A 166691-nucleotide genomic window follows, 5' to 3' on the forward strand; every position below is an offset into this window, starting at 1 on the left:
GCACCGCCGGGCCGAGGGTGAGCACCCCGTCGGTCTCGGGGTCGCACCGCACCCCGCCCCGGCCGCGCATCCCCCGGAACGCCCCCGGTGCGATCTCGTGGTCCATCCACGCGCACGGGTTCGCCGCCCGGTAGCAGCGGAACCCGACGGGGCCGGACCCGGTGTCGAGCGAGAACGGCTCCCCACGCAGCGCCTCGACGTCGACGCCGCGCAGGAACACGTTGCGCCGGGTCGCGACGGGGTCGACCGTGACGCCGAGGGCCCGGCCGAGGTCCTCGAGCGGCTCGAGTCCGATCACGGTCACCGACGCGTGCACGTGGGCGCGCGCCGCGAAGTACCGGTCGCCCACGATCCCGAGCCCGGCGCGCAGCTCGATGCCCTCGCGCAGTTCGTCCTCGTCCGCCGGCAGTGGTCCGTCGGCGGGACGGCCCTCGTAGCGGTGGCGGCGGGAGACCAGGAGCAGGGCGACCTCGACCCGGGTGACGTGCGTGAGGGCCGTGGACGCGACCACGTCGTCAGCTGCACCCATGCGCTCGACGGTAGTCGAGCCTCCCGTCCGGTGTGCCCGGGCATCCCCGTCCTGCCGTGTCCGATTCCCGCCAGTCGATGACGGTGGCGCGTGTCAGGCTGACGGCGTGACCGACGCACTGCACGACGAACGACACCGCATCGCCGCCTCGCGCGACGCGCGGTTCGACGGGCAGTTCGTCACGGCCGTGCACTCCACGGGCATCTACTGCCGACCGAGCTGCCCGGCCCGCACGCCCCGGTCCAGCGGGGTCACCTTCTACCGCACCAGCGCCGCCGCGCACCTGGCCGGGTACCGCGCGTGCAAGCGCTGCCTGCCCGAGGCGACGCCCGGCAGCCCGGAGTGGGACCTGCGCGAGGACGTGGCGGGACGTGCCATGCGCCTGGTCCTCGACGGCGTGGTCGAACGCGAAGGCGTCTCGGGGCTGGCGGCGCGCGTCGGCTACTCGGAGCGACACCTCGGCCGGATCCTGACCGAGGAACTCGGCGCCGGACCCAAGGCCCTCAGCCGTGCGCACCGGGCGCAGACCGCGCGGACCCTGCTGACGTCGTCCGACCTGCCGATCGCCGACGTCGCCTTCGCCGCCGGGTTCGCGAGCGTCCGCCAGTTCAACGACACGGTGCGCGAGGTCTTCGCGGTCACGCCGACCGAGCTCCGCGCGCGCCGTCGCATCGCTCCGACGCTCGACGGAGGCCTGCACGTGCACCTGCCGGCCCGTCCGCCGTTCGACGCGCAGGGGCTGCTCGACTGGCATGCGCTGCACGCACTGCCGGGGCTCGAGCAGGTACAGGTCGGTGACGACGGCGTGGTCACCGCGTACGCACGGCTGGTCGACCTGCCAGGAGGCCCGGGCTGGTTCCGCGCATCGGCCGCCGTCCCCGACCGGGCCGGGCGGAACACCGGGATCGACCTGGTCGTCCGGGTCACGGACCTCAGCGACCTGCCGACCCTGGTGGCGCGGGTGCGGTCCCTGTTCGATCTCGATGCCGACCCCGTGGCGGTCGACACCGTCCTGGGTGGTGTCCCGGTCCTCGCGCCGGCGGTGACGCGGGTGCCCGGCATCCGGCTACCGGGGGCGGTCGACGCGCACGAGGTCGTGTTCCGCACCCTGATCGGGCAGCAGGTCTCGGTTGCGGCGGCCCGCACGGCACAGACCCGCCTGGTCGCGGCGCTCGGCGTCCCGGTGCCCCCATCGATCGCACCGGACGGCCTGCTGTTCCCGTCCGCCGACCGCATCGCGGCGGACGGCGCCACGGTGCTGCGAGGACCCGCGGCCCGCGTCGACACCATCCTGCGCGTGGCGGCCGCACTGGCCGACGGATCGCTCGTCGTGCACGGCGGGCAGTCGCTCGACGAGCTGCGCGCCGGGTTGCTCGCCGTCAAGGGGATCGGGCCGTGGACGGCCGACTACGTCGCGCTCCGCGTGCGGCACCACCCCGACGTCTTCCTCCACAGCGACCTGGCCGTGCGCAACGGTGCACAGGAACTCGGCCTGCCCGGAACCGCGCGCGAGCTCTCCCTATGGTCGGAGCAGGTGGCCCCCTGGCGGAGCTACCTCACGATGCACTGCTGGCGGCCGATCGTCGACCGCGCCACCGCCGCTGCTCGCGCTGCCCACTCGACCACCCGGAAGGACACCCCATGACCGACGCCGTGATCTCCACACTCCAGACCCCCGACGGGTCGTTCACCGTGCTCGAGGACGACCAGGGCCGGGTCCTCGCCTCGGGCTGGACCGACTCGTTCGACCGGGTCGTCGCGCGCATCCCCGCCCGGCACCGACCGGTCACCATCACCGAGGGGACGGTCACCTCGGCCGACGCCGTCGACGCGTTCTACGCGGGCGAGATCGAGCACGCCATGCAGGTGCCGGTCCGGCAGGTCGGCACCGAGTTGTTCGAAGCCGGGTGGCGGCAGCTCCGGCAGATCCCCGCCGGCTCGACGCTGACGTACACCGAGCTCGCGGCGGCGATGGGGCGCCCCGATGCCGTCCGGGCAGCAGCCAGCGTGTGCGCCCGGAACGCTCCGGCGCTCTTCGTCCCGTGCCACCGCGTGCTGCGCTCCGACGGGTCGCTCGGCGGGTTCGCATGGGGGCTCGACGTCAAGCGCTCGCTGCTCGAACACGAGTCGGTCCAGTCGGACACCCTCGTCTGAGCAGGGCGTCCGCTGACCGCACGCTGTGTCTGCCCCTGGAACCGGGGGGAGACGTCCCAGGTGTGGCCTGTCACACTCGTCACAACCGACGACCGCGCGGTCCGGCCCCCAGGGCTCGATGCACCGCGGACGTATCCATCCTGAAGGACCCCATGACCGCTCCAGTCGACCGAACGGTCGTCTCCGCCGACGGCACCGTCCTTGCCGTGTCCGAAGCGGGTGCGGGTCCAGCGGTCGTCATCGTCGGCGGGGCCTTCCACCACCGCGGCACCCCGTACGTCGACCGGCTCGTGGACCTGCTCGCGGCGGACCACCGGGTCATCACGTACGACCGACGGGGCCGCGGCGCCAGCGGTGACAGTGACACGTGGGCGATCGAGCGCGAGTCGAACGACTTCCGTGCCGTGGTCGAGAGCGCCGACGCGCCCGTCACCACGATCGGCATCTGCGTGGGCGTCGGGGTGGTCCTGCACGGCATCGCCGCGGGTGCCCCCGTCGACGGCGCCGTGCTGTGGGAACCGCCGTACCGCGCCAGTGTCGACCCGCATGCCGAGGACGTCGTTTTTGCCGACGTCCTCGACGAACACGTCGCCGCCGGCCGTCGTGGTGCTGCCCTCCGCGCCTACCTCGCCCAGGTGATCGGCATGCCGATGGGGCAGATCGCGGGCCTGCGGCTGAAGTCCGGCCTGTGGCACACGCTGCTGGCCGACGCGCACGTGCTGCCGCGCGACGTCCGGATGCTCAACGGCCTGGCCATCCCCGAGCGGGTGCTGGCCTCGGTCGGGGTCCCCGTGCTGGTGGCGTCGGGCACCGAGTCGCCGGACTGGATGGCCCCCGCGTCACGCGCTGCGGTCGAGGCGATCCCGGGTTCGGTGCACGTCACGGTGCCCGGGCAGGCCCACGTGCCCGACGCCGAGGTGCTGGCGAGCCTGCTCGACCGGGCACGGACCGCGCAGCACTGACCCGCAGGGACCCTCGGGTTCTGGGCTGCCGCGCCGGGTCCGGCCCGGGGTGCGAGAGGATGGCACCGTGACCGCACCCCGACTCGGACTCCTGCTGGACGTCGACGGCCCCATCGCCAGCCCCGTCTCCCGCACCATCGCGATCCCCAGCATCGTCGCCGACCTGGTGGCGCTCGCCGCCGAGGGCATCCCGGTCGTCTTCAACACCGGACGGAGCGACGCCTTCGTCCGCGAACAGGTGGTCGGGCCGCTGCTGGCCGGTGGCCTGGCTGCGGGTGGGCGGGTCCACGCCGTGTGTGAGAAGGGCGCCGTGTGGTGCTCGATCGGCCCGCAGTACCCCGACGGCATGGGCGACCTGACCGTCGCCGAGGACCTCGCCCTGCCCCGCGACTACGCCGACGAGATGCGCGAGCTCGTCCGGACCGACTACGCCGACCTGGTGTTCTTCGACGAGACCAAGCGGGCGATGGTGTCGATCGAGCAGCGCGTCGAGGTGCCGAACGCCACGTACCTCGAGCGCCAGCCGGGGTTCGACGCGCTCGCGATGGCCGCCCTCGAGCGCCGCGGTCTGGGTGTCCGCCGGCTCGACGACGTCCGCCCCGACGCCGACGGTGCGGTGCAGTGGCGCATCGACCCGACGATCATCTCGACCGACGTCGAGTCCGACCGCAGTGGCAAGGACCTGGGGGCCGAGCGGTCCCTCGAGCTGCTGGCCCAGGACGGCGAGCTCCCCGTTGCGTGGCGCACGATGGGCGACTCCCGCAGCGACTACGCGATGGCCGACTGGCTGCACGCGAACGGGCACCAGGTCGCGCACGTCGACGTCCGGCCGGCCGACGGGGTCCCCGAGACGCCGTACCCGGTGTGCACCGCCCCCGAGGGCGTCATCCACGACGAGGCGGGCGCACGGTTCCTGGCGGACTGGCGCGCCGGGCGCAGCTGAGCCGGCCGCAGCTCTGCCGGCACCGCTCAGCCGACGCGGGCGAGCCGGCCACCTGCCGGGCCGGGGGCCACTCGTCGTGCAGGCACCGGGCCTCCCGTCCGGTTCCCGTTCCGTTCCTGCCGCTTCCGCCGCGGAACCACCGTCCGGGTGGACGCGTTGCGTGACACGGTGGTACACCAGTACCCTTCCGTGGTCCACCGCCAGCCGATGACGGGATCCACCCCATGGCAACGAAGCTCCGCACGAAGTCGATCGAGGCCTCCCTCGCCGACGCCGACGAGCAGGGTCGCTCGCTCAAACGGTCGCTGAAGACCTTCGACATCGCCGCGATGGGCATCGCGGTCGCGGTCGGTGCCGGCATCTTCTCGGTCGGAGCGAACGCCGCCGCGAACTTCGCGGGCCCCGGCGTCATCGTGTCGTTCCTGCTCGCAGCGGTCACGTGCGGCCTGGCGATCATGTGCTACGCCGAGTTCGCGTCGACGATCCCCGTCGCCGGGTCGGCGTACACGTTCACCTACGCCACGATGGGCGAGCTGCTCGCCTGGATCGTCGGGTGGGACCTGATCCTCGAGACCCTGACGGCCAGCGCCGTGATCGCGAAGTACTGGGGGATCTACCTCAGCACCGCGTTCGACGTGTTCGGCATCACGCTGCCCAGCACCATCGCGATCGGCCCGGTCGGCTTCACCTGGGGGCCGGTGCTGATCGTCGGCGTCTTCACGGCACTGCTCGCGTTCGGCACCCGCCTGTCGTCGCGGGTCTCCGCCGTCATCACGGTGATCAAGGTCGCGATCGTCCTGTTCGTCATCGTGGTCGGTGCCTTCTTCGTCAAGGCCGCGAACTTCACGCCGTTCATCCCCGCCGCCGAGCCCTCGAAGGGTGCCGAGGGCAGCGTCTGGACCCAGTCGCTCGTGTCCTTCGCGACCGGGTCCGAGCCCGCGCAGTACGGCGTCTTCGGGCTGCTCGCCGCCGCCTCGCTGGTGTTCTTCGCGTTCATCGGCTTCGACGTCGTCGCCACCAGTGCCGAGGAGACCGAGAACCCGCAGAAGACCCTGCCCCGCGGCATCTTCATCGGACTGGGCATCGTCACGCTGCTGTACGTCGGCGTGAGCATCGTCATCACGGGCATGGTGTCGTACAAGCAGCTCGCACAAGAAGAGGCACCGTCCCTGGCGTCGGCCTTCGACATCGTCGGACTGCCGTGGGCCGCGGGCATCATCGCGATCGGGTCGCTCATCGGCCTGACCACGGTGGTCATGGTGCTGCTGCTCGGCCTGTCCCGCATCGTGTTCTCGATGAGCCGCGACGGGCTGCTGCCCCGCTGGTTCTCGGTCACGAACCCGAAGACGCAGACGCCCGTCCGGGTGCAGCTCATCGCCGGGATCGTGGTGGCGGTGCTCGCCGGGTTCACGCCGGTCGAGAAGCTCGAGGGCCTGATCAACATCGGCACGCTCTCCGCCTTCGTGCTCGTCTCGATCGGCATCATCGTGCTCCGTCGGACCCGTCCGGACGCGCCGCGCTCGTTCCGTGTGCCGTGGTCGCCCGTGATCCCGATCCTGTCGGCGGTGCTGTGCTTCTGGCTGATGCTCAACCTCGAGGTCGAGACGTGGGTGCGCTTCGTCATCTGGCTCGTCATCGGGTTCGCGATCTACTTCGGCTACAGCCGCCGCAACAGCCGGGTCGGGCAGTCGATGCGGTAGGTGCGGGTCCTCGCGCAACGGAAAGCAGCTCGAACAACCGGTCGCGGTGGTTCGAGCTGCTTTCCGTTGTGCGGGCGGCGGCCGGTCAGGCGCCGACGACCAGCAGGACGCCGAAGGCGAGCATCACCACGGCGACGCACGCGTCGAACACCCGCCAGGTCACCGGCCTGGCGAAGAGCGGTCGCAGCAGCCGGCCGCCGAACCCCAGGGCGCTGAACCACAGGCAGCTCGCAGCGACGGCGCCGGCGGTCCACCACCAGCGGTCGTCGATGCCCTGCTGGTTCGCGACCGAGCCCAGGAACACCAGCGTGTCCAGGTACACGTGCGGGTTCGCCCACGTGAAGACGAGCATGGTCAGCACCGCGGCGCGCATGGCCGGGGCGGTCCGGACGGGAGGCCCGGTGACCGTCGACCGCGCGGGCTCGGCTGCGTGCGCGGTGGCGGACGCGTGCGCGGTGGGCGCGGCCGCGCTGGCGGACGCGTGCGCGGTGCGTGCTGCCGCGCTCGTCGTCGCCGTCTCGTCGGGATCGCACCCCGCCACGGACGTCGCGCCCGCAGGCATCGGGGCGCGATGTCCGGCCTGGGGTGCGACGACGGCGACCCCGTCGTCCTCGGCGGCGACCCGGATCGCATCACCCGAGGGCCGCAGCGCCCGTCGGGCAGCCAGCACGCCGTACGTCAGCAGGAACGCGGCTCCGACGAACCGGATGACGACGAGCGCGATGGGGAAACGCTCGACCACGGCCCCGACACCGAGCACCCCGGCCAGGATGAGCACGGCGTCGGACACGGCACACACGAGCACGGCGGCGGCGACGACCCGCACCCGGGCGCTGACCGCCAGGCGGAGCAGGTACGTGTTCTGCACGCCGATCGCCACGATCAGGGCCAGGCCCGTGCCGAGGCCGGACAGTGCGGGGAGCAGCGCGTTCACGATCTGACCGTACGACGCCGCAGTGATGCAGTACAGCTCACGTTCCTGGTGCACCGTAAGCTCAGCTCATGCTCCGCCTGCAGCGCGAACACCTCGAGACCCTGGTGGCCGCCGTCGACCTCGGTACGTTCGACGCCGCGGCCCGGGCCCTGTCGATCACGCCGTCGGCGGTGTCCCAGCGGGTGAAGGCGATGGAACTGCAGGTCGGGCGGGTCCTGCTGCAGCGGACGACTCCGATCGCGCCGACCGCGGACGGCGCGGTCGTCCTTCGCCATGCGCGGCAGGTGCGTCTGCTCGACGACGAGACCGCGCGGTTGCTCGGCGAGGGCGAATCGGGGAGCGACACCGTCCCGTCGATCCCGCTCGCGGTGAACGCGGACTCGCTCGGGACCTGGTTCCTCGATGCCCTGGCGCTCGTCCGGGCTGACACCGAGGTCGTCTTCGACCTGCACCGCGAAGACCAGGATCGCACCGCCGAGCTCCTGCGCTCCGGCACGGTGATGGCCGCGGTGACCGCCGAGTCCGATCCCGTGCAGGGGTGTTCGTCGGTGCTGCTGGGCGTCGACCGGTACCGCGCGGTGGCATCACCTGCCTTCGTCGACCGGTACCTGGCCGATGCGGACACCGAGCGGCGGATGGTGCAGCGCCTGGACCGGGTGCCGCTCGTCGACTACGACCACGACGACGACCTGCAGCAGGGGTTCCTCCGGCGGGTGGTGGGCCATGCCCCGCGTGCGCCGCGGCACTTCGTCCCGACGTCGGCCGACTTCGCCCGTGCCGTCACGCTCGGGTTCGGGTGGGGCCTGTTGCCCGAGGCGCAGTGTCTCGCAGGGCTCGGCGACGGCACCCTGGTGGAACTGACCCCGGGTCGTCGCGCGGACGTGGCGCTCTGGTGGCAGCGCTGGAACCTGGCGTCACCGTTGCTCGAACGCGTGACCGACGCTGTCCGGACCACCGCGCGGGAGCGGCTGCACCAGGCGGGCTGACGGCCGGGGCAGTTGTGCGACCGTCGCCGTCGCCGTCGCCGTCGCCGTCGTCGTCGTCAGGCGCTCGCGCGCCACCGCAGTCCGTCGACCAGCAGGCCGACCAGGTGCTGGCTCTGCTCGACCGTCGGTGCTCCGTGGCACAGGTCGGCCACCGCGCGCAGCAGCTGCGGCGCATCGAGGTCGTTCTGCACGGTTCCGGCTGCCGACGCCGCGTCGAGCAAGCCCGTCAGTGCGCCGCCGAGCCGCTCCATCAGGTACGGGTGCAGCCCTTCGAACGCCGGGTCGCCGGACTGCAGCGCTGCCGCGAGCCCGCGCTTCGTCGCGACGAACTCCGTGAACCGCTGGAGCCACAGCGCGAGTGCCTCGTCCGGGGCGTGCGCAGCGCTGAGTTCGGGGGCGGCATCGGCGCATGCCTCGACCGCCTGGTGGAACACGGCGACGACCAGGTCGGATCGCTGAGGGAAGTGCCGGTAGAGGGTACCGACGCCGACTCCGGCCCGGTCGGCGATCCGTTTCGCGGGCGCATCGACGCCGTCGTCCGCGAAGACCTGGCGTGCGGCATCGACCAGGGCATCGAGGTTGCGACGGGCATCAGCGCGCACGAGTCCTCCAGATCGGGGTTGCGGAAACGGAAAGCCATTCCGTAAAGTTCTGGAAGAGCGTTCCGCTTCGGTCCACCATACGGCACCGCGGATCGGGACGCCAACGACAGGAGGCACCATGCAGTACCGCACCCTCGGCCGGACCGGAATCCAGGTCAGCCCCATCGCGCTCGGCGCCATGATGCTCGGCACCGACGGCCGCATCGGCAACGGTGACGAGCAGGACTCGATCCGCATCGTCCACCGTGCCCTCGACGCCGGCATCAACCTCATCGACACGGCCGACCGGTACTCGCAGGGCGGGTCGGAGGCCCTGCTCGGCACGGCGCTCCAGGGTCGCCGTGACGACGTGGTCCTGGCCACCAAGTTCAACGGCCCGATGGGCGATGACCCGAACCAGCGCGGGAACTCCCGCCGCTGGATCATGCGCGCGGTGGAGGACTCGCTCCGGCGCCTGCAGACGGACCACATCGACCTGTACCAGGCGCACCGGCCGGACGACACCGTCGACCTCGAGGAGACACTGTCCGCCCTGACCGACCTGGTCCGCAGCGGCAAGGTCCGGGCGATCGGCACGTCGGACTTCCCGGCGTCGATGCAGGTGGAAGCGCAGTGGACGTCGGAACGCCGCGGTCTGGAGCGGTTCCGCACCGAGCAGCCGACCTACTCGATCCTCAACCGTGGCATCGAACGCGAGGTCCTGCCGGTCGCCCAGCGCTACGGCATGGGAACCCTGGTGTGGAGTCCGCTGGCGGGCGGCATGCTGACCGGTCGGTTCCGTCGCGGGCAACCGAGCGACCTGGCCCGGGTCGGCATGTTCCAGCACAACCAGGACGAACGCCGCATCGACGCCGTCGAGCAGGTCGTCGCCCTGTCCGAGGAGACCGGCATCCCGATGACGCACCTGGCGCTGGCGTTCGCGACCGCTCACCCAGGGGTCACCAGTGCCCTCATCGGTCCACGGTCGATGGAGCAGCTCGACGACCTGCTCGCCGGGGCCGACGTGGTGCTGTCCGACGAGGTCCTGGACCGCATCGACGCGATCGTCCCGCCGGGCACCGACGTCGGACGACTCGACCAGCAGTACGCCCCGCCGGCGGTGCTGCGGCCCGAGTTGCGCCGTCGCCCGCTCGCCGCCCGCGCAGCCACGGTCTGACGCCGGGCACTGGGCTTCCCCCGGCCCGTGCGAGGTCGATTGCCTCGTGCCGCCCTGTTGCCCCGCACGCGACAACCAACCTCGCACCGGTCGCGAACCTCGGACCGGGCAGCCACGTGCGCGGACGCGTCAGGTCTGGCAGCGCGGACACCAGTACGTGTCGCGCAGGGTCAGGTCGGACTCGCCGAGTTCGCCGTACCGGATCGGCGTCCGGCAGCGCAGGCACGGCCTGCCGCGCCGGTTGTAGACCCAGAAGCGCGACCCCGGCCGGTCCACCCCCGTCGTCACGCGGGCGCTCCGGTCGCGGTTGGTCAGGATCAGTCGGTGGGCGAGGGTGATCATCCGCGCCGGGTCCTCGACCTGGCCGACCGGTCGGGTGGGCAGCACGCCCCGCAGGAAGCAGAGCTCGTTCCGGTAGACGTTGCCGAGGCCAGCCAGGACGCGTTGGTCGAGCAGCGCGAGCCCGACCGGTCGTAGCGGGTCGGCGGTCAGGTTGGCGAGCGCGAGTGCGGAGTCCCAGTCCGGGCCGAGCAGGTCCGGGCCGAGGTACCCGACGATGTCGCCCTCGTCTGCCCGGGGCACGACCTCGAGCACGCCGAGGGTGAAGCCGACCGTCGACACGTCCGCGGCGTCCAGCACGGCCCGGGCCTGGTGCGCGGGACGTCGCCAGCGGTCACCCGGCGCGTAGACGTCCCACCGGCCCTCCATCTTCAGGTGGGAGTGCACGGTCAGGTCGCCGATGCGGTGCAGGATGTGCTTGCCGCGGGGCACGACCTCGTCCACGGTGCGTCCGACCAGGTCGAGCGTGGCGAACGCGGGCACCCGGAAGTCGCTGCGCGTCAGGACCTTGCCGGCCAGTGCCGTGTGCAACCGGTGCGCTGCCCGGAAGACGGTGTCGCCCTCAGGCACGCAGGCGCACCCCCTGCGGTGTCGCCGCGAACCCGGCGGCGCGCAGGGCATCGCCGAGCGGGGACTCGAGCACGAACACCCCGTCCACGCGTTCCACCGAGAGCTTGCCCAGGCCGCTGCGCACCGTGGCGGCGATCGAGGTGGCGGCCGCGGTGAGGTCGGCCGGGTCGTCGGTGAAGGTCAGGACGGACTTGCCACCGCGTTCGACGTAGACGCCGAGCTCGCCGTCGATGAGCACGACCAGCGCCCCTGCCTTGCGTCCGGGACGGTGTCCACGGCCCTTGCCGGCAGACCCGGCGCCCGCGGACCCGGCGCCGGCGGACCCGGCGCCCGCGGACCCGACGCCCGCAGACCCGGCGCCGGCGGACGCAGCGCCGGCAGCGGTGCTGGCTGTCGGAGTGCCCGCAGCAGCAGCCCCCGCGGTGTCGGGAGCCGCGTCCCCGTCGGCCGCCGCGTCGGTCGGCCACGGCAACGACGCCCCGTACGGGTTCGCCGGGTCGGTGGCGGCCAGCGTCAGGACCTCGCGCACCCGGTTGGGGTTCGCCCGTTCGTCGTCGTCCAGATCGCGGGCGTACGTGCGCAGCCGGTCGATCGTCGGGCTCGTCGCGAACTGCGCAGCACCGAGTCCCTCGATGAAGTACCCGCGGCGGGCGCGGCCCGACTCCTCGAACCGTGCGAGCACACGGTAGACCCCGGCGAACCCGCCGCGGACGCCCTCGACCTGCACGGCCCCGCGGGTCACCACGCCGTACCGTTCCAACAGCTGCTCGGCCGTCGCTGCCGCGCGCACGGTGCCGTCCGCCTCGGCCAGCGGGAGCAACGACCAGCGTCCACCGACGTTCGGCGGCCCGGCCTGGGTGGGCAGCGTCGGGCGCCGTCGGCCGCGGTACGCGCGGGTGCGTGGCGCGGTGGTGCTCTTCGCCCGGCCGCCCAGCATCGCCCGGAGCGGCGCGAAGGTGTCGTTCGTGATCTGCCCGCCCCACACCAGGTCCCACAGCGCGGTCGTCAGCGCGCTGTCGTCGGTGCTGCCCACGGCCTGGCCGAGCTGCCGGAAGAAGTACGCGCCGCCGCCCGCCAGCGCACCGAGCACGTCACGCTGCAGCTCGGTCGTGTCCTCGCCCGACGGCTCGGCGAGCGTGGTGGCCGCCGTGTCCGCCAGGTGCAACCGGACCCAGCCGTCGTTGCCGGGCAGCGTGCCGCCGCCGGACCACAGGACCTCGCCGGTGGCGGTGAGCTCGTCGAGCATGCTCGGGGCGTAGTCGGACACGCGAGCGGGCAGCACGAGTGACTCCCAGGCACTCGCGGGCAGCGCGACGCCGGCGAGCTGGTCGATCACCTGCAGCACCCCGTCGATCCCGCGCAGCCCACCGCGCGTGCCGGGCACGCGGACGTGCTGCCACGCGGGCAGGAACCGGGCGAGGGTGTCCGTCGAGACGGGTTCGACCTCGTGCCGCAGGGCGGCGAGCGACCGGGTGCGGATCCGCCGCAGCACCTCGGAGTCGCACCACTCGGCACCCTGTCGATCGGGCCGGAACTCGCCCTCGACCAGACGGCGATCGGCGGCCAGGCGGCGCAGGGTGTCCTGCACGACGGCGATGCCGAGCCCCAGGCGCGAGGCGGCCTCTTGCGCGGCGAAGGGCCCGTGCGAGCGGGCGTACCGGCCCACCAGGTCGCCCAGGGGATCGGCGACGGGTTCGATGAACGCCGTGGGGACGCCGATGGGCAGCGGTACCCCCAGGGCGTCGCGGAGCCGCGCCGCGTCCTCGATCACGGCGTACCGCGTCGTGCCCGCGTGCGAGAACGACAGCACCCGGCGGTCGCGCTCGAGTGACTCGAGCGTCGTCCGGACCGTGGCGGACGCGTCCTGCCGATCGGACGCGTCCGCCAGCCAGCTGCGGTCGACGGCTTCGTCCAGGTCGAGGGCGCCGACCAGGCGCAGCACGTCGACGAGTCCCTCGGTGTCCCGCGCGCGCCGGTCGGGTGACAGCCGCTGCAGGTCCTGTTCGGTCGAGGCGATGATGGCGGGGTCGAGCAGTTCGCGCAGCTCGGCCCGCCCGAGCAGTTCGCCGAGCAGCGTCGAGTCGAGCGACAGTGCCGCGGCACGACGTTCGGCGAGCGGGGAGTCCCCCTCGTACATGAACGCGGCGACGTACCCGAACAGCAGCGACCGGGCGAACGGCGACGGCTGCTCGGTCTCGGTCTCGACCAGGCGGATGTGCCGTCGGGCGATCTCGTCCGCGATGCCGAGCAGCGCGGGGACGTCGTACACGTCCTGCAGGACTTCGCGCACCGTCTCGAGCACGATCGGGAACGTCGGGTACTTCTGCGCGACCTCGAGCAGCTGCGACGCCCGCTGGCGCTGCTGCCACAGCGGGGACCGTCGGCCGGGGTCGCGGCGGGGGAGCAGGAGTGCTCGGGCGGCGCACTCGCGGAACCGGGCGGCGAACAGCGCCGAGCCACCCACCTCGTCGGTGACCAGGGCTTCGAGGTCGTCGCGCTCGAACACGAACAGGTCGGCGCCGGGAGGCTCGGCGTCGGTCTCGGGGATCCGCACGACGATCCCGTCGTCGGCGGCCATCGCGTCGCCGTCGATGCCGTGGCGCTCGCGCAGGCGTGCCGCGACCGCCAGGGCCCACGGCGCGTGGACCTGCATGCCGTACGGCGAGTGCAGGATGAGCCGCCAGTCGCCGAGTTCGTCGCGGAAGCGCTCGACCACGAGCGTGGTGTCGTTCGGCACGTGCCCGGTGGTGGACCGCTGCTCGCGCAGGAACATCAGCAGGTTCGTGATCGCTCGTTCGTCCAGACCACCCGCCGCCACGCGCGCCCGGGCGTCGGCGTCCGAGGCGCCCTCGACCTCGCGGATGAAGGCACCCGTGGCACGCCCGAGTTCTGCCGGTCGGCCGAGACCGTCGCCCTTCCAGAACGGCACCCGGCCCGGCTGCCCGAACGCGGGACTGACGATGACCCGGTCGTGCGTGATCTCCTCGATGCGCCAGCTGGTGGCACCGAGCGCGAAGACGTCACCGACGCGGGACTCGTAGACCATCTCCTCGTCGAGCTCGCCGACCCGCGACGCCCGTTCGCCGACCATGAAGACGCCGAACATGCCGCGGTCGGGGATCGTCCCACCGCTGGTGACCGCGAGCCGCTGGGCCCCCGGGCGTCCGGTGAGCGTGCCGTGCACCCGGTCCCAGACCAGGCGCGGCCGCAGCTCGGCGAACTCGTCACTGGGGTAGCGCCCGGTGATCAGGTCGAGTGTCGCTTCGAACGCCGACCGCGGCAGACCGCTGAACGGCGCGCTGCGCCGGACGAGCTCGAACCAGTGCTCGACGTCGAGGGTGTCGACGGCACCGGCTGCGACGGTGTGCTGCGCCAGGACGTCGAGGGGGTTCGCCGGCACGGAGATCGACTCGATCTCGCCCGCGACCATCCGCTCGACGGTGACGGCGCTGTGCACGAGGTCGGCGCGGTGCTTCGGGAACAGCACGCCGCGCGAGATCTCGCCGACCTGGTGTCCGGCACGACCGACGCGCTGCAGGCCGCTGGCGACCGACGGCGGGGACTCGACCTGGATCACCAGGTCGACCTCGCCCATGTCGATGCCGAGCTCGAGCGAACTGGTCGCGACCACGCAGCGAAGGCGCCCGGACTTCAGGTCGTCCTCGATGATGGCGCGCTGGTCCTTGGACACCGAGCCGTGGTGGGCGCGCGCGAGCACGGGGAGTGCACCCGCGGTCTGTCCCGAGGCGCCGATGACCTCGGCCGGCGGGCGGGTCGGCTGCGGGACCGGGGCGTGCGCCGACGCCCGTGCCGGGGACTGCCCGCGTCCGCTCGGCAGTCCGACGTCACCCGGCGAGGCCCCGGCCGGTACGAGCACGCCGTCGCCGGCGGCGGCGGTCACGCGTTCCTCGTGGATCTCGTTGAGCCGTGCGGTCAGCCGCTCGGCCAGTCGCCGGGAGTTGGCGAACACGATCGTCGAGCGGTGCTCCTCGATCAGGTCGACCACGCGTTCCTCGACATGGGGCCAGATCGAGCCGTTCGTCGGAGCGTCGGAGGCGTCGGCCCCGACCGGTGGTGCTCCGAGTTCGGACATGTCGTCGACGGGCACGACGACCCGCAGGTCGAAGGTCTTCTGCGCTGGCGGTGCGATGATCTCGACCGGGGCGCGCCCGCCCAGGAACCGCGCGACTTCTTCGGCCGGCCGGACCGTCGCCGACAGGCCGATCCGCTGTACGGGCTTGTCGAGCAGGTCGTCCAGCCGCTCGAGTGACACGGCCAGGTGCGCGCCACGCTTGGTCGCAGCGACGGCGTGGACCTCGTCGATGATGACCGTGTCGACGTTCACCAGGGTCTCGCGCGCCTTGGACGTCAGCATCAGGTACAGCGACTCGGGCGTCGTGATGAGGATGTCCGGCGGCAGCCGCAGCAGCTTCTGGCGGTCGGAGGACGGGGTGTCGCCGCTGCGGACACCGACCGTGACGTCGGGGGGTTCGAGCCCGAGTCGCCGCGCCGTCTGGGTGATGCCGACGAGCGGGCTGCGTAGGTTCCGCTCGACGTCCACACCCAGGGCCTTGAGCGGCGAGACGTAGAGCACGCGGGTGCGCTGCTTGGTTGGTGGGTGGTCCGTCGAACTGATCAGCCGGTCGATGGACCACAGGAACGAGGCCAGCGTCTTGCCGGATCCGGTGGGGGCGACGACCAGGGCATGACGCCCGGTCGAGATCGCGTCCCACGCGCCGGTCTGCGCGGGTGTCGGCGCCGAGAACGCGCCCCGGAACCACGCGGCGGTGGCCGGGGAGAAGCGCTCGAGGACGTCCGTCATGGTCAGCCCATCCTGCCCGTCACCCCCGACAGGGAACCCAACGAGGACCAGGGTTGACAGAACGATAGTTAACGATCTATCGTTGACGCATCGCGACAGGTGCCAGAACATCCGGAACTGATCGCGAGCTCACTTCAGACACGAACCCAGGAAGGAGTCATCATGCGCCCCATGACTGACGACTCGAACGAACAGCACCACGACTCCCACGACCGCGGACACCGCGGTCAGCGCGGCCTCCGCTTCGGCGGTCCGCGCCACCACCACGCACCCGGCTTCGGCGGACGCGGCGGCTTCGGCCCCGGCATGGGCTTCGGCCCGGGCTTCGGGGGCCCCGGCGGCCCCGGCTTCGGCCGGGAACGCCGTCGCCGCGGCGACGTCCGCCTGGCGATCCTCGGCCTGCTGGCCGAGGGCCCGCAGAACGGCTACGCGATCATCAAGACGATCGCCGAGCGCACCGGCGGCGCGTGGAAGCCGAGCCCCGGCTCGGTCTACCCGACGCTCCAGCAGCTCGTCGACGAGGACCTCGTCGTCTCGACGGGCGACGGTCGCAAGACGCTCTTCGAGCTCACCGACGCCGGCACGGCCGAGGCCCAGGCCAAGGCGGACGAGATCGCCGCGGCGTGGGAGTCCACGCCCGGCATCCCAGACGGCCAGCGCGAGTTCATGGAGTCCCTCCGGAAGACGATGGGCGTGCTGCACATGTACCGCACGTCGGCGACCGACGAGCAGACGAAGGCCGCTGCGGCCAAGGTCGACCAGCTCCGCAAGGACCTCCTGCAGATCCTCGCCGACTGACGACCGACCCGCCTGCCGACCAGAACGCGAAAGCGACAGATCTCCGCGGACATCCGGGGCCGATCTGTCGCTTTCGTGCACGGAACCGGCGGACCGGCGGACAGACCGACGGGAGGCCCGGTGCCAGCTGGCACCGGGCCTCCTGTCTGCAGTCAGTCGCCGATGAACGCGGCGACGTCCGCCAGCTCGGCTGCGGACACGGCGTGCGGCAGGCCGGCGTAGGTGCGGTCCGTCACGGCGGTGTGCGCCGCTGCCCAGGCGCTCGTCCGCGCCGTGGCCTCGGCGGGGATGACCGGATCGGCGTCACCGTGGCCCAGGAACACGCGAGGACGCACCGCGGCGACGGCCTCGTCGCGTGAGTCGTCCACTCCCGGCACCACGAAGCCGGAGAGCGACACCGCGAACGCGAAGCCCGACGGCCGCGCACGCAGCAGCTGCAGCGCCATCGACCCGCCCTGCGAGAACCCGAGCAGCCCGATCCGCGAGTGCTCCGGTGCGACTCGGTCGACCCAGTCGAGGACCCCCTGCACCGCGGTGTCCACGGGCGCGAGCTCCGGCGACCCGGGCGTGCCGAGCGGGTACCAGCTGAACCCGGGCCCCCACTCCATCGGTGCACGGAGTGCCGCGACCGTCCACCTGGGCGGCAGCGCGGGTGCCAGTCCGAGCAGATCCCGTTCGTTCGATCCCACCCCGTGCAGGGCGACGAGCAGGGGTGTCCCGGCGCGTTCCGGCTCCGGGCGGGTCCACTGGACGATGTCCGCATCGATCATGTGGACAACGCTAGCCATCCACAGCCCGCGCGCGGCGCGCCGAACTCGCCGCACCGGCTGGTAGACACGGTGCATGGCCTCGACGCGCACCCCCGACCCCGATCCCGACTCCGGCTGGCTGTCCGACGAGGAACTCGCCTCGGTCCGTCGCCGTCTGCCGATCTGCTACGTCGAGGCCATCCCGGTCCGCACCGACGGGCTCGGCGTCGTGACCGAGGTCGGCGTCCTGCTGCGCGTCGCTCCCAGCGGGTCGATCGCGCGCACGCTGGTGTCCGGGCGGGTGATGTTCGGCGAGTCGATCCGCACCGCGCTGTTCCGCCACCTCGAGAAGGACCTGGGGCCGATGGCGTTCCCGCAGCTGCCCTCGAACCCGGCGCCGTTCACCGTCGCCGAGTACTTCCCGCTGCCCGGGGCCTCGGTCTACACCGACGAGCGCCAGCACGCGATCTCCCTGGCGTACGTCGTCCCGGTCACCGGCACGTGCGAACCGCGACAGGACGCCCTCGAGCTCACGTGGATGACGCCGATGGAAGCCGCCTCGGTCGCGGTCTCCGACGAGATGGAAGGCGGTCGCGGCGCACTGATGCGCGCGGGGCTCGCCTCGGTCGGCGCCCTGCTGTAAACCTGAGCGCGCCGCGCTGATCGGGCTGGCACCAGCCCGCGCACGACGAAGCCCCCGTGTCCATCCGGACCCGGGGGCTTCGCAGCGCGGTCGTGACGACCGGGCTTGGTCTTACTTGTTGTCCTTGAAGCTGTCGGCCACGCCGTGCGCGGCGTCCTTGACGTCGGTCGCACCCTGCTTGGCCGAGGCCTTCGCCTGGTCGGTCTGGCCTTCGGCCTTGAGACGGTCGTTGTCCGTCACGTTGCCGAGAGCTTCCTTGGCCTTGCCGGCTGCCTTCTCGGCAGCGTTCTTGATGTCATCGATGCCAGCCATACGCGGGCTCCTTCCGTCAACGGACAAATCCACCGGCGACGCTCGCGCGTCCTCCGGTGGATCAGAACGTACCCCTGGGTGGGCCGAGCTTCGCAGGCAGCGTCAAGGTTGCCTCGACACTGCCTGCGAGGGATCAGCGCCCGGAGCCTGCGGGACGCGACGCGCGGCGGGAGCCACCCTGGCGACGGTTGCCGCCGGACTCGCTCGACGCGCTGCGCCCGGGGGCGTAACCGTTGTCCGAGGACCAGACCGGAGCCGAGCCACCGCGGACGGTGTCACTCGATGCCCGACGGCTGCCACCGGAACGGCGCTGCCCACCGGCACCGGCGGTGTCAGCGGCACGACCGCGACCCGCGCCGGCGGCCTCGGCGGCACGACCGCCGCGACGCCCTGCACCCGAGCCGCTGGGGGCCGAGCCGGTCTGCGCAGCTGCGGTGGAGCCTCCGGTGCGGCCACCACGGCCACGACCGCGACCGCGCGCACCAGCGGCGTCGGACGAGCCGGACTGCTGACGGCGCTGCTGCTGCTGCGGCTGCGAGGCCACCGGGTCCTCGTGGCGGATCGGCGCGATCTCGCCGACCAGCGTCAGGACGGGTGCCGAGTTCGGGGTGACCTGCTGCGGGGCGACCGAGATCGCGGCCTTGCGCATCATCTGCGCCACGTCGCGGCGCTCGGCCGGCATGACGACGGTGACGACGTCACCGGACGAACCGGCACGCGCGGTGCGGCCCGAGCGGTGCAGGTACGCCTTGTGCTCGGTCGGCGGGTCGACGTGCACGACCAGCTCGACGTTGTCGACGTGCACACCGCGGGCGGCGACGTCGGTGGCGACCAGGACGAGCGCGTCGCCGGCGGAGAACTTGGCGAGGTTGCGCTCACGGGCGCCCTGCGACAGGTTGCCCTGCAGGTCGACGGCGGGGATGCCCTGCGACGACAGCTGCTTGGCCAGGCGCTTGGCGTGGTGCTTCGTGCGCATGAACAGGATGCGACGACCGGTGCCCGAGGCGAGCGTGCGGACGAGGTCCTTCTTCGCGTCGGCGTCGGCGACCTCGAACACGTGGTGCGTCATCGCCTCGACGGGGCTGGACTCGTCGTCGACGGAGTGCATCACCGGGTTGTGCAGGAACTTCTTGACGAGCTTGTCCACGCCGTTGTCGAGCGTGGCGGAGAACAGCATGCGCTGCCCGCGCTCCGGCGTGGCCTGCATGATCTTCGTCACGCCGGGCAGGAAGCCCATGTCGGCCATGTGGTCGGCCTCGTCGAGGACGGTGACGTCGATCGCGTCGAGGTGCGCGTGGCCCTGCTGCATGAGGTCGGCGAGACGGCCGGGGCAGGCGACGACGATGTCGACGCCGCTGCGGAGCGCGTCGACCTGACGGCCCTGCGAGACGCCGCCGAAGATCGTCGTGGTGGTCAGGCCCATGGCCTTGGCGAGGGGGGCGAGCACGGCGTCGATCTGCGTCGCGAGCTCACGGGTGGGGGCGAGGACCAGGGCGCGGGGGCGGCCCGGTCGACGCTTCTGCGGGTTCGCCGCGAGACGGGCGACCAGGGGGATCGCGAAGGCGATGGTCTTGCCGGAGCCGGTGCGGCCGCGACCGAGCACGTCCTTGCCCTTGAGGGAGTCGGGGAGCGTGTCGGCCTGGATCGGGAAGGCGTTCTCCTTGCCCTGGGCGACGAGGACGTCGACCATGGGGGCGGGGACGCCGAGGTCGGAGAAGCGGATGTCTTCGATGGGGTTGGTCATCGTGACCTTTCGGGCCGTTGCCGGCCGTGGTGCGCGCTCGATCGGCGCGCGGGCGGGATCGTGTCCGCGGCCGGTGGCCACTCCGGGGAGTGGACCTGCCTGCTCGTGCGAGTGGGCTGCCTGCTCAGGGAGCGGGCGGCCTGCTCGGTGGAGCGGGCGCGGCATTGCGGGCACTGTCGCCGCAGCAGAGAGCCTGGCACCGAGTTGCTCGGGCCCGGATGGGTTCCGGGGGAGACGGTGCGCGATACATCGACCCAGAGGGTCGGGAGTTTCGGGGGCGTCCGTACGACGCACGAGACGATCGGCGTCTCGAGTACCACCAGTGTAGCGGTCCACGGGCCCCAGGCGGAAGTCCGAGCACCGTGCGAGGATGCGCAGCGTGCGTCTGCCCGCTGCCGTCCTCCTGTCCGTCCTCGTCCTGGCGGCGTTCGGGCTGGCCGGGTGTACCGCGCCGCCGAGTGCCGACGCCACCCGGTCCTTCCCGACGTCGGGCGTGCCGGACTACCAGCTCGGGGGTGGGTACACGCCGGCTGACGGCGTGACGATCGTCGAGCGCGACAGCACCGAGCGCCCCGCGAAGGGCGTGTACGGCATCTGCTACGTCAACGGGTTCCAGACCCAGCCCTCGGACGCGGCGATGTGGGAACGGTCACACCCGGACGCGCTGCTGCGGAACGCCGCGGGCGAGCCGGTGTCGGACCCGGGGTGGCCCGACGAGATGCTGCTCGACACCTCCCGCGCAGCGGCACGCGGGGACGTCGTGTCCGTGATGACGCGGTCGATCGCCCGCTGCGCCGACCGCGGGTTCGACGCCGTCGAGTTCGACAACCTCGACTCGTGGACCCGGTCGCACGGTGCGCTGACCCGGTCGGACAACCTCGCGCTGGCGTCGGCGCTGGTCGACGTGGCGCACGAGCACGGGCTCGCCGCCGGCCAGAAGAACACCCCGCAGCTCGGGTCGACCGGACGACGGGACGCCGGTTTCGACTTCGTGATCGCCGAGGAGTGCGTGACGTACGACGAGTGCGGCGCCTACACGAAGGCCTACGGCGACCGGGTCATCGATGTCGAGTACACGGACGACACCGACGGGGCCTGGTCGGCCGTGTGTGCGCGGAAGGACCGGCCGGCGATGACGATCCTGCGCGACCGTGAGCTGGTCGCACGCGGCCAGGACGGGTACGTGTTCGAGCACTGCTGACCGCGCACCGTGCTGGGTTCGTGCCCGCGTGCGACTCGCGCACCGTGCGCGGTTCGTGGCCCGTGCGAGCCTGACGGCCCCGTGCGAGCCTGTTGCCTCGCACGGGCCGGTCAACCTCGCACCGGCCAGCACCACCGCACCGTGCGACCACCGCACCGTGCGACCCGCACAGCGTGCGACCGAGCCGCCGCGCGACCCGGCTCTACGCGGGCCAGGCGTCGCGCAGCGCCGCGGCCGTCTGGTCCGCCGACAGCCCCGACGCCCGCGCCGCCACCACGAGCGCACGCACGGCGTCGGCGACCTCGTCCGGCACGTCGGCCGGCCGCACGACCCGCGTGCCGGCGCCGCGCGCGGTGTGCACCAGCCCTGACTCCTCGAGCAACGTGTAGGCCTTCGCCACCGTGCCCGGTGCGAGCCGGAGCTCGTCGGCCAGTGCCCGGACGCTGGGCAGCCGCTGCCCGTCCACCAGGTACCTGGCGCTGATCTGCGCGGCGATCTGCGACCGCACCTGTTCGAACGGGGGGATCCGTCCGCCGGCGTCGATCGCGACGAGTCCGCTCGCCGTCGACGTGCCCGTCTTCGAAGCCATCGTGCCCGCCCTAGAAGTCGTACTGCTCGCCGACGGGGATCGCCACGGGCACGGTGTTCCCCGGAGGCGCCAACGGGCATGCCCACGCCGGGTCGTACGCGCACGAGGGGTTGTACGCGAAGTTGAAGTCGAGCACGAGTTCCCCGTCGTCGCCGCCCAGGTCGGCGCCCTTGATCGTGTCGAGCAGGTAGCGCCCGCCGCCGTAGGTCCCGCGGGCCCTGCCGGCGCTGGCGTCCTTGACGGGGACGAACACCCCGCCCGCGTAGCCGCCGTGCGACCAGACGTCCAGGGTCCCGATGCCGGGCAAGCGCACCACGCCCAGGCGGTCGAAGAGCACGGTGCCGTCGGTGCCGGTCTCGACGTCCATCGCCTGCGCCTCGGCCGGTTCGATGCGCGCCCGGAAGCGCCACTCGGGGTCGTAGGTCGGCACGGGGAGCTGCTCGAAGTCGACCGCGTCCTCGTCCAGCAACGGGCTGGCGGGGTGGTCCGCGAACATCGCGTCGCGGGTCTCGCGCCACAGCGCGTGCGCGGTCTCCGGGTCGGCGGTGGCCCGGACGCGGCGGTACAGGTCGAAGGTCATCCGCCGCCAGTCCACGGTCGCCAGCGTGCTGTGCACACGGTCGTCGGTCGTCGGCTCCTGGGGGCGCGTCTGGCTCACGGGTCGAGGCTACGCCCGCCCACGGACGAACGGGAGGCCCGCCCCACCCCGGCGCGGCGTGTCACCGGGCGCGCGGCCGACACCAGGCGCATCGCACCCCGCCACACACGTCGCGCGCCGTCGCATCGGGGCGCGGCGTCCGTCAAGGGATGCGATACAGCATGCACCGAGTCCGGAGCGGCCGGGAGGCCCGGCGCGCGTCCGTCAGGTCCCGCGCCTCAGGCGGGCGGCCAGGTCGGCGCCTGCTGCCGCATCCGCAGGGCTCGCCACTGCCAGATCACCCACATGCCCGGCCACAGCGCCAGGCCGAGCACCGCAGGCCGCATCCGGTAGTCCAGACGATCGACGAACAGCGTCGTGCCGTCCGGCAGCGCCGACACCGCCATCCGGTGGCGCATGTCCATCCGCCCGAACAGTCCGCTCGTGCCGCCGCCGTTGTCACGCTGCACGGGAACCCCGTCGACCTCGTACAGGTCGATGTCGACGTGGCTGTTGCCGCTCGGCACGACGCCGAACGCGCTCGCGGTGATCGGGTGCGGCTGCCCGGGGGTCCAGCGGTGCGGGAAGCCCGCCGGGTCGAGCGAGCGGTACACCAGGAACGGCTTCGTCACCCCGACCATCACCGCGGGCGACAACAGGGCGTCGCGGACGACGTCGACGGGGGCATCGAGGACGAGACGGAGACCGACGTGCATGCCGCGCACGCTACCCGGCGGCGGGCTCAGGCGTGCCGGGCGGAGCGGCGTCGGGAGCCCTCGGCCCGGTCGTGCTGGCGCAGGCGCTCCGCCAGCGACAGCCGGACGGTCGGCCACTCGGACGCCGTGATCGAGAAGACGACGGTGTCGCGCAGGGTGCCGTCGCGCCCGATCTGGTGGTTGCGCAGCACGCCGTCCTGCTTGGCGCCGAGCGCCGCGATCGCCGTGCGGGACTGCAGGTTGTGCCAGTGCGTGCGGAACTCGACCGCGATGCACTGCCAGGTGTCGAACGCGTGCGAGAGCATCAGCAGCTTGGACTCGGTGTTGATGCCGCTGCGCTGCGCCGACTTCGCCAGGAACGTCGACCCGATCTCCACACGGCGGTTGCCGAGGTCGATCGCCATGAACGTGGTGGATCCCACGACGCGGCCGGTCGGACGGTCGCGCACCGCGAAGGGCACCATGCGGCCGGCTTCCTGCTCGGCGAGACGACGGTCGATCTCCGCGTCGACCTGTGCCGGCGCCGGGACCGCGGTGTACCAGGTGCGCCAGAGGTCCCCGTCCGCGACCGCGGCCCGCAGGTCGTCCGCGTGCTCGTGCGCGAGTGGCTCGAGCGTGACGCGGTCGCCGGTCAGGGTGGGTGCGGGGGCGATCTCCATGGGACTCGATCGTACTGGCGGGCTCGCTGTCGATCGGCCCGGACGGTCCTCGCCTGTGGAAAGGGACAGGTGCTGCACAGCGGTTATCGTGGCCGGGTGCGTGAACCAGGCCAGCAGCAGTACCAGGTCCGCTTCGGGTGGGGCATCGCGGGTGCCCGTCGTGTCGCCGTCGGCGCGCACCTGGTCGTCTGGGTCGACGTGCTGCCCGAGGGGCCCGGCGTGGACCACCGGGCGCTCGGCCGGCAGCTCCCGGCCGGCCCCGCAGTGGTGCTCGGCCACCTGGCCAACGCGGCGGCGGTGGCGGATCGCGTGACGCGCCTCCAGGCCGGACTCGGCGACCGCTGTGTCGTGGCGGTCGTCGCTGCCGGGACCCACCGCGCGCCCGCGTTCGACGACGTCGCCGAGGCCGCGGGCGAGTCCGCCGACGTGCCCGACGCACCGGACCCCGCGGTCGAGGACCTGCTCGGCGCCGGTGCCGTCGTCGACGCGCTGTCCGCCGTCGGGATCGACCACTGCTCGCCCGAGGCGGCCGCTGCCTGCGCCGCGTTCACCGGGCTCCGGGGGGCCGTGCGGCACCTGGTGACGGCCTCGGAGACGGCGCGCGAGCTCGGCCCGGAGCGAGCTCGCGCGGCGCTCGCCGTGGGTCCCGAGCTGGTGGAGGTCCGGGCCGGGGAACACAGCGCCCGCGGGTAGCGTTCGGCTGGTCAGACCCGCGGCCGCTCCGGCCGTGCGCGAGCGAAGGAGCACACCATGAAGGCAGTCGTCGGCGACACCGTCATCGCAGAGGCACCCCAGGACGACCTGATCCAGATCGAGGGCAACTGGTACTTCCCGCCGTCGAGCGTGAACACCGAGCTGTTCACCGACAGCGACACCCAGTACCACTGCCCGTGGAAGGGCGACGCGAAGTACTTCACCGTGAACGCTGACGGGCAGTCGCTCACCGATGCGGCGTTCTCGTACCCGACGCCGATCCCCTCGTCGTTCGACCGCGTCGGCAAGGACTACAGCGGCTACGTGGCGTTCTGGAAGGGCGTCCGCGTCGTCGAGTAGGACGACCCGTCACGCCGGCACCGGTGGTGCCGACCGTCCCGCCAGCACTGGTGGTGCTGACCGTCACGTGACGGTCAGCACCACCAGTGCCACGTTGAGCGTGACGATGACCGCCGCGATCAGCCACGCGACGACCCGGGTGGGGACCGCGTTGACGTCGCTCCCCATCAGGCTCCGCCGCGAGGTGTAGGCCACCAGCGGCACCAGCGCGAACGCGATGCCGAAGCTCAGCACGACCTGGCTCACCACGAGCAGCATCGTCGCGTCGGCGTTCAGCGCCAGCAGGACGATCGCCGGCACGAGCGTGACGATGCGTCGCACCACCAGCGGCACCCGCACGTGCAGCAGCCCGTGCATGATCTCCGCCCCGACCATGCAGCCGACCGAGGTCGACGCCAGGCCGGACGCCAGCAGGCCCACGGCGAACAGCACGCCGACGACCGGACCGACGTGGGTGGCGATCGCGGCCTGGGCGCCGGGGATCGAGTCCGTGCCCGGCACCCCGGGCAGCGTCGCGGCGGCCAGCACGAGCATGCAGACGTTCACGCCGCCCGCGACCAGGAGCGCGAGCCCGACGTCCCACCGCGTCATGACGAGCACCCGCCGCCGCTCCGGCCCGGCCGGGGTGTCGCCGTGCCGGTCGCGTGCCAGTGCCGAGTGCAGGTACACCGCGTGCGGCATGACGGTCGCGCCGAGCATCGACGCGGCGAGCAGCACCGACTCGGAGCCCTGGAACCGCGGCACGAGCCCGGACACGAGCGCGCCGGGCGACACCTGTGCGACGAGCAGCCCCGCGCAGAACCCGACGGTCAGGATCGCGAGCATCGCCGTCACGACGACCTCGAACGTCCGGGCGCCGCGCCGGTTCTGCAGCACCAGGATCGCCATCGAGACCACGCCCGTGATCAGCCCGCCGGCCACCAGGGGCAGCCCGAACAGCAGGTGCAGGGCGAGTGCCCCGCCGATGACCTCGGCGATGTCGGTCGCGGCCGCCACCACCTCGGCCTGCGCCCAGAACAGCAGCCGCGGGGTGCGCCGCATGCGCATCCCGAGCAGCTCCGGCAAGGACTTGCCCGTGACCACCCCGAGCTTCGCCGACAGGTACTGCACCACCACGGCGCTGGCGTTCGCCGCGACCAGGACCCAGAGCAGCAGGTAGCCGTACTTCGCACCGGCCGTCAGGTTGGCGGCGACGTTGCCCGGGTCGACGTACGCGATGGCGGCCACGAAGGCGGGGCCCAGGAGCGTCAGGCTGGCGGCGCGCCCGCGCGGTGCGTCGCCGGGGGGCGCGCGGTGCGGGGTCACGAGGCCGGTCATGTCGACCAGCATGCCAGAGGATTCGGTGTGCCGAAAACAAGGATTCGGCACGGTGCGCATGATGACCTGACGTGAGGATGCATCGGGGACGTGACCTGGGGCGGGTGGGTCCGTACCGTGGCGACCATGCAGGGGACCAGACGACGACTGACCACGGCGGCCGTGCTCGCCGCCACCGCCACGTTGGCGCTCACTGGCTGCGCCCAGGGCGGCCACGAGATCGGCGAGGGCGTCACGACGAAGCTCAACGGCTCGGCGTTCCACGGCCAGCTCAGGATCACCGCGACGAAGGTCGAGCGGGTGACCGACGCCGCGCTGGACCAGTTCGGGCTGACGTCCCGTGGCGACGACACCTACCTGGCGCACTTCACCGTGCACCGGGTCAGCGGGACGTTCGACCCGGACGCGGTCGGTGACCTGGCCAACGACGCGTGGGGACTGCGGGCGGACGACCGGTTGCAGGCGGGACCCGACCTCGCCGCCTCGGACCGCAACAGCGTCCTGCAGGACGCCTGCCCCTTCGACCGCGCGGCCATCACGGAAGCGCTGCGCTCGGACGGCACGGCCGACGTGTGCGCCGTCCTGCTCGCGCCGGCGGACAGCACGGTCGAGGCCGTGACCTACCTGCGTGCCGCCCCGGTCGACCAGGGCCCCGAGGGTGACGCGACGATCACCTGGCGTGCGGCGTAGCTCAGGCTGCGGCGCGCCGGGCCCGGTGCGCCCGCACCTTCGCACGGTTGCCGCACCGCTGCATCGCGCACCACCGCCGTGTGCCGCCGCGTGACGAGTCGTGGAACACCAGCCCGCAGTCCGGCGCGGAACACCGGCTGAGCCGGGAGGGCCGGCCGTCGGCCTCGACGTCGTCGAACCCGACCTCGGTGAACAGGGCCACGGCGTCGCGCGCGACGCTCGACAGCGCCTGGGCGAGCCGGACCCGGTTCGCGCCGGCCCGGCGTCGCCCACCCGGGAGGCTCGGGGGCACGTCCGGCAGGGCGGCGAACAGGTTGACGGTGTCGATGTCGTCGGGCGCGGGGCGCGTGCGGCCGGTCCCGGCACGCAGGCCCGCCGCCACCGCGGAGCGCTCCGCGGCGGACGACGCGGGAGCCGGCGCCGCGGCCGTCGCGAGCCGACCGATGGCTGCGCGCAGGGCCCGGGCGTCCTGCAGCTCGCGGGCGGTCGCCCCGGTGTCGATCGGTTCGGTGTGCTGGCTCAGCCACTCGTCCAGGTCGGCCGGGGTCATCAGGAGCTCGCCGAGGTGTGCGCGGGGACGTCGGCCGTCGGGGTCGTCGGCGAACCCGCCCGTGTGCGCGAAGTCCAGGGAGATCCGTCCGGCGTCGAAGAACCACGACGACCCCGAGTCCGTGCGGATGTGCTGCCCCGTCTGCATCCGGCAAGGCTAGTCCGTCACCACCGAACCGTGCGAGCCGGTTACCGGTCAGCGAGGGACGGCGCGGGGCGACGGTGCCACGTGATCCGGTTCCGGTCGTCGAACCGACGCGAGCACACCGCGCACGCCAGCGGCCGGGTGGGCGTGCGGTACCGGAAGTGTTCGTGTCCGGCGGGGCAGGTGCCGATCCAGGGAGCGAGCTCGCTGGCGATCGGCCCGTCGTGCAGGCGCGACCCGGTGTACCCGATCGCGGCGGCCTGACGGCGCCAGGCCGGGCCGTGTCCCGCGCGGGCACCACTCAGCGCGTGGGCGATCTCGTGCAGCAGGACCTGGTCGACGTCGTCGTCCGAGAACCGTGCGGCCAGGTGCCGGCTCACGGTGATGCGGCGTCGGGCGAAGTCGCACTGCCCCGCGCGGGTCTTGGCGTGGTCGAAGGCGAACGACCACGTGCCGTGACCGAGGTGCGCGCGCATGAGCTGGTCGGCGCGTGCCCGGACGGTCTCGAGTGCGGTCACCGGTCGTCGTCGGTGGGGCGCCTGCGGTCGGTGAGCTTGCCCCACAGGGTGTCGGCCTCGGTTCGGGCGGCGTCCGGAGCGCCCAGGACGCGACGGCGGACCGGCGGGATCTCCTTGGCGGGCTCGGCGAAGTGGGTCTCCGGCTCGGTGTCCCGGCGCATCGCGGCCTCGCGCGCCGTGCGTGGCCGATCGGTCCCCGCGGCGGCAGGGGCACCCTCGGTCCGGGCTCCGTCCGCACGGGGTCGCTCGGGTTCGACCAGGGGACGGGCGATGGACGCGCGCATGGCCGTCTCGACCGCGGACCGCAGGGCATCGGTGCGCTCGGCGGGGGCGCCGGCAGCACGGAACGCCTCGTACGCGCGGCCCAGGACCTCGCGGGCCTCGTCGAAGCGGTCCAGCTCGAACAGGGACCAGCCCTCGATCTCGGCAGCCGCGCCCTCGAGCTCGGGCCACTCCTCGGTCACGGCGGTGTCGCGGGCGAGTGCGGACTCGGTGGCGGCCCGCTCGTACCGGCCCAGGTCGTGCAGCACGTGCGCGCGGCGGATGCGTGCGGCGACCTTGTCGGAGCGTTCCCCGGTGAACATGGTCAGCCGGAAGACCTCTTCGGCCAGGACCAGTGCCTCGTCGAGTCGGCCGAGCAGGCGCAGCAGCTCGGCGCGCTCGGCCAGGGCCTCGGTCGACCGGCTCTGGCCCAGGTCGCGCAGACGGTCCTGCACGACCTGCACGTCCACGGCGGGTCGCAGGCTGATCGGCGCGAACGTGCTGCCGGGGGTGACGCCCGTGGTGCCGGGAGCCGCATGACGCGGTTCCCGAGCGCGGTCGTCGCGGTCGGGGCTCTGGCGGTCGTCGGGCGGCAGGGACATCAGGACCGAGGGTATCCGGGCGTACCCGCGAGCGAGCAGTGCCACGCGCCGGTCATCGACAGTCGCCTCAGGACGCGGCACCGGAGGTCGCGACGGCGACCCCGATGTACACGACGAACGCCACGATCGCGGCGGCGACGGCCAGGACGAGCGCGAACACGCCCCATCCACGGCCGCGCTTGCTGGCGATCGCGACGATGCCCTGCACGATCGCCCACAGCCCGAAGAGCGTGCCCACGCCCATCAGGACCGAGCCCAGCATGAGCTGCGAGCGCTGCGCCGGGTCGCTCGCCAGGTCCCGGCCGAGCTGCTCGGTGTCTGCGCCGGTGGTGCTTCCGTCGAGGACACCGCGCAGGGCGCCGCTCGAGCCGAGGGCGTTCCCCAGCACGAAGCCGCCGATGATGCCGACCACCAGGGCAATGACCGCGACGACCAGGGCGATCCGGCCGACGGTCTTCTTCTTCGGTGCCGGCTCGCCGTGCGACTGCCACGACGGGGCGCCGGCCGCGTGCTGCTGGCCGTACTGCTGCGGCTGCTGCCCGTACTGGGGCTGCCCGTACTGCTGCTGGCCGTACTGCTGCGGTTCGCCGTGCTGCTGGGGTGCCGCCTGCTCGCCGTACTGCGGCTGCTGACCGTACTGCTGCTGCTCGCCGTACTGCGGTGCCGACGCCGGGGCGATCCGCTCGCCGTACCGCGGGGTGTCGCCCTGCGGCTGGCCCCAGCTCGGGGTCTGGCCGTCGGCCGTCCGGTCGTCGTTGCTCCGGTCGTCGTTCGTCATGACTTCCCCGTCTCGGCTCGGTCGCGCACCTCGCGCGGTCGTTCACCGCCCATCCTGGCAGCGACGGCCGGACAGCGCCCGCGAACGCCGGACTCAGGCGCCGAAGACGGACCGGTTCGGCTCGGGCGACGCGATGGCGGTGGCGTCCGTGACGACGGGGGCCCCGGCGATGAAGGCCCGGAGTTCGGCACCGTGCACGACCTTCGCCGGCATCGGGTCCGACGAGTACCGACGGGGCATCTCAGCCACTGGCAGGTCGGTCGGCGACCCGAGCAGCACGATGTTGCCGAAGCGCCGGCCCTTGAGCATCCCGGTGTCCGCCACGGCCGCCACCGAGGGCAGCACCGCCTGCAGTGTCGACGCCTGGCCCCGGGCGAACGCCAGACCGGCGCCGTCGGCGACGTTCACCGCGACCATGCCGGTCGGCGACAGGAACGCCGCGACCTCGCGGTAGAACTCGACACTCGTCACGTGGGCCGGGATCCGCGCGCCGCCGAACACGTCCACGACGGCCAGGTCGACCGTGCCGCGCAGGCCGGCCGGCAGCTTCGACAGGACCTCGCGGGCGTCGCCGTACCGCACGCGGATCGAGGCACCGCGGGGGAACGGCAGCACCTCGCGCACCTGGTCGACCAGGTCCCGCTCGAGCTCGATCACCTGCTGGCGCGACCCGGGTCGGGTGACGGCGACGTAGCGCGGGAGCGTCAGGGCACCGGCGCCCAGGTGCAGCGCCGTGACCGGGCCGGGGGGCAGCAGGTCGATCGCGTGTCCGATGCGCCGGATGTACTCGAACGCCAGGTGGGTCGGGTCCTCGAGGTCGACGTGCGACTGGGGCGTGCCGTCGACCACGAGCGTGAAGGACCCGGGTCGGTGCCGGTCGGGTTCGATCACCGAGAACCCCGCTCCGAGCCGGAATCCGTCGAACGCGTCAGCCATGGGTCCATCGAACACCACCGCGATCCCCACCCGGGTCACCACCCCTGGGTGGTGGGGCCGCGGACGCCGCCGAACCAGCATGGGAACACCGGATCGGGACCGCCCCGATCCCCGGCGTGAAAGGCACACACCATGTCCGTCCAGCTCCTCGCGAACGTCGTCATCGGGCTCGCCCTGGTCGGGTTCCTCGCGTACCGCCAGGCGACCTGGCAGTACCTCGACCCGGCCCGCATCTGGCGCACCCCGCTCGTCATGGCCGTCATCGGCGTCGTCGTCCTCGCGCAGACGAAGGCCACCATCAGCACGACCGACATCGTCTTCCTGGGCATCGAGGCGCTCATCTCGGTCGGCATCGGCCTGACGATGGGCCGCATCACGTCGTTCCGCACCGCCGGCACCCCGGACGACAAGGGCCGCACGCTGCAGTCCCGCACGGGTGCGCTCGGTGCCGTGCTCTGGTTCGTGCTCATCGCCGTCCGCGTGGGGCTCGACGCCCTCGGCGGCCAGATGGGCGCACACCTGCTCACCTCGACCGGCGCGATCCTGCTCATGCTCGCGATCAACCGCGCCGCCCGTGCCGTGGTGCTCGACCAGCGCATCCCCGAGCGCACCAGCGGCATGATGGTCCGGTGACCCTGCTCCCCGGAGACGAACGGACCGACCTCCCCGGAGGCCGGTCGCGTTCGCGTCTCGGGTGGGGGCTCAGCGCGGCCGGCATCGTCGTCATCACGTTCTGGTTCGTGAAGAACGGGACGGCCCTCGACCACCCCGCCTGGGTGTGGGTCGTCGGTGGTGTGGCGCTCGCCGCCTGGGCCCTCCGCGAGCTCGTCCGGACGTCGCGGACCGTCCCCTGGCTGGCCTCGGTGATGGTGCTCGCCGGCGCACTGGCGGTGGTCCCGACCGACTCGCTCATGCTCGTGCCCACGATCATCGGCATCGTCGCCCTGCAGGCCTCGCAGCGGAACCCGGTGTGGTCGGGCGCAGTCGCCGCACTGGTTGCGCTCGTCGTCATCGCCGTCGAGGCCACCCTCGAGCGCACGTCGGTCACCTTCGTCCTGGGCACCGCTGCGGGACTCGCCCTGGGTGTGCTGATCGGGGTGAACCGTCGGCAGGCGGTGCGCGCCGAGGTGCAGGCGCGCCAGGCCGAGCAGGACCAGCAGCGTGCGGCCCTGCTGGCCGACCGCTCCCGCGCGGCGCGCGACGTCCACGACGTGCTCGCCCACTCGCTCGGCGGTCTGGTGCTGCAGCTCGACGCGGTCGAGGCCCTGCTCGAAGCCGGTCGCGTCGACGAGGCCACACGCCGTGCCGCCGACGCACGGACGCTCGCCGCCGACGGCCTCGCCGAGGCCCGCCGAGCGGTCCGTGCACTGCGTGACGACCCACCAGGGCCGTCCGACGCACCCGTCCCGTCCGACGCACCCGAACGCTCGGACGCGCCCACCGCAGCACCAGCACCCGCCGCACCGGAGCCGAGCCGGGCCTCCCCTCCGGACCTGCCCGCCCTGGTCGCCGCGCACCGCTCCTTCGGTGGGCAGGTCCACACCCAGGGCGACCTGGACCTGTCCGACCTGGACGCGGCGCACCGCGCCGCCGTGGTCGCCGCCACCCGGGAGGCCCTCAGCAACGCCCGCAGGCACGCGCCGGGCCGCCCCGTGTCCCTGTCCGTCATCCGCGACGGCGACGCGGTCGACGTGGTCGTCGCGAACCCGCTCGCCGCAGGTGGCCACGGACTGGTCGGCATGCGGGAGCGGTTCGCCGAACTCGACGCCGGCGCGAGCCTCGAGGCCGCACGGTGCGAGGACGAGTTCGTGGTGGCGATGCACGTGCCCGTCGCCGGCGCGCGGGTGGAGGGCGGCGCATGAGCATCCGCGTCCTCGTCGTCGACGACCAGGCGATCGTGCGCGACGGCCTGGTGACGGTGCTGTCGCTCGTGCCGGACCTCGAGGTCGTGGGCCAGGCCGCGGACGGCGCGCAGGCGATCGCCGCCGTGGACGAACACCTGCCCGACGTCGTGTTGATGGACCTGCGGATGCCCGGCGTCGACGGTCCGACGGCCACGGCGCGCATCACCGAGCAGCACCCCGGGGTCGCCGTCCTGGTGCTGACGACCTACGCCGACGACGACTCGATCACGACCGCGCTGCGTGCCGGTGCCCGCGGGTACCTGACCAAGGACGCCGGACGGGTGGAGATCGCGACGGCGGTGCGGGCCGTGGCGTCGGGGCAGACGACGTTCGACGCGGCGGTCGGTGCACGGCTGGTGGCGCACCTCGCCGCCCCGACCGCTCCTGCGCCGACGCCCGCCACGCCGCTGTCGTTGCGCGAGCGGTTCCCGGACCTGACCCCGCGCGAGTCCGACGTGCTCGAGCGCATCGCCGCCGGCCGGACGAACCCGGAGATCGCCGCCGAGCTGTTCCTGACGGTGCCGACGGTGAAGTCGTACGTCAACCAGGTCTTCCAGAAGCTCGACGTCCGCAGTCGCGCCGAGGCGGTCGCCCGGGTCCTGCGCTGACCCCACGATCGCATCCGTGACCGCTCTGCCCGTGCATCGTGAACGGACAGTGAACGCCAAGCGTCGCCGCGTACCGTGGACGTCCGTCATCGCGCCGTGCGCGTCGACCTCCGGAAGCTCCCACTCCCGCTGGTCCGCCCCGGCCGACCGTGACGTGCGCCAGAGCGCCGTCACCCGTGGTCCTCACCGGGCCGCGCCCCACGGCCCGCCGACGTGCCCGCCACCAGCACCGCGCACCGTGTGCGCACCGAACGAGCACCACGGCAGGAGACCGATGTCCGCCGACACCATGAGCATCCAGACGCCCCGCGTCGCCAGCGCGAGCCGATCCACCCGGCCAGCCCGGGCCTCCCGTCCGTCCGCGGCGGAGCGCCCGCCCGTGTCGGACCGCGAGAGCGCACCGACCTGGATGCGTGTGACCGGGGCCGCGCTGTTCGTCGCCGGCGGTGGCCTGACCGGGGCGGTGCTCGCGTGGCCGGGGGACGCCCCCGAGATCGCCCTGATCGTCCCCGGCCTGGTCGGCATGGTCGTCGGCCTGCTCCTGCTGGTCGCCCGCGCGGGCTCCACGATCACCGAGCGCCACGTCGTCCTGCACTTCCGGCCGCTCCCACCGCGGCGGATCGCGCGCGAGCACATCGTCGCCGTGCGCCTGGTCGAGGCCGACGCGTCGACGTTCGGCGGCGTCGGGCTGCGCCGACACCGCGGCGTGCGGGCGATCCTGCTGACCCCGGGCCTCGGCCTCGAGCTGACCGACGACCGCGGTGCGGTGACGTTCGTCCGCACCCGTCGTCCCGAGGACGCATTCCGGGCGCTCGCCGGTCGCCACGCCGAGCCGTCGGTCGCAGCGCACACCGAGCGCGAACGGCTCGGTTGAGCGGATCCGCCCCGGCACAGCACGGGAATGCAGGTCGGTCGGCGGTGCTTATACACGTCGCCAGCGAATTTGGTCAAGCCAGGACTGGACACCGTGCGCGGACGCTGCCTATGATGACAGTTCGCGCTCCCTGGCTGCGTGTCGTCATATTGCGGTCGACTCGACGTCCTTCTCAGATGTGTCCTTCTCGGACGCGTCATCTCGGACGGGCCTGGTGCTGCCGCTCCCGCACATGACGGCGGGGGCCGCTCACCCAGATCATCGCACACACCTCGTCTCCAGCGGACTCGAGTGTGCGTGCGTGTCACCGGGTCGCGCCGAGCGTCAATCCACTCACCTACATGCTGCCCGTCAGTACCGGCCCGACGGGGCCAACCGGAGGTCACACCCTTGGCTGCTGCGCCCAACGCATCCACCAACCCCAAGAACGGTCGCAACCACTCGCGACTCTCGTTCGCCAAGATCACGGACACCCTCACGGTTCCTGATCTGCTCGCTCTCCAGACGGAGAGCTTCGACTGGCTCGTCGGCAACGACGTCTGGAAGGCCCGACTGGCCGAGGGGCAGGAGCAGGGTCGCACCGACCTCGCGCTGCACTCCGGCCTCGAGGAGATCTTCGAGGAGATCTCCCCGATCGAGGACCTCGGCGAGACGATGCAGCTCTCGTTCACGTCCCCCGAGCTCGAGGACCCCAAGTACTCGATCGACGACTGCAAGGAACGCGGCAAGACCTACGCGGCCCCGCTGTACGTCAACGCCGAGTTCATGAACCACATGACCGGTGAGATCAAGACGCAGACGGTCTTCATGGGCGACTTCCCGCTCATGACCGAGCGCGGCACGTTCATCATCAACGGCACCGAGCGCGTCGTCGTCTCGCAGCTCGTCCGCTCGCCGGGCGTGTACTTCGAGCGCCAGCAGGAGAAGACGTCCGACAAGGACATCTACTCCGCTCGCGTCATCCCCTCGCGCGGTGCCTGGCTCGAGTTCGAGATCGACAAGCGCGACCAGGTGGGCGTGCGCATCGACCGCAAGCGCAAGCAGTCGGTCACGGTCTTCCTCAAGGCGCTCGGCCTGACCAGCGAAGAGATCCTCGAGGAGTTCCAGGGCTTCGCGTCGATCGAGTCGACCCTCGAGAAGGACGCCATCCTCACCAAGGAAGAGGCGCTCAAGGACATCTACCGCAAGCTGCGTCCGGGCGAGCAGGTCGCTGCCGAGGCTGCGCGTGCGCTCCTCGACAACTTCTACTTCAACCCGAAGCGCTACGACCTGGCGAAGGTGGGCCGCTACAAGCTCAACCGCAAGCTCGGCATCGACGCGCAGCTGAGCGACTCGGTCCTGACCGTGCAGGACATCGTCCGCACGATCAAGTACCTGGTCTCGCTGCACGCCGAGAAGACCAACCTCGACGGCGTCCGCGACGGCGAGCCCGTGCAGCTGCGCCTCGACGTGGACGACATCGACCACTTCGGCAACCGTCGCATCCGCGCGGTGGGCGAGCTCATCCAGAACCAGGTCCGCACCGGTCTGTCCCGCATGGAGCGCGTCGTCCGCGAGCGCATGACCACGCAGGACATCGAGGCGATCACCCCGCAGACCCTGATCAACGTGCGCCCCGTCGTCGCCGCGATCAAGGAGTTCTTCGGCACCTCGCAGCTGTCGCAGTTCATGGACCAGAACAACCCGCTCGCGGGCCTGACGCACAAGCGGCGTCTGTCGGCCCTCGGCCCGGGTGGTCTGTCCCGTGAGCGTGCCGGCGTCGAGGTCCGCGACGTCCACCCGTCGCACTACGGTCGCATGTGCCCGATCGAGACCCCGGAAGGCCCGAACATCGGTCTGATCGGCTCGCTCGCGTCGTTCGGTCGGATCAACTCGTTCGGCTTCATCGAGACCCCGTACCGTCGCGTCGTCAACGGCGAGGTCACGAAGACCATCGACTACCTGACCGCTTCGGAAGAGGACGAGTTCGTCGTCGCGCAGGCCAACGCCCCGCTGACGGACACGTTCCACTTCCAGGACGACAAGGTCCTCGTGCGCAAGAAGGGCGGCGAGGTCGAACTCGTCGCCAAGGCCGAGGTCGACTACATGGACGTCTCGCCGCGCCAGATGGTGTCGGTCGCGACGTCGCTCATCCCGTTCCTCGAGCACGACGACGCGAACCGCGCTCTGATGGGTGCGAACATGCAGCGCCAGGCCGTGCCGCTGCTGCGTTCCGAGTCGCCGCTCGTCGGCACCGGCATGGAGGGCTACACCGCCATCGACGCCGGCGACGTCGTCATCGCCGACAAGGCCGGTGTCGTCTCCGAGGTCTCGGCCGACGCCGTGACCGTGCAGCTCGACGAAGGTGGGACGCAGTCCTACTACCTGCGCAAGTTCGACCGCTCGAACCAGGGCACCAGCTACAACCACCGTGTGGTCGTCAGCGCCGGTGAGCGGGTCGAGCAGGGCGAGGTCATCGCCGACGGCCCCGCGACGGAGAACGGCGAGCTCGCGCTCGGCAAGAACCTCCTCGTCGCGTTCATGCCGTGGGAGGGCTACAACTACGAGGACGCGATGATCCTGTCGCAGAACCTCGTGAAGGACGACACGCTCTCCTCGATCCACATCGAGGAGTACGAGGTCGACGCCCGCGACACCAAGCTCGGCAAGGAAGAGATCACCCGCGACCTGCCGAACGTCAGCCCGGACCTGCTGGCCGACCTCGACGAGCGCGGCATCATCCGCATCGGTGCCGAGGTCCGCCCCGGCGACATCCTGGTCGGCAAGGTCACGCCGAAGGGCGAGACCGAGCTCAGCGCTGAAGAGCGTCTGCTCCGTGCCATCTTCAACGAGAAGTCGCGTGAAGTCCGCGACACCTCGCTCAAGGTGCCCCACGGTGAAGAGGGCACGATCATCGGCGTCAAGGTGTTCGACGCGCAGGACGGCGACGACGAGCTCGGCTCGGGCGTCAACCAGCGCGTGGTCGTCTACATCGCCCAGAAGCGCAAGATCACCGCGGGCGACAAGCTCGCCGGTCGTCACGGCAACAAGGGCGTCATCTCGACGATCCTGCCGGTCGAGGACATGCCGTTCCTGGCGGACGGCACCCCGGTCGACATCGTGCTGAACCCGCTCGGCGTCCCCGGCCGCATGAACTTCGGCCAGGTGCTCGAGATCCACCTCGGGTGGCTCGCGAAGCAGGGCTGGAAGGTCGATGGCATCCAGGAGTGGGCTTCGGCCCTCCCCGAGGCCGCGCACAGCGCCGAGCCCGGCACCAAGGTCGCGACCCCGGTGTTCGACGGCGCCTACGAGCGTGAGATCGAGGGCCTCCTCGACTCGACGCTCCCGAACCGTGACGGCGAGCGCCTGATCGGTTCCTCCGGCAAGGCCCAGCTCTTCGACGGCCGCTCCGGCGAACCGTTCCCTGAGCCGGTCTCGGTCGGGTACATGTACATCCTGAAGCTCCACCACCTGGTCGACGACAAGATCCACGCCCGTTCGACCGGTCCGTACTCGATGATCACGCAGCAGCCGCTGGGTGGGAAGGCGCAGTTCGGTGGACAGCGTTTCGGCGAGATGGAGGTGTGGGCGCTCGAGGCATACGGTGCCGCCTACGCCCTGCAGGAGCTCCTGACGATCAAGTCCGACGACATCCTCGGCCGCGTGAAGGTCTACGAGGCGATCGTCAAGGGCGAGAACATCCAGGAGCCCGGCATCCCCGAGAGCTTCAAGGTCCTCATGAAGGAGATGCAGTCGCTCTGCCTGAACGTCGAGGTCCTCTCGGCCGACGGCCAGGCGGTCAGCCTCCGCGACACGGACGACGAGGTCTTCCGTGCCGCTGAAGAGCTCGGCATCAACATCTCCTCGCGGTTCGAGTCGTCCTCCGTCGACGACATCTGATCCCGCCCCGCCCGTCACGTCTCGAATTCAGCAAGAGAGAAGAACATTGCTCGAAGCAACTTCCTTTGACGCACTGCGGATCGGCCTCGCCACGGCCGAGGACATCCGCCAGTGGTCGTACGGCGAGGTCAAGAAGCCGGAGACCATCAACTACCGCACCCTCAAGCCCGAGAAGGACGGTCTGTTCGGCGAACAGATCTTCGGTCCGTCCCGCGACTGGGAGTGCGCCTGCGGCAAGTACAAGCGAGTCCGGTTCAAGGGCATCGTCTGCGAGCGCTGCGGCGTCGAGGTCACCAAGTCCTCGGTCCGTCGTGAGCGCATGGGCCACATCGAGCTCGCCGCACCCGTCACGCACATCTGGTACTTCAAGGGCGTCCCGTCGCGCTTGGGCTACCTGCTCGACATGGCGCCGAAGGACCTCGAGAAGGTCATCTACTTCGCCGCGTACATGATCATCTCGATCGACGACGAGGGCCGGCACGCTGACATGCCGGGTCTCGAGAACGAGATGCGCCTCGAGATCAAGAACCTCGAGAACCAGCGCGACTCGATCATCGCCGACCGCCTCAAGAAGCTCGAGGACGACCTCGCAGCGCTCGAGGAAGAGGGCGCCAAGGCCGACATCAAGCGCCGCACCAAGGACACCGCCGAGAAGGAGATGTCCCAGGTCCGCAAGTCGTTCGACGAGGACATCACCCGTCTCGAGCGTGTGTGGGAGGACTTCCGCAACCTCAAGGTGGGCGACCTCAAGCCCGAGGACGCCGTCTTCCACGAGCTGCAGGACCGCTTCGGGATCTACTTCGACGCCTACATGGGCGCCGAAGCGATCAAGCTGCGGCTCGAGGCCTTCGACCTGGCCGCCGAGGCCGAGTCGCTGCGCCTGCAGATCGCCGAGGGCAAGGGCCAGAAGAAGATCCGCGCGATCAAGCGTCTGCGCGTCGTCTCCTCGTTCCTCGCCACCGGCAACTCGCCGGCCGCGATGGTGCTCGACGTCGTGCCGGTCATCCCGCCGGAACTGCGCCCGATGGTGCAGCTCGACGGTGGCCGCTTCGCCACGTCGGACCTCAACGACCTCTACCGTCGTGTGATCAACCGCAACAACCGTCTCCGCCGCCTGCTCGACCTCGGTGCTCCCGAGATCATCGTGAACAACGAGAAGCGCATGCTGCAGGAAGCGGTCGACGCGCTGTTCGACAACGGTCGTCGTGGCCGTCCCGTCACGGGCACCGGCAACCGCGCCCTGAAGTCCCTGAGCGACATGCTCAAGGGCAAGCAGGGGCGTTTCCGCCAGAACCTGCTCGGCAAGCGCGTGGACTACTCGGGCCGTTCGGTCATCATCGTGGGCCCGCAGCTCAAGCTCCACCAGTGCGGTCTGCCCAAGCAGATGGCGCTCGAGCTGTTCAAGCCGTTCGTGATCAAGCGCCTGATCGACCTGTCGCACGCGCAGAACATCAAGTCGGCCAAGCGCATGGTCGAGCGTTCGCGTCCGCAGGTGTGGGACGTGCTCGAGGAGATCATCCGCGAGCGCCCCGTGCTGCTGAACCGTGCGCCGACGCTGCACCGTCTGGGCATCCAGGCGTTCGAGCCGCAGCTCGTCGAGGGCAAGGCCATCCAGCTCCACCCGCTCGTGTGTGCTGCGTTCAACGCGGACTTCGACGGTGATCAGATGGCCGTGCACCTGCCGCTGTCGGTCGAGGCCCAGGCGGAGGCCCGCATCCTGATGCTCGCCTCGAACAACATCCTGAAGCCGTCCGACGGCCGTCCGGTGACCCTGCCCGCGCAGGACATGATCATCGGTCTGCACCACCTGACGACCGTCCGCGAGGGCGCCGTCGGTGAGGGCCGTTCGTTCTCCTCGGTCGCCGAGGCGATCATGGCGAAGGACCAGAACACGCTGCACCTCAACGCGCAGGTGAAGATCCGCATGACGGGTGTCCACTTCGCCGAGGGTGACGCTCCCGAGGGCTACGAGGTGGGTCAGCCGATCCTGCTCGAGACCACCCTGGGCCGTGCGCTCTTCAACGAGACCCTGCCGGCGGACTACCCGTTCGTGCAGAAGGTCACCGACAAGGGCACCCTCTCCGCGATCGTCAACGACCTCGCCGAGCGCTACTCCAAGACCGAGACGGCCGCTGCGCTGGACCGGATCAAGGACGCGGGCTTCTACTGGGGCACGCGCTCCGGTGTGACCGTGGCGCTCTCCGACGTCGTGACGCCTCCTCGCAAGAAGGAGATCATCGCGGGCTACGAGATCCAGGCCGCCAAGGTGCAGGGCGAGTTCGACAAGGGTCTGATCACCGACTCCGAGCGTCGTGCCGACCTGATCAAGATCTGGACCGAGGCCACGAACGAGATCGCGCAGGAGATGCGCGACAACTTCCCGGTCGACAACACCATCAACCGCATGGTGTCCTCCGGTGCTCGTGGTAACTGGCTGCAGGTGCGCAACATCGCCGGTATGCGTGGTCTGGTGAACAACCCGAAGGGCGAGATCATCGCCCGCCCGATCATCAACTCGTACCGCGAGGGCCTGACCGTGGCGGAGTACTTCATCGCCACGCACGGTGCTCGCAAGGGCCTGGCCGACACCGCGCTGCGGACCGCCGACTCCGGGTACCTCACCCGTCGTCTGGTGGACGTCTCGCAGGACGTCATCATCCGCGAGGACGACTGCGGCACCACGCGTGGCCTCGAGCTGCCGATCGCCACGGCCGACGCGGACGGCAAGCTCGTCCGTGACGCCCGTGTCGAGAACACCGTGTACTCGCGCACCCTCGCCTCTGCGGCGTCGGACGCGAAGGGCACGGTCGTGGCCGAGGCCGGCGAGGACGTCGGTGACGTCCTCATCGACAAGCTGGTCGCGGCCGGTGTCGAGAGCATCAAGGTGCGCTCGGTCCTGACCTGCGAGTCGGCCGTCGGTGTCTGCGCGAAGTGCTACGGCCGTTCGCTCGCCACGGGCAACCTCGTCGACATCGGCGAAGCGGTCGGCATCATCGCCGCGCAGTCCATCGGAGAGCCCGGTACCCAGCTGACGATGCGTACCTTCCACACGGGTGGTTCGGCCTCGGCCGACGACATCACCCAGGGTCTGCCCCGCGTCACCGAGCTCTTCGAGGCTCGTACCCCCAAGGGCGCGTCCCCGATCGCCGAGGCCCCCGGCCGCGTCGTCATCGAGGACACGGACAAGGGTCGTCGCATCATCCTGACGCCGGACAACGGTGACGAGCCGTTCATCTACCCGGTGCTCAAGCGTGCGACGCTGCTGATCGAGGACAACCAGCACGTCGAGCTCGGCGAGCAGTTCATCGCCGGCACCGTCGACCCGAAGGAAGTCCTGCGGGTCAAGGGTGTGCGCGAGGTCCAGAAGCACCTGGTCAACGGTGTGCAGGACGTGTACGGCTCGCAGGGCGTGCCGATCCACGACAAGCACATCGAGGTCATCGTCCGCCAGATGCTCCGCAAGGTGACGGTCGTCGACCACGCCGACACGGACCTGCTGCCGGGTGAGCTCGTCGACCGGTCGCGCTACAACGCGATCAACCGCGCGGCGCTGCAAGAGGGTCGCAAGACCGCTTCCGCTCGCCAAGAGGTGATGGGCATCACCAAGGCGTCCCTCGCGACCGAGTCGTGGCTGTCCGCCGCGTCCTTCCAGGAGACCACCCGCGTCCTCACGCAGGCGGCCATGGAGGGCAAGCAGGACCACCTCGTCGGCCTCAAGGAGAACGTCATCATCGGCAAGCTCATCCCCGCGGGGACGGGTCTCAGCCGGTACCGGGACGTGGACGTGAACGCGACGGAAGAAGCGAAGGCCGAGCGGTACCCCAACCGCATCTTCGCGGACGACTCGTCGTTCTCGGACGCCGACCTGAGCTTCGTCGACTTCGACAGCTTCTCGTCGGACGACTTCACGCCGGGTACCTACAACTGAGTCTGAAGTAACCCACCACAGACAGGAGGCGCGGTGCCAGCTGGCACCGCGCCTCCTGTCTGTCTGTCTGTCTGTCTGCCTGTCTGCCTGTCTGCGGTCGGCTAGACCGCGCGACCGGCGTCGCTGTCGCGACCACCGGATCCGCGTCCGGTCTCGTCGACCAGCGAGTACAGGCTCAGGACGTTGCCGTCGGGGTCGTGCACGTCGAACCAGTCCACGGCGCCGTCGACGCGTTCGATGGCGCCGACGTCGATGCCGAGCGCGGCGATCCGGGTGTGCTGCGCGACGACGTCGTCCACCCCGAAGCGGACGACCACCGGGTTCTCCTCGGCGTCGGGGTCCTCGACCAGCTGGATCCAGATCCCGCCGATCTCGTACTCGGCGATGCCGGCTGCGGGCTCGAGGTCGGGGTCCAGGCGCTCGAACACTGCGCCGTACCACAGGCAGGACGCTTCGATGTCGGTGACGGGCAGCCCCACGGTCACGCTCGTGATGTCCATGGCTCATCATGGCCCGCGCGCCCCGTCCGCGTCGAGGGGATTCCTGTCGGCTCGCGCTTCCTCCACGATCCCGGTAAGCGGGGGGTTGTCCACCGACCCCTGTTCTGGGTGGGCCCTGACCCCTCCGCCCCCTCATTCTGGGACTGCGGGGCCGACTGGTCCCGGCCGTAGCGTGGTCAGGCGTCGAACCCGAAGCTCGGCGCGGTACACGCCCTGACGCGACCCAGAAGGAGGCTCCGAGGCCCATGGCGACGCTCTCCGAGATCCTGATCCTCAACGGAGCCCTCCCGATCGAACACCTCGACGCGCTCACCGGCGACGAGGAGATCGACGAACGGTCCATCCGGACGCTGGTCGACCGTGGGGTCGTGAGCGAAGCGCAGTTCATCACCGCCCGTGCGGCGTCGAACAACTCCAAGACGGTCCCGCTGACCGACTACCCGGTCGACGGCACCGCGGTCTCGATCCTGCCCGCGGCGCTCTGCCGTCGGCACGGGGTGCTCGGGGTCGGGTTCGAGGGCGACGTGCTCGTCCTGGCGATGGTGAACCCGTCCAACGTGCTCGCGATCGACGACGCGCGTGCGGCGTGCGGCCGGGCGATCAAGCCCCTGCAGGTCGACGAGCGCGACATGGTCGCGGCGCTCGACCGGTACCTGCGCGCCGACGACGAACTCAGCGACCTGACCACCTCGCTCGAAGAGACCGCGTCCGCCGCCACCCAGCAGGCCGACATCTCCGAGGGGTCGCTCGACGACGTCCCGATCGTCCGCTTCGTGAACCTGCTCGTGTCGCAGGCCATCCAGGACCACGCCTCCGACATCCACATCGAGCCCGGCGAGCACGAGGTCCGGGTGCGCTACCGCATCGACGGCGTGCTGCACGAGATGGCACCGGCGCCCAAGAACATCCAGAACGGCGTGATCAGCCGGCTCAAGATCATGAGTGACATCGACATCGCCGAACGACGCAAGCCGCAGGACGGCCGCATGTCGGTCCGGCACGGCGGACGCCAGATCGACCTCCGGGTTGCCACGCTGCCGACGGTGTGGGGCGAGAAGGTCGTCATGCGCATCCTCGACAACACCAACACGTCGCTGACCCTGTCCGACCTCAACCTGCTCGAACAGAACGCCCGGGCGTACCAGCGGTCCTACTCCAAGCCCTACGGCATGATCCTGGTCACCGGACCCACCGGCTCGGGCAAGTCGACCACGCTGTACACGACGCTCAACGCCGTCGCCCGTCCCGAGATCAACGTCATCACCGTCGAGGACCCGGTCGAGTACCGGATGGCGGGTGTCAACCAGGTGCAGGTGAACCCGAAGGCCGGCCTGACCTTCGCCTCGGCCCTCCGGTCGATCCTGCGTTCCGACCCCGACGTCGTCCTGCTCGGCGAGATCCGCGACCACGAGACCGCGCAGATCGCGATCGAGGCCTCGCTCACCGGCCACCTCGTGCTGTCGACCCTGCACACCAACGACGCGCCGTCCGCGATCACCCGTCTGACCGAGCTGGACATCGAGCCGTTCCTGGTCGGGTCCGCGCTCGACTGCGTGGTCGCCCAGCGTCTGGCACGCAAGCTCTGCGACCGCTGCAAGGCCCCCGCCGTGTACGAGCCGTCGCAGCTGGCGGCGCTCGGGTTCATCAGCAGCGCCGACGCTCCGGTGCCGGCGTTCTCCGCCCCGATCGGGTGCGCCGTGTGCTCGAACACCGGGTACCGCGGCCGCATCGCCCTGCACGAGGTCATGACCGTGACCGAGGAGATCGAGCGGCTCGCCGTCGCCCGGGCCTCGAGCGCCGAGATCAGCCGTGTCGCGCAGGACCAGGGCATGCTCACCCTCCGTCAGGACGGGTGGGAGAAAGTGAAGCTCGGTCTCACGAGCATCGACGAGATCCTGCGCGTGGTGGCGTAGGCCGAGGAGACAACGATGACCGACTCCGTCTACGACATCACCGACGCCAACGAGCCGATCGCCGGCTGGCACCCCGGGAGCCCTGGCACCGAGGTCGGTGGGCGCCGCGCTGCCCGGCTGGCCCAGGCCGCGGGTGCTGGTGCTGGTGCTGGTGTGTCTGCACCGGCGCCCACGGCTGCGCTCGGGTCTGCTCCTGGCGCGGCGGCTGCGGCCGCTTCTGCTTCTGCGGTGCCGGTGTACGACCTCGCCGACGACCTGGCTGGCTGGCCGGCGCCTGCCGGTGCCCCCGTCACCGTCCCCGTGGCCCAGCCGTTCGCCGCTCCGGCCACACCGCCCGCTGCGGTGGCGGCGTCCACGGCGAGCTACGGGTACGCCGAGGCGCCGACACAGCAGCTGCCGGCCGCGTCGGCCGTTCCGGTCGTGTCGCCTGCCCCGGTCGTGCCGGGCGGCGCCGTCGGCGTGCAGGAGATCGAGTTCACCCGCCACGCTCGCGAGGTCGCCGACCCCGACCTGATCACCGCCCTCGCGCAGGTCGTGTACCAGGGCGCTTCCGACCTGCACGTCACGGCCGACGCACCGCCCACCGTCCGCGTCGACGGCTCGCTGCGGCCTGCCGTACCCGGCGGCCCGTGGGCGCGGAACAAGGTGGTGGCCGCGCTGAAGACCCTGATGTCGGTCGAACAGGCCGGGCAGTTCGAGCACGAGCAGGAACTCGACTTCGCGTACTCGCTGTCGCCGGAGTACCGGTTCCGCGTGAACTACTACCAGCAGCGCGGCAACTGGGGCGCGGCGTTCCGCATCATCCCCACCAGGATCAAGACGCTCAAGCAGCTCGGCATCCCCGCGCACGTCGGCGACTTCGCCAAGCTCCCGCGCGGACTCGTGCTCGTCACCGGCCCCACCGGCTCCGGCAAGTCGACCACCCTCGCCGCGCTCATCGACCTGGTCAACGAGACCCGTGCCGACCACATCGTGACGGTCGAGGACCCGATCGAGTTCATGCACGACCACAAGAAGGCGATCATCAACCAGCGCGAGGTCGGCGCCGACACCCACTCCTTCGCCAAGGCGCTCAAGCACGTGCTGCGCCAGGACCCCGACGTCATCCTGATCGGCGAGCTCCGCGACCTCGAGACGATCTCCGTCGCCCTCACCGCAGCCGAGACCGGGCACCTGGTGTTCGCGACCCTGCACACGCAGAGCGCCCCCGGCACGATCGACCGCGTCATCGACGTCTTCCCACCGCACCAGCAGGGACAGATCCGGACGCAGCTCGCCTCCACCCTCGAAGGGGTCGTCTGCCAGACCCTCGTGCCGAAGGCGACCGGCTCGGGGCGGGTCGTGGCGACCGAGATCATGACCACGACGCCCGCGATCGGCAACCTGATCCGCGAGGGCAAGACGTACCAGATCACCTCGGCCATGCAGGCGGGCCGCGACCTCGGCATGCACACGATGGACCAGGACCTCGCCGAACTCGTCAACGTCGGCACCGTCACCCGTGCCGCAGCGATGGAGAAGGTCCACGACCACGAAGGGTTCGACCGGCTCGTGCAGCGCGTCGAGTCCCCGTCCGACTCGTCCGCCGCGGCCATCGCCGCGAGCGAGATCGACTTCGGCGACAAGTTCTCCGGAGGCCACTGATGTCACTCGCGTTCGACTACCGCGGCCGCGACGGTGGCGGCAAGCTCGTCAAGGGCCGGCTCGACGCCGCGTCCGAAGGCGCCGTCGTGCAGCGGCTGCGCACGATGGGGGTCTCGCCGATCGCCATCACCGAGGCCAAGGCCGGCACGGGGCTGCAGACCGAGATCAAGATCCCCGGGTTCGAGAAGGGCGTCGGGCTGAAGGACCTGGCCATCATGGCGCGGCAGGCCTCGACGATGCTGTCGTCCGGGCTCTCGCTGCTGCGCGCGCTGTCCATCCTCACCGACCAGACCGACAACAAGAAGCTGCGCGGGATCCTCGGGCAGGTGCGCGACGAGGTCGAGCGCGGGACGTCGTTCTCCGATGCCGTCGCCAAGTACCCGGTCGACTTCCCGCCGATCATGATCAACATGATCCGGGCGGGGGAGACGGGCGGGTTCCTCGACCAGGCGATGGACTCCATCGCCACCAACTTCGAGAAGGAGCACAAGCTCCGCTCGACCATCAAGTCGGCGATGACCTACCCGGTCGTCGTGCTCGCGATGTCCCTCGTCGCCGTGGTCATCATGCTCGTCTTCATCGTTCCGATCTTCCAGGACATGTTCTCGAGTCTCGGCGGGACGCTGCCCCTGCCCACGATGATCCTGGTGTCCATGTCCCACGCGATGGTCTACGTCGGCCCGGTGCTCGCCGTGGGGATCGTCGTCGGCTGGTTCTGGTGGCGGACGAACAAGAACGCCGAGCGCGTCCGCGGACTCATCGACCCGGTCACGCTGAAGATGCCGGTGTTCGGTCAGCTGAACCGGAAGATCGTGATGGCCCGCTTCGCCCGGAACCTGTCGAACATGATCGGTGCCGGTGTCCCCATCCTCGAGGCGCTCGACATCGCCGGGCAGGTGTCCAACAACTCTGTCGTCGAGAAAGCCCTGGGCCGCGTTGCCGATTCCGTTCGGAAAGGCGAATCGATCGCCGGTCCGATGGAACGCGAGACGATCTTCCCGACAATGGTCACGCAGATGATCGCGGTGGGCGAGGACGCCGGTTCGATGGAAGTGATGTTGGAACGCATCGCGGTGTTCTACGACAATGAAGTGGAATCCACCACCGAAGCGCTGACGTCACTCATCGAGCCGCTGCTCATCGCATTCCTCGGCGTGGTCGTCGGTGGGATGATCGTCGCGCTCTACATGCCGATCTTCCAGATCTCCACGCTGATCAAGTAGCGCAGCACCACACCCCGACACCCCCGGACAGCCCCAGGCCGGGGGTGTTCGCCGTTGCCTGCACCCCCGAGACTGGGGGCATTTCGCAGACGATTGACCCCCGTTCTCGGGATTATGCCGCGAATCTGACCTGAATACGCTCGACCACGGCGGCAGAGCTAGCCCCGAACCAATTCCGATCACATTCCAAGAAGAATGGAAGAGTCATGTACTCCGTGCTCATGGGCAAGCTGAACGCTCGCCGCAACGACCTCACGAACGAGAACGAGAAGGGCTTCACCCTGATCGAACTCCTGGTCGTCGTCATCATCATCGGCATCCTCGCGGCCATCGCGATCCCGGTGTACCTCGGCATCCAGAACAACGCGAAGGACTCGGCCGCGCAGTCGGACCTGTCCAACTCGAAGACCGCGGTCATCGCGGTGCAGACCGCTGCCAACACAGCCACGTACCCGGCAACGGTCGCCCTCGCGACGGACGCCACGTACAAGGCTGCTGGCGCAACGGTCAACAGCTCCGACACCGTGACGTACACCGCGAACGCGGGCGGCACCGCCTTCTGCATCCAGGCGAAGAGCAAGTCGGGTACGAACTTCGGCATCACGGACAACACCGGCGCGGCCAAGGGCACCTGCGCCGCAGGCGTGTTCTCCCCGGCCACCGCGTCCTGACACGAACGGGACAGGTCGAGTGATCGACCTGTCCCGTTCCACATCATCACCGCACGCAGGTCGGAAGGAGCAGCGCGTGATCACCACCATCGCCCGCCGACTCCGGACCGCGCGCGACACCGAGGACGGCTTCTCGATCATCGAGGTCCTGGTCGCCATGACCATCTTCGCGATGATCGCCGCCGGAGCCGCCCTGGGGATCGCCTCGACGCTGTTCCTGTCGCAGGACAACCGCTCGCGTGAGGCAGCGCTGAACCTGGCGAACCAGGCACTCGACGCCGCGCGGAGCACCAAGGACGTGTTCACGCTCGACAACGACAGCAGCACGCAGTCCGTCGGTGCGCAGTCGTACACGATCACGCGGACGACGAACTGGATCAACTCCGACGGCACCGACAACTCGTGCGGTGCGGGCAGCGGGGTCCTGGCGTACAAGCGCGTCGCGATCACCGTCAGCTGGTCGAGTGGCGCCTCCCCGAAACAGAAGCAGGTCGTCCTCGACTCGCTCGTGTCCCCGTCCGCCGCGGTCTCGAGCGCCACGGCGTCGACGATCGTGGTCGGGGTCTCGACCGCGAACGGTGGTCCGAACGAGGGCGTGAGCGTGTCGATCGCCCCGCGGTCCGGCGGCGCGGTGAGCCTGCCGGCGCAGCCGGCGGCGACGGATGGCAACGGCTGCAGCTACGCCCTCGGTGTGACACCGGGCACGTACCGGATCACGATCACGAAGGCCGGGAACGTCGACCCCGACGGTGCGACGGCCCCGTACTTCGACGTCACGACGTCGACGGGTGGCATCGGGAACAAGACCTTCACCTACGACCAGGGCGTCAGCGTCTCGATCGGTGCGCCGGTCAACGCGAACGGCAAGAGCGTGAAGCTCCCCGCCGCGCTCACCACCACCTTCCGGAACGGCGCCACCGTCAAGTCGACCACGACGACATCGACGACCCTCTTCCCGTTCACCGACGGGTGGACGGTGCTCGGCGGCGCCTGGTCCCCGACGTGCACGGACGTCGACCCGACCGCGTGGACGACGTCGGCGGCTGGTCTGGCGACCTCGCCGTACGTGTTCACCGACTCGAACACCACCCTGGGCACGCCGTCGTACAACCCGACGAGCACCTCGGCGGCAACCGCCCGGGCGCCGATGGGGATCGTCGACGTCAAGCTCGGCGGGCTCGACACCGTGCTGTTCGCCACGGTCAAGAACACCTCGCCGACCGGTGGCGATCCCGGGTGCTCCCCGACGACCACCTACACGTTCAGCGGGCTGTCGAGCGCGTCGGCCACGACGATCGCGCTGCCCTACGGCTCGTGGACGCTCCGCGGCAGCACGTCGTTGCTCGGTTCGATCCTCGGGACGAACAGCCAGACCGTGTCGGCGACTCCCGGCGTCCTGAACGTGAACACGTCTGTCAACGGCAACGTCGTGACCCTCGACCCCCGGACGGTGCCGGCATCGTGATCATCCGCGTCCAGCACCTCCTCGCGCGCTTCCGGCGCGAGGACGACGGCATCAGCCTCGCCGAGCTCATCGTGGCGATGAGCCTGTCGGTCCTCGTCCTCACGGTCGCGGGGTCCTTCCTGATCTCGTCGCAGAAGGCGTCGAAGGTGGCGGGGTCCGTCAGCGCGAACACCCGGGTCGCGGCGACCGCGATGAACGAGATCGGGCGCAACCTGCGTGCTGCGACCGACAACCCGGTGCCGACCGGTGACGACTCCCAGTACGCGTTCCAGTACGCCAGTGCGACTTCCGTCCGGTTCTTCGCGTACGTCAACCTCGACTCGAGCCTGTCCCAGGCGGTCGAGGTCCAGGTGGCCCTCGACCCGGTCCGCAAGGTCGTCACGGAGACGAAGTGGGCCGGGACGGCCGTGGCGGGCAACTCCTCGTACTTCGCGTTCCCGCTCGCGGCGGGCCCGGTGCTGTCCGCGACCCCGACCTCCACCCGGACGATCGCGACATCGGTCACCAGCACGACGCTGTTCACCTACAACGACGGCGCGCTCGGTTCGCCGACGACGCCTGTCGCGCAGGCCGACCTGGCGAACATCCGCAGGGTGGGCCTGAACGTGTCCGTCGGCCTGAGCGCGACCGACCCGAACGCGGTGTCCCTGCAGAACACCGCGAGCATGCCGAACATCGTGATGGGGGCCTCGTGATCATCCGGATCGTGCGTGCGCTGCGTGCTCGGGACGACGACCGCGGGGTCGCGATCGCCGCCGTGGTCGCCATCGGCATGGTGGTCATGCTGCTCGTCGCCACCATGGTCGCCGTCGCGACCAGCGGGGCGCGGGTCACGAGCACCGACACCGCCTGGAACCGGTCGATCGCCGCTGCCTACGCCGGCGTCGCCGACTACCAGTCCCGGCTCAACGCGGACAACACGTACGGCTCGTACGGGCAGGCGAACGCGCCGTTCAGCCAGGCGAGCGGCAGCGTCTTCCCGAAGGGCACCGGCGGGAACGCGGCCTTCAACTCCCAGTCCGGCGCCCCGTGGGTGACCGTCCCGACCGCGGACGGCACCGGCAGCAACTCCTCGTTCCGCTACGCGGTCGACAACAGCAGACTGTCGACGCAGGGCGTGATCCGCGTGCAGTCGACCGGACGTTCGGGCACCACGACCCGCACCGTCGTCGCGAACGTGCGGCCGGACGGGTTCTCGAACTACCTGTACTTCACCAACTACGAGTCCGGCGACCCGACGGTGACGAACGAGAAGGGCGTGGGGACCAGCGCCTGCACGAGCGCGTACCGTCCGGCGGCGACGACCTCGACGTGTGACCAGATCCAGTTCGGTCAGAACGACGTCCTCGAGGGGCCGGTGCGTTCCAACGACCAGATCAAGGCGTGCGGCGCGACCTTCAAGAGCACGTTCCAGAGCGTGTACGGCTGGACCAGCAGCGGGTGCGGAACGGCCGCGGCGACGTTCGCCTCGAACCCCACGACCGTCTCGACCCTGACGCCCCCGTCCACGATCGGCGACCTGCGGGACGCGATGCGGAGCGACCTGCCGTCGACGGTCAACACCGTCGAGGGCACCGGCTGCCTGTACACCGGCCCGACCAAGATCACCTTCAACGGCAACGGCACGATGACGGTCGTCTCCCCGATGACGATCAAGACGGTCGTCCGGGGCGCGACCGCCACGTCCGGTGCGCTCATCACCGGGGGTGACGTCTCCGACAAGTGCGGTGCCGTCGCGGCACTCCGGAGCGCATCCGGCGCGGTGGTCCCGATCCCGAAGAACAACCTGGTCTACGTCCAGAACGAACCCGGGGCCCGGGCCGCAGGCAGCACGCAGGACCCGAACTACTGGAAGGGCGACGCGAGCACCAAGACCCTGCCCACGGCATGCGACGCGACGGGCACCGCCAGTCTGGCCACGACGTCGAAGTCCAACGGTGTCGGGTTCCCGTACGTGGGCAGCTCGACCGCGGCGTCGGAGGCCGACCCGACTGCCGGCGGCGGCGCGACGATCTCGACGCCGTACGGGTGCGACCGCGGGGACGCGTTCGTGCAGGGCACGGTCGACAAGGCCGTCACGATCGCCGCGGAGAACTACCTCTACGTCACGGGGGACGTCAGGTACCCGACCACGCGATCAGCGTCCACCGTGCTCGGGCTCATCGGTCAGCGTGCCGTCTGGGTGTGGAACCCGGTCAACGCTCTCGGGAACCCCCTGCTGCCGGCGGACCGCGAGGTCGACGCTGCGATCCTGTCGAACCTCGGCACGTTCGTCGTGCAGAACTGGACCCGTGGTTCGACGGCTGGTCGCGGCACGTTGACCGTGAGCGGCTCGATCGCGCAGAACTTCCGTGGCGCCGTCGGTCTGGCGAGCGGGCAGGGCTTCGACAAGAACTACCGGTTCGACGCGAGCCTGTCCACGTACACCCCGCCGAAGTTCCCCCAGCCGACGGTCACGACCTACCGGGTCGCGACCCAGGTGGAGTCGAAGACCGCGTACGACGCGAACGGAGCGCCGCGCTCGTGACCGCATCGCTCGCTCCGCTGATCGGCGCCCTCACCGCGCTCACGGCGGTCCTCGGCCTGGCCATCGGCTCCTTCCTCAACGTCGTCGTGTACCGGGTGCCGGCCGGCCTCTCGGTCGTGGCTCCCGCGTCGGCGTGCCCGCGGTGCGGGACGTCGATCCGCGGTGTCGACAACGTGCCGGTGCTGTCGTGGCTGCACCTCCGCGGCCGCTGTCGCGCCTGTGCCGAGCCGATCTCGGTCCGCTACCCGCTGGTCGAACTGCTCACGGGTGCGTTCTTCCTGGTCGTCGGGCTGCGGTTCCTGCCGGATCGCACCGGGCCCGTGGCAGCGGTCCTGGGCCAGGCCGTGCTCCTGGTCGCCCTGCTGTACGTGGCCGCCGTCAGCGTCGCGCTGGCGCTCATCGACATCGACGTGCAACGGCTGCCGAACGCGATCGTGCTGCCGATGTACCCGGTCCTGGCCCTGCTGCTCGGCGGCAGCAGTGCGCTGACGGGTGACTGGTCTGCCGCTGTCCGCGCCCTCGGTGGCATGGCGTTGCTCGGCGGCGTCTACCTCGCACTGGCGATCGCTGTGCCCCGCGGGATGGGCCTGGGCGACGTGAAGCTGGCCGGAGCGCTCGGTCTGTTCCTCGCGTACCTCGGATGGGGCCCCCTCGCAGTGGGTGCTTTCGGGGCCTTCCTCCTCGGCGGTACGTTCGGCATCGGCGTGCTGCTGATCCGTCGGACGGGTCGCCGGACGGGCATCCCGTTCGGACCGTGGATCCTCCTCGGCGCCTGGGTCGGCGCCTTCGCGGGTGAGCCGATCTGGCGTGCCTACCTCTCGCTCCTCGGCCTGGCCTGACCCCGGCCTCCCGGCTTCCCGACCTCACCCCGAACCAGAAGGACCTCGACATGGCGAAGAGCATCGTCGGCATCGACATCGGCGCGGACGTCATCCGTGCGGTCGAGGTCACCGACCACGACAAGGCCCAGCCGACGATCGTGCGGTTCGCGGAGATCGCCGCACCGCCGGACTCCACGAAGCACGGCGAGGTCCTCCACGCCAACACGGTCGCCGGTGCGCTCCGGTCACTGTGGTCACTGGGGAAGTTCAAGTCGAAGGACGTCGTCCTGGGCATGGGCAACCAGCGTGTGCTCTCCCGTGACCTCACGGTGCCGCGGGCACCGTTGGCGCAGATCCGCGAGTCCCTGCCGTTCCAGGTGCAGGACATGCTGCCGGTCCCGGTGGGCGATGCGATCCTCGACTTCTACCCGACGGCCGAGGGAGAGGCCGAGGGCAACCCGGTCGTGCACGGTCTGCTCGTGGCCGCGATCAAGGAAGCCGTGCTGGCGAACGTCAACGCGGCCCAGCTCGCGGGGCTCAACACGGTCGGCGTCGACCTCATCCCGTTCGCGCTGACCCGGGTCCTCGCTCCCCGCGTGCAGGGAGCCGGCACGGTCGCGATCGTCGACTGCGGCGCGACCACCACGTCCGTCGTCATCGCGACGGACGGCGTGCCGAAGTTCGTCCGCATCATCCCGACCGGCGGCTCCGACATCACGAAGTCGATCGCCGCCCGGCTCGAGGTCACCGTCGAGGCCGCCGAGGCCGTGAAACGACACTTCGGCCTCGCCGGCACGCCGCGGACACCTGACGACGCCCGAGCGATCTCGGTCACCCGGGAGTCCGTCGGCGAACTCATGCAGAGCATCCGGAATACCGTCAACTACTTCGTCAACACGCGTCCGGCCGAGCCCGTCCGGGGCGTCCTGCTCGTCGGCGGCGGTTCCGTGATGCCGGGTCTCCGTGAGGGCCTGGGCGAGTCGTCCGGACTGCCCGTCGCCGTCGGCGACCCGTTCGCCGCTGCCCGGACGTCGCGTGGCATCACACCAGAGGTCCTGCGCGAGCGTGGCAGTGCCATCTCGGTTGCCTGGAGCCTTGCCGTCGGGAGCCGTGCAGCATGACCGAGACGATCGAAGCACCGCCGGCAGGCGGGCGTCGGCCCGACAGGCGGCCCGGCGCGAAACGCGGTTCGGCGGCCCCGGCCCAGCGGGCCATCCGCGACGCGGCGCAGCGTGCCAAGGGCGGCAAGGACCGACAGTCCCTGGTGATCGGGGGTGCTCCGCGAGCGGATCTCCTGCCGACCGAGGTCCACGTCCATCGTCGGCAGCGAGCCGCTGTCCGCCGGGCCTGGGCCGGCGTGGTCATCGTCGCGGTGGCGGTCGGCATCGGCGCGGTGGCCGGGGGCCTGGCGAAGAGCTCCGAGGACACCCGGCTGGCGGCGGCGCAGGCCGAGACGGTCAGTCTCCTCCAGCAGCAGCGGCAGTTCAGTGACGTCCGGGCAGCGGAGGCGGACACCTCGCTCCTCCAGGCCGCCCAGCAGGTGGGTGGCTCGACGGAGATCGACTGGTCCCAGATGCTCGGCTCCGTGCAGTCCAAGTTGCCGTCCGGCGTGCGGATCAGCGGCGTGACGATCGACTCGGCGTCGGCGACGACCGCGTACGTCCAGTCGATCGACCCGCTGCAGGGACAGCGCATCGCGACCCTCACCATCGATGCGAAGACCGCAGAGCTCCCCTCGGTCCCCGCGTGGCTCGACTCGGTCCACTCGGTGACGGGGTTCGTCGACGCGACCGCGAACTCGGTGACCCGCGACGACACGACCGGCGACTACACGGTCAACCTCACGATCCACCTCGACGAGAAGGCGCTCGACGGTCGCTTCGCCGCCGACGCCCAGAACAAGGACTGACCGATGTCACGCAACCGGCTGACCCTGCTGCTCGCCTTCGTCGCGATGGCGGTGGTCGCCGTCGGTGGCTTCTTCCTCGCGGTGCAGCCGCAACTGGCTCTGGCCTCGACCGCTCGTGACCAGCGGGCGAGCGTCGAGCAGACGAACGCGGCGAGTCGGACCGAACTCGCACGACTGCGCGAGCAGTCCGCGAAGCTCCCGCAGATGCAGGAACAGCTCGCGCAGCTGTCGGCATCGGTACCGGACTCGGCGGACCTCTCGTCGTTCATCGGCGACCTCAACGCGGTGGCAGCAGCGTCGGGGATGCAGATCTCGTCGTACACGACGAGTGACGCGGTCGCGTACGCTCCCGCGGCTGCCGCAGCGGGAACGTCGAGCGCCGCCGCCGGCACCGCGACCCCGTCGGCGACACCGGCTCCGTCAGCGTCCGCCTCTGCGTCGGCTGCGCCGGCCGCCCCCGCAGCACCGGCCGCGGTCACGAACGCCGCGATCACCGGGCAGGACTTCTCGGTGATCCCCGTCACGGTTGCGGTCGACGGCACCTTCGCGCAGGCGCTCACGTTCGTCGACGGCATCCAGCACGGCAGTCGCTTGTTCCTGATCACCAACGTCTCGTCCGCCGAGAAGAGCGGCGAGGACGGCACCGAGTCGGACGAGTCCACGTGGACGTTCGGCGGGTCGATCTACGTGCTCGACACGAACGCAACCGCCACCGCGACCGCGTCCGCCGCCCCTGCCGCGGGCTGACACCGCTCCTCCACAACACCCCGCCAACTGGGGTCGTCCACCGCACGCCGAGTCCTCTTCCGCAACGCCTGTCGTTGTGCGTACGATGCTCCTGATGCCGCGTCTCGTGGCTCGCCTCACCCTCTCGAACGGCCGGCTCGATCCGGGCGTTCCTCGTCGTGCCCGGAGTCGCGCGTGTTGTCTGGAATCGTGGAATTCCTCGGCTGGTTCGGAGCCGTAACCGTCCTTGCTGGTTACATCCTGTTCTCAACAGGCAAGCTCCCGAACGGCCCCGTCTACCAGCTGTTCAACCTCGTCGGAGGGGTCTCGGTCGCGATCAACGTCGCCGCTCACCACGCCGTCCCGTCCACGATCGTGAACGGCATCTGGGCGGTCGTCGCCGTCGTCGTCCTGGTCCGTATGGCCAGAGCGCGACGCATCGCACGACGGTCTGGTCTCGTGCCGCTGGTCGAACGCTCGACCGAGCTTGCGGCGACGACCGCGGTGCTGCCCGTGATCGGCCCCGCCGTCCACCAGCCCGACGCGGCAGCGACGGACCCGACGGACGCGCCCCCCGGCCTCCAGGCCGCGTCGGCCGCGACGGACCCGGCGGACGCGCCCCCGGGCCTCCAGGCCGCGTCGACCGTGACGGACCAGGCGGACGTTGCACCGAGCCTCCAGCCCGGACCGGCCGCACCGATGACCGCCAGCGTGCCGGTGATCACGGCGACCATCGCCCTGGCCCTTGTCAACGCGGCCCAGCAGCAGCATCGCGCCAGCGCAGCCAGCGCAGCCAGCGCAGCCAGCGCAGCCCGCGCAGCCGGCGCGGCCAACGCAGCCAGCGAGACCGGCGCGACCAGCGACGGCACGGCACGCGACCAGGCCACCGCGGACGACCGGGCAGACCGCGTCCGCTGACCTCGCGGCCGCAAGGGTCACTGCCCGGCGATACGATCGCTGCATGTCCCGATGGCTCGTGGCGACGATGACGTCCGTCCTCTTCATCGCCCTGGTGATCGCGGTGACCGGGTTCGAAGCCCTGCTCGCGAACGTCGAGGTCATCGCGCAGACCGACGCCACCCCGTACCTCGGCCCCGCGATGGTCATCGGGGGTGCCGTGGTCGTGTTCGTGGCCACGGGGCTCGGCATCCGCGAGGGCAACCCCGGCGTGACCGGGCTGGTCGCCGCCGCCACCACGTACCTCGTCATGCTCGGGGTCGGCGCCGTCGGGTACGCGCTGATCCGCCGTGACGTCACCGAGCTCCTGGTCTTCCCGGCCGGCTACGCCCTCGGGCCGTTCGTGGTCGGCTCCGTCGTCGTCGCCATCCTGGTCGTGGTGGGGGCGATCGCCCTCGCCCGACGGCAGACGACGCCCTCCCACTGACGTCGGTCGCCGCTAGGCTGCTGGTGTCGGGTCGCCAACCCGACGGTGACACAACGGGGGAACCATGACCGATCAGCCGACCTCGCCCGACACGCCTGACACGCCTGACATGCCTGAAACGCAGGGTGCGCCGGCTGCGGGTGCACCGGCGCACGGTGCGCCGACTGCGGGCGCGACGGCTCCCGGTGGCTGGGGATCGGTGCCGCACGTCGGCGTGATCTCCGGCACCCACGAAGCCCCGGCCCTGGGTCCGGCGGCTCCGAGCGTGCTGCCGCGTCCGCGTCGTCGCCTGGGCCGCGGCCCCCTGATCGGCATCATCGCCGGTGGTGCGGCCGTCGTGCTCCTGCTGGTCGCCGGCGTCGTGGGCTACTCGGTGCAGACCGACTCGCACTCCGCGGACCGTCCGGTCCGGGCGTTCCTCGACGACCTGTCCGCGGGCAAGGTCGACGACGCCCTCCGATCGGCCGGCATCCGGCACACCAAGTCCGACGTCCTGCTCACCGACGCCGCCTACGCCAAGGCGAAGGACCGCGTGACGGGCTACCGCATCACCGCAGTGCAGCCGGACGGTGACACGGCCACGGTCAGCGCCTACCTGACGCAGGCGGGTCGCCAGGTCCCCGCGACCTTCACGCTCGACAAGACCGGCACCGACTGGGGCGTGTTCCCGATCTGGAAGCTGCAGGCTCCGCGTCTGGGCGCGGTGGACCTGACGGTCCAGGGGCCGCCGAACACGACGGTGACGGTCGCCGGCCAGCGGGAGCGCACGGATTCGTCCGGTGGGCTGACGCTCTCGGCACTGCCCGGCGCCTACGCCGTCGCGGTCGACGGGGGCAAGTGGTTCTCCGCGCCCACCGAGACGGCGGCGGTCCGCGGGTTCGGCAGCTCCGCCGGCAGCCCGGTCTCGCTGACCACCGAGATGACCGATGCCGGCAAGCAGGCCGCGACCGACGCCGTCAACGCCTGGGTCGACCGCTGCATCGCGTCCACCTCGACCAAGCCCGAGGGGTGCAGCTTCTACGCCTACGGCGAGAACCCGGCGAACACGTACACGAACCAGAAGTGGACGCTCGACTCGCGACCCACCGTCACGGTCGGCGAGTGGCTGCCCAAGGGGTGGACGATCACGACGTCGTCGTTCGGGTCCGCGACCTACACGGCCGACTTCACCGGGCCGTCGGGGGCCGGGACGGCCACTGCCGGGCCGATCAACGTCAACGCCAGCGGCTACATCACGGGCTTCTCGGACAGCGGTGCGACGTTCGCGTCGGCCGTCGGCAACGGCGCTTCGGACACCGGTTCCTGACCGGGGCGGGGTGTGCGACGACGACGTCGCGCACCGGACTGGAGGCCCGGCTCACCCCCCGGCGGACGCGCGCCGCGCGGGGATGGCTGGGATTGACCCCACGGGGTACCACAGGTAGGCTCTTCCGGGTGTGCGCCTTCGGGCGCGCCCCCATGTCCGGCGGGTCGATGACCTCGATCCGGACAGTCCGCCCCCGATCCACGTCTGCCGAATCGGCCGACGTCTGCGTGGGCGAGGATGCCGACGGACCGCGTCGGCCAGAGAACACGAGCGAGAACCAGGAGAACAGTTGCCTACCATCCAGCAGCTCGTTCGCAAGGGTCGGAGCCCCAAGGTCGTCAAGACCAAGGCCCCGGCGCTGAAGGCGAACCCCCAGCAGCGTGGCGTGTGCACCCGCGTCTACACCACCACCCCCAAGAAGCCCAACTCGGCACTGCGCAAGGTCGCTCGTGTGAAGCTCTCGAACGGTACCGAGGTCACGGCCTACATCCCCGGTGAGGGCCACAACCTGCAGGAGCACTCGATGGTGCTCGTCCGCGGCGGTCGTGTGAAGGACCTGCCCGGCGTGCGCTACAAGATCATCCGCGGCGCGCTCGACACGCAGGCCGTCAAGAACCGCAAGCAGGCGCGTAGCCGCTACGGCGCGAAGAAGGGTTGAGAACATGCCTCGTAAGGGACCGGCCCCCAAGCGCCCCGTCGTCGCAGACCCCGTCTACGGCGCACCGATCGTCAGCCAGCTCGTCAACAAGATCCTCCTGGACGGCAAGAAGGGTCTCGCCGAGCGCATCGTCTACGACGCACTCGAAGGCGTGACCGCCAAGAACCAGCAGGATGCCGTCGTCACGCTCAAGAAGGCGCTCGACAACGTCCGACCGACCCTCGAGGTCCGCAGCCGCCGCGTCGGTGGCTCGACCTACCAGGTCCCGGTCGAGGTCAAGCCGCACCGTGCGAACACGCTGGCCCTGCGCTGGCTGACCTCGTACGCCAAGGCCCGCCGCGAGAAGACGATGACCGAGCGTCTCATGAACGAGATCCTCGACGCGTCGAACGGTCTCGGCGCCGCTGTCAAGCGTCGTGAAGACACCCACAAGATGGCCGAGTCGAACAAGGCCTTCGCGCACTACCGCTGGTAGTCCCGGCACTGTCCGGGCGCCGGCGGTCAAGAACCCCGACGCCCGGACGGACGCCAACCTCTCCTACAACTCTTCCGGAGGAACCCTGTGGCACAGGACGTGCTCACCGACCTGAACAAGGTCCGCAACATCGGCATCATGGCGCACATCGATGCTGGCAAGACCACGACCACCGAGCGCATCCTGTTCTACACGGGCATCACGCACAAGATCGGTGAAGTCCACGACGGCGCAGCCACCATGGACTGGATGGCGCAGGAGCAGGAACGCGGCATCACGATCACGTCGGCCGCGACGACCTGCTTCTGGGACAACAACCAGATCAACATCATCGACACCCCGGGTCACGTCGACTTCACGGTCGAGGTGGAGCGCTCGCTCCGCGTCCTCGACGGTGCCGTCGCCGTCTTCGACGGGAAAGAGGGCGTCGAGCCCCAGTCCGAGACCGTGTGGCGTCAGGCGGACAAGTACAACGTCCCGCGCATCTGCTTCGTCAACAAGATGGACAAGCTCGGCGCGGACTTCTACTTCACCGTCGACACGATCGTGAACCGCCTCGGCGCAGAGCCCCTGGTCCTGCAGCTCCCGATCGGTGCGGAGTCCTCGTTCGAGGGCGTCGTCGACCTGGTCGAGATGCGGGCACTCACCTGGCGCGGCGACGCGAAGGGTGACGTCCAGATGGGCGCCAAGTACGAGATCGAGGAGATCCCCGCGGACCTCGCCGACCGTGCTGCGGAGTACCGCGAGAAGCTCATCGAGCGCGTGGCCGAGGCCAACGACGAGCTCATGGAGCGCTACCTCGAGGGCGACACCGACTTCTCGGTCGCCGAGATCAAGGCCGCGATCCGTCAGCTCACGGTCAACAGCGAGATCTACCCGGTCCTCTGTGGTTCTGCCTTCAAGAACCGCGGCGTCCAGCCGATGCTCGACGCGGTCATCGACTACCTGCCGTCTCCCCTCGACGTCCCGCCGATGATCGGTCACGACGTCAAGGACGAAGAGAAGGAGATCATCCGCAAGCCGGAGGCCTCCGAGCCCTTCTCCGCGCTCGCCTTCAAGGTCGCGGTGCACCCGTTCTTCGGTCGTCTGACCTACGTCCGCGTGTACTCCGGCCACATCGAGTCCGGTGCACAGGTCATCAACTCGACCAAGGGCAAGAAGGAGCGCATCGGCAAGATCTTCCAGATGCACTCCAACAAGGAGAACCCGGTCGACGCCGTCACCGCCGGTCACATCTACGCGGTCATCGGCCTCAAGGACACGACCACCGGCGACACGCTCTGCGACCCGCAGGACCAGGTCGTCCTCGAGTCGATGACGTTCCCCGAGCCCGTCATCGAGGTCGCGATCGAGCCGAAGACCAAGGCCGACCAGGAGAAGCTCTCCACGGCCATCCAGAAGCTCGCCGAAGAGGACCCGACGTTCCGCGTCGAGCTCAACCCGGAGACCGGTCAGACCACGATCAAGGGCATGGGCGAGCTCCACCTCGACATCCTGGTCGACCGCATGAAGCGTGAGTTCCACGTCGAGGCCAACGTCGGCAAGCCCCAGGTGGCCTACCGCGAGACCCTGACGAAGGTCGTCGAGCGCTACGACTACACCCACAAGAAGCAGACCGGTGGCTCCGGTCAGTTCGCGAAGGTGCAGATCGCGCTCGAGCCGATGGAGGTCACCTCCGAGAAGGTCTACGAGTTCGTCAACGCCGTCACCGGTGGACGCGTCCCCCGCGAGTACATCCCCTCGGTGGACGCCGGCATCCAGGACGCGATGCAGGTCGGCATCCTCGCCGGCTACCCGACGGTGGGCGTGAAGGCGACCCTCAAGGACGGCGCGGCGCACGACGTCGACTCGTCCGAGATGGCGTTCAAGATCGCCGGCTCGATCGCGTACAAGGAAGCGGCCCGCAAGGCCGGTCCGGTCATCCTCGAGCCGATCATGGCCGTCGAGGTCCGCACGCCCGAGGAGTACATGGGCGACGTGATCGGTGACCTCAGCTCCCGTCGTGGCAACATCGCCGCGATGGAGGACGCCTCGGGCGTCAAGGTGGTCCGCGCGAGCGTGCCGCTGTCCGAGATGTTCGGCTACGTCGGAGACCTTCGTTCGAAGACCTCCGGTCGTGCCGTCTACTCGATGACCTTCGAGACCTACAACCAGGTCCCGTCGAACGTCGCCGAGGAGATCGTCGCGAAGGCCAAGGGCGAATAACGCTTCCGAGCGTGTTCTCCACAGGCGAGGGCGCCCGGCGACGGGCCCCTCGCCACCAAGTACAGTAAAAGACACACACACCGCGGACCACTCGCTCGCATCCCGACCGGGATGCCCCCGGGGGTGCCGCATCCGAGTCCTGAGGAGGACCCACAGTGGCCAAGGCCAAGTTCGAGCGCACCAAGCCGCACGTCAACATCGGAACCATCGGTCACGTCGACCACGGCAAGACCACGCTCACGGCGGCGATCACCAAGGTTCTGCACGACCAGTACCCGGACCTCAACGAGGCCCGCGACTTCGCTCAGATCGACAACGCTCCCGAAGAGCGCCAGCGCGGCATCACGATCAACATCTCGCACGTCGAGTACCAGACGGAGAAGCGCCACTACGCGCACGTCGACGCTCCTGGTCACGCTGACTACGTGAAGAACATGATCACCGGTGCGGCCCAGATGGACGGCGCGATCCTCGTGGTCGCCGCCACCGACGGTCCCATGCCCCAGACGCGTGAGCACGTGCTGCTCGCCCGCCAGGTCGGCGTGCCCTACATCGTCGTCGCGCTGAACAAGTCCGACATGGTGGACGACGAAGAGATCCTCGAGCTGGTCGAGCTCGAGGTCCGCGAGCTCCTCGGCTCGCAGGAGTTCGACGAGGACGCCCCCGTCGTGCAGGTCTCGGCGCTCAAGGCGCTCGAGGGCGACGAGAAGTGGGTCAAGTCCGTCCAGGACCTCATGGCCGCTGTCGACGAGAGCGTGCCGGACCCGATCCGCGCCACCGACCAGCCCTTCCTGATGCCGATCGAGGACGTCTTCACGATCACCGGTCGTGGCACCGTCGTCACCGGTCGCGTCGAGCGTGGCGAGCTGGACCTCAACTCCGAGGTCGAGATCGTCGGCATCAAGGCGACCCAGAAGACCACGGTCACGGGCATCGAGATGTTCCGCAAGCTGCTGGACAAGGCAGTCGCCGGTGACAACACCGGTCTGCTCATCCGTGGCCTCAAGCGCGAGGACGTCGAGCGCGGCCAGGTCGTCGTGAAGCCGGGTTCGGTCACGCCGCACACCGAGTTCAAGGCGAACGCGTACATCCTGAACAAGGAAGAGGGCGGTCGTCACAACCCGTTCTACGCGAACTACCGCCCGCAGTTCTACTTCCGCACCACGGACGTCACCGGCGTCATCACGCTGCCCGAGGGCACCGAGATGGTCATGCCCGGCGACACCGTTTCGATGACGGTCGAGCTGATCCAGCCGATCGCCATGGAAGAGGGCCTCCGTTTCGCCATCCGCGAGGGTGGTCGTACGGTCGGTGCCGGTACGGTCGAGACGATCATCAAGTAACTCTCGTCACCTGTTGCAGCGGGGTCGGGCCTTCGGGCTCGGCCCCGCTGTCGTGTTCCGGGTCCCGCTGTCGTGTTCCCGACACTGCTGTCGTGTTCCCGGCGCCGTCGCCGGGTGTTCTCCCGCGGTCCGTGGACAGACGGTGCGGAACGGGGCAGCATGAGGGCCAGAGGGTCGGAGTGTCCGGCCCGAACGGGGAGACATCATGAGCAGCTTCGACGACCTGCAGAAGAACGTGTCCGCCAAGGCGGAAGAGGTCACCGACAAGGCCAAGGCCTTCGTCGATGCGAACAAGGACAAGATCGAAGAGGCCCTCAAGAGCGACAAGGTCGAGGACGTCTCCGACAAGATCATCCACGGGCTCGCGGACGGCATCAAGAAGGTCACGGGCGGCCGGTTCGACGAGCAGGTCGACGACGCCGCGGACACCGTCGACGAGCACGTCGGCAAGGAGTGACCACCGGCTGAGGACCCCGGCCGTGGCCACGTCCAGCCCAGGCCGTGTTGGCTCGACGAGTGACACGTCTCCGCAGATCCAAGACCAACGGTCGTGGCTACCACCGGCTCCGCAGCGGGCGCGGGTTCACCTACCGCGACCCCGACGGCGCCACGGTCACCGACCCGGCGATCCGTGCGCGGCTCGAGGAGTTCGTGATCCCGCCGGCCTGGGACGACGTCTGGATCTCGCCCTACGCGAACGGTCACATCCTGGCGACGGGCATCGACGGTGCGGGTCGTCGGCAGTACATGTACCACCCGTCCTGGCGGGACCGGATGGACAAGATCAAGTACGACCGGGCGCTCGGTCTGGCGGAGTCGCTCCCGAGCGCACGACGGATGGTCACGCAGGACCTGCGGCGCCCCGAACCGGACCAACGGCGGTCACTGGCGGCGGCGTTCCGGATGCTCGACCAGGGTTCGCTGCGGGTCGGGTCCGAACGCTACGCGACCGAGCACGGCAGCCGCGGACTGTCGACGCTGCTCTGTGCGCACGCGACGGTCTCCGGGGCCGACATCGAGCTCGCCTTCCCCGGCAAGAGCCACCAGGAGTGGTCGTCGTCGATCCACGACGCGGACCTGGCGAAGGTCATCGTCGGGATGCAGCGTCGGGGCCCCACCGCGCGACTGCTGTCCTACCGCCGCACCCGCGGGGCCCGGTGGGAGCCGCTGACGGCAGAGGACATCAACGCCTACGTCAAGGAGCGCGCCGGCGACGAGTTCACGGCGAAGGACTTCCGGACGCTGCACGGCACGGTGGCGGCCGCGATCGACCTGGCGCAGACGGGCTCGCAGTCGGCAGCGACGAAACGGAAGCGCGCGGTGTCGCACGCGGTACAGGCCGCGAGCGACGTCCTCGGCAACACCCCGACCGTCGCGCGGGCGAGCTACATCGATCCCCGGCTGCTCGACGCCTACGAGCACGGCGAGACCATCGATCCGGCCCGACTCCACGCCGCGGAGTCCGAGGTCCGGGCGCTGCTGTACCGCCGATGAGCGGATCGGTGCCGCAATCGGGCCCCGATGACGTAGCGTTGACCCTTGTGCCGTTCCACCCCCACGCGGCACGGAAGGACCCACACCAGTCGTGACCGACGAGTGCATCCACGGATTCCCCACTGAACTCTGCGACATCTGCGCGCCGCGACAGCGCGACCTGCCGGACGTCCCCAAGACCCCTGCGCCACGGCGCACCCGCGTGAGCACCTCGCTCCGGTCGACCCCTGGCGGCTCGCCGGCGCGGGCGAAGGCCACGGCTCTGCGTGTCGCGGAACCCGAGATGCCCGCGGCGCGGGTCTTCGGCACGCTGCGCGCGCACCACGTCACCCACATCGACAACTTCGACGGCATCGTCGCCGACCAGGCGATCACGGCCGCCGACCGCGTGACGCCCTCGTACGACATCAGCTCCCAGGAACTGCGTGGACGTCGTGCGGCCGCGACCGCTCCCGACGGCTCACCGGTGGCAGCGCACGTCCCGTTCTCGCTCTCGCCGGACGGCGCCCGGTGGGACGAGGTGCGCCGTGGTGCCCACGACGAGACCCGGTGGTCCGAGGCCGCGCGTCACGCCAAGGGGATCGACTTCGTCGTGCTCGTCGTGCCCGCGGCGGCGTTCGGCGCGTCCGTGATCCTGGCGGACACCGATGCCGATGCCGACGATGCCCGCTTCGCCGTGGGCCCGGAAGCCGCGGCGAACCTGCTGCGACGCACGGACCTGACCGACCCGGAGATGCACGGCCTCGAGGTCCTGGCCGGGCCGAGCGTGCCGTTCTCGTCGGTCGCGGTCATCGGCGTCCCGAACGACCGGACGCGGCACGCGGTGAAGGACATCCTGTCCGAGCACGGCGGACACGCCCCCCGCGTCGCGGTCTTCCCGCCGTGGTTCGTCCCACCCGTGGTCCCCGACGAGGACTGAGACCACCGACCGGTGGACCGCCGCAGGCGGGCCGCCGGTCGCCCCGCTCCCACGTCGCGCCCCCGCGTGGACATCGCACCCCGTTCCACGGGGGCGCGACGTCCGTCCGGGGGCGCGATGCGTCCGTGGCGTGGGTCCCGACAGGGCACCGTGCGGGGCGGAACCGAGCCGGGCCTCCAGGGCGGTGCTTCCGCGGCGGGCTGCGGAAGTCCCTCCGGAGCGACACGCCCGGAACTGCGCGACACGCCCGGGTTGCACGGATGGTGCCCCTATGGGAGACTTGTCCGGTTCCGGAATTCTCCGTGGGTTCGCGCTCGCGGGGATCACTGCTCTGGCAGTGCACAACCCCTCTGTCCAGCAGAGCTGGGTTGGGCCGCAGGCAGCAGAACACACGTCGAATCCCCAGACCACGCCGGCCAGCCGGTGTGTGTGGAGACGACACGTCCACGCGGGCCGCCATGTGCACGACAGCATGACCGCCCGCGCGGTTGACAGGAGAACAGCGGACATCCCCCGTGGATGCGCCCGGTTCCACGTAAACAGCCAGATCCGCACAGGGCGGATCCAGGCGGTGTCAGGCGGCCTGAGGGTGCGCGGCGCAGAGAGGACAGAGAACACATGGCGGGACAGAAGATCCGCATCCGGCTCAAGTCGTACGACCACGAGGTCATCGACACGTCGGCCCGGAAGATCGTCGACACGGTGACCCGTGCCGGTGCGACCGTGGTCGGCCCGGTGCCGCTCCCCACCGAGAAGAACGTGATCGCCGTGATCCGTTCCCCTCACAAGTACAAGGACTCGCGCGAGCACTTCGAGAAGCGCACGCACAAGCGCGTCATCGACATCGTCGACCCGACGCCGAAGGCCGTCGACTCGCTCATGCGTCTCGACCTGCCGGCCGACGTCAACATCGAGATCAAGCTGTAAGGGGGCTGCACTGATGGCGAACACAACCAAGACCGTCAAGGGCCTCCTCGGCAAGAAGCTCGGGATGACCCAGGTGTGGGACGAGAACAACAAGTTCATCCCCGTCACCGTGATCGAGGTCGGCCCGAACGTGGTCACCCAGATCCGCAACGTCGAGCGCGACGGCTACGAGGCGATCCAGATCGCCGCGGGCCAGATCGACCCCCGCAAGGTGAACAAGCCGGCCGCCGGCCACTTCGAGGCCGCCGGGGTCACCCCGCGCCGCACCCTCACCGAGATCCGCACGTCGGACGCGAGCGAGTACACGCTGGGCCAGGAGCTCACCGTCGACGCCACGTTCGAGGCCGGCGCGAAGGTCGACGTCGTCGGCACGAGCAAGGGCAAGGGCTTCGCGGGTGTCATGAAGCGCCACGGCTTCCACGGCGTGGGCGCATCGCACGGTGCGCACCGCAACCACCGCAAGCCCGGTTCGATCGGTGCTTCCTCGACCCCGTCGCGTGTCTTCAAGGGCATGCGCATGGCGGGTCGCATGGGTGGCGAGCGCGTCACCGTCCTCAACCTCACGGTGCACGCCGTCGACGCCGAGAAGGGTCTGCTGCTCGTCAAGGGCGCCGTCCCCGGTGCTCGTGGCCGCTCCGTCTTCGTCCGCACCGCCGTGAAGGGTAAGTGATCATGGCCACCACGACCGCAACCACGATCGACGTCCTCGACGCATCGGGTGTCAAGTCCGGCACCGTCGAGCTCCCCGCCGAGCTCTTCGACGTCGAGACCAACGTCCCGCTGATCCACCAGGTCGTCACCGCGCAGCGCGCCGCGTCGCGTCAGGGCACCCACAAGACCAAGAACCGCGGCGAAGTCCGCGGTGCCGGTCGCAAGCCGTTCAAGCAGAAGGGCACCGGCCGCGCCCGTCAGGGTTCGGTCCGCGCTCCGGAGCACACCGGTGGTGGCGTCGTCCACGGACCGACCCCCCGCGACTACTCGCAGCGCACCCCGAAGAAGATGATCGCCGCAGCCCTGCTCGGCTCGCTCTCGGACCGCGCCCGCGGTGGCCGCATCGCCGCTGTGGAGGGCTTCGTCGCCGCCGAGGTGCCGTCGACCAAGACCGCACGCACGCTGCTCGAGAAGGTCGCGCCCGTCAAGAACGTGCTCGTCGTGCTCGAGTCGGACGACGAGCTGACGCTCAAGTCGATCCGCAACCTGCCGAACGTCCACGCGCTCTCGTACGGCCAGCTGAACGCCTACGACGTCCTCGTGTCGGACACCATCGTCTTCAGCAAGAGCGCCCTCGACGCCTTCATCGCGTCGAAGACCGCGAAGGAGATCACCGCATGAGCGGCTTCAACAAGGACCCGCGCGACATCATCATCTCGCCGGTCGTGTCGGAGAAGAGCTACGCGCTCATCGACCAGGGCAAGTACACGTTCATCGTGGACCCCCGCGCGAACAAGACCGAGATCAAGCTCGCGATCGAGAAGATCTTCAACGTCAAGGTCGCCGGCATCAACACGCTGAACCGTCCGGGCAAGACCCGCCGCACCAAGTTCGGTCTGGGCAAGCGCAAGGACACCAAGCGTGCCATCGTGACGCTCAAGTCCGGTTCGATCGACATCTTCACGGCTGTCGGCTGAGGACCAGAGGGATAAATCATGGCTATTCGTAACTACAAGCCGACGACCCCTGGTCGTCGTGGCTCCTCGGTCTCCGACTTCGCCGAGATCACCCGCTCGACCCCGGAGAAGTCCCTGCTTCGCCCGCTGCCGAAGACCGGTGGCCGCAACAGCTCGGGCCGCATCACCACCCGCCACATCGGTGGTGGCCACAAGCGCCAGTACCGCGTGATCGACTTCCGTCGTCACGACAAGGACGGCGTGGACGCCAAGGTCGCGCACATCGAGTACGACCCGAACCGCACGGCGCGCATCGCGCTCCTGCACTTCGTGGACGGCACCAAGCGCTACATCCTCGCGCCGAACAAGCTCAAGCAGGGCGACGTCGTCGAGCAGGGCGCCGGTGCTGACATCAAGCCCGGCAACAACCTGCCGCTGCGCAACATCCCCGTGGGTACGGTCATCCACGCGATCGAGCTCCGCCCCGGTGGCGGCGCCAAGCTCGCGCGTTCGGCCGGCGCCTCGGTGCGTCTCGTCGCCAAGGACGGCCCCTACGCGCAGCTCCGTCTGCCGTCGGGCGAAGTCCGCAACGTCGACGCCCGCTGCCGCGCCACGATCGGCGAGGTCGGCAACGCCGAGCAGTCGAACATCAACTGGGGCAAGGCCGGCCGCATGCGCTGGAAGGGCGTCCGCCCGACCGTTCGTGGTGTCGCGATGAACCCGATCGACCACCCGCACGGTGGTGGTGAGGGCAAGACGTCCGGTGGCCGTCACCCGGTCAGCCCCTGGGGCCAGTCCGAGGGTCGCACGCGCAAGTCGAACAAGCCGAGCGACAAGCTCATCGTCCGTCGCCGTAACGCCGGCAAGAAGCGCAAGTAGGAGTTCAGAAGATGCCACGCAGTCTGAAGAAGGGCCCCTTCGTCGACGAGCACCTGCTTCGCAAGGTCGTCACGCAGAACGAGGCCAACACGAAGAACGTGATCCGTACCTGGTCGCGTCGCTCGATGATCGTGCCGAACATGCTCGGTCACACCATCGCGGTGCACGACGGCCGCAAGCACATCCCGGTGTTCGTCACCGAGTCGATGGTCGGTCACAAGCTCGGCGAGTTCGCGCCGACCCGTACCTTCCGCGGTCACGTGAAGGACGACAAGAAGGGCCGTCGCCGCTAAGGCGGCGACGAAGAGGAGGAACGAAATGGTGGAGTCGATCGCACGCGTGCGACACATCCGCGTCACGCCTCAGAAGGCCCGTCGCGTCATCGAGCTGATCCGCGGCAAGCAGGCCCACGAGGCGCTTGCCATCCTGAAGTTCGCCCCTCAGGGCGCTTCGGAGCCCGTGTACAAGCTGGTCGCCTCGGCGATCGCCAACGCACGTGTCAAGGCGGACTCGGCGAACAGCTTCCTGGACGAGCGCGACCTCTACGTGAGCCGCGTCTTCGTCGACGAAGGAACGACCCTCAAGCGGTTCCAGCCGCGTGCGCAGGGCCGTGCCTTCCGGATCAACAAGCGCACCAGCCACATCACGGTGGTCCTCGCGACCCCTGACGAGGCCGAGGCTGCCGCGACGAGCAAGAAGGCGAGCAAGTAATGGGCCAGAAGGTCAACCCGTACGGCTTCCGTCTCGGGATCACGACGGACCACGTCTCGCACTGGTTCACCGACAGCACGAAGGTCGGTCAGCGGTACGCGGACTACGTCGCCGAGGACATCAAGGTGCGTCAGTACCTGAAGAAGACCCTCGACCGTGCCGGCGTCGCCCGCATCGAGCTCGAGCGCACCCGTGACCGTGTCCGCGTGGACATCCACACGGCGCGTCCGGGCATCGTCATCGGTCGCCGCGGCGCCGAGGCCGAGCGCATCCGCGGTGAGCTCGAGAAGCTCACCAAGAAGCAGATCCAGCTCAACATCCTCGAGGTCAAGAACCCCGAGACCGAGGCCCAGCTCGTCGCGCAGGGCATCGCCGAGCAGCTCTCCGCCCGTGTCGCGTTCCGTCGCGCCATGCGCAAGGGCCTGCAAGGTGCACAGCGCGCCGGTGCCAAGGGTGTCCGCATCCAGGTCGCCGGCCGTCTCGGCGGCGCCGAGATGTCGCGGTCGGAGTTCTACCGCGAAGGCCGTGTGCCGCTGCACACCCTCCGCGCGAACATCGACTACGGCTTCTACGAGGCGCGCACCACCTTCGGCCGCATCGGCGTGAAGGTCTGGATCTACAAGGGCGACATCACGAACAAGGAGCTCGCTCGCGAGCAGGCGAACCAGCGTTCGTCGCGCCCGGAGCGTCGCGGAGGCCCGCGTGGCGACCGCAACGACCGCGGTGACCGTCGTGGCGGCGACCGCGGTGGCGACCGTCGCGAGCAGCAGGCCCCGCAGGACGCGCCGGCCGGCGCAGGAGTTGAGGCGTAACCATGCTTATCCCCCGTCGAGTCAAGCACCGCAAGCAGCACCACCCGAAGCGTTCGGGTCAGGCCACCGGTGGCACCAAGGTCTCCTTCGGTGACTACGGCATCCAGGCTCTGACCCCCGCCTACGTGACCAACCGTCAGATCGAGTCCGCTCGTATCGCGATGACGCGTCACATCAAGCGTGGCGGCAAGGTGTGGATCAACATCTACCCGGACCGTCCGCTCACCAAGAAGCCCGCTGAGACCCGCATGGGTTCCGGTAAGGGTTCCCCCGAGTGGTGGGTCGCCAACGTCAAGCCGGGCCGTGTGCTCTTCGAGCTCTCCGGCGTGAGCGACGAGATCGCTCGCGAGGCACTCACCCGTGCCATTCACAAGCTGCCCCTCAAGGCACGCATCATCAAGCGCGAGGAGGGCGACGCATAATGGCGATCGGTTCCAAGGAGCTCCGTCCGACGGAGCTCGACACCTTCGAGAACGAGCGACTCGCAGACGAGCTGAAGAAGGCCAAGGAGGAACTCTTCAACCTCCGCTTCCAGTCGGCCACCGGTCAGCTGGAGAGCCACGGCCGTCTCCGTGCCGTCAAGCGCGACATCGCCCGGATCTACACCGTCCTGCGCGAGCGCGAGCTCGGCATCCGTGCCACTCCTGCGCCCGTCGAGACCGCAACCAAGGCCAAGAAGTCGACGAAGAAGGCTGACAAGCCCGCCGCGTCGGCCGAGGCCGAGACCGCCGAGGAGAACTGATGGCGAACGAAGAGAAGGACTCCGCCGCCCTCAACCGCGGCTACCGCAAGACGCGTCGCGGCTACGTGACCAGCGACAAGATGGACAAGACCATCGTCGTCGAGGTCGAGGACCGCGTGAAGCACGCCCTCTACGGCAAGGTCATCCGCCGCACCTCCAAGGTGAAGGCGCACGACGAGGCTGGTTCGGCCGGCATCGGCGACCTCGTCGTGATCAGCGAGACCCGTCCCCTCAGCGCGTCCAAGCGCTGGCGCCTGGTCGAGATCCTCGAGAAGGCCAAGTAGGCCTCGCGGCCCGCTTGCGGAAATAGGAGACAGCAGTGATTCAGCAGGAATCCCGCCTGAAGGTCGCCGACAACACGGGTGCCAAGGAGATCTTGACCATCCGCGTTCTCGGTGGCTCGGGTCGTCGCTACGCCGGACTCGGTGACGTCATCGTCGCCACGGTGAAGGACGCCATCCCCGGCGGCAACGTGAAGAAGGGTGACGTCGTCAAGGCGGTCATCGTTCGCACCAAGAAGGAGACCCGTCGCGGCGACGGCTCCTACATCAAGTTCGACGAGAACGCGGCAGTGATCCTCAAGGCCGACGGCGACCCGCGCGGAACGCGCATCTTCGGGCCGGTCGGTCGTGAACTTCGCGACAAGAAGTTCATGAAGATCATCTCGCTCGCGCCGGAGGTGCTGTAAGCCATGGCGAACATCAAGAAGGGTGACCTCGTCCAGGTCATCACGGGCGCAACGCAGGAGCGTGGCGGCGACCGTGGCAAGCAGGGCAAGGTCATCGAGGTCCTCAAGGACAAGAACCGCGTCGTCGTCGAGGGCGTGAACTTCGTCACGAAGCACGTCCGCGTCGGCCAGACGCAGCGTGGTTCGAAGACGGGTGGCATCGAGCAGCACGAGGCTTCGATCCACGTCTCGAACGTCGCGATCGTCGACCCCAAGACGAAGAAGCCGACGCGTGTCGGCTTCCGCACCGAAGAGGTGGAGAAGGACGGCGTCAAGAAGACCGTCCGGGTCCGCTACGCCAAGAAGTCTGGTGAGAAGCTCTGATGACTGACACGACTGCCGCGACGACTGAGAAAGTTCAGCCGCGCCTGAAGCAGAAGTACAAGGACGAGATCAAGACGGCGCTGACCGAGCAGTTCGGCTACAGCAACGTCAACCAGGTCCCCGGCCTGGTCAAGGTCGTCGTCAACACCGGTGTCGGTGAGGCCGCTCGCGACTCGAAGATCATGGACGGGGCCATCAAGGACCTCACCGCGATCACGGGTCAGAAGCCCCAGGTCACGATGGCCCGCAAGTCCATCGCGCAGTTCAAGCTGCGTGAGGGCCAGGCCATCGGCGCGCACGTCACCCTGCGTGGTGACCGTGCCTGGGAGTTCCTGGACCGCCTGCTGTCGCTGGCGCTTCCCCGCATCCGCGACTTCCGCGGTCTGTCGGACCGCCAGTTCGACGGCAACGGCAACTACACCTTCGGTCTCACGGAGCAGAGCGTGTTCCACGAGATCGACCAGGACCGCATCGACCGTGTCCGCGGGTTCGACATCACCGTCGTGACCACCGCGAAGACGGACGACGAGGGACGCGCACTGCTCAAGCAGCTGGGCTTCCCGTTCCGCTCGGGCGAGCAGACGGTCTAAGCTACTTCGAGCGACGCGGGCCGGAGGATGCAAGTCCTCCGGCCCGCTCGCACGAACACACAGACCTCGGGGATTCGCTCCGGGGTCACTCGATCGCTCAGGTCGGCATTCGTGGAACGGGTGTCGAAACCAGGCGGAGAACGGAATCACATCATGACGATGACCGATCCGGTCGCAGACATGCTGACCAGATTGCGGAACGCGAACTCGGCACACCACGATGCCGTCTCGCTTCCGAGCTCCAAGCTGAAGACGACCATCGCTGACATCCTCAAGCGCGAGGGCTACATCAGCGAGTGGAAGGTGGAGGACGCCCGCGTGGGCAAGACCCTCACCATCGAGCTGAAGTACGGCCCCGAGCGCGAGCGTTCGATCGCCGGCATCAAGCGCGTCTCGAAGCCGGGCCTCCGGGTCTACGCGAAGTCGACGGAGATCCCCCAGGTCCTCGGTGGCCTCGGCGTGGCGATCCTCTCGACCTCCTCGGGGCTCCTGACCGACCGCGAAGCCGAGAAGAAGGGCGTGGGTGGGGAAGTCCTCGCCTACGTGTGGTGACCCGACATGTCTCGAATCGGACGTCTTCCCATTGACATCCCCGCTGGCGTGACCGTCTCAGTCGACGGCCAGAACGTCGCGGTCAAGGGCCCGAAGGGCGAGCTCGCGCTCGTCATCGCGGAGCCCATCCAGGCCAGCGTCGAGGAGAACCAGGTCCTCGTCACCCGTCCGGACGACGAGCGCACGTCGCGTTCGCTGCACGGCCTGACCCGGACCCTCATCGCGAACCAGATCATCGGCGTCACCCAGGGCTACTCCAAGGGCCTCGAGGTCGTCGGTACCGGTTACCGCGTCCAGGCGAAGGGCTCGAACCTCGAGTTCGCGCTCGGGTACTCCCACTCGATCACGGTCGAGCCGCCGGCGGGCATCAGCTTCGCCGTCGAGGGCAACAACAAGGTCACCGTCAACGGCATCGACAAGCAGGCCGTCGGCGAGGTCGCCGCGAACATCCGCAAGCTGCGGAAGCCGGAGCCCTACAAGGGCAAGGGTGTCCGCTACGCGGGCGAGAACGTGCGCCGCAAGGCCGGAAAGTCAGGTAAGTGATCATGGCTATCGGAACTCGTACCCGAGGCAAGAGCAAGGCGGCCGCCAAGGCCCGCCGCCACAACCGCCTCCGCAAGAAGATCACCGGCACCGAGGCACGTCCGCGTCTCGCTGTCACCCGCTCGGCACGCCACGTGTTCGTGCAGGTCATCGACGACACCAAGGGTCACACCCTGGCGAGCGCTTCGACGATGGAGGCCGACCTCCGTTCGTTCGACGGCGACAAGACCGCCAAGGCGCGTCGTGTCGGCGAGCTCCTCGCCGAGCGTGCGAAGACCGCCGGTGTCGAAGCCGTCGTGTTCGACCGCGGTGGTAGCAAGTACGCCGGTCGCGTCGCCGCGATCGCCGATGGTGCCCGTGAAGGAGGGCTGAACCTGTGAGCGACATCGCGAACAACAGCAACGCCGAGGAGACCCCGGCCGTCGACGAGACGACCGAGGCCGCCAGCGCTGAGACGACCGAGGCCACCAGCGCCGAGGCGACCGAGGCCGCCAGCGCCGAGGAGACCCCCGGCACTGACGAGGCTCCCAAGGCCGAGGGCACCGACGCCAAGGCGGAGGCAGCTGCCCCCGTCGCCGAGCGTCCGGTCGAGACCGCCGCGGGCTCCGCGTCGAACAACCGCGACTCCGCTGACAACCGTGGCCGCCGTGGTGGCGGTCGTGACCGTCAGCAGGGCCGTGACCGTGACAAGCGGGGTGGCGACAGCCAGTTCCTCGAGCGCGTCGTCACGATCAACCGCGTCTCCAAGGTCGTCAAGGGTGGTCGTCGCTTCAGCTTCACCGCACTCGTCGTCGTCGGTGACGGCAACGGTCTGGTGGGCGTCGGCTACGGCAAGGCCAAGGAGGTCCCCACGGCGATCTCCAAGGGCGTCGAAGAGGCGAAGAAGAACTTCTTCCGCGTCCCGCGCGTCGGCAACACCATCCCGCACCCCGTCCAGGGTGAGGCCGCTGCCGGTGTCGTGCTGCTGCGTCCGGCTGCTGCCGGTACCGGTGTCATCGCCGGTGGTCCGGTCCGCGCCGTGCTCGAGTGCGCCGGCATCCACGACGTCCTGAGCAAGTCCCTCGGGTCGTCCAACACCATCAACATCGTGCACGCCACGGTCGAGGCCCTCAAGCAGCTCGAGGAGCCCCGCGCCGTCGCCGCACGTCGTGGCCTCGACGTGGACCACGTCGTGCCGGCTCGCCTGCTGAAGGCCGAGGCGGCAGCACGTGCCGCAGCGACCGAGAAGGCAGGTGCCTGATGGCCATGCTGAAGATCACGCAGACGAAGTCCGTCATCAGCGAGAAGCAGTACCAGCGCGACACGCTCCGCAGCCTGGGTCTCAAGCGCATCGGCCGTACGGTCCTGCGCGAGGACAACTCCCAGAACCGCGGGTACATCGCGACGGTGGCGCACCTCGTGAAGGTCGAGGAGGTCGACGCATGAGCGACGAGAAGAACGAGCGCGTCCAGATCCTGAAGGTGCACCACCTTCGTCCGGCCGCTGGCTCGAAGAAGGACCGCACCCGAGTGGGTCGCGGTGAAGGCTCGAAGGGCAAGACCGCGGGCCGCGGCACCAAGGGCACGAAGGCCCGGTACCAGGTCCGCGTCGGCTTCGAGGGTGGGCAGATGCCGCTGCACATGCGCACCCCGAAGCTCCGCGGGTTCAAGAACCCGTTCCGCGTCGAGTACCAGGTCGTGAACCTGGACAAGATCGCGGAGCTCTACCCGAACGGTGGCGACGTCACCGTTGCGGACCTCGTCGCCAAGGGCGCGGTCCGTAAGAACGAGAAGGTCAAGGTTCTCGGTCAGGGTGACATCAACGTGAAGCTCACCGTCACGGTCGACAAGGTCTCGGGCTCTGCCCAGGACAAGATCGTGGCTGCGGGCGGCACCGTCACCGAGTAGTCCCGTCGGCGGCCCGTGCATTGCGCACGGGCCGCCGTTACGGTTTCCTTGATGGAGGCCCGCGCACCGCGTCAGCGGGACCGGGCCACGCGGTCGGCGCTTCCGGCCACGGGCGGTTGCGCCCGGCACGATCGGCAAGACCGGTCCCCAGCAGTTCGGAGTTCTCGTGTTCAGAGCGGTCGCGCGCATCATGCGCACCCCCGACCTTCGCAAGAAGATCGGCTTCACCCTCGCGATCATCGCGTTGTTCCGCCTGGGGTCCTACATCCCGGCACCGTACGTCGACTACACCGCGGTCCAGACCTGCCTGGCGAGTGCCTCGTCCTCGGGCGGCTTGTACGACCTGATCAACCTGTTCTCGGGTGGCGCGCTGCTGAAGCTCTCCGTCTTCGCGCTCGGGATCATGCCGTACATCACGTCGTCGATCATCGTGCAGCTGCTGCGCGTGGTGATCCCGCACTTCGACGCGCTGTACAAGGAAGGCCAGACCGGCCAGGCCAAGCTGACGCAGTACACCCGCTACCTCACGATCGCGCTCGGTGTCCTGCAGTCCACGACCCTGATCACCGTCGCCCGCTCGGGGCAGCTGTTCGGGCAGAACGCCAGCGCCTCGTGTGGCTCGATCATCTCGAACCAGAGCTGGTACGCCATCATGCTGATGGTCGTCACGCTGACCGCCGGTACCGGCCTGATCATGTGGATGGGCGAGCTCGTCACGGAGCGCGGCATCGGCAACGGCATGTCCCTGCTCATCTTCACGTCCATCGCAGCGCAGTTCCCCTCGGCGCTCTGGCAGATCGAGCAGTCGCAGTCCTTCGAGCTCTTCCTGTTCGTCATCCTGGTCGGCCTGGTCATCATGATGGCCGTCGTGTTCGTCGAGCAGTCGCAACGACGGATCCCGGTGCAGTACGCCAAGCGCATGGTGGGCCGTCGGACCTACGGCGGCAACAACACCTACATCCCGATCAAGGTGAACATGGCCGGCGTCGTGCCCGTCATCTTCGCCTCGTCGCTGCTGTACCTGCCGGCCCTGGTCGCGCAGTTCAACCAGCCCTCCGACGGCTCCGCGCCGGCCGCGTGGGTGACCTGGATCCAGAGCAACCTGACCTCGGGTGACAACTGGTTCTACATGGTCCTGTACTTCCTGCTCATCGTCGGCTTCACGTACTTCTACGTCGCGATCACCTTCAACCCCGAAGAGGTCGCCGACAACATGAAGAAGTACGGCGGGTTCATCCCGGGCATCCGTGCCGGTCGCCCGACGGCCGAGTACCTCGACTACGTCCTGACCCGGGTGACGTTGCCCGGTGCGCTCTACCTCGGTCTCATCGCGCTCATCCCGCTGGCAGCACTGGCGCTGTTCGGGGCGAACCAGAACTTCCCGTTCGGTGGCGCGAGCATCCTGATCATCGTGGGTGTCGGTCTCGAGACCGTGAAGCAGATCGACTCGCAGCTGCAGCAACGTCACTACGAAGGGCTTCTCCGTTGAGCGCACGTCTCATCATCGTCGGACCTCCCGGAGCGGGGAAGGGCACGCAGGCGGGCCGCATCGCCGAGTCCTTCGGCATCCCGGCGGTCTCGACGGGGGACATCTTCCGCAAGAACGTGACCGAGGGCACGCCGCTCGGGGTCCAGGCCAAGGCGATCATGGACGCAGGTGACTACGTCCCCGACTCGCTGACGAACGAGCTCGTGAAGTCGCGGCTGCAGGAGCCCGACGCCGAGACCGGCTTCCTGCTCGACGGCTACCCCCGCACGGTCGGCCAGGTCGAGTACCTCGACGCGCTGCTGTCCGAGCAGGGCACCGGCATCGACGCGGTGATCCGCCTGGTCGCCGATCAGGACGAACTCGTCGGGCGTCTGCTCAAGCGTGCCGAACAGCAGGGTCGCAGCGACGACAACGAGGACACGATCCGTCGTCGCCAGCAGGTGTACGTCGAGCAGACCGCTCCGATCGTGGACGCCTACCAGCAGCGTGGTCTCGTGGTCGAGGTCGACGGCCTGGGCGCCATCGACGAGGTCGGCGACCGGATCCAGTCGGCGCTGTCGTCGCGTGGTCTGACCGCCGCCGTCTGACCCGGTGGTCCGCTTCCGCAAGCCCTCGATCTACAAGACGCCGGACGAGCTGCGCGCGATGGTGGCGCCGGGCCTGCTCACCGAGGCAGCGCTCGTCGCGGTGCGCGCGGCGATCCGCCCCGGCATCACCACCGGTGAGCTCGACGCGATCGCCGAGCGGACCATCCGCGACGGCGGGGGCATCCCGAACTTCCAGCTCGTGCCGGGCTACCGCCACACGCTGTGCGTGTCGGTCAACGACGAGATCGTGCACGGCATCCCCGGCGACCGTGTGCTGCAGCCCGGCGACATCGTGTCCGTGGACGCCGGTGCCGAGGTCGACGGCTGGAACGGTGACAGCGCCTTCACCACGGTCGTCCCCGGCGGTGACGCGACCCTGTCCGCTGCGCGCCAGCGGCTTGCCGACGTCACGGAGCGCTCGCTCTGGCACGGCATCGCGGCACTCGCACGCGCGCGCAACCTCAACGAGGTCGGTGACGCGGTCGAGGACGCGATCGACGAGAACGGCACCTGGGGCATCGTCGAGGACTTCACCGGACACGGCATCGGCCGGTCCATGCACGAGGACCCGCCCGTCTTCAACCACCGCATCCGCGGTGCCGGACCGGCCGTGCGGCCCGGGCTCGTGGTCGCCATCGAGCCGATGGTCACGGCCGGCACGATCGACAGCTCCACGGACGACGACGACTGGACCGTCCGCACGCTGGACGGTTCGGACGCCGCGCACTGGGAGCACAGCGTCGCGGTGCACGCGGACGGGATCTGGGTGCTCACGGCCGCCGACGGCGGCGCGGCGGGCCTGGCCCCGCTGGGTGTGACACCGGTCCCGATCGCGTAGGTCGGGCCTGGTGTCCGGCCGGTGACGGACCGACGCCCTGGAGGCCCGGCGCGGCCCCGCCCCGCCGGCGTCAGTTGCCGACGGAGCAGGTCTGCTCGGCTGCGCTCTGTCCGGTGATGGTCGACGGCAGTGCCGTGGCCGACGCCGTGGGCGCCGCGGCAGCTGGCGACGAGGCGGCAGCCGACGAGCCTGCTGACGGTGCGCTCGGTGCAGCGGTGCCGCCGGTCGTGTCCGTGCCGCCCGTGCTCTCGGAGGCGCGTCCGGTGGAGGAGTCGCCCAACGTGGTCTTCTCGTCGGTCTGCAGCGCCACGTTCAACGCGTGGGCCGCGTCCTGCGCGACGATGACGCGTGCACTGTCGGCGGGGTCGTCGACGACCGGGTACTGCACGAACAGCATGTTCGAGGTGCTCATCCCGCGCAGCGCACCCGCGAGGCCGACGAGTGTCCGGGTCTGGGCGAGCCCGTCGGAGAGCGTCATGTTGTTCAGGGCCGCGCCGGCGAGCTTGTAGAGCGTCACCGGGTTGGACAGGGTGTCACCGGACGTGACCTTGCGCAGCAGGGCCGACAGGAACACCTGCTGCGAGCTGATACGCGCCAGGTCGCTGCCGTCGCCGACGCCGTGCCGGGTCCGCAGGAAGGCCAGCGCGTCCGAGCCCGCGAGCGTGTGGGACCCCGCGGTCAGGTGCAGGCCGGTGTAGCTGTCGTCGATGGCCTTCGCGACGCAGACGTCGACCCCGCCGAGCGCGTTCGACATCTCGATGACGCCGTCGAACGTGATCAGGCCGGCGTACGGCACGCTCAGGCCGGTGAGGTTCTCGACGGTGTCGACGACGCACGAGACCCCACCGTTGCCGAGCGCGGTGTTGAACTGCGCCGAGGACGCCGCGGGGTAGGTCGTGCCGGTCTGCGGGTTGGTGCACGCGGGGATCGGCACCATCAGGTCGCGGGGGAAGCTCACCGCGGTCAGCTGCTGGTGGTCCTGCGAGACGTGCACCAGGATCGTGACGTCGTTGCGGGCACCCTCGACGTCCTCGTCGGAGTCGAACTGGCCGACGCGGGTGTCGCTGCCGATGAGCAGGATGTTGGCGCCGCCCTTGATCGCGGTGATGTCGGCGGTCTTCGCGGTGCTCTGGTCGTCCTTGCTGAGCTGCACGGTGTGCGGAGCGGTGGCGAGCTGCGCGCCGGCGATGGCGGCGACGCTCGTGCCGCTCACCAGGACGACGGCGAGGGCGGAGGCGACGACGGACACCAGGGTCGTCCAACCGCGACGGCGCGCCAGGCGGCCGTGGCGGGCGATCGACCGCGGGGGGCGGGTGGCTGGCACTGGGGTCTCCGTTCGGCAGGCTGCGTTGCCACCGTAGGGCCGTGTCCCTGCTCGTCCCCCGGAGCGCGCCGTGGAACCACTGTGGAACGCTGGCGCCCCGTTCAGGAACACCCCAGCTCGGGGGGCGCGGCGCGCGCACTTGGCAAACGGGCGGCTGTCACATAAGATCGATCTTTGGTGTGCCATGCCCTGTGGGGCTGGCGACCGACCCGCAGACCGGCTCGGGGATCACACCGGTAATCCAATCAAGCGACAGTGAGGCTATGGCCAAGAAAGACGGCGTCATCGAGATCGAAGGCTCGGTGCTCGAAGCTCTGCCCAACGCGATGTTCCGCGTTGAGCTGACCAATGGGCACAAGGTCCTCGCGCACATCTCCGGGAAGATGCGCCAGCACTACATCCGCATCCTCCCCGAGGACCGCGTGATCGTGGAGCTGAGCCCGTACGACCTGACCCGCGGCCGGATCGTCTACCGCTACAAGTGATCCGCGAGCTGGAAAGGAACGACTCGGCGAACCCGCCGAGCACGAAGCCAGCGAGCACGAGGAACCAGCAATGAAGGTCAACCCCAGCGTCAAGCCCATCTGCGAGCACTGCCGTGTCATCCGCCGCAAGGGCCGCGTCATGGTGATCTGCAAGAGCAACCCGCGTCACAAGCAGCGCCAGGGCTAGTCCCGATCGCCGCCTGACGCGGAACGTCCATCGGACGGCCTGCGCAGGAGCACAACTCAACATCGAACACGCAGTACCAGAACCCACGTCCGGCTCACCGAGACGGACGCGGGGGACACCTCGGGGCGGAGGCCCGAGCACCGGTACTGCGCCACACCTCCATCGACAACAGGAGCAGCCAGCACATGGCACGTCTAGCAGGCGTCGACATCCCGCGCGAGAAGCGCGTGGAGATCGCACTCACGTACATCTACGGCGTCGGTCGCACTCGTGCGGTCAAGACGCTCGCGGACACCGGTATCTCCGGTGACATCCGCGTCAAGGACCTCACCGACGACCAGTTGGTCGCCCTTCGTGACTACATCGAGGGCAACTACAAGGTCGAGGGTGATCTCCGTCGCGAGGTCGCAGCCGACATCCGCCGCAAGGTGGAGATCGGCAGCTACGAGGGGCTTCGTCACCGTCGCGGTCTCCCGGTGCGCGGTCAGCGCACGAAGACCAACGCGCGTACCCGCAAGGGACCGAAGCGCACCGTGGCAGGCAAGAAGAAGGCCCGATAGGAGATCATCATGGCTACCCCCAAGACTGCCGCGCGCAAGCCGCGCCGCAAGGAGAAGAAGAACGTCGCCGTGGGCCAGGCCCACATCAAGAGCACGTTCAACAACACGATCGTCAGCATCACCGACCCGTCGGGTGCCGTCCTCAGCTGGGCGTCCTCGGGAGCCGTCGGCTTCAAGGGCTCGCGCAAGTCGACGCCGTTCGCGGCGCAGCTCGCCGCCGAGTCCGCTGCGCGTCAGGCGCAGGAGCACGGCGTCAAGAAGGTCGACGTCTTCGTGAAGGGCCCGGGTTCCGGTCGTGAGACCGCGATCCGCTCGCTGCAGGCCGCCGGCCTCGAGGTCGGCTCGATCAACGACGTCACGCCGCAGGCGCACAACGGGTGCCGTCCGCCCAAGCGCCGCCGCGTCTGACGCGAGGAGCAGCCGGCCGTTCTCCGCTCGTTCCCTGACCGGACGACACGTTCCATGACGGGGACGAGCGGAGGCGGCCATTCCTGGTCGTTCGATCGCGTACCTCAGTACGCGTGATCACAACTCAACAGACCCGTCGGGGCCCGGCCGGCCCCGTCGTACCGCCAAGTGTCATATAGCGGACACTTCGCCGAAAGGAATCCCACAGTGCTCATTGCACAGCGCCCCACCCTCACCGAGGAATCGATCTCCGAGCACCGCTCGCGCTTCGTCATCGAGCCGCTCGAGCCGGGCTTCGGCTACACCCTCGGGAACTCGCTGCGCCGCACGCTCCTCTCCTCGATCCCCGGCGCGGCTGTCACCAGCATCCGCATCGACGGCGTCCTCCACGAGTTCAGCACCGTTCCCGGTGTCAAGGAAGACGTCACGGAGATCATCCTCAACATCAAGAGCCTGGTCGTCTCCAGCGAGCACGACGAGCCCATCACGGCGTACCTGCGCAAGCAGGGTGCCGGTCAGGTCACCGCAGCGGACATCTCCGCTCCGGCCGGCGTCGAGATCCACAACCCGGACCTCGTCATCGCGACCCTGAACGACACCGCGCGCTTCGAGCTCGAGCTGACCATCGAGCGTGGCCGTGGCTACGTCTCGGCGACGCAGAACCGCTCGGAGTTCAGCGAGGCCGGTCAGATCCCGATCGACTCGATCTACTCCCCGGTCCTCAAGGTCACCTACCGCGTCGAGGCGACGCGTGCCGGTGAGCGCACGGACTTCGACCGTCTGGTCGTCGACGTCGAGTCGAAGCCGGCGATCACGCCGCGCGACGCCATCGCGTCGGCTGGTCGGACCCTGGTCGAGCTGTTCGGGCTCGCACGTGAGCTCAACACTGCTGCCGAGGGCATCGAGATCGGCCCCGCGCCGGTCGACGCCGTGCTCTCGAACGAGCTGCAGACCCCGATCGAGGACCTCGACCTGTCGGTCCGCAGCTACAACTGCCTGAAGCGCGAGGGCATCAACACGGTGTCCGAGCTCGTCGCCCTGTCGGAGACGCAGCTCATGAACATCCGCAACTTCGGTCAGAAGTCGGTGGACGAGGTCAAGGACAAGCTCACCGAGCTCGGCCTGTCCCTCAAGGACACCGTCCCCGGATTCGACGGCGCCCACTTCTACAGCGGGTACGACGAAGAAGAGTCCAGCAACTGACCTCGCGCTGATGCGCACGCGCGTCGTCACGGCGCGCACCCCTCTTTCACCACTGGAGAACTGACATGCCGAAGCCCACCAAGGGCCCCCGCCTCGGTGGCGGTCCCGCTCACGAGCGCCTGCTCCTGAGCAACCTCGCCAACGCCCTGTTCACGCACGGCCGCATCACCACCACCGAGACGAAGGCCAAGCGCCTGCGTCCGGTCGCCGAGCGTCTCATCACGTTCGCGAAGCGTGGCGACCTGCACGCCCGCCGTCGCGTCATCGCAGCCCTGCGTGACAAGACCGTCGTGCACACCCTGTTCACGGAGATCGCGCCGCAGGTGGCCGAGCGCCAGGGTGGCTACACCCGCATCACCAAGCTCGGCTTCCGCAAGGGCGACAACGCCCCGCTGGCCTCGATCGAGCTCGTCCTCGAGCCCGTGTCCGGCACGCCGGCCCCGGTGAACCGCACGGCTGCCCCGGCCGCCGCTGCGCCCGCCGCGGACGAGACCCCTGAAGCGGCCCCGGTCGAGTCGACCGAGACCACCGAGGAGTCGGCACCCGTCGAGACCGAGACCGAGACCGCGGCAGCAGCCGAGGTCGAGGCCGACGCCGCCGAGAAGTCGGACGACGCCGCGAAGTCGGACGACGCAGCGAAGTCGGACGACGCCAAGTAGTCACAGCGTCACCACGGAAGGCCCCCGCAGCACTCGCTGTGGGGGCCTTCCGGCGTCCGGGGGAACGGGAGACGGACCCGGCAGCGCTCCCAGTGCCCGGGCCGTAGGGTGACCGGTCGGCCCACCGGGTGGGGGTCGACGGCACGGAGGACACATGGGATTCGAACACGTCGCGGGCGTCGGGACGCGGGTGTGGCGGTGGAGCCGCACGTCCGGCACGCAGCCGCGTCTGCTGCACGCCGCCAAGGCCGCCGGCGCTGCCGCGCTGGCGTGGTTCGTCGCCCGACACGTGCCCGGGGTCGCCTCGGACTACCCGTACTACGCGCCGCTCGGCGCCGTGATCGCCATGCAGACGACGGTGTTCGCCGGCCTGCGCAGCGGGATCCAGACGCTCGTGGGGATCGCGCTCGGCATCGGGGTGGCGGCCCTCACCATGTGGGTCGGCGAGCCGGGCGTGCTGGCCGTCGCGCTGGCGGTCGGCATCGGCGTACTGGTCGGCGGATTCCGGGTGCTCGGCGAGGGCAGCTCGTGGGTGTCGACCGCCGCGCTGTTCGTCCTGCTGGTCGGGGGCGCGCACGCCGAGGGCTACTCGCTGGGGTACCTCGTGCAGATGGCCGTCGGCGTGGTGGTCGGCCTGCTGGTGAACTTCCTGGTGTTCCCGCCGCTGCACTTCTGGGACGCGGAACACCGGATCGACGCGGTGAACGGGGTCCTCGCCGACCACCTCGACGGCCTGGCGGTGGTGCTGCGCGAGGGGCAGCGCGACGTCGCCGCCTGGGACCGGCAGCAGGACCGGTTGGACCGGGCGATCGCGGACGTGCGGTCGCGGGTGTCCATCGCGCACGAGAGCCGGAAGATCAACCCGCGCGGGGCGCTGCGGGGATCGCGGGCACGGCTGCAGCAGGACGGCGCCCGGTTCCGGGCGTTGGAGCGGGTCGCCTGGTACACGACCGACCTCACCGAGCTGGTCGCCCGGTCGGGTCCGGTCGCCGAGGGCATCGGACGACCCGACCCGGCGTTCGCCGAGCCGCTCGCCGTGGCGCTCGACGAGATCGCCTGCGTGATCCGCGGTGACTGCCCGGAGGACGCCGCGGACCGTGCGGTCGCCGCGGTGGAACGGGCACTCGACGCGTCGCGCGAGAACCCGTCCCACGTGGCCGTCACGGCCTCGGCGCTCGTGTCGTTGCGCGGGATCGTGGAGTCGGAGCGCCGTGCGACGGCGGACATCGACACGAAGACCGGACCGCTCGGTTCGGCTCGCCGTACGGCCTGAACCCGCCCGCGGTGCGGCTGCGGCTCCGTAGACTCGGACCGTGCCGCAGCACCCCCGCATCGCCGTCCTCGGACCCGTCCTGGTCGAGGACCCGAGCGGCGCGCCGACCCCGGTGCCGGGTGCCCTCGCCCGGTCGTTCCTGGTGGCGCTCGTGCTCGCCCGAGGCCACGCGTTGCCGACCGAGACGCTCATCGACGAGCTCTGGGGCGAGACCCCGCCGAAGGGGGCGCGGGCCGCACTGCAGACGCTGGTGTCCCGCCTGCGCCGGAGCACCGCCGACGGGCTGGTCGTGTCGACCGCCACCGGGTACGCACTCGCCGTCGCCCCGGACGACGTGGACCTCGGCCAGGCGGAACGGCTCGGCACCGCCGGCGATGCCGAGGGCCGGCAGGCGGTCGAACGTGCCCTGGCGCTCTGGCGGGGCGACCCGGGGGCCGACCTCGACGGTGAGCTCGGCACGGCGCTGGCCGACCGGGCAGCGTCCGCGCGTCGCGGGCTCCGCCGGCTGCTGGGCGCCGCACTGCTTGCTGCGGGCGATGCCGGTGCGGCCGCGGAACTCTGGCGTGACGAGGCCACCCTCGACCCGTTCGACGAGGTCGCCGTGCGCGGAGCGATGCAGGCGCTCGCTGCCGCCGGTCGGACCACCGAGGCGCTCGCCGTGTTCGCCGAGCACCGCGAGCGCCTGGCCGACGGGCTCGGCGCGGACCCGTCCGCCGACCTGGTCCGCCTGAACGCCGACCTGCTCCGCCGGAGTGCGTCGGCTGCGGGCGGGGTCCGTCGTGTCGGCCTGCGGGCGTCGCCCACCGCGTTGGTCGGACGGGAGGCCGACGTCGCCGCCGTCACGGACCTGCTGTCCCACGGACGGCTGGTGACGGTCCTGGGGGCCGGTGGGCTCGGCAAGACCCGGCTCGCGCAGGCGGTCGCGGCCGCGGTGCCCGAGGACCGCGGGGTCGTGGTGCTCGAGCTGGCACCGCTGACCTCGGGCGACGACGTCGTCCCCGCGCTGGGTGCGCTGCTGGGGATCGCCGAGGTCCGCAGCGCCAGGACCCTGCGCGACGTCGTCGTCGCCGACCTGCGTGGCCGGGTGCTCCGGGCACTCGGCGACGAGCCGACGGTGCTCGTGCTGGACAACTGCGAGCACCTGGTCGAGGAGATCGCCGCGTTCGTGGCCGAGCTCTTGGCGGTCCTGCCGTCGCTGCGCGTGCTGACGACGTCGCGCGCACCGCTCGCCATCGCCGGCGAGGTCGTCGCGCCCCTCGCCCCGCTGCCCGTCGACGCCGACGGTGCCGCGGTCCGCCTGTTCACCGAGCGTGCCCGTGCCGCCCGGCCCGGTGCCGTCCTGCCCGTCGACGCCGTCCGACGCATCTGCACACGACTGGACGGGTCACCGCTCGCGATCGAGCTCGCTGCCGCTCGGATCCGCGGCATGAGCGCGGACGAGATCGAGCGCCGGCTGGACGACCGGTTCGCCCTGCTGCGGGGCGGGGACCGGAGCGCACCCGAGCGGCACCGGACCCTGCTGGCCGTGATCGAGTGGAGCTGGCGGCTGCTCGACGACGGAGCGCAGGACCTGCTGCCGCGCCTGGCGCTGTTCCCCGACGGGCTCGCCGTGGACGCGGTCGAGGCCGTCGCCGCTGCCGGCCGCCGACACGACGCGCTCGACGACCTGGCCGAGCTGGTCGAACAGTCCCTCGTGCAGCTCGTCGAGCACGAGGGCGGACCGGTCCGGTACCGCCTGCTCGAGACGGTCCGCGAGTTCGGGGCCGCCCGCCTGCACGAGCGTGGCGAAGCCGACGCCGTCCGTCGGGCGATGGTGCGGTGGGGGCAGGAGTTCGCCGTCGCCCGCAACCTGTTCACCGCGACGGGCGAGGACCAGCGGCAGTGGTTCCGCGAGGTCGCACGCGAGGCCGACAACCTGGTCACGCTGCTGCGCTGGAGCCTGCAGGACGGTGATCCGAGCGCCGTCGCCCGGGTCTTCGCGGCACTCGGTGGGTACTGGACGCTCCGCGGCGCGCACGGCGAGGTGGTCGCCCTCGGGCTGGAGGTCGTGACCGTCCTGCGCAGTGCCGACACCCAGCCTGCGGACCTGCCGGCCACCGTGCTCGGGCTCGTGCTGGTCGGCGGCTCGTCGGCGTTCGGGGACCGGCGGACGGCGGCGCTCGCCATCTCGGCCCTGCGGAGGGTCACCCGGCGCGGATCGACGGGGTTCCCGGTGCTCGACGCCCAGGCGGCACTGCTGCTGACCCTCGGCCGTCCCGAGCGGGGACTCGACCTGCTCGCACGCTTCCGCGACGACCCGCACCCGGCCGTCGCCTGCCTGGCCTACACGCTGAGCGCACCCCTGGCCGAGAACGACGGCGAGTTCGCCGCAGCGCTGGCGTTCTCGGACCGGGCGATCGCCCTGGCCCGGCAGGTCGACGACGCGTGGGCACTCGGATCGGGCGCAGTGACGCGGACGCAGCTGCTCGCGCAGACCGGCCGCCACACCGAGGCCCTCGCCGTGGCCGAGCTGGCGCGCGCACAGCTCGAGGTGTTCGGGGCCGAGGACGACCTGTACGAGATCGGCTGGACCGTCGGGCTGTGCGCCGCAGCGACCGGCGCCGTCGACCAGGCCCTGACGATCGCGGCCGACCTGGCGCACCAGCCGATCGCGAACCGCGGTGGCCCGGACGGCGACGCGGCGCAGATCGCGGTGCTGGCCACCGCGATCCGTGCGGAGTGCGCGCGGAGCACCGGGGACCTGGAGGCCGCTGCCGCCGCGTACGCGCGAGCCTGGCAGGACGTGCTGCCGAGCCGCCACACCGCGCCGCACTGGGTGCTGACGACGGCAGCCGCGCGGATCGCGGCCGAGGACGAGGCGGCGGCGGGCCGGCCCAGCGGAGCCGAGCCGGGCCTCCAGGCGGTTGCCCGCACCCTGCGGGTGCAGACGCTCGTGATGCTGCGCCTGCATCCGCGGTGGCTCGACCTGCCCGTCATCGGGACCGCGATGGCCGGCCTGGCCGTCGCGGCCGCACGGGCCGGCCTGCCGGCAGACGCCGCACGGTGCTGGGCGCTCGCCCGCCGGTTCGGGTCACGACAGGACTTCGCGGTGCTCGCGCACGTCCGGCTGCGTCCGCTCGTGGTCGCCGTGGCCGGGGAGCAGGTCGTCGTGGACGCCGAGACGGCCTCGGCCGGGTGGGACCGGGCCGAGGCCGTCGGGCGGACTCGCGTGCTGCTGGAGGACCTGGGCGCGCGTCACGCCTTCCGCATGTAGGCGCGGACGGTCAGCGGCGCGAAGACCGCGACGACCACCGCGGCGCCGACCAGCGAGAAGACCAGGTCGCCACCCACGACCCCGTGGTTCACGAGCTCACGCACCGCGGTGATCAGGTGCGAGACCGGGTTCACCTCGGAGAACCAGCGCAGCCAGCTCGGCAGGGTGTCCGCCGGCACGAACGCGTTCGACAGGAACGTCAGCGGGAACAGCACCAGGTTCGAGATGCCGGAGACGCTCGACGCCGTGCGGGCGATGACGCCGAAGTACGCGAAGATCCAGCTGATCGACCAGGCGACGACGATGACGAGCAGGCCGGCGACGACGACCGTCCACACGCCGTGCGCGGGACGGAGCCCCATCACGATGCCGACCACGAAGGTGATCGTCGTGGCGATGGCGTAGCGGACCGTGTCGGCCAGCAGCGCTCCGGCCAGCGGCGCGATCCGGGCGATCGGCAGCGACTTGAAGCGGTCGAACACGCCCTTGTCCATGTCCTCGCGGAGCTGCACGCCCGTGACGATCGACGACGTGATGTTCGTCTGGACGAGGATGCCCGGGATGATGATCGGCAGGTAGGCCGCCACGTTGCCGGCGATCGCGCCACCGAAGATGTACGTGAACATCACGGTGAAGACGATCGGCATCAGGGTGACGTCGAACAGCTGCTCGGGCGTGCGACGGACCTTGATCAGCCCGCGGTACGCCATCGTCAGGGACTGGCGGATCGTCGCGCCGAGGCCGGTCCCACCGACGCCGGGTCGTGGTGCGATGCGGGGCGTGGTCGGAGCGGTGGGGGTCAGGGTGGTCATGCGCGGCTCCCTTCGAGCTCGCGATCGGCGTCGTCGGCCGCGGCGGCGGTCGGCGAGCCGGTGATGGTCAGGAAGACCTCGTCGAGCGTCGGCTTCTGCACGCTCATCTCGGCGAGGGAGATGCCGGCGTCGCGGAACGACACCAGCAGGTCGGTCACGCGGTCCGGGTCGGTCATCGGGGCGGTCAGCCGGGAACCCTCTGGGCTGACGACCGCCTCGACGCCGAGCGCCGTGCGGACGATCGTGCGCGCAGCGTCGAGCCGCAGCGCGTCCGTCAGCCGGAGCTGCAGCGAGGCCGTGCCGATCGATGCCTTGAGCTCGTCGCTCGTGCCCTCGGCGACGACCCTGCCGTGGTCGATCACGGCGATGCGGTCGGCGAGCTGGTCGGCCTCGTCGAGGTACTGCGTCGTGAGCAACACCGTCGACCCGGTCGCGACGAGCTCGCGGATGGTGTCCCACATCTGCGCCCGGGTGCGGGGATCCAGGCCCGTGGTCGGTTCGTCGAGGAAGATCAGGGGCGGCTGCGCGATGAGGCTCGCGGCCAGGTCGAGCCGCCGACGCATGCCGCCGGAGAAGCCCTTGAGCGGCCGGTTCGCCGCCTCGGTCAGACCGAAGCGCTCGAGCAGCTCGTTCGACTTCCGCTTGGACTCGGTCCGGCTCAGCCCGAGCAGCCGCGCGAAGACGACCAGGTTCTCGGTCGCGCTCAGGGTCTCGTCGACACTGGCGTACTGCCCCGTCACGCCGATCAGCCGACGGACCTGCTGCGCCTCGCGCCGGACGTCGTGGCCGAACACGCGGGCCTCGCCGCCGTCCGCCTTCAGGAGCGTCGCCAGCATGCTGATCGTCGTGGTCTTGCCGGCGCCGTTCGGTCCGAGCACGCCGTAGACGGTGCCGGCCTCGACCCGCAGGTCGACACCGTCCACGGCCCGGTTCTGCCCGAAGGTCTTCACGAGGCCGATCGCCTCGACCGCGAGTGGTGTGGTGCTCATCGCGCAGGTCCTTTCGTGGGGGTTCGCGTGGATGTCGAGGTCGATCGTGCCGCCGGGCACTCACGCGGCACTGACGCGGCGCTGACATCGGTACCGTTGCAGCGTGAGTGAAGGAACCGTGCGGCTGCGGCTCGACGTCGCCTACGACGGCGCTGCGTTCTCCGGGTGGGCCCGCCAGCCCGGGCTGGCCACCGTGCAGGGCGTGCTCGAGGCCGCACTCGCGACCGTCTTCACCCGCTGGGGAGCGCCGCCGCAGCTGACGGTCGCCGGCCGGACCGACGCCGGAGTCCACGCCACCGGGCAGGTCGCGCACCTGGACCTCGACGCATCGCAGTGGGCAGCCCTCAGTGCCCCGAAGCGAGGGGCAGGGCGCTCGCCGCTGGACGGACTGGTCAAGCGGCTCAACGGGCTGGCCGGCGCTGCCGGGGACGTCGTCGTCACGGGGGCGTCCGTCGCACCGGACGGGTTCGACGCCCGGTTCTCGCCGCTGTGGCGTCGCTACGAGTACCGGGTCGCGGACGCCGACGCCCCCCACGATCCACGTCGACGCGGGCACACGCTCTGGTACCCGGGGCGTCTGGACCCGGCGGCGATGGAGCGCGGTGCGCTGACGCTGCTGGGGCTGCACGACTTCGCGGCGTTCTGCAAGCCGCGTGAGGGCGCGACGACCATCCGGACGCTCCAGCAGTTCCGCTGGGACCGCGAGCCGGACGGCGTGCTGGTGGCGAGCCTCCAGGCCGACGCGTTCTGCCACTCCATGGTGCGCGCGATGGTGGGGGCGACCATCGCGGTCGGCGAGGGGCGCTTCGGGGCCGAGCGTCTCGAGGAACTCCGCGTGGCGGGGGAGCGGACGAGCGCGTTCACGGTCGCACCGGCGAAGGGGCTGACCCTGACCGAGGTCGGGTACCCGCCCGACGACGAGCTCGCGGCGCGGGCGGACCAGACCCGTGCGCGTCGAGCGACGCCGACCGGCTCGGAGCCTGCCGGCTCGGCGCCTGCCGGTTCCGGGCCCGTCAGCGCGGCGCCCTCCGGCTCGGATACCGTCGAGGGATGAGCTCCCGCGAACCCCGGTCCGTCGTCTCCGTCGCTCCCGGAGTGGTCTTCGTCGAGGGTCCCGTGTCGAACTGGGTCGTCCTGGCAGAAGAGGACGGTGTCGCGCTGATCGACGCCGGGTACCCCGCCGACACCGAACTCGTGCTCGACACCGTGCGCTACGCCGGACACGAGCTGGGCGACCTGCGCCGCATCTACGTCACCCACGGGCACGTCGACCACGTGGGCGGCATCCCGGGCATCCTCGAGCTGTTCCCGCACGTCGAGGTCCTGGCACACGCGTCCGAACTCGACAACGTCCGCGGACCGTCGCGCCAGCAGGTCACCCCGGCCGAGATCGGTGGGCGGCTCGCGTCGCCCCGCGTGCTGCGCTGGCTGGGGCGGGCCGTGCGGTCGGACGCCCTGCGACCGGTCACGGTGCCGTCTGCGCGAGCGTTCACCGGACACGACTTCGAGGGCCGGGCCATCACGCCGTTCCCGGCGCCGGGGCACACCGACGGCTCGACGACCTACCTGCTGCCCGCCGCGGACGCGATCGTGACCGGCGACGCCGTCGTGTCGCACCACGACACCCAGCCCGGGTCGTGGAGCCCCCGCCCGCGGATGATCACGCCGTTCTTCACGCACGACCAGGCGCTCGCGCTCGAGTCGGCGCGGGCGCTGCCGATCCCCGAGATCATGCTGCCGGGGCACGGGCCCGCGGTGCACCGGGTCGGGCGGGAGTGGGTGCCGGTCCGGTCGTGACGGTCGTCGGGGCGGCGTCGGGTGCAATGGTTCACCTGGCCGAAACCTGAATGACCCCGCAGATCTGTACGGTCTGAGGGTTCCCCGCCCCCGACCCAGAAGGTCAGCATGCCCACGAACGTCCGGCGCACCCTGCTGTGCGCCACGGTCGCAGCGACACTCCTCGCCGCACCACTCGCCACCGCCACCACCGCCAGCGCGAACACCGCGGGCAACGGTCTCGTCATCAGCGAGGCGTACCTGAAGGGCGGCAGCGCGAACCAGCCGTTCACGAACAAGTTCGTCGAGATCGCGAACCCCACGGACACGGCCGTCGCGGTCGACGGGTGGTCGCTGCAGTACCGCTCCGCCACGTCGGTCGCGGCGTCGAGCACCGTCGTCCCGCTGACCGGCTCGGTGCCCGCGCACGGCACGTACCTGGTGCAGGGCAGTTCGAACGGCACGACCGGTGCGGCCCTGCCGACGCCGGACGCGATGTCGTCGCTGAACGCGTCGGGCTCGAACGGCACGCTCGTGCTCTCCGACCAGGCGACCGCCCTGGCACTCCCGGCCGGCACCGTCGCCGCGGGGACCGCCGGCGTCGTCGACGTGCTGGGCTACGGCACGTCGAACACGTTCGAGACCGCCGCCGCGACGACCGGCACGGCGAACAGCGTGGCCGACGCCCTGGTCCGGGCTGCCGGCACCACGGACACCGACGACAACGCGACGGACTTCTCGCTGAGCACGACGATCACACCGCAGAACGCGAAGGGCGAGACGGCAGCGCCGAGCGACCCGGGCACGCCGACGGACCCGGGCACGCCGACCGACCCGGGCGCTCCCACCCAGGCCGTCACCATCGCGCAGCTGCAGGGCACGACCGACACCTCGCCGTACGTCGGCAAGACCGTCGTCACGTCCGGCGTGGTCACCGCGGTCTACGCCACGGGCGGCTTCAACGGCTACACGGTGCAGACACCGGGTACGGGCGGCGCGGTCGACCTGGCGACGCACACCGCGAGCGACGCCGTGTTCGTCTACTCGGCTGCCACGGCCGGCTCGGTGCACGCGGGCGACCACGTCGAGCTCACCGGGACCGTGTCCGAGTTCTCCGGGCTGACCGAGCTGACCGTCGCCGCGGGTGGCGTGACGATGCTGACCGACACGGTGCCGGCACCGCAGCCCGCCGCGGTCGCGTTCCCGTCGACCGACGCCCAGCGCGAGTCGCTCGAGAGCATGCTCGTCGCACCGCAGGGCGACTACACCGTCGCGGACAACTACACGACGAACCAGTACGGCGAGATCGTCCTGGCCACCGGCACCAAGCGGCTCATCCAGCCGACCGAGGTCGCCCGTCCCGGGTCCCCGGCCGCGCTCGCCGTCGCCGCGGACAACGCCGCACGCAAGGTCACGCTCGACGACGGTGGCAGCACGAACTTCCTGTCGAAGGCGAACCAGTCCATCCCGGTCTCGTGGCTGACGAACGACGCCCCCGTCACGGTCGGCGCCGCCGCGTCCTTCACGAAGCCCGTCGTCCTGGACTACCGCAACAACGCGTGGAAGTTCCAGCCGACCGCACCGATCACCGGCGCGACCCCGAAGGCCGACCTGCCCACGACGTTCTCGAACGTCCGCACGACGAAGCCGGCCGACGTCGGCGGTGACGTCAAGCTGGCCGGGTTCAACGTCCTGAACTACTTCCCGACCACCGGCGACCAGCTGACGGGCTGCTCGTACTACACGGACCGCGACGGTGACCCCGTGACGGTGAACTCGGGCTGCGACGCCCGCGGTGCCGCCGACCAGCAGGACTTCCAGCGCCAGCAGGTCAAGATCGTCAAGGCGATCAACGGGCTGGGCGCCGACGTGGTCTCACTCGAGGAGATCGAGAACTCCCGCGAGTTCGGCCAGGACCGCGACGCGGCCGTCGCCACCCTGGTCGGCGCGCTGAACGCCGCGACCGGCAGTGACACGTGGGCGTACGTCCCGTCCCCCAAGACGCTGCCCGCCAGCGAGGACGTCATCCGTCTCGCCCTCATCTACAAGAAGGCCCGCGTCGCACCGACGGGCGAGTCGACGATCCTGCTCGACGCCGCGTTCACGAACGCCCGCCAGCCGGTCGCAGATGCCTTCCGGCCCGTCGGCGGCACCGCGGACGACGAGTTCCTGGTGATCGCGAACCACTTCAAGTCGAAGGGCTCCGGCACCGGCGAGAACGCCGACCAGGGCGACGGCCAGGGTGCCTCGAACGCCGACCGTGTGCGCCAGGCGAAGGCACTCGTGACCTTCTCTGCCGACATGCAGCAGCAGTACGGCACCGACAAGGTCTTCATGCTCGGCGACTTCAACGCCTACAGCAAGGAGGACCCGATGGTCGTGCTCGACGACGCCGGGTACACGGACCTGGGCCCGACGGAGGACGCCTCGGAGTGGTCCTACGTGTTCAGCGGCCTGAGCGGGTCGCTCGACCACGTGCTCGCCTCGCCCGCCGCACTCGAGACGGTCACCGGCGTGGACATCTGGAACATCAACTCGGTCGAGTCGGTGGGTCTGGAGTACAGCCGCTACAACTCCAACGCCACGAACCTGTACACCGACGACGTGTACCGGGCGAGCGACCACGACCCGATCCTGGTCGGCTTCGACCTGGCCGACGGCGACACCGAGCCCGGCGACGGAGGCACGCCCGGCGACGGAGGCACGCCGGGCGACGGCGGGACGCCGGGCGACGGCGGGACGACCACGCCGGCGCCGGTTGCGCCGTCGGGTTCGTCGTTGACTGATGCGGTGCGTGGGGGGATCACGGCTCCGGTGTCGGCGCGTGCGGGGGAGACCATCACGGTCGGTGTCGGTTCGTCGCACGTCGGCGAGCGGGTGAACGTGTGGTTGTTCTCGGATCCGGTGCTGCTGGGCTCGGAGACGGTCGCGGCGGACGGGACGGTGCGGGTGACGATCCCGGCCGGTACGACGCCGGGTGCGCACCGGTTGGCGGTGACGGCGGCTGACGGCACGCTGATCGGGTGGACGGGCATCCGGATCGACCCGGCCACGGGTGCGGTGACGAGCGGGGACCTGGCGTTCACGGGTGCGCAGCTGGGTGGCGGCATCGCCGCCGCGCTGCTGCTGCTCGCAGCCGGGACGGGCGTGCTCATCGCGCGCCGTCGCCGCGCCAGCGCCGCGTAACCAGGAACGAGACGGGAGGCCCGGTGCCAGCTGGCACCGGGCCTCCCGTCTCGTCAGGTGGCGGCGTTTGACCCGGGCGAGTCGCGTCCGGTAGGATCTCACCTTGGTCTGCGCACCGTTGTGTGCCAGACAGTCAGATGAGCCCTCCACCCCGGAGTTCCGACGGCTTTGCCGCGCAGAACCCGGACCGGAGCGGGATTCACGGACTCCTCACCTCGACACGAAAGCAGCACTCCTGTGACTCGCACGTTCTCACCGAAGCCGGCAGACGTCCAGCACGACTGGATCGTCATCGACGCGACCGACGTCGTCCTCGGCCGTCTCGCCTCGCACGTCGCCGCCCTGCTCCGCGGCAAGCACAAGCCCACCTTCGCCCAGCACATGGACATGGGTGACTACGTCATCATCGTCAACGCGGACAAGGTCGCCCTCACCGGCTCCAAGCTCGCCAAGAAGGTCTACTACCGTCACTCGGGCTACCCGGGCGGCCTGACCGCGACGTCGTACCCGGAGATGCTCGAGAAGCACCCGACCCGCGCCGTCGAGAAGGCGATCCGCGGCATGCTGCCGAAGAACACGCTGGGCCGCGAGCAGCTCAAGAAGCTCAAGGTGTACGCGGGTGCCGAGCACCCCCACGCCGCGCAGCAGCCCAAGACGTACACCTTCGACCAGGTCTCGCAGTAACGCCCGGCCACGACGACTTCCAAGGAACAGAGAAAACTCATGGCTCAGATCGCTGACTCCCTCGACCAGACCCCGGAGAGCTTCACCACGGAGAGCGCACCCGCCGCTGCCGAGGCCGCTCCCCGTCAGATCCTCAACGTCTCCGGCGGTGCCGTCGGGCGCCGCAAGGAGGCAATCGCGCGCGTCCGGCTCGTCCCGGGCTCCGGCACGTTCGTCGTGAACGGCCGCACGCTCGAGGACTACTTCCCGAACAAGCTGCACCAGCAGCTCATCAACGACCCGTTCAAGGTGCTCGAGCTCCTGGGCTCGTACGACGTGACCGCCCGCATCACGGGTGGTGGCCCCTCGGGTCAGGCCGGTGCACTCCGCCTGGCCATCGCGCGCACGCTGAACGAGATCGACCGCGAGAACAACCGCGCGATCCTCAAGAAGGCTGGCTTCCTCACCCGTGACGCTCGCGTCATCGAGCGCAAGAAGGCCGGTCTCAAGAAGGCCCGCAAGGCGTCGCAGTTCTCGAAGCGCTGATCAACCGACGGCGGAGGATGCAATGCCGCGTCTGTTCGGTACCGACGGCGTTCGTGGCCTCGCCAACGGCGAGTTGACGGCCGCGCTCGCACTGGGTCTTGCCCAGGCGAGCGCGGCCGTGCTCACGCACGGACACCATGCGGACGCCCGTCGGGCGTCCGGCCGACCGCGCCCCCGCGCGGTCCTGGCGCGCGACCCGCGCGTCTCCGGTGAGTTCCTGGGTGCCGCTGTGGCGGCCGGGCTCGCCTCCGCCGGCGTCGACGTGCTCGACGCCGGGGTCATCCCCACGCCCGCCGCCGCGTTCCTGGTGGCGGACGTCGACGCCGACTTCGGTGTGATGATCTCCGCTTCGCACAACCCGGCGCCCGACAACGGGATCAAGTTCTTCGCCACGGGCGGCAAGAAGCTCCCCGACGAGGTCGAGGACCGCATCGAGGCCGCCATGCACGACCACTCGGCCCCCACGCCGACGGGCATCGGTGTCGGCCGCATCACCCGGTTCGCTGATGCCGAGGACCGCTACGTCGTGCACCTGCTCGGCACGCTGCCGCACCGGCTGGACGGCATCCACGTGGTGCTCGACTGCGCGAACGGTGCCGCTGCCGGGGTCTCGCCCGAGGTCTTCGTCAACGCCGGAGCCCGCGTGACGCTCATCGGCGCGGACCCGGACGGCTGGAACATCAACGACGGGGTCGGCTCGACCCACATCGACAACCTGTCGCGTGCCGTGCTCGAAGCCGGTGCCGACATCGGGATCGCGCACGACGGTGACGCCGACCGGTGCCTGGCGGTCGACGCGCTGGGCAACGCCATCGACGGCGACCAGATCATGGCGATCCTGGCCCTGTCGCTGCAGGAGCGCGGGCACCTGGTGGCCGACACCCTGGTGGCGACGGTCATGTCGAACCTGGGTCTCAAGCGCGCGATGTCCGACGCGGGCATCACCGTGATCGAGGCCGGCGTCGGTGACCGCTACGTGCTCGAGAAGATGAACGAGGGCGGCTACTCGCTCGGCGGGGAGCAGTCCGGGCACATCATCTTCCAGGAGTACGCCACCACGGGCGACGGCATCCTGACCGGGCTGCACCTGGTCGCCGAGATGGCCCGCACCGGCAAGACGCTGCACGAGCTCGCCGCGTGCATGACGGTCTTCCCGCAGGTGCTGCTCAACGTCAAGGGTGTCGACCGCCACGGGCTCGCCGACCAGGGTGTGCAGGACGCCGTGGCTGCCGCCTCGGCCGCGCTCGGGGACACCGGCCGTGTGCTGCTGCGTCCGTCGGGAACCGAGCCCGTCGTGCGCGTGATGGTCGAGGCCGCCTCGCAGGAGGACGCCCAGCGCATCGCCGAGGAACTCGCCGCGGTCGTCGAGGACCGTCTGGCGCTCGACGCCGCGTAGCTCGGTCCGCTTCGCGCCCGCTGACGAACATCGCGCCCCGTGCAGACGGGGCGCGATGTCGTTGCGGGGGTGCGAACCGCGAGCCCGGCGCCGGGCCCGCGCCCGGGCCCCGCCGCGCTAGATCTTGCGGAGCAGGACCGAGTTGACCGTGTGGTTCGCGCCCTTCTTCAGCACGAGCGTCGCCCGCGAGCGCGTGGGCAGCACGTTCTCGAGCAGGTTGGGCTCGTTGATCGCCCGCCACACCTGGGTCGCCGTCTCGACGGCGTCCTCGCGCGACAGTGACGCGAACCGGTGGAAGAACGAGTCCGGGCTGGCGAAGGCCGCTTCCTGCAGCGCCAGGAACCGGTCGACGTACCAGGACTCGATGTCCTTGGTCTTCGCGTCGACGTAGATCGTGAAGTCGAACAGGTCCGACAGCGCCAGACGCCCGTGCAACGGCGGTGCGAGCACGTTGAGACCCTCGACGATGAGGATGTCCGGCTGCCGCACGACGATCTCGGCGTCGGGCACGATGTCGTAGACCAGGTGCGAGTAGTACGGCGCCCGGACCTCGGTCGCGCCGCTCTTCACCTGGCTGACGAAGCGCAGCAGGGAGCGTCGGTCGTAGGACTCGGGGAAGCCCTTGCGGTCCATGATCCCGCGGCGTTCGAGCTCGGCGTTCGGGTACAGGAACCCGTCGGTCGTCACGAGTTCCACCCGCGGGGTGTCCGGCCAGCGCTTCGTCAGCTCGCGCAGCAGTCGGGCGACGGTGGACTTGCCGACGGCGACGGACCCGGCGACGCCGATCACGAACGGGGTGCGTCCGGCCCGCTCGCCCAGGAACCGGCTGGTCTCGGCGTGCAGGTTCCGCGCGCCGGCGGCGTAGAGCGTGAGCAGCCGCGACAGTGGGAGGTAGACCTCCTGCACCTCGTGGATGTCGAGCCGGTCACCCAGCCCGCGCAGCTGGACGATCTCGCGCTCCGTCAGGGACAGGTGCTCCTTCGGCGCGAGCTGGGACCACTCCGCGCGCGGGATCTCCACGAAGGGGGTGGGGTGCGCGACGGTGGTCTCCGGGATCGGCATGGGATCGAGCGTACAGACGGGAGGCCCGGATCACGTGCGCCGATCGGCGCACGCGATCCGGGCCTCCCGTCCGGAACCGCGGGTCGCGCCGGGCGCGACCGAGGGCGACGGATCAGGCGGGGAGCGCTGCCTCGATGGCGGCGATGACCTCGGGGGCGTCGGGCTTGGTGGTCGGACGGAAGCGGGTGACGGTGCCGTCCGGGGCGACGAGGAACTTCTCGAAGTTCCAGATCACGCGGCCGGCCTTGCCCGCGGCGTCTGGCGTCTGCTTGAGCTCCTTGTACAGCGGGTGTGCGCCGCCGCCGTTGACCTTGACCTTCTCGGACATCGGGAAGGTCACACCCCAGGTGGTGGAGCAGTACTCGTCGATGGCCTCGGACGAGCCGAGCTCCTGCAGGAACTGGTTGCTCGGGAAGCCCAGCACCGTGAAGCCGCGCGGGCCGTAGGTCTTCTGGAGCTCCTCGAGCTGCTCGTACTGCGGTGCGAGTCCGCAGCGCGACGCGACGTTCACCACGAGCACCGCCTTGTCGCCGTACTCGCCGAAGGTGGTCTGCTCGCCGTGCAGCGTGGTGATGGCGATCTCGTCGAAACGTCCCATGGACCGGAACCTAGTCGACCATGTCGAGATCGGCCTGACGACGGACGAACGCGCGCATGTGCGGCACGGTGAAGGCGATCCTGCCGCGCTGCGGTGCGAACACGATTCCCTTGCTGATCAGGCCGTGCCGGGCCTGACTCGTTGCGTTCGCCGCAACGCCGAGCCGCGAGGCCACCGCTCCGGTCGAGGACTCGCCGTCCTCGTCATCGGCCATGGCGACGAGGTACTGCCGTTCGGAGGGCGTCGCACTCGCCCAACGGCCGGGGAAGAACCCGCTGTCGAGTTCTGCGTTGCCACGATCGATCGCGCCCACAGCGTCTGCCTCGGTGATGCGCTTGTCCTCGGCGAGATCCCACGCCGCTGCCCCGTAGGTCTGCAGGAAGTAGGGGTACCCGCCGGCCGCGTCGAGCAGGACGTCGAGGGCACTCGCGTCGAAGGTCACGCCAGCACGTCGCGCCGGGAGCACGAGCGCGTCTGCCGCGGCGCCTGACGGCAACGAGCCGATCTCGCGGTAGTCGAACAGGCGCTCGGCGGAGGACTTCGCGGACGTGAGTGCGCCCGGAACGCTCGGGAGCCCGGCTCCGACCACGACGAACGGCCACCCCCGTTGCCCGGCGCGGTGCTGGACCGTGAGCAACGCCCCCAGGAGCTCGGGTTCGAGGTCCTGGAGTTCGTCGATGAACAGGGCGATCACCCGCTGTTGCTCGCGGAGGGCCGGCGCGAGGTCCTCGATGAGTTCCTCGAGGTCGATCTCGATCACGCCCGTGTCGGCTCGTCCCGATGCTGCGTCGATGTCGATCGAGAACCCGAGCCCGCCGAACTGCACACCGAAGGACTTGACGGTGGCGAGCGCGTCCCGCACCGCGGCGGACATCGCGCGTCCGCGATGCAGTCGCCGGGCAGCGAGCGCGATCTCGCGGGCCAGGCGCCGCCGAGTCGTCTGTCGTCCGGAGTCCGAGGTCTGCCCTTCGACGTCGACGACGAGCCAGCCGGCGCCGTCCGCCTGGATCCGGAACTGGTTGAGCAGCACCGTCTTGCCGACTCCTCGGAGGCCATGGAGCACCAGGCTCCGTCCGGTCTGCCCACGACGCGACCGAGCAACCAGCAGATCGAACGCGTCCACTTCGAGCTGCCGGCCGACGAGCTCGGGTGGACGGAGGCCGGCGCCGGGGGCGTACGGGTTCAACTGGGCGTGCATCTGTCTGATTCTACGTGATTCTGTCTTTCGCGACAGAGTTGTCGAGAAAGCACGAGACCGCACGACCGGTCTCGATCTGGTCTCCTCACAAGGTGGTGGTCGGAGGAGACCATAAGATCGACGCCATGTGTGGAATCGTGGGTTACGTCGGCAGCAACAGCAGCACGGACGTGCTCCTGGGGGGCCTGCGTCGGCTGGAGTACCGCGGGTACGACTCGGCCGGCATCGCGGTGATCGACCCGTCGGGCGACATGACCTCGGCGAAGAAGGCCGGCAAGCTGCAGGCCCTCGTGGACGAGCTCGAGGCGCACCCGATCCACGACGGTGGCACCGGCATCGGTCACACGCGCTGGGCCACACACGGCGGACCGACGGACGAGAACGCGCACCCGCACCTGGCCGACGGCGGCAAGCTCGCGCTCATCCACAACGGCATCATCGAGAACTTCTCGGCGCTGCGCGAGGAACTGGTCGCCGAGGGCGTCGAGTTCCTCAGCGAGACCGACTCCGAGGTCGCCGCGCACCTGGTCGCCCGTGCCTTCCGCGCCACGGGCGACCTGACCACGGCGATGCAGCAGGCCGTGCAGCGACTCGACGGCGCCTTCACGCTGCTGGTCGTGCACGCCGACCAGCCCGGTGTCGTGGTCGGCGCCCGTCGCAACTCGCCGCTGGTGGTGGGGCTTGGCGACGGCGAGAACTTCATGGGCTCCGACGTCGCCGCGTTCGTGGCCTACACGCAGCGGGCGCTGTCGATCGGGCAGGACGAGATCGCGACGATCCGTCCCGACGGCGTCGACGTCATCCACTTCGACGGCACGCGCGCCGACCCGGACGAGTTCGAGGTGAACTGGGACGCCTCGGCCGCGGACAAGGGCGGCTGGTCCTCGTTCATGGCGAAGGAGATCTCGGAAGAGCCCGAGGCCGTCGCCAAGACGGTCCTCGGCCGCGTGCACGACGGTGCGGTCACGCTGACCGACCTCGCGCCGATCGCCGAGCGTCTGCAGCACGTCGACCGCGTGATCGTGATCGCCTGCGGCACCGCGGCGTACGCTGGCATGCTCGGCAAGTACGCCATCGAGCAGTGGGCCCGCGTGCCGGTCGAGGTCGAGCTCGCGCACGAGTTCCGGTACCGCGACCCCGTGCTGAACGAGAACACCCTGGTCGTGTCGATCAGCCAGTCCGGCGAGACGATGGACACGCTCATGGCCGTCAAGTACGCGCGTGAGCAGGGTGCCCAGGTGCTCTCGATCTGCAACACCCAGGGTGCGACGATCCCGCGTGAGTCCGATGCGGTGATCTACACGCACGCCGGCCCCGAGGTCGCCGTCGCATCGACCAAGGCGTTCCTGGCGCAGGGCGTCGCGCTGTACCTGCTGGGGCTGCACCTGGCCACCATCCGCGGCACGATGACGCCCGAGCAGATCGCCGAGCAGGTCGCCGAGCTCGAGGGGCTGCCGGCCAAGCTGCAGCAGACCATCGAGGACGCCTCCGGGGTCGCCGAGCTGGCGAAGTGGATGGCGGACACCCGCAGCGTGCTGTTCCTCGGCCGCCACGTCGGGTACCCGATCGCCCTCGAAGGTGCGTTGAAGCTCAAGGAGCTCGCCTACATCCACGCCGAGGGCTTCGCCGCCGGCGAGCTCAAGCACGGTCCGATCGCACTCATCGAGCCGGGCCAGATCGTCTTCGTCATCGTGCCGTCGCCGCGTGACGCCCGCTCGCTGCACCCGAAGGTCGTGTCGAACATCCAGGAGATCCGCGCGCGCGGTGCCCGGGTCATCGCGATCGCAGAAGAAGGGGACGCCGCCGTGCTGCCCTTCGCCGACGAGGTGCTGCGCATCCCGCTCGCCACGCCGCTCTTCGAGCCGCTGCTGGCCGTCGCGCCGCTGCACATGTTCGGCATGGAGCTCGCCGCCGCCAAGGGACTCGACGTCGACCAGCCACGCAACCTGGCGAAGTCGGTCACCGTCGAGTAGTCGGACCGTGATCATCGGCATCGGTGTCGACGTGGTCGACCTGCAACGCTTCGAGCGGGTGCTGACCCGCACACCCGCCATGCGGACGCGCCTGTTCACCCCGGCGGAGCAGGTGCGCGACGGGGAGCCCCGTCCGGTGGCGTCGCTCGCCGCGCGCTTCGCGGCGAAAGAGGCACTGATCAAGGCGTTCGGGTCGAGTGCGGGGTTGAGCTGGCAGGACCTCGAGGTCGTGTCCGACGACCAGCGGAACCCGTCGCTGACGCTCCGCGGGCAGGCGCAGCAGGTGGCGGGCGCGCGTGGCGTCATGTCCGTGCACCTGTCGCTCTCGCATGATGGTGGGATCGCGACGGCATTCGTCGTCATCGAAGGAGCAGGGGACACGGCTTGAGTGCGTTCACGGGCATCACCCTCGACCGGGAGGCTCTGATCGCCAACTACGCGACGCTCGCCGAACAGGTGGCTCCGTCCGGCGTCATGGCGGTCGTCAAGGCGAACGGGTACGGACACGGTGCGGCTGACGCCGCCCGGGCGTTCGTCGACGCCGGCGCCGACTGGCTCGGCGTCGCCGACATCGACGAGGGGATCGCGCTCCGCCAGGCGGGCATCGACGAGGACGTCCGGATCCTGGCGTGGCTGCACGCGCCCGACGAGGACTTCCGCCGCGCGGCCCAGTTCGGCATCACCCCGGCGGTGTCGAGCGTCGAGCAGCTCTCGAGCGCCGCGGACGCCGAGGTCCCGGCCGTGCACGTCTGCGTCGACACGGGTCTCAGCCGGAACGGCGCGGTGGAGTCCGAGTGGCCCGAGCTGTTCGACCGGGCCGGTGCCCTGGCACGCAGCGGAGCCCGGACCCGCGTCGAGGGGCTCATGTCGCACCTGTCGAACGCCTCGCGCACCGACGACCTCGACCAGGACGCCGGGCTGCAGCGAGCGCTGGACGGCCTGGCGGCGCGTGGCATCCGTCCGGACGTCGTGCACCTCGCTGCCAGTGCGGCGAGCATGGCGCTCCCCGAGACCCGTCGCGACCTGGCCCGGGTCGGGATCGCGCTGTACGGTCTCAGTCCGTTCGCCGACCGCTCGTCGGCCGACCTCGGCCTGCGCCCGGCGATGCGCCTGACGGCATCGGTCCTGCGCACCGTCGACGTCCCGGCCGGCGACGGCGTCAGCTACGGCTACACCTGGCGTGCCCAGACCAACACGCGGCTGGCGGTCATCGGGCTCGGGTACGCCGACGGCCTCGACCGGGCGTTCGGCAACCACGTGTCGGTCCGCATCGGGAACGCACGCTTCGCGGTCGTCGGCCGGGTCGCGATGAACGCCATGCACGTCGACATCGGGGACGCGGACGTGTCCGTCGGCGACGAGGTCGTGCTGTGGGGCGACCCTGCGAACGGCGACCCCGCGGTCGAGGACTGGGCAGCGGCCGTCGGCACCATCAACTACGAGGTCGTCGCCCGGCTCGGGCGGAGCATCGAACGGAGGACGACGTGAGTGCGCGCCTGCGCCAGGCCGTGATCGACCTGGATGCCTACCGCGCCAACCTCGACCTGGTCCGCGAGTGGATGGACCCGGTCGAGCTGATGGCGATCATGAAGGCCGACGCCTACGGGCACGGCCTCGAGCCCATCGCGCTCGCCGCCGTCGATGCCGGCGTCCGGTGGATCGGCGTGCTGACGGTGCCTGCGGCGCTGCGGCTCCGGTCGATCGGTGTGGGCGAGGACGTCCACCTGTTCACGTGGCAGCACGACCCTGCGCTGGACTTCCGCGACGCGATCGACTCCGCGGTCGACCTGGGTGTGTCGAACGTCGCCGAGTTGCAGCGCGTCATCGACGCCGTCGACCACCGACCGGCGCGCGTGCACCTCGGCGTCGACACGGGGCTGCACCGCGACGGCGCCTCGGCGGCCGACTGGCCCGGGCTCGTCGCGCTCGCTCGGGATGCTCAGCGTGCGGGGCGGATCGAGGTCGTGGCGGCGTACACGCACCTGGCCGAGTCGTCGGACCAGGACGACGCCAGCGCGGTGTCGCTGTTCGACCAGGCAGTGGAGCAGGCCGAGGACCTGGGGCTCGACGTGCCGGTCGAGCACGTCGCGGCGTCGCTGGCGGGACTGGAGCGCAAGGAGTACCGCAAGGACATGGTCCGGATGGGTGCCAACCTGTTCGGCATCCCGGGCGCCGACGGTGTGTCGGCAGCCGATCTGGGGCTGGAACCCGTGATGACGCTGACGGCTTCGGTGGCGAAGACCAAGCGGGTGCCGGTGGGCACCGGAGTGTCGTACGACTACACGTACCGCACCGCGACCGAGACGACGCTCGCGCTGGTGCCCGTCGGGTACGCGGACGGTGTCCCGCGGCTGGCGCAGGGTCGGGTCGAGGTCGCGATCGGCGGCACGCGCTACCCGATCGCCGGCCGGGTGGCGATGGACCAGTTCCTGGTGGACGTCGGGGACGACGACGTGCGCGTGGGCGACACCGTCGTGCTGTTCGGCACGGGTGAGCACGACGAGATGACCGTCCTCGAGTGGGGTCAGGCGCTCGACACGATCGGCGAGGAGATCGTCTGCCGGATCGGGCAGCGGGTCCCGCGGGTCTACGAGGGGCACTCCGTCGAGGGCCGCGTCGGCGATCACCTGCGCGGGGAGCACCCGTGACCGTCCTGCTCGACACCTCCGTCGCGACGACTGCGGCGATGGGGGAGCTCGGTGCCCGGCTCGCCCAGGTGCTGCGTGCCGGTGACCTCGTCGTGCTGACGGGGCCGCTCGGGGCCGGCAAGACGACGATGACCCGCGGACTCGGGGCTGCTCTGGGTGCCCGTGGTCAGGTGTCGAGCCCGACGTTCGTGCTCGCACGGACCCATCCCACGACGGCCGGACCCGACCTGGTGCACGTCGATGCCTACCGCTTGAGCGACCCCGTCGAGCTCGACGACCTCGACCTCGACTGGGACGGCGCGATCGTCGTCGTCGAGTGGGGCCGCGGCATGGTCGACGGCATCAGCGACAGCGTGCTCGACGTCGAGATCAGCCGCTCGACCGGTGCCGACGCGGCCGGTGCCGACCAGGACCTCGACCCCGACGACGTGCCCGACGAACCGCGCCGCGTCGTCGTCACGGGTTCGGGCCCGCGCTGGGACCGCGTCTCGCTCTAGTCGTCGGCGGGGCGGACGATGCGGTTCTGGTAGGCCCACACCACGGCTTGCAGCCGTGACCGGACGCCGAGCTTCGGCAGGATCCGGGCGACGTGCGACTTCACCGTCGACAGCTCGACGACGAGCGCCCCGGCGATCTCCTCGTTCGACATGCCCTGCGCCAGCAACAGCAGCACGTCGCGTTCACGGGCGGTGAGCAGGCCGTCCGCGCGGTCCCCCGTCACCGGCTGCAGCTGCCGGCGCTCGACGAACTCCCGCAGGACCCGTCGCGTGAGCTGGTGGTCGATCGTGCCGTTGCCCGCAGCGACCTGCCGCACGGCGTCGATGATCGTGTCCGGGTCGGCGTCCTTGAGCAGGAAGCCGGACGCCCCGGCCTCGAGCGCGCCGAACACCAGGTCGTCCAGGTCGAACGTCGTCAGCATGAGCACGGACACGGCAGGGTCGGCGTCGGGAGCGCAGAGCTGCCGGGCGACCTCGATGCCGTCGACCACCGGCATCCGGATGTCCAGGCAGGCCACGTCCGGACGGGTGCTCCGGGCGAGCGCCAGGGCCTCGGCGCCGTCGCTCGCGACGCCGACCACCTGGATGTCCGGCTCCCCGTCCAGCAGTGCGACGACGCCGGCCCGCACGAGTGCCTGGTCGTCGGCGACGAGCACGCGGATCACGGTGTCGACCCGTCCCGGGGCAGGACGAGTCGCACGTCCCAACCGCCGTCCGACGCGGGGCCGTACGACAGGTCCGCCCCGACCAGGTCCGCGCGCTCCCGCATGCCGACCAGCCCGAACCCGCCCGAGGAGGTCGGCGGCACGGCCGGGTGACCGGTGGACGCGCGTGTCGGTGCGTCGTTGTGGACCACGATCGTGACGCGGTCCGGGGACCGGTCGTCGACCTGGACGGTGCACAGGGCACCCGTGGCGTGCGTGGCGGCGTTGGTCAGGGCCTCCTGGACGGTGCGGTACGCGGCGAGCTGTGCGAGCGGACCGACGCCGGCACCCACCGGAGCCTCGGGGTGGTCCGTCAGGACGGAGTACGCGGCCTCGACGGGTGCCCGGTCGACCAGCGCGGGGATCGTCGCGAAGGTCTCGACCGACCGCTCGGCAGTCGTGTCGTCACGGAGCAGCCCGACCAGGCGGCGCAGGTCGTCGAGGACGGCCGTGCTCTGTGCACGGACCTGCCGGACGCCCGCGTGCGCCTTGTCCGGTTCGGTGTCGATCTGTCGGTCGACCACTCCGGCCATCAGCGCGATGCCGGACAGGTGGTGCGCGGCGATGTCGTGGAGTTCGCGGGCCATCGCCGCCCGTTCACGGGACAGGGTGGCGTCGACCATCGCCTGGTGTTCGGCCACCAGCGCGCGCTGTTCGTCCCGACGGGCGGTGGTGACCTCGCGGCGGGACCGCACCACCAGGGTCGCGAGCAGCGGCAGCGCGATGACGCCCACCGCCTGCAGGAGGCCCTGGCCGACTCCGGCGACGACGGGTGCGCCGTACGCCGTGGACGAGTTCACCGTGACACCGGCGGCCACCAGGACCGCCGCACCACCGAGGGCTGCCCATCGGCTGAGCGGCGGCACGGTGAGCACGAGCAGGACGACCGCGACCCCCACCGGCAGCGCCGACAGGCCGTACAGCGGACCGCTCACCGCCGCCGGCAGGAGCGCGAGCACCGCGGTGGCCACGAGCACGGATCCCGGCATCCGGCGGACCGGCACCAGCGCCGCGGACTGCGCGAGCAGCACGACCAGCAGCAGCCACCACCCACCGGTGCCCTGGTCCCGCCCGAGGGCGGGGACGCCCAGCGAGGCACCGTCCGGGTCGGCGGCGTCGATCGCGGGGAGGGACAGCAGCAGCCCGACGCCGACGATCGCGGTGAGGGTCGCGACGACGACGTCCCGGCGACGGACGGCCGTGTCCGTGCGGGCGTCAGCGCTGGCCATGAGCCGAGTCTAGGGAGGTGCGTACGTCGCGGTCGCCGGTGTACCCGAGCCGGCCGCGCGTGCCGATCACGATCGCCGTCGCTGCCACCGTCGCGCCGACGAACAGGACGAGCACGCCGCGATCGCCGTCGATGCCCGGGAACATGTCGGTCCACAGCACCGAGACGGTGTTGTTCACGCCCACGTGCAGCAGCATCGACAGCGGCAGGCTCTCGCCGGTGCGGTTGAACACCCACGCCATGACGACGTTGAAGGTGATCGTGAAGCCGGCGAAGAGGACCGGGGCCGTCCAGTGCGCGTCCGGCCAGCCGCCCCAGTCGCTGAGGAACAGGGGCATGTGCCAGAGGGCCCAGAGCGGACCGAGCACGGCGGCGGCACCGAGCGGGCCGAAGCGGCGCTGCAGGCGGGGGAGCGCGAAGTCGCGCCACCCGGGCTCCTCGGACAGGCCCGTCGTCACCATCTGCAGGGCCAGCCCGGGGATGATCGTGGCGAGCGCCAGCAGCGACGGTGCACGCATCACACCACCGGATGCGACTGCGCCGGCGGCCACGACGACGAGCGGCACCGCGACCAGGGCGAGCACGTACCAGCGCCACGAGACGCGCCAGCGCCAGAGCCGCCCGACCCAGGTGCGGAGACCGGCACGGCCGTCGGTGGCCGCCGTCACGACGAACGCGGCACCGAGCGGCCCGAGGAGCGCCCCGGGCAGGACCCCGGCGAGCTGGCCGGAGCCGAGCAGTTCCGGGATGTGCAGGTCCCACACGCCCAGGCCGTGCGGGGACAGCACGTAGGGGATCCAGGCGAGCCAGCTGAGGCCGCACGCCAGCACGGCGAACGCGACGAGCGGGTGCCGCTGGACGACGTTCGGGGCGCTCGGGCGCGGGGCCGTCGTCCGCGGGTGGTCGATGGTGGTCATGATGTCCTCCGTCGGGGTGCGGCCGACGTTCGGCCACACATCGACGCTAGGAACCAGCGTTCACCCGGACGACCGGCATCGGGACGAGGTCCCGCACACCATCCCTTCGGATGAGAGCGCGCGCGGACCGCGGGATCAGTTCAGGATCTCCCCGCGCTCGTCAGCGGGCCGGTCGACGATCCGCTCCCGCCACCACTGCAGGGCCTCGGGTGTCAGCCGGGTCCAGTCGGTGACCTCGGCCACCACCCGGACCGGCTCGGTACTGCGGTACGAGCGCGTGGGGTTGCCGGGGAACTTCTTGTCCGTGACGTTCGGGTCGTCCTCGAACGGGCCGGTCGGCTCGACGCGGTACACGTGCGGCGCGACCCCCGCGACCGGCTCGGCGGGGTCGTGCGGCGCGACCGCCTCGGACTCCGCGCTCGCACGGGCGCGCAGCTCGACGGCGAGTTCCGCCGCCATGCCTGCCCCGTCCGGCAGCGCCGTGAAGTACACGTGGCGCATCACCACCTCGGGCCGGTAGTTCGACCGGAACCCCGCGGTCAGCAGATCACCCGCCTGCAGCACCGCGGTGGTGCCGTGGAAGAACGGCCCGTCGTCCTGTACGTCGCCCATGGGCCCCAACCTACGACCGGACCGCCCTGATCCGGAACGGTCCGGGCCACGGGTCAGGGCTGGTACGTGTACGTGGTGATCCAGTCGATGTACAGGTGTCCCGCCTTGCCCCAGTTGCCGGTCTGGAACATGTAGCGGTGCGGGGTCTTCGGGACGTCCTTCGTCACGGTGGCGATGACCCGGTCGTCCAGCAGGTAGCGCACGGACTTCCCCGGGATCCACTCGACCGAGTAGGTGTGCCAGTCGCGCCAGGAGACCCGGGTGGAGACGCTCGTCGCGGTGTCCTCCTTGCCGGCGATCATCGAGTGCTGGTGCAGCATCGGGGACGTCTCGTAGTTCGCCTCCGGGTAGTCGATCTCGCCCTCGGTCCAGTTGTTCGAGGTCGGCCAGAGGATGAACGCCGCACCGTTCGTGTCGCCGCCCACGGCCCGGGCCCGGACGGTGAACTTCCCGCCGACGAACGACCACGCGCCGTTCTTCGTGCCGAAGGTCCCGGCCGCGCCACGCGTGCCGCTGAGTGCGATGTCCATCATCCCGCCCGTGGCGCTGATCTGGGACCCGGACCAGTACTGGCCGTTGCCCATCCCGTCCGGGTAGGGCTGCCACGAGTTGGCGTAGGTCTTCGCGAACGGACCGTTCGCCGCGGCGGCGGTGCTGAAGGACTCGAGGTAGTTCTGCTTGAACTTGCCGATGTTGCCGACCGGCACCCCGGCGGCCTGCGCGGCGCTGCCGTCCGCCAGCGGCGCGGCGATCAGAGCCGAGGTGACGACGAGGGCGACCAACGCCGTCCTGGTGAAGCGCTTGTGCATGAGCGGACACTCCTTGGGATGGAGCCCTCCCGACGGGCTCGTACAAGAGCCTGTCGGTCACCTCTCCGAGTGCGGAAGTGCCGGGGTGTCCCCAGTGGGAGGGCGAACCAGACCGTCTGTCCGCGATCGACCTGTCCATGTACCACGCCGGGTGTCTTCCCAGGCTGACGGCACATTCCCAGCGAACGGGGGACAGGCCACCGGGGGTGATGCGGCCCGAGCGCGCGCCTACGATGGACGGGTGCTGCTCGCGATCGACACCTCCGCCGGGACCTCCGTCGCCGTGGTCGACCCCGCCACCCGCCAGGTCCTGGCCGAACGGTCCACCGAGGACACCCGCCGCCACGCCGAGGTGATCGGCCCGTTCCTGCAGGACGTCCTGTCCGACGCCGGCATCACCGCCGCCGACGTCACGGGCGTCGTCGCCGGCATGGGACCCGGCCCCTTCACGGGTCTGCGCGTCGGCATCGCCGCCGCCCGCACGTTCGCCGCGGCGCGCGGCGTCCCCGTCCATCCCGTCGTCAGCCACGACGCGGTCGCGGCGGCAGCGGCCGACGGCGAGCCGTTCGTCGTCCTCACCGACGCCCGTCGCCGCGAGGTCCACTGGAGCGTCCACGACCAGACCGGCGCACGCACCGCGGGTCCGGGTCTCGCCAGGCCCGCCGACCTGGACGACGTGCTGGGGGCCTCCAGTGGGTTCCGGCGGGTCACCGCCGTCACCATCCCGGCCGGGAGGCTCGGGGTGCTCGCTGCAGACCGGCTCGCCGTGGGTGCGCCCTTCGCCGACGACGCGCCCCTCTACCTCCGCGACCCCGACGTCACCATGCCCGGAGCCCCGAAGCGGGTGGCCCGGTGACCCTGCCCGACGGGCTGCGCCTGCGGCGCGCGCACCCGCAGGACCTGGACGACGTGATGTGGCTCGAGCACGCCTCGTTCCCGACCGATGCCTGGTCGTCGTCGCAGATGTCGGCCGAGCTGTGGTCGCCGCACGGCCACTACGTCGTCGTGGAGACCACCGACGGGCCAGCACCCACGGTCGTCGGGTACGCGGGACTGTCCTCGCTGGCCGGCAACCCCGTCGCCGACGTGCAGACCATCGCCGTCGCCGCCGAGCACCGCGGGTCGGGCATCGGCCGGGCCCTGTTCACCGAGCTGCTGGACGAGGCCCGTCGTCGTGGCGTGCACGAGGTCTTCCTCGAGGTCCGCGCCGACAACCCCGTCGCCCAGGCGATGTACACCGCGTTCGGGTTCGAGCACATCGCCACCCGGCCGCGCTACTACCAACCCGACGGCGTCGACGCCCGGGTGATGCGGCTGGCACTGCCGAGCGCGGCCACCCGACCCGGACCGATCGGACAGGAGGCCGTGGATGGCTGAACCGCTGGTGCTCGGCATCGAGACCTCGTGCGACGAGACCGGCATCGGGATCGTCCGCGGCACGACCCTGCTGGCCAACGTCATCGCCTCGAGCATGGAGGAGCACGCGCGCTACGGCGGGGTCGTGCCCGAGGTCGCGGCCCGTGCCCACCTCGAAGCGATGACGCCCACCCTGGCCCAGGCGCTGGCGCAGGCCGGCGTGACCCTCGACGAGCTCGACGCCGTTGCGGTGACCGCCGGCCCGGGGCTCGCCGGCGCCCTGATGGTCGGGGTCGGCGCCGCGAAGGCGCTCGCCGTGGCCACCGGCAAGCCGCTGTACGGCGTGAACCACCTGGTCGGCCACGTCGGTGCCGACGTGCTGCGTGCCGACGGCAGCGCCCTCGAGCTGCCGACCGTGGCGCTGCTGGTGTCCGGCGGGCACACGTCGCTGCTGCTCGTCCGCGACCTGGTGGGTGACGTCGAGCTGCTCGGTGAGACCATCGACGACGCCGCGGGCGAGGCCTTCGACAAGGTCGCCCGGCTGCTCGGCCTGCCCTACCCGGGCGGGCCGCAGATCGATCGCGCCGCCGCGGACGGGGACCCCACGGCGATCCGGTTCCCCCGGGGCCTGACGCTGCCGAAGGACCTGGCGGCGCACCGGTACGACTTCTCGTTCTCGGGCCTGAAGACCTCGGTCGCCCGGTGGGTCGAACGCTGCCGCGACGAGGGGACCGAGGTGCCCGTCGCCGACGTCGCCGCGTCCTTCCGCGAGGCCGTGGTCGACGTCCTGCTGACCAAGGCACTGAACGCCTGTCGTGACACCGGCGTGCCCCGGCTGCTGCTCGGCGGTGGTGTCGTGGCGAACGCCCGCCTGCGTGCCGTGGCGACCGAGCGCTGCGCGGCCGCCGGGGTCGAGCTGCGGATCCCGCCGCTCGACCTGTGCACGGACAACGGTGCGATGATCGCCGCGGTCGGTGCCCGGCTGGTCGCCGAGGGGCATCCGCCGAGCGACCTCGGCCTGGCAGCGGACTCCACGCTGCCGGTGACGACCGTCCAGGTCTGAACCGGCGGCTGCCGGCTGTGGGAGGATTCCTGTCGACGGCCGCACGGGTCGTCGGGAGGGGTGCAACGTGTCCGATCAGAACCAGTGGCCGAAGCCGGGCGAGCAGCAGCCGGACGGGCAGCGCCCGGATGCGTCGACTCCCGCCCCCGGATCCGCCGCCGAGCCGAACGGGTACGGCCAGAACACCCAGCAGCAGCCGTACGGACAGCAGCAGCCGCAGCAGCCGGCCCAGCCGCAGTACGGGCAGCAGCCGCAGCAGCCGGCCCAGCCGCAGTACGGGGCCCCGCAGAACCCCTCGGCGCCGCAGCCTGGCCAGTACAGCCAGCCGGGTCAGTACGGCCAGCCCGGTCAGTACGACCAGTCGGGCCAGTACGGCCAGTCGGGTCAGTACGGCCAGCAGGGCCAGAACGGTCAGCCCGGCCAGTACGCCCAGCCCGGCCAGTACGCCCAGCAGCCCGGGCAGCAGCAGTACAACCCGTACGCGCAGCAGGGGCAGCAGAACCCCTACGCCGCCTCGGCGTACCAGCCCTACGCCCAGCAGCCCAAGACGAACCTGCTGGCGATCCTGTCGATCGTGTTCGGCCTCGGCGCGATCCCGCTGTTCTTCATCGCGGTCCTGCTCGGTCCGGCCGGGGCGATCCTCGGCCACGTCGCTCTCGGCAAGATCAAGCAGAGCGGCGAACGGGGCCGCGGTCTGGCGCTCACCGGCATCATCGCCGGCTGGGTCATGCTCGGCCTGTGGATCCTGTGGATCGCCGTGGTCGTCTTCGCGATCGGGCAGTCCGCCAACTACTCCGACTACGACTCCGGTTCGAACTCGGGCGCCTTCGTCCTCTGACGGACCGGCCGACGGGCCGGCGAGGCCGACGCGGCACCGTCGACCGCGGCCAACGGCCCGCGGTCCTCGGCTCGCTGTCCGATCAGCTGGCCGCCTGTGGGAGCCGTTCGCACAGCACCGCGGTGTGGCGGCCCTCCAGGCGGGTCAGCACCAGCGTCACCTGCCGGGTGCCGCCGCGCAGCCGCAGGCGCTTCCGGAACTGCGCGGGGTCGACGTCGACCCCGCGCTTCTTGATCTCCACGGTGCCCACGCCGTCGGCCGCCAGCCGAGCGCTGAGCTGCTTGACGTCGAGCGGCAGGGTGTCGAGCACCCGGAACCCCTGCGCGAACGGCGTCGTCACGGCCTGGTCGCTCGTCACGTACGCGATCCCGTCCGACAGCATGTTCCCCTCGATCGACCGTGCCAGGTCACCGATCAGCCGGGCCCGGATGACGGCACCGTCGGGTTCGTAGAGGTACGCGCCGATCGGGCCGACCCCGACGTCCGGGGCGTCGGCGTCGCCCGTGAGCTCGGCGATGCCGTGGGCGCCGATCACGGTCGCTGCGCGTCGGATGCCCGGGCGGGCGAGGGGCCCGAACCACAGGGCGAGCTCGACGACCTCGCGGTCGACGGACGTCCACTGCGCCTCGGCCGCGTCGGGGATCAGGTCGCGGTCGATGCCGGGGCCGAGCTTCACGCCGGTCGGGGTCGTGGTGGCGGCGGCGAACACCGTGTCGAGCGACGGGGACCAGTCGTCGGGGTCGGCCAGTCGGCGGGTGTTCGTGTGGCCGCTCGTGCGTCGGGCCGGGTCCATCCAGACGCCGTCCACGCGGGACAGGTCGAACGTGCCCGCGTCGCCGAGCTCGACGCGGGCGTCGTCCCACAGCGCCAGGTTGTGGGTCGCGACGGCCGCCGTGACCTCGTCGCGGTCGACGGCGGTGACGTCGAGGTCGAGCGCGGCCATCGCCATCGCGTCCCCGCCGATGCCGCAGCCCAGGTCCGCCACCCGGCGCAGCCCGGCAGCGGCGAAGCGCCCGGCGTGCTGCGCGGCGACCGACAGCCGTGTCGCCTGCTCGAGGCCGGCCTCGGTGAACAGCATCCGGCTGGCGAAGTCGCCGAACTTGCCGCGGGCCTTCTGCCGCAGTTTCGCCTGGGTCAGGACCGCGGAGACGAGCGCCGGGTCGTGCCCCTCGCTGCGGAGCCGTGCGACCACCCGGACGATCTCACCGCCGTCGGAGACCGCGGGGGTCCGGTCGAGCAGCGCCATGCCGTCCGGCGTCAGCAGCTGTGCGAGTTCGGTGGCGTCCATGAGACGATCCTCCCATCGACGGGAGTCCTGGCACTCGGATTGACCGAGTGCCAGCGGCCCCCTACAGTTGGACCTGGCACTCTCGTGTGTCTAGTGCCAACCGGTTTTCATCTCTACCGAGTCAGTACCGAGAAAGAAGAGGTCACCGTGGCCGTCACCATCAAGCCGCTCGAAGATCGCATCGTCATCCGTCAGGTCGAGGCGGAGCAGACCACTGCGTCCGGTCTCGTCATCCCGGACACCGCGAAGGAGAAGCCGCAGGAGGGCGAGGTCGTGGCCGTGGGTCCGGGTCGCATCGACGACAACGGCAACCGCGTCCCGCTCGACGTCGCCGTCGGCGACAAGGTCATCTACTCGAAGTACGGCGGCACCGAGGTCAAGTACTCGGGCGAGGACCTGCTGGTCCTGTCCGCTCGCGACGTCCTCGCCGTCATCGAGCACTGAGCCCGAGGCTCAGCTCCTCGTCGAACGCCCCGTCGGTCCCCGGACCGGCGGGGCGTTCGCCGTTCCGGTCGCGGGGCGCGGTGGCCGTCCTGGAGGCCCGGCCTGCGTCGTCCTGTCGGCGCACGTCCGTAGCATTGCCGGGTGAGTGAGCGCGTGGCCAGGAGCGAAGCATCCGTCGGGGTCCTGCAGGCCGTCGTGGCCTACGGGCTCTGGGGGCTCATGCCGCTGCTGTTCACCGCGATGGCTCCCGCCGGCGCGTTCGAGATCGTCGCCTGGCGGATCGTCTTCGGGCTGGGGTTCTGCGCCGTCGGCATCGCCGTCACCCGCTCGTGGCGCCGGACCCGCTCGCTGGTCGCGCAACGCCGGGTGATGGGCGTCATGGCGGTCGCCGCGGTGCTCATCGTCGTGAACTGGACCGTGTACGTCCTCGCGACGACGACCGGCCACACGGTCGAGGCCGCGCTCGGGTACTTCATCAACCCGCTCGTCACGATCGCGCTGGGCGTCGTGCTGCTGCGCGAGCGCCTGCGGCCGGCGCAGTGGGTGGCGGTCGGCATCAGCATCGTGGCCGTCGTGGTGATCGCCGTCGGGTACGGGCAGATGCCGTGGATCTCGATCGTGCTGGCGTTCTCGTTCGGGCTGTACGGCCTGGTGAAGAAGCGCGTCGGTGGCACGGTCGACGCGCTGAGCGGGCTGACGATGGAGACGATGTGGCTCACCCCCGTCGCGGTCGTCGCCCTCGTGGTGATGGGACTGACGGGGCTGGGCGGCGGGATCACCTTCGGCAGCGCCGGCTGGGTGCACGCGCTGATCATGGTCGCCGCGGGCCCGGCGACCGCGGTGCCGCTGCTGCTGTTCGCGTCCTCGGCCCGCCGGCTGTCGCTGTCGACGCTCGGGCTGACGCAGTACCTGACCCCGGTGATGCAGCTCGTCGTGGGCGTGGCCGTCCAGCACGAGGCGATGAGCCCGTCGCGGTGGACCGGCTTCGCGATCGTGTGGCTCGCGCTGCTGATCCTGACCACCGACTCGTTCGTGGCGAACCGGCGCGCCCGGCGCGCCCCGCTGCCCGCGGCAGCCGCCTGACGGAGCCGGCCCGGGCCTCCCGTCCGCCTGCTGCCCGCCGCCGTTCACCGTCCGGCCCGTGCGCCGAGTCTCGGCATGGCGGACAGATTGCGGCGTCCGGACGCCGCAATCTGTCCACGGGCCCGAGACTCGGCGACGGCAGAGCCCGCCGCCGCCGGACGCGGAACGGCCCCGACAGCAGTGCTGCCGGGGCCGTCCTGGTGACGCGTGTTACTTCTTGACCGAGCCCTGGATGGCGCTCTGGTAGACGGGCTTGTTGTCCCCGTCGAACTTGTAGATGCCGATGTAGGCGCTGGACGGGTCGTTGTTCGCGTCGAACGGACCGATGCCCGACGGGCCCGTGTAGTGGATGTCCTTGCCGCCGTCGAGCAGCTTCTTGCAGTCGGCGAACGTCGAGCACTCGGTGCCGCCGTCGGCCCCGGACACCTTGTCCATGTTGGCCTGGATGGTGCCGGCGTCGGTGCCCTTGCCCTTCACCGCGGCCAGCGCGGCCAGGGTGGTGGCGTCGTAGGACTCGGCGGCGTACGAGAAGTCAGCGAGGTCCTTGCCGGACGACTTCTTGTAGTACGCGACCAGACGCTGCTTCAGGTCGTCCTTGGGCGAGGCGCCGGGGATCGTGCCCTGTGCACCGTTCAGCGTGCCCGGGTCGAAGTCCTTGGCGTAGTCGGCGGTGTTGCCGTCCGACATGTAGGTCTTCGACATGTCCCAGCCCTGCGAGACGAGCTCGGGGACGATCGACTTCGTCTCGTCGAACGCCAGCACGACGATCGCGTCCGGCTTGGCGGCCAGTGCCGCGGTCACCTCGGACGAGAACGTGGTCTGTCCGGGCGGGAACTCCTGGCCCTTGCCCTTGCCGCCGTAGACGACCTGGCCGCCGGACGACTCGATCGCTTCCTGCACCGAGTTGCGCAGGCCCGTGCCGTACGTGTCGTTGAAGACGATGAACGCCACCTTGGCGTTGCCGTCACCCGTGATGAGCTGCCCGAGCGCGGAACCCTGCACCGAGTCCGGCGGAGCGGTCCGGTAGTAGTACGACGAGTAGCCGGACAGGTCGGTCGCGGTGTTGGCGGGGGAGATCTCCACGATGCAGCTGCTGGTGAGCTGGTCGATCACGTTCAGCGTGACCGAGGACGACTCGGCGCCGATCGCCACGGGAACCTTCGCGTTGACGAGCTTGGTCGCTGCCGAACTCGAGACGGTCATGTCCGTGCTGTCACCCGAGTCGGTCTGCGGGTCGATCGAGACGTCCTTGTCCAGCACACCGCCCGCTGCGTTGATGTCGTCGACGGCGAGACCCACGCCGGACTCGGCCGGCGGGTTCAGGTACGCGAGTGAACCCGTGAGCGGCAGGATCGTGCCGATCTTCAGCGCGTCGGTGCTCGGGGATGAGGGGGCCTTGCAGCTGGACGCCGGGTCCTTCTTGGCCGACGAGGCCGACGAGGACGGGCTGGAGCTGCCTGCGGTGGAGCATGCCGCGAGCAGCACTGCGGCTGCTCCCGCCAGTGCCAGCGCCGTGGTGACGCGGGTGGTTCTGATCATCCGTGGAACCCTTTCTCGGCACGGAGGCCGTGTGTCGCATCGGGTCGAGTGCGACGCCTCCGTGTGGATGCGAGCAAAAGTAGGGCGATTGTGTTTCGCCCGTGTGACGAAATCCGAACCTGGACGTTTCGTTACCGAGCCGTGACGAAGCTGTGCAAGCGCTCCGGAACGATCCGACCCCGGGGACACGACAGCGGCGGCCCTCGTCGAGGACCGCCGCGCTCGTTCGTGCCGGGTGCGCGCTACCGGGTGTAGTTCGGCGCCTCGACCACCATCTGCACGTCGTGCGGGTGCGACTCCTTGAGCCCGGCCGCGGTGATGCGGACGAACTTGCCGCGCGCCTTGAGCTCGGCGACGGTGCGGCCGCCGACGTAGAACATCGACTGCCGCAGCCCACCGGTGAGCTGGTACACGACGTTGCCGACCGACCCGCGGTAGGGCACCTGGCCCTCGATGCCCTCGGGGATGAGCTTGTCGTCCGAGGGGACATCGGCCTGGAAGTACCGGTCCTTGGAGTACGAGGTCTTCTTGCCGCGAGTCTGCAGCGCGCCGAGCGAGCCCATCCCGCGGTACGCCTTGAACTGCTTGCCGTTGACGAACACCAGGTCGCCGGGGGACTCGTCCGTGCCCGCGAGCAGTGAGCCGAGCATGACGGTGTCGGCACCGGCCACCAGGGCCTTGGCGATGTCGCCCGAGTACTGCAGGCCACCGTCGGCGATGATCGGCACGCCGGCTTCACGCGCGGCCAGCGACGCTTCGTACACCGCGGTCACCTGCGGCACGCCGACACCGGCGACGACGCGGGTGGTGCAGATCGAGCCCGGACCGACGCCGACCTTGACGGCGTCGACGCCCGCGTCGATGAGCGCCTGGGCGCCGGCACGCGTCGCGACGTTGCCGCCGATGACGTCGATCGCCGCGAACGACGGGTCGGCCTTGAGCCGGCGGACCATGTCGAGCACACCCTCGCTCTCGCCGTTGGCGGTGTCGACGACGAGCACGTCGACACCGGCGTCACGCAGGGCGCACGCGCGCTGCCAGGCGTCACCGAAGAAGCCGATGGCGGCGCCGACACGCAGGCGGCCCTCGTCGTCCTTGGTGGCGTCCGGGTACTGCTCGCTCTTGTCGAAGTCCTTGACCGTGATGAGCCCGCGGAGCTTGCCGGCGGCGTCGACCAGCGGCAGCTTCTCGATCTTGTGCTGGGCGAAGATCGCCACCGCTTCTTCGGGGTCGATGCCCTCGTTCGCGGTGATCAGCGGCGCCTTCGTCATGACGTCCCGCACCAGGGTGGTCTGCTGCTCGAACGTCGCCACGAAGCGCATGTCGCGGTTGGTGATGATGCCGACCAGCGTGCCGTCGTCCTCGACGACGGGCAGGCCCGAGACGCGGAACTGACCGCACAGGGCGTCGACCTCGGCCACGGTGGCGTCCGGGGTGGTGGTGACGGGGTTGGTGATCATCCCCGACTCGGACCGCTTGACCTTGTCCACGTAGGCGGCCTGGTCGTCGATCGACAGGTTGCGGTGCAGGATCCCGATGCCGCCCTGTCGTGCCATGGCGATGGCCATGCGCGCTTCGGTGACGGTGTCCATCGCTGCGGAGAGCAGCGGGACGTTGACCGAGATCCGCTTGGTGAGCCGGGACGCGGTGGACGCCTCGCTCGGGATGACGTCGGTGTGCCCCGGCAGGAGCATGACGTCGTCGTACGTGAGTCCGATGAATCCGAACGGATCCGGCTGGTCCATGGGTCCCCTTCGTGGGCGAGGTGAAGTGGTCTGCAACACCGGACGCAGCGTCGGGTTCCGGATGGACCATGCTAACGCGCGCGCCCCGTTGCGCATTCCGGCTCCCGGTGGCGTCGATCCGGACAGGAGGCCCGCCCCACCCCCGGCAGGCCCGTTCCTCCACAGGGTCACAGTTTCGGCACGAATCACACAGGGAACGTTTCGGAAACACCCGCGACACAAATTCCCCATAGGTTCCTCGGCATCCGAACGAGAGGCTCTTCCGTGGGATCCATCACTCCTGCGGGGCCGGCGCTGTTGCGCCGGTTCCGCCCCGGGGCACCAGGTCGTCGCCGACTGCTGCTCGTCGTCGTGCTCGTCGCGGCGTTCCTGGCGACCTTCGCCATCGACTGGGCCGTCAGTGCGCCGGCGATCGGTGCGGGCGCGACGCCCACGGCATCGGCGTCCGCGTCGGCATCGACCGGGCCCGCGCCGTCGAGCACGCAGCCCTGCACCGTCAGCACCACGAACGGCTGTATCCAGGGCACGATCCTCGACTCGGAGCGCAAGCCCGCAGCGGGCGTGGCCGTCGACGTCGCCGGACCGGGCGGCTTCACCGCGACCTCGACCACCACGGACGCCGGGCGCTGGTCGGTGAGCGTGCCGGCAGCCGGGCAGTACAGCGTCACCGTCGACCAGGACACCCTGCCGAAGGGGCAGTTCCTGACGAACGCTGCGGACGCCAAGCGCGAGGTGCAGGCGAACCTCAACGCGAACGCGGGACAGATCTTCCAGCTGTCCGACCAGAAGGGCGCAACCACGTCGGACGCGTCCACGAGCGTCAGTCCGGCCCGTGCCTGGCAGCAGTTCGTGTCCGGCATCCGGCTCGGGCTGCTCCTCGCCCTCGCCTCGATCGGCCTGTCGCTGATCTACGGCACGACCGGGTTGTCGAGCTTCTCCCACGGCGAGCAGGTCACGCTCGGCGGACTGCTGGCGTACCTCTTCGCGAACCAGCTCGGGTGGAACGTCTGGCTGGCCGGCGTGGTGGTCGTCCTGCTCTGCGCGGCGACCGGGTACCTGCAGGACATGGTCATCTGGAAGCCCCTGCGCCGGCGTCGGATCAGCCTGACGCAGCTCATGATCGTGACGATCGGCCTGTCGATCGCGGCGCAGTACGCGTTCCAGTACTTCTTCGGTGCCTCGACCGTCCGCATCCAGCAGAGCAACCCCGACACGGTGACGTTCGCCGGGGTCACGCTGACGGTGCAGTCCTACGTCGCGATGGGCATCGCGCTCGTCGTGCTGATCGCGACCGGCCTGTTCCTGGCGAAGACCCGCTTCGGCCGCGCGACCCGCGCCGTGTCGGACAACCCGGCGCTGGCATCGGCGTCCGGCATCGACGTCGACCGGGTCATCCGGTTCGTGTGGACGCTCGCCGCCGGCCTGGCCGGGCTGTCCGGCGTGATGCTCGGCCTGGTGCTGAACGGCGTGAACTGGCAGACCGGACTCCAGCTGCTGCTGCTGATGTTCGCCGCCGTCACCCTCGGTGGCCTGGGCACCGCGTACGGCGCCCTGGTCGGGTCGATGATCATCGGCGTCGTCGTCGAGCTCACCAACCTCGTGCTGCCGGGCGACTTCAAGTACGCCACGGCCCTCGTCATCCTCATCCTCATCCTGCTGTTCCGGCCGCAGGGCATCTTCGGCCGTGCCGAGCGGATCGGCTAAGGAGCGCCGCCATGGACTACATCGTCAACCTCCTCCAGTCGCTGACCCAAGAGGCCCTCGCGCCCACCACGGCGGCGTTCGCGCTCGCCGCGATCGGGCTGAACGTGCACTTCGGGCTCACCGGCCTGGTGAACATGGGCCAGGCAGCGTTCCTGCTGCTCGGCGCCTACGGCTTCGCGATCTCGATCACGAACGGGCTGCCCTTCGGGATGGCCGTCCTGGTCGCGCTGCTGATCGCCGTCGTCTTCGCGGTCATCCTCGGCATCCCGACCCTGCGGTTGCGGGGTGACTACCTGGCGATCGTGACGATCTCGGGAGCGGAGATCATCCGCATGGTCGGCCGCTCGAGTCTGCTGACCACGACCACGGGCGGCTCGAACGGCATCACCGGCTCGAGCTACCGCGACCCGTTCAACGCGCTGAGCTTCCTACCCGACGGCACCACGACCATCCTCTGGTTCACGTACTCGAACAACGGTGTCAACGGCTGGTGGATCCGGATCGTCGGCTGGGGCCTGGTCGCCCTGTTCACGCTCGTGCTGTTCCTGCTCATGCGCAGCCCCTGGGGTCGCGTCGTCAAGGCCATCCGCGAAGACGAGGACGCCGTCCGGTCCCTCGGCAAGAGCGTCTACTCGTACAAGATGCAGTCGCTCGTGTTCGGTGGCGCACTCGGTGCCCTGGCCGGCATCATCTACGTCCTGCCGAGTTCGGTGCAGCCGGACGCGATGGGCCGCTCGATGACGTTCTTCATCTGGACGGCGCTGATCCTCGGTGGGGCCGCGACGGTGTTCGGCCCGGTGCTCGGTGCCGTGCTGTTCTTCGTCGTCCGCCTGGGCATCCGGACCCTGGCCAGCGACTTCATCCCCAACTCGATCATGAACTCGCAGCAGGCCGAGCAGTTCTCGTACGTGCTCGTCGGCGTCGCGCTCATGCTGCTCATCGTCTTCCGCCCGCAGGGACTCCTCGGGAACAAGAAGGAGCTGACCTTCAGTGTCTGAGTCACCCACGCCCACGACGGCGGTCGCCCACACCCCGGGTGCCGCCAAGCCCGACGCGATCCTGACCGTCGACAACATCACCCGTCGCTTCGGCGGCATGACCGCGGTCGACGTCGACCACCTCGAGGTCCAGCGCGGCTCGATCACGGCGCTGATCGGCCCGAACGGTGCCGGCAAGACCACGTTCTTCAACCTGCTGACGGGCTTCGACAAGCCCTCCAGCGGCAAGGACGCCAGCTGGGTCTTCAACGGTGCGACCCTCGGCCACACCGGCGCCGCGAAGGTCGCCCGCGCCGGCATGGTCCGTACCTTCCAGCTCACCAAGGCGCTGTCGCGGCTGACGGTGATGCAGAACATGCTGCTCGGTGCGAAGGACCAGCCCGGCGAGAACTTCTTCGCCGCCCTGGTCCGGCCGCTGTGGTCGAAGCGCGAGCGCGAGATCACCGCGAAGGCCGAAGAGCTGCTCGACCGGTTCAAGTTGCTGGAGAAGCGGGACGACTACGCCGGATCACTGTCCGGCGGCCAGCGGAAGCTGCTCGAGATGGCCCGGGCGCTCATGTCCGACCCGACGATGATCATGCTCGACGAGCCGATGGCGGGGGTGAACCCGGCGCTGACGCAGTCGCTTCTCGGGCACATCCAGTCCCTGCGCGACGACGGCATGACGGTGCTGTTCGTCGAGCACGACATGCACATGGTCCGGCACATCTCGGACTGGGTCGTCGTGATGGCCGAGGGACGCGTCGTCGCCGAGGGCCCCGCCGGTTCGGTGATGGACGACCAGGCGGTCATCGACGCGTACCTCGGAGCACACCACGACACCGACCTGGGTGACGATGCGCTCCTGAACGAGGAGACCTACGAGGAGCTCAGCGCCGAGGTCGCCCAGGAAGAGCAGACAGACGCGCAGACCACGCAGGGGCACACGACGGCGGACGCCGACGACGACGGGAAGGCGACACGATGACCGACGCGAGCGACGCGGTGAACGCGAGCGGAGCCTCCAGTCCGACCAGCGGTGCGGCCGCGACCGCCACCGTGGAACCGGTGATGCGGGCCAGCGGGCTCGTCGCCGGGTACCTGCCGGGCGTCAACATCCTGAACGGGTGCGACCTCGAGTGCCGTCCGGGCGAGCTCATCGGCATCATCGGGCCGAACGGTGCGGGCAAGTCGACGCTGCTCAAGGCCCTGTTCGGGCTGGTCTCCGTGCGCGAGGGCTCCGTCACCCTGCAGGGCGAGGACATCACGAACATGAAGGCGAACAAGCTCGTGCAGGCGGGGGTCGGGTTCGTGCCGCAGACGAACAACGTCTTCCCCTCGCTGTCCATCGAGGAGAACCTGCAGATGGGCCTGTACCTGCGGCCGTCGAAGTTCGCGGAGCGCCTCGAGGTGATCTACGACCTGTTCCCGGTCCTGGCGCAACGCCGTGGGCAGCGTGCCGGGTCCCTGTCCGGTGGCGAGCGGCAGTCGGTCGCGATGGCCCGCGCGCTCATGATGGACCCGAAGGTGCTGCTGCTCGACGAGCCGAGCGCCGGTCTGTCCCCGGTGCGACAGGACGAGACCTTCATCCGGACGCGCCGCATCAACAAGGCCGGGGTCTCGATCATCATGGTCGAGCAGAACGCCCGCCGGTGCCTGCAGATCTGCGACCGTGGGTACGTGCTCGACCAGGGGCGGAACGCGTACTCGGGCACCGGGCGTGAGCTCGCCGACGACCCGAAGGTCATCGAGCTGTACCTCGGGACGCTCGCCAAGGACGTCGACGCCGCCAAGTAGGGGCGTCGACCCGCCGGTGTCGCTGTGGGGGCGGTGCCGGCACCGAGTGGGGCCGTGCGCAGTCGCTGATGCGCCGCGCGGCCCCGCTCCTCGTGCGGCCGTCCCGCCGTGCGGCGTGGGGCGTTCGGCCGTGCGGCCGTGTCGCCGTGCTGCGTGGGGCGTGGGGTGTGCTGCGCGCGGCGTGCTGCGCGCGGCGTGCTGCCGTGCCGACTGGTCGCGACACCCCGCTCACGTCCGTCGAGTGGTCGCGTTCCGTCGACTCGCGACGCCCCCAGCGACGGTTCGCGACCGGTCGACGACCGTCCGACGGGGTGTCGTGACCGGTCGACGCGCACTCGACGGGCCGGTGGCAGCCTGGAGGCTCGTCCCACCACCGCCACACGGGTAGCGTTCCCGACGTGGACAGGATCGCGGCACGCGCCATGGACGCGCTGGTGTGGGTGGTGTTCGTGGTGCTCTTCGTCGGTGCCGCGCTGCTCGTGAAGGTCGCCGCGCTGCTGCTGGTCGTGCTCGTCGTGCTGGCGCTCGGCCTGGGCCTGACGCTGCGGGTGCTCCGACAGCGCCGCCGCCGCTCGCGCTGACGCACCAGTACCCATGCGGCCCCGCGCAGAGGGCGCCCGGTAGGCTTGCCGGGTGAGTGAAGTCGAGATCGGTGCAGGCAAGCGCGGACGACGGGCGTACGCGTTCGACGACATCGCGGTGGTTCCCTCGCGGCGCACGCGCGACCCGCAGGACGTCAACGTGCAGTGGTCGATCGACGCCTTCACGTTCGAAGCGCCGATCCTGGCCGCACCGATGGACTCCGTCGCCTCGCCGGCCACCGTCATCCAGATGGGCAAGCTCGGCATCCTGGGTGTGCTCGACCTCGAGGGCCTGTGGACCCGGTACCAGGACCCCGAGCCCTACTACGCCGAGATCCGCCAGCTCACCGACGACAACGTCACCAAGCGCATGCAGGAGATCTACGCCGAGCCCGTCAAGGCCGAGCTGATCACCGCGCGCCTGGCCGAGATCCGCGCCGCTGGTGTCCCCGTCGCCGGGTCGCTCAGCCCGCAGCGCACGCAGGAGTTCTCGCAGACGGTCGTCGACGCCGGTGTCGACCTGTTCGTGATCCGCGGCACCACGGTGTCGGCCGAGCACGTGTCGCAGAACACCGAGCCCCTGAACCTCAAGAAGTTCATCTACGAGCTCGACGTCCCCGTGATCGTCGGTGGCGCGTCGACCTACACCGCCGCGCTGCACCTCATGCGCACCGGCGCGGCCGGCGTGCTGGTCGGCTTCGGTGGCGGCGCCGCCTCGACCACCCGTGCCGCGCTCGGCATCCACGCGCCGATGGCCACCGCGGTCGCCGACATCGCCGGGGCCCGTCGCGACTACATGGACGAGTCCGGTGGCCGCTACGTGCACGTCATCGCCGACGGGGGCCTCGACACCGCGGGCGACGTCGTGAAGGCGATCGCGATGGGCGCCGACGCCGTCATGCTCGGCACCGTCCTGGCCCGTGCGTCCGAGGCGCCGGGCGGCGGTTTCCACTGGGGCGCCGAGGCACACCACCCGGAACTCCCGCGAGGTCGTCGTGTCGAGGTCGGCACCATCGCCCCGCTCGAGAGCGTCCTGAACGGCCCGACCCCCACCTGGGACGGCCGCGCGAACATCGTCGGTGCCCTGCGACGGTCGATGGCCACCACCGGGTACTCCGACGCCAAGGAGTTCCAGCGAGTAGAAGTGGTCGTGGCGCCCTACCACCGCTGAGTGCACCGGCGCCGGACGGCAGCACGCTGACGTGCTGCTCCACCACGGTGACGCGGAGGCGATGATGGCAACGACGGTCTCGGGCAAGAAGGCACCCGGCGGTGCGTTCGGCACGGCGGGGTTCGATCCCCAGGCGAAGCTCGGACCGGAGGAACGGGGCGATGCGATCGAAGCACTGAAGACGAGGGAGCTCGACGTCCTGGTCGTCGGTGGTGGGATCGTCGGCGGGGGCAGCGCCCTCGACGCCGTCACCCGTGGCCTGAGCGTCGGGATCGTCGAGGCCCGCGACTGGGGATCGGGCACGTCGAGCCGCTCGTCGAAGCTCGTGCACGGCGGCATCCGGTACCTCGAACAGCTCAACTTCACCCTGGTGCGCGAGGCCCTGATCGAACGCGGCCTGCTGCTGCAGCGCATCGCCCCGCACCTGGTCAAGCCGGTCCGCTTCCTGTACCCGCTCAACCACCGCGTGTGGGAGCGCTTCTACATCGGGATCGGCATGGCGATGTACGACGCCTTCAGCTGGTCCGGTGGCCGCCCGCCCGGGGTCCCGCACCACCGGCACCTCAGCCGCACGCAGGTGCTGCGGTCGATGCCGTCGCTCAAGAAGGACGCGTTCGTCGGCGGCATGACCTACTACGACGCCCAGGTCGACGACGCCCGCTACGTCGCGTCGCTGGTGCGCACCGCGGCGTCCTACGGCGCCCACGCCGCCGCCCGCGTGCGGATCGAGGGCTTCATCAAGGTCGGCGAGCGCGTGGTCGGCGCCCACGCGCACGACATCCAGACGGGTGAGAAGTTCGACATCCGGGCCAAGCAGGTCGTCAACGCCACCGGCGTCTGGACCGACGACACCCAGGCGATGGTCGGCACGCGCGGGCAGTTCAAGGTCCGTGCATCGAAGGGCGTGCACCTGGTCGTGCCGCGCGACCGGTTCCAGTCGAACATGGGCATGATCCTGCGCACCGAGAAGAGCGTGCTGTTCGTGATCCCGTGGGGCCGCCACTGGCTGGTCGGCACCACCGACACCGACTGGTACCTCGACAAGGCGCACCCCGCCGCCACCGCGGCCGACATCGACTACATCCTCGAACACGTCAACAAGGTCCTGCGTGTGCCGCTCACCCGCGAGGACGTCGAGGGCGTCTACGCCGGCCTGCGACCGCTGCTGGCGGGCGAGTCCGACGTCACGTCGAAGCTCAGCCGCGAGCACGTCGTCGCGCACACCGCCCCCGGGCTGGTGGTCGTGGCCGGTGGCAAGTGGACGACCTACCGCGTGATGGGCAAGGACGCCATCGACGAGGCCGTGGCCGCGATGGACGGCCGCATCCCGGCGTCGACCACGCAGGACATCCCGCTGCTCGGCGCCGAGGGGTACCCCGCCGCGTGGAACAAGCGTGGCCGCACGGCCAAGACCTTCGGCGTGCACAAGGTCCGCATCGAACACCTGCTGAACCGCTACGGCACGCTCGCCACCGAGGTGCTCGACCTGGTCAAGCAGGACCCGGCGCTCGCCGAGGCCCTGCCCGGAGCCGACGACTACATCGGTGCCGAGGTCGTCTACGCGGCGTCGCACGAGGGCGCCCTGCACCTGGAGGACGTCCTGGCCCGCCGCACCCGGATCTCGATCGAGGCCTGGGACCGCGGCGAGTCCGCAGCTCCCGTCGCTGCGAAGCTGATGGCGGGCGTGCTCGGCTGGGACCAGGAGCAGACCGAGGCCGAGGTGGCGAACTACCTGAAGCGTGTCGCTGCCGAGCGCGAGTCGCAGCTGCAGCCCGACGACGAGTCCGCCGACCGCGTGCGGCTCGAGGCCCCGGACATCGCGTTCGGCTTCGAGGAGGACGACGTGGTCGTCGGCGGCGGCCGCTCCAGCGGCGCCGAGGGCGCCACGGCGTCGGACGAGCAGGTGGTCGGCGAGAAGACGACCGAACCCAGCTAGGCGGGGCGCGACGGACAGGAGGCGCGTGACCGGCTGGTCACGGGCCTCCCGTCCGTCTGCTGGTCACGCTGCGTTCGCCGGCGCGGCCTGGTCGATCCGCGTGACGGCGCCGTCGACGACGGTCACCAGCGCGTCCAGCGCGGCACGGTGGACCAGATCGTGCGTGACCAACAGCGTGGCGGTCCCGCGCTCGTGCGTCAGACGATGGACCAGGTCCATCACCGCAGCACCCCGCTCTCGGTCGAGCGCGCTCGTCGGCTCGTCGACCAGCAGCACGTCGGGGTCGTGCACCAGCGCCCGGGCGATGGCGACCCGTTGCCGCTGGCCGCCGGACAGCTGTGCCGGTCGCTTGTCGGCATCGGCGGTGAGTCCGACGGTGTCGAGCAGGTCGTCCGCGCGGGCGGCGATGCGGGCACGACCCGCGCGGTCCGTGGTGCCGAGCCGTCCCATCACGAGCAGCTGTTCGCGGGCGGTGAGCGCCGGCAGCAGGTTCGACTGCTGGAACACGATCCCGATCCGGTCGCGGCGGAGCTCGGCGGCCGCACGCCGGTCGAGCCCGGTCGCGTCGAGGTCGCCGATCAGCACCCGGCCCGAGTCCGGCCGGATGAGTGTCGCGGCGACCGCCAACAGCGAGGACTTGCCCGAGCCGGAGGGGCCGGTGATCCCCGTCACCAGGCCGGCGTCGGCGCGCAGGGTGACGTGGTCGACGGCCGTGGTGCGGGAGGCGCCGTCGGGGAAGGTCAGGGTGACGTCGTCGAGGGTGATCATCGGTTGCTCCCGAGTGCGGTGAGGGGGTCGGCGGCGGTGACGGTGCGCAGGGCGACGGCGGCGCCCGCCAGGCCCAGCAGGACCATCGCGACCGAGGGCAGCAGGGTGGTGAGGGGGCTGAGCATGAACGGCAGCGCGCCGCCCGCTGCGACTCCGAGGGCGACGACCGCGACCGTGCCGACACCGATCCCGGCGACCAGCACGACGAGCGCCTGCCCGAGGGCATCGCGGACGAGTGAGGGTGTGCTCGCACCGAGGGCCTTGAGCACGGCGACGTCCCCGGCCCGCTGCATCGTCCAGACCGTGAAGAACGCCCCGACGACGAGCGCCGAGACCCCGAACAGCATCGCGATCATGAGCCCGAGCGATCCGACCTCGGACCGGAAGGTCTCGAGCGCGGTCAGGCTGCCGAGCGGTGTCGCCGCCGACGTGTGCGTCCGTGCGGCGACGGCGGACCAGTCCGGCGTCCCGCTCACGGCGAGCACGGTCGCGGCTCCGTCGCCGCCGAGACGGCGGTCGGCCGCCGCCCAGGCGTCCGGGGTGAGCGCGAGCACGGGTGTGTGGCTGTACCAGGCGTCGCCGCCCACCGAGGCGACGCGGAAGGTCGAGCCGGCGACTCGCACGCGGTCCCCGACGGCGGCACCCAGGTCGTGCGCCGCTCCGGCGGACAGCCCGACCTGGTCGTCGGCCCGCGGGGCCAGGTCGGCCACGACCGACCGACGTGCGCCGCCGCTGCCGTGCGGCAAACCGACCAGTGCGACGCCCACGGCGGTGTCGGCGCCGGCGGAAGCGGCACGACCGGCGGTGGCGCGACCCTGCACGATCCCGACGGGCACGACCTCGTCGACCCCGGCCGCGTCCTGCCAGCCGACCCGCGCCTGCTCGTCGATCGTGGACTGCGCGAACGAGGGCTGCCCCGTGGACGGCTGCTGCAGGACCAGACGGTCGCCCGGCAGACCCAGCACCGCCGACACGTTCTGCGACGCCAGACCGCCGGTCAGGCCGGCCAGGAACCCGACCAGCAGGGTGATCAGGGCGACGACGCTCCCGATCAGGACGAACCGACCCCGCGCATGCCGCAGGTCACGCCAGGCGACGAACACGCTGACTCCTCTCCGTGCCGGGACGGTCCACGGCACGGCATCCAGCCTCGCGGGGCGGTCGCGCCGGGACATCGCCGGTGGGTGTGGTCCTGGCATCGACCGTTCGGTTGATGCCCGCCGGCCGCGTGCTCCCTACGCTGGACACCGATGTCGCACAGCACGCTCACGCCGGTGTTCGTGGGGTTGCGGACGGGACTCCACGTCCTGGTCGCCGCCCTCACGGCACTCGTCGTCGTGCGCGTGCTCGTCGAACCCGGGCGCACCTCGTGGTCCGCCCTGGCACTCGTCGTCGGCTTCGCGATCGTGTACGTGCTCGGCGGTCTGGCAGCGGCGACCCGGCCGACCCGCCGCGTCCTTGCCGGGGCCGTGTGGCTCGTCACGTTGACGGTGGTCTGGATCGCGCTGCTCGTGCTCGTTCCCGAGGCCGCGTACCTGGTCTTCCCGCTGTTCTTCCTGTACCTGCACGTCCTGCCGCGGGTCGTCGGACCCGTGGCCGTGCTCGTCGCCACCGGGATCGCGATCGTGGCGTTGGGCCTGCACGGCGGGTTCACCGTCGGCGGGGTGGTCGGACCGCTCGTCGGCGCCGGCGTCGCCCTGCTCATCGGACTCGGCTACCGGGCACTCGCGCAAGAGGCACGTGAGCGCGAGGATCTGGTCGCCCGGCTCATCCGGACGCAGGACGAACTCGCCGCGACCCAGCACGAGCAGGGGGTCCTGGCCGAACGAGCGCGACTCGCTCGCGAGATCCACGACACCGTCGCACAGGGACTCTCGAGCATCCAGATGCTGCTGCACGCCGCCGAGTCGGCCGACGGCGACCGACCGGGCATGGAGCACGTCCGACTGGCCCGTCAGACCGCCGCCGAGGGGCTGGCCGACACCCGGCGCTTCATCCGTGAGCTCAGCCCGCCGACGCTCGAGCAGGGGATCGGGTCGGCGCTCGACCGACTGGCGGGATCGCACCGTGCCGGGGCCGGGCTGGCCGGCGCCGGCCTGGCCGTCCACGTCGACGTGCCCGAGCAGGTGACGCTGCCCATGGCCACGCAGACCGCGCTGCTGCGGATCACCCAGGGGGCCCTGGCCAACGTCGTGCAGCACGCCGAGGCCACGGCGGTCCGCATCACCCTGGTCGTCGACGGCCCCTGCGCCACCCTGACCGTGTCCGACGACGGCCACGGGTTCGACCCGGTGGCCGTCCGGGCGCGCGCCGGGTCCAGCGACTCGTTCGGCCTGGCCGCGATGACCGAGCGCGTGCGGCAGCTCGACGGCCGGCTCGACGTCGACTCGGCACCCGGCAGCGGCACCACCGTGCGGGTCGTCCTGGGCGGTGCGCCGTGATCCGTGTCGTGATCGCCGACGACCACCCCGTGGTGCGGGCCGGCCTGCGGGCACTGCTCGACACCGCCGCCGACGTCACCGTGGTCGGCGAGGCCGCTGTCCCCGCGCAGGCCGTCGCCCTGGCTGCCGAGCTGGCGCCCGAACTCGTGCTCATGGACCTGCAGTTCGGGCAGGCCCAGACCGGAGCGGACGCCACCCGCGCGATCCGAGCGCTCGACGCCCCGCCCTACGTGCTCGTCCTGACCAACTACGACACCGACGGCGACATCCTGGGCGCCGTCGAGGCCGGGGCGAGCGGCTACCTGCTCAAGGACGCGCCGCCGGACGAACTGCTGGCCGCCGTCCGGGCCGCCGCCGCGGGCGAGAGCGCCCTGGCCCCGGTGATCGCCAGCCGGCTGATGGAGCGGGTGCGCTCGCCGCGGGTCAGCCTGTCCGCGCGCGAGCTCGAGGTGCTGCGACTCGTGGCGTCGGGAGCGTCCAACGGCGACGTCGCCGCAGCCCTGCACATCACCGACGCCACCGTGAAGACGCACCTGGTGCACGTGTTCTCGAAGCTCGGGGTGTCCTCGCGCACCGCGGCCGTGTCGGCAGCGCGGTCACTCGGACTGCTGCGCTGAGAACGGAATGCGCGAGCGCCCACGGTGGTTAGCATGGGTGTCCTGGGAAAGGGAGCCATCATGGTCGACGTTCATCGCGTCAAACTCCCCGGAGTCGGCGTGCTGCACAGCTTCTACACCGACGACGGTGGCAAGTGCGGGGTCATCACGCACAGGTCGGGTCACTCCGACCTCATCTCCTTCGCTGACGTCTCCGACGGCGCCGACAAGTCCGAGAAGGTCTCGCTGCGCCTGAGCGACGACGAGGCCCACACTCTCGCCGAACTGCTGGGCGGCACCCGTATCACCGAGGGCCTCGACAAGCTCGACGAGATCCCGGGTCTGTCGATCGACTGGTTCTCCGTCGACTACGAGGACGCGATCGCCGGCAAGCCGCTCGGCGACCTGCACGACTCCGGCTTCATCGGCCTGACCGTCGTCGCCGTCGTCCGTGGCGACAGCGCCAACCCCGCCCCCTCGGCGGACTTCGTCGTGTTCCCGGGCGACACCATCGTGGTCGCCGGCGCCCCCGAGAAGGTCGCCAAGGCGTTCTCGTTCTACCGCAGCGGTGCACTCGCGGCGGCATCTGCGGCCGAGGCGCCGCCCCGGAGCTAGCGGCATGCACCTGGGTGGTGAGCTGCTGACCATCGGCGGCCTGTTCCTCATCGCCTACGTCCTGGGCCGACTCGGCAAGCTCATCGGGCTCCCCGCCATCCCGATCTACATGGTCGTCGGACTCATCGCGAGCCCGCACACGCCGTGGATCGGGCTGAGCGTCGAGTCGCACACGATCGAGCTGATCGCGACCTTCGGGCTGATCCTGCTGCTGTTCAACCTGGGGCTGGAGTTCGACCAAGAAGAGTTCTACGGCAACGCCGGCAAGCTCCTGGTCTCCGGCGGCACGTACGTCGCGATCAACATGGCCGTCGGGTTCGCGTTCGGCTTCTCGCTCGGCTGGGGCACGCGCGAAGCCCTGGTGATCGCGGGCATGACCGCGACGTCGTCGAGCGCGATCGTCACGAAGCTGCTGATCGAGCTGCGGCGGCTGGCGAACGACGAGACCCCGATGATCCTCGGCGTCACCGTCATCGAGGACGTCTTCATCGCGATCTACCTGGCGATCGTGTCGGTCGTGCTGTCCGGCGACACGAACATCTGGGGCGTGATCGGCAAGCTCGGCCTGGCGTTCGGGTTCCTCATCGTCATGTTCAGCCTGGCGCGCTGGGGTGGCAAGCAGGTCTCGAAGATCTTCGCCACCCGCGACGACGAACTGTTCACCGTGCTGTTCTTCGGCCTGGCCGTGATGTTCGGTGGCATCGGCGACCTGCTCGGCGTCACCGACGCCATCGGCGCCTTCGTCATCGGGCTGCTGTGCGGTGCGACCCGCTACCGCGACCGGATCGAGCAGCTCGCCCTGCCGATGCGCGACGTCTTCGCGGCCTTCTTCTTCGTCAACTTCGGCCTGGGCCTCGACATCTCGACCTTCGGCGAGGTGCTCTGGCCCGTCCTCGGCGCGATCGGCATGACCGTCGTGCTGAACGCCGTCGCAGGCCAGCTGGTCGCCCGCATGAACGGCTTCAGTGCGCAGCAGGGCATCAACACCGCCGTCATCCTGGTGAACCGTGGCGAGTTCGCGCTGATCCTCGCGACGCTGTCGGCCGCCGCCGGACTGGAGGAACGGATCACCGCGTTCGCGGGCCTGTACGTCCTGATCATGGCCGTGTTGGGACCGATCCTCGCCACGAACTCCGACCGCATCGGCCGCCTGGTGCTCCGCCCGGGGCGGGTGCGCAAGCTCCGTGGACGCGAGCGTGCCGCGGCCGAGGCCGCGGCCGCACGCAAGGCCGAGCGCGACCGCCGGTTCGCCGAGGAGTTCGCGCTCGTGGAGGCGGCTGGCAGGGACGAGCGCGAGAATGGTGCACCGGAGACGACTGCCGATGCCGAACCGGAGACGGTGAGCACCGGCACGTCGTCCGTTGAGATACCCGCCGAGCGTCCCGAACGCCCGGCCCGAGCACGTGATCCGGAGTACTGACACGCATGTGGGCCGTCGCCCGTCGACCGAGGTGGATCGCGCTGCTGTTGCTGGCGCTGATCCTCGCTGCGGTGTTCGCCTTCCTGGGCAAGTGGCAGCTCGAGCGGAGCATCGAGAACGGCAAGCCGGCGCCCGCCACGACTGAGACGCGGCAGGTCCTGTCCGACGTCTCGAAGCCCGAGCGCGGGGTGGGCGACAGCCTGGCCGGACAGAAGGTGACCGTCACCGGCCGCTTCGTGGCCGGCGACACGACCGTGCTGACCGGGCGCAGCGGCGGTGGTCGCTACCAGACCGTCGGGCACATGGTCGACACGACCACCGGTGCGAGCCTCCCGGTCGTCATCGGCTGGTCCGACCAGCGGTCTGCCGCCGTCGCCGGTGGCAACCGTCTGGCGGACGGCGCGACCGTGACGGTGCAGGGCCGGTACTACCCGTCCGAGTCGCCGGACCAGGACGCGTTCCAGCAGTCCGAGTACTCGGCCGTCGCCCCCGCGCGGTTCGTCAACACGTGGAAGGCGTTCGACGACCGGATGTACGGCGGGTACGTCGTCGCCGACGGCACGACCGCGTCGGCAGCCGACCTCGGCACCATCGCCGACCGCGCCCCCACGCGCGAGGTCCAGTTCGACTGGCTCAACCTGTTCTACGCGATCGAGTGGGTCGTGTTCGCCGGCTTCGCCGTGTTCCTGTGGTGGCGGTTCGTGAAGGACACCTGGGAGCGCGAAGAGGACGAGCGTCTGCAGGCCGACCTCGGCTTCCCCGCCGATGGTGCTGACGGTGCTGACAGCGCCGCCGGGGCAACGTCCGACCGACGGTAGGATTGCTGCCATGGCCCTGACCGTCCGTACCCGCGACATCCCCAAGATCCCGGGGGCGGTGCGGCTGTACCGCATCTCCGCGTACATCACCGGTGTGCTGCTGCTCGCCCTGGTGATCGAGGTGATCATCAAGTACACGCCGCTCCAGCTCGAGATGCAGCTCGGTGGCCCGACGTTCTTCGTCCCGAACGGCACCGCCGGCCAGGCCCCCGGCACGTTCAACCTGTCGATCGCGATCCTGATCGCCCACGGCTGGCTCTACGTCGTGTACCTGTTCATGGACTTCCGCCTGTGGAGCATCATGCGTTGGCGCCCCTCGCGGTTCCTGCTCATCGCGCTGGGCGGCATCATCCCGTTCATGTCCTTCGTGGTCGAACACCGCATGCAGAAGGCCGCCATGACCACCTACCACGAGCTGACCGCGCAGCAGGCGCGGGAGAAAGAGAGCGCTCGGTGAGCGAGACCGATCAGCGTCCTGTCCTCGTCGTCGACTTCGGAGCCCAGTACGCGCAGCTCATCGCTCGTCGCGTGCGTGAGGCCAACGTCTACAGCGAGATCGTCCCGCACTCGATGAGTGCCGCCGAGATCCGCGCGAAGGACCCGGCCGCCATCGTCCTGTCCGGGGGCCCGTCGTCCGTGTACGAGCAGGGTGCGCCCGCGCTCGACGGCGAGATCCTCGAACTCGGGGTCCCCGTGCTCGGCATCTGCTACGGCTTCCAGGCGATGGCCTCGGCGCTCGGTGGGACCGTCGCCAACACCGGCCTGCGCGAGTACGGCGCGACCGACGTCGACGTGACTGGCACGGACTCGGTCCTGCTGGCTGGGCAGCCGGCGTCACAGACCACCTGGATGTCGCACGGCGACTCCGTGTCCCAGGCCCCGGCCGGGTTCGACGTGCTGGCATCGAGCGCCTCGACGCCCGTCGCCGCGTTCGCGTCCGACGAGCGCAAGCTCTACGGCGTGCAGTGGCACCCCGAGGTCAAGCACTCCACGTTCGGCCAGGCCGTGCTCGAGAACTTCCTGCACCGTGCCGCCGGGCTGCCCGGTGACTGGAACTCGAACAACGTGATCGAGGAGCAGGTCGCCCGCATCCGGTCGCAGGTCGGTTCCGCGCGGGTCATCGCCGGGCTCTCCGGCGGCGTGGACTCCGCCGTGGCCGCTGCCCTGGTGCACAAGGCCGTCGGCGACCAGCTGACGTGCGTGTTCGTCGACCACGGGCTGCTGCGCGCCGACGAGCGCAAGCAGGTCGAAGAGGACTACGTCGCCTCGACCGGTGTCCGCCTGGTCACGGTCGACGCCGAGCAGCAGTTCCTCGACGCCCTCGCCGGTGTCAGCGACCCCGAGCAGAAGCGCAAGATCATCGGGCGCGAGTTCATCCGCACGTTCGAGGCCGCTGCTGAAGCCCTGGTCCTCGAAGCCCGCGCCGACTCGTCCGACGACGGCGCCGGTCAGGTCGAGTTCCTGGTGCAGGGCACGCTCTACCCCGACGTCGTCGAGTCCGGCGGCGGATCCGGCACCGCGAACATCAAGTCGCACCACAACGTGGGCGGTCTGCCCGAGGACATGACGTTCAAGCTCGTCGAGCCGCTGCGCACCCTGTTCAAGGACGAGGTCCGTGCGGTCGGCCGTGAGCTCGGGCTGCCCGAGGTCATCGTCGGACGCCAGCCGTTCCCCGGGCCCGGGCTCGGCATCCGCATCGTCGGCTCCGTCGACAAGGAGCGCCTGGAACTCCTGCGGTCCGCGGACGCGATCGTGCGCGAAGAACTCACTGCGGCCGGCCTCGACGACGCGATCTGGCAGTGCCCGGTCGTGCTGCTGGCCGACGTGCGCTCCGTGGGCGTGCAGGGCGACGGGCGGACCTACGGGCACCCGATCGTGCTGCGTCCGGTGTCGAGCGAGGACGCGATGACCGCGGACTGGACCCGCCTGCCGTACGACGTGCTCGCGAAGATCTCGAACCGCATCACCAACGAGGTGCGCGACGTCAACCGCGTCGTGCTCGACGTCACGTCGAAGCCGCCGGGGACGATCGAGTGGGAGTGAGACTCCCCTGACGACGGGGTCCGGCGCCGATGCGCCGGGCCCCGTCGTCGTTCCGGGGGCTCCGGGGCATCGGTGGCTTGAGCGGCGCCGACTGGTCACAACAGTGGCTTGAGCGGCGCCGGCTGGTCACAACACCCCGCTGGAGGTCTGTCGACGGGTCACACGTCGTCGCCGGGCGGCGTGCCGGGCGACGGTTCGTGACCGCTCGGCGAACGTGAGCGGGGGGTTGTGACCGGTCGCGACTCGGAACGAGGGGGAGCGCCGGGAACGACGAAGGGCCCCGGCGTGTGCCGGGGCCCTTCGTGTGCGTGGAGGAGCTAGTTGCGCTGGCTGCTCGCGATGATGGCGAGGATGCGCAGGATCTCGAGGTACAGCCAGACCAGGGTGACGATCAGGCCGAACGCTGCAGTCCATCCGTAGATGCGGGGAGCGCCGCGCTGGACGCCGGTCTTGATCTGGTCGAAGTCGAGGATGAGTGAGTACGCCGCCATCACCACGACGAAGACGCCGATGATGACGCCCCACGGGATGCCGAACAGGAAGCTCGGCGCGCCCATGAGCCCGAACGGCGTGCTCGTGACGCCAGTCCACGCCAGCACCAGGTTCACCAGCGAGAACGCCATGTAGCCGACCATCGCGACCAGGAAGAACTTCGTCGCCTTGGGCGTCGCACGGACCTTCCCCGAGCGGAACAGCAGCAGGGTCACGAAGAACACGCCGAGCGTGCCGAACACGGCCTGCGTGACGATGCCCTCGAAGGCCGCGTTGTAGTAGTGCGAGATGCCACCGACGAAGAGTCCCTCGAAGAAGGCGTAGGCCAGGACGAGCCCGGCGGACGGCTTCTTCTTGAAGGTGTTGACGAGCGCGAGCACGAACCCGATGACCGCACCGGCGATCCACACGATCGGGGGGAGGTTCCACCCGGCCACGGCACCGACGACGAGCACGCCGAACGCCATGAGCGTCTTGACGATCGTGTCTTCGTACGACATGCGGTCGGTGTCGACGGTGTTGGCCGCCGGACGGTCGTACATGTACTGCAGCTGCTCGGGCGTCATGCCGGGCTGCTGCGGGGTCTGGCCCCACCCGCCGCGCTGCTGCTGCTGCGAGCCGGCGCTCCAAGCGTTCCGGCCCGCGTCGTTGAAGGCGGGGGACTGGTCGAAACCGGGCTTGAAAGCCATGGTGTCCTCGGATTCCTCTGGTCTCAGGTCGTGCAGGAGCGGTGATCCGTTCCTTCGCGTCCTCTCAGCCTAGGTGGGCTCGGCCCGGAAAGGCTGGGGATTCGCGGCGAGCGGACGCCGGTGGTGGGACCGGTACCCGAACTCTACGGCGGGGTGCTGCGCGTGTGATCGACGGTCGTCGAGAATCCCCCGGGAAACCAGGGGTTGACACGAGTAAACCCGAGGCGCGAGCATGGACGAGCAACGATGCACCCGTCAGAAGGAGCCCAGCATGACGTTCACCCTCGGCATGGTCGGAGCCGGCCAGTTCGCCAGCCACTTCGCCACCCTGTTCGACAAGCACCCCGGCATCTCCGCCGTGTACGCCACCGACGTCCTGCCCGAGCGCGCGCAGCAGCTCGTCGACGAGCTCGGTCTTGCGGGGACGTTCGCCTCGTTCGACGACATGCTCGCCAGCCCTGACGTCGACGCCGTGGCGATCTTCACCCAGCGCTGGACGCACGGGCCCTTGGTGCTGCAGGCACTGCAGGCCGGCAAGCACGTCTACTCGGCGGTGCCGATGGCGACCGCGCAGACCGAGATCGAGTCGATCATCCAGGCGGTGCAGCAGACTGGTCTGACGTACATGATGGGCGAGACCAGCCAGTACAACCCGGCGACGGTGTTCGCACGCAAGAAGTACGACGACGGTGCGTTCGGGCGGGTGTTCTACGCCGAGGGCGACTACGTCCACGACATGGACCTCGGGTTCTACGACGCGTACAAGTACAGCGGCGGCGACGACTGGAAGGCCACGGCGAGCTACCCGCCCATGTGGTACCCGACGCACGCGATCGGGGGCGTGCTCGGAGCCGTCCCCCGTCACGCCACCAGCGTCAGCTGCATCGGTGTGCACGACGACCGCGGCGACGGGGTCTTCGACACCCAGGTCAGCATGTTCGACAACGACTTCTCGAACATGACCGCGCTGTTCGAGCTCGACGGCGGCGGTTCCATGCGCATCAACGAGTTCCGTCGCGTCGGCTTCCCCTCGTACATCCGCGAGAGCCGCTTCCGCTGGTTCGGGACCGAGGGCAGCTTCGAGCAGCTCGTCACGAACTCCGTCTGGCAGGACCGCGACGGCGTGACCGACGTCTCCGACCAGATCGCGAACCGACCGACCATGGACGAGGACGACCCGCGCCTGGCCGACGTCTCGCCCGCACTGCGCAGCTCGTTCGTGTCGGGGCACGCCCCCGTGCACGACGACCTGACCGGGCGCCTGCCCGCCGAGTTCGACTTCGCTCCGAACGGGCACGAGGGCTCGCACCAGCTGCTGGTTGACGACTTCGTCGCGGCCGTCAACGACCGCGTCCTGCCGCCGGTCAACGCCTGGCAGGCGGCTCGGTACACGCTCCCGGGGCTGGTCGCGTTCGAGTCGGCCAAGCGCAACGGGGAGCGCCTGACGATCCCGGACCAGGGCGATGCACCCGTCGCGGTCGGCGAACGCCTGCCGGTCGCCGACCGGGTGTCATGATCGACCAGTGACCGACCCGAGCGTGCGACCGGCGAGCGCGGGTGCGCGCCCCGTCGACGCGGACACACGTCCGGCCGACACCAGCGCGGAACCATCTCGTCAGGAAGCGGCGGTGCCGACGGCTGATCGGCCTCGCAAGCCCACCCGCCGCGACGTGGCGCGCCTGGCCGGGGTGTCGGACGCCGTCGTCAGCTACGCGCTGAACGGCGGCGCCCCGGTCGCCGCCGACACCCGCCGTCGCGTCCTGGCCGCAGTCGCCGAACTCGGGTACCGTCCGAACCAGGCGGCACGTGCGCTCCGGTCCGGCTCGGCACGCACGCTGGTGCTCGCCGTGCCGGACGCACAGGACCCGGTCTTCTCGAACCCGTTCTTCGCGGAGTTCGCGGCGGCGATCGAGTCCGTCGCCCGCGCCCGGGGGTACGTGCTGTCGACGACGGCGACGACGTTCGCGCCCGACGGCCTGCGCACCCGGTTCGAGGAGTTCGCCGCCCGCATGGTCGACGGCGTCCTGGTGCTGTCGAGTGGTGTCGCGGACCGGACGGCGATCGACCCGGTCGGCCTGCCCTGGGTCGACCTCAACGTCACGGGCGGTCGACCCGGTGTCGCGAGTGTCGGGGCCGACCTGCGGGGCGGCGCGGAACAGGCAACCGAGCACCTGCTGGGCCACGGACGGGCCCGAGTGGCGTTCGTCGGCCAGCTCGACGCCCGTGAACCCCGCCATGCGGGGTGGCTGGCGACGTGTGGGCGGTGGGGCGTGCCTCCCGGCCGGGTGTACGACTGCGGGTACACGCGCGAAGGCGGGTACGTCGCCGGACTGCAGATCGCCGACGAACCCGATCCGCCGGACGCGGTGTTCGCGGCGTCCGACCGCACCGCGGTCGGACTGCTCCGGGCGTTCCACGAGCGCGGCGTCCGTGTTCCCGAGGACGTCGCCGTCGTGGCGTTCGACGGCTCGTGGGAGGCCGAGTACACGTGGCCGCCGCTCAGCACGCTGCGGCAGCCGGTCGAGTCGATGGCCGAGGCCGCGGTGCGCGGACTGCTCGACGGATCCCCGCCGACACACCACGAGTTCCCTGCGGAACTCATCATCCGGGCGTCCTGCGGAACGCACGGGCCCGACACCGGAGCGCACTAGGGTCGGCCGCATGACCCCCCTGGTGACCCCCCTAGTGATCGCCCACCGAGGAGCCTCCGGGTACCGCCCGGAGCACTCGCGGAGCGCGTACGAACTCGCGATCGAGCTGGGTGCCGACGCGATCGAGCCGGACCTGGTGCCGACGGCGGACGGTGTCCTGGTGCTCCGGCACGAGAACGAGATCTCGGGGACGACGGACGTTGCGGACCACCCGGAGTTCCGCGATCGCCGGACGACCAAGACCGTCGACGGTGACCGGCTGACCGGGTGGTTCACCGAGGACTTCACGTGGGACGAGCTCACGACGCTCCGCACGCGTGAACGCCTGCCGGCGCTGCGACCGGACTCCGCCGCGCACGACGGCCAGGACCCGATCCTGCGACTCGAGGACCTGCTCGCGATCCTCGATGCTGCGCCGCGGCCGGTCGGGCTGGTCGCCGAGGTCAAACACGCCACGTACTTCGACGGCGTCGGCCTGCCGATGGGGCAGCTCGTCGACCAGGCGATCGGCGCAGCCGGCTGGCGGGATGACGAACGGCTCACGTTCGAGTGCTTCGAGAAGGGCGTCCTGCGCGACCTCGCCGCCCGGGGGGCGGGTGGTCGGCTGGTGTACCTGCAGGAGGGACGTGGCAGCGCCGCGGACGAGGTCGCGGCACACGGTTCGGCGGCTCCCACGTACGCGACGGAGCGGACGGACCCGGCACTCGCTGCGCTCGCCGACGAGTTCGACGGCATCAGCGTCGACCTGAAGACCCTGATGACCGGTGTCGATCCGGTCGCGGTCGACGACCCCCGTCCGGTGCGGTCGCCGATCGTCGACCGGGCGCACGCGGCGGGGCTCGCGATCTACACGTGGACCCTGCGACCGGAGAACCGGTTCCTGCCCGCTCCGCTCCGTCGCGGTGGGGACGTCGCGGCGCACGGCGACTGGGAGCGCTGGTACACCTCGATCATCCGGACCGGCGTCGACGGCGTCTTCGCGGACCACACGGACCTGGCGGTGCACGCCCGTTCGGTGGTCGCGGACGGGGCTGGTGGTGTCGGGGGGCGCGCCTAGACTGGGTCGGACATGACGATCGTGCTCGACCCATTCGACTCGACGCCCGAGCCGGGTGCCGGGGAACGCCCCTACGACGACCCGTTCACCGCCGGTCTGAACCCCCAGCAGAAGCAAGCGGTCGAGTACCGCGGCGAGTCCCTGCTGATCGTGGCCGGAGCCGGATCCGGCAAGACGAGCGTGCTCACCAGACGCATCGCCCTGCTGCTGGCGAACCGTGAAGCCTGGCCGTCGCAGATCCTGGCGATCACGTTCACGAACAAGGCCGCCGCCGAGATGCGCGAGCGTGTCCGTGCGCTCGTCGGGCAGGCGTCCGAGGGCATGTGGATCTCGACGTTCCACTCGGCGTGCGTGCGGATCCTCCGGCGCGAAGCGGAGCGGTTCGGGTTCCCGCAGTCGTTCACGATCTACGACTCCGCCGACTCGCGGGCGTTGCTGAAGCGGATCATCAAGGACCTCGAAGCGGACACCCTCGGGCTGACCGTCGGGGCTGCGGCGTCGAAGATCTCCAAGCTCAAGAACGAGCTGCAGGACATCGACACCTACGCGCGGAACATCAACGCCAACGACCCACAAGAAGTGATGTTCACCGAGGTGTTCCGGCGCTACACGAACGACCTGCGCCGGGCCAACGCGTTCGACTTCGACGACCTGATCGGGCAGACGGTCTTCCTGTTCCGGGCCTTCCCCGAGGTCGCGGCGCTGTACCAGCGACGCTTCCGCTTCGTCCTGGTCGACGAGTACCAGGACACCAACCACGCCCAGTACTCCCTGATCCGCGAGCTCACCCGCCCGGTGCCGGTCGAGCAGGTCGACCGACTCGAAGACGAGGGGCAGCACGTCGCTCGCATGCGCGAGGCCGACGGGTCGATCGCCGGGGCCTCGCTGACCGTCGTCGGTGACTCGGACCAGTCGATCTACGCGTTCCGCGGGGCGGACATCCGCAACATCGTCGAGTTCGAGCGGGACTTCCCGAACTCCAAGGTGATCCTGCTCGAGCAGAACTACCGGTCGACGCAGAACATCCTCGACGCGGCCAACGCCGTCATCGCGAACAACTTCGACCGCCAGGTCAAGAACCTGTTCACCAAGGTCGGCGCGGGCGACAAGATCATCGGGTTCACGGGCTACACCGGGCACGACGAAGCGCAGTTCGTCGCGGACGAGATCCAGCGTCTGCACGAGGACGGCATGGACTACCGCGACATGGCGGTGTTCTACCGGACGAACTCGCAGACGCGCGCGCTCGAGGAGATCTTCATCCGCGCGGCGATCCCGTACCGGGTGCTGGGCGGCACGAAGTTCTACGAGCGTGCCGAGATCAAGGACGCGATGGCGTACCTGATCACGGTCGCCAACCCCGCCGACCCGATGGCGCTGCGCCGTGTGCTCAACGTGCCCAAGCGCGGGATCGGCTCCGTCACCGAGACCACCCTGCAGCGCTACGCCGACGACCACGACGTCACTCTGCGTGAAGCCCTGCGGCACGCCGACGAACTCGGCTTCGGGCCGAAGGTGCGGAACGCCATCACGGCGTTCGCGGCCCTGCTCGACGAGGTGTCCGCCAAGGCGGCCGACCAGCCGGTGGTGGACACGTTGACCCAGCTGTTGGACGGTTCCGGCCTGCTCGAACAGCTCCGGAAGTCGCCCGACGCCCAGGACTCCGCGCGTGCGGACAACATCGACGAGCTCGTCGCGGTCACGCGCGAGTTCCAGAAGAACAACCCGGACGGCACCCTCGTCGACTTCCTGACCGAGGTGTCGCTGGTCGCCGCAGCAGACGAGCTCGACGACTCCTCGGGCACCGTGTCGCTCATGACGCTGCACACCGCCAAGGGGCTGGAGTACGACGCCGTGTTCCTGACCGGCGTCGAAGAGGACCTGCTGCCGCACCGGATGTCCGCGAACGAGCCGGGTGGCCCGTCGGAAGAGCGCCGGTTGTTCTACGTGGGCATCACCCGCGCCAAGAAGTCCCTGTTCCTGTCGCTCGCGATGACCCGCGCCCAGTTCGGTGACGTCAACGTCGCCATGCCCTCGCGCTTCCTGCAGGAGATCCCCGAGGGGCTCATCGAGTGGAAGCAGTCCCCGGGCATGGCGAACAGCCGCGGCGGAACGCAGCCGCGGGCGCTCAACGCCAAGCGTGACGGTGCCGAGTCCGGTGGGTTCGGCGGTGGCGGCTACCGCGGGGGTGGCGGCTGGGGCGGTGGCTCGTACGACCGGGCGGCCGCTGCGGCGAAGACCCGTCCGAAGACCGAGTGGGCGAACCGGGTCTCCGGGCAGGTCCGCGACAACGGCGACATGGAGCTCACCGCCGGCGACCGGATCAAGCACCTCGACTTCGGCGAGGGCACGGTGTCGGCGGTCACGGGGCAGGGCGCCAAGCGCATCGCGGAGATCGCGTTCGATGCGGCCGGTCGCAAGAAGCTGCTGATCAAGATCGCCCCGATCGAGAAGCTCTAGCGGGGCGTGGCTGCCCCGAACCCCGGCGGCGACTCGGACGTGGTCGTCGACATCGGTGCCGTGGTCGACGCCACGGTTGCGCTGCAGCGCGCGACGACGATCGCGAACCGGGTCATCGGTGGCGCGGTCGTGCTCGGCATCGTCGTGGTCGTCATCGCGTCGTCCCGTACGTCGGAGGATGCCGAAGCGTCTCGGGTGACGGTCGGCAGTGTGGTGGTGGCGGCCGCGTGCGTCGTGAGCGGGGCGATCGCGGGGCGGCTCATCACCCGACGCGCGCGGGTCGGTCGGTCCGCCGTCGTGGCGCGGGTCGGCATGCGCGTGGTGAGCGAGGCCCGGGCCGCCGGGCTGCCGGAACTCGATCACGCGGCGGTGGCGCGGGCGCTCCGCGAGGACGACAACGGACCTGCCCCGTGGTTCGACCCGAAACTCGGCCCCCACACCTGGCCGTTCTGGGAGCTCGCGGCCGCCGGACAGCACGAGCAGGGTGTCGTTGCCGAGAAGTCGGTCGAAGACCGGCGTCTCACCCTCCGCCGCGGGCAGATCCCGGGCGCCTGACCGGGACTCCTCAGCGCACCATCCGCACCACGTCGAGCGTGTGCGGACCCAACTGCTCGCGCTTGACCACGCCATCGCGACGGAACCCGTTGCGGTGGTAGAACGCCTCGGCCCGCGGGTTGTGCTCCGCGATCCACAGGTACGCCGGTGCGTCGCCGACCGCGCGGTCGATCAGGGCCTGGCCGGCCCCTGATCCGTAGACGGCGGCCAGGACGTAGATGCCCTCGAGTTCACGGTCCCGCGGTGCGTCGTGGTCGCGGCCGGCGCCCGCCGCAGCCCAACCCACGACGGCTCCGTCGAGGTCCGCCACGGCGACGTCGGTGCTGCCGGACCCGATGATCGTGCGCCACCGCTCGGCGTACTGCCCGACGTCCCTGGCGTCGAGGAACGCTGCGGGGAGCAGGTGCGCGTAGGCCTCCTTCCAGGCCTGCACGTGGACCCGGGCGATGGCATCGGCGTCCGCGATCTCGGCCGGTCGTGCGGTCAGTCCTCCCATGACCCGATCCTGTCGGAGCCGCCGGGCCTGCCGATGTCCGCCACGCCCGGGCGTTCGATCACCTGTGACAGCGGCCAATGGTGAGGTTAGCCTTACCTAACGTGACACCGATCAACGAGATGCTCTCCACTGCCACCGCCGAGCGCTACCGACAGGTCGTCCGGGCCACGGTCGACCGGACCGCCGACCGCTTCGCGCAGGTCGACCGGCCGACGACGGACACCCCGGCCGCCGAACTCCGACGCCGTGTCCGCGCGATCGACCTGGACGCGCCGCCGATCGGCACCGACCGGGCGATGGCCGAGGTCGACGACCTGTTCGTCCGCGAGGCGGTCTGGTTCCACGACCCGGCCTCGATGGCACACCTCAACTGCCCTGTGGCCCTGCCCGCCGTCGCGGCCGAGGCGGTGCTGGCGGCGGTCAACCCCTCCGTCGACACCTGGGACCAGTCGCGCATCGGCACCGAGATGGAGCGGCACGTCGTCGACTGGGTCGCGAGCCGGATCGGGTTCGTCGCGGGCGACGGCATCTTCACCTCGGGTGGGTCGCAGTCGAACCTGCAGGCCCTGCTGCTGGCGCGCGAAGCCATGACCGCAAACACGAGCACGAGCACGATCCCGACCCCTCCCCCCACCGTCTTCGCCACCGCCGAGTCCCACTTCAGCGTCCGCAAGTCCGCCCGCCTGCTCGGCCTGCCCGACGACGCCGTCGTCGACGTCGCCACGGACGACGCGGGCCGCATGCTCCCCACTGCCCTGGCCACAGCGATCGCCGCTGCCCGGGCCGCCGGCCGCACGCCGATGGCCGTCGTCGCGACGGGCGGCACCACGGACCGCGGGGTCATCGACCCGCTCGAGCCGATCGCCGACGTGTGCGACCTGGAGGACGTCTGGCTGCACGTCGACGCCGCCTACGGATGCGGCCTGCTCGTGTCACCCACCCGGCGGCACCTGCTCGCCGGGATCGAGCGCGCCCGCAGTGTGACGGCCGACTTCCACAAGTCCTTCTTCCAGCCCGTGTCGTCGAGTGCGCTCGTGGTGCGGGACCCTGCGGACCTCGCCCGGGCCTCCTGGCACGCGGACTACCTGAACCCGGAGGACGCGACCGAGCCCAACCAGGTGGACAAGTCGCTGCAGACCACCCGGCGGTTCGACGCGCTGAAGCTCTGGGCAACGCTGCGGGCGAGCGGTACCCAGGCGATCGGTCGGGCGTTCGACGCCGTGATCGACCTGGCCGAGCAGACCCACGCGCTGGTCGCAGCGCACGACGACCTGGTGCTCGTCGCGCCGACGCAGCTCAGCACGGTGCTGTTCCGCTGGCAGCCGGCGGGGGTGTCCGACGCCGAGGCCGACGCCCTGGTCGGACCGCTCCGAGCCGCGCTGCTGGCCGAGGGACGGGTCCTCATCGCGAAGACCGTGATCGACGGGCGGCCGTGCAACAAGCTCACGCTGCTGAACCCCGACACCACGATCGAGCAGGTGGAGCGCTCGCTGGCACACGTGGTGGCGACGGCCGCCGACCTGCGCGCGGCTGGCGCCGTGCCGACCGGAGCGACCGGAGCGACCGGAGCGACCCGATGACCGCCGCCGTTGCGACCCACACGACGGACAACACGGCCACCGCGGCCGCAGTGCACGACACCCCCGTCCACGACCTGGTCGGCATCGGCATCGGCCCGTTCAACCTGGGCCTGGCGTGCCTGTCCGACCCGCTCGACGACGTCGACGCGGTGTTCCTCGACGCCGCCGACGGCTTCGCCTGGCACCACGGGATGATGCTCGACGACGCGACGATCCAGGTGCCGTTCCTGGCGGACCTGGTCACGATGGCCGATCCGACCTCACCGTTCTCGTTCCTGGCCTGGCTCAAGGAGACCGGTCGGCTCTACCCCTTCTACATCCGCGAGGACTTCCACCCCCTGCGCAGCGAGTACGACGCCTACTGCCGGTGGGCGGCGGACCGGCTGGACACCCTGCGGTGGGGTCGCCGCGTGGTCGCCGTCGACCACGACGAGCGCACCGACCTGTTCACGGTGCACGCGGAGACCGACCACGGTCCGGAGACGTACCGCGCACGCCACGTGGTGCTCGGCATCGGCACCGAGCCGGCCGTCCCGGAGCCCCTGCGCGACCTGGCCGGTCCGGTGATCCACTCGTCGGACTACCTGCCGAACCGTGATGCCCTGCGGAGCGCCGGGTCCATCGCCGTCGTCGGCAGCGGACAGTCCGCCGCCGAGGTCTACCGGGACCTGCTCGAGGACCTCCGCTCCGGTGGGTACCGCCTGGACTGGATCACCCGGTCGCCGCGGTTCTTCCCGATGGAGGACACCAAGCTCACGCTCGAGATGACGAGCCCCGAGTACACGGACCACTTCCACGCGCTGCCCGAGCCCGCCCGCGACCGTCTGGGCCGCGAGCAGCGCGGCCTGTACAAGGGCATCAGCGCCGACCTGGTCGACGAGCTGTACGACGCGCTCTACCGGATCAGCGCGCGGGGGCCGATCCCGACGACGCTCCGGACCGAGACCAGCGTCGTCGATGCGACGTGGCTGGCCGACCGGGGGACGTACCGGCTGACGCTGCGGCACGAGCAGCTCGGGAGGACCTACGAGCACGAGGTCGAGCGGCTGGTCCTGGCGACCGGGTACGCACCGCGGACGCCAGGGTTCCTGGACCCGGTCGAGCACTTGGTCGAGCGCGATGCCCGCGGTCGGTTCGCGGTCGCCCGCGACCACCACGTCGACACGCTGGGTGGTCGCATCTGGGTGCAGAACGCCGAGGAGCACACGCACGGCCTGACCGCGCCGGACCTGGGGATGGGCGCGTGGCGGAACGCGTCGATCCTGCGGTCCGTCACGGGTCGGTCGCCGTACGGCCTGGAGGACCGGATCGCCTTCCAGCAGTTCGGCCTGCCTGCCGGGGTGGGCGCGTGAGCGCCGCGGCGAGCGTCCCGCAGGACGCACGCGCGGCCGTCGACCCCGCCGTCCTGCCGGACGCACGCTCGGCCGTCGACCCGGCCGTCCTGCCGGCCGGCAGCGGCTCGCCTGACGCGGCCCCGGGCCTCCTGTCCGTCGAGCCGGTGGACCCGGACCGCGACGCCGCCGTCGTGCGGGCGTGGCTCGCGCACCCGGCGTCCTCGTGGTGGGGCATGGCACACCTCGACGTGGACGGGGTGCGGACGTACCTGCGCGGCGTCCAGCAGGACCCGGCGCAGGCGGCCTGGCTGGGACGTCGGGACGGGGAGCCGTGCTTCCTGGCCGAGACGTACGACCCGGCCCGCGTGCTGCTCACCGACGTGTGGGCCGCCGAGCCCGGCGACGTCGGCATGCACCTGCTCGTCGCCCCACCGCCCGCCGACGGACGGGTGCACGGGCTCACGAGCGCGGTGATGCGCACCGTCGTCGAGCACTGCCGCGACGCCCTGGGGGCCCACCGCGTGGTCGTCGAACCCGACGTGCGCAACACGGCCGTGCACGCGAAGAACGCCGAGGTGGGCTTCCGTGCGCTGCGCGAGGTCGACGTCGACGGCAAGCGGGCGCTGCTGTCCGTGCTCGACACCGCCCGGATCGGGGTGCCGGACGACGACGGCCCCGCGGCGCACCTGCGTCCCGAGCACCTGCAGCCGGCCGAACGACACCTGGTCGCGAAGACGATCGCCGAGTTCACGCACGAGCGCCTGGTCGCACCGGTCGCCGACGGGGACGGCTGGCGGCTGGACGCCGGGGACTCGACCTACCGGTTCCGCGCCCGCGTGCACCTGCTGGAGCACTGGTCGATCGACGAGGCCTCGCTCACCCGAACCCGCGACGGGTCGGCGCTGTCCCTGAGCGCCCAGGACCTGGTGCTCGAGCTGCGCGACGTGCTAGGGATCCCGGACCCGCTGCTCGGGACGTACCTGGAGGAGATCGCCTCGACCCTGGCCAGCGCCGCCGCCAAGCACCGGCGGGGTGGACCGTCCGCGGCGCAGCTCGCTCGGGGCCGCTCGGACGGTGACGTCGTCGCGGCGTTCCAGGACGTCGAGTCCGCGATGACCGAGGGGCACCCTGCGTTCGTCGCCGCGAACGGCCGCATCGGGTTCGGGCTCGACGAGTACCGGGCGTACGCGCCGGAGTTCGGCGGGCGCTTCCGGTACCGCTGGCTCGCTGCCCGCCGCGACCACACGCACCTGTCCTTGGCGGCCGACCGCACCGAGCAGGCGCACTGGGACGCCGAGCTCGACCCCGCGACGGTCGCGGGGTTCCGGTCGACGCTCGAACGGCGTGGCCTGGACCCGGACGCGTACGTGTGGCTGCCGGTGCACCCGTGGCAGTGGCAGCACCGGATCGCCGTCACGTTCGCGCCCGACCTGGGGCGTCAGGACCTGGTCGACCTGGGTGAGGGCCCCGACCTGCACCAGCCGCAGCAGTCGATCCGCACGGCGTTCAACCGGTCGTCGCCGTCACGCTCGTACGTCAAGACGGCACTGGCGGTGCAGAACATGGGCTTCCTGCGGGGCATGTCGCCGGCGTACATGCGGACGACCCCGGCGGTGAACGACTGGGTGGTCGGCATCGTGCACGGTGACCCGACGCTGCGGGCCGTGGGCTTCTCGATGCTGCGCGAGCACGCGGCCATCGGGTACACCGGCGACGCGTACCACCGCGTGGACGTGCCGTCGCCGCAGCGGAAGATGCTCGCGGCCCTGTGGCGCGAGAGCCCGGTCCCGCAGCTGGCACCGGGCGAGCGTCTGATGACGATGGCGGCGCTGCTGCACCGGGACGCCGCCGGGCAGTCGGTGGTCGCCGCGCTGATCGCCGCGTCCGGCCTGCCCGCCGAGCAGTGGGTGGCCGGGTACCTGCGGGCGTACCTGCTGCCGGTCGTGCACTGCCTGACCGTCCACGACGTCGCGTTCATGCCGCACGGCGAGAACCTCGTGCTGGTCGTCCGCGACGGCGCCGTCGTCCGCGCGGTGATGAAGGACGTCGGCGAAGAGGTCGCGGTGCTCGCACCCCGTCACGTCCCCGCCGGCATCGAGCGCATCGTGCACCCGGTCGACGACGCCGAGGCGGCCCTGGCGGTGTTCACGGACGTGTTCGACGGGGTGCTGCGGTTCGTTGCCGCGATCCTCGACGACGACGGGGTCCTGCCGGCGTCGCGGTTCTGGGAGCTCGTCGGCGCGACGATCGACGAGCACGCCGACGCGCATCCGGACCGCCGCGACCTGGACCTGCGCGCGCCGACGTTCGAGCACTCGTGCCTGAACCGGCTGCAGCTGCGCAACACCCTGTCGATGGTCGACCTGGCCGACCAGTCGTCGTCGCTGATCCGGGCCGGCGCGATGCCGAACCCGATCGCGCGGGGGTAGCGGCCGCTACGGCTGCAGCACCGCCGAGGTCCACCCGTCCGGACCCAGTCGGTACTGCAGCCGGCGGTGCATGCGGTCGCGGCTGCCGTGCCAGAACTCCACCGAGGTCGGCTCGAGCCGCCACGCCACCCACGACGCGGGCCGCGGGACGTCCTCTGACTCGGCGAGCAGGTCGTTCGCGTCGTCGATCAGGTCCTGGAACGAGCCGTCGAGCGGCGCGGACTGGTCGGCGACCGCGGTGGCAGCGCGCGACTTGGGCGACCGGGCGGCGAACAGGTCGTCGGACTCCTGCTCGGAGAGCTGCACGACGGTGCCCTCGAACCGCAGCTGCTGCATCGTCTCGCGCCAGTACACCTGCAGCGCGGCGGCCGGACTGGCGGTGAGCTGCTGTCCCTTCGGGCTGAGCGTCGAGGACCCGAACACCAGTCCGTGGTCGTCGATCGTCTTCACGTCGACGGTGCGGGCGCTCACGACGCCGTCGGCGGCGGTCGCCAGGGTCATCGACATCGGCTCGGACACGTCGCCGTCCTGCGCGTCGGCCACCCAGGTGTGGGCGACGTCGAGCGGCGAGGCGGGTGGGTCGTCGAGCTCGGGGAACGCGAAGGAGGTGTCACCGGACAGGGGAGCGGAGGCCATGCCCCCAGCCAACGCCTGTCAGTCCTGCCACGTCCAGGTGACCGGGGGACGGCCGCCGCGACGCCCGGCCGCGGACGGTGCGGGATCGTCCGACCGGAGGATGGCGGCGTTCGTCCGCAGCGCCCGGTTGAGGTTGCCGGGATCGGGTACGGTGCCGGTCAGCGCGGTCTGCAACCGCGCCGCATCGGCGGTGGTGAAGCGCGGTCCGAGCAGTGCCCGTGTCAGTGCCGCGTCGCGCCACATCCGGGTGCGCGCGTGCTCGAGGGCGGCGGCGATGATGCGGTCGTGGTCGAACGGGAGGCCCGGCTCGGCCTGGGCGGGATCGCGCCGGAGCGCAGACGGCTCGGTCACGGGCCCCGCCACGCCGGTTGCGTCCGCTGCGTCCGCTGTGGCGGGTGGCCGGGAGCGGTCGACCACCGCCACGAAGGCGATGCTGATCGCCGCGTCGCGCGGGTCCCGCCCGGGCCCGTCGAAGGCACCGATCTGCGCGAGGTGCCGGACCTCGTCGGAGCCGATGCCCGCCTTGGTGTGCAGGGCGCGCTGTGCACCGTCGGCCAGGCGTTCCGCCGGGAGCAGGAGCACGCCGGGCAGTGCCTGGTGGCCGGCGTACGGGTCGTACGGCCGACGCGCGGTGGCGACCCGCAGACCCTCCGTCGCCGAGAAGGACATCGGGACGACGTCGATCGCGATGAGCGGCTGGTCGCGGGTCGTCACCGCGTCGGTCACGATGCGGCTGCTGCGCGTCGGGCGGCGCGGTCCGTGCGCTCGCGGCGGAGGGTCGCACGGACGTCGGCGAAGGACTGGTGCACCAGGAACCGGCCGTCGACCCAGACCGGCTGCAGCAGGCTGGTCGCCTCGTCTTCGGGTGTTGCCTGGTCGGTCTGGCGGATCTCGCCGGTGGCGTCGCGGTGCAGGGCGATGCGGCCCTTGGCGCTCTTCTTGCCGCTGCCGGTCTTCGGGTCCTTCTGGATGTCGACCGGCTGCCCGTCGACCAGGGCCCAGGTCGCCTTGACCGCACTGCCGAGGTTGTCGCGGGTCATGTACTGGTACGTGTACGACCCGATGCCGAGCACGATGTTGTCGCTCGCGTAGCCCTTGGCGGCCAGGCGCTCGTAGATCCGACGGGCACGGTCGAGGGTGATGCTGTCGCCGTAGATCACGCCGATGTGCTGGTCGAGCACCTTGTACCCGGCGGCGTTCACCGTGTGGCCGAACAGCTCGTCGAGCAGCTCGACGACGCCCTTCTGCTCGTCCGAGCGCCCCTCGGCCAGCAGCTCGTCCTGGGGTACGCCGTGCACGGTGCCGGTGACGATGTCGACGGGATCGCCCGAGTCGGGGCGGATGACGAGCTTGCCGTCGCGGGCCGTGATCCGGTCCTTGAGCTGCGGCAGCGTCTCGGTGATCACCTTGAACAGGTCGAAGCCGTCGCTGACCGCCGACACGATGCCCGTCGGGTACACGTCGAGGATCTGCTGGAACGTCTCGAGCTCGCCGTCGGCGCCGCGCACGCACATCACGCTGTGCTCGGTGGCCGGCACGCTCGCGGCGACCCAGCCGTTGTCGCCGGGGTAGTAGCGGTCGATGAAGTCGAGCGTGGGCATCGAGTCGGTGCCGAGGAACGAGAGCAGGTGGCCCGCGCCGCCGGCGGCGGCGGACTCGATGCTCGACTGCCCGCGGAACGAGAAGTCGTGGGCGGCGAAGTCGATGCTGTCGGGCACCGCGCCGGTGCGGGCGGCCCAGTCCTCCATCAGGTCGCGGTACTCCAGCGCCTTCGTCGCGACGGTCGAGGGGTGCCAGATCGACGCCGACAGGGCGGTCTCGATGTAGTTCGGCAGCCAGAAGAACGCGTCGACGGTGTTCTCGACGGTCAGGGTGGCGACGCCGATCGGCGCGAGCGTGCCCTCGGGCAGAGCCCGGATCGTGAGCGGCAGGTACCCCAGGCGGTGGAGTGCGCGGACGTGGTCGACGCCGATGTGGTTCGGGCCGAAGTAGCCCTGCAGGGCCTGCTCGAACAGGTCGGCGACCTCGTCCTCGTCGGCGGCGAAGAACGGCGCCCATGCCTCGACCAGGTGGCTCTGGATGAACGCCTGCAGTCCGAACACCACGGCGTGGGTCGATTCGGGCATGTGCGCGTTCGACCGGTTCGTCCAGTTGATCAGGATGCGGGTCGTGCCCCGGGGGTAGACCTGCCGGTGCGAGTGCTTGTACCCGTCGACGGCCAGCAGCGGGGCGATCGGGCTGGCGGTCGTGATGCGGGGGGCCAGTGCGGTGGTGGTGTCGGTCATCGGATCTGCTCCGTCAGGTAGGGGGTGAGTTCGATCGTGCGCACGCCCGGGACGGCGTTCTGCGCGGGGTACGAGTCGGTGGTGACGATCTCGCCGAAGTGGTCGGCGAGCTGCGGGGCGCGCCCGGAGAAGACCCCGTGCGACACCCAGAGGCCCAGGCGTTCCTTCGGCAGGCCGGTGCTGCCGGCGAGCCCCATGAACGTGCCGCCGCCGTCGCAGATGTCGTCGACGACCAGGAACCGGCCGTCCGCGGGCAGCGGCTCGCAGGTGAAGCCGTCGAGCTTGCCGGTGTCGGGGTTGCGGTGCTTCTCGGCCCGGAAGAGCGGCAGGCCGCACGTCTCGGCGACCGCCGTGGCCCGGGCGACGGCACCCTTGTCCGGCGCGATGATGCCCGTGTAGGCGTCCCCGTCGACGTCGAGCACGGCGTCGCGGACCACCTGCTTGCTGGTGACCACCGTCAGGTTGTCCACCAGCCCGACGATGACGGGCGAGTGCGGGTCGAAGGCGATCACCTGGTCGAGGTGAAAGCCGTTGAGGACGTCCGCGTAGACCTTCGCGCCGAAGGGCAGACCGCGGTCCTGGCGTGCACCCGGCAGGTACGGAACCAGGGCGACCGACCTCGATCCGCGCTGCCGGACGGCGTCCGCCCACATGCCGAGCATGAGCAGGTCGTTGCCGTCCGTGCCGCGCAGGGTCGCGATCTCGGTCAGGTCAGCGGGTGCGTCGTGCTCGACGGCGACCTTGACGTGCGATTCGCCCGCCGGGAACCGCAGGGTGGAGAACGTCGGGGCGACGGTGGTGCCGTCGCGGTCCCAGGTGGTGAGTTCGACTGCCATGACCCGACCGTAGCACGGTATTTGTCGTTGTGACAACTACGGATGTCGCGCAGCCGTCCGGCGCATCGCCCGCAGCAGCAGCGGCCCCGGCAGACGCAGCACCCACCGCGGCACGACCGCGCGGGTCCGCCGGATCGCCGCCGTCGCCCGTCGGTACCGTCGCTGTTCACGCGGCCCCCACGCGAAGCCGTACTGGTCGCGCACGGCATCCGGCAGCAAGCCCACGGTCACGATCCGCACGAGGGGCATCGCCGCGCGCACCCACAGCGGGGCGAAGCGCGGGTGCAGCAGGTCACGCACGACCCCGCGGGCATCGTCGGAGACCCGCAGCGCGACCAGGGTGTCGGCCCAGTACGCCTCGAAGGCGTCGACGGACGACGGCCACCGGTCGGCAGGCACCCGCAGGGCGACCCCGAGCGGGGCGTAGGCGTCGAGCATCCGCCGTGCCAGGTCCGGCGGGACCGGGTCGCCGAAGGCGTCGTGCGCCCGGAGCGCGGAGTCGTACAGTGTCGCGGCCACCCAGCGCTGCCGGTCGACCTGGTCGGCGCCCGCCACCGGGGCGTGTGCCCGGTTCACGAACCCCGTCGCCGTCGCGGCGTCCTCCGGCGAGCCCACGACGACCGCGTACACGTACATCAGCGTGTGGGCGAGCCGCTGCTGCGGCCGACGGGCGAAGTCGGAGTGCCGGCGGACACCGGCGGCGACGACGGGATCGGCGATCTGCAGCAGGATGGCGCGTCCACCGGCCAGGACCGGTGTGCTGTCCGCCAGCAGACGTGTCAGGTCGCGATCGCGACCTGGTGACGGACGCCAGGCTCGGCGCGCGTCCGGCACCGAGCCTCGTGTCCGTCTGGTGGTCACGGCACCAGTGTGCCGGACCGCACCGCCGTTCAGAGCGGCCGGTTCCCCAGGTCGTTGCCCAGGTCGGGGCGCTCGGTGTCGTCGTCGTGCTCCCACAGGTCGGCGCTGCCCTCGCGGGGAGCGCCACCGGTGGGGCCGTCGTCGGTGCCGTCGCCCGGTTGCGGTTCCACGGTCTCGCCGGCGACGGCGTCGTTGGTGACGGTCTCCATCGACGCCTCGGTCTCGTCGACCTCGTACGGGCCGACGTGTTCACGGTCGATGTCGTCGTCGCGACGCTGCTCGGAGTCGAAGTCGTCGACGGGGCTGATGCCGGGGTCGCTCATGGCGTGCTCCTTCGTTCGGGAGCTCCTGCCTACCCGCGCGGAGTGAGGGTCCGCCCAGGTCGCCGGTCGTTCACCCGCGCGCAACCTCCGTGTCACGCCGACCGTGCACACTCGCCGTGCTCGGGGGAGTGGAGCGCGGTCGCCGACGTCGAGTCGGGCGACCGCGCATCCCCGTCGGAGTCGCTGCCCACCCGCGACCGTGCTCGGTCCCTGGACACGTGCTCGGGCCCTGGACAGTTGCCGTCCGTTGTCTCGACGTCCATGTGTCGCCGCTAGGCTCAGTGGCGGCCGTTGTCTCGACATCGAGCGACCCTCGATGGTGAGTGCTGCGACCTCGCGAAACCGATGCCGATCGCACCCACCGTGCGGGAAGAAGAACAGCGTGGATCTTTTCGAGTACCAGGCCAGGGACCTCTTCGAGTCCTACGGCGTCCCTGTGCTGCAGGGCATCATCGCCGACACCCCCGAGCAGGCGAAGGCCGCAGCCGAGCAGATCGGCGGCGTGGTCGTCGTCAAGGCGCAGGTGAAGGTCGGCGGCCGAGGCAAGGCCGGCGGCGTCAAGGTCGCGAAGACCCCGGACGAGGCCTTCGAGCACGCCCAGGCGATCCTCGGCCTCGACATCAAGGGCCACACCGTCCAGCGCGTGATGGTCGCCCAGGGCGCGGACATCGCCGAGGAGTTCTACTTCTCGGTCCTGCTCGACCGGGCCAACCGTTCGTACCTGTCGCTCGTCAGCGTCGAGGGCGGCATGGAGATCGAGCAGCTCGCGGTCGAGAAGCCCGAGGCGCTCGCCCGGGTCGAGGTCGACCCGCTGACCGGCATCGACCAGGCCAAGGGCACGGAGCTCGCCATCGCTGCGGGCTTCCCGGCCGAGCTCGTCGACCAGGTCGGCAACGTCTTCGTCAAGCTCTACGACGTCTACAAGGGCGAAGACGCGACCCTGGTCGAGGTCAACCCCCTCGTCCGTACGGGCGACGGCCAGATCCTGGCCCTCGACGGCAAGGTCTCGCTCGACGAGAACGCCGACTTCCGCCACGAGAACCACAGGGACCTCGAGGACACCGCCAGCGAGGACCCGCTCGAGGCGAAGGCCAAGGCGCACGGACTCAACTACGTCAAGCTCGACGGCCAGGTCGGCGTCATCGGCAACGGTGCGGGGCTCGTCATGTCGACGCTCGACGTCGTCGCCTACGCCGGTGAGCGCCACGGCGGCGTCAAGCCCGCCAACTTCCTGGACATCGGCGGCGGCGCCTCGGCCGAGGTCATGGCCAACGGCCTCGACGTCATCCTCGGCGACCCGCAGGTCAAGAGCGTGTTCGTCAACGTCTTCGGCGGCATCACCGCCTGCGACGCGGTCGCGAACGGCATCGTCGCGGCCCTCGGCATCCTCGGCGACGCGGCGACCAAGCCGCTCGTCGTCCGTCTTGACGGCAACAACGTGGAAGAAGGTCGCCGGATCCTGCGCGAAGCGGCACACCCGCTCGTGACGATCGCCGCGACCATGGACGATGCGGCCGAACAGGCCGCCGAGCTCGCCGCAGCAGCGGCGTAAGGAGCGCTCAGAACAATGTCGATCTTCCTCAACAAGGACTCCAAGGTCATCGTCCAGGGCATCACCGGCGGCGAGGGCACCAAGCACACCGCGCTCATGCTCAAGGCGGGCACGCAGGTCGTCGGTGGCGTCAACGCCCGCAAGGCCGGCACGACCGTGACCCACGGCGACGTGTCGCTGCCCGTCTTCGGCTCCGTGCGCGAGGCCATCGACACCACCGGTGCCGACGTCTCGATCGTCTTCGTCCCGCCGGCGTTCGCGAAGGACGCGGTGATGGAGGCCATCGACGCCGCGATCCCGCTCGTCGTCGTCATCACCGAGGGCATCCCCGTGCAGGACGCCGCCGAGTTCTGGGCGCACGCCAAGGCCCTGGGCGGCACGACCCGCATCATCGGCCCGAACTGCCCCGGCATCATCACGCCCGGTGAGTCCCTCGTCGGCATCACCCCGGCCACGATCACCGGCAAGGGCCCGATCGGTCTGGTGTCGAAGTCGGGCACGCTGACCTACCAGATGATGTACGAGCTGCGCGACCTGGGCTTCTCGACCGCCATCGGCATCGGCGGCGACCCGGTCATCGGCACGACGCACATCGACGCGCTCGCCGCGTTCGAGGCCGACCCCGAGACCGAGGCGATCGTCATGATCGGCGAGATCGGTGGCGACGCCGAAGAGCGTGCGGCCGAGTACATCAAGGCGCACGTCACCAAGCCGGTCGTCGGCTACGTCGCGGGCTTCACGGCTCCCGAGGGCAAGACGATGGGCCACGCGGGCGCGATCGTCTCCGGTTCCGCCGGCACCGCCGAGGCGAAGAAGCAGGCGCTCGAGGCAGCTGGCGTCAAGGTCGGCAAGACGCCGTCCGAGACGGCAGCGCTGCTGCGTGAGGTGATCGCTGCCGCGTAGCGGCATCCGTCCCTCACGGGACTGCCAGGAGGCTCGGTGCGGGTTGCGCGCCGAGCCTCCCGTCGTTCACACGGCCGGGCACGTATCCTCGCTGCGATGAACCGCCTGGGAACCGCACTGCTCGCCGCCGTCGAAGCGGTCGTGACCGTCGGTGTCGGTCTGGGCATCGCCCTCGTCCCGCTCACGCTGCTGTGGGGCTTCGAGTACGGCCTGCAGGTCGACTGGGACGTCTTCTGGAAGGCCGCGGGCAGCGTCTGGCTCATCGGCCACGGCGTCGACGTGACGTTCGAGCTCGGTGCTGCCGCTGCCAAGGCCTCCGGTGTGAGCGGCGCCGGTGCACCGATCACGATCACGCTCGCCGCCCTCGGGTTCGCCGCCGTCACCGCCTGGTTGGGCGCACGGGCCGGCCGCCGCTTCGCCGAGACGGACCACCGCGTGACGGGCATCCTGGTCGGCACCGGGCTGACCGCGCTGCTCGGACTCGGCCTCGGGCTGTCCGCCACGTCCGCCGCATCCCACCCCACGCTGTGGCAGGCGGTCGTGTTCCCCGCACTCTGGTTCGGCATCCCCGCCCTGGTCGCCGCCGAGGTGTGCCGTCGCCGGCGCTCCGTACCCGCCGACCCGGTCACCGGCCGGGTGCTCGACCAGGTGCACCGCATCCCCGCCGTGTGGCGGGCCGTGATCGGCTTCGGGTTGCGTGCCGGCACCGCGGCGACCGCGATGGTCGTCGCCGTCGCGGGCATCGTCGTCGGGTTCCTGCTGTTCGGCTCCTTCGCCGAGGTGATCACGCTGTACGAGCGCTCGCACGCCGAGGTCGTCGGTGGCATCGCGCTGACGATCGGCCAGCTCGCGTTCCTGCCCGACTTCGTCGGGTGGGCGACGTCGTGGCTCGTCGGGCCGGGGTTCGCGATCGGCACCGGCTCGAGCGTCTCGCCGATCGGCACGACCCTCGGCCCGATCCCCGCGCTGCCCGTGTTCGGTGCGCTGCCGGCATCGGGCCACACCTTCGGGCTGCTCTGGGTCCTGGTGCCCGTGCTGGCCGGCTTCGCCGCCGGCGGGCTCCTGCGGCCACGGCTCGTGCGTGCCCTCGGTGCCGCCGACAGTGCACTGCTGCGGGCATCGGGTGGCCTGGCGACGGGGATCGTCGCCGGACTCGTCACGGGTGGCATCGCGTGGCTGTCGTCCGGTTCGTTCGGTCCCGGTCGGCTGGCCGACGTCGGACCCCACGCCCTGCTCGTCGGGGTGTTCGCCGCACTCGAGGTCGGTGTGCCCGCGATCGTCGCCCTGGCGATCGGGCAGGACCTCGTGCGCCTGCCCGAGCGTCCGTGGAACCGTGAGCGCTGGCACGAGACGGACGACGCCGCCCAGGACGCTGCCGAGGTGCAGCAGGCCGGCTCGCTGCTCGATGCACTCGACCGTGCGGGAGCGGGGCGGACCACCGACGTCCACCGCTTCGTCGTGACCGAGGCCCACCAGCCGGTCACCCGCGCCGACCGCAGCGAGTCGGACACGACCGCGACCGACACCATCGCGGACGACGTGCGGCGTGCGCCCGACGTGACCCGGGCCTCCCGTCCGAGAACGGACCGCGGGGCGGACCGCACGCCGCACGGCGACCCGGACCACGCGACCGACCCGGACCACGACGTGCCGCTGCCGGACTGGGCCCGCACGGGCGCGGCGCCGGCCGTGTCGGCTCCCCGTCCCGAGTCCACGCCGCAGCCGGTCGGCGAGTCCGGCAGCCGCTCCAGCGGCATCCGTGACCGCCTGCGCGGTGCCGCCGACGGCGTGAAGGGCCGAGCGGACGACCTGCGTACGCGTGCGGGTGGACTCCGCGGACGCGCTGACGACCTGCGGGTCAGGGCGGGCAGCCTGCGGGACCGTGTGACCGGCGCCGATGCCGAGCGCTCGGACCGGTCGCCGGACGACCGTCCCGACCTGCAGCGCCCCGAGCGTCCCGAGGTCGCGGGTGCTCGCGACGAGCAGCCCGCCTTCCCGTGGAGTACCGAGGAGTTCGTCGCCGGCAGGGACGACACCGACGGACCGGCTGCCGCGCAGGCGACACCGAAGCGCTGGGACACCACCGACCAGGTGCCGGACGACGAGCTGCCGTGGTGGCGCCGCCCGAAGGACGACCGGCACTGAGCGTCCTGCTCAAAACATATCGCATACAGAATGACCTCAGTGGTGATCCTGCAAGGTCGACGGGGCTGATCCGGCCCCCGATCGAACAGGAACCCCATGAACCGTCACATCACCACCATCGGCGCCGCCGCCGCACTCGGCGTCGCGCTCTCGCTCGCTCCCGTGATGGCGAACGCCGCGCCACTCGCGACGCCGACCGCCAGCAGCGCGCCGCAGGCGTCCGGGTCCTCGGTGACGAGCGTTGCGCAGCGCGTCGTCGCCGGACGGGTCGTCCTCACCGTGCAGGTGTCGCAGCCCGGCTTCTACAGCGTGCGTGACGCCGCCGGCCACGAGGTCGACGCGCGCCAGTCGGACGCGAGCGGCACCGTGCGGCTGATCGTCTTCGGGTCCGGCAAGGCCGCCGAGCAGTTCACGGTCGTCCGTGACGGCGAGACCGCCACCACGCCGGTCACCGTGTCGTTCGGTGACGCCGCACTGCCCGCGCCGATCGACCAGTCATCCGTCCAGCAGATCGAAGCGATGAACCGCGCCGTCCTGGCGGGCGACCTGGACCAGACCATCGGCTACACGGCGCGGCCCGGCGCCACCGTGCGGGTCACCGTGAACGGTGTGACGACGTCCGGCGTCGCGGGTGCCGACGGCATCGCGACCGTGACCTCGGCCTTCGCGGCGGGCGAGAACGCCGTCAGCGTCGTGCAGACGCTGAACGGTGTCTCGTCGACCCCGTCGACCTACGGCTACCACTTCAGCTGAGCCCACAGCGGGCCGGACATCGCTGGGTACCCGGCCCGTGCCGGGTCGGGCGCCGCTGGGTGCCCGGCCCGCCGAACGCTCCCGCTAGGCTGGTGCCCGTGCTCGAACTGGTCGTCCTGATCTCCGGTACCGGCTCGAACCTCCGAGCCCTCCTCGAGGCGACCCACGATGCCGAGTACCCCGCCCGTGTGGTCGCCATCGGTGCCGACCGCGACGCCGAGGGGCTCGGCCTGGGCGAGGAGTACGCGATCCCCACCTTCACGGTGCCGTACGCGCGCTACGACTCCCGCGCCGCGTGGGGCCAGGCGCTCGCCGAGCAGATCCGCCCCTGGTCGCCGGACCTGCTCGTGCTGTCCGGGCTCATGCGCCTGCTGCCCCCGGCCGTCGTCTCCGAGTTCGGCCCCGCGGTGATCAACACCCACCCCGCGTACCTGCCCGAGTTCCCCGGCGCCCACGGAGTGCGCGACGCCCTGGCCGCCGGCGTCACCGAGACGGGTGCGAGCGTGATCCAGGTCGACGACGGTGTCGACAGCGGACCGATCCTGGCGCAGGAGCGCGTCCCCGTCCTGCCCCACGACTCCGAGTCGACGCTGCACGACCGCATCAAGCCGGTCGAGCGCCGCCTGCTCATCCAGACCGTCCTCGACATCGCCAACGGACACATCGACCTGAAGGGCACCACGAGCGCATGAGCGTCCACGCCGCCGACCCCAGCCTGTACCGCGAGCGGGACGTCGTCCCCGTGCGTCGCGCCCTGATCTCCGTCAGCGACAAGTCCGGCCTGCTCGACCTGGCCGGAGCGCTGGCGGACGCCGGTGTCGAGCTCGTGTCGACCGGCTCCACCGCGCAGACGATCCGCGATGCCGGGTACGCCGTCACCGACGTCTCCAGCGTGACGGGCTTCCCGGAGTCGCTCGACGGCCGCGTGAAGACCCTGCACCCGTCCGTGCACGCGGGGCTGCTGGCTGACCTGCGGCTGGAGTCGCACGAGCAGCAGCTCGCCGACCTGGGCATCCAGGCGTTCGAGCTCGTGGTCGTGAACCTGTACCCGTTAGTCGAGACGGTGGCCTCGGGTGCCGACACCGCGACCGTGGTCGAGAACGTCGACATCGGCGGTCCGGCGATGGTCCGCGCGTCGGCGAAGAACCACCCGAACGTCGCGATCGTCGTCTCGCCCGCGTCGTACGCCGAGGTCGTCGAGGCCGTCCGCGCCGGCGGGACCACGCTCGAGCTCCGGAAGCGTCTGGCGGCACAGGCCTTCGCGCACACCGCCGCGTACGACACCGCGGTGGCGTCGTACTTCACCGAGCACGTGGTCGACGCACCCGCGGGCGATGTGGTCGCGACGGACCCCGACCTCGAGACGCCCGGCACCTTCGACCAGCGCCTGACCGTCACCGCCGACCTCGGTTCGACCCTGCGCTACGGCGAGAACGCGCACCAGGCGGCGGCGCTCTACACGACCGCCGGGGGCACCGGCATCGCCCAGGCCACGCAGCTGCACGGCAAGGAGATGTCGTACAACAACTACGTCGACGCCGACGCAGCCGTCCGGGCCGCGTACGACTTCACCGAGCCGGCCGTCGCGATCATCAAGCACGCCAACCCCTGCGGCATCGCGATCGGGGCACCCGACGCGGCCGACCCGATCGCCTCGGCGCACGCCGCCGCACACGCCTGCGATCCGCTGTCGGCGTTCGGTGGGGTCATCGCCGCCAACCGTCCCGTCACGCTGCAGATGGCCGAGACGGTCAAGGACATCTTCACCGAGGTCGTCGTCGCCCCGGGCTTCGAGCCCGAGGCGCTCGAGGTCCTGTCGCGCAAGAAGAACATCCGCCTGCTGACGCTGCCCGCCGACTTCGCGCTCGCCCCGCGTGAGCTCAAGCAGGTGTCCGGCGGGTTCCTCGTGCAGGACGCCGACCGGTTCACCGCGTTCGACCAGTCCACGTGGGACCTGGTCGCCGGCGAGCCCGCCGACGACGCGACCCTCGCCGACCTGGCCTTCGCGTGGAAGGCCAGCCGCGCGGTCAAGTCGAACGCGATCCTGCTGGCGAACCGTGGTGCGAGCGTCGGTGTCGGCATGGGCCAGGTCAACCGGGTCGACTCGTGCCACCTGGCCGTCACGCGCGCCGGCGACCGCGCTGCCGGATCGGTCGCCGCGTCGGACGCGTTCTTCCCGTTCGCCGACGGCCTGCAGGTGCTCATCGACGCCGGTGTCCGTGCGGTCGCCCAGCCCGGCGGCAGCGTCCGTGACGACGAGGTGATCGCGGCGGCGACGGCGGCCGGCGTGACGATGTACTTCACCGGCGAACGGCACTTCTTCCACTGATCTGAACAAATCGTGGCAAGGCCATTGCGCTTCGCGGTTCCTCTGAATAGCCTGTAAGGCTCTGCGACAGGCAGCCGACGATCCCTCGGGATCGGCGGCACCGCAGACACAACGGTGACGAAGACGACGACTGGAGTGACGATGGACATCTCGACCGGAACAGTGGCGACCGCCGCCCGCGCAGGTCTGGTGTCCGCCGTGGGGACCACTCCTGCCCCGCGATCCCGACGGATCGCGGCCGCCGCCTAGCCAGGCCGTCTCCCACGGCCTCGCGGCGCCGCACCACCTCGGCGACCGCGAACCACCCGCCTGAACCCGGGGGACCACTGTCCCTCGGTGCCTACCGGCCCGACCGACGTCACGCAGGTGACGGCGGTGGCGCGCGAGAACGCGCACGGCTGATGATGACCACGCAACGCACCACCGGGCCTCCTGGCCGTCGACGCGCGACGCACGCCGCGTGACGCGACCCGACAGGACCCGGCAGACGCATGAGGACGCAACGCATGTCCAAGTCGCCCAGCACGGCGCGCCCGTCCACCTTCCGCGCGATCGCGCGGATCTACCCCTACGTGAAGCCCTTCCAGGGCCGCCTCATCGCCGGCATGGCCGCGGCGATGGGTGCCTCCCTGGTGGCGCTCGCCATCCCCTACGTCCTGCAGGGGCTCGTCGACGGGCCCCTGTCCTCCAAGGACTCCGCCCAGATCTGGCCGGCCGGCCTGGGTGTGCTCGCCCTCGGCGTGCTCGAGGCGTTCTTCATCGCCTCGCGCCGTCGCATGGTGATGCGCCCGTCGACCCGCATCGAGACGAGCATGCGCAACGCGCTGTACGCCAAGCTGCAGGACCTGCCCGTGGCCTTCCACGACCGGTGGGAGTCCGGGCAGCTGCTGTCGCGCTCGGTGTCCGACCTGTCGCTCATCCGACGGTGGCTGGCGTTCGGCGTCGTGCTGCTCGTCGTCAACGTCGTCACGATCGTCGTCGGGTTCGCCGTGCTGTTCACCTTCGGGTGGCTGCTCGGCCTGATCTTCCTGATCGCGTCGATCCCGCTGTGGATCAACGGGCTGCTGTTCGAACGGCGGTACTCCGTCGTCGCGCGTCGCAGCCAGGACCAGGTCGGCGACCTGGCCACGAGCGTCGAGCAGTCGGTGCACGGCATCCGCGTGCTCAAGGCGTTCGGTCGCGGCGGGTACAAGCTCGAGGAGTTCAGCGAGCAGGCCGAGGCCCTGCGCGGCACCGAGATCAAGAAGGCGAAGGCCATCGCGAGCATCTGGCTGTGGCTGCTGCTCGTGCCGGACGTCGCGTTCGCACTGTGTCTGCTCGCCGGAATCTGGCTGGCCAGCCAGGGGCAGCTCAGCGTCGGGCAGCTGTTCGCGTTCTTCGCGACGGCGACGGTGCTGCGGTTCCCGATCGAGTCGATCGGCTTCCTGCTCTCGATGACCTTCGACGCGCGCACTGCGGTCGACCGCTTCTTCGAGGTGATGGACTCCGAGAACACGATCACGGACCCGGAACACCCGAAGACCATCGCCGAGCCGCACGGTGCGCTGTCGTTCAACGCGGTGCACTTCCGCTACCAGGACTCGGCGGCGCAGTACCCGGACCTGATCAACGGCGTCGAGCTGCAGCTCGAGCCCGGCGAGACCATGGCGCTCGTCGGCCTGACCGGCTGTGGCAAGACGACGCTGCTCTCGCTGGTGCCGCGCCTGTACGACGTGACCGGCGGTTCGGTGACGATCGACGGCGTCGACATCCGTGACCTGACCCGCGAAGAACTGCGGCGGCACGTGGGTGTCGCGTTCGAGGACGCCACCCTGTTCTCGACGACCGTGCGCGAGAACGTGCTGCTCGGCCGTCCGGACGTCACCGGCGCCGCCGCCGACGAGCTGCTCCGCGAAGCCCTCGACATCGCGCAGGCGTCGTTCGTGGACGACCTGCCCGACGGCGTGGACACCCGGGTCGGTGAAGAGGGGCTGTCCCTGTCCGGTGGGCAGCGACAGCGGCTCGCCCTGGCACGCGCGATCGCGGCGCGGCCGTCGGTCCTGGTGCTCGACGACCCGCTGTCGGCGCTCGACGTCGACACCGAGGCGCGGGTCGAGGCCGGCCTGCGTCGGGTGCTGGCCGAGACCACGTCGCTCATCGTGGCGCACCGTCCCTCGACGGTGACGCTCGCGGACCGCGTCGCACTCATGGAGAACGGCGTCGTCACCGCCGTCGGCACCCACTCGGAGCTGATGGCCACGAACGACCACTACCGCTACGTCATCTCGTCCCTGGACGAGGACGACGCCACGGCACGAGAAGGGGCGATGGCATGAGCCAGCAGGGAGACACCAACCGGCCCGTCGGGACGGCCGACCGGCCAGGAGGCCCGGATCCGGAACTGCAGGACACCGCCGAGTCGCAGTCTGCCGCACCCGTCACCGCGTCGATCACCACGCTCGGTGTGCGCGGCGAGGAGCGCCAGGACTTCACCAAGGCGGAGAGCAAGCGCCTGCGGCGCCGCTCCCTCGCCCTGCTCGGGTCGCTCGCCGCGCCCCTGAAGCTGCGGCTGGTGCTGCTCGGCATCGTCGTGGTCGTTTCCACCGGCGGCCAGGTCGCCGGGCCCGCGCTCATCGCGTGGGGCATCGACAACGCCCTGCCCGACGTGCTCGAGCGGAACGACTGGGTGCCGGCGTACGGGGTCGTCGCGACGTACATCGTCGTGGCGGTGCTCGGCGCGGTCCTGACCGCCTGGTACACCGTGCTGGCGGCGCGGATCAGCCAGGCGATCCTGTTCGACCTGCGCAAGCGGGTGTTCCTGCACACGCAGCAGCTGTCGCTCGAGTTCCACGAGACCTACACGTCCGGCCGGATCATCTCCCGCCAGACGAGTGACCTCGACTCGATCCGCGAGCTGCTCGACTCCGGACTGAACCAGCTGATCCAGGGCGTGCTGTACATGGCGTTCACCGCGGTGGCCCTGGTGTCGCTCGACCCGACGTCCGGGCTCGTGCTCGCCGTGGCGCTCGTGCCGCTGTGGTTCCTGATCCGCTGGTTCCAGTCGAACTCGCAGACGCTGTTCCGTGCGACCCGTGTGGCCTCGGCGCGCGTCATCGTGCAGTTCGTCGAGACCATGACGGGCATCCGCGCCGTGCAGGCCTTCCGCAAGGAGTCACGCAACCGGGACGAGTACGGCGGCTTCGTCGAGGACTACCGGGTGGCGAACACGAAGGTGTTCAACCTGTTCGGGACGTTCGACCCGGTGCTCGTGCTGATCGGCAACGTCACGCTCGCCGCGGTCGTCGTCGTCGGCGGCTTCCGGGTCATCGGCGGCACGCTCGAGGTCGGCGCGCTGCTGGCCGTCGCGCTGTACGCCAAGCGCTTCTTCGACCCGGCGCAGGAACTCGCGATGTTCTACAACGGGTACCAGTCGGCCTCGGCCGCGATGGAGAAGATCTCCGGCGTGCTCGAGGAACGGCCGAGCGTGCCGGACCCGGTCAAGCCGACCCGCCTGGCCGACGCCAAGGGTCGGATGGACTTCGACGGCGTCGAGTTCGCGTACAACAAGGGCAAGGTCGTGCTGCCGGCGTTCGACCTGCACATCCCGTCGGGGCAGACGATCGCGCTGGTCGGGTCGACGGGTGCGGGCAAGTCCACGCTCGCCAAGCTCATGGCGCGGTTCTACGACCCGTCGCGCGGCTCGGTCGAGCTGGACGGCGTGGACTTGCGGGACCTCGACACGAAGGACATGCGCCGCGCGATCGTGATGGTCACGCAAGAGGCGTACCTGTTCTCCGGCACGGTCGCGGACAACATCGCGCTCGGCAAGCCGGGGGCTTCCCGCGCCGAGATCGAGGCGTCCGCCAAGGCCGTCGGCGCGCACGAGTTCATCATGGCGCTGCCGGACGGGTACGACACCGACGTGAACAAGCGCGGTGGTCGTGTGTCGGCGGGACAGCGACAGCTGCTGTCCTTCGCGCGGGCGTTCATCGCCGACCCGAAGGTGCTCATCCTCGACGAGGCGACGGCGTCGCTCGACATCCCGTCCGAGCGGCTGGTGCAGGAGGGACTCGAGACCCTGCTCGCCGACCGCACGGCCGTGATCATCGCGCACCGCCTGTCCACCGTCGCGATCGCCCACCGGGTGCTCGTGATGGAGTACGGCCGGATCGTCGAGGACGGCACGCCGGACGACCTGATCGCGGGCACGGGGCGCTTCGCGCAGCTGCACGCGGCCTGGCGCGACTCGCTCGTGTAGCCGCATCCCGCGACCGCTCGACGATCGCACCCCCGCATGACCATCGCGCCCCGCTCCTGCGGGGCGCGATGTGCGTCCGGGGGTGCAACGCCGCCGGGCTCGGGCGTGGTTGGCTGGTCCGCATGACAGACGACAGCCCGCAGCCCGGCGGCGTGGCCCTGCGTGACCCCTTCATCGGCGCGCCCTTCACCGAGGCCCTCCGACGGTTCTGGCGGAAGTACACCGTGTTCACCGGGCGTGCGTCCCGCTCCGAGTTCTGGTGGTGGTCGATCACGTCGCTGGCGATCGGGCTCGTGCTGCAGCTGGTGCCGCAGGCCTTCACCCCGGACAGCCCCATGCTCGAGAACCCGGTGGGCTCGTACCTGTTCGTGCTCTGGGGCCTGGCGACACTGGTCGGATCACTCGCCCTGGGTGCCCGTCGGCTGCACGACGCGAACCTGTCCGGCTTCTGGCAGTTCCTGCACGTGCTGGTCGGCATCGGCTCGCTCGTGCTGCTCGTGGTGTTCCTGCTGCCGTCGAACCCCAAGGGCACCCGCTTCGACGCCTGACACGACGAGAACGCCGCTCCCCGGTCGGGGAGCGGCGTTCTCGTGTCGTGTGGGTGCGCTGGTGGCGTGGGGTGTTACTTGATCTGTGCGGTGATGGTGGCGGTGCCGACGAGCAGGCCGCCCTTGACGGCGTCGGTCTTGAAGGTGCTGTTGAGCAGCTTCGCGGC

162 protein-coding genes (1 of these 162 only partly in view) are annotated in these 166691 nt (G+C 70.6%); 119 read left to right on the forward strand and 43 right to left on the reverse strand.

Going from position 1 to position 166691, the window contains the following annotated elements; translation table 11 throughout:
- Positions 1-529, reverse strand: partial view of a molybdenum cofactor biosysynthesis protein gene (locus ACLBWP_RS11595; RefSeq protein WP_447655316.1) — the 5' portion only. 62 nt of this gene lie to the left of the window's left edge; 529 of the gene's 591 nt are visible here — the first part of the coding sequence; it begins with the start codon at positions 527-529; its stop codon lies off the left edge, out of view.
- On the opposite strand from ACLBWP_RS11595, the gene ACLBWP_RS11600 reads away from it, so the two are divergent.
- From ACLBWP_RS11600 to ACLBWP_RS11620, 5 genes are all read left to right on the forward strand, one after another.
- Positions 528-2174, forward strand: a complete 1647-nt coding sequence (locus ACLBWP_RS11600; protein ID WP_447655317.1) for an AlkA N-terminal domain-containing protein — start codon at positions 528-530, stop codon at positions 2172-2174. The two genes, ACLBWP_RS11595 and ACLBWP_RS11600, sit on opposite strands and share 2 nt — an antisense overlap.
- A complete protein-coding gene (locus tag ACLBWP_RS11605) occupies positions 2171-2683 on the forward strand; it encodes a methylated-DNA--[protein]-cysteine S-methyltransferase (protein ID WP_243560890.1) in 513 nt (170 codons plus the stop codon). Before ACLBWP_RS11600 ends, ACLBWP_RS11605 begins: the two co-directional genes overlap by 4 nt.
- A 152-nt stretch (positions 2684-2835) precedes the next feature.
- On the forward strand, positions 2836-3645 hold the full coding sequence (locus ACLBWP_RS11610) for an alpha/beta fold hydrolase (RefSeq protein WP_447655318.1): 810 nt from the start codon (positions 2836-2838) through the stop codon (positions 3643-3645).
- A gap of 67 nt (positions 3646-3712) precedes the next feature.
- Positions 3713-4588: a hypothetical protein gene (locus tag ACLBWP_RS11615; protein WP_447655319.1), complete on the forward strand. Its 876-nt coding sequence runs from the start codon at positions 3713-3715 to the stop codon at positions 4586-4588.
- Between the two features lie 224 nt (positions 4589-4812).
- Entirely contained in the window at positions 4813-6288 is a 1476-nt protein-coding gene (locus ACLBWP_RS11620) for an APC family permease (RefSeq protein ID WP_447655320.1), read from the forward strand.
- A gap of 85 nt (positions 6289-6373) precedes the next feature.
- On the opposite strand, the gene ACLBWP_RS11625 is transcribed toward ACLBWP_RS11620, so the two are convergent.
- Positions 6374-7222 carry a LysE/ArgO family amino acid transporter gene (locus ACLBWP_RS11625; protein ID WP_447655321.1) on the reverse strand — a complete coding sequence of 283 codons (849 nt, stop codon included), beginning with the start codon at positions 7220-7222 and terminating at the stop codon, positions 6374-6376.
- Between the two features lie 68 nt (positions 7223-7290).
- Between ACLBWP_RS11625 and ACLBWP_RS11630 the strand changes: the two genes are divergently transcribed.
- Complete coding sequence (locus ACLBWP_RS11630) at positions 7291-8208, forward strand: LysR family transcriptional regulator ArgP (protein ID WP_243560899.1); 918 nt, start codon at positions 7291-7293, stop codon at positions 8206-8208.
- A gap of 56 nt (positions 8209-8264) precedes the next feature.
- Here ACLBWP_RS11630 and ACLBWP_RS11635 read toward each other — a convergent pair whose 3' ends face one another.
- The gene (locus tag ACLBWP_RS11635; RefSeq protein WP_243560901.1) at positions 8265-8810 is read right to left on the reverse strand and encodes a TetR/AcrR family transcriptional regulator; all 546 of its coding nucleotides are present in this window, start codon (positions 8808-8810) and stop codon (positions 8265-8267) included.
- 118 nt (positions 8811-8928) lie between these two features.
- Here ACLBWP_RS11635 and ACLBWP_RS11640 point away from each other — a divergent pair, with 118 nt between their 5' ends.
- Positions 8929-9966 (forward strand): aldo/keto reductase, encoded by a 1038-nt coding sequence (locus ACLBWP_RS11640; protein ID WP_243560903.1) that lies wholly within the window; start codon positions 8929-8931, stop codon positions 9964-9966.
- A 129-nt stretch (positions 9967-10095) separates the two neighbouring features.
- Here ACLBWP_RS11640 and ACLBWP_RS11645 read toward each other — a convergent pair whose 3' ends face one another.
- Both ACLBWP_RS11645 and ACLBWP_RS11650 read right to left on the reverse strand, forming a co-directional pair.
- Positions 10096-10875, reverse strand: coding sequence for a DNA-formamidopyrimidine glycosylase family protein (locus ACLBWP_RS11645; protein ID WP_447655322.1), 780 nt, complete (start codon positions 10873-10875; stop codon positions 10096-10098).
- Positions 10868-15697 carry an ATP-dependent helicase gene (locus tag ACLBWP_RS11650; RefSeq protein ID WP_447655323.1) on the reverse strand — a complete coding sequence of 1610 codons (4830 nt, stop codon included), beginning with the start codon at positions 15695-15697 and terminating at the stop codon, positions 10868-10870. Before ACLBWP_RS11650 ends, ACLBWP_RS11645 begins: the two co-directional genes overlap by 8 nt.
- Positions 15698-15868: 171 nt before the next feature.
- Here ACLBWP_RS11650 and ACLBWP_RS11655 point away from each other — a divergent pair, with 171 nt between their 5' ends.
- Positions 15869-16495 carry a PadR family transcriptional regulator gene (locus ACLBWP_RS11655; RefSeq protein ID WP_243560909.1) on the forward strand — a complete coding sequence of 209 codons (627 nt, stop codon included), beginning with the start codon at positions 15869-15871 and terminating at the stop codon, positions 16493-16495.
- A 152-nt stretch (positions 16496-16647) separates the two neighbouring features.
- Here the strand turns inward: ACLBWP_RS11655 and ACLBWP_RS11660 are convergent, their stop codons facing one another.
- Positions 16648-17265 carry an alpha/beta hydrolase gene (locus ACLBWP_RS11660; RefSeq protein WP_447655324.1) on the reverse strand — a complete coding sequence of 206 codons (618 nt, stop codon included), beginning with the start codon at positions 17263-17265 and terminating at the stop codon, positions 16648-16650.
- A 73-nt stretch (positions 17266-17338) separates the two neighbouring features.
- Here ACLBWP_RS11660 and ACLBWP_RS11665 point away from each other — a divergent pair, with 73 nt between their 5' ends.
- Complete coding sequence (locus ACLBWP_RS11665; protein ID WP_243560913.1) at positions 17339-17887, forward strand: NUDIX hydrolase family protein; 549 nt, start codon at positions 17339-17341, stop codon at positions 17885-17887.
- Positions 17888-17998: 111 nt separating this feature from the next.
- Here ACLBWP_RS11665 and ACLBWP_RS11670 read toward each other — a convergent pair whose 3' ends face one another.
- Entirely contained in the window at positions 17999-18199 is a 201-nt protein-coding gene (locus ACLBWP_RS11670; RefSeq protein ID WP_447655325.1) for a CsbD family protein, read from the reverse strand.
- 133 nt (positions 18200-18332) lie between these two features.
- Positions 18333-19943: a DEAD/DEAH box helicase gene (locus tag ACLBWP_RS11675; protein WP_447655326.1), complete on the reverse strand. Its 1611-nt coding sequence runs from the start codon at positions 19941-19943 to the stop codon at positions 18333-18335.
- Between the two features lie 370 nt (positions 19944-20313).
- Between ACLBWP_RS11675 and ACLBWP_RS11680 the strand changes: the two genes are divergently transcribed.
- Positions 20314-21144 carry an endo alpha-1,4 polygalactosaminidase gene (locus ACLBWP_RS11680; protein ID WP_447655327.1) on the forward strand — a complete coding sequence of 277 codons (831 nt, stop codon included), beginning with the start codon at positions 20314-20316 and terminating at the stop codon, positions 21142-21144.
- A gap of 202 nt (positions 21145-21346) precedes the next feature.
- Here the strand turns inward: ACLBWP_RS11680 and ACLBWP_RS11685 are convergent, their stop codons facing one another.
- The 4 genes from ACLBWP_RS11685 to ACLBWP_RS11700 form a co-directional block, all read right to left on the reverse strand.
- The gene (locus ACLBWP_RS11685) at positions 21347-21733 is read right to left on the reverse strand and encodes a GntR family transcriptional regulator (RefSeq protein WP_447655328.1); all 387 of its coding nucleotides are present in this window, start codon (positions 21731-21733) and stop codon (positions 21347-21349) included.
- Between the two features lie 10 nt (positions 21734-21743).
- Entirely contained in the window at positions 21744-22313 is a 570-nt protein-coding gene (locus ACLBWP_RS11690) for a DUF1684 domain-containing protein (protein WP_447655404.1), read from the reverse strand.
- Between the two features lie 296 nt (positions 22314-22609).
- The gene (locus ACLBWP_RS11695; protein WP_243560923.1) at positions 22610-23086 is read right to left on the reverse strand and encodes a hypothetical protein; all 477 of its coding nucleotides are present in this window, start codon (positions 23084-23086) and stop codon (positions 22610-22612) included.
- 26 nt (positions 23087-23112) lie between these two features.
- On the reverse strand, positions 23113-23745 hold the full coding sequence (locus tag ACLBWP_RS11700) for a GNAT family N-acetyltransferase (RefSeq protein WP_447655329.1): 633 nt from the start codon (positions 23743-23745) through the stop codon (positions 23113-23115).
- Positions 23746-23841: 96 nt separating this feature from the next.
- On the opposite strand from ACLBWP_RS11700, the gene ACLBWP_RS11705 reads away from it, so the two are divergent.
- Together ACLBWP_RS11705 and ACLBWP_RS11710 are read left to right on the forward strand one after the other, a co-directional pair.
- On the forward strand, positions 23842-24438 hold the full coding sequence (locus ACLBWP_RS11705; protein ID WP_447655330.1) for a 2-phosphosulfolactate phosphatase: 597 nt from the start codon (positions 23842-23844) through the stop codon (positions 24436-24438).
- A 57-nt stretch (positions 24439-24495) separates the two neighbouring features.
- Complete coding sequence (locus ACLBWP_RS11710; RefSeq protein ID WP_243560929.1) at positions 24496-24798, forward strand: DUF427 domain-containing protein; 303 nt, start codon at positions 24496-24498, stop codon at positions 24796-24798.
- A 63-nt stretch (positions 24799-24861) separates the two neighbouring features.
- On the opposite strand, the gene ACLBWP_RS11715 is transcribed toward ACLBWP_RS11710, so the two are convergent.
- Positions 24862-26115, reverse strand: coding sequence for an Nramp family divalent metal transporter (locus ACLBWP_RS11715; RefSeq protein WP_447655331.1), 1254 nt, complete (start codon positions 26113-26115; stop codon positions 24862-24864).
- A 126-nt stretch (positions 26116-26241) separates the two neighbouring features.
- Here ACLBWP_RS11715 and ACLBWP_RS11720 point away from each other — a divergent pair, with 126 nt between their 5' ends.
- Positions 26242-26805: a hypothetical protein gene (locus ACLBWP_RS11720; RefSeq protein ID WP_243560933.1), complete on the forward strand. Its 564-nt coding sequence runs from the start codon at positions 26242-26244 to the stop codon at positions 26803-26805.
- Between the two features lies 1 nt (position 26806).
- Here the strand turns inward: ACLBWP_RS11720 and ACLBWP_RS11725 are convergent, their stop codons facing one another.
- The 5 genes from ACLBWP_RS11725 to ACLBWP_RS11745 form a co-directional block, all read right to left on the reverse strand.
- Positions 26807-27502 carry a CGNR zinc finger domain-containing protein gene (locus tag ACLBWP_RS11725; RefSeq protein ID WP_243560935.1) on the reverse strand — a complete coding sequence of 232 codons (696 nt, stop codon included), beginning with the start codon at positions 27500-27502 and terminating at the stop codon, positions 26807-26809.
- A 41-nt stretch (positions 27503-27543) separates the two neighbouring features.
- Positions 27544-28017 (reverse strand): SprT-like domain-containing protein, encoded by a 474-nt coding sequence (locus ACLBWP_RS11730; RefSeq protein WP_447655332.1) that lies wholly within the window; start codon positions 28015-28017, stop codon positions 27544-27546.
- Positions 28014-28880, reverse strand: coding sequence for a hypothetical protein (locus ACLBWP_RS11735; RefSeq protein WP_447655333.1), 867 nt, complete (start codon positions 28878-28880; stop codon positions 28014-28016). Before ACLBWP_RS11735 ends, ACLBWP_RS11730 begins: the two co-directional genes overlap by 4 nt.
- Positions 28881-28947: 67 nt before the next feature.
- The gene (locus ACLBWP_RS11740; protein WP_447655334.1) at positions 28948-29658 is read right to left on the reverse strand and encodes a hypothetical protein; all 711 of its coding nucleotides are present in this window, start codon (positions 29656-29658) and stop codon (positions 28948-28950) included.
- A gap of 93 nt (positions 29659-29751) precedes the next feature.
- Positions 29752-30594, reverse strand: a complete 843-nt coding sequence (locus ACLBWP_RS11745) for a spermidine synthase (RefSeq protein WP_447655335.1) — start codon at positions 30592-30594, stop codon at positions 29752-29754.
- 132 nt (positions 30595-30726) lie between these two features.
- On the opposite strand from ACLBWP_RS11745, the gene ACLBWP_RS11750 reads away from it, so the two are divergent.
- The 6 genes from ACLBWP_RS11750 (at position 30727) to ACLBWP_RS11775 (ending at position 41787) form a co-directional block, all read left to right on the forward strand.
- Positions 30727-31227 (forward strand): hypothetical protein, encoded by a 501-nt coding sequence (locus ACLBWP_RS11750; protein WP_447655336.1) that lies wholly within the window; start codon positions 30727-30729, stop codon positions 31225-31227.
- Positions 31224-32456, forward strand: coding sequence for a histidine kinase (locus ACLBWP_RS11755; RefSeq protein ID WP_447655337.1), 1233 nt, complete (start codon positions 31224-31226; stop codon positions 32454-32456). The genes ACLBWP_RS11750 and ACLBWP_RS11755 overlap by 4 nt, the downstream gene beginning before the upstream one ends.
- Positions 32453-33106, forward strand: a complete 654-nt coding sequence (locus ACLBWP_RS11760) for a response regulator transcription factor (protein WP_447655338.1) — start codon at positions 32453-32455, stop codon at positions 33104-33106. Before ACLBWP_RS11755 ends, ACLBWP_RS11760 begins: the two co-directional genes overlap by 4 nt.
- Positions 33107-33380: 274 nt before the next feature.
- The gene (locus ACLBWP_RS11765) at positions 33381-33980 is read left to right on the forward strand and encodes a hypothetical protein (protein WP_447655339.1); all 600 of its coding nucleotides are present in this window, start codon (positions 33381-33383) and stop codon (positions 33978-33980) included.
- Between the two features lie 390 nt (positions 33981-34370).
- Positions 34371-37859: a DNA-directed RNA polymerase subunit beta gene (rpoB, locus tag ACLBWP_RS11770; RefSeq protein WP_243560952.1), complete on the forward strand. Its 3489-nt coding sequence runs from the start codon at positions 34371-34373 to the stop codon at positions 37857-37859.
- Positions 37860-37905: 46 nt separating this feature from the next.
- Positions 37906-41787, forward strand: coding sequence for a DNA-directed RNA polymerase subunit beta' (locus ACLBWP_RS11775; protein ID WP_243560954.1), 3882 nt, complete (start codon positions 37906-37908; stop codon positions 41785-41787).
- A gap of 101 nt (positions 41788-41888) precedes the next feature.
- On the opposite strand, the gene ACLBWP_RS11780 is transcribed toward ACLBWP_RS11775, so the two are convergent.
- Positions 41889-42287: a VOC family protein gene (locus ACLBWP_RS11780; RefSeq protein WP_243564060.1), complete on the reverse strand. Its 399-nt coding sequence runs from the start codon at positions 42285-42287 to the stop codon at positions 41889-41891.
- Between the two features lie 245 nt (positions 42288-42532).
- Between ACLBWP_RS11780 and ACLBWP_RS11785 the strand changes: the two genes are divergently transcribed.
- The 44 genes from ACLBWP_RS11785 (at position 42533) to map (ending at position 78184) form a co-directional block, all read left to right on the forward strand.
- A complete protein-coding gene (locus ACLBWP_RS11785) occupies positions 42533-44200 on the forward strand; it encodes a GspE/PulE family protein (protein ID WP_447655340.1) in 1668 nt (555 codons plus the stop codon).
- 15 nt (positions 44201-44215) lie between these two features.
- A complete protein-coding gene (locus ACLBWP_RS11790) occupies positions 44216-45844 on the forward strand; it encodes a type IV pilus twitching motility protein PilT (protein WP_447655341.1) in 1629 nt (542 codons plus the stop codon).
- Positions 45844-47067 (forward strand): type II secretion system F family protein, encoded by a 1224-nt coding sequence (locus ACLBWP_RS11795; protein ID WP_447655342.1) that lies wholly within the window; start codon positions 45844-45846, stop codon positions 47065-47067. Before ACLBWP_RS11790 ends, ACLBWP_RS11795 begins: the two co-directional genes overlap by 1 nt.
- A 206-nt stretch (positions 47068-47273) precedes the next feature.
- Positions 47274-47738 (forward strand): type IV pilin protein, encoded by a 465-nt coding sequence (locus ACLBWP_RS11800; protein WP_447655343.1) that lies wholly within the window; start codon positions 47274-47276, stop codon positions 47736-47738.
- A gap of 76 nt (positions 47739-47814) precedes the next feature.
- Entirely contained in the window at positions 47815-49203 is a 1389-nt protein-coding gene (locus ACLBWP_RS11805; RefSeq protein WP_447655344.1) for a type IV pilus modification PilV family protein, read from the forward strand.
- On the forward strand, positions 49200-49898 hold the full coding sequence (locus ACLBWP_RS11810) for a PilW family protein (protein WP_447655346.1): 699 nt from the start codon (positions 49200-49202) through the stop codon (positions 49896-49898). The genes ACLBWP_RS11805 and ACLBWP_RS11810 overlap by 4 nt, the downstream gene beginning before the upstream one ends.
- The gene (locus ACLBWP_RS11815) at positions 49895-51730 is read left to right on the forward strand and encodes a hypothetical protein (RefSeq protein WP_447655347.1); all 1836 of its coding nucleotides are present in this window, start codon (positions 49895-49897) and stop codon (positions 51728-51730) included. Before ACLBWP_RS11810 ends, ACLBWP_RS11815 begins: the two co-directional genes overlap by 4 nt.
- Complete coding sequence (locus ACLBWP_RS11820) at positions 51727-52569, forward strand: prepilin peptidase (RefSeq protein ID WP_447655348.1); 843 nt, start codon at positions 51727-51729, stop codon at positions 52567-52569. The genes ACLBWP_RS11815 and ACLBWP_RS11820 overlap by 4 nt, the downstream gene beginning before the upstream one ends.
- Positions 52570-52619: 50 nt before the next feature.
- Entirely contained in the window at positions 52620-53672 is a 1053-nt protein-coding gene (pilM, locus tag ACLBWP_RS11825; protein ID WP_447655350.1) for a type IV pilus assembly protein PilM, read from the forward strand.
- A complete protein-coding gene (locus ACLBWP_RS11830; RefSeq protein ID WP_447655352.1) occupies positions 53669-54460 on the forward strand; it encodes a hypothetical protein in 792 nt (263 codons plus the stop codon). Before pilM ends, ACLBWP_RS11830 begins: the two co-directional genes overlap by 4 nt.
- Before the next feature lie 3 nt (positions 54461-54463).
- Positions 54464-55207: a type 4a pilus biogenesis protein PilO gene (gene pilO, locus ACLBWP_RS11835; RefSeq protein WP_447655353.1), complete on the forward strand. Its 744-nt coding sequence runs from the start codon at positions 54464-54466 to the stop codon at positions 55205-55207.
- A 189-nt stretch (positions 55208-55396) separates the two neighbouring features.
- Complete coding sequence (locus tag ACLBWP_RS11840; protein ID WP_447655354.1) at positions 55397-56104, forward strand: CBU_0592 family membrane protein; 708 nt, start codon at positions 55397-55399, stop codon at positions 56102-56104.
- 43 nt (positions 56105-56147) lie between these two features.
- Complete coding sequence (locus ACLBWP_RS11845; RefSeq protein WP_243564049.1) at positions 56148-56570, forward strand: DUF6121 family protein; 423 nt, start codon at positions 56148-56150, stop codon at positions 56568-56570.
- A gap of 109 nt (positions 56571-56679) precedes the next feature.
- Positions 56680-57876 carry a hypothetical protein gene (locus ACLBWP_RS11850; RefSeq protein ID WP_447655355.1) on the forward strand — a complete coding sequence of 399 codons (1197 nt, stop codon included), beginning with the start codon at positions 56680-56682 and terminating at the stop codon, positions 57874-57876.
- A 289-nt stretch (positions 57877-58165) separates the two neighbouring features.
- The gene (gene rpsL / locus ACLBWP_RS11855; RefSeq protein ID WP_056121393.1) at positions 58166-58534 is read left to right on the forward strand and encodes a 30S ribosomal protein S12; all 369 of its coding nucleotides are present in this window, start codon (positions 58166-58168) and stop codon (positions 58532-58534) included.
- A gap of 4 nt (positions 58535-58538) precedes the next feature.
- Positions 58539-59009, forward strand: a complete 471-nt coding sequence (rpsG, locus tag ACLBWP_RS11860) for a 30S ribosomal protein S7 (RefSeq protein ID WP_056121395.1) — start codon at positions 58539-58541, stop codon at positions 59007-59009.
- An 87-nt stretch (positions 59010-59096) separates the two neighbouring features.
- Positions 59097-61214 carry an elongation factor G gene (fusA, locus tag ACLBWP_RS11865; protein WP_243564047.1) on the forward strand — a complete coding sequence of 706 codons (2118 nt, stop codon included), beginning with the start codon at positions 59097-59099 and terminating at the stop codon, positions 61212-61214.
- Positions 61215-61369: 155 nt separating this feature from the next.
- A complete protein-coding gene (tuf, locus tag ACLBWP_RS11870; protein WP_243564046.1) occupies positions 61370-62557 on the forward strand; it encodes an elongation factor Tu in 1188 nt (395 codons plus the stop codon).
- 205 nt (positions 62558-62762) lie between these two features.
- Positions 62763-63014: an antitoxin gene (locus tag ACLBWP_RS11875; RefSeq protein ID WP_243564045.1), complete on the forward strand. Its 252-nt coding sequence runs from the start codon at positions 62763-62765 to the stop codon at positions 63012-63014.
- Positions 63015-63073: 59 nt separating this feature from the next.
- Entirely contained in the window at positions 63074-64051 is a 978-nt protein-coding gene (locus ACLBWP_RS11880) for a DNA topoisomerase IB (RefSeq protein ID WP_447655356.1), read from the forward strand.
- A gap of 202 nt (positions 64052-64253) precedes the next feature.
- The gene (locus ACLBWP_RS11885; RefSeq protein WP_447655357.1) at positions 64254-64970 is read left to right on the forward strand and encodes a DarT ssDNA thymidine ADP-ribosyltransferase family protein; all 717 of its coding nucleotides are present in this window, start codon (positions 64254-64256) and stop codon (positions 64968-64970) included.
- A gap of 618 nt (positions 64971-65588) precedes the next feature.
- Positions 65589-65897 carry a 30S ribosomal protein S10 gene (gene rpsJ, locus ACLBWP_RS11890; RefSeq protein ID WP_017885534.1) on the forward strand — a complete coding sequence of 103 codons (309 nt, stop codon included), beginning with the start codon at positions 65589-65591 and terminating at the stop codon, positions 65895-65897.
- 13 nt (positions 65898-65910) lie between these two features.
- A complete protein-coding gene (gene rplC, locus ACLBWP_RS11895) occupies positions 65911-66567 on the forward strand; it encodes a 50S ribosomal protein L3 (RefSeq protein ID WP_243564042.1) in 657 nt (218 codons plus the stop codon).
- Between the two features lie 2 nt (positions 66568-66569).
- Positions 66570-67229, forward strand: a complete 660-nt coding sequence (gene rplD, locus ACLBWP_RS11900; RefSeq protein WP_243564041.1) for a 50S ribosomal protein L4 — start codon at positions 66570-66572, stop codon at positions 67227-67229.
- Positions 67226-67525, forward strand: coding sequence for a 50S ribosomal protein L23 (gene rplW, locus ACLBWP_RS11905; protein WP_243564040.1), 300 nt, complete (start codon positions 67226-67228; stop codon positions 67523-67525). Before rplD ends, rplW begins: the two co-directional genes overlap by 4 nt.
- A gap of 18 nt (positions 67526-67543) precedes the next feature.
- Positions 67544-68383 (forward strand): 50S ribosomal protein L2, encoded by an 840-nt coding sequence (gene rplB / locus ACLBWP_RS11910; RefSeq protein WP_243564039.1) that lies wholly within the window; start codon positions 67544-67546, stop codon positions 68381-68383.
- Positions 68384-68394: 11 nt separating this feature from the next.
- Entirely contained in the window at positions 68395-68676 is a 282-nt protein-coding gene (rpsS, locus tag ACLBWP_RS11915; protein ID WP_017885529.1) for a 30S ribosomal protein S19, read from the forward strand.
- Between the two features lie 25 nt (positions 68677-68701).
- Positions 68702-69094: a 50S ribosomal protein L22 gene (gene rplV / locus ACLBWP_RS11920; RefSeq protein ID WP_243564038.1), complete on the forward strand. Its 393-nt coding sequence runs from the start codon at positions 68702-68704 to the stop codon at positions 69092-69094.
- The gene (rpsC, locus tag ACLBWP_RS11925) at positions 69094-69906 is read left to right on the forward strand and encodes a 30S ribosomal protein S3 (RefSeq protein WP_447655359.1); all 813 of its coding nucleotides are present in this window, start codon (positions 69094-69096) and stop codon (positions 69904-69906) included. Before rplV ends, rpsC begins: the two co-directional genes overlap by 1 nt.
- A 2-nt stretch (positions 69907-69908) precedes the next feature.
- Positions 69909-70328 (forward strand): 50S ribosomal protein L16, encoded by a 420-nt coding sequence (rplP, locus tag ACLBWP_RS11930; RefSeq protein WP_055950897.1) that lies wholly within the window; start codon positions 69909-69911, stop codon positions 70326-70328.
- Complete coding sequence (gene rpmC, locus ACLBWP_RS11935) at positions 70328-70648, forward strand: 50S ribosomal protein L29 (protein ID WP_056121427.1); 321 nt, start codon at positions 70328-70330, stop codon at positions 70646-70648. The genes rplP and rpmC overlap by 1 nt, the downstream gene beginning before the upstream one ends.
- Positions 70648-70932, forward strand: coding sequence for a 30S ribosomal protein S17 (gene rpsQ / locus ACLBWP_RS11940; RefSeq protein ID WP_243564036.1), 285 nt, complete (start codon positions 70648-70650; stop codon positions 70930-70932). The genes rpmC and rpsQ overlap by 1 nt, the downstream gene beginning before the upstream one ends.
- Positions 70933-70967: 35 nt before the next feature.
- Entirely contained in the window at positions 70968-71336 is a 369-nt protein-coding gene (gene rplN / locus ACLBWP_RS11945) for a 50S ribosomal protein L14 (protein ID WP_243564035.1), read from the forward strand.
- Positions 71337-71339: 3 nt separating this feature from the next.
- Positions 71340-71699 (forward strand): 50S ribosomal protein L24, encoded by a 360-nt coding sequence (gene rplX, locus ACLBWP_RS11950; RefSeq protein ID WP_056121433.1) that lies wholly within the window; start codon positions 71340-71342, stop codon positions 71697-71699.
- Complete coding sequence (rplE, locus tag ACLBWP_RS11955) at positions 71699-72289, forward strand: 50S ribosomal protein L5 (protein ID WP_243564034.1); 591 nt, start codon at positions 71699-71701, stop codon at positions 72287-72289. The genes rplX and rplE overlap by 1 nt, the downstream gene beginning before the upstream one ends.
- Before the next feature lie 153 nt (positions 72290-72442).
- On the forward strand, positions 72443-72841 hold the full coding sequence (gene rpsH / locus ACLBWP_RS11960; protein WP_056121440.1) for a 30S ribosomal protein S8: 399 nt from the start codon (positions 72443-72445) through the stop codon (positions 72839-72841).
- A 6-nt stretch (positions 72842-72847) separates the two neighbouring features.
- Positions 72848-73384: a 50S ribosomal protein L6 gene (gene rplF / locus ACLBWP_RS11965; protein WP_243564033.1), complete on the forward strand. Its 537-nt coding sequence runs from the start codon at positions 72848-72850 to the stop codon at positions 73382-73384.
- A gap of 2 nt (positions 73385-73386) precedes the next feature.
- Entirely contained in the window at positions 73387-73764 is a 378-nt protein-coding gene (rplR, locus tag ACLBWP_RS11970) for a 50S ribosomal protein L18 (RefSeq protein ID WP_243564032.1), read from the forward strand.
- A gap of 5 nt (positions 73765-73769) precedes the next feature.
- Complete coding sequence (gene rpsE / locus ACLBWP_RS11975) at positions 73770-74624, forward strand: 30S ribosomal protein S5 (RefSeq protein ID WP_447655405.1); 855 nt, start codon at positions 73770-73772, stop codon at positions 74622-74624.
- Complete coding sequence (gene rpmD / locus ACLBWP_RS11980) at positions 74624-74809, forward strand: 50S ribosomal protein L30 (protein ID WP_082517835.1); 186 nt, start codon at positions 74624-74626, stop codon at positions 74807-74809. Before rpsE ends, rpmD begins: the two co-directional genes overlap by 1 nt.
- Positions 74806-75270 (forward strand): 50S ribosomal protein L15, encoded by a 465-nt coding sequence (rplO, locus tag ACLBWP_RS11985; RefSeq protein WP_243564030.1) that lies wholly within the window; start codon positions 74806-74808, stop codon positions 75268-75270. The genes rpmD and rplO overlap by 4 nt, the downstream gene beginning before the upstream one ends.
- A gap of 166 nt (positions 75271-75436) precedes the next feature.
- Positions 75437-76759, forward strand: a complete 1323-nt coding sequence (gene secY / locus ACLBWP_RS11990) for a preprotein translocase subunit SecY (RefSeq protein WP_243564029.1) — start codon at positions 75437-75439, stop codon at positions 76757-76759.
- A complete protein-coding gene (locus tag ACLBWP_RS11995) occupies positions 76756-77346 on the forward strand; it encodes an adenylate kinase (protein WP_243564028.1) in 591 nt (196 codons plus the stop codon). The genes secY and ACLBWP_RS11995 overlap by 4 nt, the downstream gene beginning before the upstream one ends.
- Positions 77347-77350: 4 nt before the next feature.
- Positions 77351-78184, forward strand: coding sequence for a type I methionyl aminopeptidase (map, locus tag ACLBWP_RS12000; RefSeq protein ID WP_308221912.1), 834 nt, complete (start codon positions 77351-77353; stop codon positions 78182-78184).
- A gap of 70 nt (positions 78185-78254) precedes the next feature.
- On the opposite strand, the gene ACLBWP_RS12005 is transcribed toward map, so the two are convergent.
- Entirely contained in the window at positions 78255-79508 is a 1254-nt protein-coding gene (locus ACLBWP_RS12005; protein ID WP_243564027.1) for an LCP family protein, read from the reverse strand.
- Between the two features lie 263 nt (positions 79509-79771).
- Between ACLBWP_RS12005 and infA the strand changes: the two genes are divergently transcribed.
- The 8 genes from infA (at position 79772) to ACLBWP_RS12045 (ending at position 87536) form a co-directional block, all read left to right on the forward strand.
- Positions 79772-79993 (forward strand): translation initiation factor IF-1, encoded by a 222-nt coding sequence (gene infA, locus ACLBWP_RS12010; protein ID WP_017885509.1) that lies wholly within the window; start codon positions 79772-79774, stop codon positions 79991-79993.
- Positions 79994-80063: 70 nt separating this feature from the next.
- A complete protein-coding gene (rpmJ, locus tag ACLBWP_RS12015; RefSeq protein WP_022903266.1) occupies positions 80064-80180 on the forward strand; it encodes a 50S ribosomal protein L36 in 117 nt (38 codons plus the stop codon).
- A gap of 185 nt (positions 80181-80365) precedes the next feature.
- Complete coding sequence (gene rpsM, locus ACLBWP_RS12020) at positions 80366-80740, forward strand: 30S ribosomal protein S13 (RefSeq protein ID WP_071299484.1); 375 nt, start codon at positions 80366-80368, stop codon at positions 80738-80740.
- 9 nt (positions 80741-80749) lie between these two features.
- A complete protein-coding gene (gene rpsK / locus ACLBWP_RS12025; RefSeq protein WP_017885507.1) occupies positions 80750-81148 on the forward strand; it encodes a 30S ribosomal protein S11 in 399 nt (132 codons plus the stop codon).
- A 207-nt stretch (positions 81149-81355) separates the two neighbouring features.
- Complete coding sequence (locus tag ACLBWP_RS12030; protein WP_243564026.1) at positions 81356-82351, forward strand: DNA-directed RNA polymerase subunit alpha; 996 nt, start codon at positions 81356-81358, stop codon at positions 82349-82351.
- A gap of 65 nt (positions 82352-82416) precedes the next feature.
- The gene (rplQ, locus tag ACLBWP_RS12035) at positions 82417-83010 is read left to right on the forward strand and encodes a 50S ribosomal protein L17 (protein WP_447655362.1); all 594 of its coding nucleotides are present in this window, start codon (positions 82417-82419) and stop codon (positions 83008-83010) included.
- 154 nt (positions 83011-83164) lie between these two features.
- Complete coding sequence (locus tag ACLBWP_RS12040) at positions 83165-84283, forward strand: FUSC family protein (protein ID WP_447655363.1); 1119 nt, start codon at positions 83165-83167, stop codon at positions 84281-84283.
- 40 nt (positions 84284-84323) lie between these two features.
- The gene (locus ACLBWP_RS12045; RefSeq protein WP_447655364.1) at positions 84324-87536 is read left to right on the forward strand and encodes a BTAD domain-containing putative transcriptional regulator; all 3213 of its coding nucleotides are present in this window, start codon (positions 84324-84326) and stop codon (positions 87534-87536) included.
- Here the strand turns inward: ACLBWP_RS12045 and ACLBWP_RS12050 are convergent.
- Entirely contained in the window at positions 87518-88348 is an 831-nt protein-coding gene (locus ACLBWP_RS12050) for an ABC transporter permease (RefSeq protein WP_447655365.1), read from the reverse strand. The two genes, ACLBWP_RS12045 and ACLBWP_RS12050, sit on opposite strands and share 19 nt — an antisense overlap.
- The gene (locus ACLBWP_RS12055) at positions 88345-89337 is read right to left on the reverse strand and encodes an ATP-binding cassette domain-containing protein (protein ID WP_447655366.1); all 993 of its coding nucleotides are present in this window, start codon (positions 89335-89337) and stop codon (positions 88345-88347) included. Before ACLBWP_RS12055 ends, ACLBWP_RS12050 begins: the two co-directional genes overlap by 4 nt.
- A gap of 103 nt (positions 89338-89440) precedes the next feature.
- On the opposite strand from ACLBWP_RS12055, the gene ACLBWP_RS12060 reads away from it, so the two are divergent.
- From ACLBWP_RS12060 to glmM, 6 genes are all read left to right on the forward strand, one after another.
- On the forward strand, positions 89441-90391 hold the full coding sequence (locus tag ACLBWP_RS12060) for a tRNA pseudouridine synthase A (RefSeq protein WP_447655368.1): 951 nt from the start codon (positions 89441-89443) through the stop codon (positions 90389-90391).
- Entirely contained in the window at positions 90388-91134 is a 747-nt protein-coding gene (locus tag ACLBWP_RS12065; protein ID WP_447655369.1) for an MBL fold metallo-hydrolase, read from the forward strand. The genes ACLBWP_RS12060 and ACLBWP_RS12065 overlap by 4 nt, the downstream gene beginning before the upstream one ends.
- A gap of 108 nt (positions 91135-91242) precedes the next feature.
- A complete protein-coding gene (locus tag ACLBWP_RS12070) occupies positions 91243-94299 on the forward strand; it encodes an ExeM/NucH family extracellular endonuclease (protein WP_447655370.1) in 3057 nt (1018 codons plus the stop codon).
- 237 nt (positions 94300-94536) lie between these two features.
- Positions 94537-94983 carry a 50S ribosomal protein L13 gene (gene rplM / locus ACLBWP_RS12075; protein ID WP_243564017.1) on the forward strand — a complete coding sequence of 149 codons (447 nt, stop codon included), beginning with the start codon at positions 94537-94539 and terminating at the stop codon, positions 94981-94983.
- A gap of 39 nt (positions 94984-95022) precedes the next feature.
- On the forward strand, positions 95023-95508 hold the full coding sequence (rpsI, locus tag ACLBWP_RS12080; RefSeq protein ID WP_243564016.1) for a 30S ribosomal protein S9: 486 nt from the start codon (positions 95023-95025) through the stop codon (positions 95506-95508).
- 22 nt (positions 95509-95530) lie between these two features.
- Complete coding sequence (glmM, locus tag ACLBWP_RS12085) at positions 95531-96904, forward strand: phosphoglucosamine mutase (RefSeq protein WP_243564015.1); 1374 nt, start codon at positions 95531-95533, stop codon at positions 96902-96904.
- Between the two features lie 117 nt (positions 96905-97021).
- Here glmM and coaA read toward each other — a convergent pair whose 3' ends face one another.
- The 3 genes from coaA to ACLBWP_RS12100 all read right to left on the reverse strand — a co-directional run bounded on the left by coaA (position 97022) and on the right by ACLBWP_RS12100 (position 99762).
- The gene (gene coaA, locus ACLBWP_RS12090; protein WP_243564014.1) at positions 97022-97966 is read right to left on the reverse strand and encodes a type I pantothenate kinase; all 945 of its coding nucleotides are present in this window, start codon (positions 97964-97966) and stop codon (positions 97022-97024) included.
- Positions 97967-98078: 112 nt separating this feature from the next.
- Complete coding sequence (locus ACLBWP_RS12095; RefSeq protein ID WP_243564013.1) at positions 98079-98564, reverse strand: glutathione peroxidase; 486 nt, start codon at positions 98562-98564, stop codon at positions 98079-98081.
- Positions 98565-98574: 10 nt separating this feature from the next.
- On the reverse strand, positions 98575-99762 hold the full coding sequence (locus ACLBWP_RS12100) for an ATP-binding protein (RefSeq protein ID WP_243564012.1): 1188 nt from the start codon (positions 99760-99762) through the stop codon (positions 98575-98577).
- 125 nt (positions 99763-99887) lie between these two features.
- Here ACLBWP_RS12100 and glmS point away from each other — a divergent pair, with 125 nt between their 5' ends.
- The 5 genes from glmS to tsaE are packed head-to-tail and all read left to right on the forward strand — an operon-like array spanning position 99888 to position 104880.
- The gene (gene glmS, locus ACLBWP_RS12105) at positions 99888-101735 is read left to right on the forward strand and encodes a glutamine--fructose-6-phosphate transaminase (isomerizing) (RefSeq protein ID WP_243564011.1); all 1848 of its coding nucleotides are present in this window, start codon (positions 99888-99890) and stop codon (positions 101733-101735) included.
- A gap of 7 nt (positions 101736-101742) precedes the next feature.
- Positions 101743-102123: a holo-ACP synthase gene (locus ACLBWP_RS12110; protein ID WP_243564010.1), complete on the forward strand. Its 381-nt coding sequence runs from the start codon at positions 101743-101745 to the stop codon at positions 102121-102123.
- Positions 102120-103223 (forward strand): alanine racemase, encoded by a 1104-nt coding sequence (gene alr / locus ACLBWP_RS12115; protein WP_243564009.1) that lies wholly within the window; start codon positions 102120-102122, stop codon positions 103221-103223. The genes ACLBWP_RS12110 and alr (ACLBWP_RS12115) overlap by 4 nt, the downstream gene beginning before the upstream one ends.
- A complete protein-coding gene (gene alr / locus ACLBWP_RS12120) occupies positions 103220-104383 on the forward strand; it encodes an alanine racemase (RefSeq protein WP_243564008.1) in 1164 nt (387 codons plus the stop codon). The genes alr (ACLBWP_RS12115) and alr (ACLBWP_RS12120) overlap by 4 nt, the downstream gene beginning before the upstream one ends.
- The gene (gene tsaE / locus ACLBWP_RS12125) at positions 104380-104880 is read left to right on the forward strand and encodes a tRNA (adenosine(37)-N6)-threonylcarbamoyltransferase complex ATPase subunit type 1 TsaE (RefSeq protein ID WP_308221911.1); all 501 of its coding nucleotides are present in this window, start codon (positions 104380-104382) and stop codon (positions 104878-104880) included. Before alr (ACLBWP_RS12120) ends, tsaE begins: the two co-directional genes overlap by 4 nt.
- Here the strand turns inward: tsaE and ACLBWP_RS12130 are convergent.
- The 5 genes from ACLBWP_RS12130 to ACLBWP_RS12150 form a co-directional block, all read right to left on the reverse strand.
- On the reverse strand, positions 104877-105545 hold the full coding sequence (locus ACLBWP_RS12130; protein ID WP_243564007.1) for a response regulator: 669 nt from the start codon (positions 105543-105545) through the stop codon (positions 104877-104879). The two genes, tsaE and ACLBWP_RS12130, sit on opposite strands and share 4 nt — an antisense overlap.
- The gene (locus tag ACLBWP_RS12135) at positions 105542-106813 is read right to left on the reverse strand and encodes a sensor histidine kinase (RefSeq protein ID WP_243564006.1); all 1272 of its coding nucleotides are present in this window, start codon (positions 106811-106813) and stop codon (positions 105542-105544) included. Before ACLBWP_RS12135 ends, ACLBWP_RS12130 begins: the two co-directional genes overlap by 4 nt.
- Positions 106800-107729, reverse strand: a complete 930-nt coding sequence (locus ACLBWP_RS12140; protein ID WP_243564005.1) for a CPBP family intramembrane glutamic endopeptidase — start codon at positions 107727-107729, stop codon at positions 106800-106802. Before ACLBWP_RS12140 ends, ACLBWP_RS12135 begins: the two co-directional genes overlap by 14 nt.
- Positions 107730-107864: 135 nt before the next feature.
- The gene (locus ACLBWP_RS12145) at positions 107865-108341 is read right to left on the reverse strand and encodes an NAD(+)--rifampin ADP-ribosyltransferase (protein WP_243564004.1); all 477 of its coding nucleotides are present in this window, start codon (positions 108339-108341) and stop codon (positions 107865-107867) included.
- 53 nt (positions 108342-108394) lie between these two features.
- Positions 108395-109150: a glycoside hydrolase family 16 protein gene (locus tag ACLBWP_RS12150; RefSeq protein WP_243564003.1), complete on the reverse strand. Its 756-nt coding sequence runs from the start codon at positions 109148-109150 to the stop codon at positions 108395-108397.
- A gap of 241 nt (positions 109151-109391) precedes the next feature.
- Between ACLBWP_RS12150 and tsaB the strand changes: the two genes are divergently transcribed.
- The 4 genes from tsaB (at position 109392) to ACLBWP_RS12170 (ending at position 112407) form a co-directional block, all read left to right on the forward strand.
- Positions 109392-110006, forward strand: a complete 615-nt coding sequence (tsaB, locus tag ACLBWP_RS12155; protein ID WP_243564002.1) for a tRNA (adenosine(37)-N6)-threonylcarbamoyltransferase complex dimerization subunit type 1 TsaB — start codon at positions 109392-109394, stop codon at positions 110004-110006.
- Positions 110003-110527 (forward strand): ribosomal protein S18-alanine N-acetyltransferase, encoded by a 525-nt coding sequence (gene rimI, locus ACLBWP_RS12160; RefSeq protein ID WP_243564001.1) that lies wholly within the window; start codon positions 110003-110005, stop codon positions 110525-110527. The genes tsaB and rimI overlap by 4 nt, the downstream gene beginning before the upstream one ends.
- Positions 110520-111569 (forward strand): tRNA (adenosine(37)-N6)-threonylcarbamoyltransferase complex transferase subunit TsaD, encoded by a 1050-nt coding sequence (tsaD, locus tag ACLBWP_RS12165; RefSeq protein ID WP_243564000.1) that lies wholly within the window; start codon positions 110520-110522, stop codon positions 111567-111569. Before rimI ends, tsaD begins: the two co-directional genes overlap by 8 nt.
- A gap of 67 nt (positions 111570-111636) precedes the next feature.
- Positions 111637-112407 carry a DUF4190 domain-containing protein gene (locus ACLBWP_RS12170; protein ID WP_243563999.1) on the forward strand — a complete coding sequence of 257 codons (771 nt, stop codon included), beginning with the start codon at positions 111637-111639 and terminating at the stop codon, positions 112405-112407.
- A gap of 82 nt (positions 112408-112489) precedes the next feature.
- On the opposite strand, the gene ACLBWP_RS12175 is transcribed toward ACLBWP_RS12170, so the two are convergent.
- Positions 112490-113695: a class I SAM-dependent methyltransferase gene (locus tag ACLBWP_RS12175; RefSeq protein ID WP_243563998.1), complete on the reverse strand. Its 1206-nt coding sequence runs from the start codon at positions 113693-113695 to the stop codon at positions 112490-112492.
- A 147-nt stretch (positions 113696-113842) separates the two neighbouring features.
- Between ACLBWP_RS12175 and groES the strand changes: the two genes are divergently transcribed.
- Positions 113843-114139 (forward strand): co-chaperone GroES, encoded by a 297-nt coding sequence (groES, locus tag ACLBWP_RS12180; protein WP_056121496.1) that lies wholly within the window; start codon positions 113843-113845, stop codon positions 114137-114139.
- A 141-nt stretch (positions 114140-114280) separates the two neighbouring features.
- Entirely contained in the window at positions 114281-115222 is a 942-nt protein-coding gene (rarD, locus tag ACLBWP_RS12185; RefSeq protein WP_243563997.1) for an EamA family transporter RarD, read from the forward strand.
- Between the two features lie 210 nt (positions 115223-115432).
- On the opposite strand, the gene ACLBWP_RS12190 is transcribed toward rarD, so the two are convergent.
- Both ACLBWP_RS12190 and guaB read right to left on the reverse strand, forming a co-directional pair.
- Complete coding sequence (locus ACLBWP_RS12190) at positions 115433-116761, reverse strand: ABC transporter substrate-binding protein (RefSeq protein WP_243563996.1); 1329 nt, start codon at positions 116759-116761, stop codon at positions 115433-115435.
- 242 nt (positions 116762-117003) lie between these two features.
- Positions 117004-118506 (reverse strand): IMP dehydrogenase, encoded by a 1503-nt coding sequence (gene guaB / locus ACLBWP_RS12195; RefSeq protein ID WP_243563995.1) that lies wholly within the window; start codon positions 118504-118506, stop codon positions 117004-117006.
- A gap of 264 nt (positions 118507-118770) precedes the next feature.
- Here guaB and ACLBWP_RS12200 point away from each other — a divergent pair, with 264 nt between their 5' ends.
- From ACLBWP_RS12200 to ACLBWP_RS12230, 7 genes are all read left to right on the forward strand, one after another.
- Complete coding sequence (locus ACLBWP_RS12200; RefSeq protein ID WP_243563994.1) at positions 118771-120210, forward strand: branched-chain amino acid ABC transporter permease; 1440 nt, start codon at positions 118771-118773, stop codon at positions 120208-120210.
- 11 nt (positions 120211-120221) lie between these two features.
- Positions 120222-121208 carry a branched-chain amino acid ABC transporter permease gene (locus ACLBWP_RS12205; protein ID WP_243563993.1) on the forward strand — a complete coding sequence of 329 codons (987 nt, stop codon included), beginning with the start codon at positions 120222-120224 and terminating at the stop codon, positions 121206-121208.
- Positions 121201-122175 carry an ABC transporter ATP-binding protein gene (locus ACLBWP_RS12210; RefSeq protein ID WP_243563992.1) on the forward strand — a complete coding sequence of 325 codons (975 nt, stop codon included), beginning with the start codon at positions 121201-121203 and terminating at the stop codon, positions 122173-122175. Before ACLBWP_RS12205 ends, ACLBWP_RS12210 begins: the two co-directional genes overlap by 8 nt.
- Positions 122172-122984: an ABC transporter ATP-binding protein gene (locus ACLBWP_RS12215; protein WP_374202534.1), complete on the forward strand. Its 813-nt coding sequence runs from the start codon at positions 122172-122174 to the stop codon at positions 122982-122984. The genes ACLBWP_RS12210 and ACLBWP_RS12215 overlap by 4 nt, the downstream gene beginning before the upstream one ends.
- Before the next feature lie 398 nt (positions 122985-123382).
- Complete coding sequence (locus tag ACLBWP_RS12220; RefSeq protein WP_243563991.1) at positions 123383-123565, forward strand: hypothetical protein; 183 nt, start codon at positions 123383-123385, stop codon at positions 123563-123565.
- A gap of 52 nt (positions 123566-123617) precedes the next feature.
- On the forward strand, positions 123618-124736 hold the full coding sequence (locus ACLBWP_RS12225; protein ID WP_447655373.1) for a GuaB3 family IMP dehydrogenase-related protein: 1119 nt from the start codon (positions 123618-123620) through the stop codon (positions 124734-124736).
- A 64-nt stretch (positions 124737-124800) separates the two neighbouring features.
- The gene (locus ACLBWP_RS12230) at positions 124801-126672 is read left to right on the forward strand and encodes a glycerol-3-phosphate dehydrogenase/oxidase (protein ID WP_447655374.1); all 1872 of its coding nucleotides are present in this window, start codon (positions 124801-124803) and stop codon (positions 126670-126672) included.
- A gap of 63 nt (positions 126673-126735) precedes the next feature.
- Here ACLBWP_RS12230 and ACLBWP_RS12235 read toward each other — a convergent pair whose 3' ends face one another.
- Together ACLBWP_RS12235 and ACLBWP_RS12240 are read right to left on the reverse strand one after the other, a co-directional pair.
- Complete coding sequence (locus ACLBWP_RS12235; RefSeq protein ID WP_447655375.1) at positions 126736-127440, reverse strand: ABC transporter ATP-binding protein; 705 nt, start codon at positions 127438-127440, stop codon at positions 126736-126738.
- Positions 127437-128543 (reverse strand): ABC transporter permease, encoded by a 1107-nt coding sequence (locus tag ACLBWP_RS12240; RefSeq protein WP_447655376.1) that lies wholly within the window; start codon positions 128541-128543, stop codon positions 127437-127439. Before ACLBWP_RS12240 ends, ACLBWP_RS12235 begins: the two co-directional genes overlap by 4 nt.
- A 147-nt stretch (positions 128544-128690) precedes the next feature.
- Here ACLBWP_RS12240 and ACLBWP_RS12245 point away from each other — a divergent pair, with 147 nt between their 5' ends.
- Genes ACLBWP_RS12245 through guaA form a run of 7 tightly spaced genes read left to right on the forward strand, consistent with a single transcriptional unit; the run spans position 128691 to position 135373 of the window.
- Positions 128691-129881, forward strand: a complete 1191-nt coding sequence (locus ACLBWP_RS12245) for a sensor histidine kinase (RefSeq protein WP_447655377.1) — start codon at positions 128691-128693, stop codon at positions 129879-129881.
- A complete protein-coding gene (locus ACLBWP_RS12250) occupies positions 129878-130498 on the forward strand; it encodes a response regulator (RefSeq protein WP_447655378.1) in 621 nt (206 codons plus the stop codon). Before ACLBWP_RS12245 ends, ACLBWP_RS12250 begins: the two co-directional genes overlap by 4 nt.
- Before the next feature lie 60 nt (positions 130499-130558).
- Positions 130559-131092 carry a cation:proton antiporter regulatory subunit gene (locus ACLBWP_RS12255; RefSeq protein ID WP_243563984.1) on the forward strand — a complete coding sequence of 178 codons (534 nt, stop codon included), beginning with the start codon at positions 130559-130561 and terminating at the stop codon, positions 131090-131092.
- Positions 131093-131096: 4 nt separating this feature from the next.
- Complete coding sequence (locus ACLBWP_RS12260; RefSeq protein WP_243563983.1) at positions 131097-132512, forward strand: cation:proton antiporter; 1416 nt, start codon at positions 131097-131099, stop codon at positions 132510-132512.
- A gap of 5 nt (positions 132513-132517) precedes the next feature.
- Positions 132518-133330 (forward strand): SURF1 family cytochrome oxidase biogenesis protein, encoded by an 813-nt coding sequence (locus tag ACLBWP_RS12265; protein WP_447655379.1) that lies wholly within the window; start codon positions 132518-132520, stop codon positions 133328-133330.
- A 10-nt stretch (positions 133331-133340) separates the two neighbouring features.
- The gene (locus tag ACLBWP_RS12270; RefSeq protein WP_243563981.1) at positions 133341-133787 is read left to right on the forward strand and encodes a DUF3817 domain-containing protein; all 447 of its coding nucleotides are present in this window, start codon (positions 133341-133343) and stop codon (positions 133785-133787) included.
- A complete protein-coding gene (gene guaA / locus ACLBWP_RS12275; protein ID WP_447655380.1) occupies positions 133784-135373 on the forward strand; it encodes a glutamine-hydrolyzing GMP synthase in 1590 nt (529 codons plus the stop codon). The genes ACLBWP_RS12270 and guaA overlap by 4 nt, the downstream gene beginning before the upstream one ends.
- A gap of 317 nt (positions 135374-135690) precedes the next feature.
- Here the strand turns inward: guaA and ACLBWP_RS12280 are convergent, their stop codons facing one another.
- Complete coding sequence (locus ACLBWP_RS12280) at positions 135691-136554, reverse strand: Bax inhibitor-1/YccA family protein (protein WP_447655381.1); 864 nt, start codon at positions 136552-136554, stop codon at positions 135691-135693.
- Positions 136555-136825: 271 nt separating this feature from the next.
- Here ACLBWP_RS12280 and ACLBWP_RS12285 point away from each other — a divergent pair, with 271 nt between their 5' ends.
- From ACLBWP_RS12285 to ACLBWP_RS12305, 5 genes are all read left to right on the forward strand, one after another.
- Positions 136826-138070 (forward strand): Gfo/Idh/MocA family protein, encoded by a 1245-nt coding sequence (locus ACLBWP_RS12285; protein ID WP_447655382.1) that lies wholly within the window; start codon positions 136826-136828, stop codon positions 138068-138070.
- A gap of 112 nt (positions 138071-138182) precedes the next feature.
- The gene (locus tag ACLBWP_RS12290) at positions 138183-139205 is read left to right on the forward strand and encodes a LacI family DNA-binding transcriptional regulator (protein ID WP_447655383.1); all 1023 of its coding nucleotides are present in this window, start codon (positions 138183-138185) and stop codon (positions 139203-139205) included.
- 10 nt (positions 139206-139215) lie between these two features.
- Positions 139216-140262 carry a glycerophosphodiester phosphodiesterase family protein gene (locus tag ACLBWP_RS12295; RefSeq protein WP_447655384.1) on the forward strand — a complete coding sequence of 349 codons (1047 nt, stop codon included), beginning with the start codon at positions 139216-139218 and terminating at the stop codon, positions 140260-140262.
- A 12-nt stretch (positions 140263-140274) separates the two neighbouring features.
- Positions 140275-142722: an ATP-dependent helicase gene (locus ACLBWP_RS12300; RefSeq protein ID WP_447655385.1), complete on the forward strand. Its 2448-nt coding sequence runs from the start codon at positions 140275-140277 to the stop codon at positions 142720-142722.
- Positions 142723-142728: 6 nt separating this feature from the next.
- Positions 142729-143277 carry a hypothetical protein gene (locus ACLBWP_RS12305; protein ID WP_447655386.1) on the forward strand — a complete coding sequence of 183 codons (549 nt, stop codon included), beginning with the start codon at positions 142729-142731 and terminating at the stop codon, positions 143275-143277.
- A 10-nt stretch (positions 143278-143287) separates the two neighbouring features.
- Here the strand turns inward: ACLBWP_RS12305 and ACLBWP_RS12310 are convergent, their stop codons facing one another.
- On the reverse strand, positions 143288-143773 hold the full coding sequence (locus ACLBWP_RS12310) for an N-acetyltransferase family protein (RefSeq protein WP_447655387.1): 486 nt from the start codon (positions 143771-143773) through the stop codon (positions 143288-143290).
- A gap of 101 nt (positions 143774-143874) precedes the next feature.
- Here ACLBWP_RS12310 and ACLBWP_RS12315 point away from each other — a divergent pair, with 101 nt between their 5' ends.
- The 3 genes from ACLBWP_RS12315 to ACLBWP_RS12325 are packed head-to-tail and all read left to right on the forward strand — an operon-like array spanning position 143875 to position 149116.
- Positions 143875-145353: a pyridoxal phosphate-dependent decarboxylase family protein gene (locus ACLBWP_RS12315; RefSeq protein WP_447655388.1), complete on the forward strand. Its 1479-nt coding sequence runs from the start codon at positions 143875-143877 to the stop codon at positions 145351-145353.
- A complete protein-coding gene (locus ACLBWP_RS12320) occupies positions 145350-146705 on the forward strand; it encodes a lysine N(6)-hydroxylase/L-ornithine N(5)-oxygenase family protein (protein WP_447655389.1) in 1356 nt (451 codons plus the stop codon). The genes ACLBWP_RS12315 and ACLBWP_RS12320 overlap by 4 nt, the downstream gene beginning before the upstream one ends.
- Positions 146702-149116 carry a GNAT family N-acetyltransferase gene (locus ACLBWP_RS12325; protein WP_447655390.1) on the forward strand — a complete coding sequence of 805 codons (2415 nt, stop codon included), beginning with the start codon at positions 146702-146704 and terminating at the stop codon, positions 149114-149116. Before ACLBWP_RS12320 ends, ACLBWP_RS12325 begins: the two co-directional genes overlap by 4 nt.
- Before the next feature lie 6 nt (positions 149117-149122).
- Here the strand turns inward: ACLBWP_RS12325 and ACLBWP_RS12330 are convergent, their stop codons facing one another.
- The 6 genes from ACLBWP_RS12330 to ACLBWP_RS12355 are packed head-to-tail and all read right to left on the reverse strand — an operon-like array spanning position 149123 to position 154057.
- A complete protein-coding gene (locus tag ACLBWP_RS12330; RefSeq protein WP_447655391.1) occupies positions 149123-149752 on the reverse strand; it encodes a pyridoxal 5'-phosphate synthase in 630 nt (209 codons plus the stop codon).
- Between the two features lie 18 nt (positions 149753-149770).
- Positions 149771-150478, reverse strand: coding sequence for a hypothetical protein (locus ACLBWP_RS12335; RefSeq protein ID WP_447655392.1), 708 nt, complete (start codon positions 150476-150478; stop codon positions 149771-149773).
- On the reverse strand, positions 150475-152037 hold the full coding sequence (locus ACLBWP_RS12340) for a nicotinate phosphoribosyltransferase (RefSeq protein ID WP_447655393.1): 1563 nt from the start codon (positions 152035-152037) through the stop codon (positions 150475-150477). The genes ACLBWP_RS12335 and ACLBWP_RS12340 overlap by 4 nt, the downstream gene beginning before the upstream one ends.
- Entirely contained in the window at positions 152034-152873 is an 840-nt protein-coding gene (locus tag ACLBWP_RS12345; RefSeq protein ID WP_447655394.1) for a phosphoribosyltransferase family protein, read from the reverse strand. The genes ACLBWP_RS12340 and ACLBWP_RS12345 overlap by 4 nt, the downstream gene beginning before the upstream one ends.
- Positions 152874-152909: 36 nt before the next feature.
- Positions 152910-153734, reverse strand: coding sequence for an oxygenase MpaB family protein (locus tag ACLBWP_RS12350; RefSeq protein ID WP_447655395.1), 825 nt, complete (start codon positions 153732-153734; stop codon positions 152910-152912).
- A 29-nt stretch (positions 153735-153763) separates the two neighbouring features.
- A complete protein-coding gene (locus tag ACLBWP_RS12355; protein WP_243563966.1) occupies positions 153764-154057 on the reverse strand; it encodes a hypothetical protein in 294 nt (97 codons plus the stop codon).
- 382 nt (positions 154058-154439) lie between these two features.
- Here ACLBWP_RS12355 and sucC point away from each other — a divergent pair, with 382 nt between their 5' ends.
- From sucC to ACLBWP_RS12400, 9 genes are all read left to right on the forward strand, one after another.
- A complete protein-coding gene (gene sucC / locus ACLBWP_RS12360; protein ID WP_447655396.1) occupies positions 154440-155609 on the forward strand; it encodes an ADP-forming succinate--CoA ligase subunit beta in 1170 nt (389 codons plus the stop codon).
- 15 nt (positions 155610-155624) lie between these two features.
- Entirely contained in the window at positions 155625-156512 is an 888-nt protein-coding gene (gene sucD, locus ACLBWP_RS12365; RefSeq protein WP_243563964.1) for a succinate--CoA ligase subunit alpha, read from the forward strand.
- Between the two features lie 96 nt (positions 156513-156608).
- The gene (locus ACLBWP_RS12370; RefSeq protein WP_447655397.1) at positions 156609-158657 is read left to right on the forward strand and encodes a cell division protein PerM; all 2049 of its coding nucleotides are present in this window, start codon (positions 156609-156611) and stop codon (positions 158655-158657) included.
- Between the two features lie 96 nt (positions 158658-158753).
- Positions 158754-159410, forward strand: coding sequence for a hypothetical protein (locus tag ACLBWP_RS12375; RefSeq protein WP_447655398.1), 657 nt, complete (start codon positions 158754-158756; stop codon positions 159408-159410).
- 98 nt (positions 159411-159508) lie between these two features.
- The gene (gene purN, locus ACLBWP_RS12380) at positions 159509-160102 is read left to right on the forward strand and encodes a phosphoribosylglycinamide formyltransferase (RefSeq protein WP_447655399.1); all 594 of its coding nucleotides are present in this window, start codon (positions 159509-159511) and stop codon (positions 160100-160102) included.
- Entirely contained in the window at positions 160099-161739 is a 1641-nt protein-coding gene (gene purH, locus ACLBWP_RS12385; protein ID WP_447655400.1) for a bifunctional phosphoribosylaminoimidazolecarboxamide formyltransferase/IMP cyclohydrolase, read from the forward strand. Before purN ends, purH begins: the two co-directional genes overlap by 4 nt.
- Before the next feature lie 506 nt (positions 161740-162245).
- Positions 162246-164054, forward strand: coding sequence for an ABC transporter ATP-binding protein (locus ACLBWP_RS12390; RefSeq protein ID WP_243563959.1), 1809 nt, complete (start codon positions 162246-162248; stop codon positions 164052-164054).
- Positions 164051-165976: an ABC transporter ATP-binding protein gene (locus tag ACLBWP_RS12395; RefSeq protein WP_447655401.1), complete on the forward strand. Its 1926-nt coding sequence runs from the start codon at positions 164051-164053 to the stop codon at positions 165974-165976. Before ACLBWP_RS12390 ends, ACLBWP_RS12395 begins: the two co-directional genes overlap by 4 nt.
- A gap of 122 nt (positions 165977-166098) precedes the next feature.
- On the forward strand, positions 166099-166524 hold the full coding sequence (locus ACLBWP_RS12400; RefSeq protein ID WP_243563957.1) for a DUF805 domain-containing protein: 426 nt from the start codon (positions 166099-166101) through the stop codon (positions 166522-166524).
- Positions 166525-166691: the final 167 nt, after the last annotated feature.

This window comes from Microbacterium sp. M1A1_1b (genome assembly GCF_053345565.1).

Coding starts and splice junctions, on each gene's coding strand:
- ACLBWP_RS12330 (WP_447655391.1), bottom strand. CDS start 149,752: ATGGCCTCCGCTCCCCTGTCCGGTGACACCTCCTTCGCGTTCCCCGAG.
- ACLBWP_RS11715 (WP_447655331.1), bottom strand. CDS start 26,115: ATGACCGGCCTCGTGACCCCGCACCGCGCGCCCCCCGGCGACGCACCG.
- ACLBWP_RS12255 (WP_243563984.1), top strand. CDS start 130,559: ATGGTCGACGTTCATCGCGTCAAACTCCCCGGAGTCGGCGTGCTGCAC.
- rplF (WP_243564033.1), top strand. CDS start 72,848: ATGTCTCGAATCGGACGTCTTCCCATTGACATCCCCGCTGGCGTGACC.
- ACLBWP_RS11725 (WP_243560935.1), bottom strand. CDS start 27,502: ATGCAGACGGGGCAGCACATCCGCACGGACTCGGGGTCGTCGTGGTTC.
- ACLBWP_RS11780 (WP_243564060.1), bottom strand. CDS start 42,287: ATGGACATCACGAGCGTGACCGTGGGGCTGCCCGTCACCGACATCGAA.
- ACLBWP_RS11845 (WP_243564049.1), top strand. CDS start 56,148: ATGTCCCGATGGCTCGTGGCGACGATGACGTCCGTCCTCTTCATCGCC.
- ACLBWP_RS11695 (WP_243560923.1), bottom strand. CDS start 23,086: ATGCACGTCGGTCTCCGTCTCGTCCTCGATGCCCCCGTCGACGTCGTC.
- ACLBWP_RS12055 (WP_447655366.1), bottom strand. CDS start 89,337: ATGAGCACCACACCACTCGCGGTCGAGGCGATCGGCCTCGTGAAGACC.
- ACLBWP_RS12040 (WP_447655363.1), top strand. CDS start 83,165: ATGGGATTCGAACACGTCGCGGGCGTCGGGACGCGGGTGTGGCGGTGG.
- ACLBWP_RS12295 (WP_447655384.1), top strand. CDS start 139,216: ATGACCCCCCTGGTGACCCCCCTAGTGATCGCCCACCGAGGAGCCTCC.
- ACLBWP_RS11800 (WP_447655343.1), top strand. CDS start 47,274: ATGTACTCCGTGCTCATGGGCAAGCTGAACGCTCGCCGCAACGACCTC.
- ACLBWP_RS11795 (WP_447655342.1), top strand. CDS start 45,844: ATGTCACTCGCGTTCGACTACCGCGGCCGCGACGGTGGCGGCAAGCTC.
- ACLBWP_RS11600 (WP_447655317.1), top strand. CDS start 528: ATGCGCTCGACGGTAGTCGAGCCTCCCGTCCGGTGTGCCCGGGCATCC.
- ACLBWP_RS12270 (WP_243563981.1), top strand. CDS start 133,341: ATGGCCCTGACCGTCCGTACCCGCGACATCCCCAAGATCCCGGGGGCG.
- rplO (WP_243564030.1), top strand. CDS start 74,806: ATGAGCGACGAGAAGAACGAGCGCGTCCAGATCCTGAAGGTGCACCAC.
- rpmC (WP_056121427.1), top strand. CDS start 70,328: ATGGCGATCGGTTCCAAGGAGCTCCGTCCGACGGAGCTCGACACCTTC.
- pilM (WP_447655350.1), top strand. CDS start 52,620: ATGGCGAAGAGCATCGTCGGCATCGACATCGGCGCGGACGTCATCCGT.
- ACLBWP_RS11720 (WP_243560933.1), top strand. CDS start 26,242: ATGCAGGGGACCAGACGACGACTGACCACGGCGGCCGTGCTCGCCGCC.
- guaB (WP_243563995.1), bottom strand. CDS start 118,506: ATGGACCAGCCGGATCCGTTCGGATTCATCGGACTCACGTACGACGAC.
- ACLBWP_RS11610 (WP_447655318.1), top strand. CDS start 2,836: ATGACCGCTCCAGTCGACCGAACGGTCGTCTCCGCCGACGGCACCGTC.
- ACLBWP_RS12355 (WP_243563966.1), bottom strand. CDS start 154,057: ATGAGCGACCCCGGCATCAGCCCCGTCGACGACTTCGACTCCGAGCAG.
- rpsQ (WP_243564036.1), top strand. CDS start 70,648: ATGGCGAACGAAGAGAAGGACTCCGCCGCCCTCAACCGCGGCTACCGC.
- rpmJ (WP_022903266.1), top strand. CDS start 80,064: ATGAAGGTCAACCCCAGCGTCAAGCCCATCTGCGAGCACTGCCGTGTC.
- ACLBWP_RS12320 (WP_447655389.1), top strand. CDS start 145,350: ATGACCGCCGCCGTTGCGACCCACACGACGGACAACACGGCCACCGCG.
- ACLBWP_RS12400 (WP_243563957.1), top strand. CDS start 166,099: ATGACAGACGACAGCCCGCAGCCCGGCGGCGTGGCCCTGCGTGACCCC.
- ACLBWP_RS11750 (WP_447655336.1), top strand. CDS start 30,727: ATGTCCGTCCAGCTCCTCGCGAACGTCGTCATCGGGCTCGCCCTGGTC.
- ACLBWP_RS12345 (WP_447655394.1), bottom strand. CDS start 152,873: ATGGCAGTCGAACTCACCACCTGGGACCGCGACGGCACCACCGTCGCC.
- ACLBWP_RS12050 (WP_447655365.1), bottom strand. CDS start 88,348: ATGACCACCCTGACCCCCACCGCTCCGACCACGCCCCGCATCGCACCA.
- ACLBWP_RS12135 (WP_243564006.1), bottom strand. CDS start 106,813: ATGGCCAGCGCTGACGCCCGCACGGACACGGCCGTCCGTCGCCGGGAC.
- ACLBWP_RS12375 (WP_447655398.1), top strand. CDS start 158,754: ATGAACCGTCACATCACCACCATCGGCGCCGCCGCCGCACTCGGCGTC.
- ACLBWP_RS12395 (WP_447655401.1), top strand. CDS start 164,051: ATGAGCCAGCAGGGAGACACCAACCGGCCCGTCGGGACGGCCGACCGG.
- ACLBWP_RS12150 (WP_243564003.1), bottom strand. CDS start 109,150: ATGCACAAGCGCTTCACCAGGACGGCGTTGGTCGCCCTCGTCGTCACC.
- rpsK (WP_017885507.1), top strand. CDS start 80,750: ATGGCTACCCCCAAGACTGCCGCGCGCAAGCCGCGCCGCAAGGAGAAG.
- ACLBWP_RS11850 (WP_447655355.1), top strand. CDS start 56,680: ATGCCTGAAACGCAGGGTGCGCCGGCTGCGGGTGCACCGGCGCACGGT.
- ACLBWP_RS11680 (WP_447655327.1), top strand. CDS start 20,314: ATGCGCAGCGTGCGTCTGCCCGCTGCCGTCCTCCTGTCCGTCCTCGTC.
- rpsG (WP_056121395.1), top strand. CDS start 58,539: ATGCCTCGTAAGGGACCGGCCCCCAAGCGCCCCGTCGTCGCAGACCCC.
- rplV (WP_243564038.1), top strand. CDS start 68,702: ATGGTGGAGTCGATCGCACGCGTGCGACACATCCGCGTCACGCCTCAG.
- ACLBWP_RS11605 (WP_243560890.1), top strand. CDS start 2,171: ATGACCGACGCCGTGATCTCCACACTCCAGACCCCCGACGGGTCGTTC.
- rpsS (WP_017885529.1), top strand. CDS start 68,395: ATGCCACGCAGTCTGAAGAAGGGCCCCTTCGTCGACGAGCACCTGCTT.
- ACLBWP_RS11620 (WP_447655320.1), top strand. CDS start 4,813: ATGGCAACGAAGCTCCGCACGAAGTCGATCGAGGCCTCCCTCGCCGAC.
- ACLBWP_RS11675 (WP_447655326.1), bottom strand. CDS start 19,943: ATGACCAACCCCATCGAAGACATCCGCTTCTCCGACCTCGGCGTCCCC.
- rplW (WP_243564040.1), top strand. CDS start 67,226: ATGAGCGGCTTCAACAAGGACCCGCGCGACATCATCATCTCGCCGGTC.
- ACLBWP_RS11740 (WP_447655334.1), bottom strand. CDS start 29,658: ATGACGAACGACGACCGGAGCAACGACGACCGGACGGCCGACGGCCAG.
- rpsM (WP_071299484.1), top strand. CDS start 80,366: ATGGCACGTCTAGCAGGCGTCGACATCCCGCGCGAGAAGCGCGTGGAG.
- ACLBWP_RS12070 (WP_447655370.1), top strand. CDS start 91,243: ATGCCCACGAACGTCCGGCGCACCCTGCTGTGCGCCACGGTCGCAGCG.
- ACLBWP_RS11765 (WP_447655339.1), top strand. CDS start 33,381: ATGTCCGCCGACACCATGAGCATCCAGACGCCCCGCGTCGCCAGCGCG.
- rplP (WP_055950897.1), top strand. CDS start 69,909: ATGCTTATCCCCCGTCGAGTCAAGCACCGCAAGCAGCACCACCCGAAG.
- ACLBWP_RS12280 (WP_447655381.1), bottom strand. CDS start 136,554: ATGGCTTTCAAGCCCGGTTTCGACCAGTCCCCCGCCTTCAACGACGCG.
- ACLBWP_RS12065 (WP_447655369.1), top strand. CDS start 90,388: ATGAGCTCCCGCGAACCCCGGTCCGTCGTCTCCGTCGCTCCCGGAGTG.
- tsaD (WP_243564000.1), top strand. CDS start 110,520: ATGGCTGAACCGCTGGTGCTCGGCATCGAGACCTCGTGCGACGAGACC.
- ACLBWP_RS12140 (WP_243564005.1), bottom strand. CDS start 107,729: ATGACCACCATCGACCACCCGCGGACGACGGCCCCGCGCCCGAGCGCC.
- ACLBWP_RS11710 (WP_243560929.1), top strand. CDS start 24,496: ATGAAGGCAGTCGTCGGCGACACCGTCATCGCAGAGGCACCCCAGGAC.
- ACLBWP_RS11660 (WP_447655324.1), bottom strand. CDS start 17,265: ATGATCGATGCGGACATCGTCCAGTGGACCCGCCCGGAGCCGGAACGC.
- rpsC (WP_447655359.1), top strand. CDS start 69,094: ATGGGCCAGAAGGTCAACCCGTACGGCTTCCGTCTCGGGATCACGACG.
- ACLBWP_RS12215 (WP_374202534.1), top strand. CDS start 122,172: ATGACCGACGCGAGCGACGCGGTGAACGCGAGCGGAGCCTCCAGTCCG.
- glmS (WP_243564011.1), top strand. CDS start 99,888: ATGTGTGGAATCGTGGGTTACGTCGGCAGCAACAGCAGCACGGACGTG.
- glmM (WP_243564015.1), top strand. CDS start 95,531: ATGCCGCGTCTGTTCGGTACCGACGGCGTTCGTGGCCTCGCCAACGGC.
- rplX (WP_056121433.1), top strand. CDS start 71,340: ATGGCGAACATCAAGAAGGGTGACCTCGTCCAGGTCATCACGGGCGCA.
- ACLBWP_RS11830 (WP_447655352.1), top strand. CDS start 53,669: ATGACCGAGACGATCGAAGCACCGCCGGCAGGCGGGCGTCGGCCCGAC.
- rplC (WP_243564042.1), top strand. CDS start 65,911: ATGGCGAACACAACCAAGACCGTCAAGGGCCTCCTCGGCAAGAAGCTC.
- ACLBWP_RS12100 (WP_243564012.1), bottom strand. CDS start 99,762: ATGCACGCCCAGTTGAACCCGTACGCCCCCGGCGCCGGCCTCCGTCCA.
- ACLBWP_RS12175 (WP_243563998.1), bottom strand. CDS start 113,695: ATGGACGCCACCGAACTCGCACAGCTGCTGACGCCGGACGGCATGGCG.
- rpmD (WP_082517835.1), top strand. CDS start 74,624: ATGGCCATGCTGAAGATCACGCAGACGAAGTCCGTCATCAGCGAGAAG.
- rplQ (WP_447655362.1), top strand. CDS start 82,417: ATGCCGAAGCCCACCAAGGGCCCCCGCCTCGGTGGCGGTCCCGCTCAC.
- coaA (WP_243564014.1), bottom strand. CDS start 97,966: ATGCCGATCCCGGAGACCACCGTCGCGCACCCCACCCCCTTCGTGGAG.
- ACLBWP_RS12265 (WP_447655379.1), top strand. CDS start 132,518: ATGTGGGCCGTCGCCCGTCGACCGAGGTGGATCGCGCTGCTGTTGCTG.
- ACLBWP_RS12310 (WP_447655387.1), bottom strand. CDS start 143,773: ATGGGAGGACTGACCGCACGACCGGCCGAGATCGCGGACGCCGATGCC.
- ACLBWP_RS11700 (WP_447655329.1), bottom strand. CDS start 23,745: ATGGAGATCGCCCCCGCACCCACCCTGACCGGCGACCGCGTCACGCTC.
- ACLBWP_RS11630 (WP_243560899.1), top strand. CDS start 7,291: ATGCTCCGCCTGCAGCGCGAACACCTCGAGACCCTGGTGGCCGCCGTC.
- rplB (WP_243564039.1), top strand. CDS start 67,544: ATGGCTATTCGTAACTACAAGCCGACGACCCCTGGTCGTCGTGGCTCC.
- ACLBWP_RS11785 (WP_447655340.1), top strand. CDS start 42,533: ATGGCGACGCTCTCCGAGATCCTGATCCTCAACGGAGCCCTCCCGATC.
- ACLBWP_RS12230 (WP_447655374.1), top strand. CDS start 124,801: ATGGCAACGACGGTCTCGGGCAAGAAGGCACCCGGCGGTGCGTTCGGC.
- ACLBWP_RS12145 (WP_243564004.1), bottom strand. CDS start 108,341: ATGGGCGACGTACAGGACGACGGGCCGTTCTTCCACGGCACCACCGCG.
- purH (WP_447655400.1), top strand. CDS start 160,099: ATGAGCGTCCACGCCGCCGACCCCAGCCTGTACCGCGAGCGGGACGTC.
- ACLBWP_RS11670 (WP_447655325.1), bottom strand. CDS start 18,199: ATGGCTGGCATCGATGACATCAAGAACGCTGCCGAGAAGGCAGCCGGC.
- ACLBWP_RS12245 (WP_447655377.1), top strand. CDS start 128,691: ATGTCGCACAGCACGCTCACGCCGGTGTTCGTGGGGTTGCGGACGGGA.
- infA (WP_017885509.1), top strand. CDS start 79,772: ATGGCCAAGAAAGACGGCGTCATCGAGATCGAAGGCTCGGTGCTCGAA.
- ACLBWP_RS12390 (WP_243563959.1), top strand. CDS start 162,246: ATGTCCAAGTCGCCCAGCACGGCGCGCCCGTCCACCTTCCGCGCGATC.
- ACLBWP_RS11655 (WP_243560909.1), top strand. CDS start 15,869: ATGACTGACGACTCGAACGAACAGCACCACGACTCCCACGACCGCGGA.
- ACLBWP_RS11640 (WP_243560903.1), top strand. CDS start 8,929: ATGCAGTACCGCACCCTCGGCCGGACCGGAATCCAGGTCAGCCCCATC.
- ACLBWP_RS12260 (WP_243563983.1), top strand. CDS start 131,097: ATGCACCTGGGTGGTGAGCTGCTGACCATCGGCGGCCTGTTCCTCATC.
- sucD (WP_243563964.1), top strand. CDS start 155,625: ATGTCGATCTTCCTCAACAAGGACTCCAAGGTCATCGTCCAGGGCATC.
- ACLBWP_RS12205 (WP_243563993.1), top strand. CDS start 120,222: ATGGACTACATCGTCAACCTCCTCCAGTCGCTGACCCAAGAGGCCCTC.
- ACLBWP_RS12190 (WP_243563996.1), bottom strand. CDS start 116,761: ATGATCAGAACCACCCGCGTCACCACGGCGCTGGCACTGGCGGGAGCA.
- ACLBWP_RS11790 (WP_447655341.1), top strand. CDS start 44,216: ATGACCGACTCCGTCTACGACATCACCGACGCCAACGAGCCGATCGCC.
- ACLBWP_RS11745 (WP_447655335.1), bottom strand. CDS start 30,594: ATGGCTGACGCGTTCGACGGATTCCGGCTCGGAGCGGGGTTCTCGGTG.
- ACLBWP_RS11650 (WP_447655323.1), bottom strand. CDS start 15,697: ATGACGGACGTCCTCGAGCGCTTCTCCCCGGCCACCGCCGCGTGGTTC.
- ACLBWP_RS11685 (WP_447655328.1), bottom strand. CDS start 21,733: ATGGCTTCGAAGACGGGCACGTCGACGGCGAGCGGACTCGTCGCGATC.
- rpsI (WP_243564016.1), top strand. CDS start 95,023: ATGGCTCAGATCGCTGACTCCCTCGACCAGACCCCGGAGAGCTTCACC.
- ACLBWP_RS12095 (WP_243564013.1), bottom strand. CDS start 98,564: ATGGGACGTTTCGACGAGATCGCCATCACCACGCTGCACGGCGAGCAG.
- rpsH (WP_056121440.1), top strand. CDS start 72,443: ATGACGATGACCGATCCGGTCGCAGACATGCTGACCAGATTGCGGAAC.
- ACLBWP_RS12370 (WP_447655397.1), top strand. CDS start 156,609: ATGAACCGCCTGGGAACCGCACTGCTCGCCGCCGTCGAAGCGGTCGTG.
- rplR (WP_243564032.1), top strand. CDS start 73,387: ATGGCTATCGGAACTCGTACCCGAGGCAAGAGCAAGGCGGCCGCCAAG.
- ACLBWP_RS12235 (WP_447655375.1), bottom strand. CDS start 127,440: ATGATCACCCTCGACGACGTCACCCTGACCTTCCCCGACGGCGCCTCC.
- ACLBWP_RS11690 (WP_447655404.1), bottom strand. CDS start 22,313: ATGACCTTCGACCTGTACCGCCGCGTCCGGGCCACCGCCGACCCGGAG.
- pilO (WP_447655353.1), top strand. CDS start 54,464: ATGTCACGCAACCGGCTGACCCTGCTGCTCGCCTTCGTCGCGATGGCG.
- ACLBWP_RS12300 (WP_447655385.1), top strand. CDS start 140,275: ATGACGATCGTGCTCGACCCATTCGACTCGACGCCCGAGCCGGGTGCC.
- ACLBWP_RS12285 (WP_447655382.1), top strand. CDS start 136,826: ATGACGTTCACCCTCGGCATGGTCGGAGCCGGCCAGTTCGCCAGCCAC.
- ACLBWP_RS12340 (WP_447655393.1), bottom strand. CDS start 152,037: ATGACCGACACCACCACCGCACTGGCCCCCCGCATCACGACCGCCAGC.
- ACLBWP_RS11875 (WP_243564045.1), top strand. CDS start 62,763: ATGAGCAGCTTCGACGACCTGCAGAAGAACGTGTCCGCCAAGGCGGAA.
- rplD (WP_243564041.1), top strand. CDS start 66,570: ATGGCCACCACGACCGCAACCACGATCGACGTCCTCGACGCATCGGGT.
- ACLBWP_RS11735 (WP_447655333.1), bottom strand. CDS start 28,880: ATGTCCCTGCCGCCCGACGACCGCCAGAGCCCCGACCGCGACGACCGC.
- rpsJ (WP_017885534.1), top strand. CDS start 65,589: ATGGCGGGACAGAAGATCCGCATCCGGCTCAAGTCGTACGACCACGAG.
- rplE (WP_243564034.1), top strand. CDS start 71,699: ATGACTGACACGACTGCCGCGACGACTGAGAAAGTTCAGCCGCGCCTG.
- ACLBWP_RS11760 (WP_447655338.1), top strand. CDS start 32,453: ATGAGCATCCGCGTCCTCGTCGTCGACGACCAGGCGATCGTGCGCGAC.
- ACLBWP_RS11665 (WP_243560913.1), top strand. CDS start 17,339: ATGGCCTCGACGCGCACCCCCGACCCCGATCCCGACTCCGGCTGGCTG.